207 protein-coding genes, 6 pseudogenes and 1 riboswitch (2 of these 214 cut by a window edge) are annotated in these 229,050 nt (G+C 70.1%); of the genes and pseudogenes, 97 read left to right on the top strand and 116 right to left on the bottom strand.

Translation table 11 applies throughout. The features are described 5' to 3' along the window. The 6 genes from IE177_RS20660 to IE177_RS20635 form a co-directional block, all read right to left on the bottom strand. Positions 1-1,594, bottom strand: partial view of a helix-turn-helix transcriptional regulator gene (locus IE177_RS20660; RefSeq protein WP_229816176.1) — the 5' portion only. It extends 1,295 nt beyond the left edge of the window; the window shows 1,594 of its 2,889 coding nt (coding positions 1-1,594); its start codon is at positions 1,592-1,594; its stop codon lies beyond the left edge, outside the window. Positions 1,595-1,713: 119 nt separating this feature from the next. Next, positions 1,714-1,980 carry an HU family DNA-binding protein gene (locus IE177_RS20655; protein ID WP_190016813.1) on the bottom strand — a complete coding sequence of 89 codons (267 nt, stop codon included), beginning with the start codon at positions 1,978-1,980 and terminating at the stop codon, positions 1,714-1,716. A 412-nt stretch (positions 1,981-2,392) separates the two neighbouring features. After that, positions 2,393-3,799 (bottom strand): NAD(P)/FAD-dependent oxidoreductase, encoded by a 1,407-nt coding sequence (locus IE177_RS20650; protein ID WP_190016812.1) that lies wholly within the window; start codon positions 3,797-3,799, stop codon positions 2,393-2,395. Further along, entirely contained in the window at positions 3,796-4,980 is a 1,185-nt protein-coding gene (locus IE177_RS20645; protein WP_190016811.1) for an MAB_1171c family putative transporter, read from the bottom strand. The genes IE177_RS20650 and IE177_RS20645 overlap by 4 nt, the downstream gene beginning before the upstream one ends. 54 nt (positions 4,981-5,034) lie before the next feature. Next, positions 5,035-5,625, bottom strand: a complete 591-nt coding sequence (locus tag IE177_RS20640; protein WP_190016810.1) for a hypothetical protein — start codon at positions 5,623-5,625, stop codon at positions 5,035-5,037. A 109-nt stretch (positions 5,626-5,734) separates the two neighbouring features. Then, positions 5,735-6,337, bottom strand: a complete 603-nt coding sequence (locus tag IE177_RS20635) for a hypothetical protein (protein WP_190016809.1) — start codon at positions 6,335-6,337, stop codon at positions 5,735-5,737. Between the two features lie 336 nt (positions 6,338-6,673). On the opposite strand from IE177_RS20635, the gene IE177_RS20630 reads away from it, so the two are divergent. Further along, a complete protein-coding gene (locus tag IE177_RS20630) occupies positions 6,674-6,982 on the top strand; it encodes a hypothetical protein (protein WP_190016808.1) in 309 nt (102 codons plus the stop codon). A 37-nt stretch (positions 6,983-7,019) separates the two neighbouring features. On the opposite strand, the gene IE177_RS20625 is transcribed toward IE177_RS20630, so the two are convergent. Continuing rightward, the gene (locus IE177_RS20625) at positions 7,020-8,060 is read right to left on the bottom strand and encodes a vWA domain-containing protein (RefSeq protein ID WP_190016807.1); all 1,041 of its coding nucleotides are present in this window, start codon (positions 8,058-8,060) and stop codon (positions 7,020-7,022) included. A 153-nt stretch (positions 8,061-8,213) separates the two neighbouring features. Here IE177_RS20625 and IE177_RS20620 point away from each other — a divergent pair, with 153 nt between their 5' ends. Further along, positions 8,214-8,567, top strand: coding sequence for a VOC family protein (locus tag IE177_RS20620; protein ID WP_190016806.1), 354 nt, complete (start codon positions 8,214-8,216; stop codon positions 8,565-8,567). 69 nt (positions 8,568-8,636) lie between these two features. On the opposite strand, the gene IE177_RS20615 is transcribed toward IE177_RS20620, so the two are convergent. The 9 genes from IE177_RS20615 to IE177_RS20575 all read right to left on the bottom strand — a co-directional run bounded on the left by IE177_RS20615 (position 8,637) and on the right by IE177_RS20575 (position 21,138). Beyond that, complete coding sequence (locus IE177_RS20615; protein ID WP_190016805.1) at positions 8,637-11,141, bottom strand: acyl-CoA reductase; 2,505 nt, start codon at positions 11,139-11,141, stop codon at positions 8,637-8,639. After that, on the bottom strand, positions 11,138-12,304 hold the full coding sequence (locus IE177_RS20610) for a LuxE/PaaK family acyltransferase (protein ID WP_190016804.1): 1,167 nt from the start codon (positions 12,302-12,304) through the stop codon (positions 11,138-11,140). Before IE177_RS20610 ends, IE177_RS20615 begins: the two co-directional genes overlap by 4 nt. Then, positions 12,301-13,437, bottom strand: coding sequence for a GNAT family N-acetyltransferase (locus IE177_RS20605; protein WP_190016803.1), 1,137 nt, complete (start codon positions 13,435-13,437; stop codon positions 12,301-12,303). The genes IE177_RS20610 and IE177_RS20605 overlap by 4 nt, the downstream gene beginning before the upstream one ends. Continuing rightward, positions 13,434-14,726, bottom strand: a complete 1,293-nt coding sequence (locus IE177_RS20600) for an MFS transporter (protein ID WP_190016802.1) — start codon at positions 14,724-14,726, stop codon at positions 13,434-13,436. The genes IE177_RS20605 and IE177_RS20600 overlap by 4 nt, the downstream gene beginning before the upstream one ends. Next, positions 14,723-15,985: a phenylacetate--CoA ligase family protein gene (locus IE177_RS20595; protein WP_190016801.1), complete on the bottom strand. Its 1,263-nt coding sequence runs from the start codon at positions 15,983-15,985 to the stop codon at positions 14,723-14,725. Before IE177_RS20595 ends, IE177_RS20600 begins: the two co-directional genes overlap by 4 nt. A gap of 394 nt (positions 15,986-16,379) precedes the next feature. After that, positions 16,380-16,817 (bottom strand): SSI family serine proteinase inhibitor, encoded by a 438-nt coding sequence (locus tag IE177_RS20590; protein WP_190016800.1) that lies wholly within the window; start codon positions 16,815-16,817, stop codon positions 16,380-16,382. Between the two features lie 297 nt (positions 16,818-17,114). Then, on the bottom strand, positions 17,115-18,797 hold the full coding sequence (locus tag IE177_RS20585) for a RecQ family ATP-dependent DNA helicase (RefSeq protein WP_190016799.1): 1,683 nt from the start codon (positions 18,795-18,797) through the stop codon (positions 17,115-17,117). Between the two features lie 15 nt (positions 18,798-18,812). Then, positions 18,813-19,763 carry a Rieske (2Fe-2S) protein gene (locus tag IE177_RS20580; protein ID WP_190016798.1) on the bottom strand — a complete coding sequence of 317 codons (951 nt, stop codon included), beginning with the start codon at positions 19,761-19,763 and terminating at the stop codon, positions 18,813-18,815. Positions 19,764-19,872: 109 nt separating this feature from the next. Next, complete coding sequence (locus tag IE177_RS20575; protein WP_190016797.1) at positions 19,873-21,138, bottom strand: cytochrome P450; 1,266 nt, start codon at positions 21,136-21,138, stop codon at positions 19,873-19,875. 210 nt (positions 21,139-21,348) lie between these two features. On the opposite strand from IE177_RS20575, the gene IE177_RS20570 reads away from it, so the two are divergent. Continuing rightward, positions 21,349-22,353, top strand: a complete 1,005-nt coding sequence (locus IE177_RS20570) for a hypothetical protein (RefSeq protein ID WP_190016876.1) — start codon at positions 21,349-21,351, stop codon at positions 22,351-22,353. 114 nt (positions 22,354-22,467) lie between these two features. Here the strand turns inward: IE177_RS20570 and IE177_RS20565 are convergent, their stop codons facing one another. Continuing rightward, a complete protein-coding gene (locus tag IE177_RS20565; protein ID WP_190016796.1) occupies positions 22,468-23,028 on the bottom strand; it encodes a DUF488 domain-containing protein in 561 nt (186 codons plus the stop codon). Between the two features lie 59 nt (positions 23,029-23,087). Between IE177_RS20565 and IE177_RS20560 the strand changes: the two genes are divergently transcribed. Beyond that, positions 23,088-24,077 (top strand): magnesium and cobalt transport protein CorA, encoded by a 990-nt coding sequence (locus tag IE177_RS20560; protein WP_190016795.1) that lies wholly within the window; start codon positions 23,088-23,090, stop codon positions 24,075-24,077. A gap of 123 nt (positions 24,078-24,200) precedes the next feature. Here IE177_RS20560 and IE177_RS20555 read toward each other — a convergent pair whose 3' ends face one another. From IE177_RS20555 to IE177_RS20540, 4 genes are all read right to left on the bottom strand, one after another. Further along, positions 24,201-24,746 carry a hypothetical protein gene (locus IE177_RS20555; protein ID WP_190016794.1) on the bottom strand — a complete coding sequence of 182 codons (546 nt, stop codon included), beginning with the start codon at positions 24,744-24,746 and terminating at the stop codon, positions 24,201-24,203. A 135-nt stretch (positions 24,747-24,881) separates the two neighbouring features. Beyond that, positions 24,882-26,561 carry a serine/threonine-protein kinase gene (locus tag IE177_RS20550; RefSeq protein ID WP_190016793.1) on the bottom strand — a complete coding sequence of 560 codons (1,680 nt, stop codon included), beginning with the start codon at positions 26,559-26,561 and terminating at the stop codon, positions 24,882-24,884. A 227-nt stretch (positions 26,562-26,788) separates the two neighbouring features. Continuing rightward, the gene (locus IE177_RS20545) at positions 26,789-26,947 is read right to left on the bottom strand and encodes a hypothetical protein (RefSeq protein ID WP_190016792.1); all 159 of its coding nucleotides are present in this window, start codon (positions 26,945-26,947) and stop codon (positions 26,789-26,791) included. A gap of 81 nt (positions 26,948-27,028) precedes the next feature. Further along, on the bottom strand, positions 27,029-27,241 hold the full coding sequence (locus IE177_RS20540; RefSeq protein ID WP_190016791.1) for a helix-turn-helix domain-containing protein: 213 nt from the start codon (positions 27,239-27,241) through the stop codon (positions 27,029-27,031). A gap of 160 nt (positions 27,242-27,401) precedes the next feature. Between IE177_RS20540 and IE177_RS20535 the strand changes: the two genes are divergently transcribed. Continuing rightward, positions 27,402-28,526, top strand: a complete 1,125-nt coding sequence (locus tag IE177_RS20535; protein WP_190016790.1) for a S8 family peptidase — start codon at positions 27,402-27,404, stop codon at positions 28,524-28,526. Positions 28,527-28,598: 72 nt separating this feature from the next. On the opposite strand, the gene IE177_RS20530 is transcribed toward IE177_RS20535, so the two are convergent. From IE177_RS20530 to IE177_RS20520, 3 genes are all read right to left on the bottom strand, one after another. Beyond that, positions 28,599-29,144: a cysteine hydrolase family protein gene (locus tag IE177_RS20530; RefSeq protein ID WP_190016789.1), complete on the bottom strand. Its 546-nt coding sequence runs from the start codon at positions 29,142-29,144 to the stop codon at positions 28,599-28,601. Between the two features lie 121 nt (positions 29,145-29,265). Beyond that, positions 29,266-29,544, bottom strand: coding sequence for a GlsB/YeaQ/YmgE family stress response membrane protein (locus IE177_RS20525; RefSeq protein ID WP_190016788.1), 279 nt, complete (start codon positions 29,542-29,544; stop codon positions 29,266-29,268). Positions 29,545-29,715: 171 nt separating this feature from the next. Further along, complete coding sequence (locus tag IE177_RS20520; protein ID WP_190016787.1) at positions 29,716-30,780, bottom strand: GlxA family transcriptional regulator; 1,065 nt, start codon at positions 30,778-30,780, stop codon at positions 29,716-29,718. Positions 30,781-30,915: 135 nt separating this feature from the next. Between IE177_RS20520 and IE177_RS20515 the strand changes: the two genes are divergently transcribed. Then, positions 30,916-31,746, top strand: a complete 831-nt coding sequence (locus IE177_RS20515; protein ID WP_190016786.1) for a dienelactone hydrolase family protein — start codon at positions 30,916-30,918, stop codon at positions 31,744-31,746. Positions 31,747-31,971: 225 nt separating this feature from the next. Here the strand turns inward: IE177_RS20515 and IE177_RS20510 are convergent, their stop codons facing one another. The 5 genes from IE177_RS20510 to IE177_RS20490 all read right to left on the bottom strand — a co-directional run bounded on the left by IE177_RS20510 (position 31,972) and on the right by IE177_RS20490 (position 37,757). After that, the gene (locus IE177_RS20510) at positions 31,972-32,979 is read right to left on the bottom strand and encodes an ABC transporter permease (RefSeq protein ID WP_190016785.1); all 1,008 of its coding nucleotides are present in this window, start codon (positions 32,977-32,979) and stop codon (positions 31,972-31,974) included. Positions 32,980-33,002: 23 nt separating this feature from the next. Further along, positions 33,003-33,965 (bottom strand): ABC transporter permease, encoded by a 963-nt coding sequence (locus tag IE177_RS20505; protein ID WP_190016784.1) that lies wholly within the window; start codon positions 33,963-33,965, stop codon positions 33,003-33,005. After that, positions 33,958-35,475 (bottom strand): sugar ABC transporter ATP-binding protein, encoded by a 1,518-nt coding sequence (locus IE177_RS20500; protein WP_190016783.1) that lies wholly within the window; start codon positions 35,473-35,475, stop codon positions 33,958-33,960. Before IE177_RS20500 ends, IE177_RS20505 begins: the two co-directional genes overlap by 8 nt. 1 nt (position 35,476) lies before the next feature. Continuing rightward, a complete protein-coding gene (locus IE177_RS20495) occupies positions 35,477-36,574 on the bottom strand; it encodes an ABC transporter substrate-binding protein (protein WP_190016782.1) in 1,098 nt (365 codons plus the stop codon). Positions 36,575-36,743: 169 nt separating this feature from the next. Then, positions 36,744-37,757 (bottom strand): LacI family DNA-binding transcriptional regulator, encoded by a 1,014-nt coding sequence (locus IE177_RS20490; RefSeq protein ID WP_190016781.1) that lies wholly within the window; start codon positions 37,755-37,757, stop codon positions 36,744-36,746. A 159-nt stretch (positions 37,758-37,916) separates the two neighbouring features. Here IE177_RS20490 and IE177_RS20485 point away from each other — a divergent pair, with 159 nt between their 5' ends. From IE177_RS20485 to IE177_RS20465, 5 genes are all read left to right on the top strand, one after another. Then, positions 37,917-40,520 (top strand): PA14 domain-containing protein, encoded by a 2,604-nt coding sequence (locus IE177_RS20485; protein ID WP_229816175.1) that lies wholly within the window; start codon positions 37,917-37,919, stop codon positions 40,518-40,520. Between the two features lie 1,338 nt (positions 40,521-41,858). After that, positions 41,859-43,106 (top strand): MFS transporter, encoded by a 1,248-nt coding sequence (locus tag IE177_RS20480; RefSeq protein ID WP_229816174.1) that lies wholly within the window; start codon positions 41,859-41,861, stop codon positions 43,104-43,106. 55 nt (positions 43,107-43,161) lie between these two features. Next, the gene (locus IE177_RS20475; RefSeq protein ID WP_190016778.1) at positions 43,162-43,830 is read left to right on the top strand and encodes an HAD family hydrolase; all 669 of its coding nucleotides are present in this window, start codon (positions 43,162-43,164) and stop codon (positions 43,828-43,830) included. A gap of 189 nt (positions 43,831-44,019) precedes the next feature. Continuing rightward, complete coding sequence (locus tag IE177_RS20470) at positions 44,020-45,027, top strand: YihY/virulence factor BrkB family protein (RefSeq protein WP_190016777.1); 1,008 nt, start codon at positions 44,020-44,022, stop codon at positions 45,025-45,027. A gap of 159 nt (positions 45,028-45,186) precedes the next feature. Next, positions 45,187-45,600 (top strand): SRPBCC family protein, encoded by a 414-nt coding sequence (locus IE177_RS20465; RefSeq protein ID WP_190016776.1) that lies wholly within the window; start codon positions 45,187-45,189, stop codon positions 45,598-45,600. A 92-nt stretch (positions 45,601-45,692) separates the two neighbouring features. On the opposite strand, the gene IE177_RS20460 is transcribed toward IE177_RS20465, so the two are convergent. Beyond that, entirely contained in the window at positions 45,693-45,938 is a 246-nt protein-coding gene (locus IE177_RS20460) for a DUF5133 domain-containing protein (RefSeq protein WP_190016775.1), read from the bottom strand. Positions 45,939-46,440: 502 nt separating this feature from the next. On the opposite strand from IE177_RS20460, the gene IE177_RS20455 reads away from it, so the two are divergent. Beyond that, complete coding sequence (locus tag IE177_RS20455; RefSeq protein ID WP_190016774.1) at positions 46,441-46,953, top strand: transglycosylase SLT domain-containing protein; 513 nt, start codon at positions 46,441-46,443, stop codon at positions 46,951-46,953. A gap of 132 nt (positions 46,954-47,085) precedes the next feature. Here IE177_RS20455 and IE177_RS20450 read toward each other — a convergent pair whose 3' ends face one another. Together IE177_RS20450 and IE177_RS20445 are read right to left on the bottom strand one after the other, a co-directional pair. Continuing rightward, on the bottom strand, positions 47,086-47,376 hold the full coding sequence (locus IE177_RS20450) for a hypothetical protein (RefSeq protein ID WP_190016773.1): 291 nt from the start codon (positions 47,374-47,376) through the stop codon (positions 47,086-47,088). Between the two features lie 109 nt (positions 47,377-47,485). Further along, positions 47,486-50,341: an nSTAND1 domain-containing NTPase gene (locus IE177_RS20445; protein WP_190016772.1), complete on the bottom strand. Its 2,856-nt coding sequence runs from the start codon at positions 50,339-50,341 to the stop codon at positions 47,486-47,488. A gap of 185 nt (positions 50,342-50,526) precedes the next feature. Between IE177_RS20445 and IE177_RS20440 the strand changes: the two genes are divergently transcribed. The 4 genes from IE177_RS20440 to IE177_RS20425 all read left to right on the top strand — a co-directional run bounded on the left by IE177_RS20440 (position 50,527) and on the right by IE177_RS20425 (position 53,745). Continuing rightward, positions 50,527-51,501: a hypothetical protein gene (locus IE177_RS20440; protein ID WP_190016771.1), complete on the top strand. Its 975-nt coding sequence runs from the start codon at positions 50,527-50,529 to the stop codon at positions 51,499-51,501. Continuing rightward, positions 51,494-51,907: a peptidase inhibitor family I36 protein gene (locus tag IE177_RS20435; RefSeq protein ID WP_190016770.1), complete on the top strand. Its 414-nt coding sequence runs from the start codon at positions 51,494-51,496 to the stop codon at positions 51,905-51,907. Before IE177_RS20440 ends, IE177_RS20435 begins: the two co-directional genes overlap by 8 nt. A 222-nt stretch (positions 51,908-52,129) precedes the next feature. Beyond that, entirely contained in the window at positions 52,130-52,738 is a 609-nt protein-coding gene (locus IE177_RS20430) for a TetR/AcrR family transcriptional regulator (RefSeq protein ID WP_190016769.1), read from the top strand. A gap of 56 nt (positions 52,739-52,794) precedes the next feature. Next, positions 52,795-53,745 carry a DMT family transporter gene (locus IE177_RS20425; protein WP_229816188.1) on the top strand — a complete coding sequence of 317 codons (951 nt, stop codon included), beginning with the start codon at positions 52,795-52,797 and terminating at the stop codon, positions 53,743-53,745. 85 nt (positions 53,746-53,830) lie between these two features. Here IE177_RS20425 and IE177_RS20420 read toward each other — a convergent pair whose 3' ends face one another. After that, entirely contained in the window at positions 53,831-54,535 is a 705-nt protein-coding gene (locus tag IE177_RS20420) for a hypothetical protein (protein WP_190016768.1), read from the bottom strand. A 373-nt stretch (positions 54,536-54,908) separates the two neighbouring features. On the opposite strand from IE177_RS20420, the gene IE177_RS20415 reads away from it, so the two are divergent. From IE177_RS20415 to IE177_RS20400, 4 genes are all read left to right on the top strand, one after another. After that, a complete protein-coding gene (locus IE177_RS20415; protein WP_190016767.1) occupies positions 54,909-55,778 on the top strand; it encodes a hypothetical protein in 870 nt (289 codons plus the stop codon). Positions 55,779-55,829: 51 nt separating this feature from the next. After that, positions 55,830-56,087, top strand: a complete 258-nt coding sequence (locus IE177_RS20410; RefSeq protein ID WP_190016766.1) for a hypothetical protein — start codon at positions 55,830-55,832, stop codon at positions 56,085-56,087. A gap of 101 nt (positions 56,088-56,188) precedes the next feature. After that, positions 56,189-56,719, top strand: coding sequence for a GNAT family N-acetyltransferase (locus tag IE177_RS20405; RefSeq protein WP_308431581.1), 531 nt, complete (start codon positions 56,189-56,191; stop codon positions 56,717-56,719). 171 nt (positions 56,720-56,890) lie between these two features. Next, positions 56,891-57,058 (top strand): hypothetical protein, encoded by a 168-nt coding sequence (locus IE177_RS20400; protein ID WP_190016764.1) that lies wholly within the window; start codon positions 56,891-56,893, stop codon positions 57,056-57,058. 45 nt (positions 57,059-57,103) lie between these two features. On the opposite strand, the gene IE177_RS20395 is transcribed toward IE177_RS20400, so the two are convergent. After that, positions 57,104-58,003 carry a helix-turn-helix domain-containing protein gene (locus IE177_RS20395; protein WP_190016763.1) on the bottom strand — a complete coding sequence of 300 codons (900 nt, stop codon included), beginning with the start codon at positions 58,001-58,003 and terminating at the stop codon, positions 57,104-57,106. A gap of 420 nt (positions 58,004-58,423) precedes the next feature. On the opposite strand from IE177_RS20395, the gene IE177_RS20390 reads away from it, so the two are divergent. Continuing rightward, the gene (locus IE177_RS20390; RefSeq protein ID WP_190016874.1) at positions 58,424-59,731 is read left to right on the top strand and encodes an MFS transporter; all 1,308 of its coding nucleotides are present in this window, start codon (positions 58,424-58,426) and stop codon (positions 59,729-59,731) included. 241 nt (positions 59,732-59,972) lie between these two features. On the opposite strand, the gene IE177_RS20385 is transcribed toward IE177_RS20390, so the two are convergent. Further along, positions 59,973-61,058 (bottom strand): helix-turn-helix domain-containing protein, encoded by a 1,086-nt coding sequence (locus IE177_RS20385; protein WP_190016762.1) that lies wholly within the window; start codon positions 61,056-61,058, stop codon positions 59,973-59,975. A 100-nt stretch (positions 61,059-61,158) separates the two neighbouring features. On the opposite strand from IE177_RS20385, the gene IE177_RS20380 reads away from it, so the two are divergent. Continuing rightward, positions 61,159-62,388 carry an MFS transporter gene (locus tag IE177_RS20380; protein WP_190016761.1) on the top strand — a complete coding sequence of 410 codons (1,230 nt, stop codon included), beginning with the start codon at positions 61,159-61,161 and terminating at the stop codon, positions 62,386-62,388. Positions 62,389-62,610: 222 nt separating this feature from the next. After that, the gene (locus IE177_RS20375; RefSeq protein WP_190016760.1) at positions 62,611-63,162 is read left to right on the top strand and encodes a hypothetical protein; all 552 of its coding nucleotides are present in this window, start codon (positions 62,611-62,613) and stop codon (positions 63,160-63,162) included. 20 nt (positions 63,163-63,182) lie between these two features. Here IE177_RS20375 and IE177_RS20370 read toward each other — a convergent pair whose 3' ends face one another. The 4 genes from IE177_RS20370 to sigJ form a co-directional block, all read right to left on the bottom strand. Beyond that, entirely contained in the window at positions 63,183-64,325 is a 1,143-nt protein-coding gene (locus IE177_RS20370) for an FAD-dependent oxidoreductase (RefSeq protein ID WP_190016759.1), read from the bottom strand. Between the two features lie 145 nt (positions 64,326-64,470). Beyond that, positions 64,471-65,166 carry a TetR/AcrR family transcriptional regulator gene (locus tag IE177_RS20365; RefSeq protein ID WP_190016758.1) on the bottom strand — a complete coding sequence of 232 codons (696 nt, stop codon included), beginning with the start codon at positions 65,164-65,166 and terminating at the stop codon, positions 64,471-64,473. Positions 65,167-65,281: 115 nt separating this feature from the next. After that, a complete protein-coding gene (locus tag IE177_RS20360; protein ID WP_190016757.1) occupies positions 65,282-66,526 on the bottom strand; it encodes an SUKH-4 family immunity protein in 1,245 nt (414 codons plus the stop codon). 193 nt (positions 66,527-66,719) lie between these two features. Beyond that, positions 66,720-67,649: an RNA polymerase sigma factor SigJ gene (sigJ, locus tag IE177_RS20355; protein ID WP_190016756.1), complete on the bottom strand. Its 930-nt coding sequence runs from the start codon at positions 67,647-67,649 to the stop codon at positions 66,720-66,722. Between the two features lie 101 nt (positions 67,650-67,750). Here sigJ and IE177_RS20350 point away from each other — a divergent pair, with 101 nt between their 5' ends. Together IE177_RS20350 and IE177_RS35600 are read left to right on the top strand one after the other, a co-directional pair. Further along, on the top strand, positions 67,751-68,125 hold the full coding sequence (locus tag IE177_RS20350; protein ID WP_190016755.1) for a hypothetical protein: 375 nt from the start codon (positions 67,751-67,753) through the stop codon (positions 68,123-68,125). A gap of 98 nt (positions 68,126-68,223) precedes the next feature. Further along, the gene (locus tag IE177_RS35600) at positions 68,224-70,020 is read left to right on the top strand and encodes a GNAT family N-acetyltransferase (protein WP_308431580.1); all 1,797 of its coding nucleotides are present in this window, start codon (positions 68,224-68,226) and stop codon (positions 70,018-70,020) included. Here IE177_RS35600 and IE177_RS20335 read toward each other — a convergent pair. From IE177_RS20335 to IE177_RS35090, 6 genes are all read right to left on the bottom strand, one after another. Next, positions 69,947-71,896: a class I adenylate-forming enzyme family protein gene (locus IE177_RS20335; RefSeq protein ID WP_190016753.1), complete on the bottom strand. Its 1,950-nt coding sequence runs from the start codon at positions 71,894-71,896 to the stop codon at positions 69,947-69,949. The genes IE177_RS35600 and IE177_RS20335 overlap by 74 nt on opposite strands. Positions 71,897-72,095: 199 nt before the next feature. Further along, the gene (locus tag IE177_RS20330; protein WP_190016873.1) at positions 72,096-73,241 is read right to left on the bottom strand and encodes an RNA polymerase sigma factor; all 1,146 of its coding nucleotides are present in this window, start codon (positions 73,239-73,241) and stop codon (positions 72,096-72,098) included. Between the two features lie 8 nt (positions 73,242-73,249). Next, positions 73,250-73,657 carry a YciI family protein gene (locus IE177_RS20325; protein ID WP_190016752.1) on the bottom strand — a complete coding sequence of 136 codons (408 nt, stop codon included), beginning with the start codon at positions 73,655-73,657 and terminating at the stop codon, positions 73,250-73,252. A gap of 143 nt (positions 73,658-73,800) precedes the next feature. Beyond that, positions 73,801-74,193 carry an ArsR/SmtB family transcription factor gene (locus IE177_RS20320; protein WP_190016751.1) on the bottom strand — a complete coding sequence of 131 codons (393 nt, stop codon included), beginning with the start codon at positions 74,191-74,193 and terminating at the stop codon, positions 73,801-73,803. Between the two features lie 196 nt (positions 74,194-74,389). Then, positions 74,390-74,764 carry a roadblock/LC7 domain-containing protein gene (locus tag IE177_RS20315; RefSeq protein ID WP_190016750.1) on the bottom strand — a complete coding sequence of 125 codons (375 nt, stop codon included), beginning with the start codon at positions 74,762-74,764 and terminating at the stop codon, positions 74,390-74,392. A 222-nt stretch (positions 74,765-74,986) separates the two neighbouring features. Then, positions 74,987-75,370: a hypothetical protein gene (locus IE177_RS35090; RefSeq protein WP_229816172.1), complete on the bottom strand. Its 384-nt coding sequence runs from the start codon at positions 75,368-75,370 to the stop codon at positions 74,987-74,989. Positions 75,371-75,637: 267 nt separating this feature from the next. Between IE177_RS35090 and IE177_RS20305 the strand changes: the two genes are divergently transcribed. Continuing rightward, entirely contained in the window at positions 75,638-76,504 is an 867-nt protein-coding gene (locus tag IE177_RS20305; protein ID WP_190016749.1) for an alpha/beta fold hydrolase, read from the top strand. A 162-nt stretch (positions 76,505-76,666) separates the two neighbouring features. On the opposite strand, the gene IE177_RS20300 is transcribed toward IE177_RS20305, so the two are convergent. The 5 genes from IE177_RS20300 to IE177_RS20280 form a co-directional block, all read right to left on the bottom strand. Then, positions 76,667-77,500 (bottom strand): PIG-L family deacetylase, encoded by an 834-nt coding sequence (locus tag IE177_RS20300; protein ID WP_190016748.1) that lies wholly within the window; start codon positions 77,498-77,500, stop codon positions 76,667-76,669. Positions 77,501-77,765: 265 nt separating this feature from the next. After that, positions 77,766-78,326: a nitroreductase family protein gene (locus IE177_RS20295; RefSeq protein WP_190016747.1), complete on the bottom strand. Its 561-nt coding sequence runs from the start codon at positions 78,324-78,326 to the stop codon at positions 77,766-77,768. 42 nt (positions 78,327-78,368) lie between these two features. After that, positions 78,369-78,539, bottom strand: coding sequence for a S1 domain-containing protein (locus IE177_RS35800; protein ID WP_373305125.1), 171 nt, complete (start codon positions 78,537-78,539; stop codon positions 78,369-78,371). Positions 78,540-78,877: 338 nt separating this feature from the next. After that, positions 78,878-80,131 carry a cytochrome P450 family protein gene (locus tag IE177_RS20285; protein WP_190016746.1) on the bottom strand — a complete coding sequence of 418 codons (1,254 nt, stop codon included), beginning with the start codon at positions 80,129-80,131 and terminating at the stop codon, positions 78,878-78,880. A gap of 184 nt (positions 80,132-80,315) precedes the next feature. Further along, a complete protein-coding gene (locus IE177_RS20280) occupies positions 80,316-81,743 on the bottom strand; it encodes an FG-GAP and VCBS repeat-containing protein (RefSeq protein ID WP_190016745.1) in 1,428 nt (475 codons plus the stop codon). 226 nt (positions 81,744-81,969) lie between these two features. Here IE177_RS20280 and IE177_RS20275 point away from each other — a divergent pair, with 226 nt between their 5' ends. Next, positions 81,970-82,425, top strand: coding sequence for a VOC family protein (locus tag IE177_RS20275; protein WP_190016744.1), 456 nt, complete (start codon positions 81,970-81,972; stop codon positions 82,423-82,425). Positions 82,426-83,472: 1,047 nt separating this feature from the next. Here IE177_RS20275 and IE177_RS20270 read toward each other — a convergent pair. After that, on the bottom strand, positions 83,473-83,751 hold the full coding sequence (locus tag IE177_RS20270; protein ID WP_229816170.1) for a hypothetical protein: 279 nt from the start codon (positions 83,749-83,751) through the stop codon (positions 83,473-83,475). A 176-nt stretch (positions 83,752-83,927) separates the two neighbouring features. Between IE177_RS20270 and IE177_RS20265 the strand changes: the two genes are divergently transcribed. After that, the gene (locus IE177_RS20265) at positions 83,928-84,197 is read left to right on the top strand and encodes a DUF4190 domain-containing protein (RefSeq protein WP_190016742.1); all 270 of its coding nucleotides are present in this window, start codon (positions 83,928-83,930) and stop codon (positions 84,195-84,197) included. 109 nt (positions 84,198-84,306) lie between these two features. Here IE177_RS20265 and IE177_RS20260 read toward each other — a convergent pair whose 3' ends face one another. Together IE177_RS20260 and IE177_RS20255 are read right to left on the bottom strand one after the other, a co-directional pair. After that, the gene (locus IE177_RS20260; protein ID WP_190016741.1) at positions 84,307-85,377 is read right to left on the bottom strand and encodes a M14 family metallopeptidase; all 1,071 of its coding nucleotides are present in this window, start codon (positions 85,375-85,377) and stop codon (positions 84,307-84,309) included. Positions 85,378-85,394: 17 nt separating this feature from the next. Further along, the gene (locus tag IE177_RS20255) at positions 85,395-85,703 is read right to left on the bottom strand and encodes a hypothetical protein (protein WP_190016740.1); all 309 of its coding nucleotides are present in this window, start codon (positions 85,701-85,703) and stop codon (positions 85,395-85,397) included. A gap of 831 nt (positions 85,704-86,534) precedes the next feature. Between IE177_RS20255 and IE177_RS20250 the strand changes: the two genes are divergently transcribed. Continuing rightward, the gene (locus tag IE177_RS20250) at positions 86,535-86,993 is read left to right on the top strand and encodes a hypothetical protein (protein WP_190016739.1); all 459 of its coding nucleotides are present in this window, start codon (positions 86,535-86,537) and stop codon (positions 86,991-86,993) included. 254 nt (positions 86,994-87,247) lie between these two features. Here IE177_RS20250 and IE177_RS20245 read toward each other — a convergent pair whose 3' ends face one another. From IE177_RS20245 to IE177_RS20235, 3 genes are all read right to left on the bottom strand, one after another. Then, on the bottom strand, positions 87,248-88,693 hold the full coding sequence (locus IE177_RS20245; protein WP_190016738.1) for a sensor histidine kinase: 1,446 nt from the start codon (positions 88,691-88,693) through the stop codon (positions 87,248-87,250). Continuing rightward, complete coding sequence (locus tag IE177_RS20240) at positions 88,690-89,421, bottom strand: response regulator transcription factor (RefSeq protein WP_190016871.1); 732 nt, start codon at positions 89,419-89,421, stop codon at positions 88,690-88,692. The genes IE177_RS20245 and IE177_RS20240 overlap by 4 nt, the downstream gene beginning before the upstream one ends. Before the next feature lie 233 nt (positions 89,422-89,654). Then, on the bottom strand, positions 89,655-90,065 hold the full coding sequence (locus tag IE177_RS20235) for a PepSY domain-containing protein (protein ID WP_190016737.1): 411 nt from the start codon (positions 90,063-90,065) through the stop codon (positions 89,655-89,657). Between the two features lie 357 nt (positions 90,066-90,422). On the opposite strand from IE177_RS20235, the gene IE177_RS20230 reads away from it, so the two are divergent. Next, positions 90,423-91,487 (top strand): calcium:cation antiporter family protein, encoded by a 1,065-nt coding sequence (locus IE177_RS20230; RefSeq protein ID WP_190016736.1) that lies wholly within the window; start codon positions 90,423-90,425, stop codon positions 91,485-91,487. Positions 91,488-91,650: 163 nt separating this feature from the next. Here IE177_RS20230 and IE177_RS20225 read toward each other — a convergent pair whose 3' ends face one another. Beyond that, entirely contained in the window at positions 91,651-92,199 is a 549-nt protein-coding gene (locus IE177_RS20225) for a phosphatase PAP2 family protein (RefSeq protein ID WP_190016735.1), read from the bottom strand. 286 nt (positions 92,200-92,485) lie between these two features. Between IE177_RS20225 and IE177_RS35475 the strand changes: the two genes are divergently transcribed. Beyond that, entirely contained in the window at positions 92,486-92,611 is a 126-nt protein-coding gene (locus tag IE177_RS35475; protein ID WP_268253177.1) for a hypothetical protein, read from the top strand. A gap of 175 nt (positions 92,612-92,786) precedes the next feature. Here the strand turns inward: IE177_RS35475 and IE177_RS20220 are convergent, their stop codons facing one another. The 4 genes from IE177_RS20220 to IE177_RS20205 form a co-directional block, all read right to left on the bottom strand. Next, positions 92,787-94,058: an MFS transporter gene (locus tag IE177_RS20220; RefSeq protein ID WP_190016734.1), complete on the bottom strand. Its 1,272-nt coding sequence runs from the start codon at positions 94,056-94,058 to the stop codon at positions 92,787-92,789. Between the two features lie 250 nt (positions 94,059-94,308). Beyond that, entirely contained in the window at positions 94,309-95,490 is a 1,182-nt protein-coding gene (locus IE177_RS20215) for a cysteine desulfurase family protein (RefSeq protein ID WP_190016733.1), read from the bottom strand. Then, positions 95,487-95,975: a rhodanese-like domain-containing protein gene (locus IE177_RS20210; RefSeq protein WP_190016732.1), complete on the bottom strand. Its 489-nt coding sequence runs from the start codon at positions 95,973-95,975 to the stop codon at positions 95,487-95,489. Before IE177_RS20210 ends, IE177_RS20215 begins: the two co-directional genes overlap by 4 nt. A gap of 553 nt (positions 95,976-96,528) precedes the next feature. Beyond that, entirely contained in the window at positions 96,529-97,710 is a 1,182-nt protein-coding gene (locus IE177_RS20205) for a glycoside hydrolase family 113 protein (RefSeq protein ID WP_229816169.1), read from the bottom strand. Between the two features lie 392 nt (positions 97,711-98,102). Here IE177_RS20205 and IE177_RS20200 point away from each other — a divergent pair, with 392 nt between their 5' ends. The 8 genes and pseudogenes from IE177_RS20200 to IE177_RS20165 all read left to right on the top strand — a co-directional run bounded on the left by IE177_RS20200 (position 98,103) and on the right by IE177_RS20165 (position 106,900). After that, the gene (locus IE177_RS20200) at positions 98,103-98,636 is read left to right on the top strand and encodes a 2'-5' RNA ligase family protein (protein ID WP_190016731.1); all 534 of its coding nucleotides are present in this window, start codon (positions 98,103-98,105) and stop codon (positions 98,634-98,636) included. A 798-nt stretch (positions 98,637-99,434) separates the two neighbouring features. Further along, positions 99,435-100,031 carry a toxin-antitoxin system, toxin component gene (locus tag IE177_RS20195; RefSeq protein WP_190016730.1) on the top strand — a complete coding sequence of 199 codons (597 nt, stop codon included), beginning with the start codon at positions 99,435-99,437 and terminating at the stop codon, positions 100,029-100,031. A 43-nt stretch (positions 100,032-100,074) separates the two neighbouring features. After that, positions 100,075-101,259, top strand: a complete 1,185-nt coding sequence (locus IE177_RS20190) for an MAB_1171c family putative transporter (protein ID WP_190016729.1) — start codon at positions 100,075-100,077, stop codon at positions 101,257-101,259. A 765-nt stretch (positions 101,260-102,024) separates the two neighbouring features. Then, positions 102,025-102,411, top strand: a complete 387-nt coding sequence (locus IE177_RS20185) for a GntR family transcriptional regulator (protein ID WP_190016728.1) — start codon at positions 102,025-102,027, stop codon at positions 102,409-102,411. Next, positions 102,408-102,909, top strand: a pseudogene (locus tag IE177_RS35895) (ATP-binding cassette domain-containing protein); the annotation flags it as partial. The gene IE177_RS20185 and the pseudogene IE177_RS35895, both read left to right, overlap by 4 nt. A 403-nt stretch (positions 102,910-103,312) precedes the next feature. Then, positions 103,313-104,254, top strand: coding sequence for an ABC-2 membrane transporter-related protein (locus tag IE177_RS20175; protein WP_190016726.1), 942 nt, complete (start codon positions 103,313-103,315; stop codon positions 104,252-104,254). Positions 104,255-104,363: 109 nt separating this feature from the next. Further along, on the top strand, positions 104,364-105,008 hold the full coding sequence (locus tag IE177_RS20170) for an ATP-binding protein (protein WP_190016725.1): 645 nt from the start codon (positions 104,364-104,366) through the stop codon (positions 105,006-105,008). Positions 105,009-105,160: 152 nt separating this feature from the next. Then, on the top strand, positions 105,161-106,900 hold the full coding sequence (locus tag IE177_RS20165; RefSeq protein WP_190016724.1) for an immunity 49 family protein: 1,740 nt from the start codon (positions 105,161-105,163) through the stop codon (positions 106,898-106,900). Between the two features lie 74 nt (positions 106,901-106,974). On the opposite strand, the gene IE177_RS20160 is transcribed toward IE177_RS20165, so the two are convergent. Next, positions 106,975-108,408: a M1 family metallopeptidase gene (locus tag IE177_RS20160; RefSeq protein WP_190016723.1), complete on the bottom strand. Its 1,434-nt coding sequence runs from the start codon at positions 108,406-108,408 to the stop codon at positions 106,975-106,977. A gap of 214 nt (positions 108,409-108,622) precedes the next feature. Here IE177_RS20160 and IE177_RS20155 point away from each other — a divergent pair, with 214 nt between their 5' ends. Continuing rightward, a complete protein-coding gene (locus tag IE177_RS20155) occupies positions 108,623-109,402 on the top strand; it encodes a hypothetical protein (protein ID WP_190016722.1) in 780 nt (259 codons plus the stop codon). Between the two features lie 66 nt (positions 109,403-109,468). Here the strand turns inward: IE177_RS20155 and IE177_RS20150 are convergent, their stop codons facing one another. The 3 genes from IE177_RS20150 to IE177_RS20140 all read right to left on the bottom strand — a co-directional run bounded on the left by IE177_RS20150 (position 109,469) and on the right by IE177_RS20140 (position 111,844). Next, complete coding sequence (locus IE177_RS20150) at positions 109,469-110,116, bottom strand: tetratricopeptide repeat protein (protein ID WP_190016721.1); 648 nt, start codon at positions 110,114-110,116, stop codon at positions 109,469-109,471. 77 nt (positions 110,117-110,193) lie between these two features. After that, positions 110,194-111,603: an NAD(P)/FAD-dependent oxidoreductase gene (locus IE177_RS20145; protein WP_190016720.1), complete on the bottom strand. Its 1,410-nt coding sequence runs from the start codon at positions 111,601-111,603 to the stop codon at positions 110,194-110,196. 73 nt (positions 111,604-111,676) lie between these two features. Then, positions 111,677-111,844 (bottom strand): hypothetical protein, encoded by a 168-nt coding sequence (locus IE177_RS20140; RefSeq protein ID WP_190016719.1) that lies wholly within the window; start codon positions 111,842-111,844, stop codon positions 111,677-111,679. Positions 111,845-112,917: 1,073 nt separating this feature from the next. On the opposite strand from IE177_RS20140, the gene IE177_RS20135 reads away from it, so the two are divergent. Continuing rightward, on the top strand, positions 112,918-113,625 hold the full coding sequence (locus IE177_RS20135; RefSeq protein WP_190016718.1) for a carbohydrate-binding module family 20 domain-containing protein: 708 nt from the start codon (positions 112,918-112,920) through the stop codon (positions 113,623-113,625). A 223-nt stretch (positions 113,626-113,848) separates the two neighbouring features. On the opposite strand, the gene IE177_RS20130 is transcribed toward IE177_RS20135, so the two are convergent. From IE177_RS20130 to IE177_RS20120, 3 genes are all read right to left on the bottom strand, one after another. Next, positions 113,849-115,123 (bottom strand): MFS transporter, encoded by a 1,275-nt coding sequence (locus IE177_RS20130; protein ID WP_190016870.1) that lies wholly within the window; start codon positions 115,121-115,123, stop codon positions 113,849-113,851. A 17-nt stretch (positions 115,124-115,140) separates the two neighbouring features. Beyond that, the gene (locus IE177_RS20125) at positions 115,141-115,680 is read right to left on the bottom strand and encodes an ArsR/SmtB family transcription factor (protein ID WP_190016717.1); all 540 of its coding nucleotides are present in this window, start codon (positions 115,678-115,680) and stop codon (positions 115,141-115,143) included. A 555-nt stretch (positions 115,681-116,235) separates the two neighbouring features. Next, positions 116,236-116,805, bottom strand: a complete 570-nt coding sequence (locus IE177_RS20120; protein ID WP_229816167.1) for a hypothetical protein — start codon at positions 116,803-116,805, stop codon at positions 116,236-116,238. Positions 116,806-117,090: 285 nt separating this feature from the next. Between IE177_RS20120 and IE177_RS20115 the strand changes: the two genes are divergently transcribed. After that, the gene (locus tag IE177_RS20115; RefSeq protein ID WP_195826278.1) at positions 117,091-117,861 is read left to right on the top strand and encodes an SDR family oxidoreductase; all 771 of its coding nucleotides are present in this window, start codon (positions 117,091-117,093) and stop codon (positions 117,859-117,861) included. 60 nt (positions 117,862-117,921) lie between these two features. Beyond that, complete coding sequence (locus IE177_RS20110; RefSeq protein WP_190016715.1) at positions 117,922-119,718, top strand: acyl-CoA dehydrogenase; 1,797 nt, start codon at positions 117,922-117,924, stop codon at positions 119,716-119,718. 337 nt (positions 119,719-120,055) lie between these two features. Here the strand turns inward: IE177_RS20110 and IE177_RS20105 are convergent, their stop codons facing one another. Next, complete coding sequence (locus tag IE177_RS20105; protein WP_190016714.1) at positions 120,056-120,988, bottom strand: DUF2867 domain-containing protein; 933 nt, start codon at positions 120,986-120,988, stop codon at positions 120,056-120,058. Between the two features lie 50 nt (positions 120,989-121,038). Between IE177_RS20105 and IE177_RS20100 the strand changes: the two genes are divergently transcribed. Together IE177_RS20100 and IE177_RS20095 are read left to right on the top strand one after the other, a co-directional pair. Then, on the top strand, positions 121,039-121,629 hold the full coding sequence (locus IE177_RS20100) for a TetR/AcrR family transcriptional regulator (RefSeq protein WP_190016713.1): 591 nt from the start codon (positions 121,039-121,041) through the stop codon (positions 121,627-121,629). Positions 121,630-121,772: 143 nt separating this feature from the next. Then, positions 121,773-122,270 carry a DUF1877 family protein gene (locus tag IE177_RS20095; protein ID WP_190016712.1) on the top strand — a complete coding sequence of 166 codons (498 nt, stop codon included), beginning with the start codon at positions 121,773-121,775 and terminating at the stop codon, positions 122,268-122,270. An 88-nt stretch (positions 122,271-122,358) separates the two neighbouring features. Here IE177_RS20095 and IE177_RS20090 read toward each other — a convergent pair whose 3' ends face one another. After that, complete coding sequence (locus tag IE177_RS20090) at positions 122,359-123,294, bottom strand: DMT family transporter (protein ID WP_190016711.1); 936 nt, start codon at positions 123,292-123,294, stop codon at positions 122,359-122,361. Between the two features lie 122 nt (positions 123,295-123,416). Here IE177_RS20090 and IE177_RS20085 point away from each other — a divergent pair, with 122 nt between their 5' ends. Beyond that, the gene (locus IE177_RS20085; protein ID WP_190016710.1) at positions 123,417-124,247 is read left to right on the top strand and encodes a LysR family transcriptional regulator; all 831 of its coding nucleotides are present in this window, start codon (positions 123,417-123,419) and stop codon (positions 124,245-124,247) included. Between the two features lie 174 nt (positions 124,248-124,421). Here the strand turns inward: IE177_RS20085 and IE177_RS20080 are convergent, their stop codons facing one another. Then, positions 124,422-125,000: a TetR/AcrR family transcriptional regulator gene (locus IE177_RS20080; RefSeq protein ID WP_190016709.1), complete on the bottom strand. Its 579-nt coding sequence runs from the start codon at positions 124,998-125,000 to the stop codon at positions 124,422-124,424. 90 nt (positions 125,001-125,090) lie between these two features. Between IE177_RS20080 and IE177_RS20075 the strand changes: the two genes are divergently transcribed. Beyond that, positions 125,091-125,537 carry an anthrone oxygenase family protein gene (locus tag IE177_RS20075; RefSeq protein WP_190016708.1) on the top strand — a complete coding sequence of 149 codons (447 nt, stop codon included), beginning with the start codon at positions 125,091-125,093 and terminating at the stop codon, positions 125,535-125,537. Between the two features lie 57 nt (positions 125,538-125,594). Here the strand turns inward: IE177_RS20075 and IE177_RS20070 are convergent, their stop codons facing one another. From IE177_RS20070 to IE177_RS20060, 3 genes are all read right to left on the bottom strand, one after another. Then, positions 125,595-126,263, bottom strand: a complete 669-nt coding sequence (locus tag IE177_RS20070) for an HAD family hydrolase (protein WP_229816166.1) — start codon at positions 126,261-126,263, stop codon at positions 125,595-125,597. A 368-nt stretch (positions 126,264-126,631) separates the two neighbouring features. Next, positions 126,632-126,955, bottom strand: coding sequence for an LppU/SCO3897 family protein (locus IE177_RS20065; protein WP_229816165.1), 324 nt, complete (start codon positions 126,953-126,955; stop codon positions 126,632-126,634). 862 nt (positions 126,956-127,817) lie between these two features. Then, entirely contained in the window at positions 127,818-129,014 is a 1,197-nt protein-coding gene (locus IE177_RS20060) for a hypothetical protein (RefSeq protein WP_190016705.1), read from the bottom strand. Positions 129,015-130,641: 1,627 nt separating this feature from the next. On the opposite strand from IE177_RS20060, the gene IE177_RS20055 reads away from it, so the two are divergent. The 5 genes from IE177_RS20055 (at position 130,642) to IE177_RS20035 (ending at position 134,131) form a co-directional block, all read left to right on the top strand. Further along, entirely contained in the window at positions 130,642-131,094 is a 453-nt protein-coding gene (locus IE177_RS20055) for a hypothetical protein (protein ID WP_229816164.1), read from the top strand. Between the two features lie 294 nt (positions 131,095-131,388). Beyond that, positions 131,389-132,615 (top strand): serine/threonine-protein kinase, encoded by a 1,227-nt coding sequence (locus IE177_RS20050; protein WP_229816187.1) that lies wholly within the window; start codon positions 131,389-131,391, stop codon positions 132,613-132,615. Next, positions 132,608-132,952 (top strand): hypothetical protein, encoded by a 345-nt coding sequence (locus IE177_RS20045; RefSeq protein WP_190016702.1) that lies wholly within the window; start codon positions 132,608-132,610, stop codon positions 132,950-132,952. The genes IE177_RS20050 and IE177_RS20045 overlap by 8 nt, the downstream gene beginning before the upstream one ends. A 199-nt stretch (positions 132,953-133,151) precedes the next feature. Beyond that, a complete protein-coding gene (locus tag IE177_RS35085) occupies positions 133,152-133,757 on the top strand; it encodes a hypothetical protein (RefSeq protein WP_229816163.1) in 606 nt (201 codons plus the stop codon). Beyond that, positions 133,754-134,131 (top strand): peptidase inhibitor family I36 protein, encoded by a 378-nt coding sequence (locus tag IE177_RS20035; protein ID WP_229816162.1) that lies wholly within the window; start codon positions 133,754-133,756, stop codon positions 134,129-134,131. Before IE177_RS35085 ends, IE177_RS20035 begins: the two co-directional genes overlap by 4 nt. 115 nt (positions 134,132-134,246) lie before the next feature. On the opposite strand, the gene IE177_RS20030 is transcribed toward IE177_RS20035, so the two are convergent. The 3 genes from IE177_RS20030 to IE177_RS20020 form a co-directional block, all read right to left on the bottom strand. Beyond that, a complete protein-coding gene (locus IE177_RS20030) occupies positions 134,247-134,552 on the bottom strand; it encodes a hypothetical protein (RefSeq protein ID WP_229816161.1) in 306 nt (101 codons plus the stop codon). A gap of 190 nt (positions 134,553-134,742) precedes the next feature. Continuing rightward, positions 134,743-136,179, bottom strand: coding sequence for an FG-GAP and VCBS repeat-containing protein (locus tag IE177_RS20025; protein ID WP_190016698.1), 1,437 nt, complete (start codon positions 136,177-136,179; stop codon positions 134,743-134,745). Positions 136,180-136,504: 325 nt separating this feature from the next. Continuing rightward, entirely contained in the window at positions 136,505-137,347 is an 843-nt protein-coding gene (locus tag IE177_RS20020; RefSeq protein ID WP_229816160.1) for a hypothetical protein, read from the bottom strand. Between the two features lie 848 nt (positions 137,348-138,195). Between IE177_RS20020 and IE177_RS20015 the strand changes: the two genes are divergently transcribed. Beyond that, positions 138,196-138,489, top strand: coding sequence for a hypothetical protein (locus tag IE177_RS20015; protein ID WP_190016697.1), 294 nt, complete (start codon positions 138,196-138,198; stop codon positions 138,487-138,489). A 700-nt stretch (positions 138,490-139,189) separates the two neighbouring features. On the opposite strand, the gene IE177_RS20010 is transcribed toward IE177_RS20015, so the two are convergent. Together IE177_RS20010 and IE177_RS20005 are read right to left on the bottom strand one after the other, a co-directional pair. Then, positions 139,190-139,552, bottom strand: a complete 363-nt coding sequence (locus IE177_RS20010) for a hypothetical protein (protein WP_373305123.1) — start codon at positions 139,550-139,552, stop codon at positions 139,190-139,192. Next, positions 139,549-140,181 (bottom strand): RNA polymerase sigma factor, encoded by a 633-nt coding sequence (locus IE177_RS20005; protein ID WP_190016696.1) that lies wholly within the window; start codon positions 140,179-140,181, stop codon positions 139,549-139,551. Before IE177_RS20005 ends, IE177_RS20010 begins: the two co-directional genes overlap by 4 nt. A gap of 701 nt (positions 140,182-140,882) precedes the next feature. On the opposite strand from IE177_RS20005, the gene IE177_RS20000 reads away from it, so the two are divergent. The 6 genes from IE177_RS20000 (at position 140,883) to IE177_RS19975 (ending at position 152,464) form a co-directional block, all read left to right on the top strand. Beyond that, entirely contained in the window at positions 140,883-143,105 is a 2,223-nt protein-coding gene (locus IE177_RS20000; protein ID WP_190016695.1) for a helix-turn-helix domain-containing protein, read from the top strand. A gap of 516 nt (positions 143,106-143,621) precedes the next feature. Continuing rightward, complete coding sequence (locus IE177_RS19995) at positions 143,622-144,065, top strand: CU044_2847 family protein (protein ID WP_190016694.1); 444 nt, start codon at positions 143,622-143,624, stop codon at positions 144,063-144,065. Then, positions 144,052-148,380 carry an nSTAND1 domain-containing NTPase gene (locus IE177_RS19990; RefSeq protein ID WP_190016693.1) on the top strand — a complete coding sequence of 1,443 codons (4,329 nt, stop codon included), beginning with the start codon at positions 144,052-144,054 and terminating at the stop codon, positions 148,378-148,380. Before IE177_RS19995 ends, IE177_RS19990 begins: the two co-directional genes overlap by 14 nt. An 845-nt stretch (positions 148,381-149,225) precedes the next feature. Beyond that, on the top strand, positions 149,226-149,738 hold the full coding sequence (locus tag IE177_RS19985; protein ID WP_190016692.1) for a hypothetical protein: 513 nt from the start codon (positions 149,226-149,228) through the stop codon (positions 149,736-149,738). Continuing rightward, positions 149,731-151,020, top strand: a complete 1,290-nt coding sequence (locus IE177_RS19980) for an MAB_1171c family putative transporter (RefSeq protein WP_190016691.1) — start codon at positions 149,731-149,733, stop codon at positions 151,018-151,020. The genes IE177_RS19985 and IE177_RS19980 overlap by 8 nt, the downstream gene beginning before the upstream one ends. A gap of 280 nt (positions 151,021-151,300) precedes the next feature. Further along, the gene (locus IE177_RS19975) at positions 151,301-152,464 is read left to right on the top strand and encodes an NAD(P)/FAD-dependent oxidoreductase (RefSeq protein ID WP_229816159.1); all 1,164 of its coding nucleotides are present in this window, start codon (positions 151,301-151,303) and stop codon (positions 152,462-152,464) included. A gap of 306 nt (positions 152,465-152,770) precedes the next feature. On the opposite strand, the gene IE177_RS19970 is transcribed toward IE177_RS19975, so the two are convergent. Further along, on the bottom strand, positions 152,771-153,511 hold the full coding sequence (locus IE177_RS19970; protein ID WP_190016689.1) for a helix-turn-helix domain-containing protein: 741 nt from the start codon (positions 153,509-153,511) through the stop codon (positions 152,771-152,773). Positions 153,512-154,051: 540 nt separating this feature from the next. Here IE177_RS19970 and IE177_RS19965 point away from each other — a divergent pair. Together IE177_RS19965 and IE177_RS19960 are read left to right on the top strand one after the other, a co-directional pair. Continuing rightward, positions 154,052-155,086, top strand: a complete 1,035-nt coding sequence (locus IE177_RS19965; RefSeq protein ID WP_190016688.1) for an ATP-binding protein — start codon at positions 154,052-154,054, stop codon at positions 155,084-155,086. A gap of 76 nt (positions 155,087-155,162) precedes the next feature. After that, positions 155,163-156,080, top strand: coding sequence for a phytoene/squalene synthase family protein (locus IE177_RS19960; protein WP_190016687.1), 918 nt, complete (start codon positions 155,163-155,165; stop codon positions 156,078-156,080). 77 nt (positions 156,081-156,157) lie between these two features. On the opposite strand, the gene IE177_RS19955 is transcribed toward IE177_RS19960, so the two are convergent. The 3 genes and pseudogenes from IE177_RS19955 to IE177_RS19945 all read right to left on the bottom strand — a co-directional run bounded on the left by IE177_RS19955 (position 156,158) and on the right by IE177_RS19945 (position 157,945). Next, entirely contained in the window at positions 156,158-156,679 is a 522-nt protein-coding gene (locus IE177_RS19955) for a hypothetical protein (protein WP_190016866.1), read from the bottom strand. Between the two features lie 75 nt (positions 156,680-156,754). Next, positions 156,755-157,178 (bottom strand): annotated as a pseudogene (locus IE177_RS19950) (leucine zipper domain-containing protein); the annotation flags it as partial. A gap of 86 nt (positions 157,179-157,264) precedes the next feature. Continuing rightward, positions 157,265-157,945, bottom strand: coding sequence for a hypothetical protein (locus IE177_RS19945; protein WP_190016686.1), 681 nt, complete (start codon positions 157,943-157,945; stop codon positions 157,265-157,267). Between the two features lie 181 nt (positions 157,946-158,126). On the opposite strand from IE177_RS19945, the gene IE177_RS19940 reads away from it, so the two are divergent. From IE177_RS19940 to IE177_RS19910, 7 genes are all read left to right on the top strand, one after another. Then, the gene (locus tag IE177_RS19940; protein WP_190016685.1) at positions 158,127-158,600 is read left to right on the top strand and encodes a hypothetical protein; all 474 of its coding nucleotides are present in this window, start codon (positions 158,127-158,129) and stop codon (positions 158,598-158,600) included. Between the two features lie 578 nt (positions 158,601-159,178). Further along, on the top strand, positions 159,179-160,030 hold the full coding sequence (locus IE177_RS19935; RefSeq protein ID WP_190016684.1) for a putative RNA methyltransferase: 852 nt from the start codon (positions 159,179-159,181) through the stop codon (positions 160,028-160,030). A 168-nt stretch (positions 160,031-160,198) separates the two neighbouring features. Further along, the gene (locus IE177_RS19930; RefSeq protein ID WP_190016683.1) at positions 160,199-160,849 is read left to right on the top strand and encodes an alpha/beta hydrolase family protein; all 651 of its coding nucleotides are present in this window, start codon (positions 160,199-160,201) and stop codon (positions 160,847-160,849) included. Positions 160,850-161,190: 341 nt separating this feature from the next. Then, positions 161,191-161,724, top strand: a complete 534-nt coding sequence (locus IE177_RS19925; RefSeq protein WP_190016682.1) for a GNAT family N-acetyltransferase — start codon at positions 161,191-161,193, stop codon at positions 161,722-161,724. A gap of 326 nt (positions 161,725-162,050) precedes the next feature. Continuing rightward, positions 162,051-162,257: a cold-shock protein gene (locus IE177_RS19920; protein ID WP_190016681.1), complete on the top strand. Its 207-nt coding sequence runs from the start codon at positions 162,051-162,053 to the stop codon at positions 162,255-162,257. A 142-nt stretch (positions 162,258-162,399) separates the two neighbouring features. Beyond that, a complete protein-coding gene (locus tag IE177_RS19915) occupies positions 162,400-163,248 on the top strand; it encodes a class I SAM-dependent methyltransferase (protein ID WP_308431579.1) in 849 nt (282 codons plus the stop codon). Between the two features lie 809 nt (positions 163,249-164,057). Then, entirely contained in the window at positions 164,058-164,453 is a 396-nt protein-coding gene (locus tag IE177_RS19910; protein WP_190016680.1) for a VOC family protein, read from the top strand. 256 nt (positions 164,454-164,709) lie between these two features. Here the strand turns inward: IE177_RS19910 and IE177_RS19905 are convergent, their stop codons facing one another. After that, a complete protein-coding gene (locus tag IE177_RS19905) occupies positions 164,710-165,456 on the bottom strand; it encodes a dienelactone hydrolase family protein (RefSeq protein ID WP_190016679.1) in 747 nt (248 codons plus the stop codon). A gap of 577 nt (positions 165,457-166,033) precedes the next feature. Here IE177_RS19905 and IE177_RS19900 point away from each other — a divergent pair. Then, positions 166,034-166,522: a GNAT family N-acetyltransferase gene (locus tag IE177_RS19900; RefSeq protein WP_190016678.1), complete on the top strand. Its 489-nt coding sequence runs from the start codon at positions 166,034-166,036 to the stop codon at positions 166,520-166,522. Between the two features lie 220 nt (positions 166,523-166,742). After that, positions 166,743-167,144, top strand: a complete 402-nt coding sequence (locus IE177_RS19895) for a TraR/DksA family transcriptional regulator (protein WP_190016677.1) — start codon at positions 166,743-166,745, stop codon at positions 167,142-167,144. Positions 167,145-167,482: 338 nt separating this feature from the next. Here IE177_RS19895 and IE177_RS19890 read toward each other — a convergent pair whose 3' ends face one another. Continuing rightward, the gene (locus tag IE177_RS19890; RefSeq protein ID WP_190016676.1) at positions 167,483-167,959 is read right to left on the bottom strand and encodes a glutaredoxin domain-containing protein; all 477 of its coding nucleotides are present in this window, start codon (positions 167,957-167,959) and stop codon (positions 167,483-167,485) included. A gap of 222 nt (positions 167,960-168,181) precedes the next feature. Between IE177_RS19890 and rpmG the strand changes: the two genes are divergently transcribed. Continuing rightward, a complete protein-coding gene (rpmG, locus tag IE177_RS19885) occupies positions 168,182-168,346 on the top strand; it encodes a 50S ribosomal protein L33 (protein ID WP_190016675.1) in 165 nt (54 codons plus the stop codon). A 207-nt stretch (positions 168,347-168,553) separates the two neighbouring features. Here the strand turns inward: rpmG and IE177_RS19880 are convergent, their stop codons facing one another. Continuing rightward, on the bottom strand, positions 168,554-169,978 hold the full coding sequence (locus IE177_RS19880; protein ID WP_229816158.1) for a serine hydrolase: 1,425 nt from the start codon (positions 169,976-169,978) through the stop codon (positions 168,554-168,556). A gap of 539 nt (positions 169,979-170,517) precedes the next feature. On the opposite strand from IE177_RS19880, the gene IE177_RS19875 reads away from it, so the two are divergent. Further along, positions 170,518-170,742, top strand: coding sequence for a hypothetical protein (locus IE177_RS19875; protein WP_190016883.1), 225 nt, complete (start codon positions 170,518-170,520; stop codon positions 170,740-170,742). A gap of 48 nt (positions 170,743-170,790) precedes the next feature. Here IE177_RS19875 and IE177_RS19870 read toward each other — a convergent pair. Beyond that, positions 170,791-171,144, bottom strand: a pseudogene (locus tag IE177_RS19870) (MFS transporter); the annotation flags it as partial. A 288-nt stretch (positions 171,145-171,432) separates the two neighbouring features. Between IE177_RS19870 and IE177_RS19865 the strand changes: the two are divergent. Then, positions 171,433-172,437 carry a helix-turn-helix transcriptional regulator gene (locus IE177_RS19865; protein WP_229816157.1) on the top strand — a complete coding sequence of 335 codons (1,005 nt, stop codon included), beginning with the start codon at positions 171,433-171,435 and terminating at the stop codon, positions 172,435-172,437. Between the two features lie 67 nt (positions 172,438-172,504). Here IE177_RS19865 and IE177_RS19860 read toward each other — a convergent pair whose 3' ends face one another. From IE177_RS19860 to IE177_RS19850, 3 genes are all read right to left on the bottom strand, one after another. After that, positions 172,505-173,581 (bottom strand): response regulator, encoded by a 1,077-nt coding sequence (locus IE177_RS19860; protein WP_190016672.1) that lies wholly within the window; start codon positions 173,579-173,581, stop codon positions 172,505-172,507. Then, positions 173,574-173,831: a hypothetical protein gene (locus tag IE177_RS19855; RefSeq protein ID WP_229816156.1), complete on the bottom strand. Its 258-nt coding sequence runs from the start codon at positions 173,829-173,831 to the stop codon at positions 173,574-173,576. The genes IE177_RS19860 and IE177_RS19855 overlap by 8 nt, the downstream gene beginning before the upstream one ends. Positions 173,832-174,330: 499 nt before the next feature. Beyond that, positions 174,331-174,897 (bottom strand): TetR/AcrR family transcriptional regulator, encoded by a 567-nt coding sequence (locus IE177_RS19850; RefSeq protein ID WP_190016671.1) that lies wholly within the window; start codon positions 174,895-174,897, stop codon positions 174,331-174,333. A 149-nt stretch (positions 174,898-175,046) separates the two neighbouring features. On the opposite strand from IE177_RS19850, the gene IE177_RS19845 reads away from it, so the two are divergent. From IE177_RS19845 to IE177_RS19830, 4 genes are all read left to right on the top strand, one after another. Further along, positions 175,047-176,516 (top strand): MFS transporter, encoded by a 1,470-nt coding sequence (locus IE177_RS19845; RefSeq protein ID WP_190016670.1) that lies wholly within the window; start codon positions 175,047-175,049, stop codon positions 176,514-176,516. Between the two features lie 618 nt (positions 176,517-177,134). Continuing rightward, the gene (locus tag IE177_RS19840; RefSeq protein WP_190016669.1) at positions 177,135-177,896 is read left to right on the top strand and encodes an ABC transporter ATP-binding protein; all 762 of its coding nucleotides are present in this window, start codon (positions 177,135-177,137) and stop codon (positions 177,894-177,896) included. Then, on the top strand, positions 177,893-179,263 hold the full coding sequence (locus tag IE177_RS19835; protein ID WP_190016668.1) for an FtsX-like permease family protein: 1,371 nt from the start codon (positions 177,893-177,895) through the stop codon (positions 179,261-179,263). The genes IE177_RS19840 and IE177_RS19835 overlap by 4 nt, the downstream gene beginning before the upstream one ends. A gap of 121 nt (positions 179,264-179,384) precedes the next feature. After that, positions 179,385-180,620, top strand: coding sequence for a sensor histidine kinase (locus IE177_RS19830; RefSeq protein WP_190016863.1), 1,236 nt, complete (start codon positions 179,385-179,387; stop codon positions 180,618-180,620). Here the strand turns inward: IE177_RS19830 and IE177_RS19825 are convergent. Together IE177_RS19825 and IE177_RS19820 are read right to left on the bottom strand one after the other, a co-directional pair. Next, the gene (locus tag IE177_RS19825) at positions 180,592-181,293 is read right to left on the bottom strand and encodes a response regulator transcription factor (RefSeq protein ID WP_190016667.1); all 702 of its coding nucleotides are present in this window, start codon (positions 181,291-181,293) and stop codon (positions 180,592-180,594) included. The genes IE177_RS19830 and IE177_RS19825 overlap by 29 nt on opposite strands. A gap of 163 nt (positions 181,294-181,456) precedes the next feature. Continuing rightward, a complete protein-coding gene (locus IE177_RS19820) occupies positions 181,457-182,407 on the bottom strand; it encodes an endonuclease/exonuclease/phosphatase family protein (RefSeq protein ID WP_190016666.1) in 951 nt (316 codons plus the stop codon). Between the two features lie 424 nt (positions 182,408-182,831). On the opposite strand from IE177_RS19820, the gene IE177_RS19815 reads away from it, so the two are divergent. Further along, complete coding sequence (locus IE177_RS19815; RefSeq protein WP_190016665.1) at positions 182,832-185,903, top strand: AfsR/SARP family transcriptional regulator; 3,072 nt, start codon at positions 182,832-182,834, stop codon at positions 185,901-185,903. A 142-nt stretch (positions 185,904-186,045) separates the two neighbouring features. Here IE177_RS19815 and IE177_RS19810 read toward each other — a convergent pair whose 3' ends face one another. From IE177_RS19810 to IE177_RS19800, 3 genes are all read right to left on the bottom strand, one after another. Next, a complete protein-coding gene (locus IE177_RS19810; protein ID WP_190016664.1) occupies positions 186,046-186,987 on the bottom strand; it encodes a methylenetetrahydrofolate reductase in 942 nt (313 codons plus the stop codon). A 10-nt stretch (positions 186,988-186,997) separates the two neighbouring features. Beyond that, positions 186,998-187,420, bottom strand: a complete 423-nt coding sequence (locus IE177_RS35080; RefSeq protein WP_229816154.1) for a hypothetical protein — start codon at positions 187,418-187,420, stop codon at positions 186,998-187,000. Positions 187,421-187,534: 114 nt separating this feature from the next. Beyond that, the gene (locus IE177_RS19800) at positions 187,535-188,059 is read right to left on the bottom strand and encodes a hypothetical protein (protein ID WP_190016663.1); all 525 of its coding nucleotides are present in this window, start codon (positions 188,057-188,059) and stop codon (positions 187,535-187,537) included. Positions 188,060-188,261: 202 nt separating this feature from the next. Here IE177_RS19800 and IE177_RS19795 point away from each other — a divergent pair, with 202 nt between their 5' ends. Then, positions 188,262-188,579 (top strand): Imm51 family immunity protein, encoded by a 318-nt coding sequence (locus IE177_RS19795; RefSeq protein WP_190016662.1) that lies wholly within the window; start codon positions 188,262-188,264, stop codon positions 188,577-188,579. 207 nt (positions 188,580-188,786) lie between these two features. Here IE177_RS19795 and IE177_RS19790 read toward each other — a convergent pair whose 3' ends face one another. Together IE177_RS19790 and IE177_RS19785 are read right to left on the bottom strand one after the other, a co-directional pair. Further along, positions 188,787-189,551, bottom strand: a complete 765-nt coding sequence (locus IE177_RS19790) for a hypothetical protein (protein ID WP_190016661.1) — start codon at positions 189,549-189,551, stop codon at positions 188,787-188,789. Between the two features lie 738 nt (positions 189,552-190,289). After that, complete coding sequence (locus IE177_RS19785) at positions 190,290-190,844, bottom strand: hypothetical protein (RefSeq protein WP_190016660.1); 555 nt, start codon at positions 190,842-190,844, stop codon at positions 190,290-190,292. A 463-nt stretch (positions 190,845-191,307) separates the two neighbouring features. On the opposite strand from IE177_RS19785, the gene IE177_RS19780 reads away from it, so the two are divergent. Further along, on the top strand, positions 191,308-191,979 hold the full coding sequence (locus IE177_RS19780) for an alpha/beta fold hydrolase (protein WP_190016659.1): 672 nt from the start codon (positions 191,308-191,310) through the stop codon (positions 191,977-191,979). Positions 191,980-192,191: 212 nt separating this feature from the next. On the opposite strand, the gene IE177_RS19775 is transcribed toward IE177_RS19780, so the two are convergent. The 5 genes and pseudogenes from IE177_RS19775 to IE177_RS35890 form a co-directional block, all read right to left on the bottom strand. After that, a complete protein-coding gene (locus IE177_RS19775) occupies positions 192,192-192,407 on the bottom strand; it encodes a hypothetical protein (protein ID WP_229816153.1) in 216 nt (71 codons plus the stop codon). A gap of 1,048 nt (positions 192,408-193,455) precedes the next feature. After that, complete coding sequence (locus tag IE177_RS19770; protein ID WP_190016861.1) at positions 193,456-193,917, bottom strand: SPW repeat protein; 462 nt, start codon at positions 193,915-193,917, stop codon at positions 193,456-193,458. Between the two features lie 406 nt (positions 193,918-194,323). Then, positions 194,324-194,456, bottom strand: a pseudogene (locus IE177_RS35075) (IS5 family transposase); the annotation flags it as partial. A 106-nt stretch (positions 194,457-194,562) separates the two neighbouring features. Next, entirely contained in the window at positions 194,563-195,096 is a 534-nt protein-coding gene (locus IE177_RS19765; protein WP_190016658.1) for a hypothetical protein, read from the bottom strand. A 126-nt stretch (positions 195,097-195,222) separates the two neighbouring features. Further along, on the bottom strand, positions 195,223-195,549 hold the full coding sequence (locus tag IE177_RS35890) for a hypothetical protein (RefSeq protein WP_444545623.1): 327 nt from the start codon (positions 195,547-195,549) through the stop codon (positions 195,223-195,225). Positions 195,550-196,081: 532 nt separating this feature from the next. Between IE177_RS35890 and IE177_RS35070 the strand changes: the two genes are divergently transcribed. Together IE177_RS35070 and IE177_RS19750 are read left to right on the top strand one after the other, a co-directional pair. Next, complete coding sequence (locus IE177_RS35070) at positions 196,082-196,327, top strand: hypothetical protein (protein WP_229816152.1); 246 nt, start codon at positions 196,082-196,084, stop codon at positions 196,325-196,327. A gap of 113 nt (positions 196,328-196,440) precedes the next feature. Then, entirely contained in the window at positions 196,441-196,719 is a 279-nt protein-coding gene (locus IE177_RS19750; RefSeq protein WP_229816151.1) for a hypothetical protein, read from the top strand. A gap of 116 nt (positions 196,720-196,835) precedes the next feature. Here the strand turns inward: IE177_RS19750 and IE177_RS19745 are convergent, their stop codons facing one another. The 8 genes from IE177_RS19745 to IE177_RS19705 all read right to left on the bottom strand — a co-directional run bounded on the left by IE177_RS19745 (position 196,836) and on the right by IE177_RS19705 (position 208,356). Next, the gene (locus tag IE177_RS19745) at positions 196,836-198,596 is read right to left on the bottom strand and encodes an MFS transporter (RefSeq protein WP_190016657.1); all 1,761 of its coding nucleotides are present in this window, start codon (positions 198,594-198,596) and stop codon (positions 196,836-196,838) included. Beyond that, positions 198,593-198,955, bottom strand: coding sequence for a MarR family winged helix-turn-helix transcriptional regulator (locus IE177_RS19740; protein ID WP_190016860.1), 363 nt, complete (start codon positions 198,953-198,955; stop codon positions 198,593-198,595). The genes IE177_RS19745 and IE177_RS19740 overlap by 4 nt, the downstream gene beginning before the upstream one ends. 522 nt (positions 198,956-199,477) lie before the next feature. Next, on the bottom strand, positions 199,478-201,667 hold the full coding sequence (locus IE177_RS19730) for an ATP-binding protein (protein WP_229816149.1): 2,190 nt from the start codon (positions 201,665-201,667) through the stop codon (positions 199,478-199,480). A gap of 428 nt (positions 201,668-202,095) precedes the next feature. Next, complete coding sequence (locus IE177_RS19725; protein ID WP_190016655.1) at positions 202,096-202,908, bottom strand: intradiol ring-cleavage dioxygenase; 813 nt, start codon at positions 202,906-202,908, stop codon at positions 202,096-202,098. Between the two features lie 345 nt (positions 202,909-203,253). Beyond that, complete coding sequence (locus IE177_RS19720; protein ID WP_229816148.1) at positions 203,254-203,670, bottom strand: hypothetical protein; 417 nt, start codon at positions 203,668-203,670, stop codon at positions 203,254-203,256. A 566-nt stretch (positions 203,671-204,236) separates the two neighbouring features. Continuing rightward, positions 204,237-205,439: an NAD(P)/FAD-dependent oxidoreductase gene (locus tag IE177_RS19715; protein WP_190016653.1), complete on the bottom strand. Its 1,203-nt coding sequence runs from the start codon at positions 205,437-205,439 to the stop codon at positions 204,237-204,239. Between the two features lie 112 nt (positions 205,440-205,551). Further along, positions 205,552-206,493, bottom strand: coding sequence for an RNA polymerase sigma-70 factor (locus tag IE177_RS19710; RefSeq protein ID WP_190016652.1), 942 nt, complete (start codon positions 206,491-206,493; stop codon positions 205,552-205,554). Positions 206,494-206,793: 300 nt separating this feature from the next. Then, a complete protein-coding gene (locus tag IE177_RS19705; RefSeq protein WP_190016651.1) occupies positions 206,794-208,356 on the bottom strand; it encodes an alpha/beta hydrolase in 1,563 nt (520 codons plus the stop codon). Between the two features lie 694 nt (positions 208,357-209,050). On the opposite strand from IE177_RS19705, the gene IE177_RS19700 reads away from it, so the two are divergent. From IE177_RS19700 to IE177_RS19680, 5 genes are all read left to right on the top strand, one after another. Beyond that, positions 209,051-210,199, top strand: a complete 1,149-nt coding sequence (locus IE177_RS19700) for a sensor histidine kinase (protein WP_229816147.1) — start codon at positions 209,051-209,053, stop codon at positions 210,197-210,199. Then, positions 210,196-210,858 (top strand): response regulator transcription factor, encoded by a 663-nt coding sequence (locus IE177_RS19695; RefSeq protein WP_190016650.1) that lies wholly within the window; start codon positions 210,196-210,198, stop codon positions 210,856-210,858. Before IE177_RS19700 ends, IE177_RS19695 begins: the two co-directional genes overlap by 4 nt. Positions 210,859-211,369: 511 nt before the next feature. Next, entirely contained in the window at positions 211,370-213,337 is a 1,968-nt protein-coding gene (locus IE177_RS19690; RefSeq protein WP_190016649.1) for an AfsR/SARP family transcriptional regulator, read from the top strand. Beyond that, the gene (locus IE177_RS19685; RefSeq protein WP_190016648.1) at positions 213,292-214,275 is read left to right on the top strand and encodes a tetratricopeptide repeat protein; all 984 of its coding nucleotides are present in this window, start codon (positions 213,292-213,294) and stop codon (positions 214,273-214,275) included. Before IE177_RS19690 ends, IE177_RS19685 begins: the two co-directional genes overlap by 46 nt. Positions 214,276-214,630: 355 nt before the next feature. Continuing rightward, positions 214,631-215,029 (top strand): RICIN domain-containing protein, encoded by a 399-nt coding sequence (locus IE177_RS19680; protein ID WP_190016647.1) that lies wholly within the window; start codon positions 214,631-214,633, stop codon positions 215,027-215,029. Between the two features lie 183 nt (positions 215,030-215,212). On the opposite strand, the gene IE177_RS19675 is transcribed toward IE177_RS19680, so the two are convergent. Both IE177_RS19675 and IE177_RS19670 read right to left on the bottom strand, forming a co-directional pair. Next, positions 215,213-216,037, bottom strand: a complete 825-nt coding sequence (locus IE177_RS19675; protein ID WP_190016646.1) for a DUF1684 domain-containing protein — start codon at positions 216,035-216,037, stop codon at positions 215,213-215,215. Positions 216,038-216,089: 52 nt separating this feature from the next. Continuing rightward, positions 216,090-216,251: pseudogene (locus IE177_RS19670) on the bottom strand (LLM class F420-dependent oxidoreductase); the annotation flags it as partial. Positions 216,252-216,672: 421 nt separating this feature from the next. Further along, a riboswitch (SAM riboswitch) is annotated at positions 216,673-216,781 on the top strand. Between the two features lie 336 nt (positions 216,782-217,117). Here IE177_RS19670 and IE177_RS19665 point away from each other — a divergent pair. The 9 genes from IE177_RS19665 to IE177_RS19630 all read left to right on the top strand — a co-directional run bounded on the left by IE177_RS19665 (position 217,118) and on the right by IE177_RS19630 (position 225,828). Further along, on the top strand, positions 217,118-218,098 hold the full coding sequence (locus IE177_RS19665) for an amino acid ABC transporter permease (RefSeq protein WP_190016645.1): 981 nt from the start codon (positions 217,118-217,120) through the stop codon (positions 218,096-218,098). Further along, positions 218,095-218,892, top strand: a complete 798-nt coding sequence (locus IE177_RS19660) for an amino acid ABC transporter ATP-binding protein (protein WP_190016644.1) — start codon at positions 218,095-218,097, stop codon at positions 218,890-218,892. Before IE177_RS19665 ends, IE177_RS19660 begins: the two co-directional genes overlap by 4 nt. Before the next feature lie 60 nt (positions 218,893-218,952). Then, positions 218,953-219,978: an ABC transporter substrate-binding protein gene (locus IE177_RS19655; RefSeq protein WP_190016643.1), complete on the top strand. Its 1,026-nt coding sequence runs from the start codon at positions 218,953-218,955 to the stop codon at positions 219,976-219,978. A gap of 86 nt (positions 219,979-220,064) precedes the next feature. Beyond that, positions 220,065-220,790, top strand: a complete 726-nt coding sequence (locus IE177_RS19650; protein ID WP_190016857.1) for a GNAT family N-acetyltransferase — start codon at positions 220,065-220,067, stop codon at positions 220,788-220,790. A 37-nt stretch (positions 220,791-220,827) separates the two neighbouring features. Continuing rightward, entirely contained in the window at positions 220,828-220,923 is a 96-nt protein-coding gene (locus IE177_RS35790; RefSeq protein ID WP_373305122.1) for a putative leader peptide, read from the top strand. A gap of 75 nt (positions 220,924-220,998) precedes the next feature. Then, positions 220,999-222,207 carry an LLM class flavin-dependent oxidoreductase gene (locus IE177_RS19645; RefSeq protein ID WP_190016642.1) on the top strand — a complete coding sequence of 403 codons (1,209 nt, stop codon included), beginning with the start codon at positions 220,999-221,001 and terminating at the stop codon, positions 222,205-222,207. Positions 222,208-222,228: 21 nt separating this feature from the next. Beyond that, on the top strand, positions 222,229-223,599 hold the full coding sequence (locus IE177_RS19640) for an NtaA/DmoA family FMN-dependent monooxygenase (protein ID WP_190016641.1): 1,371 nt from the start codon (positions 222,229-222,231) through the stop codon (positions 223,597-223,599). Then, on the top strand, positions 223,596-224,687 hold the full coding sequence (locus tag IE177_RS19635) for an LLM class flavin-dependent oxidoreductase (protein ID WP_190016640.1): 1,092 nt from the start codon (positions 223,596-223,598) through the stop codon (positions 224,685-224,687). The genes IE177_RS19640 and IE177_RS19635 overlap by 4 nt, the downstream gene beginning before the upstream one ends. Beyond that, positions 224,680-225,828, top strand: coding sequence for an LLM class flavin-dependent oxidoreductase (locus tag IE177_RS19630; protein WP_190016639.1), 1,149 nt, complete (start codon positions 224,680-224,682; stop codon positions 225,826-225,828). Before IE177_RS19635 ends, IE177_RS19630 begins: the two co-directional genes overlap by 8 nt. Before the next feature lie 195 nt (positions 225,829-226,023). On the opposite strand, the gene IE177_RS19625 is transcribed toward IE177_RS19630, so the two are convergent. Continuing rightward, positions 226,024-226,701, bottom strand: coding sequence for a DUF6445 family protein (locus IE177_RS19625; protein ID WP_190016638.1), 678 nt, complete (start codon positions 226,699-226,701; stop codon positions 226,024-226,026). A 354-nt stretch (positions 226,702-227,055) separates the two neighbouring features. Next, positions 227,056-227,265, bottom strand: a pseudogene (locus tag IE177_RS35065) (transposase); the annotation flags it as partial. 359 nt (positions 227,266-227,624) lie between these two features. Between IE177_RS35065 and IE177_RS19615 the strand changes: the two are divergent. Continuing rightward, complete coding sequence (locus tag IE177_RS19615; RefSeq protein WP_190016637.1) at positions 227,625-227,972, top strand: DUF1330 domain-containing protein; 348 nt, start codon at positions 227,625-227,627, stop codon at positions 227,970-227,972. 205 nt (positions 227,973-228,177) lie between these two features. Here IE177_RS19615 and IE177_RS19610 read toward each other — a convergent pair whose 3' ends face one another. Together IE177_RS19610 and IE177_RS19605 are read right to left on the bottom strand one after the other, a co-directional pair. Next, complete coding sequence (locus IE177_RS19610; protein ID WP_190016636.1) at positions 228,178-228,795, bottom strand: dihydrofolate reductase family protein; 618 nt, start codon at positions 228,793-228,795, stop codon at positions 228,178-228,180. Positions 228,796-229,031: 236 nt separating this feature from the next. Continuing rightward, a protein-coding gene (locus IE177_RS19605; RefSeq protein WP_190016635.1) for an MBL fold metallo-hydrolase crosses the window boundary here: on the bottom strand, positions 229,032-229,050 show its end. It continues 1,412 nt past the right edge of the window; 19 of the gene's 1,431 nt are visible here — the last part of the coding sequence; its start codon lies beyond the right edge, outside the window; its stop codon occupies positions 229,032-229,034.

The raw sequence follows: 229,050 nt of genomic DNA, 5'->3' as shown, positions 1-229,050 counted from the left end.
CGTCGCGGGCCTTCGGATAGGACGCGGTCAGCAGGGCGGCCATGCCGAGGGCCAGCCGCAGCGAGACCGACTGGGCGGGGGACGGGCCGGGATCCCGCGCGAGCTCCCGGCGCAGCAGGGCGGCGGCCTCGGGGGAGTGGCCGAGGTGCCGCTCCATCACGGCGCACTGGGCGACGGCTCGCGTACGCAGATCGGGGTGGCTCTTGCCGGACGTCTCGATCAGCGCGTGCAGCAGGTCCCGGCTCTCCCGGAGATTCCCGCTGACGCCCAGGGCGCGGGCGCGCTCCAGGACCAGTTCACCGCGTCGCGTGACACGGTCGGGGGTGTCCGGCATATGGGTGAGCACGACGTCCAGCAGATGGGCCGCCGTGCCCGGCGCCGTCGACGCGAAGCGCGCGGCGGCCTCGACGAGCACCTCGGCGGCGTGCGGGTCCCAGCCGGTCAGCGACCGTGCGACATGGTGGGCCCGCTCGGTGGCGGGAGCGCCGGCGCGGGCCAGTTCCCGCGCCGCCGCGCGGTGGATCCCGGCACGCCGGCCGGGGGCGGTCGACTCGTGGAGCAGGGCCCGCACCAGGGGATGACGCAACCCCCAACGGCCCCCCGGCCCCGCGCGCAGCAGATCCCGCTCCGCCAGGACGCCGGTGAGGTCCTCCACGGCTCGCGAGGACAGCCCGGTCGCCGCGGCCAGCATCGAGGCGGTGGCGTGATCACCGAGTGCCGCCACCGCCTCGACGACGTGCCGCTGCGGCCCGGTGAGCGTGGCCAACTCGTCGAGCAGCAGCGCCGCGAGGCCGCCGGGCAGACCGGCTGTGTCCAGGGCGTCGGAGTGGAGGCCGGCGGTGAGGCCGCGCGGCGGCGGCCCCGTGCGGTACGCGTGCACCAGGGCGAGCAGGTACAGGGGGTTGCCCCCGCTGGCGGCGTGCAGCTGCCTGGCCCGCTCCTCGGGAACGGAGGGGCCCAGCGCGAGGACGGAGTCCCGCTCGGAAAGCGGCTGCAGGTCGAACTGCAGCACGGCCCCACCGTCGGCGCCGCGCATCAGCGCCGCGGCCAGTGACGTGGGCGTCTGCCGCACCCGCCGGGCCAGCACGAGCAGGACGCGCCCCCGCGCGGGGTGCCGGATCAGGTGGTCCACGAGCTCACGCGACGCGGGATCGGCCCAGTGCAGGTCGTCCAGGGCGAGCACCAGGCCACGCTCGCCCAGTTCCGTCAGACACGAGGCGACCGTCGCGTGAAGCCCGAAGCGCACGGAGGCACTCGCGGTGAGGCCGTCGCCCGGCGCCTCCCGGATGCCCGAAAGCATCGAGCGCACCTCGGTGAAGGCCGGCCCCACGGCCGTCCCGGCGGCGTCCGCGTCGGCGAACGCGTCGGTGAACAGATGGAGGGGCACATGCTGTTCGTACTGGGCGGCCCGGCCACGCAGCACGGTGAACCCGGCCCGGCGGGCCCTCGCGCACACCTCGTCGAGCAACCTGCTCTTGCCGATACCCGGTTCACCGGCGATGTCGACGACCTGGGGCGCTCCCGACCGCCCCAGACCTGCGAGCAGGTCGTCCAGCCGCGTGAGTTCCGACGATCTGCCAACCAGTCCCGCCACGCCCTCGTCCCCCCGGTGACCCGCTCGTCCACGTCGGTGTTCGCTTCCCCGCAGCTCACCCTAAGGGGCGGGGAAGCCGGCGACGTCCATGCGCACGGCACCGTCCGTGCCCGCCGTACTCATCCGGTCTCGTCGCGGAGGTACTCGGTGAGGGCCTTGCCCGGCCGGAACGCCGCCGCGCCGTCGTCGGTGGCGTGGAAGCTGCCGAAGCTGCCCAGGGCGACCGTCTGCTGGGCTTTGAGCGCCTCGGCGATCGTCCCGGGATGCTCCACCGTGCCGAAGAGCGCGTCGAGGACCTGGTCGACGTCCTCAGCGGCGAATTGCCGGCCGTCCGAGTACTGGGCGGTGCGGCGAGCGGTCACTTCGGTCAGTCGCGCTTTGTCCATGGTCACATTTCCCGGTCGCATCGGCGTGGCGGTTCAGCTGCTCCCACCATCGAGGCAGACCACGCCGACCGCATCCGGACGGCCGTCTGGATGCCCGCTCCGGCCCGCGGGGCCGGGCGCCCCTGCCCGGCCGCCGTTCCCGGCGGTGTCGGGGTGCCGCTCCCCCCATCCGAGCGGCACCCCGCCGCCGAGGCCGTCGGTGGTGCACCGAGTGGGGGAACCCGGAGCAGTGACGACAGCGGCGGCCTTACCGGCGGCAGGGCGGTACTCCTGGCCGGGAACTCCGGTGGGCATCATGTGCGTGATGGGAATGCCTCACCTGCCTTGGATAGTGCTGTGCCGCACAACGGCTGTCAACTATCGTTTCGGTAAATGAACGATCGTTGAAAGACCATGCCCCGGGCGGCGTCCGCTACTTCAGCGGTATGCCCGCGTCGCGCATGCGCTGACGTTCCTCCTCCGTGAACGTCGGTCCGCTCGGCCGGGGACGCAGCGGGCCGATCACCGCGGCGAGGAGCACGTCCGGTCGTACCAGGCCGGCCGGTGGCGCCTTGAGGGTCAGGACGTCGGTGAGAGCGGTGGCGACCCGGAAGTTGCCCGTCGCGGTATGCGACAGCCGGCCTACGTAGCGGTGCAGGAGCCGGTCGGCGACGGTGGGCCGGTGCCCCTGGGTGGCGGGGTAGCGGATGTCCTGCCCGACGGCGAGCGACCACGCGACGTCCACGGGGCGGGCGATGGCCCGCTGGGCCCGCCGGGCCAGGCCCTGGGACAGTCCCGAATCGGCCGTCAGCCGCCGCAGTGCCAGCGCCCCTTGGGCCGCCACCGACATGCCGTGACCGTAGACGGGGTTGAACGCGGCCACGGAGTCTCCGAGGGCGATCAGCCCCTCGGGCCAGACTCTGAGGCGTTCGTAGTGGTGGCGCTGGTTGACCGTGGTGTGCGTGACGGTGACGTCGGTGAGGGGTTCGGCGTGGGCCAGCAGATCGGCCACGACGGGGTGGCGCAGGCCGCGCGCGTAGGCGGCGAAGTCCGCGGGGTCGCGGGTGGGGTGCATGCCCGGCGGGCCGGAGAGACTGACGTGCCAGCGGTTCCCCTCGATGGGGACGATGCCGCCGGCCGCACCCGGCCGCCGGGGGTCGGGCGGCACGTTGACCACGGGCCAGTCGCGCGTGCAGACCGGTGCCCGGTAGATCCTGCTCGCGTAGGCCAGGCCGGAATCGATGCGGCTCTCGGCCGGCCCGTCGACGCCCAGTTCGGTCAGCCACCGCGGCGTGCGCGTCGACCGGCCCGAGGCGTCGATCACGAGGCGGGCGGCCAGCTCGGATTCCGTGCCGTCGGGGGTCCGGAGGCGGACGCCGGTGACCCGGTCAGCGCCGCCGAGCAGGCCGGTGACCCTGGTCCGTGAGCGGAAGGCGATCCGCGGGTCCTCGCCGATGCGCGACCGGAGGACGGAGTCGATCAGATCGCGGCTCGCGGCGATCAGGTACTGGGTGCTGTTCTGCCAGCGGCGGTACCAGCCCTCGGGGGAGTAGTAGACCATGTTCGTCGTCATGGGGACCCGGTTGGCTCCGGCGGCCAGCAGCCGATCGGCCGTGCCGGGCAGCAGCGCCTCGATCGCGTCCATGCCGCCCGAGAGCAACGGGTGGATGTGCGCGGCCTGCGGGACGCCGGCGCGTGGCTCGGGCCCGGACGGCAGCTCGTGCGCTTCGACGATCTCCACGCTCTCGACGCTGTCCCTGACGGCGGCCGCGGCGAGCATCCCCGCGAGGCTCCCCCCGATGACGACGGCACGGGTGGGTGCCCGATGAGGTTCGGTCATGACGGCTGCTTTCTCTGCGGGGCACCGGGGTGCTCACGAAGGCTCGACAGTACGGGCGAGGACAGGGCCCGTGACAAGGGAACCAGGGCACCGGGACGCCAAGGCCCGGCCGCGGGGGTCCCCGCAAAGCCGTCGCCCGGTCGGTGCCGTCGTCTGCAGGCGGCCACGACCATCGCCGCTTCCGCTGCCGCTTCCGCGTCCGCCTCTTCGTGGCCGTGGTCGAGTGCGGCACGACGTACCTGCTCGTGCACCGCGGTGTCGTAGTACGGAACCAGCGCGAGAAGAGCGTCGTAGATGCTGGTCTTCCGGCGGGTCAGCCGCACCGCCGGCGAGGACCACCAGGGCAGTGAGGTACGTGTCGCGCCCGGAGTGGGCACGTGTTTCAGCTCGCGCCACAGCGGGCCGAGTTCTCGCAGCTGTGTCACGGACCGCACCGATCGGGCCACCCTGGACCCGGCGAGAGGAAGCCCGAAGCCGCAGACGACGAGCGCGGCGGACGGGGCAGCGGCTTGCGGAGCCACCTGGTCGACGAGGAAGGACCACCGGTGGCCTGTCCAACGGCCGTACACAGCCACTAGTTTGATGACGTCGTAGCACACGTGGAGCGCGTAGCCCGCGGCCAGGATGCGCAGGCCGGCGCGGAGCAGCCCGGTGACTTCCCTCGACCATCGCCAGCACAGGACGCTCGTCGCCATGGTGCCCACGCCCTGGGCGACGAGGTAGGTCAGGATCATCTCCCGGATGAAGGGAGTGCCGGCGTAGTACCAGTCGAAGAGGGTCAGTTGCTCCACGGGGGCGTGCCCCACCCAGAAGAGGACGTTGATCGCGATGATGGCGAGGCTGTAGGCGGCGATGCACACCCGGGAGGCGCGACGCGTCCGATCAGGCGGTGCCGGGCGCCAGTTGATGATCAGCAGGAGGCTGGCCCCACCGAAGAAGGCCAGTGCCGAGTAGGCGAAAGGGGCCGCGAAGTTGGGTACTCCGGTGACTCGGTTGATCGTCGCGATCGAATCCGGCGCCGCGAAGAAGAAGACCAGCCCGCCGTCGAAGAGCAGCAGCACCACGGCACTCAGCAGCATGTCGCGACCGCGCCGCACGAGCGCGGGGACCTTCACCAGACAGATGAGCAGCAGTGCGGCACCGCAGGTGTAGAAGGCCGTGTTGTCGGGTCCATGGCTCATGGTGGAGAGGAGATCTCCTCGGGGCGGGAAGGGGACAGGGCGGCGGTGACCGGGTCACGGCCTGCGGAAGCGGTGCACCATGGAAACGCGGATACGGTCGGCCAGGAGTTCGGGGTCCGCGAGGGAGCGTGCTTCGGCCAGAGCCTCCTTCATCCCCGTCGCGAATCTGTACCCGAAGAACTCGGCCTCCTCCTCGTGGCGGACCACGTCGGGGTCGTCGGCCCGCAGGGCGACGTGCAGCCCGGTGTCCGTCTGTTCCACGGACGGCGGTCCGGCGGGGTCCGCGTCGCAGATGGACGCCACCACGGTGCGCAGGGCGCCCGGCATCTGCCCTTCCCCGGCGCGTGAGGCGGCTGGACCGTGTCCGGTGAGGGAACCGCAGTGCCCTTCGAACATGTGCCATACCTCATGCCCGATGATGACCAGCTGATGGTCGAGGTCGGTGTTCTCCTCGTAGGCGATCACATCGTGGGAGGCGCGGTCGATCCACAGCCCGCTGGCGATCTCCGGCGGGAATGCCACGGCGTGCAGCCGTACGGGTCGGCCCCGCACCTGTTCGACGGCCCTGCCGACGGCCGCGACGACGTCCTCGTCACCGTCCGGGGCGACGACGGCGGCGAACAGGCGAGCGCTCAGCCTCCGCATCGCCCTCGACCCGGCCCTCACCGGACACCGTCGCTTGCCCCGGCCGCAGCCGACTCCCCGGCCGGCGACCGATGCCTTCCGGCTGACCGGGCACTGGACCATCGCATGTTCATCGGTCTTCGTCGTCGAGTTTCAGCAGGGCCTGCAGTGTCGCGGTGAGCACGTTCCAGCGTTCCGGTGGCAGATCCCGCGCCTGACGTAGCGCGATGCCCCGGACGTCGTCGTATCCCGTCAGCGCCAGGGTCCGCAGATCACCTGAGCCGCCCGGCTCGTCCGCGTCCGGCTGCAGCGCGGCGAGGACGGGCACAAGCGCCCGGTCCAGGGCCTCGGAGGCCGGGGCGGTGAAGAACGCCTCGCCTCCCTCGACTCCGAAGAAGCCCACCAGGCCGTGCAGCAGCTCCACGCTCGGGACCTTCTCGCCGGAACACACCTTCCGTGCCCAGAGCGTGGAGACGCCCAGACTCCGGGAGATGCTGCCGGCGAGGTCCGACATGCGCCTGCCGGAACGCCTCAGATGCGCGTCCGCAAGGGTTTTGACGCGCGCGCGGACCCGGTCGTTGACCGTGTCCTCGGGTGGTTCACCGCCCTGCAGCAGTGTGCGGACGGTGTCCTCGGGCAGGGCGGTCCTGGCTGCCAGCTCAGCGGGGTCGAGCAGGTGTGAGCGTGCGATGCCCTGCTCCTGTATCAGTACCTCAAGGCGTGCGAGCGTCACTGACAGATGCGGGACGGGGACCACCGGGTGCACTCCGAGGACTCGCGGCTGATCGGATTGAGCGTGTGCATGGCACGCTACCGGCAGCCAGGCCCGGGAGCAACGATCGTTTACCGCCTGATTCCCGATCGGTGCGGCACCACGCCTCGGCACCGACCGCTCCCGAAGGCGCGCAACGATCGTTCGCCAGCTGAAAACCATCGTTGACAGTGGATCGCGGGCCATAGCACGATGCTGACGACGGAGCCCGTGCTGACGGATGGTCAACTACCCGCCGGCACCGCGTGATCTCCAGCGATTCCTTTGCGGTTCAACCACCTGGCAGGAGGCTCGCAGATGCGCGCGCCGCAGAACGGGCGTCACCTCACCGACGACCATTTCACCAAAGAGGACGTGGCCGAATTCCACCGTCTGATGGGCGAACTCCTCAGCACGTGCAGGGCGATCGGCGAACAGTACGCACCCGAGGGAGCGTGGGCCCCGTCCACGCCCGGTCTCCTGGAGCAGTTCGGCGAATCCATGCAAGTGATCGCGGACATCTCCCGGCCGGTCAACAAGACGCGTGCCGGCCTGCGCAGGATCGCCGGCAGAGCGCGGCAGCGCCTGTACGAGGACGGCACCGGCCGCGCCGGCCTTTCCCGGTGACTTCCCCGGCGGGGCGTCCGCCACGCCCGGCTGGGTGTCAGAGCATGAGCAGCAGCCGCGTGTTCGGTACGAGCTTGCGGTTGACACTGGTGCTCTGCACGAAGATGGTGAAGTCGTCGTTGTGGTCGGGCTTGACCCGGACCTCCACGTCCGGCAGGCCGAGCAGGGCCCGGGCCTCGGGCCCGGTGTACACGCGGTCCGTCTTCTTCTCCAGCACCGCGATCTGCTTCCGCGACTGGATCTTCTCCGACTTGCTCAGCTGGTAGAACGCGCCCCCGGTACGGTAGGTGTGCCCGGATTCGACCACCCAGTCCCGGATCGCCGTATCACGGGCCACCGGTATCAGCCGGTAGTCCGAGGGGTCGACCGGAGTGAGGCCGGCCGCCTTGATGGTGTCCTGGTTGACCACCTCCGCGCCCGTGGAGAACACGGCGCGCGATCCCCGGATGCCCTTGCTGCGGCCGACCATGAACTTCTCGGTGGCCTGCTGGATGACCTGTCCGGCCTCCTCCAGGCCGTGTGTGCTCGTGGCGTCCCAGATGGCGATGTTGTCCTTCGGGAAGCCGCACTGCATGGCCTCGCGCCTGCCCATCTGGTCCGGCACGAGGACGGCCAGCGTCCAGTTGTCCCGCTGGGTCGCGATCATTGCGGCCACGGCGTCCACCAGTTCACGCGGATCCCTGGTGGATACGTCCGGGCAGCGGTGGCTCGCGTTCTCCTGTCCGTCCGTGAGCACGAACGTCAGAAAGCTGTGGTCGCCGTACAGCTGGGCCGTCTGCGCCAGCTCCTGCTGCGACTTCAGCGCGGCGGCCAGCAGAGCCGTCATCCCGCCGACCCGGTACAGCTGCTTCAGCGACGGCATCCGCAGCACGTCCTTGTCGTAGATGACGCACTCCACCTTGTCCGCGAAGACGTACACCGTGACGCGGGTCTCCTGGTCCAGCTCCCTCGACCGGCGCGCGAGATAGGCGATCTGCTGGTCGGCGACCTCGACGACCTTGCGGCTCAGGTGCGACATGGACGAACTGGCGTCCAGCACGAGCGCGACGTGGTTGATGTAGTTCTGGTTACCGGACATGACGGCTCCCCCTCTTCCCGACTTGGTGCTTCCAGCCTCTCACCCACCACTGACAATCGATCTTGGCTGACCGCGCGGCCGTGCACCCTGCTCGTGCCGGGCGGCGGTGCGGTGCCCGGGCCCGCCCGGACACCGTCCTGGCACGATGGCGGCATGGAACACGTACTCGGTATCGGCGGATACTTCATGCGGTCCGCGGACCCGGCGGCCCTGAGCGCCTGGTACCGCGATTGCCTGGGCCTGGACACCGACGAGAACGGCCTGTGGCGTCAGGCAGGCGGGCCGACGGTGTTCGCCACGTTCGAGTCCGGGACCGACTACTTCGGGTCCCGCACCCAGCAGACCATGCTCAACTTCCGGGTCCGCGACCTGGAGGCCATGCTCGCGCAGCTGCGCGCCAAGGGAGCGGACGTGGCCGGGGAGACGCAGGACGTCGACGGTGTGGGCCGCTTCGGCTGGGTCAGCGATCCGGAGGGCAATCGGGTCGAGCTGTGGCAGCCCGCCTGACCGCGTGGGCACCGGACGTGCCGGCGCTCGTCCTTCCGGGCGGGCCGGAGGGACGAGCCGGCCGCCCGGCTACCGCCGGTCGATGACCGTGCGCAACTTCCCGCTGATGGCCGTGCGTTCGAAGCACTCCCTGGGCATGGTCTCCACCGACAGGGCCAGCAGGCCCTCGGCCTCGGCCGAGGCCAGCTCCGGGACCCCCGCGGTGAGCGCCTCGTGCGCTGCGGCGGCGTCGCCCGCGTACTGCTCGTCGAGCCGGACCGTCAGCCGTTCCCGGCCGGGACCGGGGGTGACCAGCAACTGCGCTTCGCCGTGGTAGGCGAGCCGTTCCTGAACGGCGCGCAGGACGCTCCGGTAGTTGACGAAGTACGTGCCGACGCGCACCACATCGCCGTGGCGGCCGAGCAGCTCCAGACGCGGTACGTGGCTGCCGCACGCGCACCGGCCCTCCACGGCGCGTCCCAGGTCACCGATCTCGTAGCGGTCCAGTCGCTGCCCGGACCGGGCCCGGGAGGTGAAGACCAGCCTTCCCGGCTCGCCCGGCGCCACCGGCCGGTCCTCCTGCGGGTCGAGTATCTCCAGGGTGTGCAGGTCGGTCAGCACATGGTGGACCGAACCCTCGCAGGCCGTGCACTGATAGCCCAGCGGTCCCAGGTCGGTGCTGCCGTACGCGGCTGACCGGATGGTCGCGACCCCGAACTCCTCCCGGAGCAACCGGCGTTGCTCGGTGGAGAAGTGCTCGCCCCCGTAGAACACCTTCCGGATGCCGCCGTGGGCGCGCAGCCGGTCCCCCTCCGCGTGGAAGAGCTGCCAGAGGTAGGACGGCATGCCGAAGACGGTGTCTACCCGGTGGGTGACCAGGGCCTCGGCGACCACGGCGTGGTCAGGGCCCGCGGCCATGGGGATCTGGGTGGCGTTGAGCCGTTCCAGGATGGAGAAGAAGCTGATGAAGCTGCCGTACATCCCCCCGCAGTAGAAAAGGTTGGCCGCCCGGTCGCGGGCCGGGTCGAAGCCGGCGGCGAGCAGTCCGTCCGCCGCCGCGCGCATCTGGTCGTCGTAGTCGTCGCAGGTGAACACCGACAGAGCCGGTGCGCCGGTGGAGCCACCGCTGCGGAAGTAGAGGTGCGCATGGCGTGCGTCCAGCGTGGCGAGTGCGCGCTGCACGCCCTCCTTGCCGAGCAGGGGCGCCTCTGGGGCCGGGGGCAGCGCCGGGGGCGCCACCAGGTCGTCGAGGCAGGCGACGTCATGGAAGTCGGCGTGCGGTGCGCGGACGCCGACGCGTCGGCTGTAGCGCTGCAACGCGTACACGCCGTCATGTGCTTCGCCGTCGTAACCGTCCAGCATGGAGCCGACCGGGGTGACGCGGGTGACGCCCGCGGCGAACAGGGCGCGGGACAGCTCGGCCACATCGGCGCGTCCGCCGCCGACCGCGGCGGTCTGGAGGTAGCGGCGCATCGGCCGCAGCGTCGCGGTGATCGCCGTCCGGGGCAGCGGCTTCACCCAGACGCTCCGGTGCAGTGGGGAGGCGTCGAGCGCGGGACGGGTGTCGGCGAGCACGCGCCAGGTTCCGTCCTCGGCGGCGAACACTCGGGTGAGGCCGAGGTGCTGTTCCAGGCGTGCGAGCTGCTGCACGGTGGTGATCTCGGCCTGCTCGGCGGTGCCGGGCAGCGGGGCGGAACGGGCGCCGGACACCTTCGACAGCCGCTCGGCGAACCGTCCGGCGAAGGCGAAGAGTTCTCCGGTGTCCTCGGTGTCCAGATAGACGACCTGAGGGCTGGAGCAGGCCTGCTGCTCGAAGCGGCAGACGTCCTCGGCGAGGGCGTCGAGCCGCGCGTCGTCGGCCGCCGCCCGGGACGTCAGGTAGGCGAAGGAGATCCGGTGGCCCCACTCGACCACGCGGCAGCCGGGCGGCGCCAGTTCGCCCACCGCGCGCACGGCGTCCTCGCCACCCCACACGGCGATCGCGTCGGCCTGCCCGCACAGCGCCCGGAGCCAGTCCCGGCGCGCGGACGCGAAACGCAGCGCGACCACGCGTTCGGCGACGAGACCGCTGGGGTCGGCCGCCCCCAGCGCGGCGAGCAGCTCGCCGGCGAGCGCGGTGTCCGCGCCGGAGGTCTTGAGTACGTTGAGGTTTCCGGCCAGCAGGCCCTCGACGACGCTGAGCGGTGCCACGGCGGCGGCGTTCGAGGGAGCGATGTGCACCAGCAGGCCCACCGGCGCCCACGCCTCGTACACCGTCTCTCGGGCGTCCGGACGGGTCAGGCGCTCCGGGCGGGGCCCGCCCAGCTCCCGGCGCAGCTTGCGCTCCAGCGACTGCCGGGTGAGGGCGGCCGCCAGCTCCGCCAGGACGGGCGCGGCCTCGCCGTCGGGCAGGAGTCCGGCCAGGCGGCCGTACAGGGATGACGCGGGATCGGCCAGATGCCCGGCCAGGGCCGCACAGGCACCGAGGACCACCTCGGTGGGCAGCGGACGGGCCAGGACACGCCCGGCCTGCTCGGACAGCCCCGCGAGCCGCCGGCCGGCCTCGGCGTCGTCGACCCACTCGCCCTGCCAGAGGTGGAGTACGGAAGAAGTCACGACATTCCCTTCAGCAGTTCGGCGGCGGCGACCGCGCAACTGCGGTTGCGGCTCACTCCGGCACGGCCGTGCACGGTGAACCAGTCGGTGGACGACGGGCAGGGGCACTCCTCGCCCGGGTGCAGCGAGGCCAGGTCGCCCATCACGACGCTGTGCGCGGGCACGGAGGTGATGTACGGGCTGACCAGGTGCAGGAAGCCCGGCTCCGCGTACGGCAGCGGGCGCAGCGTCCCGGTGTCGCGGACCGCGGCCCGCGACCAGACCGGCACGTGCAGCCGGTGGTTCGCGCATTCGACGTAGGGCACGCAGTGCTCGACGGAGCCGAAGGTGTCGCGGATGCGGTCGCCCGGGATGCCGAGGCGTTCGGTGACCCCGGCGTAGAACGCCTCCTTGCCGATCTGCCGGTCGGCATGACCCTTCCAGCCGCCGCCGAGGATCACCAGCGATCCCGCCGGCAGCCGCAGCGGCTCCAGCCCCATCGCCCGCATCCGCTCCAGGGTGAAGTACAGGAAGGCCGGGAAGCCGAGGATGCGGACGGGTACGTCGTCCTCCGCGTACCGCCGCAGCGCCGCGATGCAGCCGTGCACGTCGAACTCGTGACCGCTGCCGGTGTGCCGCAGCGCGTGCGTGGTGTGCCGGGCCGGGGCGAAGTCGCACAGGTAGTTGTCGGTGAAGGACGTGCCCAGCTTCAGCGAAGGCGCCGGCTCATAGCTGTACAGCAGGTAGTTGACGGGCTGGGAGGGGGTGATCCAGCCGTAGTGGTCGAAGATCCGGGCCACCATGCGCTGCGCCGCGCGGATGGTCCACTCGTCGAAGAACATCTGGGACTTCTGGCCGGTGGTGCCCGAGGAGGTCAGGTGCAGGAACACCTCGTCGCGAGGGACGGAGAGCACCTCGTGACGCTTGAAGAAGGCCGCGGGCAGCAGCGGGGTGCGGATCCCGGCGCCGGTGGTGGGTGCCGGGTCCTCGGGCGGATCCCCCAGCAGGGCGGCGAAGAAGGAGGAGCGGCCGGCGTGCCAGGCGTTGGTCTCGGCCATGGCGGCGGCGAAAAGTTCGTCGGCGGCGGCGCCGGACGCGTACGGCTCCGGCACGTCGCACAGCCGCTGCACGTGGCCGAGCGCCGCGGGGTCGGGGACCTCGACGGGAGCGAGATGGGGGTTCATCGGGACACCTCGTGAAGCGGCAGGTAGGTGGTGGTCCAGGCGCTCAGGTAGGCGCCGAGGTACGGCTGGAGCAGCGGGCTGACCGCCGTCGCGCGGAAGTCGATCTGGCGGCTGGTGCGGGAGAGCACCACGTAGTCGTGGAGACGGTCGCCGATGCGGCGCATGGCCGGGTAGACGGCGCTGGGCACGAAGCCGGAGGCGAGGAAGACGCCCAGGGCCTCGGTGTCGGCGAGCGGCAGCAGCGTCTCGGCGTAGTCCGCGCCGGCCCGGGTGACCGTGGACATCAGCGTCTCCAGCGCTCCGTTCACCGCGGCCGGACGCGGATGGACGGCGACGAGGGCGCAGCTGCCGGCGGCCCGGTCCAGGTCGGCGTAGGCCTCGAAGCCGCCGTCGGCGGCCACCAGCAGCGCGTTGGGCGCGTGCAGCGGGAAGAAGCGGTCGCCCGCGTCGGGGAAGTGTTCCAGGAAGCGGCGGCGTACGAACGCCGGAGCGGTGATCAGCTCGATCGGCCCGGCGCCGGGCGTCGCCGGCAGCGTGGTGCGGGAGGGCACGCGGCCGGTGCCGGTGTAGTCGATGCCGACGCCCGCACCGGCGGCGGACAGCAGCGGCGTCAGTCGTTCGGGGGCGTGCGGCACGGGAGCGCGGCGGGCCAGTACGCCGTCGGCGTACCGGGCGAACAGCGCCAGGGTCTCGCATCCCTCGACCTCGACGGCGTTCGGCAGCAGGCCCAGCGGCCGGAAGCCGTTGCGCACGACGACGTGCTGCGGGCCCTCGGTGACGACCCGGACTGTGGCGTACACCGAGTCGAGGCGGCCGGCCGCGAAGGCCTCGCCGCATACCGCGCCGGTCAGCCGGGAGGCCAGCCCGCCGCCGCGGTGGCCGGGGTGCACCGCAAGCCCCAGGAGCTTGCCGATGCGACTGCCCGGATCGGTCTGCACGACCGCGGAGCCGACCAGGGCGCCGCCGGGCGTGCGGGCGGTGAGCCAGTGGGCGGTGCCGCCGGTGATGAGCCGGCGCATGACGGCCGGATCGCTGCCCAGCGGCACGGGGTAGCCGTGCCCGTACACCTCGAAGTACAACTGCCGCAGGTGGGCGATGTCCTGGACCTCGGCGGGGGAGAGAACGACGCTCACGACGTCTCTCCCGCCGTCGCGAGGGCCGGTACGGCCCCGGCGGGCGCCTGCGTGCCTTCGGTGTTCCCCCGCCCGCAGAGCCACCACAGCGCCAGCGCCACCGGCGCCAGGCCGGCACCCTGCACCAGGCAGAGGGTACGGGCCGTCAGGTGGTCGCCGAGGGCGCCGAAGGCGAGCGAGGACAGGGGGAAGGTGGCACCGAGCAACCCCTGCATCACCGCGAAGAACCCCGGCTTGTCGTCCGCGGGGACCACGCGCTGGAACAGCGCCACGAACCGGACCCCGATGGTGCCGACGCACCAGCCGACGACGAGCAGCGCACCGAGCGCGGCGGCGCGGTCGGCGACCAGGCCCGGCAGCGCGAGGGCCGCCGCCGTCCCGGCCAGGCACACGCTGCCGACGGCGACCGGGCCTCCCGGCACCCGTGCACCGGTGAAGGACCCGACGAGCGTGCCCGCGCCGAGCGCTGCCTCCAGCAGGGCGACGGTGGAACCGGTCGAGCCGAGTACGCCCCGTGTGTACAGCGGCATCACGACGTAGACCGCGGTGGTGAACACGTTGGCGGCGGCGAAGCAGAGCAGCACCCGCCGGATGAACGGCAGCCGGGCCAGGATCCGGCGCAGCGTCCGCCGCTCCGGAACCGGGCCGTGCGCGGATTCCTGCGCCGCGGCGGCTCCCGGGAAGCGGACCGACACGATCAGCAGGGCGGCGAGCAGATAGGCGGCCGCACAGCCGGTGACCACCCCGGCCAGGCCGCCCGAGTCGACCACGAGCGGGCCGAGCAGCCCTCCGCCGAGTCCGGCCACCGACTGGGTGGACAGCTCGAAGCCGGTGGCCGCCTCGATGTCGGCGTCCCGGACCAGCTCGGGCACCGATGTCGTCAGGCACGGGTCGAAGACCGCCTGACAGGCGGCCAGCGTCAGCCCCACCGCGTAGACCGCGGTCATGGGCAGCGCCCCGGCCCGCGCCGGCACGGCGGCGGCAGCGGCCACCAGGCCCGCCGCCCCCGCCGCGCAGGCCAGCACCGTCCGGTGCGCCCGGCCCGCGACGATCCGGGCGACCACGGGGGCGAGTGCGACCGCCGGCACCGTGCTGACCATGAGGAACAGCCCGGAGCCGAAGCCGCGGTGACCGTCGCCGCCCGTGAAGCCCACGAGCCACCAGACCGCGCCGACCTGGAACATGCGGCTCGCCACCTGGGTCAGGAGCTGGCCGGCCCAGACCCGGCCGAAGGCGGGATTGCGCAGGACGAGGGGCCGGCGGCCGGCACCCCACGGGGGAGCGCTCATGAGAGGGGCCGTTCGTCGACGACCCGGACGAGCTTGCCGGAACGGGAGTTGACGGTCAGGTCGCGGTGGTGGGCCCACTCGACCACGAGCGGGTTCACGTGCCCCGCGGCCACGGCGCTGCCGTACAGCGGCCGCTGCGCGAGGACCGCGGCGGTCACCGCCTGCGCCAACGCCGGTCGCGCACCGTTCGGTTCGCCGGTGGCCAGGCGCAGGACCAGCCCGTCCCGGCCGTCCTCGCGGCGCACGACGAGCTGCAGTCCGGTCACCTCACGGGTCGTGTCGGCGGCCGTGACGATGTCGTGGACGTCCTGGGTGTGCAGGGTCACCGGGCCGACCCGCACTCCCTCCTCGGCGCGGCCGAGGATGCGGAAGACAGAGGCGTCCCGGTCCACCCACTCGGCCCGGTCGCCGGCCGGGTAGCGCAGGACGGGCATCAGGCGCCTGCGGAGGTCGGTGACGACGAGCCGGCCCGGCACCCCGTCCCGCTCCACGGGGTGCCCGTTCTCGTCGTCGACGATCTCGACCACCGTGTGGGGGATGAAGGCCCGGTGGATCCGCGGGTCGTCGCCGGGCACGGCCTCGCCCAGCAGCCCCGCGTCCACGCTCGCATACCCCAGCGAACGAGCCTCCGCGTTCGGGAAAGTGGCCGTGAGCAGCGGAAGTTGGTCACCGAAGAGACACTCGCCGCCGAAGAGCACCAGCTCCACGGCCGGCAGCGTCCGGCCGGCCAGGGCGAGGCGCTCGGCGAGCGCGCACAGCGTGGTCGGCGTACCGGCGACGGCCTGGACCCGGAACTCCTCCAGGGTGGCCGCGGTGGACTCCCAGGGGGCGGCGCCGCCGATGGGCAGGCGCACGTTGGCCACGGGAGCGCGGTGCAGGGAGTCGAGGACGAAACTGAAACTGGCGTAGAGGTCGCCGGCGTAGAACAGGTCGGCCACCCGGTGTCCCGGCCGGAGGCCGGCGTTGACGATTCCGGCGCCGAACGCGGCCGTGAACTCCCGCCATTCGTCACGGGTGTAGTAGGAGAACTTCGGCGCCCCCGTGGTGCCACCGCTGCGGAACACGACGGCCTCCTCCAGCGGAGCGGTCAGCAACGTGTTGTCCCGCGGAGAGTTGGCCCTCCAGAATTCCGTCTGGGGGATCACCGGTAGATCGGTGAGGTGTGCCACATCAGCGGGAAGGTGAGCGTAGAGCTCCCGGTAGAAGGGTGAATTGTGGCGTGCGAAACGTATGAGTTCCGCCAATGGTTGAACGGGCATCAATTCCTGCTCGAAGGCGTGAACCGTCGACGGAGAAAGCCGACGGCGATACGACGGGACGGGCGGCTCCGGGAAGAAGGGGCCCGTTTGTCGTTGAGAAATGAATCAATGGTGCGCCCGTGTGAACGGGGCGCCCGGACCAGAAGGATATCTCAGGATCCGGGACGGACTTGCGCCTCAACTGGCCGAATCCCTCACGTGATTTCGAAGTGCGCGGGGATGAAATCGGGCTGCTTCCGGTTCCGCCGGAGAAGGAGACGGCTGTCACATGCACGGACCGCCCGGGATCGATTGCCGGTCCTGGGTCCAGGCCCGATCGACCGCACCCCCTGCGACCGGCGGACGGGCCGCGGTCGAGGGGGTGTGGGATGCGCGCGCCTGCCGGCGGGGCGCGTCAGAAGCTCAGGAGGCTGCTCCGCTCGACCGCGTTGGCCATTTCGCAGGAGTTCGCAAAGGTGTGTTTCCAGGAGGTGCGCGTGCCCTGCCAGACGCCGTCGACCGTGACGGTGACGGGGGACCAGACCTGCGTGCAGGCCCGGCCGGACGTCGTGGACAGCAGGGTGTCGAGCCGGCCGTCGGCGGCGCGCAGCTCCGCGCAGGCCGCGGCGGGGGAGGGGTGGGTGCCGGTGGCGCCGGGCGCACAGCTCAGCGTGACGGCGCGCGCTGCGGTGTCGGTCGAGCCTCCGGGGTAGGACACGGTCAGGACCAGCGCCGAGGGTGCGTAGAGGCTGGCCGGCGCCGCGGTGGCGGTGGCCGAGGCCGCGGCGAGGGTCGCGCCGACCACGCTGACGGCGGCCGCGGCGGTACAGGCGAAGCGCAGGTTCGTGCGCATGGAAGCTCCTTGATGAGGGTTGGGGGCCTTGTGGGCCGGGAGCAGCTTCGCCTGAGCAACGGGGCAGGGCCAGTCGGCGGAACGTGTTTGAGACGTGCTCGAATCGTGTGCGCGCTGTGAACGACTTAACGGCAGGTCAGCAATGGAGTCGACCCTGTGCAGATCTTCATTCAGTGAATCCAGGTGTGAATCTGACTAGTCTTGGGAGGGCAAAGGACCAGGTCGCCCCAGTCACCACGCGGCGCAGAATGGCCGGAAGTCAAGGCGCGTGGTCACGGTCCGGCGACGCCGTGCGGCTCAGACGCTCCTCAGCAGGCCGTGGTCCCGAACGGCCGCCAGGGACAGGGTCTTGTAGCCCACCTCCTCGAACAGCACGACGACGCGGTCGTCCTCGGTGCGCATCACCGTGCCCGCGCCCCACTCGGCGTGGCGCACCCTGGCGTTCGGTTCGTACGGCGCGTGATGCCCGGTCCCGGCCTCCCTGTGCCCGGTTCCCGCGCGCCGGTCACGGTCCCGCTCGCACCCGTCGCACCGTCCGCACGGCTCTTCGGGCTGGTCACCGAAGTAGCCCAGCAGGTATGCGCGCCGGCAGCACTGCGTCTCGGCGTAGCCCCGCATCATCTCGATCCGTGACCGGTCCATCCGCCGTCGCCGCTCGAACACCTCGGACGCCCCGTCGGCGGCCTCGTCCGGTGTGTGGCCGGGAACGGCCCGGACCGCCCGGCGTCTCCCCTCGGTGGTCACCGCCCCCGCCTCCTCGAGCAGGTTCATCAGATCGGTGGCCTTCTGGCGCGACAGCCCGCAGTGCCGTGCGACCTCGCTACGGCTCAGCGCGCCGTCCTGGCTCAGCAGCGTGGTCATCATCCCGCGCAGCCCGTCGCCGTCCAGCGTCCGGGCGGTGAGGAACTTCTGCAGCCCGAGGTCCTCGGGCCGGTAGAACAGCACGGCCCGGGCGGGCTCGCCGTCCCGGCCCGCGCGCCCGATCTCCTGGTAGTAGGAGTCCAGCGACTCGGGGACGGACGCGTGGGCGACGAACCGCACATCGGGTTTGTCGATGCCCATCCCGAACGCCGAGGTGGCCACGACCACGCGGGGCGCCCCGGCCATGAACCCGTCCTGGATCCGGCGCCGGTCCGCCGCCTTCAGCCCCGCGTGGTACGCCTGCGCGTCGACGCCGTCCTGCCGGAGCCGCGCCGCGTAGCTCTCGGCGTCCTTGCGGGTCGCCGTGTAGAGGATGCCCGGGGCGCCTGCCCCCGCCGTCCAGCGGGCGACGGCGTCGCGTTTGGCGGCGTCGTCGGTGAAGGTGTGCACCGCCAGATGGATGTTGGGCCGGTCGGTTCCGGCCGTCACGACCTGGGTGTCGTGCATGCGCAGGTGATCGACGATGTCCGTCCGGACCGGGGCGGCGGCCGTCGCCGTCAGTGCGAGGACCGGTGGGCGGCCCAGCCGTTCGGCGGCCTCGCCCAGGTTCAGGTAGTCGGGGCGGAAGTCGTGTCCCCAGGCGGAGACGCAGTGGGCCTCGTCCACGACGAACAGCGAGGGCTTCAGCGCGCGCAGCCGCTTCAGCACCGTGTCCTTGGCCAGTTGCTCCGGTGACAGGAACAAGTACTCGGCCTCGCCTTCCCGGACCGCCCGCCAGCTCCTGTCGACGACCGAATCCGGTTGCGCCGAGTTCACGGCCACGGCATCGGGTGCGGCACTCTCCCTCAGTCCGGCGACCTGGTCGCGCTGCAGTGCGATCAACGGCGACACCACGACGGCCGGGCCGCCCAGCAGGACGGTCGGCACCTGGTAGATCGCCGACTTGCCGGACCCGGTGGGCATGACGACCAGCACGTCACGCCCCTCCAGCAGGGCCCCCATCGCCTCCGTCTGCTCGGGCGCCAGATGCTCCCACCCGAACCGCTCCCGGGCGATACGGCTCAGCTCCGCGATCCGGTCCTGCGTGTGCGCGGCCTTCGCCGGTGAACCGCTGCGCATGTCCCCGGGCGCTCTTCAGCCGCTCTGTCCGCGGGCCGTGTCCCCTGCCCTGCCCGCGTCCTGACAGCTCTCCGTCCCCCGCTCGGGATCCCGCAGGCGTACCTCCAGGTATCCGTCGGTGATGCGCGTGTCGAAGGCGGGCTGGGGGGCGGTGGCGGGACCGCGCACGTTCCAGCCGTCCGAGAGGCGGAAGACGCTGCCGTGCCAGGGGCACTGCACGCATCCGTCGGCGACGGCGCCTTCGGAGAGGGGGCCCGCGAGGTGGCTGCACCGGTCGGCCAGTGCGTGGAACGTCCCGTCGGGTTCGAGGACGACCAGCACCGGCACGTCGTCCACCATGCGTCGCACCGCCCGGCCGGCGGGGAACTCGAGCACGGCGCCGACCCGGTGCCAGCCCTCCGTGACGACGTGCTCGACCTCCTCCGCGTGGTTGGCCCCGGCCGCCTGCCGGTAGGCCATGTGGCCCCCCAGCAGACCACCGGTCCCGGCCGCCGTCAGCCCGAGAAAGGCGAACGTTCGGCCCGCGCCCCTGGCACCCTTGGCCCGGCAGACGAGCGAGGCGCTGTAGAGGGCGACGGCCGCCGTGTTGGCCAGCGCGTGCACGAGGCCGACGCGCTGCTGCGTGCGGTGCAGCTCCGCCCAGTCGACGGCGCCGGTCAGGGCCGCCGGGGCGGCGGCTGCCACGCCGAGGCCGATCAGCAGGCCGGCTCCGCGGGAGCGGCCGGGGCAGAGGTCGAGCACCGCGGCCGACAGCCAGCTGCCGACCGGTACCTGCACCATCAGGGGATGCACGGGGTGCCCCAGCCACCTGCCGTGCATCAGGTCCCGGCCGTCCCGCAGCGGCAGGGCCCGCACGCCCCGGGCCACCGCGTCGATCACCGGATCGGCCCGGGTCTGCCGTTCCAGGCTGTCCAGCATCCGCAGCATCCGGTTCGGCCGTTCCCGGCGACATGGCTTTGTGCTCATGGGCCGCCGGGTCCCCACCTGGCAAGTCGGCAAACGAGGCACGACGGGGGACTCCCGGTGGGGCGGGCGGACAGCGGCGGTCCCGCGCCCCGTCCGGACGCGGCGCGCCTCACCTCGCGGCCACCGGCGACTGAACCGGAGTCCGCACCCCGGTCATGACGAACCCGCTGCGCGGTCGGGTGGGCATGCGTCCCAGCGGAATGCTCAGATCCTGCTCCGGCACCGTGTACTCCAGCCGCGCGAGCCGCGCTGCCAGGGCTTCCAGCAGCCCGATGGTCAGGCCCTCGCCGGGACACCGGTGGCCGGTCCGGGGGTCGGCGCCGCCCTGCGGAACGAGCTCGTCACGCCCGGCCGGGCGGTCGAGGAACCGCTCGGGCCGGAAGGCGTACGGATCACCCCACAGCTCCTCGTCGTGGTTCTGTCCGTACACGTCCAGAAGCACCGTGCCGCCGGCGGGAATCCGCTCGCCCCGCCAGGACAGGTCGCGCGCCGCACGGCCGCCGAGGAAGGGCGCGAACGGATAGAAGCGGCGCACCTCCTGGACGAACGCCGCCGTGTAGGCGGAGTCACCCGCCCTCAGCCGGTCCCCGCTCTCCGGCCACCGGTGCAACGCGTGCGCCGTGAAGACGGCGAACCAGCTCACGGCCACCGTCGGACGGATGACGTTCAGCAGCTCGACGGCGGCCGTCCCGTCGTCGAGCAGACCGCCGTCGGCGTCCCGGTGGCGGGTCACCCGGTCGAGCACGGAGTCCGCGCGGGCGTCGCGTCGACCGGAGCGGACGTCCTCCACCAGCCGGAGCAGCCGGTCCTCCTGCCGGCCCCGGGCCCGCCGGGCACGCCAGTGACGCGGGCCCAGGGTGGCGAAGCCGTCCACCATCGCCACCAGATCGCGGGCCGTGGACCGGACCTCGTCGCGGTCCAGCGGGATTCCCGCCCACGCGCACACGCCGCGGGTGAGGATCACGCTCACCTCGTCGAACAGCACGACCTGCTCACGCGCCGTCCACGCGGGAACCTCCTCCGCCCACACCCGCGTGACGTGTGCGACCAGGCCGGCGACCAGGTCGGGATGGAGCAGCGGGAGAAAGAACTCCTTGCGCGCGCGGTGGGCCTCGCCGTCGAGGGTGTGGACCGGGCCGTGGCCGAAGAGCGTGCCGAGCACGGGTTCCGGGATCGCTCCATGGCGGCGCACGTTGCGTTCGTCGTAGAAGAACCGCACCGCCTCCGGGCCGCGCACGGCCAGCGTGGGCCGGCCCATGAGCCGGGTGCGCATCACGTGGTCCGGGCGCCGGCGCATGCGGTCGGGCAGCCAGGCGTATCCCTCGGTCAGCAGGGTCAGCGAGCCGTCGGTGAGCGGGCGACTGTGTGCGTTCATGCCGACCGAGTGCCCATGCCGGCCGCGTGGACGCCCGGAGGCGTGAAACCGGCCGACGGGAGGGCAACCTTGTGGGCCGCTGGTGAGTCCTCTGATCGATCACACCGTGATCGGACTCACGAGGAGACCAACATCAACGCCATACGCAAGACCCTGACCGCCACCGCCGTCGTCGGTGCAGTCCTCGCGGGCTCCGCCGCCTGCGGAACGGTGGAACAGCTCTCCGCCGGCAAGAAGCTCGACCGCGCCTTCGAGGAGCTCGGCAAGAAGAAGAGGCTCTCCTTCGAGCTCGACCTGGACACGGACGTCGCGTCCCTGAAGGCGCTGGACGCCAAGTCCGACCCCGAGCCCGGCGACGAAATGCCTGATGAGGCGGCCGAGTTGATGAGCGGGGCGAAGATCACTCTGACCGTGCAGTCCAAGAAGCCGATCAGCGAGTCCGGTGAGAAGGACTTCGTCGGCATGGCCATGAAGATAAGCAGCCCGGACGGCAACCTCGCCGAGTACCGGGTGATCGGCGACTACGCCTACCTCCGTGCCGACATGGACACCATCGGCAAGGCGACGGGCAGCCCCGTACCGGATGCCGCGGACCTGCCCCCGGAGGCCGGGGCGATCAAGGACATCCTCGGCGGCAAATGGGTCAAGTTCGACACCAAGGAGATGGACAGGGCCGCAGCCGGCGGGCAGAGCGACCGGAAGGGCCCCGCGCCCCGCCCCTCCCTGGACACCAGGACGCAGAAGAAGCTCGTGACGGCCCTCCGCAAGGTCGTCGCCCGTGAGGTGCGCTTCAAGACGGCCGGCGGCGGCGACGGCACCGAGCACATCACCGCTACGGCCCCGTTCCGCACGCTGATCACCGAGCTGTTCGGCGAGATCCGTCCGCTGGCGAAGGACCTGCCGCCGGGCATGGACCTGCCGACCGACAAGGACCTGAAGGACGCGCCCGACACCAAGGTGACGGCGGACTTCACACTCAAGAACGGTGAGCTGACCGAGGTGGACGTGGACCTCGCCAAGCTGGCCGAGAGCGCCAAGGTCAAGAAGCTGGGCCTGACGCTGCGGATGGGCGACGGCACCAGGCCCACCGCCCCGGCGGGGGCCGAGGAGCTGGACATGGACGAACTCATGAAGGGCTTCCTCCCCGGCGCGGCGATGAGCGACGCCGACTTCGCCGCCAGCGACCTCGCCGACCAGGACTTCCCGCAGTCCTGACCGCACCGGCCATGTCCGGAGCGGGCGCCGCGTCCGCACGGTGGGCAACCGTGCGGACGGGCCCGGGCGGTAGGGACCGTCGGCTTCGGGCGGTGCCGGCGGACCGACCAGCCATCAGGGGGACGGGGTCTCTCCCGCCGGGGGAGCGGCATCGTAGACGAGGAGACCGTCATCACGGAGGCGCGCGCCCGGTGTCGGCGTGTGCGCCGTGAGGCGTCCGTCGTGCATCAGGTGGAGGACGAGGGCACCGCGGGCCAGCACGGCGAAGTCGGCGATCAGACGCCGGTGGCACCGCCACCACACGGCCTCGCTGCACATCACCGCGGTGCGGCTCCGGCCCGTTTCCTGCAACAGCGCATCCATCGCGGAGACGAACTCCGGGCTGCGGGTGTGCGCTGCGTAGCCGCGGAACGACTCGTTGCGCCAGACGGTGTCGGGCGAGTCCGGTGAGGGCTTGCGCCATCCGCCCAGCCGCCGCTCCCACCGGTAGGCGATGTGTTCGGCGGGCATCCACTCGGCCAGCCGCTGCCGTGACAGGTCCGGGTCCCGGCGGCTCCCGGGCGCGGTTCTGACGTCCACGACCGCGGTGACACCGGCTTCCCGGAGGAGACCGGCCAGCGTCGTCCGGTCCGCCGTACTGTGGCCGAACGTGATCAGCTCTCGATGGGCGAGCATGGAACGAAGGTAACCGCTTCCCAGGCATGAAATGCGACGGCGGAAGCATCCGAAGGGGCATGGAGTGCGTGATCTACCAGGAGCAGACCGGTGAGTGCGAGCGGATCGACTGCGGCGAGGCGGACCCGGGATGCCAGGTCACCCTGGACCGTCTGGCGGACTTGAAGCCGGACGAGTTCGCCTGGATCCGCCTGGACGAACCCCGGCAGGAGGAGTTGCGGCGGCTGGCCGAGTACCTGAAGCTGCACCCCCTGGCCGTCGAGGACGCGGTGCAGGCGCACCAGCGGCCCAAGCAGGAACGCTACGGCGACGTGCTCGCGGTCGCGGTGAAGACGCTGTGGTTCGTCGAACGGACCGCGGACGTGGAGACCGGCGAAGTGATGATCTTCCTGGGCCCGTCCTTCGCGTTGACCGTACGGCACGGCGCGAACGATCCCACTGCGGAGGCGGCACGCCGGCTCGCGGATCAGCCGGACATGGCACGGCTCGGGCCTGTCGGCGTCCTGCACGCGGTCACCGACGTCGTCGTCGACGCCTACGCCGAGGCCGCCGCCCAGGTACGCACGGACCTGACGGAGCTGGAGCGCTGCGTCTTCTCCCCCGCCCGCGACGACCTGACCGAGCGGATCTACTCGCTCAAACGCGAGGTGGTCGAGTTCCGCGACGCCGTCGGACCGCTGGTCCCGGTCATGCAACCCTTCACCACGGGGCGGGACGACTGGCCGCGGCACGTCGTGCCGTACTTCCGTGACGTGGCCGACCACCTCACCCGCACCGACACCGAAGTCCGGGCGATGGACGACCTGCTCGCCTCCGTGCTGGACGCCCATCTGGCGAAGGTGGGCACGTGGCAGAACGACGACATGCGCCGCATCAGCGCCTGGGCGGCCATCTTCGCCATCCCCACCATGGTCGCCGGGCTCTACGGTATGAACTTCTCCCACATGCCCGAACTGGACTGGCGCTACGGCTACCCGTGCGCGCTCGCTGTGATGGCCCTCGGTTCGGGACTGCTGTACCGGGCCTTCCGCCGCAACGGCTGGCTGTGACAGCCGCCGGCTCCCGCTGGAGGGCCTGCCCGGCGGACCGGACCGGCGGGGCCGCAGCCGCCGCGGACCGACGGCGTCCGCACCGTCCTGCGGGGATCGCGCGGGGCCGCTCGCGGTCAGCGGTCAGCTGTCGGGTTCCTCCTCCTCCCCGACCGCGTCGCCGATGGCGATGCGCAGGTCGTGCATGCCCTGCATGACGTCGATGAGGGCTTCCTCCGCCCCGCTCAGGGCCTGCCGGGTGCCCTCCACGTCATCGCGGTCGGCGTGCAGCTGGGCGCTGAGGGTGTACATCGCGGTCATCGCGGCGGCGAAGGACGCCTCCCGGCCCGGCGGCGGCTCATCCGCCTCGGACTCCGAAACCTGCAGCGCGGTGCGTTGCAGCCTGTTCGTCAGCACGTTCACCGCGATGCCCGGATCAGGGCCGAGCTGATCGGCCCAGCCGAGCATGGTCTCCAGGACGTCCTCCAGCTCCTCCTCGCCCGTCAGGCGAGTCGCGACGGTGATCTCCAGCTCCACCTTGGCCAGCAGGCTGCCGAGCAGGCGCAGGCGGTCCGCCTCCCGCGCTCCCTCGGGCCCCGCCTGCGGACCCGCCGCCGGTTCGGCCTCCAGGGCGACCAGTGCCGCATGGATCTGTTCAGCGCTCGCCGGGCGCTCGCTTCTCGTACTCACATCCCTAAGCTTCGCCCTAACGAGGGGCGATCGCCCGTCCACACACCGTCGCGAGCCGGCCGGAGTGAACAAACACGGCGCAGCGGTGTATCAGGGATGGGGTCCGGAGCGGGAGTCAGCGGCCCCCGGGCGTGCTCAGCCGGTGGTCTCGGCACGACGCAGCAGGGAAGGCGCGCCGGCGGACTGGGCACCCTCCTCGCCGAGCGAGAGGGTGTCCCCGTCCGTGAGCTTCACGACGTACACATGCCCCTTCTCACACGTGAGGAGGGTGGCGGCACGGTCAGTGGGGTGGCTGGTGACCGCCTCGAAGGTAGCCGTGGTTCCACGTACCCCGCGCAGTTCGAGGGCTTCGGTGCAGCCGACCTCCCGCCCGGTACCGGCCTCCGTGACGTTGCTGACCTGCTTTCCGGCGAGTTCCCCGACGGCGGCCGGGTGCAGGGTCAGGGTGACTTCGAAGGCGGTGGTGCGGGGCGCCAGCCGCCCGTCGGCCCGCGGATTGCCGGGGCCCCTGCCGGCCCACACACCCGCCCACTTCACGGGGAGCGTGGCGGCGGCCGGTGAAGAGGACGCCGGTGAAGAGGACGCCGGGGAACGCCCGCCGCCCTCGGCGCCCGTTCCCGCTCCGCCTCCCTCGCGGTCGCTGCCGAACGGGTGCAGCAGCGCGATCACCAGCGCGACGACGGGCACGACCGCGACCGCTGTCCACAAGATGCGCGGCTCGCGTGCACTGGACGGCGCCGAGTCCGTTCCGCCGCCCGGCGGGTCGTCGGGGGCGGTCGTGCTCGCGCCCAGGGGCGGGGGAGGGCCGAACGCGCCGGAAGGCCGGTGAGCCGAGGGTGGGGGGACAGGGCCGGCCGTGGGCGGCGGGCCGGCAATGTCCGTGAGCGCCGCCGGCGCCGCCGGTACCGGGAGTGCCGCGACCAGGCGCGAGACGTCCGCCTGGCGGGCGGCGAGTTCGTGGCCGAGGCCGGCCGGCAGGGCCCGGGACCAGTCCGGGGCGGGGCGCCGCGTCAGCAGCTCGGTGAGCTCCTTGCCGGTGGGCCGCTGCTCGCGCTCCTTGGCCAGGCAGCGCGTCACGACGGTCAGCAGCTCCGGTGGTACGCCCTCGACGTGGGGCTGCTCGTGCACGATGCGGTACAGCAGCGAGGCCGCCGAGACGTCTTCGCCGGGGTGCTGGAACGGACTGCGTCCTGCCGCGGCGAACACGACGACGCAGGCGAACGAGAAGACGTCACCGGCTTCGGTGACGACACCGTGGGAGATCTGCTCGGGGGCCAGGTAGCCCGGCGAGCCGATGACCCCGCCACTGTGGGTGAGCCGTGAGTCGTCGGCCGCGCGGGCGATGCCGAAGTCGATGAGCATGGGACGCTCGCGGCCCAGGAGGATGTTGGACGGCTTGACGTCACGGTGCGCCAGTGAGCAGGCGTGGACAGCGGCCAGGGCGGCGGCCAGTTCGCCCGCCAGTGCACGGACCATGGGCGGCGGCAGTGGTCCGTGCACGGTGACCCACTCGGCCAACGAGGGCGCGGCGACGTACTCCGTCGCCAGCCACTGGGGGCGATGGCCGGGCGGACTGTGGTCGACGACGGACACGGTGAACGGCGAGCGGACGCGGTCGCTGTTCCGTATCTCGCGGGTGAACCGCGGCTCGAAGTCCGGTGCCGCCGCCAAGTCCGCGCGCACGGTCTTCAGCGCGAGCGGCCGCCCGGCCGGTGTCCGTGACAGATAGACCTGGCCCATGCCCCCCGCGCCGAGGCGGGCCAGGAGCGGGTACCCCCCGACCGCGACCGGGTCCGTTGCCTGCAGTGGTTCCACGTGCCCCCCCCAATCTCCCCGCCGCGCCTCCGGCACGATGACGCTGCGCGGACCCGACGGGCGGCCAGCAGAATACGCGGGCGCCCCGCCGGCAGGCATGCGCCCCCGCCTCGCGGGCTGCCGTCTGACGGCGCGGCAGCCGTCCCCTCGCGGGGCCCGCCGCTGCTGCGCCCGCACCGTGCCGGCCGGTCACCGGCACGAGGACGGGGGCCGTCCACCGGTGCGGGTCACATGCCCGCGGACCGGCGGGCGCGCAACTTGCCGAAGAGCCGCTGGGCCTGGGCACGGCGACGGGGATCGGCCGCGGTGCGGCGTACCTGTTCGATCGTGCGCCGGCCCTGCGGACTCTTCGCGAACTGCTTCAGTCGCTGGAGAACTTCCGACATGTCACTCCTTCTGCCAGGGGGTCCCCTGCTCTCGCCGGGGCCCCGTGAGGTTCGACCACCCGGTGACCGGCGGTCGGTCCGTCATCGAGCCGACTGGGCGGAGCCGGCGCGCACATCGCCTCCCCGGGCCCTGAGGGTTGCGCCGGCTTCGGTCAGCACGCGGTGCACGAAGCCGTACGACCGGCCGTGAGCTTCGGCTATGGAGCGGATGGAACGCCCCTCGCTGTACTCCCTGGTGAACGTCCGGGCCAGCTCCTTGCGCGCGCTGCCTGTTATCCACTTGCCCTTGTGCACTGAGATCTCCTCTCGCGGTGTCGAGGCCTGATCAACGGGTTCCCGCAGCGCCGTTCCCCATACGACCTGTCCGGGCGGTTGCCGGGCACCGCGGGAACCGCCCGCTCCCGGTGGCCGTCTTGTGCGCTGACTGTGTACGGAGCGGGAGCAGGGGGACGTCATGACGCGGAGCATGCGGAAGGCCGGTCTCATGGTGGTGGCCATGGCGACAGCGCTCGGAGTCTCCGCCTGCGGCGGGCAATCCGGTGCGGCGGGCGAAGACGGCGACGGAAAGGCGTCCGCACACGGGAAGGAGGCGTCCGCGGCGTCTTCCGGGACCGCGGCGTCGTCCGGTGCGGCGCCGGTGACCTCCGGCGGCCTGGAGAAGCTGTCCGGGATCGCGCGGACCGCGGCTTCGCCCACCACCCGGCACGTGCCGTGGAACCTGGACATCCTGGACCAGCGGTCGCGGCCGCTGAACGGGAAGCTCACCACCACCGCCACGGGCAAGGGCGTTCACGTCTACGTGATCGACACCGGAATGGACGTCGCCCACAAGGAGTTCGGCGGACGCGCCCACCTCGGCGCCGACTTCGTGGGCCCGAAGGACTCCGGCGACTGTTTCAGCGAGGCGGGGACCGGCCACGGCACGTTCGTCGCGGGCATCATCGGCGGGGCGAAGTACGGAGTGGCGCCCAAGGCGGACCTCGTACGGGTCCAGGGCATCCTGTGCGACAGCGAGGGCGGCGGCTCCCCGTCGGCGGCCGAGGCGGCCCTGGTGAAGTCGGTCAAGTGGGTCACCGCGCACGCGCAGAAGCCCGCGGTGGTGAACATGTCGCTCAACCTCGACCATCGGTCGGCGGCCCTGGAGTCCGCGGTGAAGAAGATGGTCGACGCGGGAATCCCGACGGTGGTCTCGGCCGGCAACTTCCACGACGACGCCTGCAAGCACTCTCCGGCGGGCGTTCCCGGCACGATCGTCGTGGCGGCTTCCACCTCCGACGACCGGGTGTGGAGCGACGGCGGCTCCTACGGATCGGACTACGGGCGGTGCGTGGACCTGTACGCCCCCGGCCAGAAGGTGACCGCCGCCCTAGCCGGCGGCGGCACGACCACGGAGGACGACGGTGCGACGTCCTGGGCCGCACCGCACGCGACCGGCGTCATCGCGCTGTACCTCTCGGCACACCCCCACGCCACGGCCCACGAGGTCCACGTCTGGCTCGACCGCACGGCCACCCGCGGCGTCGTGCGCGGCGTCCGCTCCGACACCCCCAACCGGCTCCTCAACACCGGCGGCCTCTGATCCGCCCCGCCCGCTTCCCTCGCCCCGGGAGACCGGTGACCGTGCCCATCCGTACCTCGGACTCGGCCGCGGTCATTCCTCAGGGGCCCAGAGGTCCTCGCTCGTGCACACTCGGGCGCCCATGTTCTGCTTCATCATCCGCAGCGCCGCACGAGCGAGGTCCTCGTGGATGTGCGCGACGGCGTCCTGGGGGACGATCACCTCGAAGTGCCGGATGTGCGCGTCGAGGGCGGAGTACAGCACGCACTGCTCGGTCACCTGGCCGGCGAGCACGAGCTGGTCGACACCCTGCTCCTGCAACAGGTAGTGCAGCGGAGTCTCGAAGAAGATCGAGTGGCGGGCCTTGAGTACGAAGAGTGAGTCCTCGTCGGGCATCAGGGGCTCGACAAGACGTGCGTGAGGGGTGGCCAGAGCCCGTTCCAGCAGCTCGCCGTGGTGCGAACGCCACTCACCGAAGTTGTCGTTGACGTAGATGACCGGGATGCCGTGACGCCGTGCGCGGCGCAGCAGACCGGCCAGGACCGGTACGACCGGTGCTGCTGAGCGGATCAGCTGATCGGCGTCCTTGTGGTCGTACGTGTTGATCATGTCGATGACGATCAGCGCGGTCTTGCTCATACGGTCAGAGTTCCACGGATGGGCGATGCGGCAACCGGTGAGGGCCGGGTACGACGGCGACGGCTCCCGTCCTGTGTGCGCAGGAGGGAGCCGTCGTCCGGGTGCGTGCGGCGTCAGCGGGTCATGCGTGACGGTGGGAGTGCCGGTTGCCGGTGACGACGCGGTAGAGGGCGAGCAGGATGAGGGAGCCGACGATCGCCGCGATCCAGGTGGAGAGTTCGAAGAACCCGTCGACGGAGTCGACGCCGAAGATCACCTTGCCGAGCCAGCCGCCGAGCAGACCCCCGGCCACGCCGATGAGCATGGTGATGATGATGCCGCCGGGGTCCTTGCCCGGCATGATGGCCTTGGCGATGGCGCCGGCGAGCAGGCCGATGATGATCCAAGCGAGGATGCCCATGATGCGTCTCCCTCTCGTCGTATAAAGACTGTGTTAGCTCCTCGTCTGCACCGTCTGCGCTCGTACAAACGTCTCCTGTTCATCACGGTGGCGTTACTTCCGGAAACAGGGGGTGCCGTGCCGGGCGCCGGACACGCACCGAGGCGGCCCCCGGCGGCGCCGACGGCAGTCCTAGGTTCCGCCGTCCGGAGCGGACGCCCGGGCCGTGCGGTGGAAGGCCGCCCGGTAGGCGCTCGGGGAGTGGCCGGTGTGGCGCGCGAAGAGAGCGGCGAAGGTGCCGGGGTCGCGGTAGCCGACGGCCGCGGCGACGGCGGCGACCGTGCGGTCGGTGGTCTCCAGGAGGTGACGTGCGCGGCGGACCCGGGAGGCCTGCAGATGAGCCAGTGGGCTGCGTCCGGTCTCTTCCGCGAAGCGGCGCAGCAGCGTGCGGCTGCTGACCCGGAAGGCGTTCGCGAGCGTGGCGAGGTCGTACCGCTCCGCGAGGTTCTGGTCGAGTCGCCGCATGACCCGCTGGGAGAACTCCCGGCCGGGCTGCGGGAGGAGCCGCGGGTCGACGTACGGCGTCTGGGAGGTCCGCACGTCGTCGACGAGCGCCAGCCGTGCGGTGGTGCGCGCCACCCGGCCGCCGTTGTGCCGGCGGATCAGGTCCAGCGCGAAGTCGTACATGGCGCTGAACGCCGCCGTGGTCGTCACGCCCGTGTCGGTGACGACCAGGTGCTCGGGCCGCACGTCGGCGCCGGGGAAGCGCCTCGCCAGTTCGCCGGCGTACAGCCAGGACGTGGTGGCCCGGCGCCGGTCGAGGAGGCCGGCCCCGCCGAGCAGGAACGCGCCGACGCACAGCGAGACGACGGCGGTTCCCGCTGCCGCCTGCGCGCGGATCGCCGCGGTCTCGGGGGCGAGCCCGGCGAGCCGCACGTCGAGGTCCGTGTCCAAGGGCAGTTCGAAGCCGGGGACCACCAGGACGTCGACCTCACGCAAGGGACGCACGTCCAGGCTCGCGCCGCCCGAGGCGGTGACCCGGCGGCGGGGCGAGACGACCGACACCCGGTAGCCGGGCGCCTCCGGCCCGGCGACATGCCCGGCCATCGTCAACAGGTCCGGGACGCCGAACACTTCGGAGGCGAAGCAGCCGGGATAGGCCAGCACCCCGACCCGCAGCGCCCCCGGCCCGTCGCCAGGACCTGTTTCGTCCTGTGCCTGCCATGCCTGCCGTGCCTGCCGTGCCGCCTCCGCCATCGCCCGTGCGCCCCCTGCCCCGGTCCCGGATCGCCCACCGCGCACCGGTCGCCGCCGGGCGTGTGGCGAGATTACCCCTGGCACCGGCGATCCCGCCCCTCACCCGGTGGCCGGTCCCGGGACCAGGCTGACCCCATGAGCGACGACGATCCGATCACCGACTTCACCCGCCGGAGCGTGGCCGTGGAGGGGGTGGAGAAGACGGTGTACGTGGCCGGGGCCGGGCCCGCGGTCGTGGTGCTGCCCGAGATGCCGGGCATCAGCCCCGACGTCCTGCGGCTCGCACGCTGGGTGCGGGACGCCGGCTTCACCGTCCACGTGCCCTCCCTGTTCGGGACGGACGGTGTCTTCCCCACGGTGGCCGGCGGCCGGGAGGTCGTCCGCCGCGCCTGTGTCAGCGCGGAGTTCCGCGCCTTCGCCGGTGGTGGCACCAGTCCGGTGACGGCCTGGCTGCGCGGCCTGGCGCGCCAGGCCCACACCGCGTGCGGTGGGCCGGGAGTGGGTGCGATCGGCCTGTGCTTCACGGGCAACTTCGCCCTCGCCATGGCCCTGGAGCCCGCGGTGATCGCCCCGGTGGTCAACCACCCGTCGCTGCCGCTCGACGACCCCGGCGGGCTGGAACTCGACGCGGCGGACGCGCGCGCGGTACGCGAACGGCTCCACGGTGACGGACTCACCGTCCTCGCCTACCGCTTCGAGGGAGACCGCTGGTGCACGGGGCAGCGCTTCGCCGCCTACCGCGCGCTGCTCGGCGACGCCTTCGACGGGCGTGTCCTCCCGGACAGCGCCGCCAACCCGGCCCCGCCGCCCTTCTTCGCCGAGCTGGTCGGAACCCCGCACAGCGTCGTCACCGCCCATCTCGTCGACGAGGCCGGTCACCCCACGGTCCGGGCCCGCGACGAGATCCTCGCCTTCCTCACCGACCGCCTGCATCCGCAGAGGGACCGATCGCTGCCCGGCACCTAGTTCCTGCCGCCGCGTGGAAGGCGATGGCAGCCGCAGCCCGGGGGCGCATGGGCGCGCGCACCGTGCCTTCACCACTCCGGGCGCGCACTAGCCCGGCTTGACGCGGACGCTCGTTGACCGCCCGTGGTCATGCACGCGGACCACGGGCGCTTCGACGGGCCACGCCACCGGACCGGCGCGGCACCGGAGGACCGGCGGAGGCCGGAGCGGCGAAGTGCCGGCCGCTCACAGCACCCGCCGTCGGCGCCCCAGCCACGTCTGCGCGACGACGACCACCGCCAGGAAGGCGCCGCTGACCACCTGTTGGTAGGCCGAGTCCAGGGAACCGATCTGGTTGATGACGTTCTGAATGACCTTCAGCAGCGCCACGCCGACGAGCGAGCCGCTGATGAACCCGAACCCGCCGGTCAGCAGCGTGCCGCCGATGACGACCGCCGAGATCGCCTCCAGCTCCATGCCGGAGCCGAGGATCGTCACCCCCGACAGTAGCCACGCCGCGTTCAGCGCGCCCGCGAGGCCCGCGCACAGCGCGGACAGCGTGTAGACGGCCACCTTGGTACGGGCCACGGGTGCTCCCATCAGCGCCGCCGCGTCCTCGTTGCCGCCGACGGCGTACACGTACTGCCCGAAGCGCGTGCGCCGGAGCACCACCGCGCCCAGCACGAACAGCACCAGGGTGATCCACACCGGCACGCCGACGCCGAGCAGCGAGTCCTGCCCCAGGCCGGCGAAGAACGTGTCCTTGTCCACGAGATAGGTCCGTGAACCCTCGTCCGTCAGCGCCAGCAGGACACCGCGAGCACCGAGCATGGCGGCCAGGGTCACGATGAACGGGGCCAGGCCCGAGCGCGCGATCAGCAGCCCGTTGAGCAGGCCGACGAGCCCGCACACCGCGAGCGGCAGCAGCAGCGCCACCGCGGTGCCGTACTGCGAACCCCAGGCCGCGAGCACCCCGCCGAGCGCGAACAGCGAGCCGACCGACAGGTCGATGCCGCCGGTGACGACGACGAACGTCATGCCGAGCGCGACGACGGCCAGGAACGCCGACGACAGCGCCATGTTCTTGAGGTTGTCACCGGTCAGGAAGGTGTCGAAGCCGAGCGAGGCGACGATCACCGCGATCACCAGGGTGACCAGCGCGCCGTGTTGCTGGGCGAGCGCGCTCAGCCGCTCCGAACGGCTCGCGCCCGGCGGTTCGTCGCCGGCCCGGGCGGCGGGGGTCTCTGTCCGCATGGTGGCTTCCCCGGTGTCCGTGGTCATCGCTTCCCCCGTTCGCGTGCCGCGTAGACGGCGGCGACGATCACCACGGCCTGCGCGATCTGCGTCCACGACGGGGGCAGGTCGTGCTTGACGAGCGTGGTGGTGAGCAGCTGGATCAGTACGGCGCCCGCGACCGTGCCGCCGATGCGGACCCGGCCGCCGCTGAGCGGCGTGCCGCCGACCACGACCGCGGTGATGGCGGACAGTTCCATCAGGGTGCCCAGCGAGGTGGGGTCGCTCGCGGTGAGCCGGGCGGTCGCCAGCACTCCCGCGATCGCGGCCAGTGCGCCGGAGCAGACGTACACCACCACGAGGACCCGGCGCACGGGCAGTCCGGCGAGGCGGGCCGCCGGCCGGCTGTCGCCGATGGCCAGCAACTGCCGGCCGAACGTCGAGCGCCGCACGACGAATGCCACCAGCAGTGCCAGCGCGGCCGCGATCAGTGCCAGGTGGGGGACGCCCAGCACGTCCCCCGAGCCGAGGGCCGCGAGACCTGGGTCGTGGACGTCCTTGAGCTGGGGAAGCAGCACCAGGGCGAGACCCCGGGCGGCGACCATCGAAGCGAGCGTGGCGACGATGGGCTGGACGCCGACGAAGGCGACCAGCGCCCCGCTCGCCAGGCCGGCCACGACGCCGCCGGCCACCGCGATCAGCGTGGCGGTCCAGGGTCCGTAACCGAGGTACAGCGACAGCAGCGACGTGGACAGCGCCATCACCGAGCCCACCGACAGGTCGACGCCCTCGGTGCCGATGGCGAGCGCCATGCCGAGGGCCACGATCAGCACGGGTGCGACCTGGACCGCCTGGGTGCGGAAGTTCTCCGCGGAGGCGAAATGCGGGGTGAAGACGAAGTTGAACAGCAGCAGGGCCAGCACCCCGCCGTAGACGCCGTAGTCCTGCAGCAGGCGCAGCGCCCGGTCCCGGTCCACCGCGCCTGGGGCGAGGCTCAGTTCAGTCATCGTGCCCTCCGGCCGGTACGGCGGCGATCGCGCGCATCAGCTCGTCCTCGGTGACGGCGTCGCCGGTCAGCTCGCGCACCACCGCGCCGTCCTTGAGGACGACCACACGGTCACTGCCCTCGATCAGTTCCTCGGTGTCGGACGAGATCAGCAGCACCGCCAGGCCGTCGTCGGCGAGTTCGTCGACGAGTGCCTGCACCTCGGCCTTGGCGCCCACGTCGATGCCCCGGGTCGGCTCGTCCAGCAGCAGTACCTTGGGGTGCAGGGCCAGCCAGCGGGCGAGCAGCACCTTCTGCTGGTTCCCGCCGGACAGTTCACCCACCTTCTGGTGCGGGCCGGCGGCCTTGATGCGCAGCCGCTTCATGAAGGTGTCGACGATCCGGTCGACACGGGCGTCGTCGACCAGGCCGAACCGGGACAGCCCCGGCAGCGCGGCGAGCGCGATGTTCTCCCGCACCGACAGACCCGGCACGATGCCCTCGGTCTTGCGGTCCTCGGGGAGCAGGCTGATGCCGGCCCGGATCGCCGCCGCGGTGGAACCGGCGCGCACCGGCTCACCGGCCACCACGACCCGGCCGCCGTCGACGGGCACGGCGCCCGCGATGGCCTTGGCCGTCTCGCTGCGTCCCGAGCCGAGCAGCCCGCCCAGACCGACCACCTCGCCCGGACGCAGGGACACCGAGACCCCGTCCAGCTGATGGCGGATGCGCAACCCCTCGGCCTCGAGCACCGGTCGGGCAGCGGTGTCGCGGGAGCCGGTGAACTTGGTGAGCCCCTCCTCGCGCACCTCGCCGATCTCCCGCCCGAGCATCAGAGCCACCAGCCGCAGCCGGTCCAGCTCGGCGAGCCGGCCGGTGTGCACGACCCGGCCGTCCCGCAGCACGGTGACCGCGTCGCAGATCTCGTACAGCTCGTCCATGCGATGACTGACGTAGATCACCGCGATGCCCCGCTCCCGCAGGGTGCGGATCACCCCGAACAGCGTGCGCACCTCGCGGGGTTCCAGCGAGGAGGTGGGCTCGTCCATGATCACGACGCGGGCGTCGACCGCCACGGCACGCGCCAGCGCGACCATCTGCTGCGCGCCGACGCCCAGTTCGCGCAGCGGGCGGCGGACGTCGACCCGGATGCCCATCGCGCGCAGGGTGTCCTCCGCCGCCCGGTGCATACGGCGGAAGTCGATCAGCCCCAGCCGGCCGCGCGGTTCGCGGCCGAGGAACAGATTGCGGGCCACACTCATCAGCGGGACGAGGTTGACCTCCTGGTAGATGGTGGAGATGCCCGCCTGCTGCGCCTGCAGCGGGGTGGCGAAGCGAACCTGGGAGCCGTCACAGGACAGCTCGCCTGCGTCGGGCTGGTACACGCCGGTGAGCACTTTGATCAGGGTCGACTTGCCCGCGCCGTTCTCGCCGACCAGGGCGTGCACCTCCCCGGCGCGGGCGGTGAAGTCCACTTCGGACAGCGCCCGGACGCCGGGGAAGGTCTTGCACAGTCCGGTGACGGTGAGCATCTCAGTAGGCCTTGCCCAGGTCGGACTCGGCGTTGTCCTTGGTGTAGGAGCTGTCCTGGATGACGATGTCCTGGGCCACCTTCTCGCCCCGGGCGAAGCTGTCCAGCGTCTGGAAGGCCAGCGGACCGAAGCGCGGGTTGGACTCGATCACGCCGGAGATCCAGCCGTCCACGATCCCCTGCACGGCGTTGCGCGTGCCGTCGATGGTCACGATCTTCACGGCGCCGGGCTTTTTGCCCGCGCTCTTGAGGGCGTTGACCGCGCCGAGGCCCATCTCGTCGTTCTCGGCGTAGATGCCCTTGATCCCGGGCCTGGACTGGATCAGGTTCTCGGTGACCGACTGGCCCTTCTCCCGGGAGAATTCGGTGGTCTGGCGGAACACGATCTTCAGGCCCGGGGCCTTCTCCTTGATGCGGTCCTCGAAGCCCTTGGTGCGTTCTGTGGTGACGTTGTTGCCGGCCGCGCCGAGCAGGACGGCGATCTCGCCCTTGCCGCCGGTCGCCCCGATCATCCGGTCGGCCGCCCGCCTGCCCTGCTCGACGAAGTCGGAGCCGATGAAGCTCACATAGTCCTTGCAGGCCGCGGCGTTGATCTTGCGGTCCACCGTGACGATCGGAATGTGCTTGGCGGACGCCGCGCGCAGCACCGGCTCCCAGCCGTCCGAGTTGAGCGGCGCGATCACCAGCAGGTCGGCGCCCTTGGCGATGAGGTCCTGGACGTCGCTGATCTGCTTGGAGAACTGCGACTGGGCGTTGGCGGTCAGCAGCTTGACGCCCCGCTGCTGCGCCTCGGCCTTGATGGAGGCGGTCTCCGCGATACGGAAGGGGTTGGCTTCCTTCTCGGACTGGGAGAACCCGACGGTGGCGGACTTCAGGTCCCGCTTCTCGCCGCCGTAGGCGTCGATGGCGCAGGAAGGTCCCGTACCGCCGCTCGGCGAGGCGACGACCTGGCCTGCGTCCTTGCCCTGCGAGGCGCCCCTGTCGCCGCCGGAGTCGTCCTCCGACTTGGCGCATCCGGTCATCAGGGCCAGGCTCGTGGCGAGGCCGGCGGCGAGGAGGGTCCGCGCACAGGCGCGACGCAGTGGTGCTGTGGGCTTCATGGGAGTCCCCAAACGGCGTGGCCCCGGTGCGCCGGTGGCGCTCACGGGGGTAGGACGGCTCTTGCGGTCAACTCGGCGTGCACGTCGTTCAGGGGAGGTTTTTACATCGTTGGAAGGACGCTGTAAACCCTCCCGCCCGAAATCCCGGCGGGGCGTCCGGGACCCCGCGTCACCGCCGCCCGAGCGTGCTCTCCCGTTCCACCAGCCGGAACTCGGCGGTGAGTTCGCGTCCGCCGGGCTCTCCGCGCCCCGACAGACTGCGCAGCAGCGAGCCCACCGCCATCCGGGCGATGGCCTGCTTGTCCGGTGCGATCGTGGTCAGCGACACCGCGCCGAAACGCCCCTCGGCGATGTCGTCGAAGCCCACGACGGCGACGTCCCACGGCACCCGCAGTCCGCGCTCGTGCAGCACCCGCATCGCACCGACCGCGATGAGGTCGTTCAGCGCGAACACCGCGTCGGGCCGCACGCCCGAGTCCAGCAGCTGGGCCATGGCCCGGGCGCCGTCGTCCCGGTCCCAGCCGCCCACCGGCACCACCAGGCCGTCCGGCGCCGGCACCCCGGCCGCCGCCAGCTCCTCCCGCCAGCCCACGAGTCGCAGGTGGGCCGGGCGGTTGGCGGAGTCCGTGCGGGCGCCCAGGTAGGCGATCCGGGTACGGCCCCGGCCCAGCAGGTGGCGTACCGCGGCGCGGGCGGCGGCCACGTTGTCGATGGCGATGTGGTCGTGCGGGGCGTCGTACTCGCGCTCGCCGAGCAGCACCAGCGGCACGTCGTCGGGCCGCCCGCGCAGGTCCTCGGCCTCCAGCTCCAGCGGGCTCAGGATGAGCCCGTCGATCACCCGGGCCCGGAATCCCTGGCTGACCAGCACCTCTTGTTCGCGTCTGCCGCGGGTGTGGTCCAGCAGCACGGTGAACTCGTGTTCCGCCGCCGCGTCGATCACCGCGCTCGCCAGCTCGGCGAAGTACGGGTTGCCCAGTTCCGGCACGGCCAGCGCGATGATCCCCGTGCGGCCCTTGCGCAGGTGCCGCGCGGTCAGGTTAGGCCGGTAGCCGAGCTCGTCGATGGCCTCCTGCACCCGGGCGCGCATCGCCGGTGTGACGTGGGGATAGTTGTTCACGACGTTGGACACGGTCTTGATCGAGACGCCGGCCCGCTCGGCCACGTCCTTCAGGCTGACCCGCAAGGGGATCTCCTCGGCATCGATGGGAGCTCCGGAGGGCGGAGCCTTGTCATGACCCTGGACAGCGGACGGGAGCCGTGCTCTCATGCCAACTGCCACGCTTCCAACGTTGTACAGACTGAAGCACCGAGCCGCCACCCTTCCTCAGCCATAGGGAGATCCGTGCGCATCAGATCCTTCGGACATCGCCTGTCACTCCTCCTGGCCGCCACCCTGGGCCTGGCCGGACTGACCGCGGCGCCCAGCGCCACCGCGGCCGACGACCCCGTCGAGGTCCACGGCCTCAAGGGCGAGTACTACACCCAGTCCGCCCCCGGAGCCTTCGACTTCGACCGGCTCAAGGCCACCGGATTCGACCCGAAGCTCGACTTCGACTCGCTGGAGTCCCGCCTGAACTCGGCCACCGGCCGGTCGGACGACGTCAGCGTCCGCTGGACCGGCCGGATCGTGCCCGAGAAGACCGGCGCCACCACCTTCTCGATCACCGGCGACAACGGTTTCCGCCTCTGGGTCGACGGCAAGCTGGTCATCGACCACTGGGTGGACGACTGGGACCGCGAACAGACCGGCACCCCGGTCGAGTTGACCGGGGGCAAGGCATACGACATCAAGGTCGAGTACTTCGAGCACTACGGGGGCTCCAACCTCCACCTGCGCTGGACGCCGCCGGGCGGCACCAAGACCGCCGTACCCCGGTCGGCGTTCCTGCTGCCCGAGGGGTACGCGTACAACGGTGCCATCGCCACCACCGTCCTGAAGGACGGCCGCACCCTGCGGCTGGACTTCGCCCAGACCCTGGCCGAGCCCCCCACCGGGCTCACCGGCCACCTCGACGCCGTCATCGGCGGCGCGACCTGGCCGCTGGGCGCCGCCCGGCTGGATTCCACCGACCACAAGTCCCTGCTGGTCGCCCTGAAGGAACCCGTCGTCGGCAACAAGTCCGGCACCGCCCCCGGCCTGGCGGACGTCCGCTACGACGGCGAGGGCGGTCTCACCGGCAAGGACGGCAACGTTGTCAGCGCGTTCTGGAGCAGCGGCGCCAACCACTCCACCCATGAACTGCGCACCAGGTGGGCCGACGACGTCACCCCGGCCGACGCCCACCGCGAGTACCCCAGACCCCAGCTGACCCGCGACGCCTGGCGAAACCTCAACGGCAGCTGGCAGTTCGCCGCGGCCAAGGAGGGCGAACAGCCGCCGGTGGGCCGCACCCTCGGTGAGCGCATCCTCGTCCCCTACCCCGTCGAGTCCCAGCTCTCGGGCATCGAACGGCACGAGGACCGCATGTGGTACCGCCGTACCTTCACGGTCCCGGCCGGCTGGAAGGTCGGCGACCACAAGCGGCTCCAGCTGAACTTCGGCGCCGTCGACTGGCAGGCCGAGGTCTACGTCAACGGCACCAGGGTCGCCGAACACAAGGGCGGCTACGACAAGTTCGGCGCCGACATCACCGACGCCCTCAAGCCCGGCCGTACCCAGGAGCTGATCGTCGGCGTCTACGACCCGACGGACGCGGCCGGCGGCGAGAACCCGCCGCTGGGCAAGCAGCGCCTGGACCCGAGCGGCATCTGGTACACGCCGTCCTCCGGCATCTGGCAGACCGTGTGGCTGGAACCCGTCGCCGCCGACCACGTCGACCAGCTGAAGCTGACCCCGCACGTCGACACCGGCACGCTCACCGTCGAGCCGCGGGGCGTACGCGACGGCGTACCGGTCACCGCGACCGCGTACGAAGGCAAACGCCGGGTGGCCACGGTCACCGGCACCACCGGCGGCCCCCTCACCCTGAGGATTGCGAAGGCCCGTCTGTGGTCGCCGGACGATCCGTTCCTCTACGACCTCGAGGTGAAGGTCGGCGACGACCGCGTGGGCAGCTACTTCGGGATGCGCTCCATCGCCGTGGAGAAGGTCGACGGCGTGCCGCGCACCGTCCTCAACGGCAAGCCGGTGTTCATGATGGCCACACTCGACCAGGGCTTCTGGCCCGACGGACTGCACACCGCGCCCAGCGACGAGGCCCTGGCCCACGACCTCACGATGCACAAGCGGATGGGATTCAACTCCGTCCGCAAGCACATCAAGGTCGAGCCCGACCGCTGGTTCTACTGGGCCGACCGGCTCGGCCTGCTGGTGTGGCAGGACATGCCGGCGATGACAGCCGGGGTGAACCCGTCGACCGCCGCCCGCGCCGAGTACGAGCGGGAGATGAAACAGATGATCGACGAGCACGTCAGCAGCCCGTCGATCGTCATGTGGGTGGTCTTCAACGAGGGCTGGGGCCAGTACGACATCGGCCGCGTCGCCTCCCAGGCCAAGGCCTGGGACCCCACCCGTCTGGTGAACAACATGTCCGGCCTCAACCTGGGCGCGGACGGCGGGGCGGGCGACGTCATGGACGAGCACGGCTATCCGAGCCCGGCCCTGCCACCGCGTCCGGACGGACGACGCGCCCTGGTGGCGGGTGAGTACGGCGGTCTCGGCCTCGCGGTGCCCGGCCACGCCTGGTCGGTGCAGCAGTCCTACGTGGACGTCGACCCCAGCACCTACACCGACGACTACCTGAAGAAGCTCGGCGAGGTGCACGAGCTGGCCTGCGAGGGCGGCAACGGTGCCGTGTACACCCAGATATCGGACGTCGAGGGCGAGCTCAACGGCCTGATGACGTACGACCGCAAGGTGACCAAGCCCGACGTGCGGCGTCTGAAGGCGGCTCAGGAGGCTTTGATCGACGACGCGTCACGGGCGGAGGTGGCGGGCTGCACCTGACCTTCGGGAGGCAGTACCGGCCACCGCCTCCCCGCGAACCGCCGGACCACTGCCCTCGGGCGCTGCCGTGACCGGCCCCGGCCCGGTCCCCCCACCGCACGGACGGCGGGCGGACCGGGCCGGGTCCGTAGCCCACGTGCGGCGTCCACGCCGCGCTGGGCCGGGGCCGCACCCTGCCGATGGGGGAGTGGAGGGCGCCGAAAGGCGTGGGAGGTACCCCCACCACCAGACCCCGCTCCCTGATCCGGCCTGGCCGCATCCCACGCGGCGACGGCCCGCGACAGCGCCGCGCCGCCGCCGAACGAAAGACCCTAGCCCCACGCCTGGTGACACAGGCCGGCGATGTCGGGGTCGGCCACCCCATCGGCGCTGTGGCACAGCCGGCGCATCTGCTGGGGGTAGGGCTGGGGCGGTCGGACGGGGAGCGCGGGTACGGCACGATGCCGTGTCCCGGGGTGCGAGTCCTTGTGCGGGTGTGCCCGCCGCTGGGGGCCGGGGCGCGACGGCGGGGCCGGACGCGGCCGGGGGCCTGCTGCCTGGGGCTGCCGTGCCGTGGCCGGAGTCCGGCGCCGGTGTGTGTGTCCGGCCTTCGCCGTGCGCTCCGGCCGGTCGGGCCCGGTTCGTACGAGCGCGGAGTGCGCCGAGGGCGGTGCCGTCGGCGCCGAAGCCGTCGGCAGCGGCCCATCCGGCGCGAGTGGACCCCGCACGCCCGGGGGGCGGCCGTCGGCAGTCGGGGAGCCGGGCGTCACGTCGGTGCAGCCGGTGACGCCCAGCAGCGCAAGGAAGAGCAGGATCATGGGGCGAGGAGGCACTGGCCCACTGTGCTGCACCGCGGCCGGCCGTATGCGGCACCACACGGCTCGTCACCGCAACGGGGGACGCGAGGGAAGGCGGGGTTGCCGTCGGACGGCGCCGGAGAGGTCCCGGCCGGCGGCCGGTGCCCGCGCACACCGTCCAGGCGCGCAGACTGAAGCGCGGGTCCTCGCGGCGGCGGCACACCGTCCAGGCGCGCGGACCGGTGCATCGCGGTGGCCCGAGACGGACGGCTGCCATGGCCACTCCGGGCAGCGCCGCGCGGCGCAGCACTGCACTGGGCCCTGTCGTCGAACTCCCGCCTGCCCCGCGGCGCCATGCACGCACTCTCGCCGTACCGGGACCAAGCCCAAGTACATCCGGTACGAGGGCCAGGACCCGGCACGTCGAGAGCACGCACATGACGCCGCGAGGCCCGCCCTCCGGGCGGACGCCGGGAGTTCGACGACAGGGCCTAGAGTGCTCGCTGCGCCGAGTTCGAGGGAGATCATGAAGACCGCCGCCGAGTCATCGAAAAGCACAAAGATGCCCGCGCCGTTACGGACCGCGGCCTTCCGGCGGTTCGTCTCGGCCAACCTCATCTCGGCGACGGGATCCGCGATGGCCCCGCTCGCGCTGGCCTACTCCGTCATCGAGCAGGGCGGCGGAGCCGGTTCCCTCGGCCTCGTCCTGGCCACGAACACCGTCCCCACGATCGTGTTCCTGCTCATGGGCGGCGTCCTCGCGGACCGCCTGTCGCGGAGCCGGATCCTCTTCCTCGGGAACATGCTGGCGGCGGCCGCACAGGGCGCGCTGGCGGTCACCGTGGCCACGGGACACGCGACGACGGTGTCGATCGCGGTGTGCGGCCTCGTCTCGGGAACGGCGGCGTCGTTCATCGTTCCGGCCACGCAGGGTGCCGTCGCGCAGATGGTTCCCGAGGAACACCTTCAGCGGGCCAACGCGTTGCTCAGGCTTCCGAGCAACGCGGTCAAGGTACTGGGCCCGGTCGTCGGCGGACTCGTCGTCGCCGCGAGTGGCGCCGCGTGGGCGCTGGCCTGGGACGCGTCCACGTTCGCCGTCGCGGCCGTCCTGCTCCTCGGTCTGCATCTGGAGGCTTCGCCCGCCACGAGCGGCGGTGTCCTGGCCGATCTGCGGGCAGGCTGGACGGGCTTCTGGTCCCGTACCTGGCTGTGGACCTACACGGCCGCCGGCACAATCCTCGTCGCGGCATGGCTGGCGGGCTTCCAGCTGCTCGGTCCCGTTGTGGCCGCGCGGCACTACGCCGGGGCGCGCGACTGGGGACTGGTCCAGGCGGCCTTCTCCTCCGGCCTGCTCGCCGGAACCCTCGTATGCCTGCGCTGGAAGCCGTACCGGCTGCTCACGGTCGCGGTCGCCGCGAGCGGTGCTCTCGCGCTCCCGCTGGCAGCCATGGCCCGCAGCATGCCGCTGCCGCTCGTCCTGATGACCGCCGTTCTGGCGGGGATCGGACTCGACGTCGCGATCGTCGCCTGGACCACCGCCTTCCAACTCCACGTGCCCAAGGCGGAACAGGGCTGCATGAGCGCGTTCAACGGTGTCGGGGAACGCCTCGCGATCCCCCTCGGCTATCTCGTCACCGCCCTCGCGACCCACTCGTGGAACAGCCGGGGAGTGCTGCTGGCATGCGCCGCGATGATCGCCGCGGCGGCCGTCCTCAACCTCTGCGTCCCGGAGGTACACCGCATCAACCGCTTCACGCGAGACGATCGGTCGAAGGCGGCGAGTGATCACCGTGAGGTGGAGCAGGTGTAGCGGCCGAAGCCCGTGCGCCGGCACGGAACGCGGCGTGAGCCCCTATGCTGCCGGAGTGATCAAACCGATCGAGCTCGTCATATTCGACTGCGACGGCGTGCTGGTCGACAGCGAACGCATCGCCGCCCGTGTCCAGGTCACCCTCGGCGCGGAGCTGGGATGGCCACTCACCGAGGGTGAGGTGGTCGACCGGTTCATCGGCCGCTCGCATGCCGCCATCCGCGAACAGGTCGCCGCCCGGCTCGGCGAGGAGATCGCAGCTGTCTGGTCGGAGCGGTTCGAGCGGCTCCACCGTGAGGCCGTGGACACCGACCTGGCCCCGGTCGCGGGCCTGCCGGAGGCACTCGACGCCATCACTTGGGCGACCTGCGTGGCCTCCAGCGGCTCCCACGAGAAGATGCGGCACACCCTCGGCCGCACCGGCCTGTACGACCGCTTCGCAGGACGCATCTACAGCGCCACCGAAGTCGCCCGCGGCAAGCCCGCCCCGGACCTGTTCCTGCACGCCGCCCGGCAGATGGGAGCCGATCCGGCGGCCTGCGTGGTGGTCGAGGACAGCCGGCCCGGAGTCCAGGCCGCCCGCGCGGCCGGCATGCGCGCCTTCGGCTACGCAGGCGGACTGACCCCGGCCGATCGGCTGCGGGGCCCCGGCGTCACCGTCTTCCACGACATGCGCGAACTGCCCGTCCTCATCACCGGGGCGCAACCGTCTCCCACCTTCTGAGTTCGTCCACCGGCGGGCGAGGGGACCGGTCCGCTCCTGGGCGGCCGGCGCGCCCCGAAGCCGTGGGCGAGCGGGAGATCCACGAGACCGGTCGCACGGGTCGGTGTGGGATCACGTGAGCGAGGGCACAGGGAACTGCGCGGCGTCCCGCCGAGGCGCGGTGACCCGCCCGAAGGTGTGGGAGGGCACATGGACGTGCTGGCCCGGGTGGACCGATATCAGCGACGGCACCGGTGGGCGGGCATGCCGCTCGCGGTGGTGTACAAGTTCTTCGACGACCAGGCCACCTATCTGGCCGCGCTGCTGACGTACTACGGCTTCGTCTCCCTGTTCCCGCTGCTGCTCTTCCTGGTGGCCATCCTGAGCGGTGCCCTGCACGGCAATGCGCAACTGCAGCACTCGGTGCTCCACTCCGCGTTGGGCGAGTTCCCCGTGATCGGCGACCAGCTCGGACAGAACATCCACTCGTTCCACGGCAGCGGCGTCGCCGTCACAGTGGGCGTGATCGGCAGCGTCTACGGCGCCCTCGGGGTCGCCCAGGCCGTCCAGCACGCACTGAACAAGATCTTCGCCGTGCCGCGGCACGCACGCCCCGACCCCCTGCGCTCACGGGCCAGGGGCCTGGTCTTCCTGCTCCTGCTCGCGGCCGGCCTCGGTATGACCACGGCGTTGTCCGCCGCGGAATCCGCTGCGGACGTCTTCGGCGAGAGCCTGGCAGTCGGCGTACGGGTCGCCCTCGGCGTCGCGGGACTCGCGGTCAACGCCGCGCTCCTGCTGCTGAGCTACCGGCTCATGACCCGGCGCCCACTTCCGTTCCGCTCGATGTACGGCCCCGTGCTGGGAGCCGCCTGCGCCTGGCAGGTACTGCAGTGGGGCGGCTCCTACTACGTAGGACACGTGCTGCGAGGCGCCACGGCGACCTACGGGATGTTCGGCATCGTGCTCGGCCTGCTCGCCTGGGTCTACCTCGCGGCGCTGGTGTACCTCGCCACGGCGGAGATCATCGCTGTGCGCTGCCTGCGGCTGTGGCCGCGCAGCCTGCTCACGCCGTTCACCGATCGCGTCCACCTCGCCACGGGCGACCTGCGGGCCTACCGCTCGTACGCGACCGCCGAGTCCTTCAAGGGCTTCGAGAAGATCTCCGTCCGCTTCGGCAAGCCCCCGCCGCCGGCCGTCGGTCACAAGGGACCGCCCTGACGCCTGCCACGGCATCGGCGACCTCACCACCTCCGCTCCTGGAAGGCCTCGTCCGCATCGGCAGGCCCGCGGCCGACGGAAGGCAGCGGTTGCGTGAACCGGGCGACCGGAAAGCGTTTCCCGTTTCGCTACCCACCACTTCCGGTTACTTGGTGGTGCATGGGTGACTACAGCGAAAGCATCACCGTGAACGTGCCCTCCGACCGGCTCTTCGCCTATCTCTCCGACGTGCGGCACCTTCCCCGCTACATGCCACGGCTGACCTCGGCGCGCCCGCACGGCGGCGACCAGGTGACCGTCACCGCGCACATCGATCCTCCTGACGCTCCGGAGCAGGACGTGACCAGCGAGGCCTGGCTGCGCGTCGTGGAGGACGGCAAGGGCCTGGAATGGGGCGCGCCCGGGGCGCACGACTATCGCGGCAGGCTGCATGTCGACGACACGGGGGAAGCCGGCGCCTGCCGCCTGACGGTCGAGCTGCACACCGAGCACACGGAGGGCGAGCAGGTCGACCACGGCCTTCAGGAGGCCCTGAGCGGTATCAAGCAGTCGGTCGAAGGCGCTGAGGCCTGACCGCGCGACCGCCCGGCGCCGACCCCGCACCCCACCGTACGGCGGGAGGGCGCGGAGCCGCGGGCGGCAGGTCCCGGGGAAGCCCGGTCACCTCAGGCGGCCAGGACCCGGGCCGCGCGTGCGGCCGCGCGGCGGTCCGCACGCATCTGATCCAGGAGTGCGTCGGCGGCGGCGAGGGCCTCGTTCACCGACCCGGTTCCCGTCATGGCGCACAGCCGGGCGGAGGTGTCCTCCAGTTCCCGGCTCGAGTGGCCGGTGGGCTGCAGGTCGTGACGGAAGCGGGCCTCGGCGAAACGGGCCAGTACCGCGCGCAGTTCCTTCTCCGCCGGCAGCAACATGGCGACAACCTCTCTCGTGGAGCGGCCCGCTCATGCGGGGCCCGCGACAACGGCCGAGCGCCCGCCCGTAGGGGGCACCAGTTCAACGGAGCAGACACGTGCCCCGGGGCATCGTGTGCCCCGGCCGGGTCACCGTATGCACCGTTCCTGCGACGCTCCGCAGACGAGGGCTCCGGTGTGAGAGGTGACGAGCCCCATAGGACCCATGTCACGTCCTAACGGCGATCGTAGGGCCGCACCGCCTCAAGCAGGCACATAAGCGACAGAATGACCGATTTGAGGCTTTCCTTCTATCTCGGGTAGTACGTCACATCCTTGCGTGGCGTCCGGCGGGTCGCTAACCATGTTGGTCGTTGCCACAAGCCGCCGGCCGGCCGGGCGTTGATCGCCCGACGCGCCTGCTGTGCCGCGCAACAGCAGGGCTCGCCCCGACGCCCTGAAGGCCGCGACCGGACAATCCGGCCGGCGCCCCGAAGACGTCCCACAGGAGAGTCCCTTACTCATGACCGCCATCACCACCCCCCGCCGCCTCGCCCGCCTTCGCGCCCTCGCTCTGACCGGCCTCGCCACGACCGGCGCCGCGGCCGCCGCCCTCACGCTGGTGCCGGCTCCGGCGCACGCCGCCGAGGCGCCGCAGAGTGCGCACAGCGTCGCGGCCCCCTCGCGTGGTGGCGACTCGGGTGCCGCCGGCAGCGCGGGCAACCTCGACGGCTGGATCAAGCAGTCGCTGACGATCATGAAGAAGAAGGGCATCCCCGGCAGCTACGAAGGCCTGCGCCGCAACATCATGCGCGAGTCCGGCGGCAACCCCAACGCCCAGAACAACTGGGACGTCAACGCGCAGAAGGGGACGCCGTCCAAGGGCCTGCTGCAGGTGATCGACCCCACCTTCAACGCCTACCACGTCGACGGGACCGCCAAGAGCGTCACCGCCCCGGTGGCGAACATCACCGCGGCCGCCAACTACGCCGCGCACCGCTACGGCTCCATCGACAACGTCAACTCCGCCTACTGAGCCACCATCCGGACGACCCGCTGCCTCGGCGCAGCGGTGTGATGACGACGCGCGCCCCGCAGCCGGCCCTTGCCGGCGCGGCGCGTCTCACGTTCGCGGCACGGATCCCGCGAGCGTTCCCTCCCGGCCGTCTCACCGCCCCGGACCGAGCTCCGAGTGCAGCATCTCCACCAACTCGACGGCCTCGGGCCCGCGCGAGTCCCCGGGTACCTCGTAGTACCCGCCCAGGGTGGCGATCACGTCCCGGCTCGAGCGGTCGTACGCGTGCCCGCGGTCTTCCCGCTCCTTGGACGTCCGGGGGTCGGGGATCTGCCACCACCACACCGTGTCCCGGATCTCGTCCTTCGACAACGGCCCTTCCAGGATGATGTGTCTGCCCTGGACCTTGCCCGTGATCCTGGCTGAGTTCGGCTCGGTGGCCATGTGCCCTGTCTCCTTTCGCCGGTCACGTCACCGGCTACCCGCCGAACCGGCTTCGCAGCACAACTCGCGCCATCCGAAACCGGCCAGGCGCCGACGCCCCGTCCGCCGGTCAGCCGCACGGGGGCGCGTACGCCACGTACGGCAGGCGGGCCGACCACTGGGCCCGGGTGACGCGGGGACCGGCGTGCGCGCAGGCGTCGTCGATGACGCGGGCCGGATTCGTGCCGGCCAGCCGGAGGGTGCCGTCGAACCCACCGGAGGCCAGCACAGTGCCGTCGGGACTGAAGGCGACCGAGCCGACCGCCGTGATGTGCCCGGTCAGCGTGGTCAGCGCGGTCGGGTGCGCAGGTCGGCCCACGCCCCAGACCCGCACCGTGCGGTCATCGCTCGCACTGGCGAGAGTGCGCCCGTCGGGGCTGAACACCACCGAGCCGACGACATCGGTGTGGCCGGAGAGACCGACGAGCAGGGTGGGGTGCCCGGGGTCGGTGACGTTCCACAGCCGTACCGGTGTGCGCCCGCCGCCGGCCGTGGCGAGCGTACGGCCGTCCGGGCTGAACGTGACGGAGAAGGCCCCGGTGTCATGGGCGTCCAGGGTGGCCAGCGGCTCGGGCCGGCGTGGGTGCGTGATGTCGGTCAGCCTCAGGGCGCCGTCCTCACCGACGCTGGCGAGTGTGCGGCCGTTCGGGCTGAACGCCACCGAGCGGACGGTGTCCCGGTGTCCCGTCACCCGCGTGAGGAGCACCGGAGCGGAGGGGCGGGCGACGTCCCAGAGTCTCACGCTGCCGTCGCCGCCGGCGGTGGCGAGTCCACGGCCGTCGGGGCTGTATGCGAGGGACCGCAGGCCTCCTTCCCGCCCGGCGGTGAACGAGACGAGCAAGGAGGGGCGGGAGGGGATCGCCGTGTCCCACACCCGCACGCTGCCGTCGGCGGACCCGGAGGCCAGCATGCGGCCGTCAGGGCGGTAGACCACGGCCCGGACGTCGTCCCCGTGACCGCGGAGGGTGGCCGTCGCGACGGGGCGGCCGGTGCCGTGCACCCGCCACAGCCGAGCGGTGTGGTCGCCGCTCGCGGTCGCCATCTGACGGCCGTCGGGGCGGTAGGCGACGGCGAGGACCTCTTTGCCGTGCGCCCGGACGCTTGTCATCAGGGTGCTCAGCAGAGCGTCGCGCGTCTTGGCGGTCCGCGCCAGCCGATAGGCCGTCAGGCCCATCTGGACCGCCAGCCCGGGATCGGTGTTGACGAGTTCCGTCGCTGTGTCGGCGAGGTTCTGGGCGACCGCGTCGTTGCGCTGCCGGGTGACTTCGTCCTCGGCCCGCCGGGCGTCGACGGTGGCGATGGCCGCCACCACGACCAGCACGGCCAGCAGCGCCACGAGATGTCGCAGGCGCCGGGCGCGCCGCCGGGCGGAGTTCCTGGCGGCGGCCTCGGCTGCCGTGCCGGCGTCGACGAAGGCCGACTCCACCGGTGCCAGGACGACGCGGCGGCTGGTGACGAGGTCGCGGGCGGAAGCGAGCCGGGCGCCGCGGTAGAGGGCGCCGGGGTCCCTTCCGAGGCTTTCCCAGGCACGGGCGGCGTCGCTGAGCTGGCGGTGGGTCCGCAGCCGCTCGCGGTCGTCGGTCAGCCAGCCCCGCAGCCGGGGCCAGGCCCGGATGAGCGCCTCGTGAGTGAGCTCGACCCGTCCGTCGTCGAGGGTGAGCAGGCGCAGCGCCGTCGCCTTCGCCAGCACGGTCGCGGTGTCGGCGTCCTGGCCGAACTCCGTGCGGGAGACCGGCCGCTTGGTGTCCTCGGTGCCCTCGCCGAGAGCGACGAGATGCACGAACATCTGCTGGGCCAGCCGCTGTTGGTGGTCGGTGAGTGAGGAGTGGAGCCGTTCCGCGGACTGGGCGAGTGCTCCCTCGAAGCCGCCGGCCGCGTGGAAGCCGTCCAGGGTCAGGGCTGCGCCACGTCTCCTGCGCCAGGTCTCCAGCAGCGCGTGGGACAGCAGGGGAAGGATCCCGACCTGCCCGTGTGCGTGGGCGACCAGGGTGGCCTGGAGGGCGCCCTCCACCGTCAGCCCGCTGCGCCGGGCGGGTTCGACGACGGCGCGCCGCAGTTCGGCGGCACTCATCGGCCCGACGACGACCTGTGCGTCGCGCAGGATGGCGACGAGAGGGACGTGACGGGTGCAGTGGGCGTAGAAGTCGGCGCGCACGCCGAGGACGACCCGGCATCCGGAGCCGGGCCGCTCCGCTTCTTCGACGAGGGCGGCGATGAAGCGGGCCCGTTCGTCGGAGTCGGTGCAGACCGTGAACACCTCCTCGAACTGGTCCACGACGAGGACCAGTTCCGCCGATCCGGATTCCGGCCGTGCGGCGAGCGCGTTCTTGAGACGTTCCCCCGGACGCGGTCCGGGGGTGAGTAACCGCACCGGGCGGCGTGGTTCGTCGCGGTTCAGGCGCGGCAGCAGTCCGGCGCGCAGGAGGGAGGACTTACCGGCCCCCGAAGCACCGACGAGGGCCACGGCCCGATTCCGGGACAGCGTGGTGAGGATGTCCTCGACGAGACGCTCGCGGCCGAAGAACAGGTCGGCGTCCTCGGTCCGGAAGGCCGCCAGTCCCACGTAGGGCCCCCGGAGCGGGCCGGCCGGCGACTTCGGGCAGGGCTCCTCACGCGGGTCCCCGGCCTGCGCCCGCGAGGCGCCGGCGGAGGGCAGGGCGCGCAGTTCGAGGGCGACGGCATGCCATCGCCGCTCCCACTCCTGCGGGTCACCGCCGCAGGCCCGCACGTACGACAGGGTGACGTCCAGGCTGGGCAGCCGCCGCCCGGAGGCGGCGCCGGAGAGGGTGGCCACCGAGTAGTGGGCGCGGTGCGCCAGATCCCGGTAAGGCGGGGATCCGGCCTCGTGACGTAAGCGGCGCAGGGCCGCCGCGAACCGCAGCAGCGGTCCGTCGTCCCCTTCCAGCGGACGCTCCTTGCGGGCCATGTCCCCCCTGTTCCCGCCCGGGCCTCGCCCGCTCAGGCTCCCCGTACGGACGGTTTTCCACCTTCGTGTTGATTGTTCAGCAATTGTTTGTTCACTGCAACCAGCCCGACGGCTAACAACGGACAACCGCTAGACCTGGGTTCGCAAGCACCACGACTGCGAGAGGGAGCGGAGCGTTCGCGCCGATGAAGTCTCACCGTGCAACGACCACCACCGGCATCGCGGCCATCGGCCTGGCCGCGGCCGTGCTGCTGAGCGGATGCGGAGCGGCCCCGGACGGACGGCCCTCCGGCCGGCATCCGGCGGCTTCGTCCCGCGAGCCGAGCCCGGCGGAGTCCCGGACGCTGGCACGGGCGGAGCAGGTCCTGATCAGCCGGTGCATGGACGCGCGGGGCTTCCGGTACGAGGTCACGGACGTCGTCGGCGCCTCCGGCGACGGCGCCCGTTCCTTCCCGTACGCGGTCGACGACGTCGCGTGGGCCCGCGCCCATGGATACGGCGGCCGGGAGGAGCGCTCCAGGGCGAGGGCCCTCGAAGTCGACCCCAACCAGCGCTACTTCCACAGGCTGTCGCCGTCCGCGCGGGTGGCCGCCCGCACCGCGCTGACGGGGGCGTCACCTGTGGGGCTCTCGGTCAAGGCGCCCACCGGCGTGACGATCACCGCTTCCGACGAGGGCTGCATCGCTGATGCCGAACGCACCCTGTACGGCGATCTCGAGGGCTGGTTCCGCGTCAAGGTCGTCACCATGAACCTGCGTCCCGTCCGCGAGACGCGCGTGCACCGGGACCGGCGGTACACGGACGCGGTGGGCCGGTGGGCCGCGTGCATGCGGAAGGCGGGCCGGCCGTACACGAGCCCCGACGAGTCCCGGCAGGCGGCGGCCCGTTTCGGCGAGAGCCTGCCGGCGCCCGAGGCGGACGCGGCCGGGACCGCGCTCGCCGTCGTCGAAGCGACCTGCGCGACCAGCACGCCGCTGGCGCGGGTCTCCCACGCTCTGGACCACTCCTACGGCGAACGACTCCGCGAGCAGTACCGGGAGGAGCTCGCCGAGAGGTGGAGGTTCCAGAACGCCGCGCTGCCGATGGCGCGGCGCCTCGTACCACCTTCTCCATCGGCATCACCGGGTAAGACCGAGCCCTCAGGAGGGTCTCATGCGTAAGTTCCGCACCATGCTGCTGGCCGGCGCGTTCGTCCTGCCGCTCCTGTCCGTTCCCGCCACCGTGGCCACGGCGAGCGCCGCGACCGCCGGCACCTCCGCCCTGGCCGCCGACGGAAACTACTGGGTGTGGGAGGACACCAACCAGGGCGGCCACCGCTGCGGGTGGGCCTACAACGACGCCGACTGGCGTACGTGCGGCTCGGGTGGCGGCTTCGACATGAACGACCGCGCCTCGTCCTGGTGGAACAACGGCTACGCGGGCTCGCTGGGAGACGTCCGCGTGTACGAGGACATCAACTACGGTGGCGCCTCGACCTGCGCTCCCAACGGGGGCCGCGGCAACATCCCGTGGGAGTGGAACGACCGCATCTCCTCCCACAAGTGGGTCACCGGCTGCGGCTACTGACCGGCCACCGGCCGTCCTGCCTCCCGGGCGTCCTGCCCGGGAGGCCCGACTCCGCACCGCACGTGGGGTGGGCGCCGCAGGAGACGTGATCTCGAAGCTCGGCGTGGCCGGCCCCCGACTCCGCCGTATCCGCCAGGAAGCAAGGCGAGGCGGTCACCGGCATGGCGTCTTCGCATTTCATCTAGGTAGACTGACCTACCTAGAAAAGAGGGAGGGCGTGCGATGGGTGAGACCGCAACGGCGGCAGGGCGCCCCGGCAGGCGACGGGGGGCCGCGCGCGAAAGGCTGCTCGCCGCCGCGGCGCGCCGCTTCTACGCGGACGGCGTGGGGGCGACGGGGATCGACACGATCACCGCCGAGGCGAACGTGGCGAAGATGAGCCTGTACAACAACTTCTCCTCCAAGGCCGACCTGGTGATGGCCTACCTCGATGCGCGGCACGCGGAGTGGCTGAGCCTGTACCGTCGGCGGCTGGAGGAGGCCGAGGGCGGTCGTGGCGGCGTGCTGGCCGTCTTCGACGCGTATGCCGATCACGCGGCGTTCGCCTACGAGAACGGCTTCCGGGGCTGCGGCCTGCTCAACGCAGCCGCCGAACTGCCCGCCGGTCACGCGGGCCGGGCCGTGGTGCGCCGGCACAAGGAGGAGGTCGAGGATCTGCTCGCCGGGCATCTCGACGAGCTTCTGCCCGGGCGGCCCGGGCAGGCGCGCGCGGTGGCGGAGCACCTGTCGTTCCTGCTGGAAGGCGCGGTGGCACGCGCGGGCCTGGAGGGCGCTGGTACACGGCTGGAGCACGCCCGGTCGATGGCGGCCGATCTCCTGGACCGGCTGTGACGCGGCCCGCCGGGCACGTGGCCGGTTCCATGAGGGCCGGAGCGGCGTGCGTGCTGATGGCGTCCGTGCTGTGGGGCACCACCGGCACTGCCGCGACCTTCGCGCCGGCAGTGGGGCCGCTTGCGATCGGGGCTGTCGCGATGGGCCTGGGGGGACTGCTCCAGGCGATCGTCGCCGCCCCCCGGATCCGCCGCGAGGCTCCTCGGCTGCGCGTGCACAAGGGGGTGGTGCTGCTCGGAGCGCTGTCGGTGGGGGCCTATCCCCTGGCGTTCTACTCCTCCATGCACCTGGCCGGCGTCGCCGCGGGCACCGTGGTTTCCATCGGCTCGGCCCCGCCGGCCTCGGCCCTGATCGAGCGCGTCGTCGACGGGCGCCGTCTGACGCGCCGCTGGTCGACCGGTGCCGCCGCGGGCCTGTCCGGGACGGTCCTGCTGTGCACGGCCGAGGCCGCCGGCGCGCACTCCGCCTCCGGCGCCCGCACCACGGGTGGGACTGTGCTCGGCGTGGGGCTCGGCCTGGTCGCCGGGCTCACCTACGCCCTGTACTCCTGGGCGGCCCACCGCCTGATCAACCGGGGTGTCACCTCCGGCGCGGCCATGGGCGCCGTCTTCGGGACCGGCGGGCTGCTGCTGATGCCGCCCTTGCTGGTCACCGGCGCCCCGCTCCTCGCCTCCTGGTCCAACGCGGCCGTCGGCACCTACATGGCCCTGGTGCCCATGTTCACCGGGTACCTCCTGTTCGGCTGGGGTCTGGCGCACGTCCCGGCGAGCACCGCGACCACCCTCTCCCTTCTGGAACCGGCCGTGGCCGCCGTGCTGGCCGTACTCGTCGTCGGCGAACGCCTGCCACTGCTGGGGTGGGTCGGCCTCGCCCTGGTCGTCGGCTGCCTCGCCGTGCTCACCGTGCCGACCCGCGCCACGGCGAGGCCCAGGGCAACGACCACGGTGGCGAACGCGGACGCTCGGACGGATGCCGCCGCACCGGTGGAGCACGCCGGGACCCCTTGAGCCCGCAAGCGCGCGTCGCGACGTTCGGCGGGCGGCCCGCGGACGCTGCCGCCGTCCGCGGTGCCCGTGCCGGGAGGTGGCCGCGTCAGGCGACCGACTCGGGCAGGTGCGCGGGGCAGTCGGCCCTGGGTGCCGCCTGGACTCCGCTCACGGGCTCGACCGAGGCGCTCCAGGGGGCGGTGACGCTCTCGCGGTCCAGGACCAGGAGGCGGTTCACGCCTGCCGTCAGGTCCTTGCGGTAGGCGTGGATCGTCTCCGTCGCGGTCGCCTCGTCCAGCGCGGTGCGCAGCACCCACTCGACGAAGCAGAGCTGGCAGCCGGAGCGCAGCATCACCGGCCGCTTGTGGTGGCGCCGGGTCGGGGTGAGGCACATCATCATGATCATCCGGTTGGGCCAGACCCCCAGCAGCACCCGCTCCGCTGTCGGGAGCGAGGCCAACGCCTGCTCGCGCACCTGTTCAGGCGTCAGGTGCCGTGCCATCACCGGGGCGACGAGCCGGTCGGCCAGAGGGTTGCCGATCAGGGGCACGACCACGCGCAGCAGCCACCAGCCGAGAGACACCCATCCGGCGACGGCCCAGCCCCGCCCCGAGCCGATGAGCCGGGGCATGGAGAGCGAGGCCAGCGCGGCGAAGCCCACGAGGAGGGCGGGTCTGACCCGGCCGTGAGGGCGCAGCACCGGTGACAGCACCGCACAGACCGCCAGTACGGCGCACAGCAGCCAGTAGATGTGCAGCTCGCTCATCGAGTCCCCGCCCCCGTCGGCCCGGCGCACGCGGCGCGCTCTCATTGGAGCTCCACTTGCCGGGCCCGTCAACTCCCCTTGCATGACTGGCCATTGGCGGCCCGAAGTCCCTGTCAACACTCGTGCCTGCCCCCGGACCGGACTCCGATCGCCGCCCACCGGTGTCGCACGCCCGTGCCGGGGAGTCGCTCGGCGCAGACGCCCGGCGGCGGACGGTCACGTCCGTATTCCTGCTCCATGCGGGCGATCGTGCGTTGCTCAGAGTAATCAACGCATGACTGTGAGGCATGCTGGGGTTCGGCAGGGGGCCGCCGGATGCCGCGTGGGACCAAAGGGCCGAAGCTGCCTCGCTTCACCCCGCCGGCCGCGTGGTCACCGCTGTCGCCTGTCATCAGTCCAGCAGAACAGGAACCACAGCATGCTCGTCATCAGCCTCGCCCTGGTGTCCCAGACCAGCCGGATCACCCCGTCCCAGCTCACCCGGGTGGCAGCCGCCCTCCAGAAGCAGGCCTTGCGGGACTTCGCGCCCATCTGGAACATCCACGCCACCGTCGATGCCTTCGACACCCTCCACGATGTTCCACCCGGCTACTGGCCGATGATCGTCAAGGACGACATCCAGCAGGCCGGCGCCGCCGGCGTCCACCTCGACAAGAACGGGCAGCCCTTCTCCCTGATCGAATACAGCGACAGCTGGTCCCTGACCGCCAGCCACGAGATGCTCGAAATGCTCGGCGACCCTAGCGGCAACCGGCTCGTCGCAGGCAAGTCCCCAAAGCCCGAGCAGGGCGTCGTGGAATTCCTCGTCGAGGTCGCCGACCCGTCGGAGGCCCCGGAGAACGGCTACACCATCAACGGTCTGCTGATGTCGGACTTCTTCACCCCGCACTTCTACGACCCGGTCGCCGCCCCGGGCGTGCGCTACAGCTTCACCGGAGCCGTGGACGGCCCCCGCAAGATCCTTCCCGGCGGGTACATCAGCTGGCACGACCCGGTCGGCGACCACTGGTGGCAGCAGGTCTGGTTCGACACGCAAGAGCCCGAGTTCCGCGACCTGGGACTCCTGGCCGCCCGCGCCGGCAGCCTGCGCTCCGCCGTCGACTCCCGCACCGGGACCACCGCGCGCATCGCCGCCAGCGGTCCGCAGTCGGACCGCTTCGCCGCCGCCCGCACCCTGACCGCGGCGGTGAAGGAGTCCACCGCCGCGCGGGCCGACCGGTGGAGCGACCGGATCGAGGAACTGCTGTCCCGGCCCGTCGTCGAGGGCACCTGGGAGGGCGGCGAGTAGGACAATGGTCAGCAGCCCCAGCATCGGCCCGACCGGGACGGAGGGCACACCATGACCGGAGACGGCAAGCACGGCGAGGACCACGCGGACCACGCGGACGAGCCGCGGGAAGTGATCGACGACCAGCTCACAGCCGGCGCCGCCGCGCCCGGCGCTCCGGCACCGACCGGGCCTCGCGCAGAGAGCCTGCGCGAGGCGGTCCACCGCCGCATGCGCGAACTCGCCGACAGGCCCGGGGACGAGCGGGAACACACGGAGGAGACCTCCGGACCGGACGAGGCGGCCCACCGGCCCGCGGAGGGGGACTGAACGCTCGCTGCGGCCGAATGACCACGGTCCGCGAGCCGATCCGATACTCAGGTGCGTGCGACTCGGGGGAGCGGCAGCATACGGCTATGGAATCGCTGAAGGTGCCCGAGCTCACCACGGACGAAGGTCTCACCCTCCGGCCGTGGTGTCTTGCCGATCTGGAACTCGTTCGCGAAGCCTCCCAGGACGACTACATTCCGTTGATCACGACGGTGCCGGCGCGGTACTCCAGAGCGGAGGGCGTCGCCTTCATCGAGCGTCAGTGGGGACGCGCTGCCACGGGAGCCGGCTACCCCTTCGTGATCGTGGCTGAGGACGGCACGCCGGTGGGCACCGTCGGTCTGTGGCTGAGGAACGTCGGTGAAGGACGTGCGTCACTGGGCTACTGGGTCGTCAAGTCGGCCTGCGGGCGCAGGGTGGCCGAGGCCGGACTGGCCGCGGTGGTCCGATGGGCCGTCGACGAGCTGGGGATCCCGCGCCTCGAACTGCACGTGGAACCCTGGAACACGGCGTCCTTGAAGACAGCTGAGCGGGTCGGGTTCCAGCGCGAGGGGCTCCTGAGGAGCCGGCAGCCGGTGGGAGGCGAACTCCGGGACGTGTTCACGTATTCCTTCCTCCGGAGGGACGCCTGACCGCTCCCTCGTCGGCGTGGTGCGCGCCTCCTCGGCAGGGCCTGCGGCAACCGTGCGGAGGGTGAAGGGGGAAGGTCGTCGTGGCTCCCACAGCTCCGGCCGCCGTTTGCACGTCTGCTCGGCCCCCGGCCGGGCATACGGGCTTCACCCCCTGTGAGAGGAGCTCGTTTCATGCTTGGCATGGTCGCGGCAGTGCTGTTCTTCGTTTCGTTCCTGATCAACGCGGCGGATCTCAGCACCAACGATGTCTTTTCCTCGACGAACGTGATGCTGCTGGGGCTGACTGCCCTGGCCCTGCACGTGGCCGGAATAGGAGCCGGCTGGGCCCGCAGACGCTGACCCGCGTCCTGAGCGGGGCCGGTGCCGAACCGTCACCGGCCCCGCTCAAGCCCCCTCGCGCAGCTCCACGAGATCCGAGGCCGCCGGCTCCGGTCGGACGTCCGCCAGGTCCAGGCGGAGCATGGCCTTCTCGTCCGGGGTGCCCGGGGCCGCTTGGTAGACCACCATGCGCTGGCCGCCCGTGCGGGCCAGACGCATGACCTCGTATGTCAGGGTCATGGGTCCGACTCTCGGGTGCCGGAAGGACTTCTGGCCGCCGCCGCGTTCGCACACGTCGTACCGCTCCCAAAGCCGCGTGAACTCCGGCGACTTCAACGTCAGTTCGCCGACCAGCGCGGTCAGTTCGGGGTCGTCCGGGTCGCCTCCGGCGACCGCCCGCAGGTGCGCCACGGAGAGCGCGACCGTTTCCTCCCACGGGTGATAGAGCGTGCGGCCGACGGGGTGGAGGAAGAGGTAGCGGGTCAGGTTGCGCTGTTCCTGCGGCCAGTCCCAGAGTCCGGGCAGCAGGCGCCTGCCGGGCGGGTTCGCGGCGAGTACGCGGTTGTGGCGGCTCACCACGTAGGCGGGCAGCGGACGCACCGACTCCAGCATCCGCAGCACCGAGTCGCGGACGGTGTGATCCGCGGAGGCGGGCAGTTCACCGATCCGGCCGGAGGCCAGCTCCACCAGCTCGTGCAGACGTTCGTATGCGTCGCCGCGCAGCCGCAGCGCGCGGCCGAGCGCGTCCACGACGGCGGGGGAGGGGTTGGTCTCCCGGCCGCGCTCCAGGCGGATGTAGTAGTCGACGCTCACTCCGGCCAGCGCGGCCAGTTCTTCCCTGCGCAGCCCGGGGGTACGGCGCAGTCCCGCGCCCGCTGGGAGGCCGACGTCCTGCGGGCGGACCTGTGCCCTGCGGGCCTTCAGATATCTACCGAGCTCGGTGCCCCGTGCGTCTGCTGGTGCCATTCGGCCCATTGTGGCAGGTGTACCGGGAACGTGGGGGGTCCTGTCAGGGCCTGGAACGCCGCACCCCGGGAACGGCCCGGTCTGCCACGCGGCCACGCGGCGGCGCAGAGTTGTTTCCGCAGCGGGCGGCCCGGCCGCCGGGCCCAGGGAGTGCGAGGCACAGGTCCGCGTCCCGGCAGACCGGCGCCGCCCGCCGCTTACCCGATCCGCCGTCAGTTCCGCAGTTCTACAGAGGAGTTCCCCGTGCGGTCCACTCCAGTCCTTCCCACGTCGGCGTCCAACGCGCCCGCCCACGGGCACGGTGAACGGTCCTCGGCGCCCGCGCCGTGGCGACGACGGCCACACCGGCCGCTGCCGGCCGCGCCACCCGGCGACGCCTTCACCGTGCCACGGCGCGGCGGTGTCGCGCTGGTCGCATCGCTGCTCGGCTTCACGGTGATCACGATCGACGTGTCGGCCGTCAACATCGCCCTGCCCGCGATAGGGAAGTCCCTCAGCGGCCGGATGACCGCCCTGCAGTGGGTGGTGGACGCGTACACCCTGATGTTCGCGGCCCTCATGCTGTCCGCCGGAGCCCTCGCCGACCGTGCGGGTGCCCGCCGCGCCTACGCCTGGGGCGTGGCCCTGTTCACCCTCGCATCCCTCGGCTGCGCGCTGGCGCCCGGCATCGGCGTGCTGGTCGGCGCGCGCGTGGCCCAGGGCGCCGCCGCGGCGGTCGTGATGCCGGCCTCGCTGGCCTTGATCCGGCAGGCCTACGAGGACGCACGGGCGCGTGCCCGGGCCATCGCGCTGTGGACGGTCGGTGGTTCGGTGGCGATGGCCGCGGGACCGGTACTGGGCGGGCTGCTCACCGAAACGGCCGGCTGGCGGGCGGTGTTCCTGCTCAACATCCCGGTGGGTGCGGCGATCCTGGTCCTGCTGGTCAGGGTGTCGCGCTCCGCACGCCGGCCCGCCGCGGTGGACGGCGCGGGCCAGCTCACCGCCGTACTGGCCCTGGCCGGGCTGGCCTTCGCGGTGATCGAGGGCGGTCACCTGGGCTGGACCAGCGGCCCCGTGCTCGCCGCCGCCGCGCTCGCCGTCGCCTCCGCGTGCGCCTTCCGCGTGGTGGAGGCCCGGCACCGCCAGCCCATGGTCCCGCTGCACATGCTGACGGACCGCCGGGTGGCCGTCCCGCTGGCGGTCGGCTTCGCCGTCAACGCGGCCTTCTACGGCGGCATCTTCGTCCTCGGGCTGTACTACCAGCAGCTGCGCGGGATGTCGGGGATCACGGCCGGACTGATGTTCGTGCCGATGTCCGCCGTGGTGACGGCGACCAACCTGGTGTCGCCGCGGCTGGCGGAGCGGATCGGGCGGCGGCCGGTCATCGTCGCCGGCCAGCTGGTGTTCGTGGCGGCGATGCTGGCCATGCTGCCGCTGGCCGCGCACACCCCGGCGTGGCTGGTGCTCGTCCTGCTGCTGCCGCTGAGCGTGGGCGGAGCGCTCGCGGTGCCCGCGCTGACGGCGCTGCTGATGGACGCCGTCCCGGGCGAGCGTGCGGGGACGGCGTCGGGACTGCTCAACTCGTTCCGCCAGACCGGAGGCGCGCTCGCCGTCGCCCTCTTCGGCGGCCTGCTCTCCGACACCGGCGCGGGCTTCTCCCTCCCGGGCATGCGCATCGGCCTGCTCGCCGTCGCCGCCCTCCTCCTCGCCACCGCCGCCCTGTCCCGCCTCCTGCTGCCCCGAGGCTGAACGGCCAGGGCGTCACCCCCTCTGGTCAGCGCGGTCCTCGGACGCTGTCGATGACGCGGGTCCGGTTGCCGCCGTGTCCGTTTCCGATCACGGGGCCGAGCGTGTTCGCCGCGAAGGCTCCGAAGCGGCCGGCGCGTCAGAGACCCCGCGCGGGTAGGCGTGCCGGCCACCGTGCGCGCGTCACACGGGCCGACTCCGTCGGCGGACCGCCCTACGCGCATGGTCCGTGCGTCCGGGCCGTTCACCTTAGGACGGCCGCCAGCAGGTCGGTGCCCAGTGCCGTCAGGTCGGACAGGTTGAGGGTGTGGCGGACGTAGCGGCCCTGCCGCCGGGCGGTGAGCAGGCCGGCGCGGCGCAGGACGGCCAGATGGCGGGAGACCTCCGGGGGCGACAGCTCCCAGGCGTGGGCCAGCTCGCCGGTGGTGTGCGGACCGCGGGCCAGGGTGCGCAGCAGCCGCAGCCGTATCGGATGGGCGAGCGCTTCCAGCCGCAGCGTCATCGTCTCCAACGGCACCGGCTTCGACGGATTCGGCTCGATGACGGGATACTGCACGACCGGTTGCCACCCGGGCGCGTGGACCGCCACCAGGTGCGGGCGGCCGAAGACACTGGGGATGAAGGTGACTCCGCCGCCGCGGGCGGCCGTCGCCTTGTCCTGCAGCTTGTCCACGACGATCCAGTCGCCGTCCGGTGCCAGGGTGACCGCGCCGGACACCGAGGCGAGCGCCGCACCGACGCCCTGGCGCTTGAGCAGGTGGTTCTTCAGCCGCAGGTCGGTGGCGAGCCGGACGGCGACGCCCGTCCAGGCGGAGTCGAAGAACGCCGTGGCGCACTGCTCCAGGGTGTCACGCACCCGCGCCCGCACCGCGGCGGGGTCCGCGAGCAGCCGTTCCGCGAAGGCCTCTTGCAGTGCGCCCCGGGCCTGGGCCACGTCCAGGGCACGCTCGCGCGCGGTCGCGTCGGTGAGCGGAGACACCCCGGCGAAGTGAACCCGGTTGCTGCCGCACGTGGTGACGAGCGCAGCGGTCACGTACTTCTCGTCGTCGATCCGGTCCACGTCGTCCAGCTCCTCGGCGAGCGTCGGCCGGGGCCTGCCGGGGATCAGGAAGTCCGCTTGCGAGGAACGCCAGAGGAACTCCGCCTCCCTGAGCCGTTCGGCCAGCTCCGGCGCCAGCCCGGCCCAGACGTCCCCGGCCCAGTCGGCCAGTTGCGGATGATGCCCGGGTTCGGCCAGCACGTGCAGCATCGCGGTCAGCTCGGCCAGCGGGGAGGCGGCGAACCGCACCCGTTCGGCCGGCAGACCGCTGATGTGGATCCTCAACGTCATCCCGCCATCATCCCGGCCGCCAGGGCGATCACCGCCGACGGTTGACGGTTCCCGTCAACCGACGTGTCCCGCGGCCCGGTTGTCCGCAGTGTCTGACGCCATGGCAACCACCACCGAGATCCGGCCCCGCGTACTCGTCCGTGCGTCCGGAGGCCCTCGCTACGCCGTCGCCCTGGCCGTGGACGCGCTCGGCACCGGACTGCTGCGCCCGTTCCTGCTCCTGTACGGGGTGACGGTGCTGAGACTGCCCGCGCCGGTCACCGGCACCGCCATGACGGCCGGCGTGGTCGCGGGCCTTGCGTGCATGCCCGCGGTGGGCCGATGGCTGGACCGGGGTGCACGCAGCACGGTCGTGGCGGCGTCGATGCTGGTACGGGTGCTCGGCGTGGCGCTGCTGCTGGCCACCCCGGCGGAGCATGTCTGGCCGTTCGCTGTGGCGGCGCTCTTCCTCGGCATCGGCAACCAGGCCTGGCCGGCCGCCCACGCCGCTCTGGTGACCACGGTCGTCCACGGCCGGGAGCGCGACACCGCGCTCGCGGCGAGCCGCGCCCTGCGCAACGCCGCACTCGGCGTGGGCGCGCTCATCGCCACCGTGACTCTGGAGGGTGGCACCGCCGCACTGCGGGTGCTGGCGGCGGTCACCGGGCTCGCCTATCTTGCCGCGGCGGTCCTGGCCTGGTCGGTCCGACTGCACGCGCCGGCGGCCACCGGCTCGGGCAAGGAGACCGGCGACGTGCCCGCCCCCCGGCTGCGCGCGCTGCTCGCCGCCAACGTGGTCTACGTCTTCTGTCTCAACGTCCCCGAGATCGCCCTCCCGCTCATCCTCGTGACACAGCTGCACGCTTCGCCGGTGTGGTCGGCGGCCGTCTTCGTGGCCAACACGGTGCTGGTGGTCATCCTCCAGGTGCCGGTCACCGTCCTGATGTCCCGCTTCTCCCGCCAGACGGCGCTGGCTGTCGCCGGCGTGGTACTCACGGCCTCCTACCTCGGCTTCCTGGCGGTCACGGCACTGGGCGACGGCTGGGGCGCCCCGGCCGTCGCCACGGTGTCCGTGGTCTGCACCGTCGGCGAGATCATCTATGCCGGGAGCGCCACCGCGCTCGTCACGCACCTCGCTCCCGCCCGTGCCCTGGGGCGGGCACTCGCCCGCTTCGAACTCTCCTCGGGCTTCGGCCTCGCCGTCTCCCCGGCGGTCATCACCGCCCTCGCACCCCATGGCCCGGCCGCCCTCTGGGGCAGCCTGGCCGCCGCGACGCTCCTGTCCACCTCCCTCGTCGCCACCGAGGGGGACGGCGACGATCACCCACGTGGCACGGTCACCGGTCCGTGAACGAAGCGGTGGCTGACGACTGCCTCGCTCGCACTCATGGGACGTCAGGCCCGAAGTGGTGCGCCCGCGGCCCGGCTTCCCCCTCTCGGCGGAGAGGACCGGCGGCCGAGGTCACATCGGAGGCCGACCGATCGTCCGACTCCGGCTCGATGCGCTCGGCTGCAGCGCTCTGGGACCGTGGCTCTCGAAAACGATCAGCCGTTCCCCGCCAGGAGTTCACCCGTGCCCGAACTGACCGTCCGCCCAGCCGGCTCGTCCACGGAGGTCCCACCGCCGTCTCGGCGAGCCGTACAAGCCGCCTACGCCTCGGTGGTCTCCGCGACCTTCGGGTTCATTCCTCTGCACGCGACCTGGGCGCTGGGCATACCCCTGTGGGCTCACGAGGACCGCTTCCGGGAATGGTACGCGGTCGGCGGCGGCCCCTATCTTCTCGTACTGAGCGGTCTGGCCCTGGCAGCAGGTGTTCTGGCGATGAGCCTGGTCCGGCCGTGGGGGATGGTCTTTCCGGGCTGGGCGCCGTTCCTCGGGCGGCGCAGAGTCCCGCACCGATCGCTGGCCGGCACCGCCTTCGTAGTCTCGGCCTTCCTGCTCCTGTACACCGCGTGGGCCACTGTGCAGTTGGCCACCGACTTCGACGACGACGGCATCTTCAGCCCCTGGATCGTCGTCTACGGCATCCCCCAGTTCCTGGTGTGGGGAATCGGTCTGTTCATCGCCGCACGCTCCTACCACCGCCGCACGTCACCCGGTCGGCGCGCAGGGCCGCTCGGGTGAGTCCGGAGTCGGCGCCGGCCCTACCGTGCCGCGGGACCGGTTCCGAAGAAGGCGGCCATCTGCGCCAGACCCTGCTCGCCGAACATCGTCTCCAGGTTGGCGGCGGACTCGGCGGCGGCCGCCTCGCTGCGCTGGAACAACGCTGCCTCATAGACGGCCAGGGCGGCCTCGGCGTCGCCGCGGTGGGCGGCGATCGCCCCTGCGAGTTCAGCGCCGTCGAACATGGCCAGGTTGGCGCCCTCGCCCGCGAACGGGGACATCAGATGGGCGGCGTCACCGAGCAGTGTCACACCCGGGACGCGGTCCCAGCGGTGGCCCACCGGCAGGGCGTGGATGCGGCGCGGAGCCATCGTCTCCGCATCTGCCACCAGACCGCGCAGCCCCTCGTCCCAGCCCTCGAAGCGGGCGAGGACCGCGGCTTTGGCGGCGGTGTGGTCAGTGAAGTCGACCGTGTCCAGCCAGCCCTCGTCGACCTTGAGCGCCGTGTAGACGTGGAGGCTGCCGTCGGACTCCCGGTGTGCCAGGAAGCCGCGCTCGTCACCCAGGCAGATGAAGAAGCCGCCGCCGACGACCGCGGCGCTTCGCGGGTGGCGGGTGTCGGCCTCGAACAGATCCGTCTCGACGAAGGAGATGCCGGTGTAGGCGGGCCGGGCGTCCGAGACCAGCGGCCGGACACGTGACCAGGCACCGTCGGCCCCGATCAGAAGGTCGGTGGTGATGGCCGAGCCGTCGCTGAACGACACCTCGTGACGCCCGTCGCCCAGCGCCCGCGCGCCGGTGGCCATACGGCCCCAGTGGATCGTGCCGTCGGGCAGGGAGTTCAGGAGCAGGTCCCGCAGGTCGCCACGGTCCACCTCGGGCCGGTCGCCGGAGCCGTCGTCCTCCGCCGAGACGTGCACTGTGCCGTCCGGGCCCAGCAGCCTCATGGCCTGACCGCCCTCATGGACGATCTCGACGAATTCGTCGTGGAGGCCGGCGGCGTGCAGCGCCGCCTGCCCGTTCTCCTCGTGGATGTCGAGCATCCCGCCCTGCGTCCGGGCCGCCGCGGACGACTCCAGCTCGAAGATCGCCGACTCGATGCCGCTGACCTGCAGGACGCGCGCGGCGGTGAGACCGCCGAGACCTCCGCCGATGATCGCGACGGGGAAGTGGTGAGTGCTCATGTGAGGCTCCGGGGAAGTGGGAACACGTTCGAACGCCGAGAGGACGCCGCCACTCGAAAAGGTAGCGAACGCGTTCGTCACGAACAAGTTCGTCGGCGCCGTCGAAGTTCCCGCCGGGCCGCGTTCGCCGCGGCTCGTAGGAGGCTCAGTCCTCCATGCCGGGGACGCGCGTGTGCACGATGCCGTTGACGAGGACGTCGAAGCCCCAGCGCATCCGGTCCCGCGCCGAGCCGCCGATGAGGGCGGGCATGTGCGCGGTGATCGCCGGATGCGTGGTTTCGTCCACGGCGTGCAGTGCCCGGACGGTGGCGTTCCAGTCGTCCGCGGAGGTGGGGTCGTGCTCGTGTGCCGCGTGCTCGGCGGCGGTGGCCGTCGCATCCTGGAGCAGCTTGTCCACGCCCCAGGCGACCTGCTCGCGACCTGCGCCGCTACGCGAGAGGAGATCGAGGATGCGCTCCACCAGGCGCAGGTAGTTCTCGCCGCTCGGGCGGGCGACGAGTGCGGACCGGGCGAGTTGCGGATGCTCGAACAGCACCGCGGTGTACGACGTCATGACGGCGCGCAGCTGACCGCGCCAGTCGTCACCCCCGTCCCGGCCGGTCAGGTCGACCTCGCCGAGCAGGGAGTCCAGGACGGCCGCGTGCAGTTCGGCGGTGTTGGCCACGTAGACGTACAGCGAAGCGGGGCCGGTGTCCAGTTCCTGCGCCAGGCGGCGCATCGTGACCTTGTCCAGCCCCTCCGCCCGCATGATCCGCACGGCGGTGTCCACGATCCATCGCCGGGACAGGGCGGGCTTCGCCGGACGCTCCCGGCGGCTCACCGGCTCTCTTCTCGCAGTCATGCCGGCGATCGTAACGAACGCGTTCGCAGTGCGGGCCGGCGTGAGCCGGCCACCTGAAGACCTCGGCGACGCGCCCTTGCCCGGTCTGACGCTTCCGGAACCCGGACGTCCGGCGTCAGAAGCCCCATGGACTGAGTTCGACGATGGCTGCGAACAGGTGCCCCCAGACGTCCTCCGCGGGTGTTCCGCGGCTCACCGAAAGCGGCTCCAGGGCGGCGGCCTCGCTCAGGAAGTCCTGCTTGCCGTTTTCACGCTGGTGCGGGTTCCAGCAGGCGCCCATGAACCGGTACACGGCCTCCAGCAGCCGCACGAAGGTCTCGGTGTCCCGGGCGAAGGGGAACGGCCCCTGGCCGTTGCGGACCATGGACACCGCGCCCGTCTCGGGGTGGACGCACACCCGGCCGGTGTCGGCGTACGCCAGTTCGAAGGTGCCGAGGGGCAGCAGTCCGTTCTCGTCGGGCCCCAGCCCCTGTGCCTTGCCATCGCCCCAGGCCAGCGTGAACGTGGCCACTCCCGCGGCGAACCACGTCGGCAGTCCCGCTGTCACGGCCAGCTCACGTGTGGGCGCGTGCGTCAGCGTGGCGGGCAGTTGGTCCTCGGTCAGCAGCACCATCCCGTCCGCGCCGAACGCCTCTTCCAGGCGGGTGGTGTCCAGGGGCGCTTCGGCTGCCGTCGGCCCCGTGAACCACGGCTCGCCCGTGCCCCAGGAGACGGCTTCGCAGTCCGTCGGCGCGTCGGCAGCACCGCGGTTGCGCTGCAGGACCACGACGCCGCGCGGCTCGAAGAACATGACGCGGCCGCCTCCCAGGGGAGTGGGCTCCTCCCAGGTGTCGGGCTGGTGGAGGCCCTGGTCGTCGTCCGGGCCGAAGAGGAAGGGCTCCTCGACCGGGGCGTCGTAGGGCCGCTCGGCGAACTCGCCTTCGGCGGGGGCCGGGACCCGTTCGCCGGTGGCCGGATCGAGCCAGCGTTCCCCGGTCAACTGCGACCACAGCCTCACCAGGAGGCGGCCGTCCGGCGCCTCATGGACCTCGGCGTCGGCGTCGCCGCTCAAGTTCGGCTCGGCCCGGTAGGCGCCGACCGGCCGCCACCAGGCCCAAGCGGTCCGCCACGGCATGCCCGGCTCGGCTTCGGCGACCAGGTCGGCGTAGGCGTGGTGGCCCAGGACCTTGGCGCCGAAATGCAGCCACGCGGCGAACTCCGCCCGCGGCACCTCGGCTCCGTCGAGAATGGTGACGGCCAGGGCCCAGGCCTCGCGGCCCGCTCCACCGCCTGCGGCGGGCAGGTTCCGAAGGGCCACGGGATCGGCCGCGAGCAGGGCCGCTGGGGAGGGGAACAGCGTGTCGAGATCGTCGCGGGTCATGCGCGCATGCTGTCAGTGGCCACTGACAGCACCGCCCGCAGGGACGAGCAGGGACGACCGGAAGCTGCGAACGTCGCGTCGGCTCAGTCCGGTCACCGGCGTGGTGGGACCAGCCGGGGCGGGGGCCGGCCCCGGGCGGCGGTCTGTGCGCGGCGAGTCGCGGTCGGCCCGGTGAACCCATGCGGACACAGGATCAGCCCTGCCGCGTCCACGGACGTAGTTTCTCCGGATTGCGGACCGCCCAGATCCGGTTGACGCACCCGTCGGAGACGTCGAACGACGCCACGGTCACGACGACGCCGGCACGCTGGGCCACCAGGCCGGGCACACCGTTGACCGAACGCTCCAGAAGTTCGAGTCCTGGAGCCTTGTCGGCGATGGCGACCATGTACTGGGCGATGCGCGCGCCACCCTCGACCGGGCGCAGGACGGTGCCGACCATGCCGCCGCCGTCGGCGGTCATGACGGCGGCCGGGTTGAGGAGACGGACGAGAGCCGCGATGTCCTTCGTCTCCCATGCCTCTTTGACGTGTCTCACCACGTCGGTCCGACCGTCGGCCTGGCCGTCCGCCCTCACCGGAGCGCCCGCGTCGCTCAGCCGGCGCCGGGCGGAGGCCGCCAGTTGCTTGCTGGCCGCAGGGGTCCGGCCCAGAACGCCGGCGATCTCGGCGAACGGGTACCGGAAGACGTCGTGCAGGACGAACGCCACCCGCTCGGCGGGCGTCATCGACTCCAGGACGACGAGGAACGCCATGGTGACCGACTCGTCCAGGACGATCTGGTCGGCCGGGTCCGCGGCGCCGGCCCGGCCGGCGGCGCCGGAGTGGTTCCACTCGGTGCGGTCAGGCAGCGGCTCGGGAAGCCAGGCCCCGACGTAACGTTCACGGCGGACTCGTGCCGAGCCGAGAAGGTCCAGGCAGATGCGGCTGGTCACGGTCGTCAGCCAGGCGCCGGGGGACAGGATCTCCTCCTGCCGGCTCGGTGACAGCCCGTACCAGCGTGCGTAGGCATCCTGTACGGCGTCCTCGGCCTCGGACACCGAACCGAGCAACCGGTAAGCGATGTTGATCAGTTGGCTGCGCTCGCCCGCTACCCCGCCCGCGCTGGTCCCGACAGTCCTCATGCTTCCGGCCGCCCCCTCGCCTTACCTTTCGCAGGCCCGCGTCGTCGGGCTTGTGAGACCTTATCGATCTACTGCCCGAGGGCGGGAATGGGGACCGTGACATGGCCACTCAGGTGACGACGACGGGGAACACACGGCGAAGCGCCTCGCTCCTTCGCATCGCGATCGGCCTGCAGACCCTGACCATATTCCTCCAGGCGGTCTCCGCCGGCCTGCTGCTGACCTCGTCCTACGGAGAGACGCTGCACGGTGTCGGGGCCCGTGTGATGTACGGGGCGTCGATGCTGTACGTGCTCGCAGCGGTACTGGCGTGGAAGCCGGGCGGCGGCTCGCCCCGGCCCATCTGGCACGCGTCGGGTTTCCTCGTACTCGCCTCGGTCCAGGTCGTGCTCGGCATAGCGCACGTTCCGTCGGTCCATCTCCCCCTGGGTGTCCTGATGTTCGGTCTGAGTCTGCTGGCGCTCGCCCGGCGCTGAGACCCGGTGCGAGCCTGCCGGGCTCCGCGGAACCGCCCGCCGCCGCCATCGGACTGCCGGCCCCGGTGCCGTGCGGCAGGATGCGGAAGAATGCCTCCGTGACCACCAACGGGGTTCGGATCCGGGCGGGACGGCCGGAGGAGGCCGCCGCGCTGAGCGCTCTCGTGCTGCGTTCCAAGGCCCATTGGGGGTACGACGACGCGTACCTGGCGGCCTGTGCGGAAGAACTCCGGCTGGCGCCACAGGACATGGCCGACCGCAGGGTGAGGGTGGCCGAGGCGGGCGGCCGCGTTCTCGGGGTGGCCACTTTGGACGGGGAACCGCCCCGCGCGGAACTCGGCATGCTCTTCGTCGATCCGCCGTCGATCGGCCGCGGAGTGGGCCGGCTGCTCTACCGGCACGTACTCACGGAGGCCGGCCGGATCGGCTGCGACATGCTGACCATCACCGCCGACGCGCACGCCGCGTCCTTCTACGCCGCGATGGGCGCGCGACGCGTCGCCGCCTCGCCGTCCTCCGGGCACCTGGTCAGGATGGAGGCGTGGCCGGCCGGAGCGGACCCCTCGTGGGTGGGGGCCTGGACGGGTGGCGGGCGGTCCGTCCACCTCGGGAACGTCGCGGAGTTCCACGCCCAGTTCCCCGGCGCCGCGCCCACGGACGGCGCCCCGCACTACGCCTGCCTCTCGGCCTTCGCGGGCCCGCACCCCGCGCTGGTGGTCCTTCCGCTGTCCGTCGAAGCGGCCTGGATGCGCGGTCTGGCCCGACGGTTGGAGTGGGACGAGGTGGAGGTGCACTGCGTCGACGCCCCCGGCGGCGCGCTGACCCAGGCCCTTCTGGCCCGGCCGGAGCTGACACGGCGCATCCGGAACTCCGGCCTGCCAGTGCTCCCCTGGGGACGCACCGAGGCTTCCGACCGGCTCACCTCCGGGCCGCCCCTCCGGCTCGGCCACGAGTCGAAGGCCGCCTCCCACCGGCTCTTCCGGCAACTCGCCGCCGCTCACCCCGGTATCCGGGTGCCCGCGCAGGAACCGGTCCGTTCATGGCGTGAGCTGGCCCGGGTGCTGGAGGCCAGGGTGTCGGCCGGGCTGACGAGCGTGATCAAGGGCGAGTACGGCGTGGGTGGTTCGGGCACCTCCGTCCTCACGCCCGGGGACGTGCTGTCGGCCGGCGGCACGCGGGCTGCCGCGCGGCGGCTCTTCGGCGAGGGCCTGCTGGTGGAGGAGTACGTGCCGGGTGCCGACCTGTACCGGAACCCGACGTTCGACGGGGTGATCGCCGAGGACGGGACCGTCCACGTCGTCGGCACGGGACTGATGGAGGTCACGGGAACGGCCTATCGCGGGGTCACCGTCGGCCCGGGTGTCCTGCCCGCGGAACTGACCGCGACCGCGACCGCCTTCGGGACGGCCGTGGGGGAGGCCCTGTCGGCGGACGGCTATCGGGGCTGGTACGACGTGGACTTCGTCACCGACACGTCCGGGCGCCCGGCGCCCACCGAGATCAATCTGCGGCTCACCGGCCCCGCCGCCGCCTTCGTTCTCCAGAGCCGCCTGGACGGCGTGCGGGGAGGCCGTCACCTGGTGCGCACCCTGGACTGTCTCCCGCTGGGCGCACGACTGCCCGCTCCGGCCCTGCTCGAGCACTGCGACGGCCTGGCCCGCCGGTGCGGATCCCTGGGTGCCGTCCTGCTCACCACCATCCCGACGGCGAGCCTGGAACCCGCGCCCTACGTCGGGGTCGCCCTCGCGGCCCGTTCGCGTCAGGTGCTGGACGAGGCCGAAGCGCTGGTCCGGTTCGGTAACGGCGTGCTGGGAGAGTTGTTCACCGGTCAAGCCTCCGCTGCCACTTGGGCGTCACGGCGGCGAACGCGGCGACCACGGCCGCGGCGGCCATGAGCGACACGTTGAACGTGTAGACGAGGACGCTCTGTGCCGGCCAGTCCGTCTTGGCGGTGAGCCGGTAGAGGTTGTCCTGTGGCCACCACGCCGCCATGAGCCAGACCGCGGACAGGTGCGCCGCCGTGGTGAACCAGCGCGTGTGGCCGGCCCGTGCCATGCCCGGCCGTCCCACCAGCAGGAAGGCCATGCCCGCGCCGAAGGAGACGTCCTCGCAGAAGTAGAGGACCCGGAAGCGGGTCGCGTAGGGGCTGGGCACGTTCGACACGTCCGTCGAGTGCGGCCACAGCAGGTCGGTGAACACCCAGGCCAGCAGAGCGAAGAACGCGGCGAGGAACGCGACGCCGACCACCATGCACCCTGCGGGTGCCTTCGGCGTCCGCGACGCGGGTCCCATGGCCCCGCCCTTGTGGCCGGGGCTCGCGCTCGTGCCGACCGGCAGGGGAAGGTTCTCGCGGTCCACCTTGTCGGCCCGGGTGCGGGGCAGCGACGGGACGGGCACCACCGCATGCGGCCGCGCGTCACCGGGCAGGGTGCGGCACATGTGCCGGTGGACGTCCACCGGGTCCAGATCGCGGCCCTCGACGGGGACCGCGTAGGCCACGACCTTGACGTCTCGGGGGTGCGTCGTCTCGACCTCGGTCACCAGGCCCGCGCGTACGTCCGGGTGGCCGTGCAGCGCGCGCTCCGCGGAGGCGTACGTGCCCTGCCGGCCGAGGAACTCGAGCAGGCCGTCGTCCCGGACACGTCCGTCGTCGCCGGTGTGGACGCCGTTCAGGACTATGGGGCCGCGCGTGCCGGGACCGGGCCCGCGGACGGCGAGGTAGGTCTCGGGCAGCGGCACGCCGATCAGCGAGACCGGTTCGCCTTCGTGCTCCGGCGGCGGCATCCCCTCCGGCAGCTCGAAGTAGGCGCCGGCGCCGAACGCCTCGGTGACGGTGTAGGCGTTGACCACGCGCACGCCGCCGCCGAATGCGTCCTTCAGGGCACGCTGTTCGTCGAGGTACCAGACGTCGCCCGTGACGGTCACCAGGCGCAGACGCGTCCTGTGCAACGCCCCCTGCGCAGTCAGCAGCCGCGCGGTCGGCACACCGCAGGCCAGCACCGTCGCCTCCTCGTCGGCGATGAGCCGCCGCAGAGCGGTGCCCCGGGCGCCGGGCTCGTGGTGTGCGTCCCCGTGGGGGAGGAGCAGGGTGCCGCCGGCGCCGAGGGCCCGCACCCAGCCCGCCGTGAACTCCGCGGACTCCGGCGGGGCCGAGTGGACGTGACGGTCGCGGGCGTCGAAGCCGTACACCTGCTGCCAGGCGTTCCGCGCCACGACGAGGTCATGGTGGCTGACCGGCACGAGTCCGGGCGAGCCCGTCGTCCCGGCGGTGAGAAGCACGCACGCGGTGGCGCCACGGGCGGGTGGCGCGTCCACCGTGTGGTGTGCGTGCGGCTGTGTCCCGCCCGTGTCCACCGGCTCCGCTTCGGCGTCGACGCACACCACCCGCCGGTGCGGCCGGTCGGAGGCAGCCACCCGGTACAGCTCGCGGGTGAGCACGACGTAAGGATCGGCGTCCGTCAGTATGCGGTGCAATGTCTCCCTGGGCGTGGCCGGGTCGAGCGGCAGGTAGGCGCCTCCGGCCCGGAGAACGCCCAGCATCGCGGTCAGCGCGGCGACGGGGTTGTCCAGCACGACAGCGGCCAGTGCGCCGTCCTCGAGGCCCACGGATCGCAGGCGGTCGGCCTCCATGTCCACGAGACGGTCCAGTTCCCCGTACGTGATCCGTTCGACCCCGCACACGATCGCCTCGGCCGACGGCGTCGTCTCCGCCCACCTGGTCACCAGCTCGTCCACGTGCTGACCGCCGAGCGGCACATGCTCCACCGACATCGAGTCCCCCCTGTCGCTACGCGCGCTGGCAGAAGTATGCCGACAAGCCGTCCGTCGGGTGGGCGATCGCCTCACCCTGTCGTCCGCGGTGACGGATGCAGGCCGATGCGCCGGCCGGGACACGCGTGCGGATGACCGCGCGGATCGCGGGAGGCCACCAGGGAGCGCCCGATGCCGCGGGAGACGCGAGCGCGGCTTGTCAAAGGCGCCGGCGGGTGTTGAGCCGGGCGGCTTGGCGGGTGAGGTGGTCGCGTTCGGCGAGGTTGGGTGCCTTGCGCGCTGCCTCGGCGTACAGCCGTGCCGCTGTGGCCAGGTCGCCGTCACGCTCGTGGAGGTAGGCCGCCACCGCGGCGTGGCGGGGCAGCGAGGCGTCCAGCGCCGTGAGGGCTGCCAGGCCTGCGCGGGGTCCGTGCGCCTGGCCGACGGCGACCGCGCGGTTGAGACGGACGATGGGGCTGTCGGTCAGGCGCGTGAGTTCGTCGTACCACTCGACGATCTGCGGCCAGTCGGTCTCCTCGGCGGTGGGCGCGTCGGCGTGCAGGGCGGCGATGGCGGCCTGGGCCTGGAACTCGCCCAGCCGGTCGTGGGCGAGGGCCGCCCGCAGGATTCCGACGCCCTCGGCGATCAACGCGGTGTCCCAGCGGTCGCGGTCCTGCTCGGCGAGCGGCACCAGGCTGCCGTCGGGTGCGATCCGGGCGGCGCGCCGGGCGTGGTGGAGCAGCATGAGGGCGAGCAGCCCGGCCACCTCGGGGTGGTCGATGCGGGCCGCGAGCTGCCGGGTGAGCCGGATGGCCTCGGCGGCGAGATCGACGTCACCGCAGTAGCCCTCGTTGAAGACGAGGTAGAGGACGCGCAGCACGGTGGCGACGTCGCCGGGCCGGTCGAAGGGCACGCCGGCCACGGTGCGCTTGGCCCGGCTGATGCGCTGCGCCATGGTCGCCTCGGGGACCAGGTAGGCCTGGGCGATCTGGCGTGTGGTGAGCCCGCCGACGGCGCGCAGGGTGAGCGCGACCGCCGATCCGGGGGTCAGTGACGGATGGGCGCACAGGAAGTAGAGCTGGAGTGTGTCGTCCACCGCGGGCACCGGTCCGGGCGCCGGCTCCTCCTCGACACGGTCCTCACGCCGGCGGCGGGCGGCGTCGGCGCGCGCCTGGTCGAGGAACTTGCGCCAGGCCACGGTGACGAGCCAGCCCTTGGCATCCCGCGGCGGGCCGGCCGGCCAGGTGCGCAGCGCTTCGACGAGCGCCTCCTGCACGGCGTCCTCGGCCGCCGCAAAGTCGGCTCCGCGGCGGACGAGGACGGTGAGCACGCTCGGCGTGAGGCTCCTGAGCAGGACCTCGTCCATCGTCGGAGTCACTCCGTGATGGTGGGTGGCGCGGCCAGGAACGGGCGCACCTCCAGCCACTCGTGGATCGGCCTGCCGCCCGCCCCGGGGGCGGCAGACAGCTCCCCTGCCAGCTCGACGGCGCGTTCGTAGCTGTCGACATCGATGATCATCCAGCCGGCGATGAGGTCCTTGGTCTCCGCGAACGGTCCGTCGGTGACCGGCGGGCGCCCCTCACCGTCGTAGCGGACCCAGGCTCCCTCGGGGGCGAGTGCCTGACCGTCGACGAACTCGCCGGTCTTCTCCAGCCGGGCCGCGAAGTCGTTCATGTACTGCACATGTGCCGAGACCTCCTGCGGGCTCCACTGGTCCATCGGTACGTCGTTGACCGGAGCCGGGGCGCCGCGGTAGTGCTTCAGCAGCAGGTACTTGGCCATCGTGGTTCTCCTCGGTTCTCGTGCGGCCCATTGTGGTCGCGTTCACCCCGGGGACGGAGCCGGACGCGGGTTCTCGACATCGGCGTCCGACCTTTTTCGACTTTCATGGATGCGCGTGACCGTCTGGCGGTGTCCGGAGGTATTCAGCGGGCACCGGTCTCCGTGGAGAGCGTGGCGGCTGCTGGTGCTGGTGCCGGTGGCGAACAGCCGTCGGTCTGCTGCAGCTCCGCGAGGAGCTGGTTCCGTCCGGCGAGAAGCTCGGTGAGGATGCGGCGAGCCGCACGCAGGAGTTCGGCCACGTCCCCGCCGGCGAGCGCGTAGGTGACGGTGGAGCCTTCCCGTGTCGACACGACGATGCCCGCGCGGCGCAGGACGGCCAGCTGCTGCGAGAGGCTGGAGGGCTCGATCTCTATGTCGGCGAGCAGGTCCCGCACGGGGACCGGGCCGTGCTGCAGCAGCTCCAGGACCCTGATGCGCGTGGGGTGTCCCAGCATACGGAAGAACTCTGCTTTGGCTTGGTAGAGAGGGACCTGCATGGCGTTCTTCCTGCCTGTCTGGGGGCCTCTCATGGCACGGCGTCGCCCCCTGGGGCGTAGCCGCGCCATGAGTCCTGCCTCTTCATTTTTCCGCTCCCGGGCGACTTGCGTTCATGAATTGCGGTCCTCTCCATGTGATGGCTTGAAGAAGTCTTCAATTCGTGAGCAGGCGTCCGCCCGGTGGTGAAGAAGGTGGCTAGACCTCGAGTTGCTCTTCGATCCGCTTGAGCTGATGCCGTGCCATGGCAAGGTTCGAGCGGGCCTTGTCGATCACGAGGTACAGGAACAGGCCGTTACCGTCCCGACTGGTCACCAGCCGGATGAGGTGGTACTGCCCTGACAGTGTGATCAGGATGTCCTCGATCTGGCTGGTGAGCCCCAGCAGCTCCATGGCGCGCACCTTGGCGCGGATCACGTCCGTGTTCCCGGCTGCGGCGACGGTCAGGTCCAGGTCCTTGCTCCCGCCCAGGGTGCCGAGAGCCATGCCGCTGGTGTAGTCGACGACAGCCGCCCCCAGCGCACCCTCGATCCCGGTCACCATTTCCTTCAATGCCACTTCCACAGTCGCCATCGGCGCCCTCCCCTATCGCTGTCGGCTTCGGCCGGCGCTCCGTTGTCCGGGCCTGCCCGTGATCGCACCGTAGGCGCGCCGGCCCGTCGTGGGAGAGGTCTGATCGTGAATGACCCAAGATGATCGACAGGCACACTCGTGTGGTAATCCGTTGATCGCAATCTTCGGATTGGGTGGCAGTCGGAAGCGGCCGGTTCACCGGTCACTCACCATTACGGCCCGTCAGCGGGTCAGCAGGACCGCCGCAGCCGACATGACGAGCACGGATGCGCCACAGAACGCGAGGTGTGCGCGAGGATAGTCATATCGCTCGCGCTCCACTCCCTGGTTGATCTCGTGCGCCCACTCCGTGAACATCTTGCGGGTCGGGTAGAGGCCGATCGTCAGTCCGACGAGCGCGAACGAGCACACGACGAGCATGTCTTCCACGGCGAATCCGCGCCAGGTGCCGTACGCCACCGCTCCGGTGCCGCACACCACCCAGATGAAGGGGTACACCGTCCAGAACCTCTGGATGGGTATCCACTTCGCCATGGCGGAGCAGTGGATCACGAGGGCTGCGATGGCCAACAGCCACGGCCACTCCGTGGCAACCGACGTGAGCACGGACTTCCCCCTGAGTCATGTGAACCCGCGGAGCTTATCAGCGAGGTGAGGGGCAGCCGTCGGCAGGTTCGACCGCCCATGCGGCAAGAACGGCACGTACGCCCGGCTGTTCACCGTCCGGGCGGCAGTGGTGTCCACGGCAGCAGCGCGGGCAAGAGGAAGGCTGTGTCAGTGAGGCACCGGCAAGCAAGGACCAGCTCGCTCAACCTGCGTCCCGGTGGTCCTCGCAGACGGATTCCGTGTCGACGAGGACGGGAGGTTCGAGCTTTGTTCGAGGATTTCGAGGCCAGGCGGGTTCAGGTCGAGGGAGCATCGGTTTTCGTTCGCTACGGCGGGGAAGGGCCGCCCGTGGTGCTGCTGCACGGCCATCCCCGGACTTCCGCGACCTGGCATCGCGTCGCCCCGCTCCTCGTTCGGTGCGGCTTCACCGTGGTCTGTCCCGATCTCCGGGGGTACGGCCGCTCCACCGGCCCGGCACCTACCGCGGACCATGCGGGCTACTCGAAGCGGGCCGTCGCAGGTGACGTGGTCGAGGTGATGCGCTCCCTCGGCCATGCCCGGTTCGCGCTAGCCGGGCACGACCGCGGAGGCAGTGTCGCACTGCGTCTCGCGCTCGATCATCCCGGCGCCCTCTCGCGGGTGGCGCTGCTTGACTGCCTGCCTCTCACCGAGCACCTGTCCCGCATCACGGCGGAGTTCGCCACGCAGTGGTGGCACTGGTTCTTCTTCGCACAGCCGGCCGTGCCCGAGCGTGTCATCAACGCCGACCCGGACAGCTGGTACCGCGGCGATCCGCAGAGCATGGGACGGGAGAACTACGACGAGTGGCGCGCGGCCACGAGAAACCCCGACGTGGTGCGGGCGATGCTGGAGGACTACCGGGCCGGCCTCACCGTCGACCGGCGGCACGAAGAGGACGACCGCGCCGCCGGGGTACGGATCCAGTGCCCGGCGCTGATCCTCTGGTCGCTGCGGGACGACCTCGAGGACCTGTACGGAGACCCGGTGAAGATCTGGCGGCAGTGGGCAACGGACGTACGGGGCCACGGCATCGACTCCGGGCACCACGTGGCCGAAGAGGCTCCGGAAGCGCTCGCATCCTCCCTGGCAGGCTTCTTCGCCGGGCCGGCCTGAGCAACGAACCACCTCTGCCATCGGCAAGGCGGACGGGGCGTCCGGCATCACCCCGGATCCGCCGGCCATGGAAGACACGCCACGCGCCGACGGGAATCAGATCCGGGTAACACGGAATGGCCAGGACGGCGCGATGCCGGAGCCTCCAGGAAGGCATGCGGATCAGCGCAGTCCGGCGAAGAGATCGTTCTCGGGTACGGCTGCGCCGGTGGTGTCCCGGACGCGTACGAAGGTCTCGACGCCCATCAGTTCGGTGAACCTGGCCTGACCCATCTTGAGGAAGAAGATGTTCTCGCCCTGGCTGGCGTGCGCGGCCAGAGCATCGAACTTCTGATGGCCGAACGCCGTGGTGTCCACCCAGGTGGTGATCTCCTCGTCGGGCAGTCCGATCTCGGCCATCGCCGCGGTCTCGGCGGGATCCGGCTCCTGCCAGTCGGCACCGAACTCGCGCATGGCCTCCCCGAACCGCTGCATCATCGAGCGGGGCGCCGTCGTCCAGTACACCTTCGGCGTCGCCTCGGTCATCGTCAGCGCCCTCATGGTGATGCGGTTCGCCTGGATGTGGTCTGGGTGGCCGTAGAAGCCGTTCTCGTCGTAGGTGACGACCACATCCGGCTGGTAGCGGCGCATCAGCTCCGCGAGCCGGGCAGCGCCCTCCTCCACGGGTGTCCGCCAGAAGGACCCGGGGGCGTCGTTGGTCGGCCAGCCCATCATGCCGGAGTCGGCGTAGTCCAGCATTTCCAGGTGACCGACCTTCAGGATGCCGCAGCTGGCCTCCAGTTCGCGACGCCGCATCGCGGAGACGGCTGCCGGATCGTGCCCCGGATCACCCGGCTTGACACCTCCCGGGCCGTCACCGCAGCCACCGTCGGTACACGTCACCAGAACCGTGCGGATGCCCTCCGCCGCGTACCGCGCGAGGACACCCCCCGTGCCGGTGGCCTCATCGTCGGGGTGGGCGTGCACCGCCATCAGCGTCAAGGGCCGGTCATTCATGAAGCAGTCCTCCTGTGCGCAACGTCTCGGTCCGAGTCCACGGCAGGCGTCTACGGGCCGCCCTGATATCGGATGACCGGGCGCACCGCTGACCCGAGGGGCTCCGGATCGCGTTGGGGGCGTCTCTGCTTCCCCGCCCGCGCGCCGCCGTACCCTCAGCTGTTGCAACAGTGTCGACCGGTTCGGCTGTTCCCGCCGGAGGACGGAAACACCCGCCATGCGAGTCCACTCGTGAACCTTCCTGGTGCGGCATGGCACAACGGCACTACTCCGGCGCCGTCCAGGGGGCCGACAGCAGATCGGCGACGCTGCGCCGCTCGCGACGCACGGGCGGCTCTTCGGCCGCCTTTCCCAGCGCGACCATGGAGACGATCGCCCATCCCGCGTGCGGGCTGAGTTCTTTGGTGAGGCCTTCCAGGTCGAAGGCGCGGAACTGGTGTGCCGACAGTCCCATCGCCTGGGCCTGAACGGTCATGTGAGCGATGGCCTGGCCCAGGTCGTAGTCCGCGAAGTCGGAGTAGGGCAGCTGTGTCTCATCCACGTGCCGGCGCGTCAGCGTGACCACGAGCAGGCCGGCGTCCGTCGCCCACCGGGCCGAGCCGGGTGCGAGGTGACGTACCAACCGTTCGTGATCCGGTTCTTGGGGACGAGAGGTGAAGAAGCTCCACGGCTGGGAATTACCGGCGGACGGTGCCCACCGCGCGGCCTCCAGCAGCAGGTTCAGCGTGGGGTCGTCGATGGTGACCGACGGGTCGAACCGGTAGGGGCTGAACCGTTGCGCGAGCAGAGGGTGGATGCCGCCGCGCGGCAGTGGAACGTGTCGCATGTCCGCGTAGAACCGGTCGGCTCACGGGCGTATTCCGATTCGTCAGTACTGGGAGGTGCCTTCCCACGCCAGGAGAACACGGGCGCGTTCGAGGTCGACGGCGACTATCCGCACCGATATCGCCTGGCCCGTGTGGGCACTTGGACTCGCGACCGCCCCGGTGAACGGGATGAGCCCTTCGACGCAGTGGGCGATGCGCACGAAGAACCCCATCGGGGCGATCTTCGTGACACGTCCGGTGACAACCTCCCCGACACGCTCCGTCGTCCAAGGAGAGGAAGACGCCGAGGGGCTGCTTACCGACGACTTCACCGGCGATCGAGATACCGGCAGGCAGGCAGCGAACCGTCTCGCGCCAGACCGCGGCAGCCCCGGCTGTTCGACGCCTGACGTCTTCGGACGGCCAGGAGTACTCGCTCATGTGCTGATCACGGCACGTGCCGTCGCTGCCTTTCTCTGCGCTTGTTCGGCTGTTTCCGGTCCCAGGCCGGGCCGGCTGAGCACAGGACGGTCCCGGCTCGCCGTGGGCCGGTTGGGGGCTGGGGACGCGTTCAGTGCCGAAGGGGGCGGACCGGGAGCGCCTCGACGCTGTTGCCGATGAAGCTGCGCTGATGGGGCAGTTCGGCCTCGGGGACGGCAAGGTCGAGGTCCGGGTAGCGGGTGAAGAGCTGTTCCAGGGCGATCGTGGCCTCGAGGCGGGCGAGTGGGGCGCCCACGCAGTAGTGCACACCGTGGCCGAAGGAGAGGTGCCGGGCCGCGCCGGGCCGGGTGACGTCGAAGCGGTCGGCGTCCGGGCCGTGGAAGGCCCCGTCCCGCCCGGCGGCGGTGTAGCCGGCGAGCACCGGGGTGCCCTGCGGGATCACGGTGCCGCCGACGGCCAGGTCGCGGGTGGGGTAGCGGAAGGGGAACCAGCTGACCGGGCCGTCCCAGCGCAGCGTCTCGTCCACCACGTCCGACCAGGCGGCCTTGCCTTCCAGGACCATCGCCAGCTGGTCGCGATGGGTGCACAGTGCCCGTACGGCGTTGCTGATCAGGTTGAGGGTGGTCTCGTGTCCGGCGACCAGCATCAGGCGCATCGTTCCGATGAGTTCGGCCTCGCTGAGCCGGTCGCCCCCGTCCTCGCGGGCGGCTATCAGGGCGCTGGTCAGGTCGTCGCCGGGGGCCTCTCTCCGGGCCGCCGCGATCGTGCCGAGCAGCTCGACGAGCTCGCGCACGGCGGCCATCACCTGCGCCGGTGTGGTGTCGGTGGCGATGATCACCGTGTAGGTGAGGTCGTGCAGTCGGCCGCGGTGCTCGGGGTCCACACCGAGGAGCTCGCAGATGACACTCATCGGGAGCGGGAGCGCGAAGTGGGTGCGCAGGTCCGCGATGCCGTCCGGATCTTCCGCGGCGGCCCGGCCGAGGCCGTCGAGGAGGTCGGCGGTCAGCTCCTCGATGCGGGGCCGCAGCCGCTCCACCTGGCGGGCGGTGAAGGCGCTGCCGACGAGGGAGCGCAGCCGGCGGTGGTCGGCACCGTCGGCGGTGTGCATGCCTTGGGCGTCGGCGAAGACCCGTAGCGGCCAGTCCGCGGGGATCGTGCCGTCTTTCATGGGCGGGCAGTGGCGGGCGTCCTTGGCAACGTCGGGGTGGGAGAGGAACTCCTTGAGCGCGTCGTGGCCCAGGACGACCGCTGCGGGCACGCCGCCGGGCAGGACGATGTCCGCGACAGGCCCCTGGGCCCGCAGATCGGCGTTCAGGGCGTGCGGGCAGCCGCCGGCAGGGTCGACTACGTGGGCGCGCGCGGGAGCGGAGGTGTGGGAGGACAAGCCGGGACTCCTGACCGTATGGACGAACACCGGCCAACAATGAGGTGTCCACGACCGGTTGACAAGTCTGTCCCGCCGGGGAACGGCCGCCGAGCGGAAGCCGGAACGCCGGACGAACCGGGCATCCGACCGCCTCAACAGCCGCCGCCGGTCGGGAGCCTCGGCAACGGCGGAGAGGAAGCCGCTACGTCAGCCGCAAAGGTACGCCGATGTCGTCCGGTGTGAACAAGCGGGCCTTGGCGGGGTCGAACCCGTCGTCCGCGCCCCGAAGCACCAGGTACGCGCCCTTGCGCTTCTCGTACAGCGGTCCGAAGACAACCGCGTCCGCATGGCGGTCGCCGTCCACGTCGAGCAGCGGAGGACGGTAGCCGAAGGCATTCCAGTAGTACGGATTGGGAGTTCCGGGCAGACCGTCGCTCTCCGCGTCGGTCACCTGCTCCCGGTCGAGGGACTGGGCCCCGTCCGCGCCGCCGCGCAGCAGCGTCACCTTGCCGTCGTGCCGCCGGAAGTCCGGGGTGTTCACCACCACGTCCGGTCTCCCGTCCCCGTCCACATCACCGACGGCAGGCGACGAACCGAAGTCGACGCGGCGCCGGTCGGTGCCGCGCGTACCACCGATCACGGTTCGCGCGCGGCCTGTGCCCAGGCCGGACTTCGCCCCGTACAGGATCGTCAAAGCGCCACCCGCGCCCGGCATGTCCGCCGGAGCCACCGCCAGCCGGGTGGGCACCAGCAGGTCGTCAAGGCCGTCACCGTCCGCGTCGCCTGAGGCCGGGGTGCGCGGGCCGTCGTCGGTCGACGCCAGGTGCTCGATGGCGGCCTCCTGACGGGTGTCCCGCACCAGTCCCTGATCACCGCCCTCGTAGACACCGGCCGAGTGCAGACCGGCGGGCACGGTCTCTTCCTCCTCGACGTCGTAGGAGTACATGAACACCACCTCTGCCCTGCCGTCGCCGTCGAAGTCACCGGTGGTCGCCGAGTCTGGCGTGACGCCTTGCCGGCGGAGATCGAGCACGGCCCGCCCGGCCGATGTCCCCGCCCGGTCGAAGGGTCCGTGCAGGAGCAGGCCGTCCCCGCCCTGCCCAGTGGTGTGCGGGTCGTCCGAGCCGCCGTGGCCGGTGTCGAGCAGGTCCACGGAGCCATCGCCGTCGAAGTCGGCGGCAGCCATCGGACGAAACCCGGCAGGCAGCCCGAGCCGGCGGGCGGCGCCCAGTCCGTGCGCGCCGCCGAACAGCGCGAACGACTCGGACCCGGACCCGTTCACGCCACGGCTGCCGACCAGATCCGTGAAACCGTCGCCGTCCAGGTCGGCACGCAGCGGCGCCGACAGGAACGTCGCGTACCGCCCGCTGCCCGCCGGCGTCCGCCGGGCCGTGGCCGTATCCAGGCCCGCCCGCGACCCGTACACCACGACGAGACTCGCCGCATACCTCCTGCCGTCCGCCGACTTCGACACCACGACATCCACGAAGTCGTCGTAGCCGTCGCCGTTGAAGTCGCCCGGATCCGGACGCTCGGCGGGCTTTCCGGCGGCGGGACGGGCGATCTGCCGGCTGACGGAAGCGTGGTGCGCGCCGCTCCCCGCCACCCCGAACAACCCCGCTGTCCCCAACAACAGAGCACACCCCACGAGGGCAGCGGAACGGCGGCGCACGGGCATGGCGGACTCCAGAAGAACCTACGGGAACGCAACGGGACTCGGGGGTTTCGCGGGAATGACTCCCGAAGCACCCACAAGGTTGCCCCCCCGCACCGACCACGACCCCGTCAGGCCTTCCGGCCCCGCCCGCTCCCACCAGCCCGGCGTGAATGTCAGACGTGTCTGTCAGGCTCTGGTCGTGGAGATGACACTGCAACTGACGATCGACTGCGCCGACCCGCAGAGGCTGGTGGCGTTCTGGAGCGAGGCCCTGGGTTACATACCCGAACCCCCGCCGGGCGGCCATGCCACGTGGCGGGAGTACTGGGCAGCCATGGGGGTGCCGGAGGAGGAATTGCCCGCAGGTGCGGGCGACGTCCCGGAGTCGATCATCGATCCCACGGGGCAAGGGCCCCGGGTGTGGTTCCAGCAGGTTCCGGAACCGAAGGCGACCAAGAACCGGATCCACCTCGACCTGAAGGTCGGCGGCGGGCGGGACGTCCCGTTGGCGGTCCGCGCGCGGCGGGTCACCGCCACCGTGGAGAGACTGACCAAGGCCGGCGCAAGCGTGCTCCGGATCACGGACGAACCGGACTCGGGGCAGTACGCGGTCCTGCTGCAGGACCCGGAAGGCAACGAGTTCGACGTTGTCTAGGAGCCGTGCGGCCGTGCTGCTGCGACGAGGCGTGCGTGGGCGTCGCGGGCACGGTCATGGCGGCTCCCGCGCGGGCGGTGACGGAGAAGCCCCGCGGGTGGGCCTCGCCTTCGCCGCCGCGCTCTTCGTGCTCGCGGCAGGCGTGGCGGTCGGCGGGCTGCCCCGTCGCCGCGCCGACCCCCGACCCGCCGCCCCCGCGGAGAAACGCCTCGAAGGAACACCGTCATGACCGCGACGCCCTTCGCACCCGTCGACCCGTTCGGTCGGTGAGGAGCCGGGACTTCCGTGGCGGCTGCGGCCCCTTGTCCGACCGGGGGATTACGCCCGATCCGTGCACGACGAGGGGCCGCCGGCGCCTGCCCGGGACCGCTTGGTGCCCCCAGGGGCTGCCCTCAGTCTTCGGACCGCGTTCACCGAGTGCCGGGTTACATACCCCACATGACGGCCGACGATTGAGCGCTCGTTCGATCCACTCCGTTGACCTCGGTAACCGGTGACCCACCGCAGACCGGTGGGTGAGAGTCGCACACGCTGAGCCCCGCCCCTCGACTCAAGGATTGAGAACGGCCGTTCCATGGACTTCTGCACGCCGTGCAACCGCACGCTCAACGGCGCCATAACCTGCCCCGAGTGCGGGGCGTACGACTCCGGCATGGCACAGCCGGGCGAGCGGAGAGACGGTGTTCCGGCCGTCGACGCGGTGGTACCGGAGGTCCGCTTCAGCGGGGGCCCAAGCCCCTTCGAAACCCTTCCCGGGGCACCGACTGCTGCGGAGAACCTGTCCGGAGAGCGGTACGACCGTCCGTCACGGCTGAAGAAGTACGCCGTCGGGTCCCTGGCCGCAGCCGCTTTCACCATCATCGGAGGCCTCGCCACCGCATCGGTGCTCGTCCACTCGTCAGCTCCACGAGCGGCTTCGGTCCCTGACTCGTCCCCAGAGGAGCCCAAGGTCAGCGTCACCGACGCACCTGCCCCATCAAAGCGAGCGACCACGCACCCAGCGCGAAACAGGGTCCGGGTCCCCGACGGTGACGGCAACCGGCGCGCTCAGCCGACGGTGCCTCGCAGCCAGTCACCGGCCTCCCGGCCTTCCGTCGCCAGAACCAGCGCAGCGCCACCGGCGAAGCGCAAGCCGACCCCTCGTCCGTCCGCCAGCCGCCGTCCGAGTTCGCCGTCGCGGACGGCAACTCCTTCCACGAGGCCCTCTGCCAGTCCTTCCGGCAGCACCAGCGCCTCTCCCACCAGCAGCGGCTCACCGAGCGGCAGAGGCGAAGCCGATGGCTGAGACACTTGCGGGTTCCCCGGCGCGGGCACCGACGAGAGCACCGACGGGTCACCCTCCTCGGCCGGTACCCGGAGCGGCTGGGCAGAGGCGCGGCAAGTTCGTTACCGGCACGAGGACTTGTCCGTGTGTCCTTCAGGTATGACCGGGCCGTGACGGGCAACCAGTAGGGAACCGAAGGAGATAGAAAGAGCCAATCGAGACAGTCTGGGAGATAGCGATGTCGTCCTACAGCACAGACACGCACAAGACGAGCCGGACGAGCGGACTGGCGATCGCGGGACTGGTCTGCGGCATCGTCGGCCTCTTCATCCTGCCGATCGTCTTGGGGCCGCTGGCCGTCATCTTCGGGGCCGTGGCGCTGCGTCAGACCGGCTCCGTGATGGCGAAGTGGGACATCGGCCTCGGAGTGGTCGACATCGTTCTCATGATCGTGATGCTCGCCGTCGCCGCCAACAACGGCGGCAGCTTCACCTGGCACATCGGCTGATCCGCGCACGGCGTCCTGCCCGCCGACCGCTGAGGGGCGGCGGCAGTTCGACAACCGAACTACGGCAGCCGTGGCCGGGGGCCCGCGAGAGCGAGCGCCCCGGCCGCCGTCATGCGAGAGCGGTGAGGCAGAACTGGACGAGTCCGGCGTCCACGTCCAGGATGATGTCGCTCATCTCCTGCCAGGGCGGGTGGAAGCCGCCGAACCGGTCGCCCCACTCGATGGTGAAGCCGAGGATCTTCCCCTTCGTCTCGTCGACGCGGTGGCGGGAGTAGGCGTAGTCGTCGCTGGTTCCGCAGGTCGGGTACAGATGGAAGGCGGACATCGGGGTGTACGGCCGGCCTCGTACGCCCTGCACCGCCGTGCAGAACCGTTCGGCGAGAACGATGGAGTCGTCGGCGTCGAACTTCGGCAGGTACTCCCCGTAAGCGTCACCGGGCAGGCCGCGCTGGTGGTCGAAGTCCGGGTTGAGGAAGTTCTGGTTCGGATGGGCGGACTGGTTCTCGTCGTCGCCCCAGACGGTCAGCATGTCCTCGGAGTAGCTGTGCACGTCGACGAGCCAGCGCGCGCGTGGATACGTCTCCAGCAGCCAGCGCACGTTGCGGGTCTCGGGTTCCGAGAACGGGCTGGGGCCCTGGTAGACGAGATCGCCGGGGTCGTCCGAGACACGGACATCCGCGTCGGGATGGAAGGCGGTTCTGAAGTCGAACAGGAAGTCGTAGTTACGGTTGATGTCCACGCCGATGCGCTTCGGATCGCCGCCCGACTGCGCCGGGTTGCGGTTCTTGCGCCACAAGTCCTCGACGGTCTGGCTGTACAGCCGGCCGTCCGGGTTGACCAGCGGGAAGACGACGATCTCCAGCTCGTCCAGGATCTTGCGCACCTGGGCACGGGTGAAGCTCGTGCCGCCGTAGACGAGGCCGGTTCCGGTGTCGTGGGCCTCGAGCAGGTCGGCCGCGAAGTTGATCAGGACCTCGCAGCTGCCCCACTCACGGGCGTGGACGCCGCCGATCAGGACGGCGCAGTCGTTGGTCCCGGCGGGAGCTGCACCGATTCGCAGGGCGTGCGCGGCACGCCCCTCGACCGAAGGCTCGGGCAGGTCGATGAGTTCGCTCGTGGCCGGGAAGGCGGTGGCCAGGCTGGTCACGCCGGACTCGACCTCGGTGATGTTCAGGTACATGGCGTTTCCCCGGCGTCCTAGGCCTTGACGGCGAGCCCGTGGGGGACCGCGTCGGCGGGGGCGAAGCGGTCGCCCTCGCCGACTTCGGCCTGCCGGGCCAGCCCGGCGGCCGTGGCGTTCTCGATCGTGGTGACCGACACGCCCTCGCGTTCGAGGGCTTCCGCCTGCTCGCCGGTGACGTAGGCCTCGATGCTGCAGGTCCCGTCATCGGCACGGTGAGGGCCACCGCCGATGTCAGGGCGGGCCTCACGCAGGAGGGCGCGCAGGGTTTCGGTGTCCCGCGCGGTGATGCGCACGCGCAGGACGGGCTGAGAAGTACTGGACATGACGGCCTCTTACGGCGCCGCCGGGACCCCGCCTGGGCTACGCCGACGGCGCGAGTGCTACGTGGGAGGAGCACGCGGTTTCCGCGATGGATGGCGTCTGGGCCCTATATCTACGTCGTATTCTCAGGGTGCGCCGCTGCGGTGGAAGGCGTCAAGGGGGGCCTTGGGCAACCGGTTTCGAGAACTCGTGCAGTGAAATGCATGACCAGTTAACAAGCTGCAGGGTAATGAGCTTGCCGCGCCATTCAGTTATGCCCAGCCTTTTCGTCGAACTCACTCGTTACCGTCGCCATGGCGGGGCCGGAGGCCCACGGGTTCTTGTTCAGGTAGGCGTGCATGCAAGCGCGCGCTCGGCGCGGCAGGTTCCTTGCGCTGCGCCACGAGGAAGCGTATCGGCGCACAGCCGCCGAGCAGTTCTGGCCCGACTGCCCCTACCGCCGGGCGTCCGCCGATCCGCGGACCGCCGCCAACCGCAAACGGCGAGGCGAGGCCGGCGGGTCGCCGCACCCCGCCCCGGCAACGTCACCGTCCTATGCCGCGGCCGGCTGCTCCTGACCGTACGGCTGTGTGGCACCTCTAACGGGTGACCGTTCTTCGGCGCGGGCGGCGCGCTTCGAGCTGCGGCGGTTTGCCCGCTCCCGGGCAGCCGTCCGTTGCGACTCACCCGACGGAGCATCCGATCGGACCAGGCTACCTGTATGCGACGATCAGCTCTGTAATCGACTGACTACGGAGCGGAGGCGATATGGCTGAGTGTGAGACCGGTGTGGGGGACTGGTGCAACCACGAGAAGGGCTACGGGTTCATCAAGCCGGACTCAGGAGCGGATGGGTGGTGTTCATGCTGGAGGTGACCTCAGCGTTCGAGGTAGTACCGGGCGGCCCACCGGACGTGCAGCTGGTCACGGGCGGAGACGTCGGATATCCCGGGGTGCGGGTATTGCCCACCGACGCGACGAAGCCCATCGGCCCGCAGAACATCGAGGTGCGCCTGCCGGCAGACCAGGGCCTGCAGTGGGGGACCGCGACCCAGCCGGTCCACCGTCTGCAGGTGCCCGGCGGCGAAGCCTACCCGGGGCAACTCTCCGCCGACGGCATGGCGCTTACCTTCTCCGACGTCGACCTGGACAGCCCGCCCGGCCTGGAGCAGGCGATCTGGGTCACGGTGAGCGCCTGCCGCGACGCTACCCTCGGCGCCACCAGCCTGAGCTTCACCGTTGGAAAGCAGACCTCCGCCTCCACCACGATCCTCGTCACTCCGGGCACCTCCGTGGCACCGGGTGAACCGTGACAGCTCGACAGGAGCGCCCGCGTACCCGGGCGTGAGGTGTGCGGCAACGGCACGAGAGACATCCCGCCGCACACGGTCACGGTGGCACTTCGAGTCGATCCCGGGCTGCGATTCGGCACCCAGGACAGCCTCGATGGCCAGCTGACCGTCTGGGAACCCGTCGTGCCCGCGGCACAGGGTGCTGAAGGGCTCGACGACCGGGGTTCCAGGGCGTGGGCGAGAGAGTGCCTGAGCTGACCGCCCCGTGCACGAACTCACCCACGCCGGGCTGCCGGCGTTCGGTGGTTGAGGGGGCGGCGGGAGCCGAAGTCCTCTCCGACCGGGCGCGGCCCGCGCGGACGCGCTGTGACCGGGCGCAGCTGGATGCGGGCGTCGAGGCCGGTGCCGGGGGCGGGGTTCAGGGTGATCCTGCCGCCGGAGGCGTCGACGAGATGGCGGACGATCGGCAGGCCGAGGCCGGTCCCGTCGTGGTGGGAGTCGGACGAGCGCCAGAACCGGTCGAAGGCGCGTTCGCGGTCGGCGTCGCTCATGCCCGGGCCCTGGTCGATGACGTGGACTTCGGGGCCGGGGGCGCGGTGCAGGGTGATGGTGGTGCTGGGCGGGGAGACGCGCAGGGCATTGGCGAGGAGGTTGTCGATGACCTGTTCCAGGGCGCCGGGGATGGCCCACACCTGGGCGGCGGGCGGGCCGGTGATGTCGAGGGCGACGTACTGCTCGGCTGCCAGCGGCTCCCACATCGCCACCCGTTCGGCGAGGACGGCGTCGAGGTCGACGGGTTCGGGGGTGGTTGCCGTGTTCTCCAGGCGGGCCAGGGCGAGCAGGCCCTGCACCATACGGCCGAGGCGTTCGACTTCGCCGACGGCCTCCTCCAGGCTGGGGTGGGCGCATGGGTCGAGGTGGGGTTCGAAGTTCTCCAGCCTCAGCCGCAGGCCGGTCAGAGGGGTTTTGAGCTGGTGGGAGGCTTCCGAGGCGAATGCCTGCTGGGCCTTGAGCAGGTGCTGCAGCCGGGTCGCGGTGTGCGTGAACGACGCGGCCAGGCGCCGCAGTTCGGGCGGCCCCTCGGTGGCGTCGGGTGGGTCGGTCAGCCGTCCTTCGGCGAGCTGCACGGTGGCGGCTTCCAGGGTGCGCAGGGGGCGGGTGATCCAGCGGGCCAGGCTGAAGGCGACGAGGGCGACCACGGCGAGGATGCCTGCACCGGCCAGCGCCAGGGCGCCCCAGATGTGGTGCACCCGGGTGCTGACCTGGTCCAGAGGGTAGGTCAGGCGCAGGGCGCCGCGGACCGTGGTGCCGGAGGAGCCGGGCATGGTCGCCGACAGCACGTCGCGGCCGGCGTCATCGGTGGCGGTGACGACGGTGGGCTGGTTGTTGAGGGCGCGGGCGATGTCCGGCTGCCCGGCGAGACTGATGCCGGTGGGGGCTGCGGGGTCGGAGTCGGCCAGGACGATGCCTTGTTTGTCGGTGACGACGACGTGGCCGCCGGTGCGGGTGGCGTAGTCGCCGACCACGTCCGGCAGCGCATCGAGCCGGCCCTTTTCGATGTTCTCCTCGGTGACCTCGGCGAGCATGGAGGCATCGCGTTCCACGCCCTGGGAGGCGCGGGAGGTCTCGCCGCGGGCGTAGATGTAGCCGAGAGGGATCTCCAGGCCGACCAGCACCAGCAGCGCCAGGGCGAGGTAGCTGAGCAGCAGGCGGCGGGTCATCCAGCCTCCTCGGCGGCGATGTGGTCGCCGGGGACGGTGAAGCGGAAGCCGACGCCACGGGCGGTGGTGATCCATCCCGGGTCGCTCAGCTTGCGGCGCAGGGCGGCCACGTGGGCGTCGAGGGTCTTGGTGGGGCCGAAGAAGTGCGGGTCCCACACCGTGTCCATGATCTGCTGGCGGGAGTACACCGTGCCGGGGTCCTCCGCGAGGTACGCGAGCAGGTCGAACTCCCTGGGGGTCAGGGCGACGTGGCGGCCGTCGAGGTGTACTTCGCGGGTGCGGCGGTTGAGGGCCAGCGGGCCCAACGTCTGGGCGCCGGAAGCGGGTTGCCGTGCTGGGGACGCTGGGGCGGGCCCGGTCGGTGAGTATGCGGGAGCTCCGGCGCGGCGGGTGACGGCGCGGATGCGGGCGATCAGCTCGCGCACGCCGAAGGGTTTTGCGAGGTAGTCGTCGGCGCCGAGTTCGAGGCCGACGATGCGGTCGGCTTCCTCGCCCCGCGCGGTGATCATGATGATGGGTACGGCGGAGCGGGCGCGCAGGCTGCGGCAGACGTCCAGACCGTCCATGTCGGGCAGGCCGAGATCGAGTAGGACCAGGTCCGGTGCCGTGGTGTCGGCGAGACCGGCGGCGCCGGTGCGGACGTGGTCCACGGTGAACCCGTAGCGTCCCAGCCCTTCGGTGAGGGGGCCGGCGATTCGGTCGTCGTCTTCGATGAGCAGCAGCCGCATGGCGTAAGGCTCGCACAGCTGTGCCAGGGGAGTCGGAGGGTTCACGGGAAGCCGCCTGGGACCGGGGGAAGCGTGGGGGACGACGGTGGACGTGCGGGTGCCGTCCGGCCGACGTGGGCGTGAGGACGGTGTCGGCCGGGCGGCGGTGGCGGGACGAAGGAGGACACCGACCGGAGAGTCAGTCGTCGCGTACGGCATCGCATTCTCCGGTCGGGCCGGTCGGGCCGTGTTCGTCAGCCGGCGTCTTCGGCTTCCTCGGTGCCTTCCTTCTTGGTGTCGGTGACCTTGAAGGACTTGTCGAGGTAGACCTCGATGGAGGTGCCGTCCGCCTGCTTGACCTCCACCGCGTACATGCCGGGCTTCTCCGCGTCCTCCTCGGATTTCACGACCGTGCCCGGGTACTTGGCGACCGCGGCGGCCTCGGCCTTCTGCTTGATGTCACCCGTCAGCGGCGGCTCCTTCTTGTCGTCTGCGTCGCCGCCGGCCTCGCCCGCCGCCTCGGCGCCACCCGTGTTCTGGGCCTGCTGCTGGGTGTCGGCGGCCTTGGAGTCGGAGCCGGAGTCGGATCCGCCGCACGCAACCAGGGCGAACATCAGCGCGGCGCAGGGAGCGGCAAGCAGGGCACGACGGGGCAGAGCACGCATCGGGTCTCTCCAAACACGGGGGAGTCACAGATTCGAAGGCCGGGGAAACCGGACCTCCGGGGGACAGCAACGACCCTAGGAATCCGCCGTCGAGAGACAGACCAGCAAATGGACAGAGACGGACCAGCAGATCACCAATCTTTCGCCGCCCCACACTGCCAACTCACACACACCAGGCACCGGGCACCGGAAAGCCTGCCCAGGTCCAGGCGCCGCACCGTGCCGGGACAGGGTCGCCGGGGCACCGAGCCGACCTGACGTGCCGTCTGCCGGCGACGCCCCAACCTCCTGCAGCCGTCCAGTGCGACGTCCGGTGTGCACTGGTTGTGCTCTGGAGCGGCGGGTACCTGCAGCGGCATGGGATCTTTGGGTTCGCCGGTGTTGCTGGCGTTGTTCGTGGCCAGCGCTGCTGTCATCTGGTTCGCGGGTATCAAGCTGTCGGACACCACCGATGTGCTCGCAGAACGGCTCGGGCTGGGCGGCGCGCTGGGTGGTCTGATTCTGCTGGCGATCGCGACGAACCTTCCTGAAATCGCGATCACGGCGAGTGCGGCGATGGCCGGCCAGCTCGACGTCGCGGTCGGCAACATCCTGGGCGGCATCGCCATCCAGACCGTCGTCCTGGCGGTCCTGGACGCGGCCGGGGTCCGCCCGCGCGCCCCGCTGACCCGGCTCGCGGCCAGTCTGCAGCTGGTACTTGAAGGGGCGATGGTGGTCGTCGTCCTGGCCGTGGTCGTGATGGGTACCCAACTCTCCCCGGACCTGCACGCTGCCCGCCTGGCGCCCGCTTCGGTGGCGATCACGATCCTGTGGGTGGTCGGTCTGATCCTGCTCAACCGGGCCGGCCGGGGCCTGCCGTGGCGAGAGGGCGGCGACGCCCCCGACAGCCAGCCGGAACCGCGTGGTCATTCCAAGGGCAAGAAGGAGAAGGCCGCCAGCGACAAGGGCGTGAGCTCCGCGCGCGCCGGGCTCATATTCGGTGTGTCCGCGCTGGCCACGCTCGTGGCCGGTGTCGTGATCGAGCGCAGCGGGGAGGAGTTCTTCGCCCGCCAGGGCCTGAGCGGTGTGCTGTTCGGCGCGACCGTGCTGGCGGCGGCCACCTCTCTGCCGGAGGTCAGCACCGGGCTGACCTCCACGAAGCTGGGTGACTATCAGCTCGCCATCAGCGACATCTTCGGCGGCAACGCCTTTCTGCCCGTGCTGTTCCTGCTCGCCACCGTCATATCCGGCAAGCCGGTCCTTCCGGCCGCGCACGACACCGACATCTACCTCACCGCGCTCGGGATCATCCTGACGGTGGTCTACATGGCGGGGCTGATCTTCCGGCCGCGCCGCCAGTACGCGCGCATGGGCGTCGACAGTATCGCCGCGGTGGTCATCTATCTCATCGGCATCGCCGGGCTGGCCACCATCGCCGCCTGACCGCGAGGTGTCCCTCGGCTCATGTCAGGCGGCGTCGTCAGGCGTTGGCCGGGTGCGGCGCGGGCACCCGGCCACGGTCGTCTGCCGTGAGGGAGTCCTGGACCGTGGACTCCGTGACCTGCCTGCTGCTGCCGGTCGTGGCCGTGCCGCCAGCCCGCTCGAGTCACCGCCACATGCGCAGCGCCAGCTGCGGCAGGCGCCTGACCAGCCAGGCGCTGAGCAGCCCGATGGCGGCACCGGCGGCGACGTCACTTGGGTAGTGGGCGCCTGACTGCACCCGTTCCACGGCCACCAGGGCGGCCGGCGCCGCGCAGACCGTCCCGGCCAGCGGCCACGAGGGGGCGACCGCTGCGGTGAACGCCACCGCTGCCGCGGTGTGCCCGGAGGGGAACGACGAGGAATCCGGCCGGTCCTCGACCTCGTCGTGGGGGATCCATTCCCTGGGTGGGCGCGGCCTGTCGTTGACCTGCTTGCACACGCCGTTCGAAACCAGCTGCGCCAGGGTGAGAGCCGCCAGGCCCGCCACCGCCGCCTTACGTCCTCTCCATCCGCCGGCCCAGACCATCGCCGCGGCGGCACCGCACCACAACTTGGTGCCTTCCGCCGTTTCCTCCACCGCCGACAGCGTGCGGTGAAGCGCAGGCTTTCGCCAGGAAGCCATCCGTATGGTCAGACGACGGTCCATCTCGCGCACTGTGACCAGCAAACTCATGACCTGCTGATATCCCGCACTCACAAGATCACGCGTGTCCGGAGTCCCCCGACCGGCGTGTGGGCGCGGGCTTCAACGGGGTGCCTGGGGGCACGTTGCAAGCCATGACGACCACGGGCGATAGCTACCACTACCTCACCCATGGGATGGGCTCGATGATCACGTTGAACTCACCGGGCGAAGCGAGGGATGTGAAGTCTCACCGAGGCTGGCCGGAAGGCTTTGTGGCAGCTGAATGGCCGGGGTGGCTCGCCGAATTGTCCCGGATATGACCGCAGGAGACTGGATGAACAGCGTGAACTCTGTGCAAATGGCTCGTGGCGCGCTAGCGGCAGCCCTTCCGACATGGCTGCTGGTGGTGATCGTCGTGCTGCTTCTGGGGGTGGTCGTCGTCCGTCTGCGCAGAAAATGAACGAAACAGTTGCTCGAACTGGTGCCGCGCACCGCCGACCTACCGTTGGCCGGTGAGGCAGTCGCCCGCTGTCGTCCTGGCGTACGACTACGCAGACGCAGCAGGAGGGTGACGCGGAGGAGGCCGGTGCCGTCGACGGTGATGCCGGGCCCGGGGGTCTCGGAACTCGTGGCGTTCATCGGCGGTAGGCGGTGGCCGCGACGGCGGGCAGGAGGGCGAGGGAGAGGATGCCGCCGGTGAGGGCGAGGGCAGGGTAGCTGGTGACGGCGACCATGATGCCGGAGGTCATGCCGCCGGTGGCGCCGGCGACGGCGATGGAGACGTCGACCATGCCTTGGGTACTGGCGCGGGTGGCGAGTGGCACGGTGTCGGTGATGATCGCGGTGCCGGCCACGAGGCCGAAGTTCCAGCCCAGCCCCAGCAGGGCCAGGGCGAGCGCGAGGAGCGCCACGGAGTCGCCGGGCGCGGCGGCCGCGAGGATGCCGGCGGCCAGGAGGGTGGTGCCCGAGGCGGCGGCGATCTTCATGCGGCCATAGCGGTCGACGAGCCATCCGGTGAGCGGGGAGGGCAGGTACATGGCGCCGATGTGGACGGCGATCACGAGGCCGGACGCGGCGGTGCCATGGCCGTGGTCGTGCATGTGGACCGGCGTCATCGTCATGATCGCCACCATGACGAGCTGGGTGAGGACCATGACCAGGGCGCCGAGGACCACGCCGCCACGACCCTCGCCGGCGGCTTCGGCGTCGGCGCCGGCGTCGGCCGCTCCGGCCGCGGCGCCGGCTTCCTCGGCCCGGGCGACGGTGCGGGCCAGGAGCAGGGGGTCGGGCTGCAGCCGGAGGGCGAGGACGAACGCGGCCAGCGCGTAGGCGGCGCCGGAAAGGATGAACGGGCCGGCGAGGTTCGGGATGCCGAGGTGCTCCGCGAAGGTGCCGGCCGGGGCTGCGAGGTTGGGTCCGGCGACACCGCCGAGGGTGGTGGCGACGAGGACGGTGGAGACGTCGCGGGCGCGGTGGCCGGGGGCGGCGAGGTCGGCTCCGGCGTAGCGGGCCTGGAGGTTGGTGGCGGAGCCGGCGCCGTAGACGAACAGGGCAGTGAACAGCAGGACGGGGTTGTCCAGGACGGCGGCCGTGATGACGCCGGCTGATCCGACTGCGCCGGTGAGGTAGCCGGTCGCGAGGCCGGGGCGGCGGCCGCGGGCCTGGGAGATGCGGCCGACGACGACGGCGGCGATCGCGGATCCGGTGGTGAACAGGGCGCTGGGCAGTCCGGCGAGGCTGGTGGTGCCGAGCATGTCCTGGGCGAGGAGGGCACCGACGGTGACGCCGGCCGCGAGACCCGCGCCGCTGAGGATCTGAGAGGCGACCAGGACGCGCAGGATGCGGCGCTGGGCCTCGGCGGGGTCGGATATCCGGGCCGTCGTGTCGGCGGATGCGGTGCTGGTCATGTTCCCTTCCGGAGCAGGGACGCAGGCGTGGTGGCGCATCGGCCCCGGTGCAGCTCGGTCGATTGCGGGCCGGTGCGCGCGGAGGCGGTGGGTCAGTCGGCGTGCGCCCGGGCGAGGGCGGCGATCGGGCGTCGGCATCGCGGCGCCCACGTGCGTGGGCGCTGCGGGTGGACAGTCTGTGAGTGGTGGTCTCGGTCCTGCCTTCCCTGGCTGTTCGTCGGGTTGCTCGTGGTCGGGCCGGCCGGCCCGGTCACTGCGCGGAAGCCGCCCGGATGAGGGCCGCTGCCGCCGTCTCGATGTCCTCGGCCGTGGTCCAGCGGCCCAGGGACAGCCGCAGCGCGCCGAGCGCGCGGGTCTCGTCGAGGCCCATGGCGGTCAGCACGGGGGAGGGGGTGTGGTTGCCGCTGTGGCAGGCCGATCCGGTCGAGGCCGCGATCTGTCCGGCGGCAGCGAGGAGCTCGTGCCCGAGGACACCGTCGACGCTGACGTTCAGGGTGTTCGGCAGGCGGTTCTTCTCCGGGCCGTTGAGACGCACACGGCCGGGCAGGCTGTCGGTGAGCCGCTCGTGGAGGTCGTCGCGCAGGGCCGCGATGCGGGCCGGGCTGCCGGCGGCTAGGTCGGCGGCCGCGAGCCGTGCGGCGGTGCCGAGTGCGACGGCCAGGGCGGCGTTCTCCGTGCCCGCACGCAGGCCGTGCTCCTGCCCGCCGCCGTAGACGACCGGCTCCAGCCGCACCCCGTCGCGTACGAAGAGGGCGGCGGCGCCCTTCGGCGCGTACATCTTGTGCCCCACGATCGTGAGCAGGTCCACGCCCAGGTCGCCGACATCGAGACGGATCCTGCCCACCGCCTGTGCCCCGTCGCAGTGGAACAGTGCCCCGCGCGCGTGGGTGAGCGAAGCGAGTTCCCTGATCGGCTGGAGGACGCCGGTCTCGTTGTTCGCCGCCATCACCGACACCAGTACCGTGTCCTCGCTGAGGGCAGTGTCCAGGGCGGTCGGCTCGACGAGCCCGTGGCCGTCGACCGGCAGCACGGTCACCCGCGCGCCGTGCAGCCGCTCAAGGGCCCGGCACGTCTCCAGGACGGCCGGATGCTCGGTGACCTGGGTGATCACATGCGGGTGCGGCCGGCCGGAGGCCAACACCGCCCCTCGCAGGGCGAGCAGGTCGGCTTCGGATCCGGACCCGGTGAACACGATCTCGCCTGGCCCGGCGCCGATCAGGCCCGCGACCTGGGCGCGGGCCGCGGCGAGCGCCTGCCGCGGCTCCTGGGAGAAGGGGTGGCTGCTGGAGGGGTTGCCGAAGAACTCGGTCAGGTACGGCAGCATCGCCTCGGCGACGCGTGGGTCGACCGGGGTGGTGGCGTTGTAGTCCAGGTAGACCGGTCCGCCGGCCAGTCCCGGATGCGGCGGGGGGTCGCCGCCACGGCCCTTCACGTCAGGTCCGAGGCGTCGACGGACAGTTCCGACAGGCGCCACTCCAGCACGCCGTCGTGGAGGCGGATCGCGCGGCGGCCGTGGCCGGTCAGCAGTCGTACCGCGTAGTGGGCCAGGACGCAGTACTCGCCGCGGCAGTGGACGACGATCTCCAGGTCCTCGGGCAGTTCGCCGATCCGGTCGGCGAGTTCCTCGACCGGAAGGGAGCCGGCGCCGGGGATGTGCCCGGCCCGGTACTCGTCGACCGGCCGTACGTCGAGTACGACGACGTCCCCGGCGGCGCTGCGGACCCGGGGCTCCTCACGGCTGAACCCGGCGGTGGCCAGGTTCAGCCCGGCCGCCTTCGCCGGCGCGTCGACGGTGCGCTCGCCCTGGGCCAGCACGTCCAGGGGCTCCAAACGCCTTCCGCCGGCCAGCGCCTTGCCGCTGGCCGCGAACGCGTCGTGCGGCCGCGCCTTCGCCGCACTCCTCGCGCTCTCCGGCATGGCTTCCTCCACGAATCCGTGGACTACGGTATTCGAGTCCGGTGGGTGTGGCCACGGGCCCACGTTCAGCGCCCACCTGCTCGACTCGGCGACAGCCGCAGCCAGCCATGGGCGCCGGCGCCGGAAGCGGTCGTTGCACAGCACGCCCCTGCCGGCCGACGTCGACCACCGGCGGGTGTCGTTCTCGCCGGGAGGTGCCGCTGGTCGGTACGCGGTCCAAGGCTGGGTGCGTCAGGCGGGCGGCAGAGCCGCCTGGGGCCGCCCGCCGTCCGGGCGACGGCGCGGTGCAAGGGAAGCAAGGTCGCAACGACGAGGACGCCGAAGACGGTGATGGGCGACAGCCGGAGCAGGTACACCGCGAGCACCCATCTCGCCCACAACGGCCTTCTGCTCCATCGTCCTCGCGGCTCGGACCCCACCGGGCCACCCTAGACGGCCGGCGTGATCGAGGGATCGAGGACCGGTACGTCAGCCGCCGATCACCCCGCCCTCTGAGGCGCGGACGGCGGCCTCGCCGCGCTGGATGCCCTGTGCCGGCTCGCAGCACTGTGTGTCACGGAGTCGGTGGCGGCTGGGGTGAGCGTGTGCCACCGGGGCGGGACGGCCCCGGCACCGTTGAGTCGTGCCGCTGCTCGCGCGCGTAGCGGCGGGCCAGGGCGTGGAAGGCTTCCTTCGGCTCCCAGTGCCAGCCGGAGGCGGGGTCGAACGGGCGGTCCTGGACGGTCTTGGTGATCGAGTAGCTCGCCATGTCCAGGTCGTGCAGCGGGTCGCCGGGCCGGTGCGGGGCGTCGGGAGTCACGAACTCGAACGCCATCGCCGCGTACAGGCCCAACGACGAGAAGACGTCGAGGAGTCGCATGAGGTACGTGGCTTGGGCGCGCTCGCTGCGGACCAGGTGGCCCTTGATCTCTTCGGGATCCTTGTCGCGGTCGACGATGTCCCAGCCCATGCCGGCGGTCTCGGGCGCGCCGACGTAGGCGCAGGTGCCGAACTCGGTGATGGCCAGCGGCTTGCCCCACCGCAAGTGACGTCGCAACTCCCGCACGTGGTCCGCTCGATCGGGAAAGGAGGAGTAGTAGTCGATGCCGACGATGTCGAAGAGCCGCCAGTCGACCTCGTCGTCCTGGGCCGCGGCATAGCTCAGCCGGCCGTGGAACACGGAACGGCCGACCGCCGCGGCCTTCGCCGTGAACCGGTTGAGGCGACGCTGCACCGCGGCGGGGTCCACATGCCCCTCCTCCAGATTGCGGATCCGTTCGAAGATGTCGGCGCCGGGCACGATGCCCGGCACGAACAACCGGAACTCGCAGCCCACGCTCAGCTCCACGGCGGCGCCCTGCCGGCGCAGCCCTTCCGTGAACCGGCCGGTCTCGGCGAGGTGTTCGAGGATGTCGTGCTCGGGCATATCACCAAGCGTCGGCTGGAGCCAGACGCGCAGACCCCGTTCCGCGGCCTCGGCGGCCGTGGCCGTGAGACGTTCGACGCCGTCACCGGTGACGTCCACCGTGTCGGCGTGCAACCGGTCACGGATCACCCGGATGTCCCGCCGCATCCGGGCCGTGCTGAACGCCGTACCCGGCGTCTCGCCCGCGCCGACGGTGTAGACGACGCCGCGGTGCCGCGGTTGGGGCCGCGTCTCGGCCGCCCAGGAGGCACTCGTCGGGAGCACGGCAGCGGCCAGTCCGGCGGAGGCCATGCCGGCGAGGAACCGGGCTCGCGTGGACCTCCGGCTCATGTGCGTACGATCATCAGGCTTCTGCATGGGGCCAGCCTGCGGGGCCCCGCAGAACGGCGCCGTCCGTCGACGGTCTGCGGTACGGGGGCGAAGGTCTGCGACCCGGCATCCCGAAGATGGTGATCGAGCAGCGAAAGTCACACGTGACGAGGTCCGTCCGGATGCGCGCGAGGAGGAGCCGCTGCCGCGCCGAACCGCCCGGCAACGGGCGAAGCCGTCGCTGCGGCTCCTGCGCCCGCTCCTGAGACCCACTCCTCCGTCCGTTCGTGTGTTTCCCGGGAACCGCTACTGCGACCGGCGGCGGGACGACCTCACCAGCCAAGGCGCGGATGCCGTCCATGCACCGAGCCGGAGCTGCTGTTGCTCCTGACCGTCGCCGGTAGGCTGCAAGCGTGCGCACGGTCGAAGTACTGCTGGATGAGGCGGCGGATCTGGCGGTCCGGGAGGCCTGGCGGCGGCTCGCGGACGCCGGGCTGCCCAGTCAGGCGCGCCACCGCTCACCCACCAACAGCCCGCACCTCACCCTGGCCGCCTGCCCGGAGCTGACCGCCCCGATTCGCTGGGAGCTCGCGGAGGTGGCCGCCACCCTGCCGCTGCCGACGCGGTTCCTCGGCGTGGTCCGCTTTGAGCGGCCCACCTCGGTGCTGGCCTGGGCGCTGGACCATGACGCCGCGCTGGCCGCGTTGCAGCGCCGGGTGTGGGAGGCGGTGGCCTCGGACAGCCCACCCGAGACCCTCAACCCGTTCCACGAACCTGAGCGCTGGAGCCCGCACATCACCCTCGGCCGGACCCGGCGGGCCGGTGCCTTCGCCGGCCGGAGGGTTCCCGAACTGCTGCCGGCGCCGCCTCTGTCGGTCCGGCTCATCACCCTGCGCAGCTTCGACACCGAGACCGGCGCCCTGGAGGTGCTGGGGCCCCGCCCATGAGACGCCCACCGACGTCGACCGGTCAGCACCCGCCGAACCCGTAGCCCGGCCGCCGTGCCGGTGGGTACCCCACGCGGTTCAGCGCATACGATCTCGGGCAATCGCACGATGGACCGGCCCACGCCACCCGACCGGGAGGCTGCCTGAGATGCTCATTGACGAGCGGCGGTCGGAAATCATCCGCAACGTCAGAGGTGGGGCAACGCCTCGCGGCCACCAGCGAATGCACGGCGTGGCGAGGCGGCGGCTAAACGATCGCCAATGGCGGTAATCGATCGTTGAAGGCGTTGGAGGATACGCGTAGGGTGCGGTGTCGTGCGCACACCAATCTGGAGACCAACAGCCCTCGGGAAGCTTCGGTGGCCTACACATCGCCTCTCCACGCGATCCTTGAGCGTCTGGAAACTCTCATCCAGGCGCGAGGCCTGAGCAGCTCGGACCTGTACCCCCCCCCGAGAACTGGCCGGCGCGACAGCACTCCCCGAAAACACCGTGCGCACCCTGCTGCGGGGAGACGAGCCGCCCGCGGACACCGTCAACGAGAGGGTTCGCACCCGCGTCAAAGCCCTTGCGGACGCCCACATGGCGCACACAGGCGCGCGAATGTCGGAAGTCGCGGCCAGTGTCTCCCGGCAGTTGGACGTCTCCGCTTTCTGGGCACGGCAGGTGTGCTCCGGAACGAAGGTGCCCAGCATCGAGCTCCTGCACGGCTTGATGGAACGTACTCGAAGCGACGCTGAGAGCGCTGCTCGAGATCGATGACAGAGAAGAGCCCCAGTGAGTACCAGTCCTAGGGCGATGCGACGACTCAGCGCCCGACTCGTCGAGCACTTGCCGGCATCAGCCGAAGCCGAGGGAATCATCCCGTCCATAGGTCACGCCCTCAGTGAATTGCGTGGCAGAGAGGTCCGGTTACGCAGCGCGGCATTTCCGCCCATGACGGCGAGCGGTCTCTGGGTGGACCGTACCCGCCACGACCTGATCGTGTACGAGGCGAACACCGGCCAAGAGCACCAGCTCGTGATCATCGGTCACGAGGCGTGGCACATGTTCAACGGCCACTGCGGCAGCGCCACCCACCACGGACCCGCAGCGCAGCGGACTGGAGCAGCAGCGGAACAAGCCGTACACAGAGAGCTCATCGCTGTCATCGCACAGTGCGACACCGACACCGACACCGAAATGCCTCGCACCGAACTGATGGACGCTGATCTTCACTTCGCCGCTCGCGCACAGGCACGCAAGGTCGATGAAGAACTTGAGGCGGAGCACTTCGGCGTCCGGTTCGCCACCGACGTTCAAGCCGCGTTGCATGACGTCGGTTCCACCACCGGCCAGCAGAATCTGGCCGGACGCATCCAGGCCTCCATGGCGCACCGCTTCCACCGGATATGAGAGTGCTCCTGAAGGCCGTCTGCCAGACCCGAGGAGAGAAAACGTGTCATCCGGTCCCAGCAGTCTCGGCTTCTACGTCACCGGGACCCTGCTGTTGCTGGCATGCGCCATGAAACTCCCGGCGCTGGTCCGAAGACGGCACGACACTCTCTTACAGGCGGCATGCCTGCTTCTCTTCTCCGCTGCCTGCCTGATGCTTCTGGCGGCGCCGGAGTCCATCGTCGCCATCAACCGGCTCACCCGGATCCCCAACGCCACAGCTCCGCTCGTCTACGCCATGACGACCGCCTTCTCCGGGGCGACACTCGTACTCATCGTCAACTGGCGATCGTCACGGGAGCAGACACGGCGCATCACGCGCCTGGTCGCGGGCGCCTACAGCCTCACCATCATCGCGATCCTCGTCCTCTTCTGGGCCGGGGACGCATCCGTGGAGCAAGTCACGCTGTTCGACGCCTACTACGCCGGCACGCCGTACATCAGAGAGATGATCGTCACCTACTTGGTGGCGCAGGCTGTGGCCATGACGGCCGCCAGCACGCTGTGCTGGCGCTGGTCCGCGAAGGTACGGGGCTCACTCCGGGCAGGGCTGCGTATTCTCGCCCCTGCGTACCTGTTCATCGTCTCCTACGACCTCATCAGACTGGTCGCGGTCGCGGGCCGCTGGTCAGGCAGGAACTGGGACTTCCTCATCGGCGAGGTGTCCCCTCAGCTCGCCGTTCCCTCATCAGTCCTCGGAGCAGCCGGATTCGCCCTGCCCCTCGCCGGTCCGCGCCTGGCGGCAACCGCGCGTGCCTTACGGCAGCTGAAGCAACTCGCACCGCTGTGGAAGGCCCTTGAGCATGTGCCCACACCCGGCGCGATCCGCGTGCCGCTGCCATGGTGGCGGACGCCGCCGACGGTACTTCTCACCGGGCGCAGAACCGCACTGCACGACGCGATCCTCGCTCTGGCGCCGTACTGCGACCCCGCCGTCCACCAGGCCGCCTACAGCGCCGATCTGCGCCACGGCAGCCAAGAGTCCCGCGCCGCAGTCGCCGCGAACGCGGCCATGATCCTCGTCGCTCGGGAGCGGCAACGCACCGCACCGGAAGAAGTACGTGACACCTCGCACGCCTCGACCTGGCGCTCAGATGATCTGGTGCACCTGTCGCAGGCACTCGCCTCGCCCGTCGTCCAGCGCGTCTGTGAACAGTACGGGCCACCACGGAGAACCACCTCACCGTGAGTGATTCTCTGCGTCATCGAACCAAACGCGCTGTTGCCGCGGGGTGTGACAGCGCCGCCCATGAACCTCCGCCTGGGCAGCCAGGGGCATCGTCGCTCCTCGGCGTCGGCCGGCCAACACGTTTCCTGAACCGCTTCGGCAGCAGCGGCCGTGCGGGGCCGGCCGCGTCGAAGTCGCACAGGCGGCCCGGGCATGCTCAGTGGTCGCTTGCGTGCGGGTGCACGGGGCGTGGCAGCGGCTGACGCCAGTCACCCATCTCCGTGAGGAGGAACCGGCGGGCGAGAGAGCGTATTGCGTCCCACGCCGCATCTTCGACCAGGGCGTCGGCCCACAGGCCCGAGCGGCAGCCGGCCTCGATCTCGCCGAGGCGACGGCCTGCAGATCGCGCCGGCTCCTGGGTTCGAAGACGCCACGCTGCGCGAGTCCTTCGGAAAGGCGACAGAGGAACTGCACCTCTTCGACGACGGACTCGGTCTCCAGTTCGCGCTCGCCCAGCCAGGCAAGCTGATCCTGGGTGCCGGCGGCGAGGAGGGCCATCCATCGCAGCGTCCAGGTGCGCAGCTTCGCGTCGCCGGGATGGTTCACACATACAGGATCGCACCTGGAGCCAGGTGCCAGGCCCGGCACCGGGGCGTTGGGCGCGGACGGACGCCCTCGCCGGGGCTCACGTCACGGCCTGCTCACCGCGCACTCGCACCGTGAACTTGACATGGGCCCCTGCCTTTCATCATGGTTTCACTACTTGATTAGTGAAAGGGGGTTGCGGTGATCGAGTACCGGATCGACCGGCGGACCGGCGTAGCCACCTACTTGCAGATCGTCCAGCAGACGAAGCAGGCCCTGAGGTTGGGCCTGCTCGAACCGGGTGACCGGCTCCCCACGGCCCGCGAGGTCGTCGAGGCGACCGCCATCAACCCGAACACCGTGTTGAAGGCCTATCGCGAGCTGGAGCGCGAGGGCCTGGTGGAGGCACGACGCGGCCAAGGGACGTTCGTGCGGAAGTCGCTTGGAGCGGCAGCGGCTCAGTCGCCGCTCGCCGGTGAGCTGGCCGACTGGATGAGACGGGCCCGCACGGGTGGGCTGGCTCGCGAGGACGTCGCCGCACTGTTCAACTCCGCTCTTGAGCGGGAGTTCACCGAGGGAGAGCAATGAGCAAGGAACCAGTTGCGCTCGAGGGGCGAGGGCTCGTGATGCGCTACGGCCGCCGCCGCGATCCGGTCCTGCGGGACTGCTCCTTCCGGCTGCCCGCCGGTCGGATATGCGCACTGATCGGCCCGAACGGCGCCGGCAAGTCCACCCTGCTGGCGCTGGCGGCGGGAATGCTCCGCCCGACGCAGGGGACGGTGCGGGCGCTCGGGGCCAGCCCGGCCGAGTCCCGGTCGCGGATCGGTTACGCGGCGCAGACCCGTCCGCTGTATCCGCAGCTCACCGTGGCGGCCACGCTCCGGTTGGGGGCCGAGCTCAACCCGGGGCGCTGGGACCAGGAGGTCGCGGAACGCGTCGCGTTCGGCACCGACCTGGATCCGAGTGCCAGGATCCGTACCCTCTCCGGGGGACAGCGCACCCGAGTCGCCCTCGCGCTGGCCCTTGGAAAACGCGCCGAACTGCTGCTGCTGGACGAGCCGATGGCGGACCTGGATCCGGTCGCTCGTCACCAGCTGATGGGCGCCCTGTTGGCCGTCGCCGTCGAGCACGGCACCAGCGTCGTCATGTCCTCCCACGTCCTCGCCGAACTGGAGGGCGCCTGTGACCACCTGCTGCTGCTCGGCAGGGGGCAGATCAGGCTCGCCGGGGACAGCGAGGACGTACTGACCGCGCACGCCCGCCTCACCGGCGCCTCGCCCGACTTCGCGCCGCACACCGTCGTGGAGTCCGGCACGACCGGCCGCGGCCATACCGCGCTGGTGCGCCCGCAGGGTCCGGTCGATGCGACGACGTGGCTGGTCGAGCAGCCCTCCATGGAGGAGCTGATCCTGGCCCATCTGCGCAACCCCGGTGCTCCCGCCCTGTTCACGGGGAGCGCCTCGCCCGCACCGAGCCAGGAGGCAGCCGCATGACCACTCTCTCGTACTCCCCACGCCACGGCCTGATCCGTGCGGTGTTGCGCCTGCACCGGGTGCCGCTGTGGGTCTGGACGATGATGGTCATCGCCGGAGCGAGCGGGCTGGTCTGGCTTCATCAGCTGGGGCAGGAGCCCGCCCTGTACGGCGAGTCCTGTGGTGCCACCGGGCTACTGCAGTGCGCCACAGAGCTGCGCTATGGCAGTACTGAACTCCGGTCCGCCCAGCTCGTCGCCTGGCTGCCGTGCGGCATCGCCGCCTGCGCAGGCGCCGCGCTGATCGGCCGGGAACTGGAACACGGCACCGCCGCCCTGGCGTGGTCGCAGTCCGTGTCCCCGGCCCGCTGGCTCGCCGCGAAGCTGGCCGTCCCGGCGGTGGCGCTCCTCGGCGGTACGGCCGCGCTGACCCTGATGTTCCGGTGGGTGTGGGTGTCCGGTCCCGACGGCGGGGTCAACCGGTGGAACAGCGAGTACTTCCACGCCGCCGGCTCAGTGGGTCCGGTGTACGTCCTGCTCGGACTGGCGCTCGGTGCACTGGCGGCGCTGCTCACGCGGCGCACCCTTCCCGCGACGGGCCTGGCCCTCACCGGCATGGCGCTGGCATACACCCTGGGGGACCAGGCCCGGTCTTCGCTCTGGCCGGCGAGCGAGGTGCGAGGCCCGTGGGGCCCCGCCCTCAACCAGGTCGATCAGCTCGAGGCCGGGATGATCACGAAGTCCGGTGAGCACGTCAGCGGTCTCGCCTGCGGCGACCAAGCCGTGCCCGGCGACCTCGCTGCGTGCTTGTCGAATCACGGGGCGGTCGACTTCTACGCGAAGGTCCACCCGACCTCGCACTACTGGCCGATCCAACTGGTCGAGACCGGCGTCGTCCTGACCCTGGCAACCGCCGTGGTGGCAGCCGCGTTCTGGGTGCTGCGGCGCAGCCTCCCCTGACCGCCCGTTCTGGGCGCAAGCTCCTGACCGGCTGCGCCCAGAGCCTGCCTCAAGCCGACGTGCGGATCGTTCCGGCAGCCTGAGCGAAAGGCCAACGGATACTTGCCGGATGGATGCTTCAGAAGCTTCTTGGGTCAACACCACCCACGATTGGGCCGGCACCGTGGACGCGGACCATCTCGGTCAAATCCGCCGGAGCCCCGCAGAGTTCGCTCCGGGAGGGCCCGGACACCTTGTTCTCGAGGTCGTTGCCTATGCCGCTGACGAGGCAGGCAGCAGGGGCGGCGGACGATGTGTGGTCACGCTGCATCCCGATGGCTCGGTGTCGGTGAAGGATGACGGCCGGGGCACCGACACCCGGCTCGACGAGCGTGGCCGGACGGTGAAGAAGCCGGTCATGGCCACGAAAGACCTTCGGTTCTTCGAGCACCCGGAGGCGGAACGGCTTCCGGACGGACATCCGCGTCGCGGCATGTCCGTCGTCGCAGCGCTCAGCGAGTGGCTGATTCATACCAACCGCCGCATCAACGGATCCTGGAGCCAGCGCTACGAGAACGGCGTCCCGGTGACCGGACTGGTGCCCGTCGCGACCGACGGGACCACAGGGACCTGCGTCCGCTTCCTGCCGGACGAGGCCCTTCGTTCGCGGTGGCCGTTGACCGCGAGCGATCTGGCGCGGTGGTCGGAGCACTGGCCCGACCTGACTGCCCGCCTCGACGATCAGCGCGACAGCAGGGACCGGCCAGGCCTGTGACCACGGTAGCGGCAGGACCGAGCCGCTACCAGCCGTAACGCTCCTCGGGCCGGTTCTCACCCAGAGATTCTTCGCTCCCTGTCAGCCCGGGCACGTACGCTGTCCCCAAGAGTTGATCAAGGAGCAGGCCAGTGCGGATAGAGCGTCATCAGGTGGGCGAAGCAGTCGTGTCGGCTGGACGCGAGGACTTCACGAACCGGATCGGGGGTCTGGTGCGTTCCATGTCACGGGCCGGCCGGCTGGCCACCTACGAATGGCAGTCGGTCGCCGACGAGTTCCTCGGCTACCTCGGCGCTCTCTCGGTCGAGACGCCCGACCTCGACACGCCGGAAGCCAGGGCCGCCCTCAAAGACGCCTCCGAAGCCGCGGCCGGCGCCGTCTCCTACGCCGCGTACCACCCGCACTGCAGCTTCCAGGTCTTTCTGGAGTACGTGAACTTCGGCATGAGCTACGACCCGGGTGAGGATGCCCCGGAGGAGAGCGTCACGCCGGGGGAGTGGATCGACGCGCTCTGCCTTGCGCTGCTGAGGAACAAGGCGAAGTGGCACGGCGAGGCTTTCCACTTCGCCCGCGACAAGTTCGCCGCGCAGGTGCAGGGAGCCCCCACCGGCGAGCTCGCCACCGGATTGATGGCCGTGGTCCTGGACGACACCGGCAACGACGACGAGTACCCGCCGAGCGCGCAGGCCAAGCTCGCCGCCGTCGACGCGGCCCTGGACCGTATCGCCACCCGCGCAAAGGAGACCGGCGAGCCGCTCCTGGACCTGCCCGACGCCGTGGCGCTGCGCACGCTGCGCGCCCTCACCGCCGAGGACCGGGAGGCGTTCGACGCGGCGCTGTCCGACCTCCTGGTCAGGCACTCCGTCCTGCACGGCCCCTCGGCCTCCCCGAGCAGCCTCCTCCCGCTGGTTCCCATCGCCCTCGCCGCGCTGGCGTACCGCACCCTGGGCTGGACGCCTGCCGTTCAGACCGACTACCTTCCGCACGCCCTGATCACCGGCTTCGGGACCAGAGGCCCCCGGGTCTCCGGGTTCGGCCGTAACCGGCGACCGGACGCGGTCGGCGCACTCGCCGCCGGCCCGCTGGTGGTCGAGCGGCCGGACTGCGAGCGGACCGTGCACCCGCGGACCGAGGCCATGTACGAGGAACACGTCCAGGAGGCGTTCACCGCCGCCGACGGCGAGCCCCTCGCCGTCTGGCGGCTCGGCAGCGTCATGGGCGATCAGGAGCGCCTGTTCAAGTGGCGCGCGGGGGATCCCTGCGGCGTCACGGACGTCCAGCTCTCCAACCTCCGGCTGGCCTCCCGGGCGGGGGCGGCCCTTTTCCGCATTGCGCTCGCGGAACCGGGCACCGAGGTCGAGGTGACCATCGACGGCAGAACGCTGCGCTACCCGGCGGAGCGGGCCGAGGAAGCCGGCGCCGGAAACTGGCAGACGGCCGTCGCCCTCGCCCTCATCACCGGTGCACGCGAGGACCTCGCCCCGCTGGTCCTCACCGGCCCCGCCTTCGCCGGCCCGGACGGCTCCGCCTTCAGTGCCTACCGCCAAGCCCTCCACGCCTACCTGAAGGGCACCGACCCCGAGCCGGCCGCGCAGCGAGCGCTGGAGCAGGCGGAGAAGGCCAAGGACTGGGGCTTCGCCATGCCGCCGGCCGTGCTGCTGTCGCAACTCGTGGAGGGCGATGAGGAGAGCTTCAACCTGGCCCTGGCCGACGCGCTCGAGACCCACCGCGACTACTACCTGGTCGCCGACCGCGCCGACGATCCGGACGCCTGCATCAACCTCGACATCCTCGCCCTGGCCTGTCACGCGCGCCGTCGCGGCTGGGCCATCCGCGTCGAGTCCCCCTACCTTCCGCCGAGTCTGCTGCGCGCTGCCCAACCCTTCCAGTAGTCCAGGTCGGCGTCGTGACCTTGCCGCCGGGGACGACCAGAGCCTGCCCGGCCGCTGTCGTTCACCCGCCACCATCACATCCGGGGCGGCTTCCTCTCCCCGAAGAGCCAGGTGCCGAAGAGACCGGTCAGGTCCTTCCCGGACTTCTCCTCGCACAGGGCGATGAACTGCCGGGTGTCGGCGTTGCCATACCGGTGCTCCCGGGTCCAGGTACGGAGTATGCCGAAGAAGGTCTTGTCGCCGACGGCGTTACGCACCTTGTGCATGACCATGGCGCCACGTCCGTAGACGGGCGGGTCGGAGACGCGCCCCGCGCTCGGCGGATCGGCCGGCGGGAAGGCCCAGATGCCCTTGCTCTCGTCATCCGTGCCGTCATAGAAGTCCTCGAAGATCTCGTCGGTGCTCCTGCCACCGTGCCCCTCCTCCCAGAGCCACTCCGCGTAAGTGGCCAGGCCCTCGCTGAGCCACATGTCCTTCCACCGGCGCGGGGTGACGGAGTTGCCGAACCACTGGTGTGCCAACTCGTGCACGATCAGCGCCTCGTCCGGAGCCTCGTCGAAGTAGGGCTTGGTCTGGGTCTCCAGTGCGTAGTCGAGCCCGGGCAGGTGGTCGACGACGGCACCGGTCGAGGAGAAGGGGTAGGGACCGAAGCGTTCGCTTGCCCAGTCGACGATCCTGGGCAGCACGTCAGGGACGTCGGCGGCGGCGTCGGACTCGTCGGGGTCGATGGCGACGTAGACGGGCAGGTCGTCGTCCGTCCAGCCCTTGTGGATCTCGAAATAGCCGACGGAGACGTGGGCTAGGTAACTGGCCATGGGCTCATCGGTGCGCCAGTGCCGGGTCACCGTCTCACCCTTGTCCTTCTCCGTGATCAGCCTGCCGTTGCTGACCACGTCGTAGGGGTCGCCGTCCTCGTCCTTGGGCACGGTCACCGTCATGTCGTATGTGGCCTTGTCCGACGGGTGGTGGTTGCCCGGGAACCAGGTCATGGAGCCGGTCGGCTCCCCCAGGGCCGTCGAGCCGTCATCGGTCTCAATCCAGCCTTCCAGCCCTCCGTCGTCGCCCTTGAGCGTGCGTGGGATGCCGTCGTAGGTGACGACCGTCTTGAAGACGTCACCGTTTCCCACCGCCTTCGCCGGTGTCACGAGCACTTCGTCGTCCCTGCGCGCGACTTGGGCCTTCGCTCCTTGCACGGTGGCGGTACGCACCCGCAGTCCCGACAGATCGAGATCGAAGCGGCTAAGGTCCTGGGTGGCCCGTGCCGTGATGACGGCCGTGCCCTTCAACCGGTTGGTCTCGGGCACGTAGTCCAGCGTCAGCCCGTAATGCACCACGTCGTAGCCACCGTTGCCGAGCGTGGGGAACAGCCGGTCGCCCACTCCCGCTGCTCCAGGCCTCGCGGCAGCGGCGGCACCGCCACCCACCGCGGAGCCGGTGCAGGACGTCGTCATGGCGGCCAGGAGCAGTGCCGTGGCCGGAGCCCAGCACTTCGCTGCAAGAGGTTTCATCCCGAGTCTCCCATCAATCAAGGACGCGAGACGTCAGAACGCGTTCGGCGCATATTGGTTGCGTAGAGGTTGGTAAAGCTCTGGAAGGCTGAGCCGGTGCCCGTAAACCCTTGACCGGGTGCCGCTTCGACGGAGGATGGGGGAAGGGAGCGGGCCTGCGCGGTGAAGTGCGGCCCTCTCTGAACAATTCCAGCAGTAAGGAGCGTTTCTTCCGATGACCGCACAGCCCGCACGCCCTGAGCGCAGCGGTGGCGGGACCGCCTCGGTCCTGGACGTCGTGCCGTTCAAGCCTTCTCTCGTCAAAGCGGTGTTCCGGGACGTGACCCCGATGCACGTCTCTCGGTCGGCCGTGTGGGCCGCCGCGTCGGTGACGCGGACAGTGCTGACGGAGATCATCGACGGCGCGAGGAGAGCGGCGGCGGAGGAGGCCCGGAAGAAGCTGAATCCCGGGGACCTACTCTCGGCGATCGAGCGGAACGTCGAGCTCGAGGTGGGGGACAAGTGGTACGACCACAGCCCGACGTTTCGAGGCCTGACCGGTGTCCTGTACGACGCCGACGGCGTCATCGTGCCCTCTCGCAAGCGCGGCAGGTCGCGCAAACCGAGCGCTGTGGTCGGCGCCCACAGGTTCGAGGCCGGGGTCAAGAAGCTGCTGCGGAGCCAGGGAGCGACGGCCGCCCCGGCGATGGTCCGCGACCTGGACGGAATAGCGAGCGTGTTCCTGACGGACCTCGCCCGGGACGCGGCCATGGTCGTCCGCGAGGGCGGGGTCAGACGTTTCGGTACGGTCACCCCAGTGACGCCGGGCGAACCGGGCCCGCCCCCGTTCCTCGAGGAATACCCCCGGGTCCCGTCCGCCCACAGGGTGGGCGGGCGGACCATCGGCAGGGATGACGTCCTGGCCGCCACCACGATTCAGTTGTTCGGCGGCGACCTCAGGCAGCGAGCCCTCACCGAAGCACGCGAGGCGACACGGAACACTTCGGCCGGCTGAGCGGGTGTGACCAACATCCCCGCCTCACCCTTCTGCTCCCGCAGACGCGCCGAATGAGATGGCCTCTCAGGAGCGGATGAGCGTGTGGGCTTGCTCGATCCACCCCGACACGGCCTTGGCACCGCAGCTCTCGGCGACCGACCGGGCCTCGTCGAGGTGGCGGAACGCCGCCGACGAGTCGCCGGTTTCGGCCGCGAGGTAGGCCAGCGCCACCAGACCGGCCGCTTCCCCCGGCCTGAAACCGATCTCCCGGCGCAGTGTCACCGATTCGGTCAGTCGCTCGCGGGCCTGGTCGAAGTGGCCTGCGTCCCTGTCCGCGAAGCCGAGGTGGCGAATGGCGTAGGACATCGTCATCCGGTCGCCCACGGACTTCGCCAGCTTGTACGACCTCTCGAAGTACGGCCTACCGGTGGCGCCGTCGCCCTTGACCACCTGATGCCAGCAGCCGATCCAGAACAACGCGTCCGCCTCGCCCGACACGTCCCCCAGGCGCCCGTACAACTCGGCCGCGCGCTCGAACAGCACCAGCTCCTGGCCGTTCTCCTCGCGGTCGTTCAGGAAGCGCACGTGCAGTACCTTGCCGCGCGCCATGCAAAGCGGCGCCTCGACCGCGTCCAGCACGTCATCGGACCGCTCCAGAGCGGACGTGTCCCCGCCGAACATCGCCGCTTCGAACAGCTCTCCCGTGCGTTCGATCCAGTCCTGCCCCTGCATACCGCAACTCCTCCCCGTTGGATCGTCTCCGCCTTGAGCGGGATCACACAATCGTCCCCCAGTGACGAGGAGCGTACCTATGGCAGCTCATGCTTTTCGTTCATGAGGCTGAGTTCTTCAGGAGTGAACTGCGGGCCGGCAAGCTGCGGACGCAGCGGACCCACGAGCGCCGACAGCACCACGCTGGGCCGTAGGAGCGAGGTGGGAGGAGCCTCGAGTGTCAGGACGTCAGTCAGTGCAGTCGCAACGCGGAACGAGCCCGTCGCGGTGAGCGAGAGACGGCTGACGTAGCGTTGAAGGAGCCGGTCGGCGACGTTCGGCCGCTTCCCGGTCGTGGTGGAGAAGTGGATGTCCTGCCCGATGGCCAGAGCCCACGCCACGTCGACGGGGCGGGCGATCATTCGTTGGGCACGCCGGGCCAGGCCCGGTGCCAGTCCGTCGCCCAGCAGGTCGCGCAGGGCCAGAGCGCCTTGGGCGATGACCGAAATACCGTGCCCGTAAAGGGGGTTGAAGGCCGCGACCGAGTCTCCCAGTGCCACCAGCCCCTCAGGCCAGACTTTGAGCCGCTCGTAGTAGTAGCGGCGGTTGGCCGTACTGTGAGTGACGGTGACATCGGTGAGCGGCTGAGCGTTCTCGAGGAGATCGGCAATGACAGGGTGTCGCAGGGTGCGTGCGAAGCGCTCGAACGCGTCGGCGTCCCGGGTGGGATGACCTCCGGGCGCGCCCATCAAGCTCACGTGCCAGCGGTCGCCCTCGATCGGCAAGATACCCCCCGCGCTCGCGGGCCCAGGCAAACGCGAGTCGGCCTGAACACTGATCACGGGCCAGTTTCGATTGGGGACGGGAGCACGGTACATGCGGCTGGCGTAGACCAGACCGGAATCTATGTGGTCCTCGGCCAGTCCAACGACTCCCAGTTCGGCGAGCCAGGTTGGTGTGCGAGATGCCCGGCCGGAGGCGTCTATCACCAGGTCGGCAGGCAGCTCCGTCTCAGCCTGGCCGGCTTCATGGATTCGTACACCGGTGATCTGGCGCCTGTTCCCGAGCAATCCGACGACTTTGGTCCGTCTGCGTACGTTGACCCTGGGGTCCTTGAGGACCCGCTCCCGTACGATGTGGTCCGTCAGATCCCTACTCGCGGCCATCAGGTGGTGAGTGGTGCGCTGCCAGCGGCGGTACCACCCTTCGGGTGAGTAGACGACCATGTTCGTGGTCACCGGTATGCGGTGAGCCCCCGCGGCCAGCAGCTGGTCGATGGTGCCGGGCAGAAGACTCTCGATCGCGCTGAGACCACCTGATTGCAGAAGGTGGATATGCACTGCCTGGGGGACGCCGACGCGCGGCGCACTTCCCTCAGGCAGGTCGTGGGCCTCGATGATCTCAACGGTCTTGACCTGGTCCTTGATGGCGGCCGCGGCGAGCATTCCGGCCATGCTGCCGCCGATGATGACGGCGCGGGCGGAGCTGTGCGGGTAGGCCTGACTCATGAGCAGTTGCTTTCTGTAGGGGCATCAGAGCGCGTGCAGTGGTCTTCGCATACGGGTGAAGGAAGTTGTCGCTTCAACGCGGCAAATTCATGGCGGCGTCCCCGCCGGCGGTAGCCGAGATCTCGTCCTCACCACTGCGGAGCGCTGCCTGATAGCCGCCCGCATCGCGCGCGGTGGGATCGCAGCGGCAGTCGGCGTGAACGTCTGCGCGCACTGGCGTGCCTGCGGTCAGGTCGCCCACAGCCCAAGCCTCAGCACGGCCGCGGACAGGAGCGGAACAGGGGCGCGTGGCCGGGGGAGAAGGTGTCACCTCCCTCGACCTCGAAGAGGTCGACTAAGCCGTCGGGAAGTTGGACACCAACGACCTTGTCGTCGGCCCCGCATTGAACGGCCGGAAGACAGAAGTGCTCAACCGTCGGGAAGCACTGCCGGCGGCGTCCTTCATCCGCGGACCTGTATGCGCCAAACGGAGGCCTGCCATGGATGTGACGTGAGGCGCGCCCCGTTCGTTGCCCGATCGAGCAGCGGCGTGGACTCCACTGACTGGCTCCCAGAGATCGCAGGATTTGTTGCAACGCACACGGCACCTTACGTGTTCCGGTCTCAGCTCAACGATCGTTTACCAGCCAAAAATGATCGCTGACGGGCCGCCAGCTAGAACCGATAGGTGAAGAACGACCTGGCCCACGAAGGCCAGCGTGTTCAGCCGTAGGCCGGAGCACCTTCCAGCGGCGAACGGTCGCGGTAATACTCCCAGTCCAACCATCGCGCGCCACCCCCTCCAGCCGGCCCAGGCGTCCGCCCCAGTCCAACGGCCGCGGCGAAACCGCACGTGTCTAACCCTCTCGATGCAGGGGCTTTCAGTGACTTGGGGCTGGGCTGCACTCCCTCTTGCTGCCCGCGCCGCCACCTGCCACCTGCGCAAGCGGCGTAGCCGAGTGTGAGCCCGCCGTCCATATAGCGCCTGAGGGATGAAAAGTTTTGCGTCATCTTGCGCAAGGCGAGGTCGGGCACTTGTAAGGGCCGGACTACACAGCGGAGGTGACGTGCTGCTGCGTCCCCGGGTGTCTCGAGTGGCCTCGCATCCTCGCCGACCAGCCGAAGGAGCACCCCGCCGCCGCCCTCCTCATCTGTTCAAGACTTTTATGAAGGCACCGCGGAATTTTAGGTTATGCGGCCGAATCGCACGTCCAGTTGAAGGCGCAGAGCACGCTCGGTCACTTCTCGACTCCAACCTGTGTTGAGATGTGGGCGGATCGCGGGCAAGGGCCCGCAACCTGGCGGCATCGCCGCCTCGTTCAGAAGGGGAATGACATGCTCTCGATAAGTAGTCGAGTGCCGGCCGCCTGGCGGCCGGTGCTCATGCTCGCTGTGCTCCTCGCCGGGCTGATCGTCGGCACGGCTCCCCACGCCCGTGCGGGCACGACGCAGGACGCCTCCGTCACCTTTCATGTACAGGCCACCACCGAAGGCGAGACCCTCCTGGTCTCCGGCAGCGCTCCGCAGCTGGGTGCCTGGGACCCGGCCAAGGCCGTTCCCCTGGGTACCACTGCCAGCGCCTATCCGCATTGGTCGACCAGCGTTCAGCTGCCCGTCGGTGCCTCCGTGCAGTACAAGTACATCAAGCGCTCACCCACCGGCACGTTGACCTGGGAAAGCATCCCCAACCGCACCCTGACCGTCTCCCAGGACGCGCCGGGCAACGACGACCGGTGGAACGTCAGCCCGGCCACCGTGACCTTCCAAGCCACCGCCACCACCGATTGGGGCCAGAACCTCTACGTCACGGGCAACCTGCCCGACCTCGGCAGCTGGGACCCGGCCAAGGCCCTTCCCCTGACCACGGGCTCCGCCACCTACCCACAGTGGTCCGGCGCCCACCAGCTGCCGCCGAACACCACCGTGCAGTACAAGTACCTGAAGAAGAACCCCGACGGCACAGTCACCTGGGAGAACGGTGACAACCGCACCGTCTTCACGCCGTCCACCGGCACTCTGACACTCAACGACATCTGGCGCTGACGTCCTGGTACCGGGGCCGAGGGATATGGGACAGATACCCCTCGGCCCCGACACCCGCAAGTATCCCCGTCTCAAGCCCGCCCACTGCCTCCTCGGCGCGATCCTCTCCCATCGATGTGCGCACGACGAGGATCGACTGTCAGCACATCCGAGTGACTTGGCCACTCGCCGCGCCCCGCGGGGGCCTGGCACCCGACTCGTTGTGACGTCTTCGCTGCAGGCGTCACAACAACTCGGGTGCGGTCTCCTGGGCGCAGCCCTTGCCTGCCGGGTGTTCTGGACCGCCGGCCGGGGCGGCGGTACGGAGCGCCGCTACGACCCGGCGATTGCTGGTCATGGACGCCGTGACGGCCGTCATCGCCAGGAGGAGTACAGCGGCGGCGTAGAGCGGGGTGCGGACGTCGTAAGTTGTGGCCAGCCAGCCGCCGAGGAAGGCTCCGACGGGGGCGGCGCACATGGCCAGCATGCGAGAGGTGGAGGCGACCCGGCCCATGAAGTGGGCGGGGACGATCGCCTGCCGGAGGGAAGGACCCAGCACCATGGTGGCGCCCATGCCGGCCCCGCAGACGGCGAGCGCCAGCCCGGCCACGTACGGGTTCGGGGCAGCGGCCAGGCCTATGATGGCAAGCCCCTCGACGGCGGCTGTGCAGGTCAGCGCGGTGCCGGTGCCGAGCCGTCGGCCAAGGTAGGAGGCGATGCCCGTACCGACCAGGCCGCCGGTGGCCTCCGCCGTGAGGAGCAGGCCGAAGCCGTAGGTGTCGATGCCGAGGCGGTCGTGCGCGAAGAGGGCCAGGACGGTCTCCACAGCGAGGAAGGCGACGTTGCCGACCGCCGGGCGAAGTGCCAGCCCGAGCAGCACCCTGTTGCGGAAGACGTACGAGGCCCCGGCCCGCGTCTGACGCAGCAGTGACTCGCGGGCCTCCGGCACGGGCCGGGGCATGGCGGGCAGCGTACGTACGAAGCATGCGGAGAGCATGAACGACACCGCGTCGGTGAGCAGTGGAACCGCCCGCCCGAGTGCGAGCAGCGCACTGCCCGCAGGCGGCCCCGCGAAGCCGGACATGGCGGTCTGAGCACCACGCAAGCGAGAGTTGGCGCGCTCCAGGAGTGCGGGGTCGCGGCGTAGCAGATCCGGAAGATAGGCCGTGGCCGCCGTATCGAAGAAGAGGCCGCCGAGACCGAGGAGGAAGGCGACGGCCGCGAGCAGCGGAATGCTCAGCACGTCGAGCACGGCCGCTGCCGCGGGTATCGCGAGCAGTACCGCCCGCGCCATGTCCGCGATCCACATCGTGCGTCGGCGGTCCCAGCGGTCCACCAGCGCACCGCCGAGCACCCCGAGGAGTAGCCACGGCAGCGTCCCCGCGGCCGTGACGACGGCGAGCGCCATCGGCTCCCGCGTCAAGGTCAACGCGAGCAGCGGCAGCGCGGCCTGCATCACCCCGTCACCGAGCGAGGAGACTGTCTGCGCGGTCCACAGCCGTCCGAAGCCGGTCGGCAACTTCCCCAGTTCTCGGTTCACTTGGAGTCTCCGTCCGCCTGCTCGCGCGGCGCCGGCCGGAACAGCGCGAAGACGAGGGACACGTCCGGCAACGCCGGATCGGAAAGCTGCTGGTACTCGTCCGCCAGAGCCTGCAACCGCGCCCCCAGCTGCGCGAACTGCTCCTCCGTGAGCCGCAGATGCGCCATCCGTACGTGCCGCTCGTCATCCACCGGCGACGCCTCCAGATCCGCCACCGCATGCCGCATCAGCACATCCGGTCCTCCCTCGCCCGGATCCGGCAGCAGGATCGCCCGCGCGGCCATGGCGTAGTACCGCTCGGTGACCCCGCGGACCTTACGCGTCCGCACCACCTTCACCAGGCCGGCCCGCTCCAGCAGCCGCACGTGATAGCTGGAGCTCCCCTTCGCGAGGCCAACCCGCTCGGCGATCTGCGTGATGGTCGCCGGCTCGAAGCGGAGCACCGCCATGATCCGGTGACGCGTGAGGTTGGAAACGGCACGCAACTGTTCGTCAGTGGTGACGTGCAACGTCTCGGGAGGATCATCGGTAGGCATGCGCCTAATGGTCAACGAGTCTTGACCATTAGGCAAGGGGTTTTCATGCCGGCTTCCACCCCGGGCCGCTCCATTACGCCGATCGCCGAACCGCTCGACGTCTCGTCGGGCACCCTCTTCAACCACATCCCGGACCGCTGCCGGGCGTTCGTCCCAAGCCGGGCTGCGCGACGGGGGGACCCCTCCTCATCGCGAAACTCGAGAAAGCCGCCATCGACGTGTACTGGGACGACGGAGCCAAGCAGCTGCCGACGACCGCGGACTGCCTGTCGGCTACCTGCGCGTGACCGCATACCGCCAGCCTGGCTTCATGAGGCGCAAGGACGAGTTTCTGGCGCGTCTCCGTCTCACGCCCCGTGGCCCACGAGGTTGCCGGCAGGCTTCCTGGCATCAACGAGGCCATCCGCGTACTCCTTGTCCATCTCCCCGACCGATACTCCTGAATCGACCGTTGGAAGCTGGCCCCTGACGCGGCGTCATTACGGCAGAGCCAACCGCTGGCCTCGTGATCCAACGTCCGCCTCGAGGGTCGGCCAGTTGGGTAAGGAGACGCACCTACGCGTCGTCACTCACAGAGGCCACTCCGAGATCACGGCGCATCACGGTCCTCAGCGCCCGCAGCAGCTCCCAGACCTCCGCTTGGGCACGGAACGCGGCGGTCATCGTCTCCCCAGGTTCGGGCTCTTCTCGCTCCAGGCGTTTGACCTGGCCGTATACCCTGTTCAGGGCTCTGTTGACCTCACTCGCGGGTACGAGCACGTCGTCAGGGACGATCAGTTGCGCTTGGGAGTACGTGTCGCGGTGGGCTCTTTTCGCCTCGTCCAACTGCGCCCGGTCGGGTTCCTCGACCCTGCGTTCCTGCATGGCGTGCAGGAACTGGCCGAGCGCCGTGGTGAACTGACGTGCGTCCCGATTGAGCTCCACGTAGCAGGTGCGCCGGAGAAGCAGGTTCTCGCGGACCTCCTCATGGTCGCGAACCAGTTCTATCTCACGACGTTTCGCCCGTTCGGAGACGCGTTGGGTAAGCAACGACCCTCCCAACGTGCCAGCCACACCTGACACCGCGATGATCACGGATCCGAGATCCACAGCACCCCTCTGAGCCGCTTGCAGTCCACTGATCAAGTTCTAGCCACATTCCTTACCGGACGTTAAGCGGCTGTCGGACGATCTCCTCCGCAGAGGGCCGTCTACGGCCGGCGTGAGCACCCGGAAGACCGTCACACCAGCCCTTGACCTGTGGCTTGGCCAGGATGGCGCGTCCGCCACCACCGACTCGCTGAGACGCCGATGGGGTCGGTGGTGAGTGTCCGGGGCCACAAGGGTTGAACAGATGCTAAGCGACTGCTTAGTATCTCGCCTGGGGTGGGGACAGCCTACCCGTGCCGCCCCTCCCCTCAGGAGTCCACCGTGAGCCCACTGTTCTCCCTCTCCGGCAAAACCGCCCTCGTGACCGGTGGTTCCCGTGGCATCGGTCTGATGATCGCCCGGGGCCTGGTCGAAGCCGGAGCCAAGGTCTACGTCAGCTCCCGGAAGGCGGAAGCCTGCGAGGAGGCCGTTCGCGGGCTCTCCGATTCCGGCCAGGCGGTCGCGCTGCCCGCCGACCTGTCGCGTGAGGAGGAGTGCCACCGAATCGCCGCGGACATCGGCGAACGGGAGGAGCAGCTGCACATCCTGGTGAACAACGCCGGCGCCACCTGGGGCGCGCCCCTGGACGAGTTCCCGGTCAGCGGCTGGGACAAGGTGATGGACATCAATCTGCGCAGCCCCTTCCTGCTCACCCAAGCCCTCCTGCCGAAGCTGCGCGCCGGCGGCTCAACGGAGGACCCCGCGCGGATCATCAACGTCGGATCCATCGACGGCCTGCACGTCAGCCCGGTCTCGGCGTACTCCTACGCGGCCAGCAAGGCGGGTCTGCATCACCTGACCCGCGTGCTGGCCAAGGAGCTCGGACCACAGGGCATCACCGTGAACGCCATCGCGCCCGGCCCCTTCGAGTCGAAGATGATGGCCGCGACCCTGGACGCCATGGGCGAGGCGATCGCGGAGGCGGCTCCGCTGCGCCGGATCGGGCGGTCGGACGACATGGCGGGCGTCGCCGTCTACCTGGCCAGCCGCGCGGGCTCCTACGTCACGGGCGCCGTCATCCCCGTCGACGGGGGCCTCGGCACCACGGTCTGACCGGCCTGCCGACAGCCCCTCCCTCCGCACGAGCAACCCGAACCCGAGAAGAAGAGGACCATGGCCTCCCTCCTCCTGTCCCGCCGAGACCTCGATTTTCTGCTGCACGAGTGGCTCGACGTCGAAGCCCTGACGACGCGCCCCCGCTTCGCCGACCACTCGCGCGAAACCTTCGACGCGGTACTGGACCTCAGTGAAGCGATCGCCGCCCGGCACTTCGCCCCGCACAACAAGAAGAACGACAGCCAGGAGCCCCGCTTCGACGGCGAGCGGGTGCACATCATCCCCGAAGTCGAAGAGGCACTGAAGGTGTTCGCCGGCGCCGGGCTCATCGGCGGAGGCATGGACCACGAGGTGGGCGGCATGCAGTTGCCCGGCGTGGTGGCCAACGCCTGCTTCGCCTGGTTCCAGGCAGCCAACGTGGGAACAGCCGCCTACCCGTTCCTCACCATCGGCAACGCGAACCTGCTGCTGTCCCACGGCACCCCGGAGCAGATCGACACCTACGTCCGCCCGATGGTCGAGGGCCGCTTCTCCGGGACCATGTGCCTGTCGGAGCCACAGGCGGGCTCCTCGCTCGCTGATGTGCGCACTCGCGCGGAAGAGGCCGGTGACGGCACCTATCGCCTGTTCGGCAACAAGATGTGGATCTCGGGCGGTGACCACGAACTGACGGAGAACATCGTCCACCTGGTCCTGGCCAGGATCCCCGGCGGCCCGCCCGGAGTGAAGGGCCTCTCGCTCTTCATCGTCCCCAAGGTCCTGGTGGCGGCCGACGGGACGCTGGGCGAACGCAACGACGTCGCCTTGGCCGGCCTCAACCACAAGATGGGGTACCGAGGGACGACCAACACGCTGCTGAACTTCGGTGAGGGCGCCTTCCGGCCCGGCGGGGCCCCCGGTGCCGTCGGCTTCCTGGTCGGGGAGCCCCACCGAGGGCTGTCCTACATGTTCCACATGATGAACGAGGCCCGCATCGGTGTAGGACTCGGTGCCACGGCGCTCGGCTACACCGGCTACCTGCACGCCCTGGACTACGCGCGCACCCGGCCCCAGGGGCGCCCGCTCCTGGCCAAGGACGCCACCACCCCGCAGGTCCCGATCATCGGGCATCCCGACGTGCGGCGCATGCTCCTCGCCCAGAAGTCTTACGTCGAAGGCGCGCTGGCTCTCGTCCTGTACTGCGGGCGGCTGCTGGACGACGAGCGCACCGCCCCGACGGCCGACGAGCGGGCCAGGTCCGGGCTTCTGCTGGACATGCTCACCCCGATCGCGAAGAGCTGGCCGTCCCAGTGGTGCCTGGAGGCCAACAACCTTGCCATCCAGGTCCACGGCGGCTACGGCTACACCCGCGAGTACAACGTCGAGCAGTTCTACCGGGACAACCGTCTCAACCCCATCCACGAGGGGACGCACGGCGTCCACGGCCTCGACCTGCTGGGCCGGAAGGTCGTCATGAACGGCGGCGCCGGACTTCGCCTGCTCATCGAGACCGTCTCCATGACGACCGCCCGCGCGACGGCCGCGGGGGACCAGGCCGCCGGCTTCGGACGGCAGCTGGACGCGTCCGTCGCCCGTGTCGCTTCCGTGACGCGGCGCCTGTGGGAGGCCGGGGACGCCGAGACCGCCCTCGCCAACGCCTCGGTCTATCTGGAGGCCGTGGGACACGTTGTGGTTGCCTGGATGTGGCTGGAGCAGATGCTGGCCGCCGCCGGACGCAGCGGCGCCTTCTACGAGGGCAAGCGCCGGGCGGGGCAGTACTTCTTCCGGTACGAACTTCCCAAGGTGGAAGCGCAGTTCGCGTTGCTGGAAAGCCTGGACCGCACCACTCTCGACATGCCCGCGGACAGTTTCTGAGCCGTGCACCAGGTCTCGCGGGTTGCCTGGGTCCAGGCATGACGCGCCTGAAGATCGAGATATCGGGTAACCGGCAATTGGCAGGCCCTGCCCGGCGCGCAGCCGTACGACGGTGAGGTGGGCGTCGTACGGCACAGCGAAGAGTGCCGGATCGAATCCGTCTGTGACGCGGATCAGGCCGGCGCCGTCCAGCGGGCTGTCCGCGACGCCCATCCCTACGGACAAGGCGTCGTCCACTTCCTGCCGCTGTACGAGCCGTAAGCCATGGTGGTGGGCGTGCTGGTCCAAGCCATTTGTTGGAGCAGCCCCTCCAGGTCCTCGGTGCGTCCGCAGCGGCTCACCCCGCATTTGGTGATCCGGCGGTGGACGCTCCGAGTGAGGCGGTCCGACTGCGTTCTCCGGCGCTGGGCGCTGCGAGGGCCAGCCTGCGGTGTGTACGCCGGAACATGGTGCGGGCCATGAAGGGGTGTACGCGCTTGACCAGACCCCAGTAGAGGCGCGCACGCAGGCCGTCGGCCTTCACGGCCGTGCTGAGGGTGACGTAGCGCTCATCGATGAGGATCGAGGCGCGGGCCGTCAGACCCGCCGTGTTCACGTCCAGGAGCAGCTCGCCACCCGCTTGGGCGAGGACCGGGAAAGCGTCGCGCAGGATGCCGGTCCAGGCCGCTGGGTCACGCGGCTGGCCCGGCAGGAGCTCCATCCGGTACGCGTCCTCGTAGTCGGTACGGTCGAGGGAGGTGCGGATCAGCTGGGCCGCCGCTGGTCTGGTGGAGGCTTGGGGCCGGGCCCAGGCGAGCCGGTGGAGCAGCCGCACCCACGGTGACCAACGCGTGGGGCGGGTGACGCCGTCGGCTGCCGCGCGCTCGATGTTGTCGAAGATCTCTTCGATCATCGTGTCGTGTATGTGTCGTATGGCGCAGGTCCACTGGAGCCGGACAAGCCCACGCACCTCGCACTCGAGGACATGGCGTACCCGGCAGTGTTCGGCGTCGAGCGGTGCGACCGTCAGCTCGTGGTATCCGCGGAGACCGCCGCCCGGTGGGGTGTCGAAGCGGACGCGACGCCCGGGTTCGTAAGCCGTGACGTGGTAGCGAATCCGGCCGTGCCCGCCGTCCGCCCCCACGGCGAGCGGGCCGTCGAGGCACATACGCGGCCAGGCCGGCGCCGGGAAGATCGGGTCGTTAGGGGCGGAGAGGCGGTCGAGCAGGACGCCGACGGCCGCCACGGGGGCGTCGATCACACGCTCGTGGACATTGCATATCGCAGTCATCGCTACCTCCATACGCCAGCGTATGGTTGACCATACGGTAGCGTACGGTCATGGCGCAACGGCAGCAACGACAGGCCAGGAAACACCGGTTGACCGCTCAGGACTGGGCGGACGCCGCCCTTACCGCGATCGGTGAAGGCGGTATCGCGGCCGTGGCCGTGGAACCCCTGGCGGCCCGGCTCGGCACCACCAAGGGCAGCTTCTACTGGCACTTCGCCAACCGTGACGCGCTCATCGAGGCCGCTCTCGACCGCTGGGCACAGATCAACACCGAGGGCACCATCAGCGAGGTCGAGGCGGAACCAGACCCCAGGAAGCGGATCAAACTGCTCTTCACCGAAGCCATCACGTCGGCCACGGCCGATCCGCTCGAGGTCACGCTGCTCGCCACTGCGACGCAGCCGCAGGTGGCGGCGGCCATGCGCCGGGTGACCGAGCGCAGGGTGGCATACCTCGCCCGGCTCTTCGCCGACCTCGGCTTCCCCGAACCGGAGGCCCGCCGCCGCGGACTGCTCGCCTACACGGTCTATCTGGGCCACGCCCAACTCGGCCACGCGGTGCCCTCCCTGCTGCCCTCGGAGGAGGGCGGGGAGTTCCGCGCATATCTCGACGAGGCGCTCGAGGCGCTGATGACGTGCTGATGTCGCTCGTGTGTCGGAGGTGCGCCCTGGCAGCGCCGGCTTCCCGGCGTCAGGAGAGAGAGGCACCTCGCTGTCAGTGGCGTTGAGTAAGTTCTGTGCGCTCGGCCCGGCAGGCGGGCCTGCGAACTGGAGGACTCATCACTGTGAGCATCCACATGCACATGCGCGCCGTCGCGGAATCCGAGATCCGGGACGACCACACCTGGCTCGCGGCGTTCATGGGGGAGGCGTGGGAGAACCACCCCGCCGAGTACGCAGCGGGTATCGCCGTCTCGATCGACAGGGTCTGGGGTGCGGTCAATGACCTCTACGCCGCTGCCGACGTCCGCGACGCAGACGTCGCCAAGCCCTGGGAGCTGCCGATTTACGGCGGCCGTCCCGTGGCACACAGCGCTGACGCCGACCCCTCCAACCCGCCCCTGGCAATTCTGGAGCCGCCCGGGGTGTCGCAGGCCGCGGCATTCCTCGCGCAATCCTCCTTCGACGAGCTGTGGAACGTCGCCGGTGCCAAGCTGGTCTGGTCCGGCTGGGACGAGGCGGAGGTCAGGCAGGAGTTCCTCGACCACCACAGACTCCTCCAAGGGTTCTATGCGCGGGCGGCTTCAGCAGGGCACGCCGTGGTCAGGGCGGTGTGGGCTTGAGACGTGGTCACGTACCGGTGACAGCCATGGCCGATTCACCGAGGTGCACCACTGAAAGGCAGTCCTCGGGACGCAACACTGCGGCCGGTCATCCGCGAGCACCTTCATCGACGTCTTCCGCCGCACCAGCGGCGCCCGCCCCACAGAAGGAACGGGCCGCATGTGCTTCGGGCACCAGGACCGGCGCCGCGGGCTTGTTGCGTGCTGCCCGGGCCTGGGCGCCGCAGGCCAGCGCGCCGCAGGCGAGGGCGAGAGCGGTGGTGATGTCGATGGTCGTGTGTTGCAGGCGCCAGGCCGCGACCACGGCGACCGCGGGGATCAGGGCGAACAGGGTCGACGCTCCTCTGGCCCCCATGCGCCGGACACAGGTTGCATAGCAGACCATGGCAAGCGCACTGGTGAGCACCAGCGCGATGAGCATCCCGACAGCGGGCAGCGGATCGGAGAGGTGCTGCGGGGTGGTGAGGGAGAGAGCACCGGCCGGCGGGATCGACCCGGTGACGCCGATGGCAGTGAACACGAAGGAGTTTACTCCGCGCAGTTTCGTTTCCTGCAGGAGGGAGCCGGCCGACAGACCTCCCAGGGCGATGAGCACTGTGATCAGCCCTGGGCCCACGGCTGGGTCGGACAGCAGTCGCGGCAGGCAGGCCGCGACCACCCCCACCGCGCCGCAGGCGAGCGCGAGCAGTCCCCATCGGTTCTCCAGCCGGTGCAGTAGAAAGCGGGCGAGGACAGCGGTAGCGATCGGGTTCATCGCGATCACCAGGGCCGCGACGCCGGCGCTGACGCCGTGGGCCATACCCCAGTACAGACCCAGGAATTGCGCCCCCTGCACCAGCACCCCGCCGACGATGGTCCAGGCGAGCACCCGCCCGCGCGGCAGCGGGAGGCGCCGGACGGCCACGACGGCCCACAACAGCACGGCGCTGAGCACGAAGCGCAGCAGGATCAGCAGAAACGGAGTGACGGAGCCGAGGGCGAGCGCGCCGAGCGGATAGCTCACGGCGTAAAGCAGGATCGTCACGGCCGGGAGAAGAGGTTGGTTCATGGCGTCGACCCCAGCACCACCAGCCAGACATATGCATGACCGATCACGAATCCTGATCAATTCCCCGCCCGCAGCCGGTCGACGGCCACAATGTCAACGTGGCTACCCTCAACATCACTTGCCTGCGGAGCCTGGTCACCGTGGCCTCCTTCGGAGGAGTACGCAGAGCCGCCGATGCCCTGCACCTTTCGCAGGCGGCCGTCAGCGGGCACCTGCGCCGCCTGGAAGCAGAGCTGGGGTTCCCCATCGTGGTGCGCCAGGGCCGCAGCATCGCCTTCACCCGCCGCGGCGAAGAGGTGCTGCGTGAGGCCTACCGACTGCTCGGCGAGCACGATGACGCCCTCAGCCGCCTTCTGGGCCCCGATTCCGGGGATCTCGTGGTCGTCTCCACCGAGCACGCCACCGAGCCATTGCTGCGCGCCGTCGTCCAGGTGCTCTCACGTGATTTCCCGGACCGGTCCGTCCGGTTCCGGTTCCACCGCAGCGCGCGGGTGCGGGAATCCGTTCACGACCATTCAGCAGACGTCGCACTCGGGATCGGCGACCTCGGCCACGGCACCCGCCACATCGCCGACCTTCCCCTGAGTTGGGTCGGCCCCGCGGAACGAGCGCCGGAGACGGGCAAGCTCATCGCCTTCACCGCCCCCTGTGCCATCCGGGAACGCATCCTCGCCTCCGAGGCAGCATCAGGCAGGCGCCTGGCCCGCGAATGCATCGACATCATCAGCCTTCTTTCCGCAGTCAGGACCACCGGCGGTATCACCGCCCTCCCTCAGACGCGGGACCGGGAACCGGGCCTGCGACGGCTCGGCACCCTCCCACCCCTTCCGGCGATCCCCCTGAGCCTGGCCACCAGTCGCCGGCTCGCCGCCAGAACCCGGGACCGCATCACCTCCGCGCTCCGCGAGACGTGGTGCGCCCACCGGTGAACAGCCCTGGTGCCGCCCCGTACTCCCGGGCCACGCAGGGACTGCCAACACCCCTCTGGTACGACTACCACCGCCTCCACAGCGGCATCGACGGCCACCCACCAGCCGGCCACGCCGCCAACCTGTCCGAACAGCACACCTGGGCCCTTGCGGCGTGCCCGCCGGGACGGTGTGTCAGACGACGGCGAGCCGGTCCACCAGCAGCTCCACCCTCGGCTCGGCATCCTCGGGCAGCAGGCGGCCCGCGCGGGTCAGTGTCGCGAGGCCGTGCAGGGCCGCCCAGAACACCTCGGTGAACAGCCCTGGGTCAATGCCGTCGCCGGTGACCTCATCCAGAGTCTCCAGCAGGGCGGCGAAGGCGTCCTTCAAGGGCTCGGGGGTGTCCTCCTGCGCGTATGCCAGGCCGCCGTCGAGCTGGAACAAGGCGTCGTAGACCGCCGGGTTGCCTGCGGCGAAGTCGAGGTAGGCGCGGGCCAGGGCGGCGACCCTGGCCCGCGGGCCGTCCGCGGCGGAGGTCGCGGCCCGCACCGCCGTGGCCAGTTCGGCGGCCCCCTGAAGGGCGACAGCGCCGATGATCTCGCGCTTGCCGCGGAAGTGGCTGTAGAGGACGGGCTGGCTGTACTCGATGTGTTCGGCGAGCCGGCGGGTGGTGACAGCGTCCCAGCCCTGCTGCTCGGCGAGTTTGCGCGCTGTTGCCACGATGAGGCGCTCGCGCTCCGCCCGTTCGCGCTGCTTGCGTTCCTGTACCGACATGAACTGATCCTAGCACCGCTAGACAAACGAGCGACAGCAGTACTAGCGTTGCCTCATCAGCTAGCAGTGCTAGTTCACGGAGGGGTTGTCATGCTCAAAGTGCTCGAGGTCGCCACCACCGTCATCGTCGGGCTGATGGTGGGGGTGGAGTTCTCCGTCGCCTTCATCATGACCCGGATCCTGGACGCGCTACCCGAGGACAGCGGCCAGCTCGGCCATGCCCACGGCGGCCGGATGCTCGGCGCCGTGATGCCGTTCTGGTACATGGGCTCGCTCGTCCTCAGCGCGATGTGGGCCATCGCCGGATGGCACCACCACGGCGCCGGACTCGTCGTCACGGCCGCCGGCCTGCTGATCGTCAGCGTTGTCATGTCGGTGTTGCTCCTCGTCCCGATCAACAACAGGAACAAGACCTGGACCCCCGGCAACCGGCCCGCCGACTGGAAGCAGCAGCTGCACCGCTGGGGCCGCTACCACTACGTCCGCGTCGCCGTCATCATCGCCGCCTTCACCCTGCTGGTCACCGCCCTCACCTGATACCACCGCCGCCCCGTCCGCCCCTGCAATCGACGGCTTCCACCTCGTTGGGATGACTCAGGCCGTGGAGTCCTGGTGCGAGCCGGTTGCGAAGGCGAGGATGTCCGGTACTGCCTCGCGCAGGCTGCCGAAGTGGCGGTGTACGCCGTCTACGGGCGTCGAGCTGTTGACTCCCCACACCGTCATGCCGGACCGCAGCCCGGATTCGACTCCTGACGGTGCGTCCTCGATGGCCAGGCAGTCCTCCGGCTTGGCGCCGAGTCTCTCGGCGGCCAGCAGGTAGGGAACCGGCGATGGCTTGCCTTCCGTGACCGCGGCGGCGTCGACGAGTACACCCGGAACCGGGAGGCCGGTGCGGGCGAACCGCCCGCGCACCCGGTGCTCGTAGTTCGAGGTCACCAGCGCCCAGCAGTCCGCGTGAAGCTCGGACAGCAACTCCGATGCACCGTCGAAAGCGGCATACACGCCGGACCGGACATCCTCGTCCTCCAGCTCGTGCAGCGCGGCCAGGCACTCGTGTGGGTCCCGCTTCGGGGCTACCGCCGCGAAGGTCTCCACAGGGCGCGTCCGCAGCGCCACTTGGTAGACCGCGGCAGGGTCGAGTCCGTAGCGCGCCGCCCACATCTCCCAGACCCGACGCTGGTTGGCCACCGCGTCGATCAGCGTTCCGTCGACGTCAAAGAGGACATATTTCGCGGAACCTGGCTGCGTAAGTCCGGTGGTCACGCCGAGATCATGCCATCGGCCCGTCAAGCCGAGCGGTGGCGGGGACGCCGGGACAGCGGGCGAGGTGGCGGACACGATCCACGCAACAGCGACGTCCGCATGGTTGATGCCCATCACCACGGTGGAGGCCCGGGCATCCCCCGGGCGAGCTGGACCGGTACGTCACCGAGCCGGACGCGGCAGCGGCGAGGAGAGCCGACCGGGAGTGCACAGAACGCGCGCGGCGCGCGATGCCGGTCAGCGGTGATTCCCGACGGCGTGCCGGGTGGGGCGCGTCGGACGCGCCGCGGCTGAGGCCGGTCGACCTGAGGTGCCCGCACGGCCGACGCCCGCTCCTGGGAACGGCGGCCGTGAACGGGATCAAAGGCTCACAGCTTGGTGAAGCACATGGTGTGGCCCAGGCCCCGGCGGGTGACCTTGATGCCGTAGTCGTACTGGGAGTCACATTGCTGGCCCGCGACCACCAGGTCGCCCATCTTGTACTGGGCCTCGGGAGAGTCACAGTCGACGACCGTCGGGACCGGACTGCCGTGAGGGTCCTCGACCTTGACGCAGTCGCCGATGGTGGGATTGTGCGATGCCGCCTCGGCCTCCTTCTTCGCCTTGCCGCCGTTGGGGTCGGTGTTGTAATCCCAGACCCAGTAGCCGAGGGCGCCGAACACGGCTATGACGATGACGGCGGACCTCAGCATCCGCCCCAGACCGCCCGGCTGCGGTCGCTGCGGCCCACGGGGAGGCTGCGGTTGCTGCGGGTGTCCATAGGGAGTCTGTGGCTGCTGCGGGTATCCGTAGGGCTGCTGTGGCTGCCCGTACGGCGGCTGATTCTGATACTGCTGCGGAGGTGTCGACATGCCTGCGGATCCCCGTTGTTGAGTGTCGGAACGTGATCAATGCGAGCGTGAGACTACCCCTCGGGATCGCGCCACCGCCAACGGCGGTCACTCGGCGCACAGCCGGTCGGCGGACGTAGACACAAGGGTCATCAACCCTGAACACAGCGACGGCTTCGTCTACTTCCCGGCCTCCTACCAGGCCGATCGCGCGCCTGGCTTACAGGCGGTTCGCGAGGCCATCGGGTGCAGCTCTGCGATGGGGCGGCCGGCCGTCGACCACGCCCAGCGGATCAGGCCCATGACTCCCCAGGGCGAGGGCTTTGCCAGCCCCCGTGCACGGCCGCACCACGTCGAGCGCCGGCGGATCGTTGAGCGCCCGGTCGTCACTCGGCGACAGGGTCACGCCGTAGCCGTTACGCGGGGGCGCGGATGAGGCCGGGCAGGGTGACGCATCGCGGAGCCGGGTCGTCGTCGGAGACGTCGTGCGCCTCACAGACAGCCGTCAAGCGCAGACCGTGACCGCGGTGCTGGCACAGGTCGGTCGGATGACGCTGATCAACTGCCTGACCCAGTCGCTGGTGGTGCGCCCTGCTGTTCGTAGTCGCCGCGCCGCTGCGCATACGGCCGGCTACCCAGATGCCGTTCCCCGGACGCCGGCGCCGGCAAGTCCGTGCGTGCACAACCACCCGAAGTGACCCGGATCCCTGTGCTGTCGCTGTCATTACAGGTGGCACTCTGCGACCTGGTGCAGCGACTCCTCGGCGATGACGGTCAAGGCAGTCGGCTCCACGCGGGCCAAGACATCGATCACTGCGGGCCAGTCGCCCACATCGAGCGCCGGCGCGGCAAGCCTGCGCGCATCGGATACCGTCTCAGCGTGGGCCGCGACGACCGCCAGCGCCCGCACTCGCGTGCTCGCCTCCGGGATCGAATCGGCCACGGCCTCGGCCCGGGCCCCGAGCCCTCTTTCGGCCAAGACGGTCACGAGGCGGTTCAGTGCCTCGCTGCGCAGCTCAAGGTCTCCGAGATCGAGAGCCAGAGCTTCCGCCCGCTCCAGGTCGCCGACGACGGCCAGCGTTTCGGCAACGGCGGCTTGCGCCTCCACACGAAGCGCGGGCACGGCGATGGACCGGACCCAGGACTCGGCACGGTCGGCTGCACCCATGGCGGCCCAGGCCTCGCCCACCGCGATGACCGGCCCGGCGTTCACCAGCTCATCCGACGCGGCGACCAACTCGCCCACCGCGGTGATCCTTCCCGCGTTGCCTGCGACAGCACCGGCATCGGCGAGCGCGGCCAACGCGCTGGCCCGATGTCCGGGGTCCTTGATGTTACGTGCCAGCCGCTCCGCGCGACCCGCCTTGCCGCACCGTGCGAGTGCGCCGGCAACCGCCGATGTTGCCTTGGCCCGGTCCGCCCGCCCGCACACCTTCGCCAAGAGAGCCTCCGCCCGCTCGTATTCCCCGACGCTGATCATTCCCTGAAGCAAGGGCAGCAGAGCGGGCGTATCGCTCAGAGCGCCCTTGCGCGGTTGGTCTGTGTGCCCGGTGCGCAGAGCCTCCCGGTCAGCGTGCTCACATCGGGCGGTGCTTTCCAGGCGCGCGACGAACACGAGTGCCCTGCTGCGCTCGCCCGCGGCCTCGGCCGCGCGGATGAGGAGGGGCAGTATGGGCACCGTCCAGTCGTCGAAGGTCTCTGTCTGCTCCGCCCGGTCAAGGAACTCCGCCGCCCACGTGAGATCACCGGATACGGCGGAGGCCTCGGCCAGCGAAGCCCAGGCTCGGATGCGGTCGCGGGGATAGGGGATCGACATGGCAAGCGAGCGGGCATCTTCGTACTCGCCGATTCGGGCACGGCTCTGAGCGAGTACTCCTATGCTTTTCGCCTGCCACGGCCGGCTGCCGATGGCGTCGGTCAACGCCCGGGCCGCCTCGTGGTCGCCGTCGGCAGCGACCTGGCGTATGAGCGAGAGCCACGCCTGCCCCTGCTCATCGGTTGCTCGGAGCAGGCGGATGACCTCCGCCGCCTGCCCAAGTCGTGAAGTACGTGCCAACGCCCCCGCCAGGGCAACGATGTCCGCGAGGCGTTGTCGGGCAGCTGGTCGAGCCCTTGCGGCAACATGAGCGAGAGCCATCAGATCCGGCGTCGAAGCCGAGGACTCGAAAGGCGATCCCGCACCACCCGAACTGCCGGAGGCGACGCCCGCCACCCTCATGGCTACTCTCATGGTCCGCACTTCCCGGCCCACCACGCCGCTTCCCCCGCCCACTGCAGCCCTCAGCAACGCTGTGCCCGAACCCCGCCGCCAGTATGCCTGCCCGAAGCGGCACCAGTGCTGCCCTGCCCGACGGTTCGGCCAGCTTCCTACCGGGTGAGTACGTCGACGCATCCTTGTTGAGTAAAGCGCCTCACGAAGTGCACGAGGACTGTCGACGATCATCGACTCATGAATGCTCAGACGTAGCGAGGCTCCACGGTCCGTGGAAGCCGAACCCGTCGGCTGCAGCCCATGATTATTCCGGCGGCGAGACGGGCGGTTGCGGCGCGTGACCCGGCAGTATCGCTTCTTCACAGCTTGCCCTTGGGTGCCTTCACGTCAACGATGCCACTCGCTCTCGTCCTTGTCCGGCTTGGGCAACGCATCAGGACATCGACCAGGGCATGCGGCTCTCCGTGCCCGAGGCCCCTCAGCCGTCCCGGGCTGCCTGCGGTGAGCGACCCACCGTTGGAACTCGCGGTGCCGGAACTGGTAGGCCCCACCGGAAGTACGCAGTAGGCCACCCTCGTGTGCCCAATGCAGAAACCGTGCCAACCGATACGGGCGTCGGCCGCGCAGGCACAGCAGGAACACCAGGTACCTACGGCCACCGCCGAAGGACGTCACCCAGCGAAAGGCTGCGACCATCAGGTCATAGGTCATCACGTCCAGGATCGGCGCCGACGAGAGGACCAGCACGTCCGAGCCCCACAGCCGCGAGCACCATCGACACGATGGAGGACGTACTGCTCGCGTCCTGTCCGCCCCGCGCCAGTTGTTAGAGTGCCCAACCGGCCGCGCACGCGATGACCAGACCGGTGATCAGCCACATCAACGCCCTCGCCATCTGCGCCCCCTGGCTTCGGACACGAGTGCTCGCAACAGGCCAAAGTAGTTCACGGTCATGCCACTCCGCTGGGCCTATGGGAATTCTGGTGCCGCCCCGCGCGGCTCCGCTCGCCCGGCCAAGGTCCCGTGTCGGTCCGGTGAGCGACACCGGTCACGTCCAGCCGCGAGAACCGCCCTCGATCAGCCCGCCAAGGTTGATGTGTCCACGCCATTGCTGATGCACAATCCGGATACGTGCTAGTCCCCCGCAGGAAAGGACGACGACGCCATGGACCGGTTCGCCTCCAGGAGCTTGATCCGCGCAGGCCTCATGCTCGGCGCAGTCCTGGAGTCGGCGGTGCTCTGCGCTACGGCGAGTGGGGCCGCCCCCGAGGGCGCGAGGGGAGACGGGGAAGCGGTCATCGCTGCACGTGTGAGCAGCGGACGCAGTTGTCCTGTCGTGTACTTCGACCTGGGGGAAACCCTCCTACACACCGCCGCCGACGGTACTACCGACTATCAGCGTGGCGCGGCCTCTTATCTGCGCGTCCTTCGGGAACGCCACATCAAGGTCGGCCTGATCACCAATGTTCCGCCTTCCTGGGGCACGACCGACACCGAGCGTGCCGCCAGGCTGAGAGAAGAAGTGGACGCGACGTGGCAGGGCCCGGTTCGCTTCGCCTGGAAAGACTTCGAGGGCCGAATCCTCACGCCCCGCACCGAGAGCGAGCGCAAACCGGCTCCCGTTCTCTGGCAGCGTGCGAAGGCGGACTCGGGCCGCTGCCGAGTCGTCTACCAGGCGGAGACGGCCGAAGAGGTCATGGTGGCCTCTTCGCTGGGCTTCGTTCCGTACCAGGTCAGCCGGCCCCACCGGCCCGCGTTCCTGCCAGTGGAGCTGATCGAACTCCTCTGACGTCTCGTTCCACCCGCGCCAGGATGCGCTGAGGGCCCTCGCGTGTCCGGCCTGCGCTGCGCCCCCGCCGCCGCACGCACCGATCGGCTCGACGGGCCGGCGCACCGTATCCGGCCCGGTGGGGCACGCCGCGGCGGTCGCCCGGCGCGCGAGGAGGAAGGAAAGAGGCCGTGCGGTGAGTGCCGCAGTGATCACCCCTGGCACCGCCGTTGGTGAAGCCGGTGGCGGGGCTTGGTGACACGGCACTGTGGGTACGGCCATCTAGGCCGTAGGGGAGGGGCGGGCGTGCAGAGGATGGAGCCGGGGAGGGTTCTGGGTGGCCGCTACCGTCTGAGGGTTCAGGTGGGATCCGGCCGCTACGGGCGTGTGTGGCGCGCTCACGACGAGGTGGGACGGGAGGTGACGGTCGAAGAGCTAGGGGAGGTCGGGACCCCGGAAACGGCGCGGGTGGCGCGGGCTCTCCGCGAGACCCCAGCGCTGCTCGGACACCGGTACGTCGCCCCGGTCGAAGACGTCGTGGAGGCGGATGGCGTGCTCTGGGCCGTCATACCCGTACTTCACGCACCGTCTCTCGCCGACCTCCTGGCCGAGCACGGCCCGCTGCCCAGAGCGCAGGTGCGGGACGTCGCAAGGGCAGCGCTCGACGCACTGGATGCGATGCACGCGGCTGGGATCACGCACGGAGACGTGCAACCCGCCAGCATCCGATCAGATCACGGCCGCTGGCTCCTGGTGCCCAGAATCGGGACCCTGGCGCGGGAGGACACCCAGAGCACCTGGCACGACGCGGACAGCGAGGCGGACTACATCGCCCCAGAGCTCCTGCACGGCGCTCGCCGTACCCCGAGCAGTGACCTGTACTCGCTGGGGGCGACGCTCTACCACCTCGTCTTCGGGCACGCGCCGTTCCACCGGGACAGCGTCATCGCGACCCTGTCAGCCGTGGCAAGGGAGGAGCCGCCGCCACTGGACGGCATCGGCGGACTGGGACGGCTCATCGAGGGGCTGCTGAACAAGAACCCCGAGAGGCGGCTGACCGCTGCCGAAGCACGGCAGATGCTCGGAGACGCCGAAAATGAACCGCCCCGTCGTAGCCCGGATCGCATGGCTGGACCAGCCCCCTCGGCCGCGCGCAGGGGGCCGGTCAACTACCCCGTCGGCATGGCCGGGTGGGCGCTCGCCGTGCTCCTCGCAGTGGCCCTGGCCTCGGCGCGGGCCATGGTCAGCGGTGCCGACCTCGTGGACTTCCTGGCGACCGTGCTGCCCTGGGCGATCTTCGTCCTCGGCATCTGCGTCCTCGCTGTGCAAGCGCGCGCGGCCCTCGCACGGCGGAGCGCCCCCGACGTGCCCGTCTGGCAGTGGTACGTACGCTCGCTCGCGCCCCCCGCGCCGTGGACCGACGAGGAGCGGGACCGGCGCCGCGCTGCCGCCGAACGGTCCGTCGAGCACGCGCTGCTGACGGCCGACCGGCGGGTGGCGGCCGCGTCACCGGACAGGGGCAGGGGGACGACCGATGTCTGAGCAGGAGACACCGCCCGCCGGGACGCCCGCCCGAATGGTGCCGCCCTTCCCGGCGGCGGACGAGGCGCGCAAATGGCAGGAGATCGACCCGGACCACCTCGCGTGGCGACGGGACCTCGTCGAGCGCGAACTGCGCCTCGAACGCCTCGACCAGTGGGTGGGCTATGGATTCCGGCTGCTGGAGCACGCGATCGTGGTGGGATTCGGCGCAGCCTTCGTCTGGCTGGGGTTCCACGCCGTGGACCACAAGGCGTCGATGCAGGTTGTGCCCCTGATCGGCGGCGGGATCGCGGCGCTCGCAGGTGCCGTGCTCGCGGTGCGCAACCGCAAGGAGTGACGGCCCGGTCCCCCCTGGACCGGCCCTCCGATCCCCTCAACCCGCCAACCGCACCGTTCGTCCCACCGCAGCGCCGCATGTAGTGATCGCGCCAAGTCGTGGGTCCGCTGCGAAGCCGCCGTGTCCTCGACAGCCCGTGATCGTTTACGCATCTGTGAAGGACGAAGTTCCCTGGGGGCATGCTCGGAGCCGGACTCTGGTGGCCGTCGTGCTGTCGGTGCTACTCGCCGGGGCCTGTACAGCTCGCTCGCGGCCCCTGCTGCCCGCATCCGAGCAGGGCCGCAGTGACCTGATCAAAGCAGCGCAGCAGGTCCTCGTCGGCCGATGCATGCACCGTCGTGGTGCCGCCGGGCCGCCATTGCGGCAACAGGTGCTTTTCGGGACCGGCCGGGCCGAACTGTCGGTCACGCTCGCCACCGGCTATACAGTCCGCGCGCACACCGACGGCTGCCTCGCCGATGCCCACCGCTACCTCTACGGCGACCTGGCCCGCTGGTTCCGCGCCGAGGTCATCGTCAACAACCTCCGTCCCGAGGCCCAGGCCCAGCTCCACCACGACCCGGATTACCGGGCCGCCCTGACCCGTCGGGCCGCCTGCGACAAAGGTGACAGCAGATGTGTCCGGGCAAGCGGTCTGCAGCAGATGCGGGCGCGCCTGGAGCCGGCCCGGCTCGCCCGGGTCCGCGCCGCGCACCACGACGACATCGCCGCCTACGACCGCCTGCGCGACCGCGCAGTGCACCGCGCGGCCGACCTTCTGGACGGCCGCCCCACCCCCCACCGGAAAGGCAACCCTCACTCGTGATCAAAAGCAGGCTGTTCTCCGCCGTCGCCGCGGCGATCATCGCTCTCACCGGCGCCCTCGTCTCGGCTGCCCCGGCCGGCGCGGCCGATTGCCCCAGCGGCCAGTTCTGCGCGTGGGAGCACTCCGACTTCCAAGGCCAGCGGGCGAACTGGCATGGTGACGACGGCTGGTGGGAGGGCTACATCGCCGATGCCGACTCCTCCTGGGCCAACCACGGCATCGAGGGTCCGGGGATCCCGAGTTACGTGCAGGTCTTCGACAGTGCATGGCAGGGTGGCGACATGACCCTCTGCCTCGCCCCCGGCCAGGAGGTCAACTGGAACGGCGTGGCCAACGACCGCGGTGACTCCCACCGATGGGCCATGGGCTGCTGAGGAATCACGCACCACCCGGGCCCTGCTGGGCTTGCTCAGCAGGGCCCGAACCGTCATCGGCCCGAGCATGAGGCCTGCACCCAGGTGCAGGCGGCCGGGTCAGGGCACGAGCGGCTCAACTCACCTCGCAACCTTGGGAATCGGTGCTGACGCCGTCGATCCGGCCGCCCCAGGTCCAGTTCGGGTCGCGATCACCCGCCCAGATCTTGCGGTAGTAGCACCTCCCTCCAGGCGCATGGTCGATGGCGTAGACGACGACGTCCGAGTTGGACTCGAACGAACGGGCCTTGTCGTGCACGTACTCCGGCAGGTCCGCGTAACCCCATGGCCGGTAGCACCAGGACGCGCCCCCGTAGCCGGGCTCGGTGTGGAAGCAGACCTCGCCGACGCCGGCGGCGTGAGTCGGAGCTGAAAGTGTCACAGGCACAACGGTGGTGAACACCGCGACGGCGAGAACTCTTGTGATGCTGTTCATGCACTGCAAACGATCTTGGCCGAGAGGAGTCACGCGAACCGCTATGACACGAGCCGGGAACCTGTGTGCCATGGCTGGGTTCAGGTAGATCTCCGGACCGGCCGGCAGGAAGCTCGACCGCCCATGGGGACGGCCGTCAAAGCCCCAGTACCTCACCGTACTTGATGGCTCCCTGGGGCAGCGCGAAGCCGAACGGGGTCAGCGACTTGCCCAGCGGGTACGTCTCCTCGGTGCTGCTCGGCACGAACCAGACGCCACCGGACCTGGGCTCACCGGCGTTCTCCCCAGGCGCGCTCACTGCGGTGTCCCACAGTCCGTCGCGGTTGTAGTCGCCGACGGCAACGCGGGCGCCGAAGCGGTCGCCGGCCTCGGCCGTGCCGGGCATGTTCGTGGTGCTCTGGCTGCGGGCCAGACCGCCGTAGAGGCCATGCTCCGTGCCGTTCATGGTGACGTACCCGCCCGCGTCCTTGACGGTGCCCACGTCCTCGCCGGGCACGCCGACCACCAGTTCCGGACGGCTGTCGCCGTTCAGGTCGCCCGCGGCCAGCGCGGCGCCGAAGTCGTCGCCCTCCTCGGCGGCGCCGCCGACCTCGGGGCTCGCCTGGGTGATGCACTCGCTCGCGGCGCCGAAGTCCGCGGTCTTCGATCCCTTGATCAGGAGCACCGCACCACCGATCCGGTCCGCACAATGTGTGCTCTGCGACTCCGGGTTGGGCTGTACGAGGCCGACCGCGAGGTCGTCCGTGCCGTCCCGGTCGAAGTCGTCGGCGGCGAGCGAGCTGCCCCGGTCGGCGTCGGTGTACCACTGAGCCGGCTTGGCCTGGCCGTCCCAGCGCGTGATGAAAATGCCGGAGTCCTCCGCACCCTGCCATGTGGCGGCTAGGTCGTCCCGGCCGTCGCCGTCGAAGTCGCCGGTCGCCAGGTCACGGGTGGCGCCGCCCATGCTGTAGCGGCGCAGGGTGGTGGTGGTCACGGGGGCTGCGGTCAGCGGGCCCGGACGGAACCGGAGCGAACCGCTCTCCTCACTGTTCTCGCCGTACACGAGGTCCGTGTCACCATCGCCGTCGTAGTCACCCGTCGCGATGGTGCGGCCGATGCTGCTGAACTCGTCCGAGCCCCTGGCCACGACGGTGCCCTTGACGTCCCACCCCGAGCCGTCCAGGACGGTGATGGTGCCCTCGTCCTTGAGCTGATCAGAGGTCAGAGACTCGCCGCTCGCGCCGACGACGAGCTCGAAGACACCGTCGCCGTTCACGTCGACGGGTGCCACGGAGGACCCGAAGCGGTCGCCCGCTTCGGGCGCGCCGGGTATGCCCGCCTCAGCCTGGCTGATGACGCCGGTGGACTGGCTCGGGCTCTGCGGGCCGCCAAAGATCACGCTGACGTAGCCGGCCTTGGCCTTGCCGTCCACCGTGGCATTGGGCATGCCGACCGCGATGTCCGCGTATCCGTCGCCGTTGAAGTCGAATCGCGCAGTCGTTGCAGCCGCAGCGCTCCCGGCGAGTGGCAGGGTCAGACCGGCGGTGGTGAGGGCCGCGGCGACGGCGGTGGCGGCCAGGGTGCGTGCACGCACGAAGAAACTCCCGTAGTCGAAGGGCGCAACGAGAACGACGGTTCTCGGAAATGTGACTCACGAGGTGCACGAAGGGTTGCGTGAGCGCCAGACACCCATGGGCGGCAGCCGGCGCTGTTCACGAGCGGCGAGTACGTGGCCGGGGTCGATGCTGGGTACGGCCGCGGGACGGCTGGTGCTGCGGGCCCTCACTGCGGTGCTTGCCCAGCACCGGGCGTTCCGGTGTGCCAGCCGAGGCCCGTGTCCGTCGGGACAGCGGCTGACGACCGGCCCGGCAGAGGAACATCCGTCACCACCGTGGCGCCGGCGGTCGTCGGCGCCCGCGTCAGCCGAGTTCCCGCAGCGCCTCGGCGGTGTTGGCCCGGTACGTCCTCAGCGCCTGCAGCCCGGCAGCGTAACGGTCGCGGTGCTGTGTGATGTCCACGGCCTGCTTCTGTGCCCGCACGGAGTGCCAGAGCTCCGCTGTGTGGTTGCGGCGCTTGCAGGTGACGTCCGCGACGGCGGTGGCCCGCTCCCGCTCAGTGTGCCGGGTGTTGCCGTCGCTGCCCCGCTGCCAGGCTGCGTCCGTGTACGCCGCGCCGGGGTCGTGATAGCGGGTGAATCCTTGTTCTGCCACGCAGCGGGACCACTCATCCCAGGCCGCGCGGAGGCGGGGGTCGCGCTTGACCGCCTTGTCGACCTTGATCGCCCGTGTGCTTGCGTAGAGCCAGTCCCGTCCGACGTTGATGCCGCGCATCAGGTGCCGGTTCGTCTCGTCGTTGCAGGCGGGCAGGTCCATGAACTCAGCGTCGGTCATCCGGCGGCCCTTCGGCCGGGTGACCAGGGGCTTTGCCGGGTCCCAGCCGTAACCCCAACGGCGGGCGGCGGCGAGATCCAGGGCGCCGTAGTCGGTGCTGACCGCGGTGGCGACGACGGGGTCGCTGGGGTAGCGAGGGTCGAGCGGGAAGTCCGGGTGGCCACGTTCCGCCATGCACCGCCGGGTCAGCAACGCCGACGCCCGCTGCGATCGCTGGTAGTCCTGCGGCGTGAGGTCGTATTGGTCGGCCGGTAGAGGGCCCAGGTCCGACGCAGAGTTGACGACCTCCCGGCGTTCCGGACCGGAGGCGCCGGTCGCCGCCAGCACTGCCACCGCCACCACGGCACCCCGCCGCCAACCCTGTCTCGTCATGCGACGGAATGCTAGCGGGCGGCGTGCAGCGGTCAGCTGGAACCCTGTGGCTCATCCACCATGCCGAGAGCCCAAGGGGGAACTCGGGATTCCTCGTGCCGCCTCAGGCCAACTCCTCGCGCGGGACCAAACGTTCGGCGGTCAGCCGTCGGCCCGCGGCGGCGCTGTGACTGCTGTGGCAGACGACTGACGGAAGACTCCGGCCCGGGCCGACACACCCCCGGCGATCACACCGCGGCCCTGGGCCCGCAGTGCAGTACGGATACCGCGTCCGGAAGTGTTCGGCCAGCTGCCCCAGCGGCACGGCCGCCGGCACGTCTCGAAGCCGCGCAGCAGTTGCTCGTCCACCGTCATGCCGCTCCATCCCTGTCTCCAACCGCCGTGGACAAGGCCCCAAAACACGGGGTCGACGCGGAATGCGGGCGTCCTGGCGCTGTCCCTTCTGCTGTTGACGGTCCCGGCCCGCCTCCACAACACGGCGCTTCGGCCCGCGCGTCGATGGGCCCTGCCACGCGGCCAGGCGTTCACCAGGTGTGGCAGCCCGAAACCGGTGTCTCCGCCCGCCTCGGGCCCCGGTAACGCGTCGGGCGGCCGCGGGGTGGGGGGCGACGTCGATGAGATGGTTGCCGAGGCCGGCGGGATCGAGGGATATGCTCACCGCGTTCGGCGTCAGCAGGGCGGGCCTGCCCGCACGTTGAGGGACCACCCACACATGGGCGCACCCGCCGCGCCCGGCCACATTCCTCGAGAAGTGACCTGTTCGCCGCGCCGACGCAGCGAGTCGGGCAAGCCCTGAGGGGGGAGCTGAGCGAGACGGCGTTGTCGGTGGTGGCTGGAACGCTGGTCGTATGAACGGCGATGAGCAGTTGCTGCGGGGCCGGGTCTACGGCTGCGACCACGACGACCCCGATCCCGGCCCACGGCCCGCACGGACGTACGCCATGCTCGTGGGCGGGCCCTTGGACGGTCTGCTGCTGGACATCACCGGGTGGACGCCGGACGAAGTCGGTGGTGGCGTCGCCCTGCCCACTGAGCTGTCGCGGTGGCCCGGCGGCCGTGCCCTGTACGACCCCAGCGGACGCGAACCGCGCACACTCGGCGAGGAGGCCTGCCGTTTCTACTATTCCGGCGACGCACCTTGACCACCAGCCCGCCCGCCGCAGGTCATCAGCCGGTGCTGCGGTTCCTGAGCGTCGAGGCTGGGGGAGCCATGTTGCGCGCGCGGCGCCCGCGTACAGGCCCCGTACCGCACGGAAGTATCTGACCTTTTGCGGGCTTGTCAGTGTGAGCGAGGCACCGGCCCCGCAGTCCCAGCGGTGGACCCCTGCTCCTCCTGTCTGCGGGATTGCTGTCCACCTATCTCGCACGACACCGCAACGGCCGGACAGAACCCCGGCCGCGGCGCCCCCGGCAAGGCGCCAGCCGTCCCATGCGCACCCGCGCGCTCCGCCAGGAGTCGGACGACGTGAAGGCGCTCCGTGCCGGGCGAGCAAGAGGTGGCTTCGAGCGCACGTGACTTCTGGCGCCGCCGCCGAGGGACAGTGGAGATGAGCTCCATCGCGATGGTGGCTCGGGCAGTGACGCTTTGTTTCTTCGGGTTGTTCCGATGACTCGCATCCGAGCCCGGGAAGAAGCGATGAGCTGATCGGAGCGCGAAGGAACACCGACTCCGCACCAGGGGCTCCTTAGCGGGGACGGGCGCTGATCGACGACGGCTCCACCTGCCCGAGCCTGGACGAGGTATCGCCGGATTGCTCGCAGAGCATCGGTATCTCCGACTTCGTCGACTCGAATGCCATCGAGCCGGGGTACTTCGACCGCACCCACTGCATGCTGTCGTTGTCACCGGGAAACAACCGGGACGTTGTTGTTGGCTATCGGCTCGCCCGTGGCCTTCGTCACCGTGTGCGCCTCGCCAAGGGTGCAAACGCCGTCCGCGCACTGGCGCCGCAGACGGCCGAGGGAGATGGTCTGTGCCAGGCCGACCATCCAGCAGGTAGGGCAGCCGCGGAAGGCAATCAGGGCCAACGGGACCGCCAGCAGGGTGGCCGGGCCGGCGACGGGCACCAGGGCGATCGAGCCGATGATCAGCCCGAAGCCGATGGCGCCGCGTGTCAGATGGCGCGGGACGGACTTGCTGGCGAAGTTCATCTCGGGGGTGACGGCCTGGGCCTTCGCGCCCCGCGCGGGCTTCACTGTGTTCACAACGTCCACGGTCCTGAGACTCCTCCGACTGGTTGGTCGACAGCTTGATCGCGCGCCTGATCGGCGGCTTGACCGAGTGGTTGGTCTGTCACTGCCAGAGAGTGACGCAGTGCTGCACGTGCCCTGTGCAGCCGCGACTTCATCGCGGCGTTGGTCAAACCGAGCGAATGGGCAACGGTCTTGCCGGGCAGGCCCTGTACGTCCCGCATGATCAGGACCTGCCGCTGGTCACGGGGAAGGGCGCTGACCGCAGCCGCGATCCGCTCAGCCTCCAGCCTGTGCAGCACCGCGTCCTCGGCGGACGGTTCCGCAGACGCCTCCGATTCGGAGGTCGCCTCGTCGCTCCGTGAGACGAGTAGCCGTACCTGCCGGAGGCATTCGTTGCGCACGATCCGGAACATCCATGAGGCAAGCGCGCCAGTGGCCCGCAAGCTGCCGATCTTCCGGTAGAGGATGATCAGCGCCTCCTGCGCCGCGTCCTCCGCGTCCTGCGGTGAGGCGCAGAGCGATAGGGCGAACTTGCGCACATGAGGCTGTGATTCCATGACGACGGTGGTGAGCGACGCGACGTCGCCGTTCTGGGCGGCCTTGATCAGCCGCTCGTCCGGCCAAGTGAAGCGTTGGTTCATCTGAGACTCCTACCCGGAAGGCGCCCTACGGGCAGGTGCTGGTCAGCTTCGGCTCTTGTAGCGCCGCATCAGGTGCCAGCTGCACGCACCCACGAGCAGCGCTCCGATCACTACGAGGCCAGTGACCATCATCGGTGGTTCCTCCCCAGTCCTGCCGGCCCGTGCGGCCGGTGCACAGACAAGAGACGGGGAGATCCGAAAAGGATTCGCCTCCGGCCAAAGTCTCTTATGACACCAGGCCGAGCCGCTCGACGGCTTCAGGCCGCCCCAGCAGAGGGAACGGCAGGAAGGCGTCAGGGACCATACCGGCGAGGTGAAAAGCCTGCTCCGGCAATGGGGTGTTACCCGAGCCGATGACGGACACGTTCAGCGAGACCGGACCTCGCCAGCACAGCAATTCACCTATGTCACCCGCCATTGTCCTTCACCCTCCCCTCTGACCGCGTCCGCGGCGTGGACTGTCGTCACACCACGCCAGCGCGGCGTTGCACGGGCTGGACGCCATCACGACCAGCGTGATCACTGCCGACGTTGCGGAGGCCAGCGCGTACGGGTGAGACCGGCTCCGGAACGGTGTTGCTTCCGGTCAACCTCGTGCAGGAGGGAATAGTGCGTTCCACCTGCGAAAGCAGTGTCGTGCATACTTTCGCCCGAGAGGTACGGCGTTCAGGCTGACCCGCACTGACCAGGGGAATCCAGACATGGGCACCTGTACACCGGCCACCGGGGGATTCGGCGCGCTGCTGCGCGGCCTGCGGGCGGGAGCCGGGCTGAGTCAGGAGGAGCTGGCGCATGCTTCAGGGGTGAGTGTGCGGGCTCTGTCGGACATGGAGCGCGGACAGTCCCGTGGGCCGCAGCGCCGCACCGTGCAGGCGTTGGCCGCGGCCCTGGGGCTGGACGCGGCCGGTGCCCGGCAGCTGGAGTACACCGCGAGCCTGGGCCGTCCCCGCCGGGCCCCTGCGAACGATGCCCCGCCACCCGCCGCCGTAGAGGATGCTGTTGCGCAGACCGGTGCGCCCGATCTGCTGCCGCGCGCACCACGTGGCTTTCACGGGCGAGCGGCGGAGCTCGCCGCTCTGTCACGGGCCGCGGCAGGCGAGGCGCCCGTCTGTCTGGTCGTCGGCCCGGCCGGGGTCGGGAAGACGGCCATCGTGCTGCACTGGGCTCACCAGGGCTCTGCCGACTTTCCCGACGGGCGGCTCTACGCCGACCTGCGGGGCTTCGGCGACACGGGCGAGCCTGCCCTCATGGAGGTGCTGCGCGAGTTCCTGCCGGCGCTCGGCGTGCCGCACGGCCGGGTGCCGGAGTCGGCGAACGGCGCGGCCGCGCTGTTCCGGTCGCTCGCTGCCGACCGCCGGCTCCTCGTGGTGCTCGACAACGCGCGAGACTCCGAGCAGGTCAGGCCGCTCCTTCCAGGCGGTCGCCGCTGCGTCACCGTCGTCACCAGCAGACACCGGCTGCCGGGTCTGATCGTCACCGACAATGCCAAGCCCGTTGCCGTGGACGTCCTCGGGCCGGAGGACGGCATCATGCTCCTCGCCGAAGTACTCGGCACGGAACGGGTGCGTGCGGAGCCGGTGGCTGCGCGACGGCTGGCCGAGCTGTGCGGCGGGCTTCCCCTCGCGCTGCGGGTGGCCGCTGCCAGGCTGGCGCAACGGGCCGGATGGTCACTGGGCGCGATGGCCGACGAGCTGTCCGACGAGGCGCGCCGGCTGAGTCTGCTGGATGTGGAGGACACCGGCGTGCGGGCGGCGCTGCGCGTGACGCTGCAACAGCTGCCGCGGCAAGTGTTCCGTCAGTTCGCGTATCTCGGCTGCCACCCGGGGACGCACGTCGACCGGTATGCGGCGGCGGCCCTGGCGGATACGGACCCGCCGACCGCCGAGACCTCCCTGGAGCGGCTGGCCGTCGCGCACCTCGTCACGGAGACGTCGTCCGGCCGCTGGACGATGCACGATCTCGTGCGGCTCTACTCCCGCAGCCTGGACGCAGGGCCCGAGGGACTCAAGCGCGTGCTCGACCACTACATCGCGACGGGCCTCGCCGCCGTGGCGGCGGCCGAGCCGGGCAACGAGGACTGCTTCCCGCTGCCCGCGGACTACCTCCCGCCCGCTGCCGTGCGGGAGTTCGATGATCGGTCCGCCGCCGTGGCCTGGTACGCGGCCGAGAGAGACGACCTGACGCTGGCGGTCGCCGCGGCGCACGCCGCCGGACTGCACGACAGAACGTGGCGGATCGTCCTTACGCTGTGGCCGCTGATCGTGTGGCGGGTGCGGGACGACTGGGTCCCGCTCCTGGAGACCGCGCTGGAGGCGGCACGTGGCGATGCCGATCAGCACGGCGAGTCACGGGTGCTGAACGTGCTCGGCTGGGTGCTGATCGAGGAGGGGCGCATCGAGGAGGCGCTGACTCACCTGGGAGCCGCCTCCGCGCTCGCATCCCGGGCAGGTGACGCGGTGGCCGAGGCGAACGCCCTGATCGTTCTGGGCGTCGCGCAAGCGGCGCTCGGCGGCCTCGACGAGGCTGCGGAGGGATGCGAGCGTGCTGTGGAGTTGGCACGCAAAGCCGACGACCGAACCATCGAGAGACTGGCCCTGCAGCACCTCGCCCGCCACTGGGCCGACGCCGGGAAGTGGCGCCATGCCCTCGACACGGCGACCGAGGCTCTGGCCTTCGACGATCGATCGGGCACGGCCGACGTGCCTCGGGTACTGCTGCTCATGGTCAAGGGGGAGGCGCTGCTGGGGCTCGGGTACGAGTCCGAGGGCATCGACCAACTCGAGTTGGCGGCCCTGGAGGCGGAGACCTCCGGCTACGACGACGGCGCGGTACGGGCGCTCGGCGTGCTGCTGCGGGTGTCGGCGGATGCGGGACTCCCAGCACGATACGACGCGGCAGTGGGGCGCTTGACGACCCGCACCTGAAGCCGTGCAGCCGACTCCGCACGCTGCGCTCGGGCCCCAGCGGAACAGCGGCTTAAGCCCGGTCCGCACGCAAAGGGGACGTTTCCAGGCCGGAGGCGCATCGCCAGACCTAGCGGCTGAGTGGGAGTCCGCGTTGTTGATCGGGAACGCGGCGACGATGGCACGAGACGGTGTAGAGGACCGAACTGCTCGTTCGAGGAGGGCAAATATTCGGGAGTGGCCAGGGCAGGCGGCCAGTGCCGTGATCAGGTCAAGGAGGCCGGGTGGTCGAGGGCGGCGTCACCGTGGTCCTGTGGCACACGCGCTACCTGGAGGGCGCCGTCGACAGCGTCCGAGCCGGATGCCGCGACATCGGGGAGGAAGACGTCACACCGCCCGGTCCCAGCGGCTCGGACGCGGCTGTGGATGCATGACCCGCGACAGACGGTACGCCGTCCCATTAGGCTTACCGCAGCTTTGCGGGCATACCGAAGGGAAGCGGCGGGTCGCCAACTCATGGCAAATACACGGGAGTTCATGGCAAGCGACGGCTCGGTTCTGCGCGTAGAGGTCGACGAGGCCGACGGTCTCCCGCCGCACGGTGACGCGTACGAGCCGGTGAGCAGACGGCGCGGCAACGCCCCGGCGGCCGCGGCGGACACCTTGCGTCAGGCCGTCGACCGGGTCCGTCCGGCGGTCCAGGACGTCCTGGCCTCGCTCCGGGCCATGCCTGAGACTCCCGACCGTGTCTGCCTCGAGTTCGGGGTGAAGCTCAGCGCGGACGCCGGCATCGTACTGGCCCGCGCCGCCACCGAGGCACACTTCAAAGTGGCTCTGGAGTGGGAGAGCCAGTCCGGCGGCACCGGCCGGGCCGACGCGGACGACGACCCCGCACCGGACAGCGACCGGGCGCCGGACGCCCAGCCGGCACCGGACAGCGAGCCAACCCCGGCCGCGGATTCCGCCGTTGGCGCCGACTGAGCGCCGGCCGCCAGCGGCCCCGTCGGAGGGCACGGAGTTCGAGCAGGGACTCGCCCGGCTCTTCGACGAGCGGGGTCACCTGCTGGGCGCCGGCTTCCTACTGACCCGCGACCTCGTGTGCACGTGCGCGCATGTCGTGGCCGAAGATGACGGCCCCGACGCCGGCCGGCCCACCGAACCCCTCCAGGTGGACTTCCCGCTGGTGCCCGGAGCACCCCTGGAGAGGGTGAAGACCCTCGTCGTCGCCTGGTGCCCCGCCGAGGACATCGCGTTCCTCCGGCTCGGGCACCCGGTCACCGGGACCGCGCCGCTGCCCCTGGCCGACCCCGGAGCCCCGCTCTACGGCCGCGAGGCACGCCTTTACGGCTTCCCCGAGATCACCGACACGGGCGTGAACGCGCACGGCATCCTGCGCGGCGGACAGGGGGCGGGACTCCTGCAACTGGACGCGGGACACGGCAGTGTTGCGATCGGACCCGGATTCAGCGGCAGCCCGGTCTGGGACGCCGGAGCCCGCCGCGTGGTCGGCATGCTCGCCACCCGGGGCCGCGACAGCCTCGGCGGCACCGCCTACCTGATACCCGCCTCACGTCTGGCCGCGCGGGCGCCGGACACCGCCGAGGACCCCGGCCCGTTCAAGGGCCTGTTGCGCTTCGAGGAGGGCGACGCACACCTGTTCCTGGGGCGGGCCGCAGAGACGGACGCGCTCAGCAGGGCCGTGCGCGACCAGCCGCTGACCCTGCTGACCGGGCAGTCGGGCACAGGCAAGTCCTCCTTGCTGCACGCCGGACTGCTGCCACGACTGCGTGCGGCGCGGGCCGTCGTCGTGGTCCGCACGCCGCACGAGGCGGACGAGCCGGCCACGGCGCTCGGCGAGGCGCTGCTCGCGCTGTGGAGGGCTGCCGTTCCCGGCAACGACACCGGGTCCCGTCTAACGGCCGTACGGGAGGGACTGACCGGGGACGAGGTCGCGCTCGCCCATCTGCGGGAGGAGTTGCGGGCCGGCTTCGACGACCGGTTGGGCGTGCTGGTTCTCGACCAGTTCGAGGAGTACGCCGCCGCTGCGCCGTCCGCCGCCCGTCAGGTGGTGACCTGGTGGCAGCAGCTGACCGCCGGTTCCACGCCGGGCCGAGGGCTTCGGGCGGTCCTGTCCGCCCGGCACGCCACGCTGGACGTGCTGTCCGCCGCGCTGCCGGCCCGGCACCGTACTCGGGTGGTGGTGCCCCTTGACCCGCTGACCGACGAGGCCTTGAGCGAGGTGATCTCCGCGCGGCTGGCCCCGATCCCTGGAGCCGGTCTCCAGGACGGTCTCGAGGACCTGCTCCTGCGCGACGCCCGCGACGCCCAGTCCGTCCGCGGGGAGAGCAACACCCTGCCGCTACTGGAGTTCACGCTGGCCGAGTTGTGGCGGCGACGCTCGGGGGGTCTCCTGACCCTGGTCGCGTACCAGGAACTGGGCGGTCTCTCCGGCGCGTTGGCCCAGCATGCGCAGCGCACCCTCGACACGGCCGTCGCGGAGGGGGTCACCGACGAGCAGACGGCACGCCGTCTGTTCCAACGCCTCGCCCGCCCCGACGGACTCGGCCGGTTTCTGCCGGACAGCGTGCCGGTGGGCGAACTCGACCCGGACCAGCGGCGTCTGGCCCGCCGTATGGCACAGCAGAAGCTGCTCGCCTGGACGCCGCCACAGCCGGGTGAATCGCTGGGCGAGTCTTTGCGCATGGCCCACGAGGCGCTGCTGCGCGAGTGGGAGTGGTTGCGCACCTGTCTGCGCGAGGGCGCCGAGTTCCGCGCCTGGCAGTCCGAGGTCGCCGCACTGTCGGCCACCTGGGAGGCGGAGGGCCGCCGCCCGTTCACCTCCGTCCCTTCGAGGCTGCTCGCTGCCGCGGCCAAGTGGGAGGCGGAACGCGACCGCGACATCACTCCCTCGCAGCGCGCCTACCTGCGCGCCGGACGGCGCCACGTGAGGCGAGGTACCTATGGGCTGCGCGGGTTCGCCGCCGTCGTCACCGTCCTCACACTGATGGCCGCCTGGCTGGCGTGGGACGCTAACCAGAAGCGCGACACGATCGAGGCACAACTGCGCACGGCAGCCTCGGAACAGCTCGCCGAGCTGGCGCGGGAGCGGTCGGCCACCGACTTCGGGCTCTCCGTTCAGATGGCGATGGGGGCGTGGGCGACGTCGGCCACGGACAAGGCGCACTCACAGCTGTTCCGTCAGTACCTGAGGATGCGGGACGTGGAACGCGTGCACGCCGGGTTGTGGACCGGGGACGTGCATCATGTGACCGCCGCCTCGCAGACCGATGTGGTCGTGGTGACGACCGAACCGGCCCAAGGCAGGAGGACGGTCTCCGTCGTCACGGGAGCGGCCTCGGACCACCCTGGGGTCCGTCGTCTCGAAGGAGTGCCCACACAGGATTCTTCGGACACGGTCAGCGACGACGGGCGCTGGTACGCCATGGCGTCGGCGGACGGTTCGGTGCGGCTCTGGGAGATCGGCAAGAGTCCCGAACCACGGGTGCTCACCGGAGCGCGACCGGATCCCGGCCGCGGCCTGAACCCCCCGCTGGACTTCTCCGACGACTCGTCGCGCCTGCTGCGTCTACACGTCCAGTTCAAAAAACGCCGCGCGGGCGGCTTCGCGCAGCACGCCGCGCTGGGCGTCTGGAACGTGGCCTCCGGGCATCTCGTGCCGGGAACGGAACGGGTGACCAAGAGCCGGATGATCGCCGGCCGTGAGCTGAACGGGGCCGCCTTCGCGGACGGGCGTGACCACGTGACGCTCCAGTGGGCCCGTGTCGTGTCCGACGAAGTCCTGTCCTCAGCCGGTGTCTTCTCGCTGCGGGACGGGAGGGAGCAACGGCGGCTCGCCACGGACATCGAAGCAGACGACGACTTCATGGCACGGGGCAAGGTGCTTTCCCTGCACACGACCGGGGACGGCCCGGACGCCCGGTACCTCAACGTGGACGGCAGCAGCGCCGGCCGGGTGACCCCGCAGTTCTTCGACGGCCTCGACGCCACGACCTATTACCGCACGCGCTTCCGCCCGGCCGAAGCAGCGGGTGACGGTCCGGAGTACGGCGTCCTCTCCGCCGTGGGCGTCGTCCGCAATGACACGTGGACGGCGGTGGTTCCCGCGGACGGAACATCGGACCAGGATGCGCGGGCGGTCATCTGGCCCGGCACGTCGTCCGGGCGCCCCCTGGCGGTGGCGGCGGTCGGTGACGCACTGGTACGGCTCCGCCTCAGCAGGGACATCGAGCCGCTGCCGTTCGAGGAGACCGCCGCCGAGCACACCGTGGCACTCGATCCGCACCACGGCCGCTTCGCGACGCTGTACGACGGCCGGCTCCATCTCAGCCGCGTGGGCAACCCGACCCGCAGCGTGGCCCTCCCGGGCACCACCGTGAACCGTGCGTGGACGCCGCACTGGGTGAGTTCGAAGGAGGGCGAGAGGGTGGCCGTGGCGGACGGCAACAGCCTCACACTGTTGTTGTTCGCGGCCGACGACCTCGGCAGCCGCACCGAGGTCGATCTCGCACGGCACCTTCGCGGAGCAGCCCGGAAATCCCGCATCAAGTCGGTCGCCCAGTTGGGCAACGGCGAACTGGCCGTGCTGCTGGCCTCCCACGACATCCTCCGCGTGGACCCCGCGTCGGGCGCGGTCGTCGCGGCTCCGCTGCACGTGGGACTGCCCGAGTCGGACGTCCCCGGTCAGCTCGTCCCCCGCCCCGGCCACCCGGACGAGGCCCTGATCCTCAGCGGTTCCGGTCGCCTGCTCTCACGGCTGACGATCTGGGACCTCGTGAAGGACGGACGCGTCATCGGCTGGACCTCGCCGACGGGCGTGGAAGAGGTCCTGGAGGACGGCGTCCCCACCGTCGCCTTCAGCCCGGACGGCAGCGTCGTGGCCCTCAGTCACCACGACCGGAAGCTGCGCTTCTACGACGCCGCGACCGGCCGCCGGGTCGGTGGCGTCATTGCCTTCCCCTCCGCGGCACATGTCCTCGCCTTCATCGGTGACCGCGTCTTCGCCTCACTGACGCTCGACGAGGGCATACGGCTTCATGACGTCTCGAGCGGCAAAGCGCTCGGACAGGGGCCGGTCACGGTGGGACCGTACAACTTCTCGGCGGTCGTCTCCGGCAGCCGCCTCAGACTCACCACCCGGGGGCAGTTGCAGACCCTGGACCTCGACCCCGACACCTGGTGGCGCCACCTCTGTCAGGTGGCCGACCGCCCGTACACGGCAGCCGAACGCCGGCTGCTGCCGGTCGGCGCGCGTACCGGCCGCCCATGCACGGCGTGACCGGCCCGCCGTCGACGATCTCGCGCCGTGCAGGCAGGGCCGGCCGGCGGTCGGACTGCTTGAGCAGCCGGAAGCCGGGCTGGCCTGCCCAGGGCCGCAGGAACAGCGCCGTGCCAAGCAGCGTCGGCCACTCAACGTCCGTGAGACCGAGCACCCCGGAAGGCCGGAGGCGACCGATGCCTGGCCTTCCAGTAGTTCGGCCGCTGCCACACGCCCGATGACGTCCATGACAGCGGCCGTCAGCAATGCCGTGGCAAGCGATTAGGGGCGACGTCGCCGGGTCATCGAGGGCACCATGCCGTGGCTGTCCGGTTACCGGTGGCTCAGCCCACGCTGCGCAGCCGAAGAGGAGGTAGTCGTCCTCCTCGATGCAGAGACACCGGCGGACGCTACCGGATCACTGCTACCAGCGGTTACGGAACAACGCTTGACAACTCAACTGGGCCATGACCGCACAAGTCCGGGCACGAATCGTCAGTGCTGCACGCACAAGCCGTCAACCTGTCGGTAAGATGCGGCGTTGGATCTCCTCATCGGCAACGCCAGTGCACGTACGCGACCGTCAGACCGTTGCCGGTCGCCTCAGCCCCTCAAGGCAGGTGCCCGGGTCGGGTTCGGAGCCCGAGTGCAAGGGCCGCTGGCATAGAAATAGACCTTGCAACACGCCTGAAACGAGACGTGCTTCAGCTACTTCCCCTGCGGAGATGGGCCACGACTGACATATGAGTGAGAGCCGGAGGATCAAGCAAAGTACGGCTGCGAACCGCCCGCGTCGTGGTCCGACCAGCAAGGACCACGGCTGGCCCCGCAGGACAGCATCGTTTTGGGCGTCAGCGCGCGACCAGATGGCCATCTTCGCTGCCACTTGGTCGACCACGCGACTCATCCGCAGGGACATCGGTCTCTCTGGGGTGCGCAGTCTGCAAGACGTCGTCGACATCGTTGCGGCGAAGCGCGGCAAGCCCATCACCCTGTCCGAGGCATCGCTGCCTCCGGAGGTATCTGGTTTCTGCGCCCGCGGCCGTGACCGGGACTACATCGTGGTGGACGCCAACGCAAGCGAGCTCACACGCCTTCATGCCAGTCTCCACGAGCTGTTCCATCTCTGGGAAGAACACCCCGGTGACGACAACGAGCAGGAACCGATCTCCCCAGATGTTGTGCAGCAGTTGCTTCCAGGGCTGAAACCCGAGTCTGTCGTGCAGGTTCTAGCCAGATCGCATTACCACCAGGACCACGAACGGCGTGCCGAGACTTTCGCTACGATCATGATCGAGAGGCACCTTGAATTGCGGCAACACCAGCGCCCCGCCGAGTATGTGACCTCCGCCTTGGCGCACCGGAGGACCGGTGTCTGAGGCTCTGTCCAATATCGTCTACTTAGTGATCGCGGCTATGGCTCTTGCCATGGCTGCGTGGAAGGCCTTGGCGCTCTTCCGTGATGCGACACCGACACTGGCCTTGACCGTGTCAATGCAGTTGTGTGGCTCAGTGGTGTATGCGATAGCCTCGCCCATTGGGTACAGAAGTTTAGGCGAGGTGACCGATCAGCCTAGTTTTGCGACGTTGCCTGTCTATATCGGTATCCTGGTGTGTTTCTCTATGGGGCACATTCTCACGCTGCTGTGGGATCCTGGTCTACGCGGAAAGCAGTTCGCACTTCGGCGCGCTGTGACAGTATGGTGTGCGGCCTACGCGACCGGTGCGATGCTGATGATCTTGTTTTTCTCGCTTGCTGACCTCTCCGGGCCCGCCGACCCGCTCCGTTTCAATACGGCTTTCGCTCGTGACCCTATGGTGCTGATGTTCCTGGTCGTCTTCCTGGCTACGCTGACAAGTGGGACGCTCAACACCTCACGGCAGTGCCGCCAGATGAGGTTGGAGGATCCGCAACTGCAGCGCAGTGTGCGCGCCTTCGGCATCGCCATGTGGTGGGTTTTCGGGTATGTGGTCTGCTCGGCTCCTGCAATCACCTTTGCTGCTTTAGGCAACCACAGCATCGACACTGTAGGCGTTTTCGGTTCGACCTGCGGCGTCATCGGCACCATCACCCTCTACTACGGTCTCGCCGGCGCGGCGGTCGGCGCATGGTGGGGTGAGCGGCGCGACTTCGAGGCCCTGCAGCCTCTCTGGGAGCTTGTTGTCGTCAGCGTTGACCAGAATCTGGCCTTCAGCGCCCAAGCGAGTCGCAACAGAGGCCTTGGCGTCAACGTCACCTTCCGTCTGCATCGGCGAGTGATCGAGATCCTGGACGGGATTCGGGCACTACGGCCCTGGCTGTCCCCAGCACCCTTGGAAGCGGTATACCGACTCCATGATCGACACGTGAGGTCGGGAGGCCCTTGGAGGTCCATGCCTGAGCCGTACCTGAAAGCTGCTGCCACCGCGGCAGCGCTGCGTGACGCTGTAGAAAAACTCCACGTCGCGAGGAGACAGCAACGGCAACCGCACCCTGTCCGGCCTCAGCTCCCTGACGGACCGGCGGTCCTGCTGCCGGGTGAGAACACCCCGGCGGCAGACGAGCGCAGCCGCTTGCTCATCCTCTCGAAGATGCTCTCCCACCCGCTCGTATGCGATGCACTTAGTCAGCCGGCAGGTGCGTCCATGCACAGTCAGGCTGTCTCTGTAGAGGGCACCTGAAGTGGGGAGAAAGAATGGGCCGAGATGCGCCTGCTTCTCATCGGCAGCGCCAAGCGTATCTCATCAATCAAATGCGCAGTAGGGCCAATGAGGCGCGCTGCATATGAGATTAGGGGGACTAGTGCGTCGAGCGATCGTGCTGGGTGGTAGCTTTGCCGGACTATTAGCGGCTCGTGTTCTTGCTGACCACACGGACGAAGTAATCGTTATGGAATCCGATGGCACAGACAGTGCCGGACAGGGCGCGCCACACCGAAGTCAACTGCACGCGCTTCTTTCCATGGGGGAAACGCAGTTGAATCGCTGGTTCCCCGGCATCACTGAAGACCTGATCAGACACGGTGCGCAAGTAGGGTCAGGACCGGCCATCCAGTATTACGTCGATGGAGTACTCAAAGCCTGCGTTCCAGACAGCATGATGCTCGGCGCCACACGACCGTTCCTCGAGGACCACATGCGCCAGCGTGTTGTGGCCCTGCCCAATGTCCAGGTGCGCGCAGCCCGAGCGACTGGCTTGCTCTTCACCGGGTCGCGCGTCTGCGGGGTCCGCTTCCAGCCGCGCGACAGCGTGACGTTGTGTTCCGGCAATGAGGAATTGGACGCGGATCTGGTGGTGGATGCTATGGGCCGGTCCAGCCGACTCGGCACCTGGCTGCGCGAGCATGGATGGGACGAGCCACCACTGGACCGGATGCGAGTTGACCTCGGATATGCCACTGCCCTATTCCACCGGGGTCAAGAACTCCCCGGTACGGTGATCGCTCATGCCTCACCAGGCCCGTCCACCGGCTATGAGCAGCGTCTGAGCGAGCCGGGTGCCTTGACGGCCGTGGAAGCGAACCGGTGGTCGGTTGTGATCGCCGGCTACGGTGAATACAAGCCTGACCGCGATCCTGTCGAGTTCCTGCGCCGTATGCGGCGATGCGTCGCACCCCTCCGCGAGGTCGCGGGCAACTGTGAGCTCGACGGGGACATCCAGACGTTCCATTTCCGTGAGAGCCGGCGGCGCAACTTCACTCGTCTCAATCGGTTCCCCGGCGGCCTCCTCGCAGTCGGTGACGCTGTGGCATCGGTGAACCCCGCCTACGGCCAGGGTCTCACCCTGGCCACGCTTGCGGCGTCGTCGCTATCGGCTCATCTGCGGGCGGGGGCATCGCCCCGGGTGCCGGCGTGGAACTACTTTCGACGGCTCGGTGTCGTCGTGAACGCAGCATGGCAAGTGTCCACAACTGCGGATCTCGCCCAACCGCATGTGACTGGGCCCTACCCGCGTGGCTACCGGATGATCCGATGGGCTGGTGACAAGGTCCTCGAAGCATCCGTCATCGACACGGCCGTCAACGCGGAGTTCATGGCTGTGGTGAACATGCACAAGCATCCCCGCGCTCTCGCCAAGCCTCGCACGCTCCTACGGGCCGCACGGGTGCTGGCGACGCGGCGTTGACAGCTGCGCTTTGCAGCGTGATCGCATCGCTGGCACCCTCAGGAGTGACAACGAGCACCGTGACCGGCTCGACCAAGGCATGGGGCGAGTCGAGTGCGGCAGATAGCGAAGCAACGAGGCGCCCGCGCCGAGGGTGCGAGATGTCGAACGAGTCCCTCAAGGGCACGGGAGCCTCGTGCGTTGCGCTCTCTCGTACAGCAAGCACCGTCACCCGTTCGGCGGCCACGCTGAAATGCTCATTGACCGAGGCGAAACGTCTCGCTGTCTCGACCTGGTGACGCAGGCGTCGCACGAGTACCGCCGGCTCTAGTGAGCCGGGCGGTCGGTGGGGGAGTCGCTCTCCGCTCGCACAAGGCCAAGCAAGTCCTTGATCAGTGGAATGATCCGGCGCCGACTTTTCGCCGGCAGTGACAGCATCCTGTCAGCCAGTTCCCTGACTTCGGGATCTTCGGGCTCTGGCTCGGGCTGGCTCAGAGCCGCTTGCAAAGCCGAGCGCAGTTCCTCGCCGAGCCGATCAGAGGAGGTGCCGGGGGCGAGGGTACTGCGCAGGGCAAGCTGGGAGATGCCCTTGCCCTTGAGGAGTGCGACATGCGTCAGCGACTCGTGGACGGGCTTCAGCGACCTGTACAGGGCCTGGCGCTCCGTAGCGGTGAAGAAGCCCGGAGGCACAGCGAAGAACCGTTCGAGACCGGCGAGCACCGTGAATCCTGGCTTGCGTTCGCCGCTGAGCAGGTATCCGACTTGCCCGTGTGAGATGCCTGCACCCGCCGCGATCTCGTCGAGGGTGTAGCGCTTGCCCCCCGCCTTCACACGCGTGTCGCGCAAGAAGACGAGCCGTTGCCTGAACACGTCTTGCAGTTGCTCGGGCTGCGCTTCCTCGCCGTTGAGGAGTGCGTGGACGCGCTCCACTGGTATGCCGGCCTGATAGGAGATGCCGTCCAGGTCGATGGCGTCGCGATCCATGCCGAGCAGGGAAAGCAGTTCATCGATGGCTGTCACGATCGCTGAAAGCTCGTCTGGGTGGGGCGCGTCAGCGGCGGCATGCATGGCTACGTCTTCCCCGGCCTGGTAGGCGATCGATCAGGCCGTGTGGTTCAGCCCTCCTGAGGTTAGCTGGCATGGGCACCCTTCGTCACCTGGATCGACCACAATCGTGGCAGTCAACGCGCTGACCGCTGTCTTCGCGGCGTCTATAGACGTTGAATTCAACAATAGTTGACAGTAGACCTATCGAGGTAGCCCTGCGGTGACGTGACGATCGGCGGGCAGGTGGGGGCACTGCAGCGGCGCCTCCACGATTGTGGCGAAAGATGAGTGGACCGCCTCCATGGTCTCCACTATTGTTGACAAGGTGACGGGGGAGGGCCGCGCTTGCCGTGCGCTGGGAGCCGAGCACGTCTCTGCTCGTCAGTGCGTCGGCATCCGTCGGCGGAGCAATGAGGTTGGAAGCGTTCCGCGCCGATGCCGGGGCGGCCAGGTGGACATCTGTCGCCCGAACCGCTCCCCGACGCCGCCGGCTTCGACAGAGGCGCGGCCGCCGTCACGAGCCGATCCAAGCAGTATGGAATTCGCGGAGGGCGCCCCCGTATGACGTCACACCCCTTCACGCCGACCGGTGTCGCCGACGTGCCAGACGTGCCCCGCTCGAACGCATCCTTGAGCGCGTGCAGTGATCTTGGAAATGTCCGCCGCGCCTTGTCCCGGCACAACGTCTCCCAGCCGCGCTGGGCAGAAGCAGCCGATGCTGGGGCCGCCGCCGCCCATGCGGACACGATCGGATACCCCGTTGCGCTGAAGTCGCAGGCAGGCGTCGGCACAATGAGCGTGGCGGCCTACAGCCGTGCGGAAGTGCTGGACGGGTACGACCGCATGATGCGAGATGCCTCGAGTCGTCACGGCGAAGTGGTTGTCGAGGAACTCCTGCACGGTGCTCGCATCCGAGCGGAGACGGTCTTGCTGCCCGACGGCGACGTATGCATCGCGGCCATCACCCGAACGACTCCCGGAGAAGCAGGCCTGCAGGCCTCGCGCCACTGCGTCTACGCCCACGACGCCTTGCTTCACAACCCTGTCATACGACGGCTGGTCGCCCGCACCCTGCACGCCCTCGGCTTGAGGCCAGGCGTGTTTCGCATAGGGATGCAACTGACCCTTCGTGGGCCGCGCATCACCGACGTCCAGGGTCACGCACCCGACGATCTCACTCCCGTTCTCGTCAAGACAGCTACTGGCATTGACCTCCTGCAAGTGGCTGTGGACGTGGCCGCGGGAGGAACGCCGGGACTGACCCCCAAACGGCAACGGGCTTCCGCCGTCCACTTCGCACACGCTTCAGTAACAGGTCGCATCGAGCGTATCGCTGTCACCGTCGGACCCGACTTACAGCCATTCCTCGAACGCGTCGTCCAGCTGAAGTATTCAGGCGACCACGTGGTCGCCATGCCTGAATCGTACGAATCCGACGCGTTGGCCTACGGGGTCGTGGTCGGGAGCAGCCCGTCAGACTGTCACACCGCGTTGGACCGACTGGCACAGGCTCTGTGTGTCGACATCGCCCCTTCAGCCACCGCCGGCCAAGGGGTCAGACGGCTGGCGTGGCAAAACCGGTCGACGGGCCTGTGACAACGGACGCCCCGCTGACCATCAGTACGGGACCGTAGTCGTCAAAGACTGCGGGCAGCCCGCCTAGCATCGCATCATGAACACATGGACCAGGTGCCTGAACGCTGCGGGTATCCGTGAGCCGCGGCAGCGGGAGGACTACGACGCTCAGCGCCAGATGGTGTCGCGCTTCCGTCGCTCGTCATATGTGGCAGCCCAGATGTTGCTGCCACGGCCGATGCTGCCCCATGTGGTGGCAGTGACCGCCCTGATGCACCACGGAGACAACCTTCTCGACACCGGGCCCAAGGACGTGCGAGCCGCACGGTGGGCAGCATGGAAGCAGCAGGCGCGGCAGGTTCTGGAAGGGGAGACGAGTGAAGACCCGCTGCTCCGCACTCTGGCTCACACAATCAAGACGTACCCACGACTCCTGCGGCCGGTAGAGGAGTATCTGTCCACGGCGGAAGCTGAGCTCCACTGCACCGGGTTCCTCGACGAGGCCGACTACCAGGCCTATGTCGATTCCTATTCGCTGCCTGCCTTCATGCTGATCGCCGTGCTGCTGGGGCCAGATGGTGATGACAGGCCGTACAGAGCGGCGTGCCGGACATTCATCGACGGCAGCCAGCGGCTGGACTTCGTCAACGACATCGCGGAGGATCTGCGGGAAGGAAGGCTGGGTATCCCGGTGAAGACTCTGGAAGACTTCTCGGTAAGTCCGGAGGACCTGGCCGCCGGCCGAGATACCCCGGCTGTCCGCGACTTGCTGCATCACCAAGTGAACGAGGCACGCACCGCCCTGCAGACAGCCAAAACGCTTCCCCCGCTCACGCCGGCTCCCTACCGCGCGCTGGTCCGCGCGATCGTCGAACTCGAACTGCTCACAGCTGAAGCCGCTTCGGCGCGAGGTGCCGGTCTGCTTCGCGGCTCGGCAACGCCACCTCTGATGAGCACGCTACGGTTGCTGCTGGGCGCGCGACGCAAGGCGCGCAGGGTTAGCTGCCCGGTGTGAGCGCAAGGCCCGGCATGCGTGTGGACAGGCCGTGCCACGAGTTCCTCGCCGAGTCGAGTGGCTGTGACCTGCGGTCGTCATGCGGAGAGATCCACGTTCCATTCCTCAGGCAGATCGCTGCCACAGAAGACGCAGACGAAGTCCTCCTCGCGCACGACGTTGTGTTCCTGGCAGTCAGGGCACCGCCGGAACACCACCTCGTGGGTGAATCCGGTCGGCCGCTCGAGCTCTACGCTGTCCAGAGCGCGGGCTACTTCCGACCAGGAACTGACGTCCGGGCAGTACCCGGTGGAGTGATTGCTGACCTCGTCCACCGTCCACCCCCCTGCCTCACGGGTGAAGCTGATCTCACCAGCGCCCAGAACCATCGCTGCGTCGGCACAGTCCACGTGCTCACTCCGCCGCGGCGCCAGCCGAAGCACACCATCCGTGCCGACCACGAAGGTGAAGGGTTCGGCCAGTTCCATTGGCGATCGCTCAGCGACCCAGCTTACGAAGTCAGCCGCTGAGCGGATCCGGCACCCGCCGCTGCCTGGTCGGACCGCAGCCTTCAGCTCGACCGGTCCGACATATCGGTAACTCCGCCCCCGCACACGCATGCTGGCCAACCTAGCCACACGGCCGAGCAGTGCTGTCCGACAGGCCGGTGACGCGGCTGGCTGGTGTGTGGCCGTCTCCTTGACGTCGATGTGGACCAACTCGCCGGGCAGGGCCAGTTCGTAGCGCGGATCGGCTCGCCGGTGGCCAGGGGGGTGGCGGCCAGGGCGGGCAGGCCGTGCCGGGCGAGGATGCGGTGGGCGGTGGAAACAGCGACACCGGTGCGGGCGGCCGCCCGCACCGGCCCGGTCCGGCACTCGCGCCGCAGCCGCACGACCTGCTCTTCGACCGCGGCGGGTGTCTGGCGGGGGCTGTGGTGAGGGCGACTGGAGCGATCGTGGATCCCAGTCGCGCCCAGCAGCCGGTAGCGGCCGGCCCACCGGGCGGCGGTGGCTGACCGGGAAGCGTTCCGCGGCCCGCCGCAGCGGCCAACCGTCGTCCACGACACACCGCCAGACGCAGCCTGCCGGTCGGAGTCAACGGGGCAAATCGCGGTGGCACACGAGAGCCTATTGGCAGCCGGCGGTAGATGTCGCCCGTGGGGCGGCAGACGCAGTGGTCCCGCCGTGTCTACCGCCTCCGTGGGCTCACTCGCAGCCGTGCTGCCAGTTCCATCCGACGAACGTGTGCTTCAGATTGACGTCGAAGGTGCAGGTGGGCGTGCCGTCGGCGGTGAGCTGTACCGAGGAGTGGTGGGTGTTGGCGTACCACTGGCCGGTCACGTCAAAGATGCCCTTGTAGGTGAAGTCCGCGTCAGCGACGGCGTTGACGACTGCACAGTCCGTGGCGCAGTCCTGCTTGCTGGTGGAGGACTTCAGTGACCAGCCGGCGTCCCACGGTTCGCGGTTGAAGCCCTGGGTGGCGGTCGTGGCTGCGGTGCGGATCCGGCCGTTGTCGACGGTCCAGTCGGACGTGGTGTACAAGCCCGTCATCCGGATGTTGCAGCAGTCGTACATCTCGTTCCAGCTGCGGACGTGACGGGTGGCCGGGTCGGTCGCGGCGAGGGAACGCGTTGTGGTTGTGGTGGCCGATTCGGTGGCCGGGACGTAGCGCACCGGGCCCTTGCGCGGGGCGCAGTCGGGCCCGATGGTGACGGTCTGCCGCACGGCCATCCCGGCGGGCGGCACCGGCAGGGACCCGGTGAGCCGCACCCCGGCGCACGAACGCGCTGAGTCCGTGTTGTCGGTGGGCGCGGCGGCGGCCGTACCCCCGAGAAGAGATATGACGCCGACGGAAGCCAGCGCGGCGCAGAGGATTCCCCTCTTCAATTTCTCGTACCTTCCCTCGACTTCTGTGAGACGAGAGGGTAAGCGCCGAACGCGTGTGTCATGGGGCGGCGGTGCCAGAGTTGGCAGGAAGCTGCTGAGAACTGGCAGCAGGCAGTTGCGCGGGAACCTGAGTGACGTCAAGGAAATGTCGATCGTAGGCTCTCGGCGAAGGGCAGGTGCGGTGGACATCACGGTGCAGTGGATCAAGACGTCTTGGACGAAGCAGTCTCGGGGCGGGGAGTTCGCGGCCCGCAGGAACGCTGTGCCGGTCGGCTTCGCGCTGCCTCAGATGCCTTACGGATTCGCCCACTTTGTCCAGATGTCCGAGCGCGACGACTTCGAGCCATATTCGAGTCAGAAAGACCTCCGCGAGATCGATGTCAGCCTGCGGGACGAGGGCGACCGTCTCCGAGTGCTCGTTCGTGTGGAGCCGCTCTTCGGGTTGCCACCTCGGCCGCGCAGGCCGCCGGCAGTTCGACTGCTTCCCGGGCAGTGGGTCCGCTGGCAGTTGAACTACCGGTTTAGCAGCGCCCTGGGAATCCGCGGGTGGTCGTACTGGCTCGACACGTTCAACATCGCTTATGGCCCCGTGGACCGGGATGCCTTCCTGTCACAGCCGACCGCTATCGTCGATGAGTGCGGACCAGTTCGATAGAGCAGGCGGTCACCGACCTACCAACGAGCACGCCTAGCGGTGGACGGCCACGTAGAGCGGGCCGAAACCTCGAAGTCCCGCACTCTGCGCTCGCTGGTGCTGTGACCGCATAGGTTCACCGGGTTGGTGGTTCGAGCGGTTGGATGGGCGGCGACGGTCCCGTCCGACCGCTGCACGGCGAGGGGCCGAGTCTGCGCAGGCACGCAGAAGAATGAGGAAGGTCGGAAGCCGCAGCAGACCGTGTGCCAGGGCAGTGCCGACTCGATACGCGATCGCCGGGCGATGAAGCCGCTGGCGTCCGCAGGCGGGCACCGGGACCAGGCCGTGTCCGCCAGCTTCGGCGGGTATGAGGGGCTGCGCCGAAGCTCGTACACTCATGGCGTGGCATTCATGAGCACCCCGCACTGCTGCTTCCTGTGATCGGAAGGCATTGAGGGCGATGTCCACCGACATCGCCCTCCTCGGTGTGCCTGTTACGCGAACCATTTTGACGGCACTGCCCGTTGCCTTCTGAGGCAGTTGCCATCTTGCGCGTGCAGGCACGGTCTCTTCCCTTTCAGCCGTGCCAGGAGTGCCTCGTGCCCGTGTTGCTTCCCCCTGCCCTCGAACTGTTCCTAGACCTGCTGCGCTGCCCGACGTGCCGCACGCGCCGCCTGCACCCCGACCGCGGCACACTGCGGTGTGCGGCGGGCCATGCCTTCGATATCGCCCGCCACGGCTATGCCGGCCTCCTGACCGGCACCCGTGCCACCAGCGGCGACGACGCGGCCATGGTCCAGGCCCGTGACCGCTTCCTGGACACCGGCGGGTACGCGCCCATCCGCCAGGCCGTGGCCCGTCTGGCGGCCGACTCCGCGCCGGATCGCGGCACGATCGTCGACGTCGGGTGCGGCACGGGCTACTACCTGGCCGGCGTTCTCGACCAGCTGCCCGGCGCCCGAGGTCTGGGCCTCGACACCTCGGTGCGCGCGCTGCGCTCGGCAGCCCGATCCCATGACCGGGCCGCCGCGGCGACCTGGGACGTCTTCCGTCCCTTCCCACTGGCCGACGAGGTGGCCGACGTGATGTTGGACGTGTTCGCCCCGCGCAATCCAGCCGAGTTCCATCGAGTACTCCGTCCCGCTGGCCGACTGATCGTGGTCCGTCCCACCGGGCGGCACCTGGCCGAGCTGCGCGGCCGGGTGCCCGCGATGGTCACCATCGACCCAGCCAAGGAACAGCGCCTGCACCGGGCGATGGACCCCTACTTCGAGGCCGTCGACACCGAACAGGTGGAGTACCCCCTGGCCCTGGCCGCACTGGAGGCCCTGGACCTTGTGGGGATGACGCCGAGCGCGCGCCACGTGAGCCATGCAGAGCTGAACTCCGTCGGTCTCCTGCCCGACCGGGTCACCGTCTCTGTGCTGGCCACCGCCTACCAGCCTCGGTGACCACGAGCGGGCGCACGCGCCTGCTGGCCGACGCGCAGCGGGCACCCCCGGCGCCCTGTCTTCCCCTTCGCAAACCGCGATCTGCTGCGCGCTAATCTGAGGCCCCAACAGAGCGTGGAGTGAACCGTGGGCCGTCTTCGAGGACTGGCGCTGTAGCGAAGGAGCGAGATGCAGGCACTGACGCTTGGTCCCACGAACCATGAGCGCGTCGTGCTCTTCGCGGCAGGAGCGAGCGGCGATCCCGATCGTCACCGGCCCCTCCTGGAGCACCTGGCAGACCACGGCTGCCAGGTCATCGCGCCTTACTTCGAGCGCCTTGACGCGCGGGCGGCGACCACCGCTGAGCTGCTTGCACGCCCGGTCGGACTGGTCGAAGCGCTTCACCGACGGGCGTCTGCGGACGCGTCCGTTGTCATGGTCGGTCACTCCATCGGTGGATGGGCCTGCCTTTGTCTCGCCGGTGCGACGCCCTGGGGACGGGACGGCAAGCCACTGGATGTCCCACGAGAGCCACGCGTCGGCCGTCTCGTCCTGTACGCGCCCGCTGCCGGCTGGTTCGCCGCTCCGGGCGCCTTGGACGGGGTGACAGCGCCGATGCTCGTCTATGCAGGAGAGAGAGACACCGTCACGCCCGTCGAGCAGGCCATCCGCTTGACGAGCGCGTCAACCGAGGTCGACCTTCGCGTCGTGCCGGGGGCTGGTCACTTCAGCTTCATGCATACGCCTCCGCCCGGCACGGTCGAAGACGAGGGCTTCGACCGCGCTCAGTTCCTCACCGACCTCGCACGAGCGACTGCGGAGTTCGCCATCGCGTCCTGAGGTGACGTGACACGCCGTTCGGACGCTGGTGCGGACGGCGTGGTGTCGTCAGGGCTGTACGGGGACCGACGAGCGTCATGGAGCCGTTCCAGGAGTTGTTCGCTGCCGCCGCATCTGACTGGATGCGCGCAGCCCCTGTGTTCCCCCGGCTAGTAGCCCGACTGGCGAGGACGGCAGTTCCGCCGGCGAGGCGGCGAACCGGAACCCCTGCCAGCCACGCATCGCAGTGCCTAGGTGGAGAGCGCGAGCGCCAAGGCGCGCATCCGACGCCGGCAATGTTGCTGCAGCGCCGGCGAACACCGGATTTCCGGTGAGGTGGTTGCCTTCGGCAGGATGGGCGCATGACCGAGATCCGCACACCCCGTCTCCTCCTGCGCAACTGGCACGACGACGACCTCGTGCCGATGGCGGAAATCAACGCGGACCCGCGGGTGATGCGCTGGACCGACGACGGCTCGGTGCGAGACCTGGACCACACGGCCGAGGACATCGAGCGCTGGGAGGAGGAGTGGGACGAGGACGGCTTCGGGCTCTTCGCCGTCGAGCTGCTGGCCTCGGGGGAACTGATCGGCTTCACGGGACTGTCCGTGCCCGCCTTCCTGCCGGAGGTGCTGCCCGCCGTGGCGATCAGCTGGCGGCTCGGCGCGCAGTTCTGGGGCCAGGGATACGCATCAGAGGCCGCGCACGCCACGCTGGAGTTCGCGCTCCAGGACCGCGGCCTGGACCGTGTCATCAGCATCAGCCGGGTGGGGGACAGCGCCTCCGAGAACGTCATCCGCAAGCTCGGCATGGTGCCCGAGCGGGAGACGGCACACCCGGTGCACGGCTGCCCTTTGCGCGTTCACGCCATCGACCTCACCGAGTTCCAGGCATGAACCGGCCCGGGCCGACGATCAACCGAAACAGCCAGTCACTGTCCCTACGCCCTCCGAGCACTTCGATCGCGACGGCACGCCGGCTCGAAGGCGAATCCCCGTGACTGCACCCTAGGGCAGGTAGCAGGCGCGCCGTGCAGGTCGGCGGATCTTGGGGCTGTTTCTCTGTGGCGTCAGCCGTGTGCGGCGTGTAGCGTCATGGTGGTTGTCGTGGTTCGCCGTTCATGCCCGTGCCGCCAGGTGCGGGCGTTTTGCTGTGCGGCGTGCTCAGGGCAGCCTTCGCGGGTCTGCACGGTGCGGACCCGGCTCGACCGAGAGGTATACGCATGGCCAGCGGGACCGTGAAGTGGTTCAACGCCGAGAAGGGCTTCGGTTTCATCCAGCAGGACGGCGGGGGCCCCGACGTCTTCGCGCACTACTCCAACATCAACTCTTCCGGCTTCCGTGAGCTGCAGGAGGGCCAGTCCGTGACCTTCGACGTCACGCAGGGCCAGAAGGGCCCGCAGGCGGAGAACATCACGGTCGTCGCCTGAGCCGGCGCCTGATCCCGGCCCTCCGGTCCCCGAAGGCTGTCTTCGGGGACCGGAGGGCCGGGCGACGTCACCCCTTCGCCACCTTCCCCGCCTGTCTCCACTCACCAGGCCTTCTTGAGAATCGATCGTCTAGGCTGGCGCGGTGACTGATGAGCAGCAGCGGGTGCAGCCGTCGGGAGTGTGGGCCACAGCGGTGGGAGTGGCCAGGGTGCGGGCGCTGGAGACCGAGCGGGAAGATGCTCTGTTCCGCGACCCGCTGGCACAGGCTTTCGCCACCGCCGGCGGCCTGTGGCCCTCCTCGCCGCCGCCCGATGACGAGGCCGCGCGACGCCGTCGGCTGGCCGTGTCGTTCTCCATCGTCATCAGGACGAAGTTCCTCGACGACCTGTTGCAGCAGGCCTCCGCGTCCGGTGTCCGGCAGGTCGTGCTGCTCGGCGCCGGCATGGACAGCCGGGCCTTCCGGACGGACTGGCCCGAGGGCACCCGGCTGTTCGAGGTCGACACCGCCGCCCCACTGGACTTCAAGGCTTCGGTGCTGCGCCAGGAGCGGGCCGTCGCACGCTGCGAGCGGATCACCGTCGCGGTGGATCTGCGTGAGGACTGGCCAAGCGCGCTGGCCGCCGCAGGGCACGACCCGACCGTGCCGACCGTGTGGATCGCCGAAGGACTGCTGATCTATCTGACCGAGGACGCGGTGGAACTGCTGCTGGCCCGGATCAGCGCGCAGTCGGCGGCAGGCAGCCGGATGGGGCTGACGTTGGGCTCACGCGGCGTGATCGAGCGCTTCGGCGCGGACGCCGTGCCGGGATCGGCTGCGTCCATGTGGGTCTCGGAGATGCCCGACGACCCGGTGGGCTGGCTGGCCGGGCACGGCTGGGAGGCCGACAGCCACACCCTGCGCGAGTGCGCTGCCGCCTACGGCCGCCCGATCAGCACCCCGCCGCAGCGCGAGGAGCGGCCCGGCGGACTGATCGCGGCGCTCCGCCGGTAGAGCACCTCCCGTCTCTAGGGGTCACCATGATTCGGCCTGCAAGAACAGTCTGATCACCTCCACGAAGATGCATATGGAGAAGCCCAGACAGGCAAGCCACAGTCCCCACAAGATCCAGCGGGCCGTTCGTCGCACAGCCACGAGGCGATCATCCTCGCTCCTGGCGCCGTTGTCGGCCGGTTTCACAGCCACGCGCGCAGGAGCGGACGTTGCCCTGACGCACTAGTTTGCCCCTGTTCCCCTTGAGACTCCGCGCGCACCCGTCAGACGGGCACGCATCGGGCACGGCCGAGGGCCTCCGTGGTCGGCTGCTCAACTCAGTTGACCGGAGGAACTGCGGTTGCTCTACTGCGAAGTCGGACCAGGAGGACGTGTGGCAGAACTACCAGAGAGTGTAGATCGCGACATTCGGGAGGGGCGCGCCGTCCTCGCGGTGAAGGCGATTCGTGAGACACAGGGATGCTCACTCCGAGAAGCGGTTGATCTTTACCATCAGCGCTACGGAGAGCTTCATCCTGAGCCGGACCCAGCCCGGGAAGCTCCCCGTCCCCGCGTGCTGCGGTTCGAGCGGGATGGCTCTTTGGTTGTGTTTGAGGGAGTGCAAGGCGGTCGGTAGCCGAAGAAGTGAAGGTTCGGGTTCCTGACCTGCGGCCGAGCAAGGATCAACGCTGCGACCTGCTGCTTGGGTGTCGATGGCTGTCAGCGTTGGTCGTCGTTGAGCACCCTCCGACGGCTGCGAGGCGGCCCCGGCAAGCGGTTGTCGGGCACTACTGGAGCGGTCATGGAAGTGATCTCACTATGGTGTGACGATGCCACCGCAGATGAAGCTGACGGCCATAACACTCGACTGCCCTGACCCTGAGGTGCTGGCCGCGTTCTATCGGCAGGCCACCGGGCTTGAGCTCCACCCCAAGTCGAACGGTGACTTTGCTGGACTCAACGGCGACGACGGACTCTTCATCGGTTTCCAGCGGGTCGATGACTATCAGGTTCCGCACTGGCCTGATCAGGCCGTGCCGCAACAACTCCACCTCGACTTCGCAGTCGAAGACCTCGATGAGGCTGAGGTCGTGTTGTTGGAGTTGGGCGCGGCCAAGCCTGAGCATCAACCGGGTGGCGACAAGTGGCGGGTGCTGATCGATCCGGCCGGTCATCCCTTCTGCCTGACCACGCGGACGATCCAGGTGTCCACCCGGTCGGCGTAGCGACTTTTGGCGGGAGCCGACACGCGACCACACGAAGTGGACCGGATCCCGAGAGCCGACAGCGCCTGGATGTGAGGCCGGGAAGCACGCGAAGCACTGCGGGAACCTAACGGTCCATGGCTCAGGGCAGCGCGGGCCCCTGCCGACCCGGCAGGGGCCCGCGGGCGTGAACTGCACAGGAGCGCCGGTTCCTGCACTCGATGAGCAGCACCCTGGCCAACGGCTCAGCGTCTGCTGGTGGCCCGGCGCCCCGGCCCTACTTCAGATGCCGGGTGAAGAACTGGGCCGCGGCGTCCCCCGCGAACCGCGGGACGCCGGTGTGGCCGCCCATATGGGCGTGCAAGGACTTCTCCTTCGAGCCGAAGGCGTCGAACAGGTCCAGGGCCGCCTGCCGGTCGTTGCCCTCGTCGTCCCACTGCAGAAGGACGTGCAGTGGAATGGTGACCTGGCGGGCCCCCTCGAACATGGCGCGAGGCACGAGACTCCCGGCGAAGAAACCGGCGGCCGCGATGCGCGGCTCGACCACCGCGAGGCGAACGCCGATGGAGATCACTCCCCCCGAGTATCCGACCGGGCCGCCGATCTCGGGCAGCGACAGGAGGGCGTCAAGGGCCACCTGCCATTCCGGGACCGCCTTGTCGACGAGCGGGAGGACGAGGGCGTCGATGATCTCGTCGCTGACCGGCTCGCCGGCTTCCATAGCCTGGCGCAGCTCGGCCCGGGCCTGCTCGGCGGCGGTCCATCTGGGCCGGTCACCGCTCCCGGGCAGCTCGATGGTGGCCGCGGCGAAGCCGTCCGCCGCGGCACGCCGGGCTCGCGCCACCAGCCGGGGGTACATCTTGTGCAGTCCGAGCGGGGGGTGGCCGAGCAGGATCAGCGGCACCGGCGCGGATGCGGATGCGGAGGCAGGTGTCCACAGGATGCCGGGAAAATCGCCAAGGGCGAATGCGCGTTCCAGGACACCGTCGTCGAGGCGCTGTTCGGAAGTGAAGTGAGGGGTCATGGCCGTGCCTTTCGGGAGAGCGTGTGAACGGCGCTCCCGGACGACCTATCGCCCGACCGTGACTCCCAAGGAGAGCACCCATGTCGATACGTTCACGGGTACCACCTCCTCGTTGCCTCGCACGGCCTCTGGGAAAGTAGCAGCGGTCGCCCTTGCCGGCCATCGTTTTTTTGCGCGGGGTTTCTTCGGGCCTTCTCACGGGACTGCTCCGTGCTTGCGGGGATGGTGCCTGGTTGAAGCGGCGACCTCGAGCAGGCCATGCTGCTCCCTGCACGTGGGGGATGAGCTTGAAGGGCCGAAGGCCACCCCTGGACGGACCGTTCGCCCCTCCGCCTGCGGGGTGGTCATACGGCCCTGGCCCCGGCTTCGCCGCCTGCCGCTACGTCCGCGCATGCCGAGGCCGATGCCGAAGCCTTGTTCCCTGCGTTCCAGTGTCAGCGCTGCGGCTCTCGGGCGTTGGCCGCCGATCCACCGGCTCTGGCCCGGGCGGCACTGGTGGTGCTTCCGTGTAGGAACGTCTGCCCGGGCAGCAGGCCCGCCGTACCAGGGCACCCCTGCGGTGCGAAATACTCCCCGGATGAGTTCACGCACTTCCCCGACCAGCCCGCCGATCACGATACGCAGGGCCGTCGCGCGGGATGCCAGACGGCTCACGCGGCTCGTGCGTGGGTCAGGCGCCTACGCGGGTAAGTACGCGTCCGCTGTCGCGGGCTATCGGGTCGGTCCGGATTACATCGAGGCCCACCGAGCCTTCGTGGCCGTCGGGGGCGACGAGCATGGAGGCCGGGTCCTCGGCTTCTACTCGCTCGTCCTTGATCCACCGGAGCTCGATCTGCTGTTCGTCGCCGACGAAGCGCAAGGACGGGGCATCGGAAGGCTGCTCGTCGCGCACATGCGGTCCGAAGCCCGTGCCGCCGGGCTCGACCGTGTGATGGTCGTGTCGCATCGTCCCGCCGAGGACTTCTACCACCGCGTCGGTGCGGTGCGGATCGGTACGGCGCTCGCGAACCCGCCCGCCGTACCGTGGGATCGTCCCGAATTCGAGTTCCGCATTTCTTCGGAATGACCTGGTGTGCCGGTTCGAAGGGCAGCTGACGCAGGCCATCGGGGCGGCACCTCTGGGGACCGGGCGGCCGCGCCGATGGGAGTAGGTCCGCCCGCGTTCGAACCGAGTCGTCCTCCTGCGGCACCGCCGCGGCGGTGGTGGGCCAGGGCGTCTTCAAGGTCGGCGATCTCTCGGAGGGTCCGGGGGAATAGGTGAGCCGTGAGTCAGCGTTGGCGAAGGCATGGGCGATGTATTCCGCTACGGCGATGACGGGCCCGGCCCGTCCGCCTTTGCGAGCGCCCGCGCACGCCTCGCGGCCGACCGCGCCGACACCCTGGCACGGGCGGCCGCGCTGAGCCGCGACTTCGACGGGATCGTCGCGGCGAACGCCCTGGTCGCAGTGGATGACGAGCACGACCCCGAAGGGGGCACCACCGCCTTCGAGCGGGCCCACGTCGCCGCCCTGTTGACGCAGACGCGCGAGCACCTGCAGGAACTGGACCGGGCACTCGAACGACTCGAACAGGGACAGTACGGGCGGTGCCAGGGCTGCGGCGCAATGATTTCCCCCGAACGCCTGGAGATCCGTCCGGCAGCGACCGCCTGTGTCCGCTGCGCCGCGTCCGGCCCGCGCCGCGCTTGACGCCGGCCAGTGCAGCATCGGGTCGGTGCGAGCCTCCGCGCCCGGAGCGCAGTGCTTCCAGGAGGTTCCGGCGTCGGTGGCGATACGGGTGGCGCTCCTGTGGTGGCAACCGAGAGCCTGGGCGATGACACGGGCCGGGCCTGAAGGACGACGCGTGGCGTCCCGGCTGAGTCCTGTCCGGTGCGGGGTGGCTCAGGGCGGCGAAGTGGACCTTGATGCGGTCGAGTCAGTAGCTTTCGCCTGTGGTCGAGGCGGCGGCCACACCACCGTGCGGCGTCTGGGCCCTGACGGGGATCGGGCCTGGTATTCGGGGCGCTTGTCAGCCGACTCGCTGCCGATTACCGGCTGTCTCCGGGGTCTTGTGTCGTCGTGCCGCTGCGGACGGTGGTGGAGAGTCGGTCGCGCAGCCAGGCGGGATCGGGGTTGACGTACGGCCGGCCCTCGAGGACGACGGTCGGCACGGTCTCATCGCCGCCGTTGACCGCCCTGACCGCTGCCGCTCCCGCGGGGTCTCGCCAGATGTTCACCCAGTGCACCTGGTCGGCGCTGCGGCCCAGGGCGACGCGCAGCCGCACACAGTACTTGCAGCCCGGCCGCCAGAAGACGACCGGTCGACCGTCGGCCACGCTGCGGATTCGCGCCTCCTGGGCACTGATCGACCTCGGAAAGATCACGGGCGAGTACACGACTGCCAGCAGCACGAACCACAGCAGGACCGGTGCGGCTGCGCCCGGGCCCCTGCCGAGGGACAGTCCGGTTGCGATCACCGCGCCGCAGATTCCGAGCAGTATCGGCCAAGTCCAACTACGCGTCATGGACGTGCAGGCTATCGGCGCCCAGGTGATCTCGGAACCCGGTGACTCACGGCTCTCCGAGCGCGAGGTGGCCAACGGCCCCGTCGCCCGCGTCGGCGCAAGACGTGCACTTTCAATGTCGCTGACCGGCGGGAATGCGGGGCCGGGTGGTGTGGTTGACATGGCTGTCTGGCATGACCGAGTCAATCGGCTCCATGGAAGACAAAGGGAAGGAGCCCGCTCATGGCACGCAGCACCGTGCGGCCCGTTGTCACGCTGAGATCGATGGCGGGTACCGGAGCCGTCCACGTGACCCGCAAGAACCGTCTGAACGATCCCGACCGGCTGGTCCTGCGCAAGTACGACCCCGTGATCGGCAAGCATGTGCCGTTCCGCGAGGAACGCTGACACCCGCCCTTCGTCGCCCGGCGTGGGAGGTTGCCGAGGAAGGACATTCCATGAGGCCCGGCATCCACCCCGTCTCCCGCCCCGTCGTCTTCCGCGACCGGGCGTCGGGGTTCCACCTGCTGTGAGGGAGGCGGGAATGCCGTGGGGCGGTCCTCGCTATGGTCGGCCTGGTCGGCCAGCTCGTTCGGGGCTTCGGTACGCAGGCCGTCAGCGGTTGAAGGTGCCCAGTCCGTTTGCGTCCAGGTGCTCGATGGTGACGCTCGTGGCCTTGCCGGAACGGGTGTGGAACGTGACGCCGGACAGGCCGGCAGCGTTCTCGCCCTGTGTCCGGTAGCTGAAGGTGTCACCGGTGTAATGCCTCAGGGGGAACGACATCTTCAGTGGGCCCAGCGTCATGCTCAGCTTGCCGCTGTCGTCGCGGGTGACGGTGAGCGGCCCGTAGTAGTCGTTCGCGTAGGTGCCCGTGTAGACGTCGCTTGCCTGGGCCGGGGTGGCGTTGGCGGGCGGCTTGGCGTAGTTCGTCGGTGAGGCGCCCGTGTAGGCGGCGGCCTGCACCACTTTCCGGTAGAAGGCCAGCCAGTCGACTGTCTGCTTGCCGTTCTGGGCGATGTCGAAGAACGCGGCGGCCACCGCCTCGGGCACGCCGATGGGCTGTCCGTTGGTCAGGACCACGATGCCGAGCCCTTCGCTGGGCAGCAGGGTGACCTCGGTCGCGGCGCCGAGATCGAAGGCGCCGGAGTGGTTCAGGCGCAGCCGTCCGCGCTCGTCGTACCCGACGTTCCAACCGAGCCCGTAGAAGCCCGGCTCACCTGCCGGGGCGAGTGGGTCCATCGCGACGGCGTGGGGGATGCGGGTCTGGTCCAGGGCTGCCGGGTCGACCAGCTGTTTCCCGTCGAAGGCACCGTTGGCCAGTTGCAGGCGCATCCACTTGGTCAGGTCGTCGACGTTCGAACTGGCGCCCCCCGCGGGTGCCTGGCTGTCGGCGTTCTCGGTGGTGGAGGGCTTCCAGCGTCCGTCGACCTCGACGTGGGCGGACGCCCTGTCCGCGGCCTTGTCGTAGTCGGCTCGCCGATAGCTGGAGTGGCCCATGCCCAGCGGCTTGAACAGCGTGTCCGCAGCCAGCCGCGGCCAACTGGTCTTCGCCGCGTCGGCCACCGCCACGCCCGCCTCGGTGAGGCCGTAGTTGGTGTAGGCGTAGGTCGCGCGGAACGCAGTCAGCGGCTCGAGCCGCAGGTGCCGCAGGATGTAGTCGCGCTGGTAGCCGAGGTCCTCCAGCAGGTCACCGGCGTGGTCGGGCAGTCCACTGCGGTGTGAGAACAGGTCCGCGACCGTCACGTTCGCCGTCACGTACGGGTCCTTGAGCGCGAAGCCAGGATCATGGTCGACTATCCGGTCGTTCCAGCCGGCCACCTTGTGCCCTACGGCCCCGGAGACGACGGTGGACGACAGCGGCTTGGACAAAGACGCCAGCTGGAAGACCGTTCCGGGAGTGACCTTGCCGCTCATGCCCAGCTCGCGGACGCCGAAGCCCTTGGCGTACACGACCTTGCCCTGGTGGACGACGCCCACGGCGACCCCCGGCACCCCCGTCTTCCGCATCGCGTCCCCCACCAGGCCGTCGAGCCGGCCCACGGCGCCTCCCACCTGCGCCCGCGTCAATTGAGGGGGCGGTTGCTTCGGCGGCGTCGGGGCGAGCGACGCCTCGGCGGACGGACTGCTGGTGGCTGCACCCGTGCCGGCGCATCCAGGCAGCACCGCCCCGAGCACACCCGCGTACACCACCGCGGCAACCACCTGGGCCCGCCGGCACAGCGTTCTCCCACGACTTTGATGCGTCATCGTCCAGACACCTCGCGCTCGCATGCCCTCACGGGCACGCACGGCACTTGTTCCATACTCGCCTCAGCGGCAGGCCATGGCACTCGGGGAATCGCCCGCAGGACGAGACGAACAGACACCGGCCGGCGGTATCGCCACGGTGGGCCCCGCCTGCCCCGGCGAGTCCCGCCCGGTTGCTGCGGGCAGTCGGTGTCGGCTTTCGACTGCGAGTGCTGCAGGGCTCGCACGCGACCACGACCAGCCGCATCAGGACGGCGATGGCTCAGTTTCCGTGGTGGGCTGACTGAGGGTGATGTCTGTGGTGTGTGGCGGGATGGCCGGACTCTGCTGCCGTGACCTGCTGGGAGTCGGCCTTCATGCCTGTGTACTCGTTCAGTGAAGACGAGCGGATGGACCCGGACGACGCCGCCTCTGTCGTCACGGCCGAAACGGTAGGCAGAGCTCTGGCTAACGCCTTGGCCGAAGCCCTGATCGACGTTTTGTGGTTCATCGAGATGCGGTGTGGCGGCGTCAGGGCTGCTCAGCGGCGCGGTGGGGCGCGAGCGCCAGGTAGGTGAGGGTCGCGCCGAGCGTGGAAAGGGCCGCAAGGATGTTGTGCCGAAGGAAGAGCCGAGGATGCCGAAGGCCAACCGGCGGCGCCGCCCGGAGGCGGAGTGAGCCAGCACCGCTGCACCCGACGACAAGACAGCCGCAGCCCCGCACCCCTGAACTGCCCGGGCCACATCGACGACCGTCATGGAAGGCGCCAGCGCGACCAGCAGCGATACCGCCCCGACCAGTGCGATACCGGTCAGCAGGACGCGGCGCCTGCCGAGGCGGTCCGCGAGGCTGCCGGCCGCGAGCGGCAACGCGGCGAAGGTGATGTTGAAGGCGTTCAGCATCCACTGCGCAGCGCCGACCGAGGAGCCCAGGTGCGCCGCCATACTCGGAAGGGCCCCGGTCACGGAGAACGGCAGCATCATGCTGGCGGACCCGACCGCGACCACCGTAGGCCAGTAGCCGCGCCCGCTGTCATCCGCAGGCCGGGTTGGGGCCGGCCCGAGTGACGAGGCGGCTTCGGCATTGCTCGCACTACGAGGGGGATCCGGATCGGGACGGTTGCTGTCGAGAGAGGAGGGTGTGGACATGCCCTCGATCGTTGGTGAGGGCCATCGGCGGATGAAGAGAGGGCCGTTCTGCTGGGGATGACAGGGCCACCTTCCGACCGTGACGGCACCCCCATACTGGGGCGCATGACCGACAGGAGCGTGATCGTCACCAGCGTCGGTGACTACCTCCGGGCCCGCGCGCTCTGGTGTCACCCCGCGGATGCGGGCTTGCCGACGACCGGCCGGCGCCGCGTGCCTGGCCTGCGCCGCGAAGAGGTCGCGGAGCTCGCCGGGCTCAGCACCGACTATTACGTCCGCCTGGAGCAGGGACGCGCCGATCGCCCCTCCGACGAGGTCCTGGACGCGCTCGGCAGGGCACTGCGGCTCGGGTCTGCCGAGCGCGCCCACCTGTACGACCTGGCCCGGCCGCCCCGCCGGGCCACAGCCACGGCAGCGGCCAGTGAACGGGGCGACGTGCTGCGCTCCACACTTCGGCAGCTCGTCGAAGGCATTCCGATCATCCCTGCCGTGATCATGAATGACCGCAACGACGTCCTGGCCTGGAACCGGCTGGCCGCCGCGCTGATCGCCGACTTCCCCAACCTCGCACCGCGCGAGCGGAACATGGCCCGCCGGATCTTCCTGGATCCTGACGCGCGAGAGATCCATCTCGACTGGGTGGAAGCCGCGCGCACCACGGTCGGCATCCTGCGCATGGCCGCCGGACGTCACCCGCACGACCCGGAGCTCGTACACCCAGCCGGTGAACTGTCACTGGGCAGCGAGACCTTCCGCAAACTGTGGCCCAGCCACCACGTGCACGAGAAGACCCATGGCCCCAAGCGCTTCCGGCACCCCACCGTCGGAGACGTAACGCTCAACTACGAGACCTTCCAGGTCGCCGGCGCAGCCCACCACCTCCTTGCGATCTACACGGCCCCGCCCGGAAGTCCTGCCGAGCAGGCGCTGAACTTCCTCGGCAGCTTCACCGCCTCCCAACCGACTCCCCCTACTCGTCCTCGGACGGGACCCAAGGAGAGCCGACCCGAACCGACCGGTGCGACTGTGCGTACTCGTGCCCTCGAAGGCGGTGCCAGACATCGGGGCACACCTGCCGATCGGCGGCGCGCGCGTGCTCACCCGACGCGGAGCGGATATCCGTGACCTGCCCGCCCGGTCCCGTGTCTTCCGTGCCTACGGAACCAGGCGGTGTCACGCCTGTCCCTCGGGCCTACTGACTGTGCCGCTCCAAGTAGATGGAGGTGAACACGGCGACCTTGGCGCGCAGCGCCCACGGGTCGAACGGCTTGCTGATGTAGTCGACGGCGCCGGCAGCGTATCCGCGGGCCGAGTGTTCGGACTCCGTGCCCATGGCCGTGAGGAAGATGATGGGGACGTCCCGGGTCCTCGGGCGGCGTTTGATGTGAGCGCAGGTCTCGTAGCCGTCCATCTCCGGCATCTGCACGTCCATGATGATGACGGCGAAGTCGTCGTGGTCGAGCAGCGCCTTGAGAGCCTCCCGGCCCGAGGAGACGGTGACGAGCTCCTGCTCGAGCGTCGCCAAGACCGCGGTCATAGCCAGAAGGTTGTCCGGCTGATCGTCGACGACGAGGATCTTGGGCATGCTCTGCTGCCCCGCCGGCAGCACGGCTGTGGTTGCTTTCTCGATGGCATCCAGCTGGCGTTCGAGCAGGTCGCAGCGTCCTTCCGCTGCGGCACGCTGAGCCTGTGCCTCCTGCAAGGCCGCTCCGAGGCGCTCGACTTCCCGCTGCAGCGCGTTGCGTTCCTGGACGAGCCCGTAGACGTCCGGATGCGCCTCCGCGAGCGCGTCCGCGCGCCTCTGCTCCGCTATGCGGTCGGCCTCCAGTTGGCTCAGCCGCGTCTCCAGGTCGGCGATGCGCTGGGTCCGGTCCAGTAGTGCATCGCCCAGGACGTCACCACGGACGCTGGAGCGCCGGGAGACATGGTCGGCGTCGGCCAGTTGCTGCTCGAGGATCTCCACTGCGTGCTTGGGCGACGAGGCGGCGTCCACGGCCGATCCGTACAGGCCTCGCACCAACTCGATGGCCTCGGTGGTCACCGCGGTCCCGCGGTGTTCGGCGACATCGGTGAAAAGGTCGCTGATCACCTGCCATGGAGGTAAGCGGGTGCCGTTCAGGTACCGAGAGACCGAGCCAGGATCGAGCCGGCGCCGGGCCGCATAGCGGCGGACGGACACGTGAAGGCTTTCGAACAGTTCGCGCAATGCCTCGGCCAAGGCCCGGGAGGCACTGTTGAGGTCCTCTCCAAGAGGCCGCAGCTCACCCATTGCTCTCTCCCTCGGCCGCGCTGACACCCGCTGGAGCCGGTCGCTGGGCAGCGCCCGCCTCGGCGGCGATGATGCGGTTGAAGAACGGCACGGCCAGTCCGGTAACGGCGAGACCCGCGAGCAGGCTGCGCGCGGTGCCTTCCCCGCCTACGGCTGTCAGGCCGCCTGCCGCCGCTCCGCTGAGCAGAGCGAGCAAGAGAACCAGGGCCGATCTCAACGACAGCAGAGGGCAGTCCACCATGCGCTCCATTCATCCGACCCGCCCTGCTGGGGCGGGACTTGGTTTCCCTCCGGCCACTTGCGGAAGGAGAACCAGGATGGATGACACGGGAGGTGTTGCAGTCCACGATTCGAAAGCGGGCCAGTACCGACTGCCTGTTGCGCGAGCGTTGTTGCCTCTCACCCCCCGGTGTGGGCCGGTCACAGGCTCGGCAGCTAGTGCGTAGCCGAAGCGTTGCTCTGCAACGCTGTCGATCTCCAGCAACGCCAGGTGGCCGGGCAGCGGTTCGGACGTGTCCGGCCGTCGACCGGTGGCAAGGGCTCTGGAGCCCCCGCCGCAGGATGGTCGCGAAGTCGATGACCGCCGACTTCGTCTGATCCGCAGCGGCAGCCCGTTGACCGACGGATGCAGCTGGGCCGCGTGGGCCGGCCAAGGGCCGGATGCTTGAGCTGGTGAGGGCGTGTCGGCGAGCACCTTGCGGAGTCCTGGCGCCGCGTCCGAGGGCTGATCGCGGGAACCGGGTTTGCGGTCACAGCAATCGGTCGACCAGCCCGTCGATGTAGTCCGGCGTGAGCGGGACCATGCCGAACAAGACGCGGATATACATCGGGGCCAGGATGTGGTCCAGCACGTCGAACACGTCGGGTGCGGGCTCGCCACGGTCGCGCGCGCGATCGAGCATGGACTGCAGTTGCCGGGTGCGTTCGGCGCGGAGGTCGGCACCAGCCTCCAGGCCCTGCTGACCGCTGCTCGACAGGGCGACGGCCAGGTGCAGCACCGCCGGACCGTCGGGTCCGGTGATCTCGCGGGCCACTTGGGCCGCGTAGGTGCGGAGGTCGCCGGCGAGGCTGCCGGTGTCGGGCATCGGCGACTGCGCGTTGAGGCGGGTGAGTGCCACGTCGGTGAGCAGGTTTTCCAGGCTGCCCCACCGGCGGTAGATGCTGCTGTCGGCGACGCCCGCGCGAGCTGCGACCTCGCCGACGGTGAAGTTGCCGTAGCCGCGCTCACTGATCAGGTCGGTGACGGCCTGGTGCACCTGCGCGCCGACGCGGGCGCTGCGCCCGCCGGGCCGCCGGGCTCGCTGTCGCTCGTTCATGCCCCCACCTTAACGCAGTCGCGACTTGCGTTTGGGGGAGGGCCCGCCTACAGTCACCTAACGCAGTCAATGACTGCGTTAGGTGTTCGGTGGTATCGCCACCCGCGTCGACCGCGACCGGACGCAACCAACGATTGAGGGGGAATCCCATGGCCGCACCGCATGCGCCCGTAGGCAGTCGATGGAACCGGGCCGTGCTGCTCACGGTGACCTGCCTGGGCCAGTTCATGGTCCTGCTCGACAACACGATCGTCGGAGCGGCACTGCCCGATATGCAGCACCGACTGCACACTCAGCTGACCGGACTGCAATGGATCGTCGACGCGTACGTACTGCTGGTCGCCATGCTGCTGCTGTCGGGCGGTGTCTTCGCCGACCGATTCGGCCGCAAGCGGGTGTACCTGACCGGCGGGGCGGTGTTCACGGCCGCGTCGCTACTGTGCAGCCTCGCGCCCTCACTCGGCTGGCTGGTCGTCGGCCGGGTGCTGCAGGGCATCGGGGCCGCGGCGTTGAGCCCTGCCTCGCTCGCGCTGCTCGTCGCCGCCTATCCCGTGCCGCAAGAACGAATCAAGGCGATCGGGCTGTGGGCCGGACTCAGCGGAATCGGTCTGGCCGCAGGCCCCGTGGCCGGCGGCGTGCTGACACAAGCCTTCGGCTGGCCCGCCATCTTCCTGGTCAATCTGCCCATCGGCGTGGTCCTGCTGCTGGTCGGCCTGCGCCACCTCGGCGAGTCCCGCAACCCGAGCGCTCCTGCGATCGACATCCCGGGCACGGTGCTGTCCGTTCTGGCGGTGGGGGTACTGACCTACGGGCTGATCGAGGGGGGTGCCCGCGGCTGGACCTCACCGGTCATCCTGGGCAGCTTCGCCGCCGCGGTGGTCCTCCTCGCCGCCTTCGTCGCCGTCGAAGGCCGACGTTCCGCTCCGATGTTGCCGCTGCGGCTGTTCCGGCAGCGCCTGTTCACCGTGTCCAACACCGCCATGGTCGTGGTGGGGTTCGCGCTCATGGGCTCGTCGTTCTTCTTCTCCCAGTTCTTCGTCTACGTCCAGGGCAGCTCCATCATGCGCGCCGGCCTGCAGACTCTGCCGATGTCCCTCGCCATGGTGATCGTCAGCCCGTACGCGGGCCGACTCGCCGCCCGGTACGGCTTCCGACTCGTGGTCACCACCGGCCTGGTCCTGGCCGGCGTGGGGCTGCTGGCGCTCGGCATGGTCCACGCTGACACCGGCTACGGGAACATGTGGTGGCGGCTGGGACTCGCCGGCATCGGCTTCGCCCTCGCCATGTCCCCACTGACAGGCGCCGCCATCCAAGCGGTCAGCCCGCAGGAAGGCGGCCTCGCATCAGGCATCAGCAGCACCACCCGGCAGATCGGCGCGGTGCTCGGCGTCGCGGTGCTCGGAGCCATCGTCCGCACCCGGCAATCCGGCGGCGCCTCCCTCGAGGCCGGCCTCGGCAGCGCCTTCCTCGCTGCCGGCACCGTCACCTTGGCCACCGCCGTACTCACCGGCCTGTGGCTGGCGAGGCCCACGCCCGGCCAAGACCCCGCGGCGCCGCAACATTCCACCGACGCAAAAGCGGTCACCACCCCGAACGAGGCATCCGTGAGGGGCCGTTGACCACGACAGCTGCCCTGGCCCGCAGAAACGGCTGCGCGCCAGGGCCACGCGCAGACCGGCCCTGTCGGCGATGTCCTGAGGGGACACGCCCTGAGCACGCAGCCGGGCAGCCCATCAGGCAGCGGACGGGGGAGTCAGCGGTACCCCATCGGGGCGCCAAGCGGACCGAAGGAGTGGACCGCGTCTGCGTGCCGCTGAACAAGTCCAGCGCCCAGCCTGCGGCCACGTACCAGGGCGTGCTGATCCCGGCCGACCGCTGCGCGACCTCACTCGGGTCCAGCAAGATGACACCTGGGGGAGGGCTTCGACCTCGTCGGGTGACAGCTCGACGCCGCCTCTGGGTAGTTCCTCGCTCACCGAAGGGATCCATCAGCGGACTCGAAGGGCCCCTGGCCGTAGTCGATGAAGGCGATGAACGATCCCTGGAGTTGTACGCCGCTGGCGATCCCAGGCGGTCACCAGCGGGCTGGGTTCCTCGGGAGACGGCGACAGTTGAATAAGCGAGCCCACCAGTACTGAGGCCGGTCGTCGGCCGGCGTCCTGGGTGCGGTTTCCCGAACTGCCGATTCGGGGGCGGGCACGATCGATCGCCGTCCTCCGCTCTTCGAGGATGGGGGCATGGCTGAGACGGCGACGGATATCGGGACGGGCACAACTGTCCGAGCGGAAGACCTGCATCGTGAGTACGGCCGCGGCGCTGCTGCCGTGCGGGCGTTGCGCGGGGTGTCGGTGGCCTTTGCGCCCGGGACGTTCACGGCGGTGATGGGGCCTTCGGGCTCCGGTAAGACCACCTTGCTGCACTGCCTGGCGGGGATGGACCGGCCCACTCGGGGCTCCGTCTGGTGGGGCGGTACCGAGGTGTCCCGGCTGCCCGAGCGGCGGTTGGCGGCACTGCGGCGCAGTCGGGTCGGTTTCATATTCCAGGCGTTCAATCTGATGCCCGCGATGACGGTCGCACAGAACGTCGAGCTTCCCGGCCGACTGGCCGGCGAGCGGCCCGACCGGGTACGGGTGCTCGACGCGCTCGCCCGGGTGGGACTGGCCGGGCGCGAGCGGCACCGGCCCGGGCAGCTGTCTGGTGGGCAGCAGCAGCGGGTGGCCATCGCCCGGGCACTGGTCTCCCGCCCTCCGATGCTCTTCGCCGACGAGCCGACCGGCGCGCTCGACAGGGCCACCGGCCACGAGATCCTCGCCCTGCTGCGCACCGGTGTGGACGAGAACGGTGGGACCTGCGTGATGGTGACCCACGATCCGGTGGCCGCCGGGTACGCGGACCGGGTGCTGCTACTCGCTGACGGCGGTGTGGTGGATGAGCTCGACCGGCCCACTGCCGCCCAGGTCGGCGCATGCTTGAGTCGGCTGAGTGGGAGAGAACTGTGATCCTGCTCGCGCTCGGGCAGATGCGCCGCCGTGCGGTTGCCTTCGTCGGTCTGGCAGTCGCGCTCTTTCTCGCCATCGCCGCGCTGACGCTGTTCGGCTTGCTGTTCGCCGCCGACATCACCGCCCCGGCGGCAGCTCGGAAAGCGACCACCGGGCCCAGCCTGATGGTGGTCGCCGCCGCCTTCGGTGAGATCGCCGTGCTGGTCGCATTCTTCGTCGTGGTCAATGCGCTGGGGTTCGCGCTCCGCCAGCAGCACCGGGAGCTGGCCTTGCTGCGCACGATCGCGGCGACGCCTCGCCAGGCGCGGCGTCTGGTCCGTGGCCAGGTCGTCGTGACCACGCTGTTGGTGACCGTGCCGGGCTGGGCCGCCGGCGCCGTAGCGGCCCATGGCTTACTCGCCGAGCTGCAGTGGCGGGGAATGACGGCGCCGGGCGTGCGGGTGCCGGGGACCCCGATACCGATGCTGGTGGCGCTGGCCGTCACGCTGGCCGTCGCACTGGCGGCCTCGGCCGTCGCGGCGCGGCGCATTTCCCGGATCGCGCCAGCGGCCGCTCTCACGGCGAGTTCGACCGAGCACGGGCGGACGGGCGCGCTGCGTCTGCTTGCTGCGATCGGCGTGCTGGTGGGAGGTGGCCTGCTGTTGCGGCTGGCCGCGACGCGGCCGGCGGAGCAGGTGGACAAGGCGGGTCAGGCGGCATTGCTCAGCTCGCTGGTGCTGCTGGTCGCGGTCGCTCTGGCGGGGCCGCTCGCGTCGCGTGTTCTGGTGGCCGCGCTGGGCGCACCGGTACGGGTGCTGGCACCCGGTACAGGATGGCTTGCCGACGCCAACCTGCGCGGGTACGCGCGGCGACTGGCGTCCGCCGTGGTGCCGGTCGCACTGCTCGTGGGCCTGTCGGGCACCATGCTGATCATGACAAGTACCGCCGAGCACGCTGCGGGCACCGCGGCGTCCAGTGTCACTTCAGCCACGGATGTCTGGCTGCGTCAGGCCGAGTTGGCGCTGCTCGTCTGCTTCGCCGCCGTCTCCACCGTCAACACCCTGGTCGCCGTGACCGCCGAACGGCGCCGCGAGTTCGCGCTGCTGCGGCTGGTCGGCGCGACCCGGTCGCAACTGCTGCGCATGCTGACTGCGGAGGCGGTTCTGACCACGGCGGTGGGGGTCCTGCTCGGCGCGGCGGTCGCGGGAGCGGCGTCGGCGGCGTTCAGCACGGCGGTGAGCGGGTCGCCGATGCCGTCCCTCCCGGTGGCCGCCTGCTGGTGGATCGGCGCGGGCGCGACGGCGCTGACCCTTCCCGGCATCCTGGCCACGGGCGTGTGGGCGGTTCACGGCCCGGCGGCCGAGCTGGTGGGAGGTAGCCGTGACTGAGCGCGGCGATGGGCCGGCTGCCGAGGGTACGGCCTGCCGACAGGCGCCCACCCGGGAAACGGCGGCGGGCGCGCCAGCCGCCGGCTCGGTGCTGTCACCTGCCTCGGGCGGGCCTCCTCAGATCCGCGGGACGACCGCGGCCGAGCAGCGGCGATACCTGTCCGTCCGGAGCGGCGAATGGGCCTTCGCCGTCATCGGGCTGCCGCTCGCGCTGCTCGGTGGGGCCTACGCACTCGCAGTCCTTTACGCGGGGACGCTGCTCTCCCTCACCGTTCTCGGCCTGCCGTTCCTGGCCGCCGCGTTGATGGGCGCGCGCGGTCTCGGTGCACTACACCGGCAGCTGGTCGGCCGGTTGCTCGGCCAGCGCGTCGAGGCGCCGGCCAGACTGCCCCGCCCGGTGGGCGCGGTCGCCCGTGGTCGTGTCGTGCTGACCGATCCGATCGCCTGGCGGTCGCTCCTCTATCTGGTGCTGCGCTTGCCGCTCGGCGTGCTCGGGTTCGCCGCCGCGGTGGCGCTTCCCCTCGGCTGCGGCTGGCTGATCGGCTTCCCGCTCTGGGGACGCCTGCTTGAACCGGACCCGCGGCCCGCCACCTGGCTGGACGCCGCTTCCACACCGCTGGGCCTGGTCATCCTTTCCACAGTGCCCGGCGCGGTACGGGTGCTGAGCGGAGCGAACCGGCGGCTCGCCCGGCTGCTGCTCGGCCCGGCCCGTGCCCAGCGGCGCGTCCGGGAGCTGGAGACCGCCCGCGCCACCCTGCTGGCGCAGAACACCGACGAGCTTCGCCGCCTGGAGCGTGACCTGCACGATGGCACGCAGGCTCGACTGGTCGCCCTGGCCATCACTCTCTCGCTGGCCGAAGACGCGCTCGCTCCCGCCTCCGGCCCGGACCTCGCACGGCTGCGCACCCTGGTGGAACGCGCCCGCGGCCAGACCGACGACACCGTCACCGAGCTGCGACGGCTCACTCGCGGCATTCACCCGGTGGCCCTGGACAGCGGCCTCGGCGAGGCATTGCCAGGGCTCACCGCCACCTCGCCAATTCCGGTCACCGTCCGCCTCGACCTGCCGGAACGACCGAACCAAGCAGTCGAACGAGCCCTCTACTTCTGCGCCGCCGAGTTGCTCACCAACGTCGCCAAGCACAGTGGTGCCCACTCGGCCGAACTCGAGGCGAGCGCGACCGACGGCCGGGTCCGCCTGTCCGTGCGCGACGACGGCCGCGGCGGTGCAGCACTCGGCGTCGGCACCGGCCTGACGGGCCTGGCCGAGCTCGCCGCGGTGGACGGGCTTTTGCGGATCGACAGCCCGTCCGGCGGACCGACCGTGGTCACCGCCGAGTTGCCGATGCGTCTGTGACGGCCCATTGACTCCCATTCTCCGCCAGGTAGGCGAGGACCGCCTTCACCCGGCGGTTGTCGGTGCCCGTCGCCCGCAGGCCGAATTTGCTGAAGACGGCGGCGACGTGTTTCTCCACCGCCCGCTCCGTCACCACCAGCAGCGCGGCGATGGAACGGTTGGAGTGCCCTTGTGCCATCAGCCCCAGCACCTCGCGCTCGCGAGGCGTCAGAGTGTCCACCCGGCTGCGCCGTCCACCACGCATCAGCTGGGTGACGATCTCCGGGTCGAGCGCCGTACCCCCGTCGGCGACCCGATACAGCGCGTCCACGAACTCGGAAGTGCGGGCAACGCGTTCCTTCAGCAGGTACCCGATGCCCGCCGCGCCGTCCGCCAGCAACCGGGAGGCCCAGGTGGTTTCGACGTGCTGTGAGAAGACCAGGATGCCGACCTCAGGCGTCCTCGCGCGGATCTCCACAGCAGCGCGGATGCCCTCATCAGTCTGTGTGGGTGGCATCCGGATGTCCACCACGCCTACGTCGGGCCGGTGCTCGACCACCGCGGCGAGCAGCCCGGGCGCCGACCCGGCGGTGGCCACCACCTCACACCCGCGGGCGCCGAGCAGCTCGACCATGCCATCACGCAGAACAACGGAGTCCTCGGCCAGGACCACGCGCAGACGTCTGTTGATCACGACGCCATTATCGGACCCGGCCAGCGTTCCGCGCGCACGTACAGACGGGACGCGCCCACGTACCGGGTCCTGCCGTGCCCACCGGGGGTCACAGACCTTGACCAGGTTCAGGCGCGCTCGGTCCGTTGCCTTCCGCGCAGTTCGCTGGCTCTAGCGAGGCCTGCTATCGGATGGGGCGCACCGTTGCCTTGAGCAGATAGTGGTCACTGACGCTGCTGATGGCCCCAGAGTTGTCGACAGCAGCGCCTCGCCGCTGCCAGTTGTCGGCGGAGAAGAAGATGTAGTCCAGCTTCGCGCCGGGAACAGTCCTTCGGTCAAGGCGGTCCCCCTCGAAGTTGCCTCCGTTGTACAGCGGCCTGAGGACGAAGCGCTCGGGCCATACTCGAGCGTTGAGGTTCAGGTCGCCTGCGAGGACGGTCCGCCAGCCCTGGGTCCGCCATTTCGTGCCCAGGGCAGCGTACTGCTTGGCGCAGCCGCTGCGGCTGTCGTACGTCGTGCCCTTTTCCGCGTCCGCTCCCGAGAACGGGAAGTGGGATGAGCAAGCCAGGAGTTTGTTCACCGAGTCCCGCAGGCAGGCTGCGCCCTGTGTCGGGTGGCCGTCCTTGTCGTTGGCGTACGGCACCCCGGCGAAGTCCTCGTCCACGACGGTGATGGAAGCTCCGGGAAGCTTCTTCATGGCCACCAGGACGCCGGCCGGCTGGTCCTTGGGGGCCGGCAGATTTTTGAGGGTGCACCTGTTGAGCTGGCCGTGCTCACCCCCCATGACGGGTGCCGCCCGGAAGTTGACGACCCACTGGTCGCCGAGCCGTTCTTGCAGTCGGGCAGCGTGCGCGTAGTTGCAGACCTCCTGCAGGGCTATGACAGTCAGAGTGGAATCCTCGTTGACCCGCTGCATCACGCGGTCGAGCTTCTCCTCCGCGGTGCCCTTCCCCGCACAGCTGCTCTGTGACCCTCCGCAGATGTTCCAGGTCAAGACGTTGACCTGCGCGGGGACACGCAGGGGGCCGGGATCGGCCTTTGCCGTTGCGGTGCCCGACAGGGGCAGCGTCATTGCCGTCAGGGCGGCCGCGACAACACCAGCCCGGCTCCAGCTGGTTGTGGGTGTGAGATGCATGGAACAGCTCCAATGAATGTGAGGATCGGCCACACGAGTCGGTGACCGGAACACCGTCCGACACGGGTCAGGTGCGCTGACCACCTGAGAGGGCCTCAGCCCACCGGTGACGGCAGCCGCGGTAGCGCTTGCCGACCTGCTCAGCAACGGCCCTGCCGATACTGCTGAAGGTCAGCGCGCGATCTCGAACGGCGCGGACGTTCGGTGACCGGGCGATCCGATCTCTTCTTCTCCGTTCGAACGGACTAGGTCGAAGGGTTGATGCCCTGCTTCCCACTAGCCGCTGAGCGGCCGGGGACATGCCATTCACGGTGGGGGTGCCGGCGTCGGCGAACCTTCGGAAAAGCTCGAATCCGCCTGGAACCACAGGTCGGTGGCGCCCAGAGTGGGGGGAGAGAGACGACCGGGTGTCGCAGGGGGTGTGATGGCCACAAGCTTCGGCATACTGGGGACCATCGAGGCACGGCGAGACGGGGCCCCGATCGACGTGGGGCACGCGATGCAGCGCCTGGTGCTGGCCGCGCTGCTCGTCGATAGCGACCGGGCGGTATCGGCCGACGCTCTGGTGGACCGGGTATGGGGGGACACCGAGTCGGCGAACGGCCGCCCAAAGCTGTACGGATACCTCTCCAGGCTGCGGCACGCACTGGCTGCCGACGGCACCGCCCTCACACGGGAGCGGGGCGGCGGCTACCGGCTGGCGATCGAGCCCTCGGCGGTGGACGCGCACCGCTTCCGCGAACTGTCCGACCGGGCCCGGAAGGCGGGCGGCGACGTGCAGGCGGAGGCTCTGTTGCGGGAAGCCCTGGAGCTATGGCGGGGCAGCGCGTTCGCCGGGGCGGACACGCCGTGGTTCAACGCGCAGCGCCACCTCCTGGACGGCGAGCGGCTGGCCGCCGAGCTGGAACTGGTCGACGTGCGGCTGCGGCTGGGTCAGCACGACGGACTGGTGTATGAATTGACCGCCAGGGCCGAGGCGCATCCGCTCGACGAACGGGTGATAGGGCAACTGATCCTGGCCCTGTACCGGTGCGAACGACAGGCCGAAGCGCTGGAGGCGTACGAGCGTGCTCGGCGACGCCTCGCCGATGAGCTGGGCGTCGACCCGGGCGCGGCGCTGCGGCGACTGTACGAACGGATCCTCACCGGCGACCCGCAGCTCGCCGCGCCCCGCTCCGCTGCACCACCTGCCACCACGAACCCGACGGGTACGACGAACTCGACGGGCACCATGCAACCGGCCGCCACCACAAAACCGTCCGGTAAGAGCGGCACAGTGGCGAACGTGGGCCCGCCGATGGCACGCCAGCTAGTCCCGCGGCTCCTCCCGGCGGACGTGTCACTCTTCGTCGGCCGGGAGGACGAGGTGGAGGAGGCTCGCCGGCTGCTCGGCGAAGAACGGCCCGGCCCGGCGACACTGCTGGTCACCGGCCCCGCCGGAGTGGGCAAGACCGCCTTCGCGATACGGACAGGGCACCTGCTCGCCTCCCGCTTCCCGGACGGGCAGCTCCACGCGGACCTGCGGGGCTTCGGCGACGAGCCGGCCGAGCCGTTCACGGTCCTCGGTACCTTCCTCCGCGCGCTCGGCATCCCCGGCGGTGCCGTGCCCGCGGAGCTGACCGGCCGCGTCCATCTCTACCGCACCCTGCTGGCAGGGCGGCAGACGCTCGTCGTCCTGGACAACGCCGCCAGCGCCTGGCAGGTGAGCGACCTCCTGCCCAGCGGCGTGCGCTGTGCCACCATCATCACCAGCCGGACGACCATGGCGGAACTGTGCGGACGCCGACTCTCCCTGGACGTACTGGACCCCGCGAGGGGACTCGACCTGCTGCGCGAGATGCTCGGCCGGGACCGGACCGACGCCGACTCGGGGGCGGCCCGTTGCATCGTGGAAACTTGCGGTGGTCTTCCCCTGGCGGTGTGGGTCGCCGGTGCGCGCTTGGCCGCCCGACCGCACTGGCCTCTGGCCAAGGTGGCGCACGCCCTCGCCGACGAGCAGCGCAAGCTCGACGAATTGGCCGTCGGCCACATCGCCGTACGGGCTAGCCTCGAACTGACCTACCAGCAGATGTCCGCGGAGACGCGGCACGCTCTGGGGATGGTCGCCCTGCTGCCCGGGCCGAGCTTCGCCGCCTGGGCGCTGGCCGCGCTGCTGGACACGGCCCTGCCCGAGGCGGAGGCCGTCCTGGACGATCTGGTCGAGGTGCACCTGGTGCAGGCCGGTTCGGTGAACGCATCCGGTATCCGCTATCAACTGCATGACCTGGTGAGCCTGTTCGCAAGGGAGCGCACGGAGCCGGACGTCCCGGAGCGGGATCGCACGGCAGCCCTCACTCGATTACTCGGGGCGAGCCTGCACCTCGCCGATCTCGCCGCGGACACCCTCAGCGTCGACTTCCAAGGGATTTCACAGCTGGATCTGGCCTCCTGGCGGTTGACTGCGACCGATACCGATCAGCTGCTCGCCGATCCCCTCGCCTGGTTCAACGACGAACGCCAGTTCCTCATCGACGTAGCGGAACAGGCTCTGGATGGAACGGAGGGTGTCGCAGCCGCCGCCGGTCTGGCCACCGCCCTCACGACCCTCTTCCAGGTCGGCAGCCACTTCGACGACTGGGAGCGGCTGCAGAACCGCGCGCTCAAGGCGGCCCTCAGCAACGGCGACCGGCACAGCGCCGCGATGGTCCACCGCTGCCTCGGCGAACTCACCACCATCCTCGACCGCTATCCGGAAGCAGTGGACCACTTCGAGCAGGCCCTGCTGCTCGCCGAGGGGGAGCGGCCCACGTACCGGGCCAGTGCCACGGCCGGGCTGGCCTATGTGCACCGGCTCCTCGGCCAGTACTCCACCGCCATGCTCCGTTTCGAAGAGGCCGCCGAACTCGCCGAAGCGGCGGGCAACGTCAACTGTCTCGTCTACGCGACCAACGGCCTCGGCGTCATCGACCTCGAGCTGGGACGTGTCGAGGCCGCCATCGCGCGCTTCACGAAGTGCCTGCAGAGCAGCCGGGTCGCGGGCTACCGGCCCGGGGAGGCCCAGGCATTGCGATGCCTGGGCCAGAGCCATCGCGCGCTCGGCGCCTACCCGGCCGCCGCCGACGCCTACCGGCGAGCCGTCGCGATCAGTGAGGACCTCGGCGACCGCCTCAGCGCCACACACGCGATGTGCTGGCTCGGGGACGTCCTGATCCGGCAGGGCGAGCACCGGGAAGGACGTCGCCTGCTGGCCCGAAGTCTCTGGACCTATCGTGAGTTCGGAAACCTCTGGGGCGAAGCGGCGACACTGTACGCGCTGGCTGAGGCACAGCTCGCGGTGGGCCGTCCGGCACCGGCCCGCAGGCGCGCCGAGGCCGCCGTCGTGCTCTGGAGGCAGATCGGCTCCAGCAGGTGGCTGGCCGTCGGCCTTGACACCCTGGCCGAAGCACACGCTCTGGCCGGTGATCACACAGCCGCGGCTCGAGCCCGTGACGAGGCCGAAGGGGCGCGTAAGGCTTAACAGCGGCTAACGCGATGAACAGCTGAAGCACCAGCTACAGGTATCCCGGCTCCCCGTTGGCGACGAACCGTGTCAGGGATCGCTCCAGCAGCTCGAGAAACTGCCGTCGCGGGATTCGACAGCCGCACGTTCGTGCCCGGCTTCACAAGGGTGTACCTCGTCCGAGCAGCCTGCTGAGCTCGTGGGCCAGGGCGACCGAGGCGTCGATCTCGACCTTGCGGATGGACACGCTCTCCACGAGGAAGCCGAACGGCATGCCGAGCTTGCGGCAGAAGCCGATCAGGTCCCGGGCGTTCGCCAAGCAGTGCTGGTATGACTCGGCCAGGGTGTCGTCCGCATGGCGCAGGGAGTTCTCCAGCCAGCGCGGGACGTCGACGCCGAGCCATTGGAGGAACGCCAGCGTCTTGACCGAGCCGCACACCGAGAGCGTGAACAGGACGGGCCTCGGTTCGAGGTCCCGCTCGCGGCAGGCGTAGTAGTAGTCGGAGACCATGCTTTTCGCCGCGTCGGCGCTGTAGATGACCTGCGAGATGAAGTACGCGCATCCGGCCACCTGCTTGGCGACGAGCCGCAGATGCTCCTCGGGGCGTTCGGTGATGGCCACGCCACCGAGCAGCAGGTCTGGGCGGACATCGCGGCGCAGGTCCTGCGCCTCGGACAGGCTGGTCCTCACCGCCTTCCCCTTCGAGGACGCGCCGACGAAGACGCCGAGCAGCCGGTCGGCGTCGGCCGTCCGCAGCCAGGTCCGCAGCTCCGTCCGGGAGTACTTGCCGACGCACCGGTAGACGACCACCGGGCGGTTCCACTTGCCGAGATAGTCCGCGTGGTACACGGCAGGGTCGATGGTCGGCAGGTACGGAAACGGCCGCTGCGCCGGATTACGGTCGCTCTCATCGTCGATGTCGTACAGCGCCAGGCCGTCGACATCGAGGGACTCCAACCGTGCCAGGGTGGCTGCGGTGATCTCCCGGATCCGCTCGGGAGTGTTGCTCAGGCGGGGCGGCGTGATGCCGAACAACAGGACACCGCTGTCGGCATCGGCCACCCGGCTTCGTAGATCTGTGCCGTCGCTCTGGTTCGCCATGACGCGGAAGTTAGCAGCTCATCCGCCATACGGCAGGCGAGCACCACCCTGTGAGACCGGACTCGGTTCTGAACCAACTGACGCCCGGCCGCGTGGACCAGATCCACAGGATCTGACAACTGCTCGCCGGGTCAACGAAGTAGCCGTTGCCGACGTCCGCCCAGGTGGCCTCGCCGATGCTGTCGTAGAAGGTGACCAGGTCGGCGGGGACGAGGCTGACCTGGGCGAGAGTGCGACCTGCGGCCTGGTCGGCGTGGTCGGCCAGCCGGACCTCGTTGACTCCCTGGGGAAAGCCGTGCCGGCGCTCGAACTCGTCTGCTATTGCCTTCAGGGTCTCTGAGACCCCGCTGGTCCTCGAAGGCCAGCACAGCGTCCTGAGCCGCCGGTGGGTGATGAGGCAGCAGGCGAGTTCCGTAAACGTCCTCTCGACCACCGAGCGGTAGGTGCCCAGGCCAGTACTGTGCCGAGAAGTTCCACGAGGAACACCGGCAGGCCCCTGCAGGGCCACGGCGGGCCGGGCTCAGCGCCCGGCCCGCCGTGGTGGTGGCTAGGAAATGCCCACACAGGTGGAGGGGCGGCCGACCTCGCACAGGAAGATGCGGACGTCGGCGACCTTGGTTTCAGACCCCGAAGCAGCCATCTTGTGGTAGCTCCCGTCATTGACCCAGGCGCTGCCGTTCCACTTGCTGTACTTCCTGTAGAGGCTTACGGCGTATCCGTTGGTGGAGCACAGGTCCCAGAGGTCGAAATCCCAGTTGGTCCGGAAGGACGGCTTGCCGTTGTAGACGACTGAGTCGTACCAGTGGTAAGTGCCGCTGGTAGAGCCGCAGCCGTCAGCGAGACGGGCGCTGTATGAGCCGCCGCCGTCGTTCGCCTGGGCGGAGCCGGCAAGGGATAGGGCGAGGCCGGCGCCCGCGGCAGCGACGGCGATCGTACGGGCAATTCTGGATGCCACGACAGACTCCTTGTCGATCAAGGTACGGAAACGCGACGAGTATCTCGGCGCGGAACGGATTTCTGAGCAGCCCAGTCCCTGATCAAGCTCCTGGGCTTTCCCCGCCACCAACGTCACACAGCCACCTTGGAGAAACCTTCGACGTTTTTTGAAATCCCAGCTCAAAGCGGATCCATCGTGCTGGCGCGAAGCCGGGCTCCTCCACATCGGTGGCGGACTGCGAAAGCACCGTCAGCAGGATCGGGTGCCTGCGCTGCGGCTCACGCCGGTCCGGCGGGACTGGACGAGCGGTGTGCACTGGGCGTGAGAGGATCGCGCCGTGACCATCCACCTGCAGGACCTCGACGGCGAGCGCTCGCTGACGTGGGATGCCGGCGGCTTGGTCGCCGATGCCGCAGTAGTTGCCGCCGGACACGAACCGAACGGGTACTTCTGGGAAGGTCTCGTGCGGTTTGCCTGGCCGGATATTGCCGAGCGCCTCGATTTCAACAGCGAGGCCGGCATGTTCTGCGCGGTTGGGAGTTCGAGGGACCTCGCGCGACTCAAGACGGCCGTCGGATCCATCGTCACGAGCCCCGAGGCCGTCCGCGACATCATTGCCCGTGCGGCGAATACGGGCTTTGAGTTCGACGACTAGTGCTGTGACCTCGCCGGGTTGGGCGGCAGAGTTGCCGCGGCGGGTGCGTTGCAACTGTCTGACGCAGGTCACCAGCAAGGCTGCCTGGCTGGAAGCATTGTCCCGAAGCGGGGCGAGTGTGCAGCCGTGTGTGGCGTACGGGCGCCGTGCACGGAACTGTCACGCCTGCGGTTGCTCGGCCAGTGTTCGCAGGCCGGTGGCGGCCCGTCAGTGAGGGTCAGGCGTCAAGTCGTCGGTTTCGAAATACTCCTCGGATCTGACGTCTATCTCGACCGGTACGTTGTGGCCGTCGACCACGGCGACGGCGGCGACCTTCTCGGTTTCCCTCAGCTTCGCACCGGGCTGATTGGAACGACCGGTCACAGTGACCTCGACCCCTTGGCGCAACTGGTCGTCCGAAATCTGTGGGCCCTTGAGGTCGATCGCCAGGAGATGGTCGAACTCCTTACGGTTCGTACGTGTGAAGGGGCCGGTGATCCGATGCGCCAGGAACCGCTCTTGTCCCCGTCCGAAGAGTATGTACATCAGTTCTTCGGGCTGTCGGGTGTCCGAAGCGAATCTGTTGTGGACGATCACATCGACGACGTCCACCGTGACGTCGGAGGAGATCTCGAAAGGTGTCTCGGGATGAGCGGGAGGCTGTTCGAAATGATTACGGAACAGGCTTCCGGTGAACGACCTGCGGGCAGGTTCGCCGGTTTTTCCGGGAAACAGGTCAGGGAGCACGAATGGTTCGGGTGCGAACGTGTAGAGCCTGGCTTCCGGGTGTGCCTTCCGGTCGTCGAGATAGGCGCTGTCGAGGGAACCGAGGGTCACGTTCAGGATCACCTGGTAGTTGTGCGGGCGATGAGTCATCGGCAGATGGGACATGAAGACAGGCCCGTTCCCCACCACCGCCATGCCATGGCGAGCAGGGGGATCGGCTTCTGCCGGTTCGTGGGGGTGATGCGTGTGGCCACCATTCATGTCCATGACATTCCACCTGTCTTCTCGTCGTTCCGGGTCTGTCTGACGAGGACCGCCCAGCCTGCCGCCCGCTGGTCCGGACGAGGATGGAGGCTGTGCCGTGCTTCCCGGTCAGGCTCCGACGGTTGTTCCCGTGCGGCGGCTTGGGAACCGCACCGCTGATGCTGTGGCCATTGGTGCGAAGGAGGCGAAAACGCGGGAGGCTCGGCGTGCTGGATCCTGGGCAGACACTGATCAAGAGCCGGGTTGTGACGTGTCTGCCAGGCAGGGTTCATAGCCGCCTCTCAAGATCACTTGAGATCGCCGCCCCAGGACGCGAAATCATCCAAGTCAACGTTCCCTCACACGCTCCCGCGTCGCAAGCCGCGAACACCGGCAGCCGACCTTCGCAGCACTCCCGTTCGACGGCCTGTGATGTCGGCGGCGCGTACGTCCTCAGCCGCAGGCGGATGCATGGGTGGTCTCCAACGCGCTGAAGGCTGAGGACGCCGATTTCATGGTGTGGGTGCCGCGATGAGACGCCGGCGCCCACGGAACCCGTCGTTGATGGCGCTTCTTGCTGGTGGCCGAGCGGCATATGCGTCCTGTCGGCAAGGCGTTTCCGGTCGCCTTCGGTGGCATTTTGTGCTCGGTGCTTGCCAGCAGGGTCCGATCACGCCATCCGGTGGAGTTTCGGGTCGAAGGTGTGTGGCCGTTTCTGAGCCCCAGCCCCCGGCAAAGGGGGCCGTCGTAGGCTGCTGCAGTTCAGTTTGAGGGATTGCTCCCCGGGCTGGTGGCAACGAGGCCCACCACGCCTCCGAGGGCGGTGGTGGCGAGAGCGAGCGGGGCTTCCGCTGAATTCTTCTGTTCGATGAGCACGAACGCCAAAACTCCGAAGACGAAGACCGTGGCGGCCAATGTTGACACGACCATGTACCACAGGACCTGCGTTGTCTTCGGATCGGGCTGGCCCAGGACGGTACGGGCCAGTTGCTGGCGCTGCTCCGGTTCCAGGGCTTCAACTGCGCGCCCAGCAGCGGCCTTTTTCTGCTCTTCTGTGTCCATGCCGTTGATGAGGACAGCGGCTAGGTCAGGCTTCCCTTCATCGGGCAATGCGTTGACTACACGGCCAAAGACCGCTTGTTGCTGCTCTCGCGTGCTGATTCCTTCGACGAGGGCAGCGGCAAGATCGGGCTTCGCGCCATCGGGCAGTGCTTGGACCAATTCATTGACCCTCTCCGCCGTGACGGTGGGCTCCTCTGCCGTGCCCGATTGTTCTGGTTCATCCGGGGGCGGTGAGGCGCTTTCGTCCTTCGACACGGTACCTCCCATTCGACTGCCTGCTTGCCACCGCGACATATTGTCCGTCTCGGGTGCCGCCAACGCAGCTGCACACGCCGTGCCTTAAAGCGCATCTGATTCAGGTATGTGGTAGTCAGGATCGGAGACGCTTTCCAGGTAAAGAAGCGAATCGGGTTCCTACCTCCTGCTTGATCGTCTCGACCAAGAGCACCACACCGGCCTGTGAGACGACTGCGCGACCGCCGCCAGGCCGTCGAACAGCTCAGTCACGTCCGCTGCGGGCACGGCCTTCCCGGGACCTCTACCAGGACGAGCCGTCGCAGGACCACACCATCCACGTGCATGTCCGAAACCGGAACGGCGACCGGATCGCCCGCGTCCATCGGTTCGCCGATCAAGTGGGTGGCCGGTTCACAGGTGGGGTGCGAACTACCCGTGCCCGTGAGGGAATCAGCGTCTCGTGGGCATGGTTCATGGCTGCATGACAACCTTTGTTCTAGTTCCCGGCGGCTGGCGCGGCGGCTGGTACTTCTCCGGCTTGGCCGAACGGCTGCGCACCGCTGGACACCGGGCGCTGACTGTTACCCCCACCGGTGTCGGCGACCGCGCCCACCTGAACTCCACCAACGTCAATCTCGACACCCACATCGACGACGTGCTCGCCGTACTCGCTTCCGAGGAGGTCTGTGACGCCGTTCTCGTCGGGCACAGCTACGGCGGCATGGTGATCACCGGTGCCGCCGACCGCGCCCCTTCCGGCGTGGTGCGCCGCCTGGTTTACGCCGACGCTTACGTACCCGAGGACGGCCAGTCCTGTTGGGACCTGACCACCGATTCCTACCGCGGCCTGTTCCTGGACGGCGCGGCGGCGGACGGATACGCGGTCCAGCCACCGTCCGGCAGCGACCCGCGCGTGACGGCACATCCACTGGCCTCTTTCCTCCAGCGGATCCGGCTGGACGGGGCCGGTCTGCGTGACGTCAGGACCCTCGACTACGTGTATCTGTCCGGGTGGGATGGCACGCCCTTCACCCCCGTCCGAGACCGGCTGGCCAACGACCCGACCTGGCGCGTCCACACCCTGGACAGTGGACACGACGTCTGGAGGGACGCCCCGCAAAAATTTTTGGAGATTCTTCTGCTGGGCGAATAGCCACGACCCCCGTGCGCAGACGTCCCCGTCCGCCGTGTAGTTCATCTGGCAGTGGGGCGTCGAGGTTCGTCAGCCCGGTGAGGGCGCGCAGGAGGTAGACGGCGCGGGCGGGACGGGGACGCGGTGTCTCCGGCGCGCTCTTTGATCTTCTTCGCGCAATTCTTACAGCCACCGGGGGCACCTCGGTCACGCTCCGCCGCCGTGCGGGCCGATCACGGGCGGATGGTGAACTTCACGTCGGGCCGTTCGCGTAGCCGGCCGTGGTCGGCCAGCCTCGTCAGCTCTCCGCGCAGCGGCTCCGGCTTGCCCCGCACCGCGGTGTCCAAGCCCAGCAGCTCGCCGATCTGCCGGGTCACGACCGGGCCGGCGGGTTGCCGTACGGCGTCCAGGATGCGCTGGTATTCCGTCGGCAGCGCGGACTCGGCCACCCCCGGCGGTCCGGAACCAGCCGCACTGCCCGCCCCACCACCTGAGCGGTGTGGCCTGGGCGAGGGATGCCGTGCGTCTGCTGGACCACCACGCGACGGGTGAAACGGTGCAGTCTCAGTCTCGGCGGCTCATCGTTCACGTGCGACGCCCAGGCTAGGGCGGCCGCTGGCGTTCCGTCGCCAAGCTGGACCACACCACGAGGTGGGATCACGTTGCGATGGCTGTTGGCGACTCTGGATGTTCAAGCCCGGCTGCCACTGTGGCCGCAGCACCTCTGCTCTGGAGAGCGTGGGCTGTGCGCGTGGGCTGTGCAGTCACACGCAGGGCGTCCTTCTCGGACTCCATGGTCTGGCGCTTGGCCCCCGCGGGGCCCGCCGTCTAGCTAGGGCCGGCGGACCCGGGCGCGCCTCTTGGGGCGGCGCCGACGCGGGGTGAAACGGAACATACGTCTCCGTTTGGTTTGATCGGAAGCCTCACGGCTGTGTGTCCTGTCTCACGCTGTCAGTGCTCTGCGGCTTCGCCACGCAGAGCGCCGCGATGTGTCCCCGGGCTGGAAGGTGACATGAGGGCCAGTGCCAGTGCGCTCATCGGTGGCCGGCATGGGGCGGGCGGTGTCCGACGTGCTCGCTGGCGGGCTGTTTCCCGCGCCCGTAGCTCCTTCGCACCGGTCGGGGGGGAGCTGGGTGAAGTGTGGATGCTGGTGGTCGATGGGGCGCGGCGTCTGCCCGTAAGGGGTGGGTTCGTCGTTGATCCAGGCCGGGCTGCCTGGCCCAGTGGTGTGCCACATCCGACCGTCGAGAAATCCGCTCCTCCTGGCGTCGCAGCCCGGGGGCACGTGTGGCATGGCCCCAGCCCGCCGCCGAGCCGTTCCTCGGCGGCGATCCCGACGATCCCGCGCTCGGAGTCATCTCCGGCGGTGGCCTCTGCCGACGTCGCCCTGCGCCTGGTGCCCCCGGCCAGAGTGCCGGGGGCACCATGAAGCAATTGCGGCGACGGCGAGCGCCACCGTGCGGCGGTCGATGAGCACGTTCTTCCCGTCTTCCGCTGTCAGCGTCCGGATGAGTAGGGCGATGCCACTCCCCGCCCAGTCTTTCGGCTTTCGGCTGCTCGGGCGGCCGCACTTGCGGACAGGGCAAGAATGAGGGCGACGGCGCCCGTGATGATGTTGTTGACGATGGTCTTGGTGGTGCTCACGTCGCCCGCCACCACCCACGGCGCGATGATGGTCCAGGCTCCCAGGACGCAAGCCCCCCAGGCCATGCTGTGGGTGCGTTCGTAGGCCCGACCGAAACCGCCGCTCATCAGCAGGGCGTAGGCGAGTCCTACGAGAAGGTTGTTGACGGCGAGAGTGGACAGGCCGTTGAACCCGGTTATCCACGGTGACGCTGCCAGGTAGATGCCGGTCAGGAAGGCCATCATGCCGACGGCCTGCCCCTGTGGAGTGCTTGTGGCCCGTTCAGCCATCTCGTGCCGCATACGCATGTCGACGATGTCGGGGTGCGTCTCCATGGACGGCCCGTGTGAAGTGGTCATTGCCTTCACCTCGATACGACTGAGGATTTTCCAGCCCCGGGTACCCATCCTCCGTTAGGTGCGTCAGTCACCGGCTTCGCTGTTTTCTCGCCTGCCGCGCGACCGGGTGGGAGATGCCCAGGCGGACGTGACAACCCTCCGTCCGAGGAGGGCACGATCGGCTCCTCAGCGGGTGGTGAAAGCCCGGCCTCGCGCGTCAGCGCCTCTTGGAGAACACGCGCTGACGTCATAACGACTGGCCGACCATGCCTCAGACCGAGTGTGAGATCTGGTCGTGGGACGATCACACGTTGACGTGCCCCTTGGATCGTGAGCGATCCATCGAAGAGCTTGAACGCGACTGCTGGCCGGTCCGTCAGCCGACGCCACTGGTCTTGTCACCGCTGCGGGCCGGGCTGGTCTCGTAGTCACGCGCGAGGCGGCGGTGGCCGGTGAGCCGTGAGAAGGTGCGCTCGATCGCCCCGTCTCTTGGGCTGTATCTGGAATCCGCGCTGGTCCGGAGCCTTGCGCACGCTCTCCAGCTCGCGGCCGAGGATCGTGCGTGACCCGTGCCTGCGGCCCGCACGGCCGAGGCCGCCCCGGCCGCGCCCAGGGTGGGACGAGCTCAGGGCTGATGACACTTCACTCGATATCGAGGGGGACGATGCCCAGGTCCTCACGCATGAGGCGACGCATCTGCGCCATGGCCTTACGTCGCCGCTCTATCAGGGGCGCGTCGTCGGCGGAGCCGACAGCCACTCCACGGGCATAGGCGTCGCGGATCGCGCGCAGGCGATGGAACGCCTCGTTCCCTGCCTGCACGACCTGCGGGGGGCCCATGAGCCAGAGACGTTCGCTCGCCGTGTAGATCCCGGTGCCGCGCACGGCTTCCCGTACCGCCGCGTCGCGTGCCGACTCGGACATGTAGTCGCCCAGGGCGACGGCCCGTATCTCCTCACCCGCGGCTTTGAGGGCGGACACATACTCCGTGTAGACCTCGCGCCGTACTTCCAGAGCGTGCCTGGCTTCTTCCCGCCGCCACCGGTTGCGGTCGGCGATCAAAGTGGCCGCGATGCCGATGACGGCACCGGTCAGCGTGGAGAGCAGGGGCGTCCAGTCCATGTACCGCAGCTTGTCGAAGCCGGTGCGCTGGCGCCAGTGGCTTTCGCTACGCATCGCTGTGATGGGAGTCGCCGGTCGGGGTGGCCGGTCCCTGTCCGTCAGGTCCGGCGCATGCCGATGGCGGAGAGCTGTTCCACTCGCTCCGGGGTCAACGCCGCGGCTCGGGACTCCTGATTGTTCTCACCCATGCCCCGAGCATGATCTCTCGTTCCTCCCGCTCCTCGCCGCTCTCGCCGTCGCGGCCGCCGTGATCACCGCCGTCGGCGACGATGCGTTCGATGTGTTGCGGGATACGCGCAGGTGGCCTCGGCGTTCGTAGAACTGCTTGGCGGCCGTGCAGGTGATGGCCCACTTGTCGGATTGGCTGCGGCGCGGCTCGGGCTCCTCGTCGTCGCCGGCGGGCTCGATCCCGATGTGTTCGCACAGCCATTGCTGTGCGCCGGTGAGTTTGTCGAAGCCGAGTCGCTGTGCTCGTACCCACCGGCCGAGGTCTTCGCCCTGGTGCATGATGGCGCCCGGCGTGGCGGGGGGTGCCGCCGGCTACTACGTGCCGTCGGAGGAGGTGGAAGCAGCGTTGCCAGTCGATGGGCCATGGTGGGCACCAGGCACACCCTGGTCACCGCGCTCTGGCCGCTCCAGGAGATCGCTCAGCGGACTCGCCGATGATCCGGGCGGGGGTGGGAGTCGTGCGTGATGACGTCCGGTCGCCGGCCGGTCATGGAGATCGCAGGGTTCGATCAGCAACTCATCGGCTGGCAGTCGACCCGCCGCCAGCAGATCGAGGACGCGCTGCCTGTCCTGACGGCCAAGTACGAGGGATGGCAGGGATATGCGGTAGGGGAGCGGGTCGCCTACGCGCCGGCCTGCCAGGCCGCCGACCAGACGCGCCGCGCGACACCGAGGACCAGGCCGTGCTGCCCCGCTGGCCCGCAACCGCACCGCGCCCCCCTACGAGCGGGCCCGCCTCGCCGGCCGCCCGGGTCAGCGCAGCGCGGCGTACGGAGCGCCCGGGCTCCCGCCCCGGCCGTACGCCGTCTGCGTGCCAGCCGCCTCGAGGTCGCACCCGCGGCCGTTCCGCACCGGCCCGAAGGACGGCCGCCTCCAGGAGCCGGAGAGGGGCGTCGACACGGTGGAGCAGACCCGCCGGATTTTCGAAGCCGCCGCGAAGTTGGCCGCGAAGCTCCAGGACGGCAAGCGGGAGCACCCCGTCGCCCACGGCCCCCGGCCACAGGCCGCCCCGACGACGGCCCCGCAGCCGCACACCCAGCGGCCCGGCACCCAGTAGCCCGGCACCCAGCACACACCGGGCCGGACCACAGGAGGAGTCGCGGGAGCACCCCGGAAGAACGCCCCGACCCCGACGACGCACTCGCACGAGCCCACGCGGCCCGCGCGAAGATGGTCACCTCGCTCGACGAGGACCAGGAGCCCGAGCCCGATTCGCCCCTGGGGTGGCAGCCGGTCTGGAAGCGCCCCCGGAAGCCGGAGTCCAAGGCCGCGACGAAGCAGGAGCTGCGCAAGCAGCGGCGGCGACTCCAGGACGCCGGCAAGCGCCGTCTCGCCGCCTCGCAGTCGCGCCGGCCCCGTTCCAGGCAGAACCGGATCGGCAACGTGGCCGCACGCCGCGATGCCCGCGCCCTGTCCCGGGTGCGGCACTTCACCGCCTGGCTGTGGTGACGATGCCGGGCATCGTCGACCGGGTGGAGCCCACGATGTTCAGCATCCGGTGGCGATGCACGACATTGGGTGGAGGCCACTCAGTGAGCTTCATTGAAGATCCGACCGGACCTCGGTCAGTCGATGCCTTCGACGATGCGGAAGTCGCGCTCGACGCCGTCGGAGAGGGCGACCAGCGCCTCCTGGTAGGCCGCACTCTCGTGCGCCGCGACGGCCTGCTCGAAGCTGTCGAACTCGATCAGGACGGTGCGCTCGGCGATTCCGGCGTCATGCGCCACGACCCGGCCGCCACGGGCGAGGACCCGACCGCCCCCGGCCTTGACGGCCGGACCGGCCAGCTTGTTGTAAGCAGCCAGCTTCTCAGGGTCTGAAATGGTGCGGTAGGCGCTGACCCAGTAGCCCTTGGGCATGGAACCTCCAGTGTCGGGATGAGTGCATCTGACTTGCGGATTGGTCTCGGACGAGCGTCGGCGGGCGAGAGCGAGGCTTGTCAGCGTCGTGATCGCCATGGCGCCGATGCCGACCAGCGCCGCGGTGGTGTAGGCGCTGTCGTCGGGGAAGAGGCGGCCGGGGCCGGTGCCCGCGGCGAGGATCAGGCCGCCGATGGCGCTGCCCAGGGAGTACCCGACGCTGCGGACGACGTAGTTGAAGCTCATGGCGCTCGACGTCTCGCTCTTGGGGGTGACGGCCAGGATGACGCCGGGCATCGCGGCCGAGAAGCCGCCGACGCCGAAGCCGAGCACGCCCATCGCCGCGAACAGTTCGGCCAGGTCCGACCGGGCCGCCGCGAACAGGGCGAACCCGCCGCCGACCACGACGGCGCTGCCGGCCAGGAGCAGGTGGTCGGCGATCCGCGTCCGGACCCGCGGCGTGAGCTTGCCGGCGACGAACCCCAGCACCGAGAACGGGATGAGGACCAGCCCGGCGACGAAGGTCGTCAGCCCGAAGCCGTAGCCGGCGCCGTGCGGCGTCTGCGCGTAGCGGGTGATGAGTGTGAGCAGGAGGTACATGCCGATCCCGCCGACGAACATGGCGAGGTTGGCTCCGGCGACCGCCGGGTGCCGCACCGCCCGCACATCGACCAGGGGCGTCGCGCTGCGCAGCTCGATGACGGCCCAGACATAGAGCAGTACCACCGCGACGGCGGCGAGGCCCGCCGCCACGGCGAGGTGCCGGCTCCACAGACTTCGTTCGCCGGCGAGGAACAGCACCAGGAGCAGCGCAGCGGCCAGGACGACCGCGCCTGCCACGTCCACGTGGGCGGAGCGGCCTTCAGGGGCTTCGGGCATGGAGCGCCACGCGGTCATGAGGGCGGCGGCGGTGACCACCAGCCCGAGGCCGTAGGCGGCCCGTACCCCGCCGAGCTCGGCGAGCAGTGCGGCCAGCGGGTAGCCGACGCCGGCCCCGATGATCGAGACCACCGAGATCAGGGCGATCACGGCCGCGCTGCGCTCCTCGGGGAGGTGGTCCCGGGCCACGCCCATCATCAGTGCCGTCAGCCCGAGCCCGACGCCCTGGGCCGCCCTGCCGGCCAGCAGCCACGCGAACGGCAGCGGCAGCACGGTGAGCGCGCTGCCGGCGACGACGACCGCCAGCGTGGCGAGGATCGTGGCCCGCCGGTGCGGGCCGGCTCCGAGCCGGCCCAGAACCGGCGTGGCGACGGCGCCGCTGAGCAGCGCGACGGTCAGCGTCCACTGCGCGCTGCCGAGCGAGACGTGGAACGAGGTCGCCACGCTGGTGATGAGCGGCGTCCCGAGGCTGGCGACCGCCGCCACGACCAGAGCGATGAACATCAGGGCGGGGACCAGCAGCCGCGACTCGGAACGCGCCACCGGGAACGCCTTCGCCGCGACCCCGCCGACCGGCTGCCCGGTCACTGCTTCGTCCCTTCGCGGTCCTGGCTTTCGAGCTCTGCCAGATGCTTCAGCGCCGGAAGGGCCGCCACCAGCGCCTCGACCTCGTCGCCGGTGAGCTCGCCGATCAACCGCTCGAACGCGTGGACGCCCGCCTGGCGTCGCGTCCGGACATAGGAGGCGCCGGCCTCGGTCAGGCACACCAGCGTGACCCGCTTGTCGGACGCGTCGCCCCGACGCTCGACCAGGCCGGACTCCTCCATCACCCGGACCAGGGCGGTCATCGCGGGCTGGGTGACGCCCTCGACCGCGGCCAGATCGGTGATGCGCCGCGGGCCGGTCCGGTCCAGGGTGGCCAGGGTGGCGGCGGACGTCAGGCTCATGTCCCGGGGCAGGCGTCTCGCGGCCCTGGTGGCCAGGCCGTAGAGGGCTGCCCCGATGGCGGCGGACGCGTCAGGAGCGGTGACTAGACGACTCATGCTCGAAGCATAACATTTTTATATTCATAGTTTATGGAAATAGGGCCGGTCCTACGGGCTGCGCTCGGGGGCCGAGGTCAGCATCGGGGAGTTCGTGGACGGCCGGTGCATCCTCCAGCACGTTGATGCGAACACCGGCCGCTTCGTTGCTCACCGCCTCCTTCTCGCGGGGGAGGGGATCGGTGACGAAGCTGTCCCGGCCTTGCACGACGTCGACGAGTCCTCCGTCGCTCAGTACGCGCAGCGCGGCCGGGCGGTCACGCCGGCGATCGCGTACTGCTGCTGGAGGCCCCGCAGGGACGGCAGTCGCTCGCCCGGCTTCAGTCGCCCGGACAGCTCTTGCCGTCTGAGGTCCGCAGCCGTCTGCCTGACCGGGGCAGGGCAGGAGCCGCAGGCACGTGCGGCGCGTCCGCGGTGCTCGCCGTGTCAGGGAACGGAAGCTTCCGAGTCTCTTCGATCGAACCATAGGGCGATCTGTGTGCGTGAGCGAAGACCCAGCTTGTCGCGCACCCTGTCCAGGTGTGTGGCGACCGTATGCGCCGAAAGCCCGAGTTCACCCGCGATCTGCCTGTTGGTCAGCCCTTCCGCGACGAGTTCGACCACCATGAACTCCCTGGCGGTCAGCCGCCACCGCTCGTCGCCGGCCCCCATGGTGTCCGGTCCCCGCAGGACCCGCTCACCGCTCCCTGACCGCAGGGCGTAGGCGACGAGCCGGTCCCCGCGCAGCCCGCGAGCGCCGACGACTGCGGCCTCCCGCGCCGCCGTTGGCAGCATGGTCCGGGCACGGGCCGCCGCCTGCTCGATCCTGCGCCGCCAGGGTGCCTCGGGCTCGGTGTCCAGCCGGCGTCGCGCCTGCACGCTTGCCTCGCACAGCCGCAGGGCGCGCTGCATGTCACCGCTCTCCGCGGCCACCAGTGCCAGGCCCTCGACGGGGTACAGTGCGTGGAAGCTCCCCCCGGGGGCGATGCGCAGCACTTCGCCGAAGAGGGCCTCGGCGCTCTCCAGCTGTCCCAGAGCCAGCCTTACGGCGCCCGCGGTGTGCAGCGCAGCCGCAACCCGGGGCCAGGGCGCCTGCTCTCTGAGCACCGGAAGGCAATCCGACATCAGCTCGTCGGCCTCGCGCTCCCCGCCCGCCTGGAGCAGCGCCCAGGCCAGGTGCTGGGTGCACCACGCGACGTCCTCGGGTGAGCCGAGCGAGGCGACGACGTCCAGGCACGCGCGCAGATCCGTGACGGCCTCGGCGAATTCGCCGCGACACAGCCTCGCCGCGGCCCTGGCGTCGAGTGCGTTGGCGAGCCCGGCGGGCACGTGACGCCGCCGCTCCAGGTTCACCGCCCGCTCGCCCAGGGACAGTGCTCGGTGCGGGTCGGCCTGCTGGGCGGCCACGCGTGCGGCGAGCGCGGCCACCTCCCCGCCCAGTGCCCGACCGCTGGGCTCCCGCAGCAGTTCGGCCAGCAGCGCACTCGCTGCCGACGGTTGCTCTTGCTGGTAATGCACCCGGGCCAGCTCCAGGGTCAGCCGTATCCGCGCCGCCTCGTCCTGGCCGGTGGCGTGGGCCGGCACCGAGGCGAGGTTGTCCCGTTCCGCGGTCAGCGGGCTGCTCGCCTGGTCGGCGAACACATCCCCACAATCTCGCTCGGCCACCTCGTGGAGCCACGTGAGGGCGCTGCGCAGGGTGGGGCCCAGTTCGCCGGATGCGCGCAGACGTTCCATGGCGTAGGCGCGGATGACACCGAGCTGCCGGAAGCGGGTGGGCGTCGCGTCCCCCGGCAGCCGTACGATCAGTGATTTCGCCTCAAGCGCGCACAGTAAGGGGAAGACCTCTCGTGGCCCGATGCCGGCGCCGGCGCACACCGAGCGCGCCGCGGCCGGATCGAACCCTCCGACGAGGACCGCGAGGCGCCGGAAGACGGCCTGTTCCGCCGGATCCAGCAGCCGGTGGCTCCAGTCGACGGCGGTGGCGAGTCCGCTGTGCCGCCGGGGCCCGGTCCTGCTGCCACCGGCCAGGAGGTCCAGCTGGGAGCTCTGGTCGTCCAGGCCCGCGAGGATGTCGCCCGGGGTGAGGGTGCCGATGTAGCCGGCCGCGAGTTCTACGGCGAGGGCCAGGCCGTCCAGCCGTCGGCAAATCTCTGCGACCAGCCGGCCGTTGCTGGGGTCCAACGCGAACCCGGGCGAGCGGTGAGCGGCGCGTTCCACGAACAGTCGTACCGCGTCCGCCTGCAGCAGGGCCGTCACGTCGTCCCCGGAGTCCGCCGACGGCAGGGAGAGCTCGCCGACCCGGAACACTGTCTCCCCGGGCACCCGTAATGGCTCACGGCTCGTGGCCAGGATCCGCAGCCGGGGGCAGCGGCCCAGCAGGGTCACGACCAGCCGGGCGCACGGCTCGGCGAGGTGCTCGCAGTTGTCCAGAAGCAGCAGACGGGAGGCGTCACCGATGGCACGGACCAGGACGTCGACCCCGGTACAACCTGTCCCTTCTCCCACGCCCAGCGCGGCGGCCACGGACTGCGTCACAGTCGCACCGTCCCGCAGGGAGTCGAGCTCCACCAGGTCGAGCCGGGCGTACCGGCTCGACAACCCCGTGGCGAACTCCAGCACCAGCCGCGTCTTGCCCACACCGCCCGCCCCTGTCAGCGTGAGCAGCCGTGTGCTTCTGAGCAGCGCGCGCAGGCGCGACAGCTCCTGCCGCCGGCCTACGAAGGAGTCGAGCGCCGGCGGCAAGGCGCGGTCACGGGTTACTGAGGTCGCCGCAGCGGGTGCCGCGGTGGGGCCTGCGACCGACGCGGCCCCCTGGGCCCGGTAGGTGTCCCGCGCTGCGGTCCGCCGCCGGAGTGCCCGTTGCCGGCAGGCGTTGGAACAGTACCGAGCCGGCCGGCCGCCCTGCGGCCTCGTGATCAGCGTCGTACCGCATATCTCGCACGTTCGACTCCGGCTCATTTCCGATTCCTGGCCGCACGTTCTCGTGCCGAAACCATGCGGGGCGAGTGGGCGGTGCGCGGCGGCCGGAACCGGCCCACGGCTCGGCCACCGCTCCGGGAGGACCGTCAGGGTGTGGCGGTGGGGTCGATCCCGAGTACGACGGTCCCGGTCACGCCCTTGCTCAGGTCGCTGCCTGTCTGGGTGAGGGACAACAGGGTGGCCGAACCGCCGTTGCGGTAGATGCCGTCCCTCGCGTTGAGCGTGCGCGTGGCCGTGTTGTTCCGGTAGGGGGACAGGGCGGCGACCCTGGTGTTGTACGTCTCCGGGAAGTAGAGCTGGCCGGTGTGGGAAACGTGGCCTCCGTGATAGGTCCCGTTGGAGACGGTGCCGCCGGCGTGCGTCTTGATGTGGATGTGGAGGGCCCGGCCGACGTACCACCCCGGGTAGACGGTGGTGAATTCCGCGACCCCGGACGCGTCGGTCAGCTGCACACCGCGCAGGAAGGTCGTGTCGGGGGTGGATCCGCCGGCCACGTAACCGGAGTAGATCCCCAGTGCGTCACAGTGCCAGATGTCGACGGCCGTGTTGGGCAGCGTGGCGCACGTGGTGCTGTCTATGACCGTGACGCGCAGAGTCAGCGGAACGCCGGCCTTGCCCTCGGTGATGTCCCTGCGGACCCGCTCCAGGTCCAGGTAGTAGGGGCCCTCGGTCTGCTCGGGCGTGAGGACGCAAGCCGCGGCGCGCGGGGGAGCCGGCCGGTCCGCGCTTCGGGGAGCCGCGGCCGCGGCCTGCGTGGCGGCGAGTCCCAGTGCGGCCGCGCCCAGCGTGGCGCCGCCGAGGGTGGCGATGACGGATCTGCGGGTGGCGCCCACCGGGCCCTCGGCCGGCTCGGGGGCGCGCTGTGAATCCGTGGCGTTGTGACGGGGGGTGTCAGTCATGCAGCTACCATCGCGCGCACGACGTTCCACCGGATCGTTCGGACGAGCGACGAGACGGGACGCGTTACGAAACCGGTGCGGGTCCTTCCGCCGGACGGGCTACCGCTGGGACGTCCACGGCATATCCAGGAGCCCGAGCTGGATCGGCCTGAGGTGGAGGCCGTCGCCGTGCTGCCGGCAGTCACGGAGGATCATGTAGGTCTTCATGTGCAGGGCCCGGCGCGCGTCGCAGACGGGCGCCCCGATCGAGAGCCGTCGCTGACAGCGATGGTCCTGATCCGAAGCTCGGGGCCATCGCTGTCAGCACGGGGTGGGGCGGCAGCCCCGGTCGCAGGCCTGCGGTGGTCAGTCCTTCACCGGCCACTGCAGCGGTTCGCTCGTGAAGCCCTGGCTCAGTTCCACGGCGGCGGCCTTCTGCCCTTCGGGTATGAGGAAGACCTGGCAGATGTTCTCCGACTGCCCCGCGTGCAACTGCTTGTCCCGGTCGAAGGCCGGGCAGTCGGGCCACTTGGCCTGACCCATCAGAACGATGAGCGCCCTGGTCCTCTGGTCCTTGTCCGTGCGAATGATCAGGCCGTCATCCATGTCGCCGACAGCCATCGTCTTGCCGCTCTTGTGCGCGAAGGTGGCCCACACGTACACCGGGATCTTCGGGTCGTCGTTCTTGCCCCGCTGCAGGCCGGATTTGTCCATGTCGGCCTTGGATCCGGTCGTCACCTTCGTGGGAGTGACCGTGAACGCGGCCCCCTTGGACGTCTGCATGGTGCTTTCCTGCGGGGGGCTCGCCTCGCCCAGACGGTAGGTCGTCTTGCCCTTCCCATCCGATGACGATGAGGCCGAGTCGGCCGGGCCCTTTCCTGAGCCGCTGTCGTTGCAGCCGGTCAGCGCCGCGGTCAACGTGAGGCCCACCAGGGCCGCAGCTACCGCACGAGACATCTCGCGCATACGTCTTTCCCTTCCCCGTTGGCGTCCGACGGGGAGTTCTCCCACTCGTCGGATATACATCGTGTTGGATCTTGGCAGAGTGGAGTCGGTGGTTCCAAACTTGGCACGGGTGAGATCCCTGGCCGCCCGGCACTGGGATCCCGACGTCACCGCTGACCTGCTCGGGAGATTCAGGCCTCCTCCCCGAGGGCCGGTGCCCTCGGGGGAGCCCTGCGGTACCGGCCCCGTGCAGCGACGCTGAGGGGAGGCAGCGGTCCCGGACAGCCCGACCGAGACCCTCAACCCCTTGAGGCCTGGCTGCACGGTATCCGACCCGGCGACATCAGCCTGATGGTTCTCGGACCCTGGTGTGGCGCATGTGTTCGTCCCTGGCCGGGTTCGGCTCAGGCAGCGATCCGGGCCGACGCGTCCATCGGGGCCTGCGGCTGCGTGACCCGCCGCTGCCGGGAGGGCATGCCGGTGGTCGGGTGGGTGACGCCCCAGGTCGCGCTCTTGCAGATCAGTTCCTTGTATCGAGCGGCCCAACGGCCCGTCAGGGCACGCTCCACCGCGCGGTCGTCGGCGGTGACGAGCTGGATCAGGCCGTCGTTGCGGCCGAGGGAGACGCACTGCTGGAAGTAGCGGATGCGAATCCGGGGAACCTTGACGCCGGTGAGGCGGGCGGCGACGGCGTCGGCGGCTTGCCATGCCATGGGAACGCCTGAGGCACAGGACATCCGCAGGGGCTTGCCACCCGGGCCGATCGCCATGGCCGCGTCGCCCACGGCGTACACGTCCTCGTGGGAGGCCGAGCGCATCGTTGCATCGACCACGATCCGGCCGTGGTCGGTGACCTCCAGCGCGGTGGCCCGGGCGATGGGGTGGACGGCGAAGCCAGTGGTCCAGACCGTGACATCGGCAGGGATCGTCCGGCCGTCGGCCGTCGTCACGGCGTCTGCCTCCACACGGGTGACCGCCGTGTCTTCGTGGACCGTGATGCCGAGTCGGTCCGTGACCTTGCGCAGATGGGTGCGCCCCTTGCGCGAGAGCCAGTCGCCCGGGGTGCCCCTGACGGCCAGGGCCACACTGAGGTCCGGGCGGGCTTCGGCGATCTCGGTCGCGGCCTCCAGGCCGGTCAGGCCGCCGCCGACCACGACCACGGGCCGGCCGGCGCGCAGTGCGGCCAGGCGGTCGCGCAGGCGCAGGGCGCCGGGACGGCTGGAGACGTCGTGGGCGTGTTCGGTGACGCCGGGCACGCCCCCGGCGTCCCAGCCGCTGCCGAGGGCATAGACCAAGGTGTCGTAGCCCAGCCCTTCCTGCTGCGGGCCGTCGGCGGTGGTGATCGCCACCGACTTGCGGTCCACGTCCACGGCGGTGACCGTCGCGAGCTTCAGCTCCACGCCCGTCCCAGCGAACATCTCGCTGAACGGTCGCGGCTTGAGGTCCTGACCGGTCGCGAGCTGATGCAGCCGGACGCGCTCGACGAAGTCCGACTCGGGGTTGACGAGGGTGATCCTGACGTCGTCGCCGTGCAGCCGCTTGGCGAGGCGGCCGGCGGCGACGGCTCCGGTGTAGCCGGCTCCGAGGACGACGATGCGGTGCTGCATGGGCCTGCTCCTGTCTGCGAGGTTCCGCCGCTTGCCTGCGCGGTTTCGCTCCTTGAACCGGGCAGCCCGACGTTTCCTGACAGGATCCGCATGTGAAGCAGGTCACACTGCATCAGAGAACGTACAACGGGCTCCCGTGGTCTGCAGCCGCCCACTGCTCACTCGCGCGAACCAGCTTGTCGGGGTTGACCTGGCTGCGCAGCGCGACGATCCCCTGCTCGGTCACCTCGAGGCAGGTGATTCCGACGACCCGGCCGTCGACAACCGCCACGATGGCGGGTTCGCCGTTGGCCGTCGCGACGTGGATCTCCGGCGCGCCGCCGACGTAGGCCCGCTTGGCGTCGCTGGGCTTGAACAGCCCACGCAGGAACTTGGCGACCGCGAGCGCGCCCTCGAACGCCTTCGCGCGGGCCGGGACCTTCCCGCCCCCGTCACCGACTGCGACGGCGTCCTGGGTGAGGAGGCGCACGAGGGGCTCGGTCCGGCCGCTCGTCGCCGCGATCAGGAACTCCTCGACGATCCTGCGGGCGGCGGCCTCGTCGATCTCGGTGCGCGCCTTGCCGTCGGCGACGTGCTTCTTGGCCCGGTGGAGGATCTGCTGACTCGCGGCCTCGGTGATGTCGAGCATGTCGGCGATCTCGCGGTGCGGGTAGTCGAAGGCCTCGCGGAGCACGTACACCGCCCGCTCGTTGGGGGAGAGGCGCTCCAGCAGGACGAGGACGGCGTACGACACCGACTCGCGCTGCTCCACCGTGTCGGCCGGGCCGAGCATCGGATCCCCCACCAGCAGCGGCTCGGGAAGCCACCTGCCCACGTACGTCTCACGCCGGGCCCGTGCCGAAGTGAGCTGGTTCAGGCAGAGATTGGTGAGGACTTTGGTCAGCCAGGCCTCGGGCACCTCGATCCGCTCGGCGTCGGCCGCCTGCCAGCGCAGGAACGTCTCCTGCACGGCGTCCTCGGCCTCACTCGCCGAGCCGAGCAACCGATAGGCGATGGCCTCCAGCCGGGGCCTGGCCGCCTGGAACCGATCCACGTCGCTGGTGATCAGGGCCATGCGGACGATCCTAGGCCATGGTGCCCCACATGCCGGGGCGGGGCGCTGGCACGGCCGTCGACGCTGTCAGCACGGCGATCGACGCAGGCTACGCCTGGCGTTCACCGATGCGAGCCCGTCGGCCGCGATGCCCGCGCTGGCATCCTGCTCGTTGACTGACTGACTGACTGACTGAGCACCCACCGCCAGGGCCGCTGCGTCGCCCCCCACGGTTGGGTGTGCAGGTTCCGCCGCACCGCCGTTTGGCGGATGCGGTCACCGTGTCCCGAGGTGGGGCGCCCGTGGAAACAATGGGAAGGGTCAGCCTTCGCTGGTCGGTGACGTGAGTGGGCAGGTCGTGTCCGTGCTGGGCAGTTTCCCGTCGATCAGGTAGCGGTTGACGGTGTCGTCGATGCACTGGTTTCGCGGGGCGAAGAGTCCCGCGTACACGGTGTGGCGGAAGGCGCCGCGCAGGGTGACCAGGCGGGAGCCGGCCAAGGCCCGGTGTGCCACCCGCTGACCCGGGTAGACGGCCGCCGGATCGCCGGTAGCACCCACCATCAGGGCCGGGACCTGGTTGTGGACCTTCGTGGCACGTTCCGCGGGGGCGGTCGGCCAGAACGAACAGGGGGTGATGTTGCGGGTCAGCGGTCCGAACAGCGGCTCGTCGACGCGGTGGGCCTGGATGCTCCGGTAGTAGGTCTCCGGGTCGCGGGACGAAGCCCTGTCCGCGCACTGGATCGCCGTCTGGACACTGAACGTTCCGTCCGTGTCCGCAGCGGACAGACCGGTGAGGACTCCCTCCAGGCGCTCGTTGGGTGTGACCTTGATGCCGCGGGCGGCGTCGCTGAGGTCCCGGATGTCGGCCGCGTAGGCGGCGTACAGTTCGTCGCTGTCCCCGGCGTTGACGTTCCACAGGAGCTCGGGCAGCATCCGGCTGTCGACCCGGTGGCTGCCCACGTTCAGTGGGCTGCGCACCGTGCTCCGGTTGAGCTTGTCAACAGTGGCCAGGACCTCGGCGGCAGTGGCGCCCAGGTGGTAGTCGTCATGGTGGCGAGCCGCCCACGCCGCCCAGTCCTCCAGTACCGCGGTCACGGCAGGCCCCGAGGTGCTTGTCAGGTCGGGGCCGTAGAGATCGGGGTTCAACGCGCTGTCGAGTACGACCCGGTCGGCCCGGCGCGGGAACAACTGCAGGTAGACCTCGCCCAGGTAGGTGCCGTACGAGGAGCCGAGGTAGGACAGTTCCGACTCGCCGAGGGCTGCCCGGATCACATCCATGTCCCGGGCGGTGTTACGGGTGGAGGCGTGCGGCAGCACATCCCGGTGGTCGGCGCAGCGGGACGCCAAGTCCTTGGCCAGCACCACGCTGCGGTCGAAGGTTCTCCGGTCCGTCCCGGCGGAACCGATGCTGCTCGTGGGCCACTTGCAGTTCAGGGGGGTGCTGCGTCCGACGAATCGGGGGTCCATCCCGATCAGGTCGTAGCGAGCCGCGACCCTCGGCTCGGCCTTCTTGAGCATCAGCGCGAGGTACGTCGCGGGTACGCCTGGGCCCCCGGGGTTGTACAGGAGGGTTCCTCTCCGGTGCTCGGGATCGGTGGCTTTCAGTCGGGACATCGCGACCTTGATGGTCCGCCCGCCCGGGTGGCTGTAGTCCAACGGCACCGTGACCTCGGCGCACTGGGCCTTCGCGTCGTCCAGTTCCTTGCCGATCGTGTCGTCCGGGCCGGTCCGGCAGCCGTGCCAGGTGACGGTCTGTCGCTGCAACCGGGCGAGCGCGTCGGGGCCGTCCGCATGTGATCGGTCCGTAGTAGGGGCGCACGACTGCAGACCGAACAAGGCGGTGCCGGCCAGGGCCGCGGCCGCGGCCGTCCTTCGTCGACGCATCGCATTCTCCTCTTGGCTTGCGCTTGCCGGGCACGCCCGAGCCGCGTGGGGGTGACATCCAGGCGAGGTGCACGACCTGTTACGACAACAGGCCTCACCGCGCCAGTTGCTCGAAGGTAGGCCGCACGGTCGGCTCGGCGCGTCAGTTCCCGGTCGGGATCCTCCCGCCCGGTGCCGTCCCCGTGCCCTACGGAGGGCGTCAACCGTTCAGCCAGCCAGCTGACCAGTGGTTTCTCTCCGGCTTGGCCGCTCCGGGCATGCGGCGTACGGGCAGCCCGTCCACGACTGTGGGCTGAAGCGGTCGGGCCGGCGTGGCGGGCCCCGCTACGCCTGTGGAGGTAGGGAGTTCCACCTGGGGATGTAGTTTCTTCGCGGTGAAGTCAACTCGTGGGCTCAAGCACCTGCCTGGCCTGCAGACCTAGCGTGGTGGTGGCGAATCGACCGACCCCGGCGACGAGGATGAAGCGATGATCGAGGCCCGAACACTTACCGCGCGTTTCGGGGAGAGGATCGCTGGAGCGGACATCGGTAGCGAAGAGGTATGGCCGCTGCGGAAACGGGGCGCCGTTCCGCGGCGCCTGCCAGCGGCATGGCGCCACGGCCGGCTCGCCGGTCTTCCAGAGCCGGGTACCTCGTGAGGTACGCCGCTCCCGCCATCGCGCGGTCAGCACGGCCGACGCGTGAACTGCTGCGGATGCGGGCCCAGATCCAGCCCGCCGTGTTCGACGCGTTGCTGACGGCCGCCCTCTTCGTCGTCAGCGTCGGCCCCTGGCCGGAGCTCCAGCCCCCGGGCTTGCTGATCCTTCAGATGGCTCTGCTGTGGCCCCTGGTGTGGCGGCGCCGTGCACCTCTCGTGGCGTTCTGCGCGGTGGCGGCGGCTGCCTTCGTCCAGTGGCTCAGCGGCGTCCAGCCGATCCCGGCCGACGTGGCTCTACTGGTCGCCCTGTACACGGTTGCCAAGTGCTCCTCCTGGCCTCACACGCTCCTGGCCGGGGCCGTCCTGGAAGGCGGCATTCTCCTGGCCTCTGCGCGCTGGGGACCCGAGGGCGAAGCTCGGTTCCTCGTCCCCGTCACCTTCCTGACCGCTGTTGCCATCGCCGTCGCCTCCACTGCTACGTACCTGAAGATGAGACGTGCCTACCTGACATCCGTGGAGGATCGCGCGGTACGTCTGGAGCGTGAACGCGATCAGCAGGCCCGGCTCGCCGTGACCGAAGAGCGGGCCCGTATCGCCCGCGAGATGCACGACATTGTCACCCACAACCTGTCCGTCATGGTCGCGCTCGCCGACGCCGCGGTCTTCGCACAGTCGTGCTTCCCCGGCAAAGCGAGCGACACCATGCGGCAGATATCCGACACCGGACGGCAGGCCCTCACCGACATGCGACGTTCCCTCGGCGTCCTGCGCGCCGACGAACGGGAAGCGCAGCTCCACCCCCTGCCTGGCATCGCCCAGTTGCAGGCCCTCACCGACCAGATGCGTGCAGCTGGGCTGCCGACCGCACTCGGACTGGAAGGCGACCCCGATCGGGTGCCCACCACTGCGCAGCTCACCGTCTACCGGCTGGTACAGGAAGCCTTGACCAACACGCTCAAGCACGCACCGCCTGGCACCCGCGCCGACGTGCGTGTACGTCTACTGCCTGGGGCCGCCACCATCGAGATCACCGACGATGGCCGCACTACGCAAGCCCCCGATAACACGACCGGGCACGGAATCGCCGGCATGCGCGAGCGCGCTGCCGCCTTTGGAGGGACCCTTCATGCCGGTCCACTGCCGGGTGGTGGCTGGCGAGTTTCGGCCCGTATCACCCTCCCCGACGTCGCGGACGATGTCTCATGACGATCCGTGTGATGCTCGTCGACGACGAATCACTGCTCCGTATGGCGTTCACCATGATCCTGGAGGCCCAACCGGACATGGAACCCGTCGGGCAGGCCGGCGACGGCGCCGAAGCCGTCCAGCTCGCGAGGAAACTGCGTCCCGATGTCGTCCTGATGGATGTCCGCATGCCCGGTACCGGCGGCATCGAGGCAACCCGCCGGATCGTCAAGGACCTTCCGATGACCAAGGTCCTCATCCTCACCACCTTTGATCTCGATCATTACGCCTTCGCCGGCCTCAAGGCCGGAGCATCCGGTTTCCTCCTGAAGAACGCCCGGCCCGACGAACTGCTCACGGCAATCCGCAGCGTCGCCGCAGGCGACGCGGTGGTCTCCCCGCGGATCACCCGGCGCCTGCTGGAGAACTTCGCGGACCGGCTCCCCGCCGATGGCGGCACTGAGATGGACGAGCGAGTGCAGCGGCTCACCGCCCGCGAGCGCGAAGTGCTCATCCAGGTCGCATACGGCCTGTCGAACACCGAGATCGCCGCCTGCCTGCACCTCGCGGAGGCCACCGTGAAGACGCACCTGAGCCGGATCCTGATGAAGCTGGAACTGCGCGATCGGGTCCAAGCCGTGGTCTTCGCCTACCAAACCCGCCTCGTCCGCCCGGCGTGAGGATCTTCGGCCTCCCGCCACTGCTGTGCCCCACTCCTCCTCAGGCAGACAGATCGCACGCGCGATGAAAGGACGCCGCGGGCCGCCGTGTCACCCTTACGATCCTGCTGGGGCAGCGCCGACCGCGCACCATGTCCGTCTTCACCTCCCACCCGGACAGAGTTGGGAGCTTCCTTGGAAGGCTTTGAGGCGCGGTCACGGAGACGCGATCTCTGCCCACCCTGGTCCTGGCCGGGATGCACATCCGGTCGCCGTGCGTGCGCGGCACACAGGCCGACCTCATCGGCAGACCGCCCGACGCGCGTGGCCGTGCTTCGGTGCGGTTCAGTGCAGTACGGCCGCCGGCAGGCCCGCTGTGAAGCAGCCGTGCACCCTCTCCGACGGCCCGCCAGAGGCGAGTGCGGCGGCTGGGCCGGCGGTGGGCCGATGCATGGCGACTTCCCGTCGTGCCGGGTCAGACACCGGGACTTACGGGAGGGTCGCGTACTGACCGGCTGGCAGAATCCGGCTCATGGAGATCGGATTCCTCGGGCCGTTGAAGATCCGCCTCGGGCAGCACAGCCTCGGCCTGAGCGCGAAGAAGGACCGCGCTCTGCTCGCTGAGCTAGTCGTACACGCAGGCCAGACGGTGAGTACGGACCACTTGGCCGAGGCGCTCTGGGGGAGCAGACAGCGGGTGGATCCGGTCAACGCCGTCCAGGTGCGGGTGTCACGGCTGCGAAGGCAGTTACGTGCGGTCGCTGGCCCGGCCGGTGCTGCTCTCGTGCAGACACGACCCGGTGGGTACGAGCTGGTGGCGGATCATGTGTGGACGGACGCGCGTGCCTACGAAGCCGCGCTCGTCCCAGCGGCCGAATCCAAGACGATCGAGGCGTACGACAGAGCCGAAGCGATCTGGCGCGGCGAACCGTTCTCCGACGTACCCATGACCATATGCCTTGCCGCCGAGGCCACCCGCCTGCAGGAACTACGGGCAGGAGCTGTGGAGGGCCGCGCCTCGGCGGCCTTGCGAGCAGGTAGACCGGCGGAGGCGGTGGCCTCCACCACCGCCCTTCTGAAGAGGTACCCGTTACGCGAGCCTTCGCACGAACTGCTCATCACCGCACTCCGTGACTTGGGACGTACGCCAGAGGCACTCGCCGCGTACGCCCGTCTGCGGGAGACCTTGGCTGAGGAGCTGGGAACCAGTCCGTCCAGCGCTCTGCGGGCTTTGCACCTCGAACTTCTGCGGGAGGAAGAGACCCATGGGGCACCGGCGCCTGCGCACCCGTCAGCACCGCCACCGGCTCAGCTGCCACCCTCCCCGATGCTCTTGGTGGGTCGCGCGCCGGAGTTGGCCGCGATTGGGGAGAAACTCATGGCGGACACGTTTCACGGCGCCTCACCAATCGTGGTGATCAGTGGCATGGGCGGGGTCGGTAAGACCGCCCTGGCTTTGAGCGCCGCGCACCGATGGGCCTCCCGCTATCCGGACGGCCAGCTCTTCCTGCGACTGCACGGCTCAGCATCGGGACTGGATCCTCGAGACCCGACGGAACTGGTGGATGCCGTCGTACGCTCACTGGACGCGACATTGCCGCCGCATCGGCATCCGGATGAGGCAGAGGGCTTCCTGAGATCCCTACTGGCTCCCAAACGCGTCCTGCTCGTCCTGGACGACGCCCATTCAGCGGCGCAAGTGCGCACGCTGCTGCCGAACAATCCTCGTTGTGCCGTCATCGTCACCAGTCGAAGGCGCCTCGGTACGATCGAAGATGCCGCGCACGTGACTCTCGGGCCTTTGGCACGTCACGCCAGTCTCGCGATCCTCGACGCCGTGATCGGCACTGGCGCCGTTGCTGCCGAGCCGGACGCGTCTGCCCACGTTGCCGAGCTCTGCGGTGACTTGCCCCTGGCCCTACGTGTCACAGCTGCCCGCCTGGCTGGTCATCCAGGGCGGTCCATGTCGTCCGTCGCCGAGCGACTCGCCGCCGTCAATCAACGCCTCGATGAACTTCACTTGGACGATTTGAGTGTGCGCGGCGCGCTCGCGGTCACCTACCGGGGGCTGGGCCGAGTCGACGCAAGCCCGCGCGAGCAGGAGGCGGCCCGAGCCCTCCGTTGCCTGGGAAGCGTGAATCTGCCGGTGTACAGCGTCCCTTTGATGGCGCGACTGATGGATGCGACGGAAGGACCCGAACGGCCCTGGATTCGCTGGTGGATGTCGCACTGCTCAACGAAGTCAGTCTGGACCACTACGCCCCGCACAGCCTCGTTCGCGACTACGCCCGAGAAGTCGCGCGAGAAGAGACCCCCCCTGCACAGACCAGCGAAGCGATCGGACGAGGGCTCCAGTGGTACGCCGCCATGGTCGGCCGGTGTGCGAGAACGCTGCTGCCCGAGGGACCGGAGCTCTGGCGTCGCGTGCCGTACTCCTGCGACGACGCGACCACGGTGGCCGACGAGCAGGAGGCACTGGCATGGTGTGACAGAGAGTTGATCAACCTGGTGGCGATCGCCAACCAGTATGCCCAGACGCCTCGCGGCCTGGAACCCGTCCTCCGTCTCGTCCCGGCCCTCTTTCCCTACCTCCAGCGCCGGGGCCGCACTTCGGAATTGCAGCGCCTCAATGACATCGCTGTGGCGGCAGCCCGCCGCGGCCACGACAGCACTGCCGAGGCCCAGGCACTGATCGACCTGGCAGCCTCCCACTTCATGCGCGGCCACCTCGAAAGCGCACTGTCCTGCAACCGGGAGGCAACCCGGCTCATCCGTCGTCTTGGAGACGCCGCGTGGGAACGGAAAGCACTGGGCAACACAGGGATGCTGCTCCAACTACTCGGTCGCTATGACGAGTCCGTCCCCGTTTACGAGCGCCTGCTCGCCGTTGCCCGCCATGAAGGCGACGCGCAGGGCGAAGCGACGTACCTAAGTCGTCTCGGCAGCCTTCACGAGCCCGACAACACGCATCTGGCCATACGGTTGCACCAACGTAGCCTCGACATCGGAACCGGCCTGGACAGTCTGGTGCTGCAGCAGACAGCGCACTGGAACATCGGCTATGCGCACCTCTCGCTCAACCAACCGGAAGCGGCACTGGTCCACTTCGAATCAGGGCTGCGGCTACTCGCCAATGCCAAGAACGGCGACTGGCACGTGGAGTCGCAGACACGCCTCGGTGCCGTACGCGTCCTGCATCATCTGGACCGGAACGGCCCGGCGAAGCAGAGCTGCAAGGAGCTCATGGACCTTGCTCGCGGGCGTGGTGATACGTACACCGAAGGCCTGGCGCACTGGGAGTACGGCAACATCCTCGCAGCCTCACGGCAGCCGTCCAAGGCGCTGGCTCACTGGCGGCAGGCGTGGGACCTCCTCGCCGACACGGGTGCGAAGGGCCTGAAAGACCTCGAGGCGCTCATCGGCTCATACCAGCCTTAAGGTTCACTCGCGGCCCCCGCCGGTCTCACCGTTTCGGTCTTGCCTGTACGGCCACTGTCCTGGCGCCCTCACTAGTACACCCGTTTTACAGAGGGGTTTGCCAGAGTCGTGATCGCACCGGCCGGGTGACCCGGGCGCATCGCTGCTCCTGTGGTGTCACACGTGACCGTGCATCGCAATCGTCGGCCGGCCCTGCCCATTGGGCATGGCTCACGGAAGAGGAAGAGGAAGAGGAAGAGGAAGAGGCATGAGGCGCTTACTGGCAGGATTCTCAGCGGCAGTGGGTTTCGCCCTGCTCGGCCCCGGGGGCATAGCGCACGGAGCCCCGAGCTCATCGTATGTTTCCATCGCGAACTTGTCCGGTGGAGTCGGAAGCTCCGCATACTGCGCCACCCCGCAGGGCGACAGCACGGCGAACGGCGCGATCATCACGCTTTGGCGCTGCACCGGTGGCGCCAGTCAGAAGTGGCACAAGGACTCACTCGGGCGTCTGGTGAACGACGCGAGCGGGAAGTGCCTGACGCCCAAGGGAGACGCCTACAGCACCAACGGGGCGGTTCTCACACTGTGGACCTGCAGTTCGACTGCAGCCTCCCAGAGGTGGGACACCACGCCACCCATCACGCACCACTACAGCGACAAAGCCCTGACTCCGAAGGGCAACAACATGACGAACGGCGTCTATCTCACTCTGTGGACCTGGACGCAGTCGTCGGTGCAGAACTGGCAGATGACCACCATCACCACGGCGTAGACATCCAGGCGGCACCAGTGGCCCGGCCCGTCTCGTGAAGGGGGGAGGACAGCGCGCGGCCCTCACACCTCGGCCCGCGCGCTGGCCACCGGCCCGAGGTGCCCACAAGATCACCCGGTGGTACCGGCGAGTCAGCGCGGGAGAGCGGCACCCCCAGGGCGTTCGGACCGGACCGGGTCCGGCTCAGGAACCGCCGCGCTCGCGGGGGAGCTTCTGGCCGGCCTCGATCGCCACCGGCAGCCGGTTCTCGGCCGGGGGCAGCGGGCAGGTGGCCAGGTCCGTGTAGGCGCACGGCAGGTTCGCGGCGCGGTTGAAGTCCAGGACGACCGTACCGTCGGCGGCGGGTGGCTCCAGGGTGAGGACCCGGTTGGCGGCGTAGGTGGTGACCCCGGATGTCTCGTCGGTGAACAGCACCATCAGCCGGCCCGTGCCAGGGCCGGGGAACGTGGTCAGCGACAGCAGACGCCCGTCCAACTCGAACTCGACTCTGCCCGGGGCGTCGTACACGTGCTCAAGGCTCTCGACCGCGGCGCCCACGGTGGTCGGCCGTGGCGTGTCGAAGGGGATGTAGCGGCCCGCCACGGCCCAGCGCGGGTCGGGGTCGTAGGCGGGCGTCCCGGTGAAGGCCGTGCGTAGTGGCGCGTCCGGGTGCCGGGGGCGCACGATGTCGTGCCCACCGCGCTTGGCGACCTCGATGACGGCGTCTCCCCACACGGCGTCGACGCTGCCGCGTTCGGGAAGCACGCCGAAACCGTGTTCGCCGTGCACCAGCGTCCCGTCGACGAGTAGCTCCTCGCCGTCATCCAGATCCACGACGACCCCGTCGGAGTCGGTGCGCCACGTACCGGGCGCGTCCGGGAAACGCTGGGGCCGGTCATCGAGCCAGTGCAGGCCGGTGATCGCCAGGAACCCGTGCGGGGAGGCGAGCCGGGCTTCCTGGGCGCGGTACCAGTCCAGCCAGTTCTCGGTGAAGGCACGGAGGTCGGTCGTGGTGGTCTCGGGGGTCATGGGTATCTCCTTCGTCATGGGACGGGGCGGCCCGCCGGATCGGCCGGTGTGCTCAGCGGGCCAGTTCACCCAGGAGCCGCCAGGTGCGTCGGCGGTCGGTTTCTCCCGCGATCTCGGTGACCGAGAACACGACCTCGGTGGCGCCGGCGTCGCGGTAGCGGCGTACTTCGGCCTCGACCGTCTTCTCGTCGCCGATCACGGCCGGATCGGCGGCGGATTCCCGGGCCAGTCGTACGGTGGCGTCGACCTGGTTCGACGCGTCTGACGCGTTGAGCGCTACTCCAACAGTCATGTCAGTCAGAACGGGTGTCGGTCGATTCCGCATTCCGATTCGTATGTGACAGCTTCTTGTCAGTTATGTGTACTCGGTGCCGCGCATGAACCACGGCATCGCCGGTCGTGCCGTGTGGGTGTGGACGGAGGAGCGTCCCCCCGCACTGCGTGCCTGGAGACGGCCGCCGATCGCCGGCACCGCCGCGCGGGCGCGGAGTCCCTGAGCGGTGTGAAGGGCCCGGTTGACGAGTTCGGCCGGCGCAGCGGCGGGATTGGACTGGGCGGCCCCCCCGCCCGGCCGTTCCACCTGCTGGACCAGCGTTGACATACGTTAGTTCAGTTGTCTTAACTACCGCTCAGACGGTCATGAGCGTCAGCGACAAGCCCTGGCTTGCTGACCGGGAACCCTCCCATCGCGGTGGGGTGCCCCAGGTGACGACCCGACCGATGATGGTTCGGTAAGCGCGAGGCCCCTGGGGCCGGAACAGTGACGGTGACGCCATGTACGCAGCCCCCCGGACGGCGACGCGCCGCCCCCAGGGCTGTGCACAGCCGTGCGCGAGCCTGATGACCCTGCTCGTCGCCGATCATGCCGTCGATCTGCTCCGCGTGAACAGCGCACTGTGTACCGCTTCGGGCGGCCGCACCCGCTGTCGAGGCTGACACCCCGCTGCCCCCGCACCTCCTGACGCACACCGCGCCCGCGCGGTGTGCCGTTGCCCTCCCCGCCCCCGGTCACTCGCCGCTGGTGTGCGTCGTCGCGCACCGCCGTGCTTCGGGGGTGTTCCCACCCAGCCGGAGCCCACCATGAGTGAACCCCCTGGCGTCACCGTCACCTTCGCCGAGGCGCCGAAGACCGACGACCCGCCACAGCCCCTTGCCGCGCAACGGGTTCTTCCACTGAGGCGGCCAGGCCGCTGGATAGTCACCGCGGTCGTGCTGATCGTCGTCGCCCAGTTCGTGCACGGACTGGTCACCAACCCCTTCTACCAATGGGATCGCTGGAGCTACTGGTTCCTGCGGCCCACCATCCTCGACGGCCTGCTGATCACGCTCCAAGTCACTGTCTACAGCGCTGTGCTGGGCCTTGCCGGCGGCGTCGTGCTCGCTCTGGCGCGGCTCTCGAAGAGCCCGGTGCTGCGCGCGGTCAGCTGGACCTACGTCTGGGTGCTGCGCTCGATCCCGCTCATCGTGGTGCTGATCTTTCTCTACAACTTCAGTGCCCTGTACCAGACGTTGAGCGTCGGTATCCCCTTCGGTCCGGCATTCTTCTCCTTCGACGAGTCGAGGCTCGCCACTGACATGGTCGTCGCCGTCGTCGGCCTCAGCCTCAACGAGGCCGCCTATGCGGCCGAGGTGGTACGCGGCGGCATCCTCTCCGTCGACCAGGGCCAGCACGAGGCGGCCGCGGCGCTCGGCCTGCCGAAGGGCTACCAGTTCCGCAGGATCGTCTTCCCGCAGGCACTGCGCTCGATCGTCCCGAACTACGTCAACCAGCTCATCGGCCTGATCAAGGGAACCTCCCTGGTCTTCTACGTATCCCTGCTCGACCTGTTCGGCTCCGCGCAGACCATGGGATCCACCTACCCCGGTGACATCGTGCCGCTGCTGCTGGTCGTCACCGTCTGGTACCTGATCCTGACCAGCGTCGTCTCCGTCATCCAGTTCTACGTCGAGCGGCATTACGCCCGCGGTGCCACCCGCGGCCTGCCGCCGACGCCGCTGCAGAAGCTCCGTACCCGTCTCACCGACCTGGGAGCCCGTGTCCGCCGGGAGGCCGCCGTATGAGTGCCAAGACGCGCGAAGCCCGGGCGGACGTCGAGGCCGCCACCGTAGAGGTCCACGGCGTGCACAAGTGGTACGGCACCCACCGGGTGCTGGACGGCATCGACCTGACCGTCCGCCCGGGCGAGGTCACCGTCGTCCTGGGCCCCTCGGGCTCCGGGAAGTCCACCCTGCTGCGAATCATCAACCACCTGGAGAAGCCGGAGATCGGCTACGTCAGCGTCAACGGTGAATTGATCGGCGTGAAGCGTCAGGGCGAGCGCCTGAAGGAGCTGAGCGAGCGCGCCATTCTGGTTCAGCGCGGCCGGATCGGCTTCGTCTTCCAGAATTTCAACCTGTTCCCGCACCTGACCGTGCTGGACAATGTGGCCGCGGCTCCGATCGCCACAGGCCGGCTCGGCAGATCCGAGGCACAGGAACTCGCCCGCGAACTCCTCGGCCGCGTCGGCCTCGCCGACAAGACCGGCGCCTACCCCCGCCAGCTCTCCGGTGGACAGCAGCAGCGTGTCGCCATCGCCCGCGCCATCGCCCTGCGTCCCGGCGTCATCCTCTTCGACGAGCCCACCTCCGCCCTCGATCCCGAACTGGTGGGTGAAGTCCTCGCCGTCATCAAGGACCTGGCCACCAGCGGCACCACGCTCGTCATCGTCACCCACGAGATCGGCTTCGCCCGCGAAGTCGCCGACCGGGTCGTCTTCATCGACGGCGGCAGGATCGTCGAGCAGGGGCCGCCCGCCGAGGTCCTCGGCACACCACGGCACGAGCGGACCCGGGACTTCCTCAGCAAGGTCCTCTGACCCCCGGCATCCCCAAGCCCCCCACGCCATTCTCATCACCTTCAGCGACAAGGAACGGCCATGAGCACCCACTTCACCCGACGCAGCCTGATACGCGGCATCACCGCGGCGAGCGCCGTCGCCTCCCTCGTCACAGGGCTCGGCGCCTGCGGTGGGAACAGCGACGCGGCCACCTCCACCGACACCGACAAGGCCGGCGAGGTGGTCGTCGGACGGGTCTCGAACGGCGCCGCCAACCAGACCACCATCAAGGTCTCCGAGGTCGAGGCGATCAGCGCCGAACTGCCCGCCGCCGTCAAGAAGAGCGGCAAGCTGGAGATCGGTATCGGCGCCCTGCCCGCGGGGTTCCCGCCGCTGGCGTACGTCGGCGACGACCAGAAGACCCTCACCGGCTCCGAGCCGGACCTCGGCCGGCTGGTCGCCGCGGTGTTCGGCCTCAAGGCCGAGGTCAGAAACTCCACGTGGGAGAATCTCTTCGTCGGGATCGACAGCGGCAAGGTCGATGTGGCCTTCTCGAACGTCACCGACACCGAGGAGCGCAAGAAGAAGTACGAGTTCGCCTCCTATCGGCAGGACAACCTCGCCTTCATCGTGCCGAGGAAGAGCACCTGGAACTTCGACGGCGACTACGAGAACCTCGCCGGCAAGACGGTCGCCGTCGCTTCCGGCACCAACCAGGAGAAGATTCTTCTGGAGTGGAAGGACAAGCTGGCCGAGAAGGGCAAGAAGCTCACCGTCAAGTACTTCCAGGACAGCACGAGCACCTACCTGGCTCTGAACAGCGGCAAGGTCGACGCCTCCTTCGGTCCCAACCCCGGCTTCGCCTACCACAACCGTCAGGTGTCCCACACGCCCAACGCCACCCGCACTGCCGGCACCTACTCCGGTGCGGGAGGGAGCCTGCAGGGCCTGATCGCGGCAACGGCGAAGAAGGACAGCGGACTCGCCAAGCCGCTCGCCGACGCCATCAACTACCTGATCAAGAACGGTCAGTACGCCGAGTGGCTGAAGGCCTACAACCTCTCCAACGAGGCCGTCGCCAAGTCCGAGGTGAACCCGCCGGGCCTGCCGCTCGACAACTCCTGACACCTCCGCCAGGACTCCACCGTCGCCCCGTGGTGGAGTCCCCGAGCGCCGAACACCCCGAGCCGGACCCCGGAGACCGCCACACCATGTCCGTCACCCTTCTCGACACCGGTTGCTCGCACATCCTGGACAACCCCGCCTGGGCCGCGCTCACCGGAGCCCACGCCCACTTCGCCGAACGCATCGGCCACGCCGCGCGCTACCACCAGGACGTGGCTCCCTTCTGCGCCGTCTCCGACGAGGACGACCCGCGCGCCTGGGTCGACCTCGCCGCGCTCGTCGGCCCCGGCGGCACCGCCTCGGTGCGCGGCGTCACCGAGGCGCCGGATGGCTGGGAGGTCGTCGGCATGGGACACGGCGTCCAGCTCGTGGACACCGGCCTGCGTGCGCAACCCGACCCGGAGGCCGTACGACTCGGTCCCGACGACGTGCCCGAGATCCTCGACCTGGTCGCCCGCACCGAACCGGGCCCCTATCTGCCCCGCACCGTCGAGATGGGCACCTACCTGGGTATCCGCCGCCGCGGCCACCTGATGGCCTTGGCCGGCGAACGTCTCCGTCCACCTGGCTGGACCGAGATCAGCGCCGTGTGCACCGACCCGGCCCACCGCGGCCGGGGTCTGGCCACCCGTCTGGTCCGCGCTGTGGCGGCCGGCATCAAGGAGCGGGGCGAGCGGCCGTTCCTGCACGCGAGGGCCGACAACGCGAACGCGATCCGACTGTACGAGTCGATCGGCTTCACCCTGCGCCGCCGTACGGTCTTCTCACTCGTACGGCGCACCGAAGCCGCCACGCTGGAAGAAACGGCATAGCTGTGCCGTTGTCCTCGCCGAAGGCGATGATGCGGAGGTGGGCAGGGTGACACATGCCCCGCGTGCCGTGCGCCTCCACGGCCGGCCCCACATCGACCTCCAGCGCGTGGCCGGCGCCCTCTGTTGTTCCTGAATCGTCGTCCCCTCCGCCGTGCGCCCCTGTCCGCGGGCCGGCGATCTCGTACGGACCTCCAGGAAAGGCACCCTCGTGTCCTCAACCCCCTTCCACCTTCACCTTGCCGTGGCACTGGACGGCACCGGCTGGCACCCCGCCTCCTGGCGCGAGCCGGTCGCCCGCCCTCGGGACCTGTTCACCGCCGGATACTGGGCCGATCTGGTCGCCGAGGCCGAACGCGGTTTGCTCGACTTCGTCACCTTGGAAGACGGCCTCGGCCTGCAGTCCTCGCACTACGGCCAGTTGGACGGCCGTACCGACCAGGTGCGCGGTCGACTCGACGCCGTACTGATCGCCTCCCGCATCGCTCCCCTCACGCGGCACATCGGCCTGGTGCCGACGGTGACCGCCACTCACACGGAGCCGTTCCACATCTCCAAGGCGATCGCCACCCTCGACTACGTCAGTACCGGTCGCGCGGGTGTGCGGGTGCAGATCTCCGCCCGCCCGCACGAGGCCGACCACTTCGGCCGTCGCACCTTCCCGCCGATCAGCCTCGAGGAGTTGCGAACGCCGTCCGGACAGGAGCGCCTCACGGATCTGTTCGACGAGGCCGCCGAGTACGTCGAGGTCGTGCGACGCCTGTGGGACAGCTGGGAGGACGACGCCGAGATACGGGACGTGGCCACCGGGCGCTTCATAGACCGGGACAGGCTGCACTACATCGATTTCGAGGGCACACATTTCAGCGTCAAGGGTCCGTCCATCACCCCGCGCCCGCCACAGGGCCAGCCGTTGGTCACCGCCCTCGCCCACCAGACCGTCCCGTACCGACTCGTGGCCCGTCAGGCCGACATCGGCTACGTCACCCCGCACGACGTCGAGCAGGCGCGTGCCATCGCCGCCGAGATCCGCGCCGAGCAGGAGGCCGCCGGGCGTGCCGGCGAACCGCTTCACCTCTTCGGGGACTTGGTGGTCTTCCTGGACGACGACCGGGCCACGGCGGAGGACCGCCGCGCGCGCCTCGACACCCTCGCGGGTGAGCCCTACGGCAGCGATGCCCGGATCTTCACCGGCACGCCCGCTGAACTAGCCGACGTGCTCCAGGAATTCGCTGCGGAAGGCCTGAGCGGCTTCCGGCTGCGACCCGCGGTAACCGGTCACGACCTGCCGGCCGTCACCCGCGGCCTGGTGCCCGAACTCCAGCGCCGGGGCGTCTTCCGCACCGCCTACGAGTCCGACACCTTGCGCGGCCTGCTGGGTCTCGCCCGCCCCGCCAACCGCTACGCCACGACCGCCTGAGCCGGAAGGACCGCACCCACCATGAGCAAGCCGCTGAAGCAGATCCATCTGGCCGCGCACTTCCCCGGCGTCAACAACACCACCGTGTGGAGCGACCCGAAGGCCGGCAGCCACATCGAATTCAGCTCCTTCGTTCACTTCGCGCGGACCGCCGAACGCGCCAAGTTCGACTTCCTGTTCCTCGCCGAGGGACTGCGGCTGCGTGAACAGGGCGGCAAGATCTACGACCTGGACGTCGTCGGCCGCCCCGACACCTTCACTGTCCTCGCCGCGCTCGCCGCCGTCACCGACCACCTCGGCCTGACCGGCACCATCAACTCCACCTTCAACGAGCCCTATGAGGTGGCCCGCCAGTTCGCCAGCCTCGACCACCTCTCCGGCGGCCGCTCCGCCTGGAACGTCGTCACCTCGTGGGACGCCTTCACCGGAGAGAACTTCCGTCGCGGCGGCTTCCTCCTCCAGGAGGAGCGCTACTCCCGTGCCAAGGAGTTCCTGGCCACGGCGAACGAACTCTTCGACTCCTGGCGCGGCGACGAGATCCTCGCCGATGGGGCCACCGGCGTCTTCCTGCGGGACGCGAAGGCCGGCTCGTTCGTCCACAGCGGACAGCACTTCGACATCCATGGCCAGTTCGACGTCCCGCGCTCACCGCAGGGCCGCCCCGTCGTCTTCCAGGCCGGTGACTCCCAGGAGGGCCGCGAGTTCGCCGCCTCGTCCGCCGACGCCATCTTCAGCCGGCACGCCACCCTGGAGGCCGGCCAGGCGTTCTACACGGATGTCAAGAAGCGCCTCTCCACGTACGGCCGCCGACACGACCAGTTGCTGATCCTGCCAGCCGCCTCCTTCGTCCTCGCCGACACGGACGCCGAGGCCGAGGAACTGGCCCGTGAAGTACGCCGCCACCAGGTCAGCGGGGCCACGGCCCTCAAGCACCTGGAGTTCGTCTGGAACCGGGACCTGTCCCACTACGACCCGGAAGGCCCGCTTCCCGACGTCGACCCGGACGTCGGTGACGACCACATCTCCAAGGGCCGCGCCCAGGTCCGCATGTACCGCGACCCGCTGACCACCGCCCGCGAGTGGCGCGAACTGGCCGCCGCGAACGACTGGTCCATCCGCGACCTCGTGATCAACACAGGCAACCGTCAGACCTTCGTCGGTTCCCCGGCCACCATCGCCACGACCATCAACGACCACGTCCAGGCAGACGCCAGCGACGGCTTCATCCTCGTCCCGCACATCACTCCCATCGGCCTGGACGGTTTCGCCGACAAGGTCGTCCCGCTCCTGCAGGAACGGGGGGTGTTCCGCACGGAGTACGAGGGCACGACCCTGCGTGACCACCTCGGCCTCACGCACCCCGACTCCGTCGACGACCGAGTGGCCTCGTGAAGTTCCTGGCGATCACCCTGATCGTGCACCGCCCGGACCCCATCACCGGGGTGCAGAAGTCGACCCACGACCGCTTCCGTGAAGTGCTCGACAGCGCGCTGCTCGCCGACGATCTGGGCTTCGACGGCTTCGGCGTGGGGGAGCGCCACGAGCGGCCGTTCATCTCCTCCTCGCCGACCGTCGTACTCAGCCATGTGGCCGCCCTGACGAAGCGGATCCGCCTGTTCACGGCAGTCACCACCCTCAGCCTGCTGGACCCGGTCCGGGCCTACGAGGACTACGCCACCCTCGATCACCTGTCAGGCGGACGCCTCGACCTCATCATCGGCAAGGGCAACGGCACCGCCCAGCGCGACCTGTTCCACGTCACGCCCGAGGACCAGTGGGACCGTAACGCGGAGAGCTACGAGGTCTTCCGGAAGATCTGGCGCCAGGACAAGGTGAGCGCCGACACTCGCTTCCGTCCTCCGCTGACGGACGCCGAGGTGTGGCCGCGACCGTACCAGCAGCCGGTCCGTGTCTGGCATGGCAGCGCAACCAGCAAGGAGTCGGTGGACCTGGCCGCCCGCTGCGGCGACCCGCTCTTCTCGGCGAACGTCACTCACCCCATCGAGCCGTACGCCGAACTGATCCGTCACTACCGCGAGCGCTGGGAGTACTACGGCCACGACCCGGCGCAGATCGCCGTGGGCGCGGGCACGGCGGGCATCCACGTCGCGCCCACCTCCCAGCAGGCCCTCGCCGCATACCGACCGATCTTCGAGTCCAACCTGACCTTCTTCAGGAAGGCAGGTCTGCCGATCGTCTTCGAGACGCTGGAGGACTTCGTCGAGCGCAGCTCCGCGCTGATCGGCAGCCCGCAGCAGGTCATCGACAAGGTTCACCGCTACCACGAACAGTTCGGGCACACCGTGCTGCATCTGCACACCGACGCGAGCGGGCTGACGGATTCCCAGCACCGTGCCTCCCTCGAGTTGTTCCAGTCCAAGGTCGCCCCCGTGCTGCGCCGCGAAATCCCTGACCCGCCGTTCGTGTGGGGTCCCGTGCTTCCGGCCCCACCGCTCACCCAGGAGTTGCCCGATGTCTGATGCTGCCCTCGGCGTTCTCGACCTGGTCCCGATCCCTTCCGGCTCGACGGCAGGCGATGCCCTGCGCAACTCCATCGACCTCGCACAGCAGGCCGAGCGCCTCGGATACGCCCGTTACTGGTTCGCCGAGCATCACCTCAATCCGGGCGTGGCCGGCACGTCACCCGCGATCGTCCTGGCCCTTACAGCGTCCGCCACCTCCACCATCCGGCTCGGTTCGGGGGCCGTGCAGCTCGGGCACCGCACGGCGCTGTCCACCGTGGAGGAGTTCGGCCTACTCGACGCGCTCCACCCGGGCCGCTTCGATCTGGGCCTCGGCCGCTCGGGCGGCCGTCCGCCGGGAGAGCCGGCCGCACCGTCGCCGACGGCGCCCCCGGTCGTTGACGGGCACACCCCGAACGGCCTGTTGATCCCGCCCCGTTTCTCCTTCCAGCACCTGCTCGGCTCACCCCGCGTCGCGCTGCAGCGCAGGCTGCTTCTGCTGCCGGGCGCCGAGTCACAGGACTACGCCGAGCAGGTCGACGACATCCTCGCCCTGCTCGCCGGCACCTACCGCTCCCCGGAGGGCGTCGAGGCGCACGTAGTGCCGGGAGAGGGCGCCGACCTGGAGGTGTGGATCCTGGGCAGCAGCGGTGGTCAGAGCGCCGCTGTCGCGGGCCGCAACGGTCTGCGGTTCGCGGCGAACTACCACGTCAGCCCGGCCACGGTCCTGGAGGCGGTGGAAGGTTACCGGTCCTTCTTCCAGCCTTCCGAGTTCCTCGACAAGCCGTACGTCAGCGTCTCGGCGGACGTCGTCGTCGCCGAGAACGACGCCACCGCCCGCGCACTCGCCGCCGGCTACGGCCTGTGGGTCCGCAGCATCCGCACCGCGGAGGGCGCCATCGAGTTCCCGACGCCGGAGGAAGCACGGGCGCACCGATGGTCCGACGAGGACCGAGCCCTCGTCCAGGACCGCGTCGACACCCAGTTCGTCGGCTCACCGGGCCGGGTGGTCGATCAGTTGGAACAACTGCAGGAGGCCACGGGCGCGGACGAGTTGCTCGTCACGACGATCACCCACGACCACACGGACCGTGTCCGTTCGTACGAACTGCTCGTGGAGGAATGGCGCCGACGGGGACACTCACTAGAGTCGAGCTGATACTCGAAAGTTCTCGGGCCCTGGTATTCGGTCGACGACGGCGAGGAGAGCGGCCCCCACTGCGGTGCAGGACGTCCTGAGTCCGGCAGGGGCCTGCCCCTGTCTGTACGTGCCACTCTCCCCAGCTCTCATCAGGTATGCCGTCGACCCACACATCGTGGAGCGGGCGCGGTTCCCGAGGTCATGCGCGGAGGATCACGCCATCCAGAAGAACACCGCGGTCATCCGCTTGTCCTCCATGGTGCTCCCGCAGTAGCCGGTCGCGGTGTGCATGAGGTTGGCGTGGTACAGCAGCAGCCGGTTGTAGCGATGCGGCACGCGGACGTCCTCGGTGAAGGAGTCCGGCGGCACGAACCGCGTGCCCAGCGCCTCGACCAGGGTGTTGTGCGGCGCCGCGACAAGATTTCCGCCGAGCCGGCCACCGGGCAGGCTCTGCCGGAAGAAACTCGTACCACAGTCCTTGGGAACCTTCGGGTTCAGATAGAGCACCGCCGCATACCGGCACAGCGCACGGGAATCGGTGTGCGGACGCGGTTCCCCCTCGTCCTTGCCCACCACCTGGATGCAGTTGTGGTTCAGGGTGCCGCCGTCCGAAGTCGCCTGAAGCCACAGCTCACGCGCACCAGTCGCCTTGCGCACCAACTCCTCGACATGGGCGAGTTCACCAGGCTCCAGCCCCGGCATCGTCCGCATGCCCGGCCAGCTCTCCGAGGTGTGATGCCCCTTCACCCAGTCGTCCTTGACGAGACACCGCTGCCTGACCGTGTCCGGGTCGGGAAGCACATCGTCGAGAACCCAGTAGTCGCGGTCGCGCGTGGGCTTGCGGTAGGGGAGGACCGGGAGCGCCGGGCTTCCCTGGGGACGTGACGGCATGCGGTCGAACGTACGCCGCACTGCGTTAGCGATCTCCATTGAAAGAGTCAACTCTCCACCGCGTTGGTCAACCTTCCGTCAACTCACCGTGGCTTTTGACGCCGGCTGGCCCGCGCCCAGGAAGCGGCCCGGGTGGCTTGAGTCCCGCCCGCGCCGTGACACGGGTTGCGCCGGTTCCAGCTCAGCCACTGGCGACGGAGTGCGCCGACCACTCCTGGGCGGCCTAACTCATCGTTTCAGGATGCTGTCCTGCGGGGGAGACGCCGGCGGCGACCTGCGGTCCGCAGTGCGGTCGCTGGAACCGCTTCTGAACGAGGTGCGGCCGGGGTGGTTCAGCGTAGCCAGCTGATCGCTTCAAGGTGAGGTTCGTAGGCGGCGGAGGCATAGGAGGCTGCAGGCCAGTTCGAGCATGCCCTGGTGGAGATCGGCGCGTCGTTCGTAGCGGGTGCGGAGCCGTTTTAATTGGTGCGGCCAGGCGAAGGTGCGCTCGACCACCCAGCGCACCTTGCCTATTCCGGGGCCATGGGCGTCGCCGCGTCGTGCGATCAGCGGCTTGATTCCGCGCTCCCACGCAGGCGACAACCTACGCCAGGTACATCCGGACACCAGGACGTAGATGATCGCGGCGAATTGCGTCTCATCAGGCGTGTCCTGCGTTCCACCGCCCTGTGGGCGCGGCGCACCTTCGACGGTGGGATCAGCGGCTTGGCGCTCTCCCACTGCCCGTCCGGAACAATCAACTCCGCCGCACCCGCCCGATAGACAGCCCAACGAGCGATCACCACGTAGCACACGGTTTAAGGGGCATGTGGCGGTCAGTCCGCACTGCGGGCGGGGTCCGCATACCTGTCGGGTCATCGACCCCGGCTCGTCAGCATGCCATGATCGTCGGAGTACGGAGCCCGACCGACCGGAAGGACACCATGCCCGCATACGCCATAGCTCACCTGCAAGAGGCCGCTCCGCACTCGGAGATCGCTGAGTACATTGAGCGAATCACTGCCACCTTCGAGCCGTATGGCGGCCACTTCCTCGTGCACGCCACGCAGCACGAGGTGAAGGAGGGCAGCTGGCCCGGGCATGTGGTGGTGATTGGCTTCCCCGGGATCGCCGAGGCGCGGGCCTGGTGGGACTCACCTGCGTACCAGGAGATCGCGCCGTTGCGTTCGCGGCACATCGAGGGCGACATCATCCTGGTCGAAGGCGTCCCCAGGGGCTACGACCCGACTGCCACCGCAAAGGCGATGCGGGAGGCCATGCCTGTTGAGTAACCCTCCGGCTCGGCCGGGCCCGGCGGCAGCCGACGACGCCTGCAGGTCGACCCGAGCGGCATCACCACGCCCGTACTTCGAGTGGGTAGGAAATGCCCGTGCTGGATGACACTTCCTCAGCCACTGGGGGGAGCGGGGCGCGTCCTTGCTCATCGACTCCGACCGTGCCGTCTTCACCCGCAAGGCCAGTGGAATTGGTCCCCACTCAGAGAACCTCACTGGCTGGCCCGTCCTTCCCAGGGCGCGGAGGACGAGTCGGCCGGCGCGCCACGCGGTAGCGCAGGCAGACGACTCTCGAGCTGAAGGTGCGGGTTTCGACGAGTTCGAGATCCACCCGGCGCCCGTGCTGGGGGAAGAACGGAATGCCACCGCCGAGCAGAACCGGGTAGACCCTGGCCCGGTACTCGTCGATCAGACCCAATGCGGCCGCCTCGGCGGCGAGAGTCGGGCCACCGATCGCGATGTCACCCTCTCCTGACTCGGCTCGCAACCGCTCGATCTCCTCCGCCAGACCTTCGCAGGCCAGACGAGCATTGCCCTGCACCGCCGACAAGGTGGTGGAGAACACCACCTTGGGGAGCGACTTCCAGAGCGCTGCGAACTCATGCGTCGAGAAGTCGAGCGACGGATCCTGGTCCGCGGTCTCCCAGTACAGCATCGTCTCGTACAGCCGTCGTCCCAGCAGGTGGACGCCGAGCTCTCGTACCTCGCCCGTGGCGAAGCGAAAGACCTCCTCGTCGGGTGCGGTCCAGTCGAAGCTGCCGTCCGGCCCGACGACGTAACCGTCAAGTGAGACGCTCATCGAGTAGGTCACGCTGCGCATGAGAAGTCCTCCTCGGCGACGGGTTCGAAAGCAAGACTGCCGGACGCCGCAGGACTCATCATGGATGCCCCGGTCATGTTCGACACGGCACGGGGAATCGAGGAGGGCGTCGACCACCTGATGGGGCAACCGGCGCCTCGGGGGCTACACCCCCGTGGCTGGCGTGAGCGGACTCCCGACGCCTCATGCAACGCCGGGGCGGTCGTGACCGTGACCAATTGCCGGCTCCGCGCGGTCTACCGTCGCAACTCTGTC

This window comes from Streptomyces lucensis JCM 4490, from assembly GCF_014650035.1.
GTDB classification, from domain to species: Bacteria; Actinomycetota; Actinomycetes; order Streptomycetales; family Streptomycetaceae; genus Streptomyces; species Streptomyces lucensis.
This window is presented reverse-complemented; position numbering and strand designations above follow the sequence as displayed.

Coding starts and splice junctions, on each gene's coding strand:
- IE177_RS20655 (WP_190016813.1), bottom strand. CDS start 1,980: ATGGACAAAGCGCGACTGACCGAAGTGACCGCTCGCCGCACCGCCCAG.
- IE177_RS20650 (WP_190016812.1), bottom strand. CDS start 3,799: ATGACCGAACCTCATCGGGCACCCACCCGTGCCGTCGTCATCGGGGGG.
- IE177_RS20645 (WP_190016811.1), bottom strand. CDS start 4,980: ATGAGCCATGGACCCGACAACACGGCCTTCTACACCTGCGGTGCCGCA.
- IE177_RS20640 (WP_190016810.1), bottom strand. CDS start 5,625: ATGCGGAGGCTGAGCGCTCGCCTGTTCGCCGCCGTCGTCGCCCCGGAC.
- IE177_RS20630 (WP_190016808.1), top strand. CDS start 6,674: ATGCGCGCGCCGCAGAACGGGCGTCACCTCACCGACGACCATTTCACC.
- IE177_RS20625 (WP_190016807.1), bottom strand. CDS start 8,060: ATGTCCGGTAACCAGAACTACATCAACCACGTCGCGCTCGTGCTGGAC.
- IE177_RS20620 (WP_190016806.1), top strand. CDS start 8,214: ATGGAACACGTACTCGGTATCGGCGGATACTTCATGCGGTCCGCGGAC.
- IE177_RS20610 (WP_190016804.1), bottom strand. CDS start 12,304: ATGAACCCCCATCTCGCTCCCGTCGAGGTCCCCGACCCCGCGGCGCTC.
- IE177_RS20600 (WP_190016802.1), bottom strand. CDS start 14,726: ATGAGCGCTCCCCCGTGGGGTGCCGGCCGCCGGCCCCTCGTCCTGCGC.
- IE177_RS20595 (WP_190016801.1), bottom strand. CDS start 15,985: ATGCCCGTTCAACCATTGGCGGAACTCATACGTTTCGCACGCCACAAT.
- IE177_RS20590 (WP_190016800.1), bottom strand. CDS start 16,817: ATGCGCACGAACCTGCGCTTCGCCTGTACCGCCGCGGCCGCCGTCAGC.
- IE177_RS20585 (WP_190016799.1), bottom strand. CDS start 18,797: ATGCGCAGCGGTTCACCGGCGAAGGCCGCGCACACGCAGGACCGGATC.
- IE177_RS20580 (WP_190016798.1), bottom strand. CDS start 19,763: ATGAGCACAAAGCCATGTCGCCGGGAACGGCCGAACCGGATGCTGCGG.
- IE177_RS20575 (WP_190016797.1), bottom strand. CDS start 21,138: ATGAACGCACACAGTCGCCCGCTCACCGACGGCTCGCTGACCCTGCTG.
- IE177_RS20565 (WP_190016796.1), bottom strand. CDS start 23,028: ATGCTCGCCCATCGAGAGCTGATCACGTTCGGCCACAGTACGGCGGAC.
- IE177_RS20560 (WP_190016795.1), top strand. CDS start 23,088: ATGGAGTGCGTGATCTACCAGGAGCAGACCGGTGAGTGCGAGCGGATC.
- IE177_RS20545 (WP_190016792.1), bottom strand. CDS start 26,947: ATGTCGGAAGTTCTCCAGCGACTGAAGCAGTTCGCGAAGAGTCCGCAG.
- IE177_RS20535 (WP_190016790.1), top strand. CDS start 27,402: ATGACGCGGAGCATGCGGAAGGCCGGTCTCATGGTGGTGGCCATGGCG.
- IE177_RS20530 (WP_190016789.1), bottom strand. CDS start 29,144: ATGAGCAAGACCGCGCTGATCGTCATCGACATGATCAACACGTACGAC.
- IE177_RS20525 (WP_190016788.1), bottom strand. CDS start 29,544: ATGGGCATCCTCGCTTGGATCATCATCGGCCTGCTCGCCGGCGCCATC.
- IE177_RS20520 (WP_190016787.1), bottom strand. CDS start 30,780: ATGGCGGAGGCGGCACGGCAGGCACGGCAGGCATGGCAGGCACAGGAC.
- IE177_RS20515 (WP_190016786.1), top strand. CDS start 30,916: ATGAGCGACGACGATCCGATCACCGACTTCACCCGCCGGAGCGTGGCC.
- IE177_RS20510 (WP_190016785.1), bottom strand. CDS start 32,979: ATGCGGACAGAGACCCCCGCCGCCCGGGCCGGCGACGAACCGCCGGGC.
- IE177_RS20505 (WP_190016784.1), bottom strand. CDS start 33,965: ATGACTGAACTGAGCCTCGCCCCAGGCGCGGTGGACCGGGACCGGGCG.
- IE177_RS20500 (WP_190016783.1), bottom strand. CDS start 35,475: ATGCTCACCGTCACCGGACTGTGCAAGACCTTCCCCGGCGTCCGGGCG.
- IE177_RS20495 (WP_190016782.1), bottom strand. CDS start 36,574: ATGAAGCCCACAGCACCACTGCGTCGCGCCTGTGCGCGGACCCTCCTC.
- IE177_RS20480 (WP_229816174.1), top strand. CDS start 41,859: ATGCCCGCGCCGTTACGGACCGCGGCCTTCCGGCGGTTCGTCTCGGCC.
- IE177_RS20470 (WP_190016777.1), top strand. CDS start 44,020: ATGGACGTGCTGGCCCGGGTGGACCGATATCAGCGACGGCACCGGTGG.
- IE177_RS20465 (WP_190016776.1), top strand. CDS start 45,187: ATGGGTGACTACAGCGAAAGCATCACCGTGAACGTGCCCTCCGACCGG.
- IE177_RS20460 (WP_190016775.1), bottom strand. CDS start 45,938: ATGTTGCTGCCGGCGGAGAAGGAACTGCGCGCGGTACTGGCCCGTTTC.
- IE177_RS20455 (WP_190016774.1), top strand. CDS start 46,441: ATGACCGCCATCACCACCCCCCGCCGCCTCGCCCGCCTTCGCGCCCTC.
- IE177_RS20450 (WP_190016773.1), bottom strand. CDS start 47,376: ATGGCCACCGAGCCGAACTCAGCCAGGATCACGGGCAAGGTCCAGGGC.
- IE177_RS20445 (WP_190016772.1), bottom strand. CDS start 50,341: ATGGCCCGCAAGGAGCGTCCGCTGGAAGGGGACGACGGACCGCTGCTG.
- IE177_RS20440 (WP_190016771.1), top strand. CDS start 50,527: ATGAAGTCTCACCGTGCAACGACCACCACCGGCATCGCGGCCATCGGC.
- IE177_RS20435 (WP_190016770.1), top strand. CDS start 51,494: ATGCGTAAGTTCCGCACCATGCTGCTGGCCGGCGCGTTCGTCCTGCCG.
- IE177_RS20430 (WP_190016769.1), top strand. CDS start 52,130: ATGGGTGAGACCGCAACGGCGGCAGGGCGCCCCGGCAGGCGACGGGGG.
- IE177_RS20425 (WP_229816188.1), top strand. CDS start 52,795: ATGGCGTCCGTGCTGTGGGGCACCACCGGCACTGCCGCGACCTTCGCG.
- IE177_RS20420 (WP_190016768.1), bottom strand. CDS start 54,535: ATGAGAGCGCGCCGCGTGCGCCGGGCCGACGGGGGCGGGGACTCGATG.
- IE177_RS20415 (WP_190016767.1), top strand. CDS start 54,909: ATGCTCGTCATCAGCCTCGCCCTGGTGTCCCAGACCAGCCGGATCACC.
- IE177_RS20410 (WP_190016766.1), top strand. CDS start 55,830: ATGACCGGAGACGGCAAGCACGGCGAGGACCACGCGGACCACGCGGAC.
- IE177_RS20400 (WP_190016764.1), top strand. CDS start 56,891: ATGCTTGGCATGGTCGCGGCAGTGCTGTTCTTCGTTTCGTTCCTGATC.
- IE177_RS20395 (WP_190016763.1), bottom strand. CDS start 58,003: ATGGCACCAGCAGACGCACGGGGCACCGAGCTCGGTAGATATCTGAAG.
- IE177_RS20385 (WP_190016762.1), bottom strand. CDS start 61,058: ATGACGTTGAGGATCCACATCAGCGGTCTGCCGGCCGAACGGGTGCGG.
- IE177_RS20380 (WP_190016761.1), top strand. CDS start 61,159: ATGGCAACCACCACCGAGATCCGGCCCCGCGTACTCGTCCGTGCGTCC.
- IE177_RS20370 (WP_190016759.1), bottom strand. CDS start 64,325: ATGAGCACTCACCACTTCCCCGTCGCGATCATCGGCGGAGGTCTCGGC.
- IE177_RS20365 (WP_190016758.1), bottom strand. CDS start 65,166: ATGACTGCGAGAAGAGAGCCGGTGAGCCGCCGGGAGCGTCCGGCGAAG.
- IE177_RS20360 (WP_190016757.1), bottom strand. CDS start 66,526: ATGACCCGCGACGATCTCGACACGCTGTTCCCCTCCCCAGCGGCCCTG.
- sigJ (WP_190016756.1), bottom strand. CDS start 67,649: ATGAGGACTGTCGGGACCAGCGCGGGCGGGGTAGCGGGCGAGCGCAGC.
- IE177_RS20350 (WP_190016755.1), top strand. CDS start 67,751: ATGGCCACTCAGGTGACGACGACGGGGAACACACGGCGAAGCGCCTCG.
- IE177_RS20335 (WP_190016753.1), bottom strand. CDS start 71,896: ATGTCGGTGGAGCATGTGCCGCTCGGCGGTCAGCACGTGGACGAGCTG.
- IE177_RS20330 (WP_190016873.1), bottom strand. CDS start 73,241: ATGGACGAGGTCCTGCTCAGGAGCCTCACGCCGAGCGTGCTCACCGTC.
- IE177_RS20325 (WP_190016752.1), bottom strand. CDS start 73,657: ATGGCCAAGTACCTGCTGCTGAAGCACTACCGCGGCGCCCCGGCTCCG.
- IE177_RS20320 (WP_190016751.1), bottom strand. CDS start 74,193: ATGCAGGTCCCTCTCTACCAAGCCAAAGCAGAGTTCTTCCGTATGCTG.
- IE177_RS20315 (WP_190016750.1), bottom strand. CDS start 74,764: ATGGCGACTGTGGAAGTGGCATTGAAGGAAATGGTGACCGGGATCGAG.
- IE177_RS20300 (WP_190016748.1), bottom strand. CDS start 77,500: ATGAATGACCGGCCCTTGACGCTGATGGCGGTGCACGCCCACCCCGAC.
- IE177_RS20295 (WP_190016747.1), bottom strand. CDS start 78,326: ATGCGACACGTTCCACTGCCGCGCGGCGGCATCCACCCTCTGCTCGCG.
- IE177_RS35800 (WP_373305125.1), bottom strand. CDS start 78,539: ATGGGGTTCTTCGTGCGCATCGCCCACTGCGTCGAAGGGCTCATCCCG.
- IE177_RS20265 (WP_190016742.1), top strand. CDS start 83,928: ATGTCGTCCTACAGCACAGACACGCACAAGACGAGCCGGACGAGCGGA.
- IE177_RS20260 (WP_190016741.1), bottom strand. CDS start 85,377: ATGTACCTGAACATCACCGAGGTCGAGTCCGGCGTGACCAGCCTGGCC.
- IE177_RS20255 (WP_190016740.1), bottom strand. CDS start 85,703: ATGTCCAGTACTTCTCAGCCCGTCCTGCGCGTGCGCATCACCGCGCGG.
- IE177_RS20245 (WP_190016738.1), bottom strand. CDS start 88,693: ATGACCCGCCGCCTGCTGCTCAGCTACCTCGCCCTGGCGCTGCTGGTG.
- IE177_RS20240 (WP_190016871.1), bottom strand. CDS start 89,421: ATGCGGCTGCTGCTCATCGAAGACGACGACCGAATCGCCGGCCCCCTC.
- IE177_RS20235 (WP_190016737.1), bottom strand. CDS start 90,065: ATGCGTGCTCTGCCCCGTCGTGCCCTGCTTGCCGCTCCCTGCGCCGCG.
- IE177_RS20230 (WP_190016736.1), top strand. CDS start 90,423: ATGGGATCTTTGGGTTCGCCGGTGTTGCTGGCGTTGTTCGTGGCCAGC.
- IE177_RS20225 (WP_190016735.1), bottom strand. CDS start 92,199: ATGAGTTTGCTGGTCACAGTGCGCGAGATGGACCGTCGTCTGACCATA.
- IE177_RS35475 (WP_268253177.1), top strand. CDS start 92,486: ATGAACAGCGTGAACTCTGTGCAAATGGCTCGTGGCGCGCTAGCGGCA.
- IE177_RS20220 (WP_190016734.1), bottom strand. CDS start 94,058: ATGACCAGCACCGCATCCGCCGACACGACGGCCCGGATATCCGACCCC.
- IE177_RS20210 (WP_190016732.1), bottom strand. CDS start 95,975: ATGCCGGAGAGCGCGAGGAGTGCGGCGAAGGCGCGGCCGCACGACGCG.
- IE177_RS20205 (WP_229816169.1), bottom strand. CDS start 97,710: ATGAGCCGGAGGTCCACGCGAGCCCGGTTCCTCGCCGGCATGGCCTCC.
- IE177_RS20195 (WP_190016730.1), top strand. CDS start 99,435: ATGCGACGACTCAGCGCCCGACTCGTCGAGCACTTGCCGGCATCAGCC.
- IE177_RS20175 (WP_190016726.1), top strand. CDS start 103,313: ATGACCACTCTCTCGTACTCCCCACGCCACGGCCTGATCCGTGCGGTG.
- IE177_RS20170 (WP_190016725.1), top strand. CDS start 104,364: ATGGATGCTTCAGAAGCTTCTTGGGTCAACACCACCCACGATTGGGCC.
- IE177_RS20160 (WP_190016723.1), bottom strand. CDS start 108,408: ATGAAACCTCTTGCAGCGAAGTGCTGGGCTCCGGCCACGGCACTGCTC.
- IE177_RS20155 (WP_190016722.1), top strand. CDS start 108,623: ATGACCGCACAGCCCGCACGCCCTGAGCGCAGCGGTGGCGGGACCGCC.
- IE177_RS20150 (WP_190016721.1), bottom strand. CDS start 110,116: ATGCAGGGGCAGGACTGGATCGAACGCACGGGAGAGCTGTTCGAAGCG.
- IE177_RS20145 (WP_190016720.1), bottom strand. CDS start 111,603: ATGAGTCAGGCCTACCCGCACAGCTCCGCCCGCGCCGTCATCATCGGC.
- IE177_RS20135 (WP_190016718.1), top strand. CDS start 112,918: ATGCTCTCGATAAGTAGTCGAGTGCCGGCCGCCTGGCGGCCGGTGCTC.
- IE177_RS20125 (WP_190016717.1), bottom strand. CDS start 115,680: ATGCCTACCGATGATCCTCCCGAGACGTTGCACGTCACCACTGACGAA.
- IE177_RS20110 (WP_190016715.1), top strand. CDS start 117,922: ATGGCCTCCCTCCTCCTGTCCCGCCGAGACCTCGATTTTCTGCTGCAC.
- IE177_RS20105 (WP_190016714.1), bottom strand. CDS start 120,988: ATGACTGCGATATGCAATGTCCACGAGCGTGTGATCGACGCCCCCGTG.
- IE177_RS20100 (WP_190016713.1), top strand. CDS start 121,039: ATGGCGCAACGGCAGCAACGACAGGCCAGGAAACACCGGTTGACCGCT.
- IE177_RS20080 (WP_190016709.1), bottom strand. CDS start 125,000: ATGTCGGTACAGGAACGCAAGCAGCGCGAACGGGCGGAGCGCGAGCGC.
- IE177_RS20075 (WP_190016708.1), top strand. CDS start 125,091: ATGCTCAAAGTGCTCGAGGTCGCCACCACCGTCATCGTCGGGCTGATG.
- IE177_RS20065 (WP_229816165.1), bottom strand. CDS start 126,955: ATGCTGAGGTCCGCCGTCATCGTCATAGCCGTGTTCGGCGCCCTCGGC.
- IE177_RS20050 (WP_229816187.1), top strand. CDS start 131,389: ATGGAGCCGGGGAGGGTTCTGGGTGGCCGCTACCGTCTGAGGGTTCAG.
- IE177_RS20045 (WP_190016702.1), top strand. CDS start 132,608: ATGTCTGAGCAGGAGACACCGCCCGCCGGGACGCCCGCCCGAATGGTG.
- IE177_RS20020 (WP_229816160.1), bottom strand. CDS start 137,347: ATGACGAGACAGGGTTGGCGGCGGGGTGCCGTGGTGGCGGTGGCAGTG.
- IE177_RS20015 (WP_190016697.1), top strand. CDS start 138,196: ATGAACGGCGATGAGCAGTTGCTGCGGGGCCGGGTCTACGGCTGCGAC.
- IE177_RS20005 (WP_190016696.1), bottom strand. CDS start 140,181: ATGAACCAACGCTTCACTTGGCCGGACGAGCGGCTGATCAAGGCCGCC.
- IE177_RS20000 (WP_190016695.1), top strand. CDS start 140,883: ATGGGCACCTGTACACCGGCCACCGGGGGATTCGGCGCGCTGCTGCGC.
- IE177_RS19995 (WP_190016694.1), top strand. CDS start 143,622: ATGGCAAGCGACGGCTCGGTTCTGCGCGTAGAGGTCGACGAGGCCGAC.
- IE177_RS19985 (WP_190016692.1), top strand. CDS start 149,226: ATGGCCATCTTCGCTGCCACTTGGTCGACCACGCGACTCATCCGCAGG.
- IE177_RS19975 (WP_229816159.1), top strand. CDS start 151,301: ATGGGGGAAACGCAGTTGAATCGCTGGTTCCCCGGCATCACTGAAGAC.
- IE177_RS19970 (WP_190016689.1), bottom strand. CDS start 153,511: ATGCATGCCGCCGCTGACGCGCCCCACCCAGACGAGCTTTCAGCGATC.
- IE177_RS19965 (WP_190016688.1), top strand. CDS start 154,052: ATGACGTCACACCCCTTCACGCCGACCGGTGTCGCCGACGTGCCAGAC.
- IE177_RS19960 (WP_190016687.1), top strand. CDS start 155,163: ATGAACACATGGACCAGGTGCCTGAACGCTGCGGGTATCCGTGAGCCG.
- IE177_RS19955 (WP_190016866.1), bottom strand. CDS start 156,679: ATGCGTGTGCGGGGGCGGAGTTACCGATATGTCGGACCGGTCGAGCTG.
- IE177_RS19930 (WP_190016683.1), top strand. CDS start 160,199: ATGCAGGCACTGACGCTTGGTCCCACGAACCATGAGCGCGTCGTGCTC.
- IE177_RS19925 (WP_190016682.1), top strand. CDS start 161,191: ATGACCGAGATCCGCACACCCCGTCTCCTCCTGCGCAACTGGCACGAC.
- IE177_RS19920 (WP_190016681.1), top strand. CDS start 162,051: ATGGCCAGCGGGACCGTGAAGTGGTTCAACGCCGAGAAGGGCTTCGGT.
- IE177_RS19910 (WP_190016680.1), top strand. CDS start 164,058: ATGCCACCGCAGATGAAGCTGACGGCCATAACACTCGACTGCCCTGAC.
- IE177_RS19905 (WP_190016679.1), bottom strand. CDS start 165,456: ATGACCCCTCACTTCACTTCCGAACAGCGCCTCGACGACGGTGTCCTG.
- IE177_RS19900 (WP_190016678.1), top strand. CDS start 166,034: ATGAGTTCACGCACTTCCCCGACCAGCCCGCCGATCACGATACGCAGG.
- IE177_RS19895 (WP_190016677.1), top strand. CDS start 166,743: ATGGGCGATGTATTCCGCTACGGCGATGACGGGCCCGGCCCGTCCGCC.
- IE177_RS19890 (WP_190016676.1), bottom strand. CDS start 167,959: ATGACGCGTAGTTGGACTTGGCCGATACTGCTCGGAATCTGCGGCGCG.
- rpmG (WP_190016675.1), top strand. CDS start 168,182: ATGGCACGCAGCACCGTGCGGCCCGTTGTCACGCTGAGATCGATGGCG.
- IE177_RS19860 (WP_190016672.1), bottom strand. CDS start 173,581: ATGGGTGAGCTGCGGCCTCTTGGAGAGGACCTCAACAGTGCCTCCCGG.
- IE177_RS19855 (WP_229816156.1), bottom strand. CDS start 173,831: ATGGAGCGCATGGTGGACTGCCCTCTGCTGTCGTTGAGATCGGCCCTG.
- IE177_RS19850 (WP_190016671.1), bottom strand. CDS start 174,897: ATGAACGAGCGACAGCGAGCCCGGCGGCCCGGCGGGCGCAGCGCCCGC.
- IE177_RS19845 (WP_190016670.1), top strand. CDS start 175,047: ATGGCCGCACCGCATGCGCCCGTAGGCAGTCGATGGAACCGGGCCGTG.
- IE177_RS19840 (WP_190016669.1), top strand. CDS start 177,135: ATGGCTGAGACGGCGACGGATATCGGGACGGGCACAACTGTCCGAGCG.
- IE177_RS19820 (WP_190016666.1), bottom strand. CDS start 182,407: ATGCATCTCACACCCACAACCAGCTGGAGCCGGGCTGGTGTTGTCGCG.
- IE177_RS19815 (WP_190016665.1), top strand. CDS start 182,832: ATGGCCACAAGCTTCGGCATACTGGGGACCATCGAGGCACGGCGAGAC.
- IE177_RS19810 (WP_190016664.1), bottom strand. CDS start 186,987: ATGGCGAACCAGAGCGACGGCACAGATCTACGAAGCCGGGTGGCCGAT.
- IE177_RS19790 (WP_190016661.1), bottom strand. CDS start 189,551: ATGGACATGAATGGTGGCCACACGCATCACCCCCACGAACCGGCAGAA.
- IE177_RS19780 (WP_190016659.1), top strand. CDS start 191,308: ATGACAACCTTTGTTCTAGTTCCCGGCGGCTGGCGCGGCGGCTGGTAC.
- IE177_RS19770 (WP_190016861.1), bottom strand. CDS start 193,917: ATGGAGACGCACCCCGACATCGTCGACATGCGTATGCGGCACGAGATG.
- IE177_RS19765 (WP_190016658.1), bottom strand. CDS start 195,096: ATGCGTAGCGAAAGCCACTGGCGCCAGCGCACCGGCTTCGACAAGCTG.
- IE177_RS35890 (WP_444545623.1), bottom strand. CDS start 195,549: ATGCACCAGGGCGAAGACCTCGGCCGGTGGGTACGAGCACAGCGACTC.
- IE177_RS19750 (WP_229816151.1), top strand. CDS start 196,441: ATGGTCACCTCGCTCGACGAGGACCAGGAGCCCGAGCCCGATTCGCCC.
- IE177_RS19740 (WP_190016860.1), bottom strand. CDS start 198,955: ATGAGCCTGACGTCCGCCGCCACCCTGGCCACCCTGGACCGGACCGGC.
- IE177_RS19725 (WP_190016655.1), bottom strand. CDS start 202,908: ATGACTGACACCCCCCGTCACAACGCCACGGATTCACAGCGCGCCCCC.
- IE177_RS19720 (WP_229816148.1), bottom strand. CDS start 203,670: ATGCAGACGTCCAAGGGGGCCGCGTTCACGGTCACTCCCACGAAGGTG.
- IE177_RS19715 (WP_190016653.1), bottom strand. CDS start 205,439: ATGCAGCACCGCATCGTCGTCCTCGGAGCCGGCTACACCGGAGCCGTC.
- IE177_RS19710 (WP_190016652.1), bottom strand. CDS start 206,493: ATGGCCCTGATCACCAGCGACGTGGATCGGTTCCAGGCGGCCAGGCCC.
- IE177_RS19705 (WP_190016651.1), bottom strand. CDS start 208,356: ATGCGTCGACGAAGGACGGCCGCGGCCGCGGCCCTGGCCGGCACCGCC.
- IE177_RS19700 (WP_229816147.1), top strand. CDS start 209,051: ATGCGGGCCCAGATCCAGCCCGCCGTGTTCGACGCGTTGCTGACGGCC.
- IE177_RS19695 (WP_190016650.1), top strand. CDS start 210,196: ATGACGATCCGTGTGATGCTCGTCGACGACGAATCACTGCTCCGTATG.
- IE177_RS19690 (WP_190016649.1), top strand. CDS start 211,370: ATGGAGATCGGATTCCTCGGGCCGTTGAAGATCCGCCTCGGGCAGCAC.
- IE177_RS19675 (WP_190016646.1), bottom strand. CDS start 216,037: ATGACCCCCGAGACCACCACGACCGACCTCCGTGCCTTCACCGAGAAC.
- IE177_RS19665 (WP_190016645.1), top strand. CDS start 217,118: ATGAGTGAACCCCCTGGCGTCACCGTCACCTTCGCCGAGGCGCCGAAG.
- IE177_RS19660 (WP_190016644.1), top strand. CDS start 218,095: ATGAGTGCCAAGACGCGCGAAGCCCGGGCGGACGTCGAGGCCGCCACC.
- IE177_RS19655 (WP_190016643.1), top strand. CDS start 218,953: ATGAGCACCCACTTCACCCGACGCAGCCTGATACGCGGCATCACCGCG.
- IE177_RS19650 (WP_190016857.1), top strand. CDS start 220,065: ATGTCCGTCACCCTTCTCGACACCGGTTGCTCGCACATCCTGGACAAC.
- IE177_RS19640 (WP_190016641.1), top strand. CDS start 222,229: ATGAGCAAGCCGCTGAAGCAGATCCATCTGGCCGCGCACTTCCCCGGC.
- IE177_RS19630 (WP_190016639.1), top strand. CDS start 224,680: ATGTCTGATGCTGCCCTCGGCGTTCTCGACCTGGTCCCGATCCCTTCC.
- IE177_RS19625 (WP_190016638.1), bottom strand. CDS start 226,701: ATGCCGTCACGTCCCCAGGGAAGCCCGGCGCTCCCGGTCCTCCCCTAC.
- IE177_RS19615 (WP_190016637.1), top strand. CDS start 227,625: ATGCCCGCATACGCCATAGCTCACCTGCAAGAGGCCGCTCCGCACTCG.
- IE177_RS19610 (WP_190016636.1), bottom strand. CDS start 228,795: ATGCGCAGCGTGACCTACTCGATGAGCGTCTCACTTGACGGTTACGTC.